This window comes from Symbiopectobacterium purcellii (genome assembly GCF_052050035.1).
GTDB lineage: Bacteria > Pseudomonadota > Gammaproteobacteria > Enterobacterales > Enterobacteriaceae > Symbiopectobacterium > Symbiopectobacterium purcellii_A.
This window is the reverse complement of record NZ_CP189882.1, coordinates 3,657,436-3,878,889: the sequence shown is the minus strand read 5'-3', so window position 1 is coordinate 3,878,889 and position 221,454 is coordinate 3,657,436. Positions and strand designations below refer to the sequence as shown.

General features: G+C 48.6%; 237 protein-coding genes, 9 tRNA genes and 68 pseudogenes (2 of these 314 cut by a window edge). 136 read left to right on the top strand and 178 right to left on the bottom strand.

From position 1 onward, the window contains the following. From ACQGXV_RS26535 to ACQGXV_RS26520, 4 genes are all read right to left on the bottom strand, one after another. Positions 1–31: the 5' portion of a lysozyme gene (locus ACQGXV_RS26535; protein ID WP_440867627.1), read on the bottom strand. It extends 497 nt beyond the left edge of the window; only the first 31 of its 528 coding nucleotides appear in the window; its start codon is at positions 29–31; its stop codon lies off the left edge, out of view. Continuing rightward, the gene (locus tag ACQGXV_RS26530) at positions 31–285 is read right to left on the bottom strand and encodes an HP1 family phage holin (RefSeq protein ID WP_440863700.1); all 255 of its coding nucleotides are present in this window, start codon (positions 283–285) and stop codon (positions 31–33) included. The genes ACQGXV_RS26535 and ACQGXV_RS26530 overlap by 1 nt, the downstream gene beginning before the upstream one ends. A 5-nt stretch (positions 286–290) precedes the next feature. Then, complete coding sequence (locus ACQGXV_RS26525; RefSeq protein WP_440867626.1) at positions 291–563, bottom strand: HNH endonuclease; 273 nt, start codon at positions 561–563, stop codon at positions 291–293. Positions 564–737: 174 nt separating this feature from the next. After that, positions 738–992, bottom strand: a complete 255-nt coding sequence (locus ACQGXV_RS26520; RefSeq protein ID WP_440863699.1) for a hypothetical protein — start codon at positions 990–992, stop codon at positions 738–740. A 259-nt stretch (positions 993–1,251) separates the two neighbouring features. Here ACQGXV_RS26520 and ACQGXV_RS26515 point away from each other — a divergent pair, with 259 nt between their 5' ends. Continuing rightward, positions 1,252–1,530 carry a type II toxin-antitoxin system RelE/ParE family toxin gene (locus tag ACQGXV_RS26515; protein ID WP_440863698.1) on the top strand — a complete coding sequence of 93 codons (279 nt, stop codon included), beginning with the start codon at positions 1,252–1,254 and terminating at the stop codon, positions 1,528–1,530. Next, positions 1,530–1,814 (top strand): HigA family addiction module antitoxin, encoded by a 285-nt coding sequence (locus ACQGXV_RS26510; RefSeq protein WP_440863697.1) that lies wholly within the window; start codon positions 1,530–1,532, stop codon positions 1,812–1,814. The genes ACQGXV_RS26515 and ACQGXV_RS26510 overlap by 1 nt, the downstream gene beginning before the upstream one ends. Positions 1,815–1,953: 139 nt before the next feature. Here the strand turns inward: ACQGXV_RS26510 and ACQGXV_RS26505 are convergent, their stop codons facing one another. The 13 genes and pseudogenes from ACQGXV_RS26505 to ACQGXV_RS26445 form a co-directional block, all read right to left on the bottom strand. Continuing rightward, on the bottom strand, positions 1,954–2,382 hold the full coding sequence (locus ACQGXV_RS26505) for an antiterminator Q family protein (RefSeq protein ID WP_440863696.1): 429 nt from the start codon (positions 2,380–2,382) through the stop codon (positions 1,954–1,956). Continuing rightward, positions 2,375–3,400, bottom strand: a complete 1,026-nt coding sequence (locus ACQGXV_RS26500) for a DUF968 domain-containing protein (RefSeq protein ID WP_440863695.1) — start codon at positions 3,398–3,400, stop codon at positions 2,375–2,377. Before ACQGXV_RS26500 ends, ACQGXV_RS26505 begins: the two co-directional genes overlap by 8 nt. Next, positions 3,397–4,086 carry a phage antirepressor KilAC domain-containing protein gene (locus tag ACQGXV_RS26495; protein WP_440863694.1) on the bottom strand — a complete coding sequence of 230 codons (690 nt, stop codon included), beginning with the start codon at positions 4,084–4,086 and terminating at the stop codon, positions 3,397–3,399. Before ACQGXV_RS26495 ends, ACQGXV_RS26500 begins: the two co-directional genes overlap by 4 nt. Positions 4,087–4,155: 69 nt before the next feature. Next, positions 4,156–4,474, bottom strand: a pseudogene (locus ACQGXV_RS26490) (RusA family crossover junction endodeoxyribonuclease); the annotation flags it as partial. After that, the gene (locus tag ACQGXV_RS26485) at positions 4,471–4,818 is read right to left on the bottom strand and encodes a chromosome partitioning protein ParB (RefSeq protein ID WP_440863693.1); all 348 of its coding nucleotides are present in this window, start codon (positions 4,816–4,818) and stop codon (positions 4,471–4,473) included. The pseudogene ACQGXV_RS26490 and the gene ACQGXV_RS26485, both read right to left, overlap by 4 nt. Next, a complete protein-coding gene (locus tag ACQGXV_RS26480) occupies positions 4,815–5,480 on the bottom strand; it encodes a phage N-6-adenine-methyltransferase (protein ID WP_440863692.1) in 666 nt (221 codons plus the stop codon). Before ACQGXV_RS26480 ends, ACQGXV_RS26485 begins: the two co-directional genes overlap by 4 nt. Continuing rightward, positions 5,473–5,697 (bottom strand): PerC family transcriptional regulator, encoded by a 225-nt coding sequence (locus tag ACQGXV_RS26475; protein WP_440863691.1) that lies wholly within the window; start codon positions 5,695–5,697, stop codon positions 5,473–5,475. The genes ACQGXV_RS26480 and ACQGXV_RS26475 overlap by 8 nt, the downstream gene beginning before the upstream one ends. Continuing rightward, positions 5,694–6,779 carry a conserved phage C-terminal domain-containing protein gene (locus tag ACQGXV_RS26470; protein WP_440863690.1) on the bottom strand — a complete coding sequence of 362 codons (1,086 nt, stop codon included), beginning with the start codon at positions 6,777–6,779 and terminating at the stop codon, positions 5,694–5,696. The genes ACQGXV_RS26475 and ACQGXV_RS26470 overlap by 4 nt, the downstream gene beginning before the upstream one ends. Continuing rightward, positions 6,776–7,729, bottom strand: a complete 954-nt coding sequence (locus ACQGXV_RS26465; RefSeq protein WP_440863689.1) for a Rha family transcriptional regulator — start codon at positions 7,727–7,729, stop codon at positions 6,776–6,778. The genes ACQGXV_RS26470 and ACQGXV_RS26465 overlap by 4 nt, the downstream gene beginning before the upstream one ends. Next, positions 7,726–8,562: a Rha family transcriptional regulator gene (locus tag ACQGXV_RS26460; RefSeq protein WP_440867625.1), complete on the bottom strand. Its 837-nt coding sequence runs from the start codon at positions 8,560–8,562 to the stop codon at positions 7,726–7,728. Before ACQGXV_RS26460 ends, ACQGXV_RS26465 begins: the two co-directional genes overlap by 4 nt. Beyond that, entirely contained in the window at positions 8,555–8,734 is a 180-nt protein-coding gene (locus tag ACQGXV_RS26455; protein ID WP_440863688.1) for a DUF4222 domain-containing protein, read from the bottom strand. Before ACQGXV_RS26455 ends, ACQGXV_RS26460 begins: the two co-directional genes overlap by 8 nt. Positions 8,735–8,929: 195 nt before the next feature. Then, positions 8,930–9,448, bottom strand: a complete 519-nt coding sequence (locus tag ACQGXV_RS26450; protein WP_440863687.1) for a YmfL family putative regulatory protein — start codon at positions 9,446–9,448, stop codon at positions 8,930–8,932. Positions 9,449–9,524: 76 nt separating this feature from the next. Further along, positions 9,525–9,734: a helix-turn-helix domain-containing protein gene (locus ACQGXV_RS26445; RefSeq protein WP_440863686.1), complete on the bottom strand. Its 210-nt coding sequence runs from the start codon at positions 9,732–9,734 to the stop codon at positions 9,525–9,527. 183 nt (positions 9,735–9,917) lie between these two features. Between ACQGXV_RS26445 and ACQGXV_RS26440 the strand changes: the two genes are divergently transcribed. After that, a complete protein-coding gene (locus ACQGXV_RS26440; protein WP_440863685.1) occupies positions 9,918–10,361 on the top strand; it encodes a helix-turn-helix domain-containing protein in 444 nt (147 codons plus the stop codon). A 215-nt stretch (positions 10,362–10,576) separates the two neighbouring features. Continuing rightward, positions 10,577–10,768 (top strand): hypothetical protein, encoded by a 192-nt coding sequence (locus ACQGXV_RS26435; protein WP_440863684.1) that lies wholly within the window; start codon positions 10,577–10,579, stop codon positions 10,766–10,768. Here ACQGXV_RS26435 and ACQGXV_RS26430 read toward each other — a convergent pair. Beyond that, entirely contained in the window at positions 10,765–10,998 is a 234-nt protein-coding gene (locus ACQGXV_RS26430; protein ID WP_440863683.1) for a hypothetical protein, read from the bottom strand. The two genes, ACQGXV_RS26435 and ACQGXV_RS26430, sit on opposite strands and share 4 nt — an antisense overlap. A 455-nt stretch (positions 10,999–11,453) precedes the next feature. On the opposite strand from ACQGXV_RS26430, the gene rdgC reads away from it, so the two are divergent. The 10 genes from rdgC to ACQGXV_RS26380 all read left to right on the top strand — a co-directional run bounded on the left by rdgC (position 11,454) and on the right by ACQGXV_RS26380 (position 17,838). Further along, positions 11,454–12,365, top strand: a complete 912-nt coding sequence (gene rdgC, locus ACQGXV_RS26425) for a recombination-associated protein RdgC (protein WP_440863682.1) — start codon at positions 11,454–11,456, stop codon at positions 12,363–12,365. A gap of 77 nt (positions 12,366–12,442) precedes the next feature. After that, positions 12,443–13,000 carry an HD family hydrolase gene (locus tag ACQGXV_RS26420; protein ID WP_440863681.1) on the top strand — a complete coding sequence of 186 codons (558 nt, stop codon included), beginning with the start codon at positions 12,443–12,445 and terminating at the stop codon, positions 12,998–13,000. Further along, on the top strand, positions 12,993–13,793 hold the full coding sequence (locus ACQGXV_RS26415) for a ParB/RepB/Spo0J family partition protein (protein WP_440863680.1): 801 nt from the start codon (positions 12,993–12,995) through the stop codon (positions 13,791–13,793). The genes ACQGXV_RS26420 and ACQGXV_RS26415 overlap by 8 nt, the downstream gene beginning before the upstream one ends. A gap of 250 nt (positions 13,794–14,043) precedes the next feature. Next, on the top strand, positions 14,044–14,169 hold the full coding sequence (locus tag ACQGXV_RS26410) for a hypothetical protein (protein WP_440863679.1): 126 nt from the start codon (positions 14,044–14,046) through the stop codon (positions 14,167–14,169). A 67-nt stretch (positions 14,170–14,236) separates the two neighbouring features. Further along, positions 14,237–14,470, top strand: a complete 234-nt coding sequence (locus ACQGXV_RS26405) for a hypothetical protein (protein WP_440863678.1) — start codon at positions 14,237–14,239, stop codon at positions 14,468–14,470. 59 nt (positions 14,471–14,529) lie between these two features. Then, entirely contained in the window at positions 14,530–14,739 is a 210-nt protein-coding gene (locus ACQGXV_RS26400; RefSeq protein WP_440863677.1) for a hypothetical protein, read from the top strand. A 2-nt stretch (positions 14,740–14,741) separates the two neighbouring features. Continuing rightward, the gene (locus ACQGXV_RS26395; RefSeq protein ID WP_440863676.1) at positions 14,742–15,920 is read left to right on the top strand and encodes a phage integrase Arm DNA-binding domain-containing protein; all 1,179 of its coding nucleotides are present in this window, start codon (positions 14,742–14,744) and stop codon (positions 15,918–15,920) included. A 338-nt stretch (positions 15,921–16,258) separates the two neighbouring features. Then, the gene (locus tag ACQGXV_RS26390; protein WP_440862584.1) at positions 16,259–16,624 is read left to right on the top strand and encodes an IS630 transposase-related protein; all 366 of its coding nucleotides are present in this window, start codon (positions 16,259–16,261) and stop codon (positions 16,622–16,624) included. Continuing rightward, positions 16,548–17,081, top strand: a complete 534-nt coding sequence (locus tag ACQGXV_RS26385; protein WP_440867624.1) for an IS630 family transposase — start codon at positions 16,548–16,550, stop codon at positions 17,079–17,081. The genes ACQGXV_RS26390 and ACQGXV_RS26385 overlap by 77 nt, the downstream gene beginning before the upstream one ends. Positions 17,082–17,544: 463 nt before the next feature. Beyond that, entirely contained in the window at positions 17,545–17,838 is a 294-nt protein-coding gene (locus ACQGXV_RS26380) for a sigma-S stabilization anti-adapter protein IraP (RefSeq protein WP_440863675.1), read from the top strand. Between the two features lie 153 nt (positions 17,839–17,991). On the opposite strand, the pseudogene ACQGXV_RS26375 reads toward ACQGXV_RS26380, so the two are convergent. Further along, positions 17,992–18,738, bottom strand: a pseudogene (locus tag ACQGXV_RS26375) (amino acid permease); the annotation flags it as partial. Here ACQGXV_RS26375 and ACQGXV_RS26370 point away from each other — a divergent pair. Together ACQGXV_RS26370 and ACQGXV_RS26365 are read left to right on the top strand one after the other, a co-directional pair. Then, entirely contained in the window at positions 18,680–18,817 is a 138-nt protein-coding gene (locus ACQGXV_RS26370; RefSeq protein WP_440863674.1) for a hypothetical protein, read from the top strand. The pseudogene ACQGXV_RS26375 and the gene ACQGXV_RS26370 sit on opposite strands and share 59 nt — an antisense overlap. Positions 18,818–18,862: 45 nt before the next feature. Beyond that, complete coding sequence (locus ACQGXV_RS26365; RefSeq protein ID WP_440863673.1) at positions 18,863–19,042, top strand: transposase; 180 nt, start codon at positions 18,863–18,865, stop codon at positions 19,040–19,042. Here the strand turns inward: ACQGXV_RS26365 and ACQGXV_RS26360 are convergent. Next, a complete protein-coding gene (locus ACQGXV_RS26360; protein ID WP_440863672.1) occupies positions 19,037–19,192 on the bottom strand; it encodes a hypothetical protein in 156 nt (51 codons plus the stop codon). The two genes, ACQGXV_RS26365 and ACQGXV_RS26360, sit on opposite strands and share 6 nt — an antisense overlap. After that, entirely contained in the window at positions 19,129–19,410 is a 282-nt protein-coding gene (locus ACQGXV_RS26355) for a hypothetical protein (protein WP_440867623.1), read from the bottom strand. The genes ACQGXV_RS26360 and ACQGXV_RS26355 overlap by 64 nt, the downstream gene beginning before the upstream one ends. A 47-nt stretch (positions 19,411–19,457) precedes the next feature. Here ACQGXV_RS26355 and ACQGXV_RS26350 point away from each other — a divergent pair, with 47 nt between their 5' ends. Next, the gene (locus ACQGXV_RS26350) at positions 19,458–20,357 is read left to right on the top strand and encodes a transposase family protein (RefSeq protein ID WP_440862939.1); all 900 of its coding nucleotides are present in this window, start codon (positions 19,458–19,460) and stop codon (positions 20,355–20,357) included. A gap of 39 nt (positions 20,358–20,396) precedes the next feature. On the opposite strand, the pseudogene ACQGXV_RS26345 reads toward ACQGXV_RS26350, so the two are convergent. Further along, positions 20,397–20,831, bottom strand: a pseudogene (locus ACQGXV_RS26345) (amino acid permease); the annotation flags it as partial. A gap of 356 nt (positions 20,832–21,187) precedes the next feature. Here ACQGXV_RS26345 and ACQGXV_RS26340 point away from each other — a divergent pair. Then, positions 21,188–21,263, top strand: a tRNA-Lys gene (locus ACQGXV_RS26340). Between the two features lie 50 nt (positions 21,264–21,313). On the opposite strand, the pseudogene ACQGXV_RS26335 reads toward ACQGXV_RS26340, so the two are convergent. Beyond that, positions 21,314–21,487 (bottom strand): annotated as a pseudogene (locus ACQGXV_RS26335) (IS256 family transposase); the annotation flags it as partial. A gap of 60 nt (positions 21,488–21,547) precedes the next feature. Between ACQGXV_RS26335 and ACQGXV_RS26330 the strand changes: the two are divergent. Continuing rightward, complete coding sequence (locus ACQGXV_RS26330; protein WP_440867842.1) at positions 21,548–21,688, top strand: hypothetical protein; 141 nt, start codon at positions 21,548–21,550, stop codon at positions 21,686–21,688. Here the strand turns inward: ACQGXV_RS26330 and ACQGXV_RS26325 are convergent. Together ACQGXV_RS26325 and ACQGXV_RS26320 are read right to left on the bottom strand one after the other, a co-directional pair. Then, on the bottom strand, positions 21,674–22,189 hold the full coding sequence (locus tag ACQGXV_RS26325; RefSeq protein ID WP_440867622.1) for an IS30 family transposase: 516 nt from the start codon (positions 22,187–22,189) through the stop codon (positions 21,674–21,676). The two genes, ACQGXV_RS26330 and ACQGXV_RS26325, sit on opposite strands and share 15 nt — an antisense overlap. Further along, positions 22,075–22,647: a transposase gene (locus tag ACQGXV_RS26320; protein WP_440863671.1), complete on the bottom strand. Its 573-nt coding sequence runs from the start codon at positions 22,645–22,647 to the stop codon at positions 22,075–22,077. Before ACQGXV_RS26320 ends, ACQGXV_RS26325 begins: the two co-directional genes overlap by 115 nt. A 608-nt stretch (positions 22,648–23,255) precedes the next feature. On the opposite strand from ACQGXV_RS26320, the pseudogene ACQGXV_RS26315 reads away from it, so the two are divergent. Continuing rightward, a pseudogene (locus tag ACQGXV_RS26315) lies at positions 23,256–23,489 on the top strand (IS3 family transposase); the annotation flags it as partial. Between the two features lie 35 nt (positions 23,490–23,524). On the opposite strand, the pseudogene ACQGXV_RS26310 reads toward ACQGXV_RS26315, so the two are convergent. After that, a pseudogene (locus tag ACQGXV_RS26310) lies at positions 23,525–23,918 on the bottom strand (IS5 family transposase); the annotation flags it as partial. A 214-nt stretch (positions 23,919–24,132) separates the two neighbouring features. Between ACQGXV_RS26310 and ACQGXV_RS26305 the strand changes: the two are divergent. The 5 genes and pseudogenes from ACQGXV_RS26305 to ACQGXV_RS26285 all read left to right on the top strand — a co-directional run. Continuing rightward, positions 24,133–24,282: pseudogene (locus tag ACQGXV_RS26305) on the top strand (IS5/IS1182 family transposase); the annotation flags it as partial. A 34-nt stretch (positions 24,283–24,316) separates the two neighbouring features. Then, positions 24,317–24,682 (top strand): IS630 transposase-related protein, encoded by a 366-nt coding sequence (locus ACQGXV_RS26300; protein ID WP_440862584.1) that lies wholly within the window; start codon positions 24,317–24,319, stop codon positions 24,680–24,682. Continuing rightward, the gene (locus ACQGXV_RS26295) at positions 24,606–25,139 is read left to right on the top strand and encodes an IS630 family transposase (protein ID WP_440862665.1); all 534 of its coding nucleotides are present in this window, start codon (positions 24,606–24,608) and stop codon (positions 25,137–25,139) included. Before ACQGXV_RS26300 ends, ACQGXV_RS26295 begins: the two co-directional genes overlap by 77 nt. 19 nt (positions 25,140–25,158) lie before the next feature. After that, a pseudogene (locus tag ACQGXV_RS26290) lies at positions 25,159–25,863 on the top strand (IS5 family transposase); the annotation flags it as partial. 804 nt (positions 25,864–26,667) lie between these two features. Then, entirely contained in the window at positions 26,668–28,137 is a 1,470-nt protein-coding gene (locus tag ACQGXV_RS26285; RefSeq protein ID WP_440863670.1) for a hypothetical protein, read from the top strand. A gap of 467 nt (positions 28,138–28,604) precedes the next feature. Here the strand turns inward: ACQGXV_RS26285 and ACQGXV_RS26280 are convergent, their stop codons facing one another. From ACQGXV_RS26280 to ACQGXV_RS26265, 4 genes are all read right to left on the bottom strand, one after another. Continuing rightward, the gene (locus ACQGXV_RS26280; protein WP_440863669.1) at positions 28,605–29,669 is read right to left on the bottom strand and encodes an O-antigen ligase family protein; all 1,065 of its coding nucleotides are present in this window, start codon (positions 29,667–29,669) and stop codon (positions 28,605–28,607) included. Between the two features lie 219 nt (positions 29,670–29,888). Further along, positions 29,889–30,452: an IS30 family transposase gene (locus ACQGXV_RS26275; protein WP_440863668.1), complete on the bottom strand. Its 564-nt coding sequence runs from the start codon at positions 30,450–30,452 to the stop codon at positions 29,889–29,891. Continuing rightward, positions 30,436–30,561: a hypothetical protein gene (locus ACQGXV_RS26270; protein WP_440863667.1), complete on the bottom strand. Its 126-nt coding sequence runs from the start codon at positions 30,559–30,561 to the stop codon at positions 30,436–30,438. The genes ACQGXV_RS26275 and ACQGXV_RS26270 overlap by 17 nt, the downstream gene beginning before the upstream one ends. Continuing rightward, on the bottom strand, positions 30,515–30,883 hold the full coding sequence (locus ACQGXV_RS26265) for a helix-turn-helix domain-containing protein (RefSeq protein WP_440863666.1): 369 nt from the start codon (positions 30,881–30,883) through the stop codon (positions 30,515–30,517). Before ACQGXV_RS26265 ends, ACQGXV_RS26270 begins: the two co-directional genes overlap by 47 nt. A 315-nt stretch (positions 30,884–31,198) precedes the next feature. Here ACQGXV_RS26265 and ACQGXV_RS26260 point away from each other — a divergent pair. The 4 genes and pseudogenes from ACQGXV_RS26260 to ACQGXV_RS26245 all read left to right on the top strand — a co-directional run. Continuing rightward, positions 31,199–31,333: pseudogene (locus ACQGXV_RS26260) on the top strand (transposase); the annotation flags it as partial. Between the two features lie 86 nt (positions 31,334–31,419). Then, entirely contained in the window at positions 31,420–31,671 is a 252-nt protein-coding gene (locus ACQGXV_RS26255) for a hypothetical protein (RefSeq protein ID WP_440863665.1), read from the top strand. Between the two features lie 85 nt (positions 31,672–31,756). After that, entirely contained in the window at positions 31,757–32,968 is a 1,212-nt protein-coding gene (locus ACQGXV_RS26250) for an IS256 family transposase (RefSeq protein WP_440862551.1), read from the top strand. Positions 32,969–33,133: 165 nt separating this feature from the next. After that, positions 33,134–33,319: a transposase family protein gene (locus tag ACQGXV_RS26245; protein WP_440867621.1), complete on the top strand. Its 186-nt coding sequence runs from the start codon at positions 33,134–33,136 to the stop codon at positions 33,317–33,319. Here ACQGXV_RS26245 and ACQGXV_RS26240 read toward each other — a convergent pair. Next, the gene (locus ACQGXV_RS26240; protein ID WP_440863664.1) at positions 33,306–34,238 is read right to left on the bottom strand and encodes an IS5 family transposase; all 933 of its coding nucleotides are present in this window, start codon (positions 34,236–34,238) and stop codon (positions 33,306–33,308) included. The two genes, ACQGXV_RS26245 and ACQGXV_RS26240, sit on opposite strands and share 14 nt — an antisense overlap. 227 nt (positions 34,239–34,465) lie before the next feature. Here ACQGXV_RS26240 and ACQGXV_RS26235 point away from each other — a divergent pair. Continuing rightward, a pseudogene (locus tag ACQGXV_RS26235) lies at positions 34,466–35,178 on the top strand (IS5 family transposase); the annotation flags it as partial. 11 nt (positions 35,179–35,189) lie between these two features. Here the strand turns inward: ACQGXV_RS26235 and ACQGXV_RS26230 are convergent. The 4 genes and pseudogenes from ACQGXV_RS26230 to ACQGXV_RS26215 form a co-directional block, all read right to left on the bottom strand. Continuing rightward, positions 35,190–35,357 (bottom strand): annotated as a pseudogene (locus ACQGXV_RS26230) (transposase); the annotation flags it as partial. Between the two features lie 56 nt (positions 35,358–35,413). Beyond that, a pseudogene (locus tag ACQGXV_RS26225) lies at positions 35,414–35,857 on the bottom strand (IS630 family transposase); the annotation flags it as partial. Positions 35,858–35,991: 134 nt separating this feature from the next. Then, entirely contained in the window at positions 35,992–36,525 is a 534-nt protein-coding gene (locus ACQGXV_RS26220) for an IS630 family transposase (protein WP_440867620.1), read from the bottom strand. A 40-nt stretch (positions 36,526–36,565) separates the two neighbouring features. Continuing rightward, on the bottom strand, positions 36,566–36,814 hold the full coding sequence (locus ACQGXV_RS26215) for an IS630 transposase-related protein (protein WP_440863663.1): 249 nt from the start codon (positions 36,812–36,814) through the stop codon (positions 36,566–36,568). Positions 36,815–36,847: 33 nt separating this feature from the next. On the opposite strand from ACQGXV_RS26215, the pseudogene ACQGXV_RS26210 reads away from it, so the two are divergent. Continuing rightward, positions 36,848–37,295, top strand: a pseudogene (locus ACQGXV_RS26210) (hypothetical protein); the annotation flags it as partial. A 47-nt stretch (positions 37,296–37,342) separates the two neighbouring features. Here ACQGXV_RS26210 and ACQGXV_RS26205 read toward each other — a convergent pair. From ACQGXV_RS26205 to ACQGXV_RS26165, 9 genes are all read right to left on the bottom strand, one after another. Next, complete coding sequence (locus tag ACQGXV_RS26205; protein ID WP_440863662.1) at positions 37,343–37,843, bottom strand: TlpA family protein disulfide reductase; 501 nt, start codon at positions 37,841–37,843, stop codon at positions 37,343–37,345. Further along, positions 37,830–38,528, bottom strand: coding sequence for an ABC transporter ATP-binding protein (locus ACQGXV_RS26200; RefSeq protein ID WP_222160182.1), 699 nt, complete (start codon positions 38,526–38,528; stop codon positions 37,830–37,832). Before ACQGXV_RS26200 ends, ACQGXV_RS26205 begins: the two co-directional genes overlap by 14 nt. Positions 38,529–38,532: 4 nt before the next feature. Next, positions 38,533–39,684, bottom strand: coding sequence for an ABC transporter permease (locus tag ACQGXV_RS26195; protein WP_440863661.1), 1,152 nt, complete (start codon positions 39,682–39,684; stop codon positions 38,533–38,535). Then, positions 39,674–40,978 carry an ABC transporter permease gene (locus ACQGXV_RS26190; RefSeq protein ID WP_440863660.1) on the bottom strand — a complete coding sequence of 435 codons (1,305 nt, stop codon included), beginning with the start codon at positions 40,976–40,978 and terminating at the stop codon, positions 39,674–39,676. The genes ACQGXV_RS26195 and ACQGXV_RS26190 overlap by 11 nt, the downstream gene beginning before the upstream one ends. A gap of 2 nt (positions 40,979–40,980) precedes the next feature. Further along, positions 40,981–42,396 carry a Fe-S-containing protein gene (locus tag ACQGXV_RS26185; protein ID WP_440863659.1) on the bottom strand — a complete coding sequence of 472 codons (1,416 nt, stop codon included), beginning with the start codon at positions 42,394–42,396 and terminating at the stop codon, positions 40,981–40,983. A gap of 81 nt (positions 42,397–42,477) precedes the next feature. Then, complete coding sequence (locus ACQGXV_RS26180) at positions 42,478–43,008, bottom strand: iron transporter (protein ID WP_222160176.1); 531 nt, start codon at positions 43,006–43,008, stop codon at positions 42,478–42,480. 50 nt (positions 43,009–43,058) lie between these two features. Then, positions 43,059–44,978 carry an FTR1 family iron permease gene (locus ACQGXV_RS26175; protein WP_440867619.1) on the bottom strand — a complete coding sequence of 640 codons (1,920 nt, stop codon included), beginning with the start codon at positions 44,976–44,978 and terminating at the stop codon, positions 43,059–43,061. An 84-nt stretch (positions 44,979–45,062) separates the two neighbouring features. Next, complete coding sequence (hypC, locus tag ACQGXV_RS26170; protein ID WP_440863658.1) at positions 45,063–45,332, bottom strand: HypC/HybG/HupF family hydrogenase formation chaperone; 270 nt, start codon at positions 45,330–45,332, stop codon at positions 45,063–45,065. An 83-nt stretch (positions 45,333–45,415) separates the two neighbouring features. Further along, positions 45,416–45,877, bottom strand: a complete 462-nt coding sequence (locus ACQGXV_RS26165; RefSeq protein ID WP_440867618.1) for an OspG family effector kinase — start codon at positions 45,875–45,877, stop codon at positions 45,416–45,418. A gap of 207 nt (positions 45,878–46,084) precedes the next feature. On the opposite strand from ACQGXV_RS26165, the pseudogene ACQGXV_RS26160 reads away from it, so the two are divergent. The 3 genes and pseudogenes from ACQGXV_RS26160 to ACQGXV_RS26150 all read left to right on the top strand — a co-directional run. Continuing rightward, positions 46,085–46,162: pseudogene (locus ACQGXV_RS26160) on the top strand (hypothetical protein); the annotation flags it as partial. Between the two features lie 274 nt (positions 46,163–46,436). After that, on the top strand, positions 46,437–46,892 hold the full coding sequence (locus ACQGXV_RS26155; protein WP_440863657.1) for an IS630 transposase-related protein: 456 nt from the start codon (positions 46,437–46,439) through the stop codon (positions 46,890–46,892). 223 nt (positions 46,893–47,115) lie between these two features. Further along, positions 47,116–47,427, top strand: coding sequence for a transposase (locus ACQGXV_RS26150; protein WP_440867617.1), 312 nt, complete (start codon positions 47,116–47,118; stop codon positions 47,425–47,427). A gap of 15 nt (positions 47,428–47,442) precedes the next feature. On the opposite strand, the pseudogene ACQGXV_RS26145 reads toward ACQGXV_RS26150, so the two are convergent. From ACQGXV_RS26145 to ACQGXV_RS26110, 8 genes and pseudogenes are all read right to left on the bottom strand, one after another. Continuing rightward, positions 47,443–47,963 (bottom strand): annotated as a pseudogene (locus ACQGXV_RS26145) (IS5 family transposase); the annotation flags it as partial. 173 nt (positions 47,964–48,136) lie between these two features. Further along, positions 48,137–48,589 carry a transposase family protein gene (locus ACQGXV_RS26140; RefSeq protein WP_440863656.1) on the bottom strand — a complete coding sequence of 151 codons (453 nt, stop codon included), beginning with the start codon at positions 48,587–48,589 and terminating at the stop codon, positions 48,137–48,139. Then, entirely contained in the window at positions 48,567–49,778 is a 1,212-nt protein-coding gene (locus ACQGXV_RS26135; RefSeq protein WP_440862551.1) for an IS256 family transposase, read from the bottom strand. The genes ACQGXV_RS26140 and ACQGXV_RS26135 overlap by 23 nt, the downstream gene beginning before the upstream one ends. Positions 49,779–49,828: 50 nt before the next feature. Beyond that, positions 49,829–50,017 (bottom strand): hypothetical protein, encoded by a 189-nt coding sequence (locus ACQGXV_RS26130; RefSeq protein ID WP_440863655.1) that lies wholly within the window; start codon positions 50,015–50,017, stop codon positions 49,829–49,831. Between the two features lie 522 nt (positions 50,018–50,539). Further along, a pseudogene (locus tag ACQGXV_RS26125) lies at positions 50,540–50,671 on the bottom strand (Arm DNA-binding domain-containing protein); the annotation flags it as partial. A 163-nt stretch (positions 50,672–50,834) separates the two neighbouring features. Next, positions 50,835–50,910, bottom strand: a tRNA-Asn gene (locus ACQGXV_RS26120). Between the two features lie 188 nt (positions 50,911–51,098). Continuing rightward, positions 51,099–51,494: an aspartate/glutamate racemase family protein gene (locus tag ACQGXV_RS26115; RefSeq protein ID WP_440863654.1), complete on the bottom strand. Its 396-nt coding sequence runs from the start codon at positions 51,492–51,494 to the stop codon at positions 51,099–51,101. A gap of 610 nt (positions 51,495–52,104) precedes the next feature. Further along, positions 52,105–52,380, bottom strand: a pseudogene (locus tag ACQGXV_RS26110) (aspartate/glutamate racemase family protein); the annotation flags it as partial. A gap of 333 nt (positions 52,381–52,713) precedes the next feature. On the opposite strand from ACQGXV_RS26110, the pseudogene ACQGXV_RS26105 reads away from it, so the two are divergent. Next, positions 52,714–53,274, top strand: a pseudogene (locus ACQGXV_RS26105) (LysR substrate-binding domain-containing protein); the annotation flags it as partial. A 152-nt stretch (positions 53,275–53,426) separates the two neighbouring features. Here ACQGXV_RS26105 and ACQGXV_RS26100 read toward each other — a convergent pair. The 3 genes and pseudogenes from ACQGXV_RS26100 to ACQGXV_RS26090 all read right to left on the bottom strand — a co-directional run. Beyond that, a pseudogene (locus ACQGXV_RS26100) lies at positions 53,427–53,996 on the bottom strand (dicarboxylate/amino acid:cation symporter); the annotation flags it as partial. 19 nt (positions 53,997–54,015) lie between these two features. Next, positions 54,016–54,666, bottom strand: a complete 651-nt coding sequence (locus ACQGXV_RS26095; protein ID WP_440863653.1) for an IS630 family transposase — start codon at positions 54,664–54,666, stop codon at positions 54,016–54,018. Positions 54,667–54,757: 91 nt separating this feature from the next. Beyond that, complete coding sequence (locus ACQGXV_RS26090) at positions 54,758–55,648, bottom strand: IS30 family transposase (RefSeq protein ID WP_440863652.1); 891 nt, start codon at positions 55,646–55,648, stop codon at positions 54,758–54,760. Positions 55,649–55,937: 289 nt separating this feature from the next. On the opposite strand from ACQGXV_RS26090, the gene ACQGXV_RS26085 reads away from it, so the two are divergent. The 3 genes and pseudogenes from ACQGXV_RS26085 to yajD all read left to right on the top strand — a co-directional run bounded on the left by ACQGXV_RS26085 (position 55,938) and on the right by yajD (position 58,226). Next, complete coding sequence (locus ACQGXV_RS26085; RefSeq protein WP_440863651.1) at positions 55,938–56,321, top strand: IS630 transposase-related protein; 384 nt, start codon at positions 55,938–55,940, stop codon at positions 56,319–56,321. Continuing rightward, positions 56,245–57,777: an IS30 family transposase gene (locus tag ACQGXV_RS26080; protein ID WP_440867616.1), complete on the top strand. Its 1,533-nt coding sequence runs from the start codon at positions 56,245–56,247 to the stop codon at positions 57,775–57,777. Before ACQGXV_RS26085 ends, ACQGXV_RS26080 begins: the two co-directional genes overlap by 77 nt. A gap of 104 nt (positions 57,778–57,881) precedes the next feature. Next, positions 57,882–58,226 (top strand): annotated as a pseudogene (yajD, locus tag ACQGXV_RS26075) (HNH nuclease YajD). A 132-nt stretch (positions 58,227–58,358) separates the two neighbouring features. Here yajD and ACQGXV_RS26070 read toward each other — a convergent pair. Next, positions 58,359–60,002, bottom strand: coding sequence for an inverse autotransporter beta domain-containing protein (locus tag ACQGXV_RS26070; RefSeq protein ID WP_440863650.1), 1,644 nt, complete (start codon positions 60,000–60,002; stop codon positions 58,359–58,361). Positions 60,003–60,592: 590 nt separating this feature from the next. Here ACQGXV_RS26070 and ACQGXV_RS26065 point away from each other — a divergent pair. Both ACQGXV_RS26065 and ACQGXV_RS26060 read left to right on the top strand, forming a co-directional pair. Then, positions 60,593–60,748 carry a hypothetical protein gene (locus ACQGXV_RS26065; protein ID WP_440863649.1) on the top strand — a complete coding sequence of 52 codons (156 nt, stop codon included), beginning with the start codon at positions 60,593–60,595 and terminating at the stop codon, positions 60,746–60,748. 174 nt (positions 60,749–60,922) lie between these two features. After that, positions 60,923–61,087: pseudogene (locus ACQGXV_RS26060) on the top strand (flavodoxin); the annotation flags it as partial. A gap of 8 nt (positions 61,088–61,095) precedes the next feature. On the opposite strand, the pseudogene ACQGXV_RS26055 reads toward ACQGXV_RS26060, so the two are convergent. Further along, positions 61,096–61,290 (bottom strand): annotated as a pseudogene (locus ACQGXV_RS26055) (transposase); the annotation flags it as partial. A 50-nt stretch (positions 61,291–61,340) separates the two neighbouring features. Between ACQGXV_RS26055 and ACQGXV_RS26050 the strand changes: the two are divergent. Next, positions 61,341–61,502, top strand: a pseudogene (locus ACQGXV_RS26050) (IS256 family transposase); the annotation flags it as partial. Positions 61,503–61,700: 198 nt separating this feature from the next. Continuing rightward, positions 61,701–62,844, top strand: a pseudogene (locus ACQGXV_RS26045) (IS256 family transposase); the annotation flags it as partial. 36 nt (positions 62,845–62,880) lie between these two features. On the opposite strand, the pseudogene ACQGXV_RS26040 reads toward ACQGXV_RS26045, so the two are convergent. Beyond that, positions 62,881–63,548, bottom strand: a pseudogene (locus ACQGXV_RS26040) (IS5 family transposase); the annotation flags it as partial. Between the two features lie 59 nt (positions 63,549–63,607). On the opposite strand from ACQGXV_RS26040, the pseudogene ACQGXV_RS26035 reads away from it, so the two are divergent. The 5 genes and pseudogenes from ACQGXV_RS26035 to ACQGXV_RS26015 form a co-directional block, all read left to right on the top strand. Then, positions 63,608–63,856, top strand: a pseudogene (locus tag ACQGXV_RS26035) (flavodoxin); the annotation flags it as partial. 416 nt (positions 63,857–64,272) lie between these two features. Continuing rightward, positions 64,273–65,268 carry an aldo/keto reductase gene (locus ACQGXV_RS26030; RefSeq protein WP_440867615.1) on the top strand — a complete coding sequence of 332 codons (996 nt, stop codon included), beginning with the start codon at positions 64,273–64,275 and terminating at the stop codon, positions 65,266–65,268. A 20-nt stretch (positions 65,269–65,288) separates the two neighbouring features. Then, positions 65,289–65,456: a hypothetical protein gene (locus ACQGXV_RS26025; RefSeq protein ID WP_440863648.1), complete on the top strand. Its 168-nt coding sequence runs from the start codon at positions 65,289–65,291 to the stop codon at positions 65,454–65,456. Positions 65,457–65,945: 489 nt separating this feature from the next. Beyond that, a complete protein-coding gene (locus ACQGXV_RS26020) occupies positions 65,946–67,157 on the top strand; it encodes an IS256 family transposase (protein WP_440863647.1) in 1,212 nt (403 codons plus the stop codon). 40 nt (positions 67,158–67,197) lie between these two features. Further along, positions 67,198–67,464: pseudogene (locus ACQGXV_RS26015) on the top strand (transposase); the annotation flags it as partial. A 22-nt stretch (positions 67,465–67,486) separates the two neighbouring features. Here the strand turns inward: ACQGXV_RS26015 and ACQGXV_RS26010 are convergent. Both ACQGXV_RS26010 and ACQGXV_RS26005 read right to left on the bottom strand, forming a co-directional pair. After that, positions 67,487–68,020, bottom strand: coding sequence for an IS630 family transposase (locus tag ACQGXV_RS26010; RefSeq protein ID WP_440862665.1), 534 nt, complete (start codon positions 68,018–68,020; stop codon positions 67,487–67,489). Further along, complete coding sequence (locus ACQGXV_RS26005; RefSeq protein WP_440862928.1) at positions 67,944–68,282, bottom strand: IS630 transposase-related protein; 339 nt, start codon at positions 68,280–68,282, stop codon at positions 67,944–67,946. Before ACQGXV_RS26005 ends, ACQGXV_RS26010 begins: the two co-directional genes overlap by 77 nt. An 84-nt stretch (positions 68,283–68,366) precedes the next feature. Here ACQGXV_RS26005 and ACQGXV_RS26000 point away from each other — a divergent pair. The 3 genes and pseudogenes from ACQGXV_RS26000 to ACQGXV_RS25990 all read left to right on the top strand — a co-directional run. After that, positions 68,367–68,936 (top strand): annotated as a pseudogene (locus ACQGXV_RS26000) (IS256 family transposase); the annotation flags it as partial. 90 nt (positions 68,937–69,026) lie between these two features. Then, the gene (locus tag ACQGXV_RS25995) at positions 69,027–69,155 is read left to right on the top strand and encodes a hypothetical protein (protein WP_440863646.1); all 129 of its coding nucleotides are present in this window, start codon (positions 69,027–69,029) and stop codon (positions 69,153–69,155) included. A 2-nt stretch (positions 69,156–69,157) separates the two neighbouring features. After that, positions 69,158–69,682: pseudogene (locus tag ACQGXV_RS25990) on the top strand (transposase family protein); the annotation flags it as partial. Positions 69,683–69,711: 29 nt separating this feature from the next. On the opposite strand, the gene ACQGXV_RS25985 reads toward ACQGXV_RS25990, so the two are convergent. The 10 genes and pseudogenes from ACQGXV_RS25985 to ACQGXV_RS25940 form a co-directional block, all read right to left on the bottom strand. Then, entirely contained in the window at positions 69,712–70,245 is a 534-nt protein-coding gene (locus tag ACQGXV_RS25985) for an IS630 family transposase (RefSeq protein WP_440862665.1), read from the bottom strand. After that, positions 70,169–70,534, bottom strand: coding sequence for an IS630 transposase-related protein (locus tag ACQGXV_RS25980; RefSeq protein WP_440862584.1), 366 nt, complete (start codon positions 70,532–70,534; stop codon positions 70,169–70,171). Before ACQGXV_RS25980 ends, ACQGXV_RS25985 begins: the two co-directional genes overlap by 77 nt. Positions 70,535–70,677: 143 nt before the next feature. Then, a pseudogene (locus ACQGXV_RS25975) lies at positions 70,678–71,904 on the bottom strand (SulP family inorganic anion transporter); the annotation flags it as partial. 665 nt (positions 71,905–72,569) lie between these two features. Continuing rightward, positions 72,570–72,725, bottom strand: a pseudogene (locus ACQGXV_RS25970) (TonB-dependent receptor domain-containing protein); the annotation flags it as partial. Between the two features lie 52 nt (positions 72,726–72,777). Further along, positions 72,778–73,795: pseudogene (locus ACQGXV_RS25965) on the bottom strand (IS5 family transposase). A gap of 80 nt (positions 73,796–73,875) precedes the next feature. Next, positions 73,876–74,001: pseudogene (locus tag ACQGXV_RS25960) on the bottom strand (TonB-dependent receptor domain-containing protein); the annotation flags it as partial. 38 nt (positions 74,002–74,039) lie between these two features. Then, positions 74,040–74,249: pseudogene (locus ACQGXV_RS25955) on the bottom strand (transposase); the annotation flags it as partial. A gap of 23 nt (positions 74,250–74,272) precedes the next feature. Further along, positions 74,273–74,806 (bottom strand): IS630 family transposase, encoded by a 534-nt coding sequence (locus ACQGXV_RS25950; protein ID WP_440867377.1) that lies wholly within the window; start codon positions 74,804–74,806, stop codon positions 74,273–74,275. Next, the gene (locus ACQGXV_RS25945; RefSeq protein WP_440863645.1) at positions 74,730–75,095 is read right to left on the bottom strand and encodes an IS630 transposase-related protein; all 366 of its coding nucleotides are present in this window, start codon (positions 75,093–75,095) and stop codon (positions 74,730–74,732) included. The genes ACQGXV_RS25950 and ACQGXV_RS25945 overlap by 77 nt, the downstream gene beginning before the upstream one ends. 33 nt (positions 75,096–75,128) lie before the next feature. Beyond that, positions 75,129–75,272: pseudogene (locus ACQGXV_RS25940) on the bottom strand (transposase); the annotation flags it as partial. A gap of 56 nt (positions 75,273–75,328) precedes the next feature. On the opposite strand from ACQGXV_RS25940, the pseudogene ACQGXV_RS25935 reads away from it, so the two are divergent. Further along, positions 75,329–75,989, top strand: a pseudogene (locus ACQGXV_RS25935) (IS5 family transposase); the annotation flags it as partial. 44 nt (positions 75,990–76,033) lie between these two features. On the opposite strand, the gene ACQGXV_RS25930 reads toward ACQGXV_RS25935, so the two are convergent. Further along, positions 76,034–77,233 (bottom strand): IS256 family transposase, encoded by a 1,200-nt coding sequence (locus ACQGXV_RS25930; protein ID WP_440863644.1) that lies wholly within the window; start codon positions 77,231–77,233, stop codon positions 76,034–76,036. A gap of 72 nt (positions 77,234–77,305) precedes the next feature. Here ACQGXV_RS25930 and ACQGXV_RS25925 point away from each other — a divergent pair, with 72 nt between their 5' ends. The 3 genes and pseudogenes from ACQGXV_RS25925 (at position 77,306) to ACQGXV_RS25915 (ending at position 79,563) form a co-directional block, all read left to right on the top strand. Next, positions 77,306–78,010, top strand: a complete 705-nt coding sequence (locus tag ACQGXV_RS25925) for a transposase family protein (protein ID WP_440867614.1) — start codon at positions 77,306–77,308, stop codon at positions 78,008–78,010. Positions 78,011–78,063: 53 nt separating this feature from the next. After that, positions 78,064–78,465: pseudogene (locus ACQGXV_RS25920) on the top strand (catalase/peroxidase HPI); the annotation flags it as partial. A 501-nt stretch (positions 78,466–78,966) separates the two neighbouring features. Continuing rightward, positions 78,967–79,563, top strand: a complete 597-nt coding sequence (locus ACQGXV_RS25915; protein ID WP_440863643.1) for a DJ-1/PfpI family protein — start codon at positions 78,967–78,969, stop codon at positions 79,561–79,563. Positions 79,564–80,010: 447 nt separating this feature from the next. On the opposite strand, the gene ACQGXV_RS25910 is transcribed toward ACQGXV_RS25915, so the two are convergent. Further along, positions 80,011–80,256: a hypothetical protein gene (locus tag ACQGXV_RS25910; protein ID WP_440863642.1), complete on the bottom strand. Its 246-nt coding sequence runs from the start codon at positions 80,254–80,256 to the stop codon at positions 80,011–80,013. Positions 80,257–80,307: 51 nt separating this feature from the next. After that, positions 80,308–80,466 carry a hypothetical protein gene (locus tag ACQGXV_RS25905; RefSeq protein WP_440863641.1) on the bottom strand — a complete coding sequence of 53 codons (159 nt, stop codon included), beginning with the start codon at positions 80,464–80,466 and terminating at the stop codon, positions 80,308–80,310. 348 nt (positions 80,467–80,814) lie between these two features. Here ACQGXV_RS25905 and ACQGXV_RS25900 point away from each other — a divergent pair, with 348 nt between their 5' ends. Beyond that, positions 80,815–81,099 carry a hypothetical protein gene (locus ACQGXV_RS25900; protein WP_440863640.1) on the top strand — a complete coding sequence of 95 codons (285 nt, stop codon included), beginning with the start codon at positions 80,815–80,817 and terminating at the stop codon, positions 81,097–81,099. After that, entirely contained in the window at positions 81,083–82,234 is a 1,152-nt protein-coding gene (locus ACQGXV_RS25895) for a GGDEF domain-containing protein (RefSeq protein WP_440863639.1), read from the top strand. The genes ACQGXV_RS25900 and ACQGXV_RS25895 overlap by 17 nt, the downstream gene beginning before the upstream one ends. Positions 82,235–82,374: 140 nt before the next feature. Here the strand turns inward: ACQGXV_RS25895 and ACQGXV_RS25890 are convergent, their stop codons facing one another. Further along, positions 82,375–83,796 (bottom strand): DASS family sodium-coupled anion symporter, encoded by a 1,422-nt coding sequence (locus ACQGXV_RS25890; protein WP_440863638.1) that lies wholly within the window; start codon positions 83,794–83,796, stop codon positions 82,375–82,377. Between the two features lie 39 nt (positions 83,797–83,835). Further along, a complete protein-coding gene (locus ACQGXV_RS25885; protein ID WP_440863637.1) occupies positions 83,836–85,188 on the bottom strand; it encodes a class-II fumarase/aspartase family protein in 1,353 nt (450 codons plus the stop codon). Between the two features lie 244 nt (positions 85,189–85,432). Between ACQGXV_RS25885 and ACQGXV_RS25880 the strand changes: the two are divergent. The 5 genes and pseudogenes from ACQGXV_RS25880 to ACQGXV_RS25860 all read left to right on the top strand — a co-directional run. Continuing rightward, a pseudogene (locus ACQGXV_RS25880) lies at positions 85,433–85,642 on the top strand (GntR family transcriptional regulator); the annotation flags it as partial. Between the two features lie 110 nt (positions 85,643–85,752). Continuing rightward, positions 85,753–86,727 (top strand): IS30 family transposase, encoded by a 975-nt coding sequence (locus ACQGXV_RS25875; protein ID WP_440863636.1) that lies wholly within the window; start codon positions 85,753–85,755, stop codon positions 86,725–86,727. A 31-nt stretch (positions 86,728–86,758) separates the two neighbouring features. After that, a pseudogene (locus tag ACQGXV_RS25870) lies at positions 86,759–87,271 on the top strand (GntR family transcriptional regulator); the annotation flags it as partial. A 742-nt stretch (positions 87,272–88,013) separates the two neighbouring features. After that, a pseudogene (gene mgtA / locus ACQGXV_RS25865) lies at positions 88,014–89,474 on the top strand (magnesium-translocating P-type ATPase); the annotation flags it as partial. A gap of 279 nt (positions 89,475–89,753) precedes the next feature. Then, positions 89,754–90,098 carry a hypothetical protein gene (locus ACQGXV_RS25860; protein WP_440863635.1) on the top strand — a complete coding sequence of 115 codons (345 nt, stop codon included), beginning with the start codon at positions 89,754–89,756 and terminating at the stop codon, positions 90,096–90,098. Between the two features lie 12 nt (positions 90,099–90,110). On the opposite strand, the gene ACQGXV_RS25855 is transcribed toward ACQGXV_RS25860, so the two are convergent. After that, positions 90,111–90,671 (bottom strand): transposase family protein, encoded by a 561-nt coding sequence (locus ACQGXV_RS25855; RefSeq protein WP_440863634.1) that lies wholly within the window; start codon positions 90,669–90,671, stop codon positions 90,111–90,113. Positions 90,672–90,764: 93 nt separating this feature from the next. On the opposite strand from ACQGXV_RS25855, the gene ACQGXV_RS25850 reads away from it, so the two are divergent. From ACQGXV_RS25850 to ACQGXV_RS25830, 5 genes and pseudogenes are all read left to right on the top strand, one after another. Then, complete coding sequence (locus ACQGXV_RS25850) at positions 90,765–91,454, top strand: transposase family protein (protein ID WP_440863633.1); 690 nt, start codon at positions 90,765–90,767, stop codon at positions 91,452–91,454. Continuing rightward, positions 91,455–91,724 (top strand): IS630 transposase-related protein, encoded by a 270-nt coding sequence (locus tag ACQGXV_RS25845; protein ID WP_440863632.1) that lies wholly within the window; start codon positions 91,455–91,457, stop codon positions 91,722–91,724. Between the two features lie 217 nt (positions 91,725–91,941). After that, on the top strand, positions 91,942–92,751 hold the full coding sequence (locus tag ACQGXV_RS25840; RefSeq protein WP_440867613.1) for an IS630 family transposase: 810 nt from the start codon (positions 91,942–91,944) through the stop codon (positions 92,749–92,751). A gap of 204 nt (positions 92,752–92,955) precedes the next feature. Continuing rightward, positions 92,956–93,295, top strand: a pseudogene (locus ACQGXV_RS25835) (transposase); the annotation flags it as partial. 198 nt (positions 93,296–93,493) lie between these two features. Further along, positions 93,494–94,171, top strand: a pseudogene (locus tag ACQGXV_RS25830) (IS5 family transposase); the annotation flags it as partial. A 129-nt stretch (positions 94,172–94,300) separates the two neighbouring features. Here ACQGXV_RS25830 and ACQGXV_RS25825 read toward each other — a convergent pair. Then, positions 94,301–94,498: a hypothetical protein gene (locus ACQGXV_RS25825; RefSeq protein ID WP_440863631.1), complete on the bottom strand. Its 198-nt coding sequence runs from the start codon at positions 94,496–94,498 to the stop codon at positions 94,301–94,303. On the opposite strand from ACQGXV_RS25825, the gene ACQGXV_RS25820 reads away from it, so the two are divergent. Together ACQGXV_RS25820 and ACQGXV_RS25815 are read left to right on the top strand one after the other, a co-directional pair. Continuing rightward, the gene (locus tag ACQGXV_RS25820) at positions 94,473–94,775 is read left to right on the top strand and encodes an IS30 family transposase (RefSeq protein WP_440863630.1); all 303 of its coding nucleotides are present in this window, start codon (positions 94,473–94,475) and stop codon (positions 94,773–94,775) included. The genes ACQGXV_RS25825 and ACQGXV_RS25820 overlap by 26 nt on opposite strands. Positions 94,776–94,889: 114 nt before the next feature. Next, the gene (locus tag ACQGXV_RS25815) at positions 94,890–96,101 is read left to right on the top strand and encodes an IS256 family transposase (RefSeq protein WP_440863629.1); all 1,212 of its coding nucleotides are present in this window, start codon (positions 94,890–94,892) and stop codon (positions 96,099–96,101) included. Positions 96,102–96,128: 27 nt separating this feature from the next. Here ACQGXV_RS25815 and ACQGXV_RS25810 read toward each other — a convergent pair whose 3' ends face one another. Beyond that, positions 96,129–96,308, bottom strand: coding sequence for a hypothetical protein (locus ACQGXV_RS25810; protein ID WP_440862896.1), 180 nt, complete (start codon positions 96,306–96,308; stop codon positions 96,129–96,131). 84 nt (positions 96,309–96,392) lie between these two features. Between ACQGXV_RS25810 and ACQGXV_RS25805 the strand changes: the two are divergent. The 4 genes and pseudogenes from ACQGXV_RS25805 to ACQGXV_RS25790 all read left to right on the top strand — a co-directional run. Further along, a pseudogene (locus tag ACQGXV_RS25805) lies at positions 96,393–96,599 on the top strand (TIM-barrel domain-containing protein); the annotation flags it as partial. Between the two features lie 138 nt (positions 96,600–96,737). After that, positions 96,738–97,631 (top strand): annotated as a pseudogene (locus tag ACQGXV_RS25800) (TIM-barrel domain-containing protein); the annotation flags it as partial. Between the two features lie 211 nt (positions 97,632–97,842). Then, positions 97,843–99,306, top strand: a complete 1,464-nt coding sequence (locus tag ACQGXV_RS25795; protein ID WP_440863628.1) for an AMP nucleosidase — start codon at positions 97,843–97,845, stop codon at positions 99,304–99,306. 296 nt (positions 99,307–99,602) lie between these two features. Continuing rightward, positions 99,603–100,340, top strand: a complete 738-nt coding sequence (locus ACQGXV_RS25790) for a carbonic anhydrase family protein (protein WP_440863627.1) — start codon at positions 99,603–99,605, stop codon at positions 100,338–100,340. 71 nt (positions 100,341–100,411) lie between these two features. On the opposite strand, the gene ACQGXV_RS25785 is transcribed toward ACQGXV_RS25790, so the two are convergent. The 3 genes from ACQGXV_RS25785 to ACQGXV_RS25775 form a co-directional block, all read right to left on the bottom strand. Next, the gene (locus tag ACQGXV_RS25785; protein WP_440863626.1) at positions 100,412–100,783 is read right to left on the bottom strand and encodes a helix-turn-helix domain-containing protein; all 372 of its coding nucleotides are present in this window, start codon (positions 100,781–100,783) and stop codon (positions 100,412–100,414) included. Between the two features lie 243 nt (positions 100,784–101,026). Then, positions 101,027–101,962, bottom strand: coding sequence for an IS30 family transposase (locus ACQGXV_RS25780; protein ID WP_440867612.1), 936 nt, complete (start codon positions 101,960–101,962; stop codon positions 101,027–101,029). After that, the gene (locus ACQGXV_RS25775) at positions 101,904–102,803 is read right to left on the bottom strand and encodes a transposase family protein (RefSeq protein WP_440862939.1); all 900 of its coding nucleotides are present in this window, start codon (positions 102,801–102,803) and stop codon (positions 101,904–101,906) included. The genes ACQGXV_RS25780 and ACQGXV_RS25775 overlap by 59 nt, the downstream gene beginning before the upstream one ends. An 85-nt stretch (positions 102,804–102,888) precedes the next feature. On the opposite strand from ACQGXV_RS25775, the pseudogene ACQGXV_RS25770 reads away from it, so the two are divergent. Continuing rightward, positions 102,889–103,164: pseudogene (locus ACQGXV_RS25770) on the top strand (transposase); the annotation flags it as partial. 58 nt (positions 103,165–103,222) lie between these two features. On the opposite strand, the gene ACQGXV_RS25765 reads toward ACQGXV_RS25770, so the two are convergent. Continuing rightward, positions 103,223–104,146: an IS5 family transposase gene (locus ACQGXV_RS25765; RefSeq protein WP_440863625.1), complete on the bottom strand. Its 924-nt coding sequence runs from the start codon at positions 104,144–104,146 to the stop codon at positions 103,223–103,225. Between the two features lie 76 nt (positions 104,147–104,222). Further along, positions 104,223–105,099: pseudogene (locus ACQGXV_RS25760) on the bottom strand (IS256 family transposase); the annotation flags it as partial. Between ACQGXV_RS25760 and ACQGXV_RS25755 the strand changes: the two are divergent. Together ACQGXV_RS25755 and ACQGXV_RS25750 are read left to right on the top strand one after the other, a co-directional pair. Further along, the gene (locus ACQGXV_RS25755) at positions 105,086–105,505 is read left to right on the top strand and encodes a tyrosine-type recombinase/integrase (protein WP_440863624.1); all 420 of its coding nucleotides are present in this window, start codon (positions 105,086–105,088) and stop codon (positions 105,503–105,505) included. The pseudogene ACQGXV_RS25760 and the gene ACQGXV_RS25755 sit on opposite strands and share 14 nt — an antisense overlap. Before the next feature lie 316 nt (positions 105,506–105,821). Next, complete coding sequence (locus ACQGXV_RS25750) at positions 105,822–106,802, top strand: Rpn family recombination-promoting nuclease/putative transposase (RefSeq protein ID WP_440863623.1); 981 nt, start codon at positions 105,822–105,824, stop codon at positions 106,800–106,802. On the opposite strand, the gene ACQGXV_RS25745 is transcribed toward ACQGXV_RS25750, so the two are convergent. Further along, positions 106,786–107,445: a tail fiber assembly protein gene (locus ACQGXV_RS25745; RefSeq protein ID WP_440863622.1), complete on the bottom strand. Its 660-nt coding sequence runs from the start codon at positions 107,443–107,445 to the stop codon at positions 106,786–106,788. The genes ACQGXV_RS25750 and ACQGXV_RS25745 overlap by 17 nt on opposite strands. On the opposite strand from ACQGXV_RS25745, the gene ACQGXV_RS25740 reads away from it, so the two are divergent. After that, positions 107,430–107,567, top strand: a complete 138-nt coding sequence (locus ACQGXV_RS25740; RefSeq protein WP_440863621.1) for a hypothetical protein — start codon at positions 107,430–107,432, stop codon at positions 107,565–107,567. The genes ACQGXV_RS25745 and ACQGXV_RS25740 overlap by 16 nt on opposite strands. Here the strand turns inward: ACQGXV_RS25740 and ACQGXV_RS25735 are convergent. From ACQGXV_RS25735 to ACQGXV_RS25700, 8 genes and pseudogenes are all read right to left on the bottom strand, one after another. Beyond that, positions 107,561–107,788, bottom strand: a pseudogene (locus ACQGXV_RS25735) (hypothetical protein); the annotation flags it as partial. The gene ACQGXV_RS25740 and the pseudogene ACQGXV_RS25735 overlap by 7 nt on opposite strands. Beyond that, positions 107,785–108,252, bottom strand: a pseudogene (locus ACQGXV_RS25730) (hypothetical protein); the annotation flags it as partial. The pseudogenes ACQGXV_RS25735 and ACQGXV_RS25730, both read right to left, overlap by 4 nt. A 546-nt stretch (positions 108,253–108,798) precedes the next feature. After that, on the bottom strand, positions 108,799–108,960 hold the full coding sequence (locus ACQGXV_RS25725; protein ID WP_440867841.1) for a hypothetical protein: 162 nt from the start codon (positions 108,958–108,960) through the stop codon (positions 108,799–108,801). Between the two features lie 299 nt (positions 108,961–109,259). After that, on the bottom strand, positions 109,260–110,111 hold the full coding sequence (locus ACQGXV_RS25720) for a transposase family protein (RefSeq protein ID WP_440863620.1): 852 nt from the start codon (positions 110,109–110,111) through the stop codon (positions 109,260–109,262). A 218-nt stretch (positions 110,112–110,329) separates the two neighbouring features. Continuing rightward, positions 110,330–110,647 carry a hypothetical protein gene (locus ACQGXV_RS25715; RefSeq protein ID WP_440863619.1) on the bottom strand — a complete coding sequence of 106 codons (318 nt, stop codon included), beginning with the start codon at positions 110,645–110,647 and terminating at the stop codon, positions 110,330–110,332. 120 nt (positions 110,648–110,767) lie between these two features. Next, positions 110,768–111,370 carry a hypothetical protein gene (locus ACQGXV_RS25710; protein WP_440863618.1) on the bottom strand — a complete coding sequence of 201 codons (603 nt, stop codon included), beginning with the start codon at positions 111,368–111,370 and terminating at the stop codon, positions 110,768–110,770. Positions 111,371–111,421: 51 nt separating this feature from the next. Further along, a pseudogene (locus tag ACQGXV_RS25705) lies at positions 111,422–112,605 on the bottom strand (integrase core domain-containing protein). Between the two features lie 32 nt (positions 112,606–112,637). Continuing rightward, the gene (locus tag ACQGXV_RS25700; RefSeq protein WP_440863617.1) at positions 112,638–113,120 is read right to left on the bottom strand and encodes a transposase; all 483 of its coding nucleotides are present in this window, start codon (positions 113,118–113,120) and stop codon (positions 112,638–112,640) included. Positions 113,121–113,663: 543 nt separating this feature from the next. Here ACQGXV_RS25700 and ACQGXV_RS25695 point away from each other — a divergent pair. Further along, positions 113,664–114,803, top strand: a complete 1,140-nt coding sequence (locus tag ACQGXV_RS25695; RefSeq protein ID WP_440863616.1) for a hypothetical protein — start codon at positions 113,664–113,666, stop codon at positions 114,801–114,803. A 10-nt stretch (positions 114,804–114,813) separates the two neighbouring features. Here ACQGXV_RS25695 and ACQGXV_RS25690 read toward each other — a convergent pair whose 3' ends face one another. Next, complete coding sequence (locus tag ACQGXV_RS25690; protein ID WP_440863615.1) at positions 114,814–115,098, bottom strand: hypothetical protein; 285 nt, start codon at positions 115,096–115,098, stop codon at positions 114,814–114,816. A 185-nt stretch (positions 115,099–115,283) separates the two neighbouring features. Between ACQGXV_RS25690 and ACQGXV_RS25685 the strand changes: the two are divergent. Next, positions 115,284–116,451, top strand: a pseudogene (locus ACQGXV_RS25685) (IS3 family transposase). Between the two features lie 3 nt (positions 116,452–116,454). Here the strand turns inward: ACQGXV_RS25685 and ACQGXV_RS25680 are convergent. The 6 genes and pseudogenes from ACQGXV_RS25680 to ACQGXV_RS25655 all read right to left on the bottom strand — a co-directional run bounded on the left by ACQGXV_RS25680 (position 116,455) and on the right by ACQGXV_RS25655 (position 120,605). Beyond that, positions 116,455–116,829 carry a DnaB-like helicase N-terminal domain-containing protein gene (locus tag ACQGXV_RS25680; RefSeq protein WP_440863614.1) on the bottom strand — a complete coding sequence of 125 codons (375 nt, stop codon included), beginning with the start codon at positions 116,827–116,829 and terminating at the stop codon, positions 116,455–116,457. Next, a pseudogene (locus ACQGXV_RS25675) lies at positions 116,829–117,497 on the bottom strand (replication protein); the annotation flags it as partial. The gene ACQGXV_RS25680 and the pseudogene ACQGXV_RS25675, both read right to left, overlap by 1 nt. Continuing rightward, complete coding sequence (locus ACQGXV_RS25670; RefSeq protein ID WP_440863613.1) at positions 117,494–117,616, bottom strand: hypothetical protein; 123 nt, start codon at positions 117,614–117,616, stop codon at positions 117,494–117,496. The gene ACQGXV_RS25670 and the pseudogene ACQGXV_RS25675, both read right to left, overlap by 4 nt. 390 nt (positions 117,617–118,006) lie before the next feature. After that, positions 118,007–119,218, bottom strand: coding sequence for an IS256 family transposase (locus ACQGXV_RS25665; RefSeq protein WP_440863612.1), 1,212 nt, complete (start codon positions 119,216–119,218; stop codon positions 118,007–118,009). 564 nt (positions 119,219–119,782) lie between these two features. Continuing rightward, positions 119,783–120,316: an IS630 family transposase gene (locus tag ACQGXV_RS25660; protein WP_440862665.1), complete on the bottom strand. Its 534-nt coding sequence runs from the start codon at positions 120,314–120,316 to the stop codon at positions 119,783–119,785. Next, complete coding sequence (locus ACQGXV_RS25655; protein ID WP_440862584.1) at positions 120,240–120,605, bottom strand: IS630 transposase-related protein; 366 nt, start codon at positions 120,603–120,605, stop codon at positions 120,240–120,242. The genes ACQGXV_RS25660 and ACQGXV_RS25655 overlap by 77 nt, the downstream gene beginning before the upstream one ends. Positions 120,606–120,829: 224 nt before the next feature. Here ACQGXV_RS25655 and ACQGXV_RS25650 point away from each other — a divergent pair, with 224 nt between their 5' ends. Together ACQGXV_RS25650 and ACQGXV_RS25645 are read left to right on the top strand one after the other, a co-directional pair. Then, entirely contained in the window at positions 120,830–121,195 is a 366-nt protein-coding gene (locus tag ACQGXV_RS25650; protein WP_440862584.1) for an IS630 transposase-related protein, read from the top strand. Beyond that, positions 121,119–121,652, top strand: coding sequence for an IS630 family transposase (locus tag ACQGXV_RS25645; RefSeq protein WP_440862665.1), 534 nt, complete (start codon positions 121,119–121,121; stop codon positions 121,650–121,652). The genes ACQGXV_RS25650 and ACQGXV_RS25645 overlap by 77 nt, the downstream gene beginning before the upstream one ends. A 19-nt stretch (positions 121,653–121,671) precedes the next feature. Here the strand turns inward: ACQGXV_RS25645 and ACQGXV_RS25640 are convergent, their stop codons facing one another. After that, on the bottom strand, positions 121,672–121,815 hold the full coding sequence (locus ACQGXV_RS25640; RefSeq protein WP_440863611.1) for a phage tail protein: 144 nt from the start codon (positions 121,813–121,815) through the stop codon (positions 121,672–121,674). A 123-nt stretch (positions 121,816–121,938) separates the two neighbouring features. On the opposite strand from ACQGXV_RS25640, the gene ACQGXV_RS25635 reads away from it, so the two are divergent. Then, on the top strand, positions 121,939–122,862 hold the full coding sequence (locus ACQGXV_RS25635) for an IS5 family transposase (RefSeq protein WP_440863224.1): 924 nt from the start codon (positions 121,939–121,941) through the stop codon (positions 122,860–122,862). Between the two features lie 269 nt (positions 122,863–123,131). On the opposite strand, the gene ACQGXV_RS25630 is transcribed toward ACQGXV_RS25635, so the two are convergent. The 9 genes from ACQGXV_RS25630 to ACQGXV_RS25590 all read right to left on the bottom strand — a co-directional run bounded on the left by ACQGXV_RS25630 (position 123,132) and on the right by ACQGXV_RS25590 (position 127,257). Beyond that, positions 123,132–123,422 (bottom strand): hypothetical protein, encoded by a 291-nt coding sequence (locus ACQGXV_RS25630; protein WP_440863610.1) that lies wholly within the window; start codon positions 123,420–123,422, stop codon positions 123,132–123,134. A 396-nt stretch (positions 123,423–123,818) separates the two neighbouring features. Beyond that, on the bottom strand, positions 123,819–124,472 hold the full coding sequence (locus ACQGXV_RS25625; protein WP_440863609.1) for a BRO-N domain-containing protein: 654 nt from the start codon (positions 124,470–124,472) through the stop codon (positions 123,819–123,821). A gap of 239 nt (positions 124,473–124,711) precedes the next feature. After that, positions 124,712–125,056, bottom strand: a complete 345-nt coding sequence (locus ACQGXV_RS25620; protein WP_440863608.1) for an antiterminator Q family protein — start codon at positions 125,054–125,056, stop codon at positions 124,712–124,714. Next, positions 125,053–125,190, bottom strand: a complete 138-nt coding sequence (locus tag ACQGXV_RS25615) for a helix-turn-helix domain-containing protein (protein WP_440863607.1) — start codon at positions 125,188–125,190, stop codon at positions 125,053–125,055. Before ACQGXV_RS25615 ends, ACQGXV_RS25620 begins: the two co-directional genes overlap by 4 nt. A gap of 17 nt (positions 125,191–125,207) precedes the next feature. Then, complete coding sequence (locus tag ACQGXV_RS25610; protein WP_440867611.1) at positions 125,208–125,570, bottom strand: RusA family crossover junction endodeoxyribonuclease; 363 nt, start codon at positions 125,568–125,570, stop codon at positions 125,208–125,210. Between the two features lie 97 nt (positions 125,571–125,667). Then, positions 125,668–126,201 (bottom strand): IS630 family transposase, encoded by a 534-nt coding sequence (locus ACQGXV_RS25605; protein ID WP_440862665.1) that lies wholly within the window; start codon positions 126,199–126,201, stop codon positions 125,668–125,670. Further along, positions 126,125–126,490, bottom strand: a complete 366-nt coding sequence (locus ACQGXV_RS25600) for an IS630 transposase-related protein (protein WP_440863104.1) — start codon at positions 126,488–126,490, stop codon at positions 126,125–126,127. Before ACQGXV_RS25600 ends, ACQGXV_RS25605 begins: the two co-directional genes overlap by 77 nt. Next, positions 126,491–126,739, bottom strand: coding sequence for a DUF1364 domain-containing protein (locus ACQGXV_RS25595; protein WP_440863606.1), 249 nt, complete (start codon positions 126,737–126,739; stop codon positions 126,491–126,493). Positions 126,740–126,741: 2 nt separating this feature from the next. Next, positions 126,742–127,257: a phage N-6-adenine-methyltransferase gene (locus ACQGXV_RS25590; protein WP_440863605.1), complete on the bottom strand. Its 516-nt coding sequence runs from the start codon at positions 127,255–127,257 to the stop codon at positions 126,742–126,744. 115 nt (positions 127,258–127,372) lie between these two features. Here ACQGXV_RS25590 and ACQGXV_RS25585 point away from each other — a divergent pair, with 115 nt between their 5' ends. The 4 genes and pseudogenes from ACQGXV_RS25585 (at position 127,373) to ACQGXV_RS25570 (ending at position 129,810) form a co-directional block, all read left to right on the top strand. After that, positions 127,373–127,738 (top strand): IS630 transposase-related protein, encoded by a 366-nt coding sequence (locus ACQGXV_RS25585; RefSeq protein ID WP_440863604.1) that lies wholly within the window; start codon positions 127,373–127,375, stop codon positions 127,736–127,738. Further along, positions 127,662–128,195, top strand: a complete 534-nt coding sequence (locus ACQGXV_RS25580) for an IS630 family transposase (protein ID WP_440862665.1) — start codon at positions 127,662–127,664, stop codon at positions 128,193–128,195. The genes ACQGXV_RS25585 and ACQGXV_RS25580 overlap by 77 nt, the downstream gene beginning before the upstream one ends. A 151-nt stretch (positions 128,196–128,346) precedes the next feature. Further along, a pseudogene (locus ACQGXV_RS25575) lies at positions 128,347–128,481 on the top strand (IS481 family transposase); the annotation flags it as partial. Between the two features lie 396 nt (positions 128,482–128,877). Next, on the top strand, positions 128,878–129,810 hold the full coding sequence (locus ACQGXV_RS25570; RefSeq protein ID WP_440863603.1) for a trypsin-like serine protease: 933 nt from the start codon (positions 128,878–128,880) through the stop codon (positions 129,808–129,810). 731 nt (positions 129,811–130,541) lie between these two features. On the opposite strand, the gene ACQGXV_RS25565 is transcribed toward ACQGXV_RS25570, so the two are convergent. Then, entirely contained in the window at positions 130,542–131,516 is a 975-nt protein-coding gene (locus tag ACQGXV_RS25565; RefSeq protein ID WP_440863602.1) for an IS30 family transposase, read from the bottom strand. Between the two features lie 236 nt (positions 131,517–131,752). On the opposite strand from ACQGXV_RS25565, the gene ACQGXV_RS25560 reads away from it, so the two are divergent. Then, positions 131,753–132,292, top strand: a complete 540-nt coding sequence (locus ACQGXV_RS25560; protein ID WP_440863601.1) for a BRO-N domain-containing protein — start codon at positions 131,753–131,755, stop codon at positions 132,290–132,292. A gap of 154 nt (positions 132,293–132,446) precedes the next feature. Beyond that, positions 132,447–133,415 (top strand): IS110 family transposase, encoded by a 969-nt coding sequence (locus ACQGXV_RS25555; RefSeq protein ID WP_440862981.1) that lies wholly within the window; start codon positions 132,447–132,449, stop codon positions 133,413–133,415. A gap of 2 nt (positions 133,416–133,417) precedes the next feature. Here the strand turns inward: ACQGXV_RS25555 and ACQGXV_RS25550 are convergent, their stop codons facing one another. Further along, the gene (locus ACQGXV_RS25550) at positions 133,418–133,702 is read right to left on the bottom strand and encodes a hypothetical protein (protein WP_440863600.1); all 285 of its coding nucleotides are present in this window, start codon (positions 133,700–133,702) and stop codon (positions 133,418–133,420) included. A gap of 69 nt (positions 133,703–133,771) precedes the next feature. On the opposite strand from ACQGXV_RS25550, the gene ACQGXV_RS25545 reads away from it, so the two are divergent. Beyond that, entirely contained in the window at positions 133,772–134,539 is a 768-nt protein-coding gene (locus ACQGXV_RS25545; protein WP_440863599.1) for a phage antirepressor KilAC domain-containing protein, read from the top strand. Between the two features lie 212 nt (positions 134,540–134,751). On the opposite strand, the gene ACQGXV_RS25540 is transcribed toward ACQGXV_RS25545, so the two are convergent. After that, entirely contained in the window at positions 134,752–135,285 is a 534-nt protein-coding gene (locus tag ACQGXV_RS25540) for an IS630 family transposase (RefSeq protein WP_440862665.1), read from the bottom strand. Further along, a complete protein-coding gene (locus ACQGXV_RS25535) occupies positions 135,209–135,574 on the bottom strand; it encodes an IS630 transposase-related protein (RefSeq protein ID WP_440862584.1) in 366 nt (121 codons plus the stop codon). The genes ACQGXV_RS25540 and ACQGXV_RS25535 overlap by 77 nt, the downstream gene beginning before the upstream one ends. A 34-nt stretch (positions 135,575–135,608) precedes the next feature. Between ACQGXV_RS25535 and ACQGXV_RS25530 the strand changes: the two genes are divergently transcribed. The 8 genes and pseudogenes from ACQGXV_RS25530 to ACQGXV_RS25495 all read left to right on the top strand — a co-directional run bounded on the left by ACQGXV_RS25530 (position 135,609) and on the right by ACQGXV_RS25495 (position 138,824). Then, a complete protein-coding gene (locus ACQGXV_RS25530; RefSeq protein ID WP_440867610.1) occupies positions 135,609–135,806 on the top strand; it encodes a ParE family toxin-like protein in 198 nt (65 codons plus the stop codon). Positions 135,807–135,952: 146 nt separating this feature from the next. Then, positions 135,953–137,066, top strand: a pseudogene (locus tag ACQGXV_RS25525) (IS110 family transposase). A gap of 280 nt (positions 137,067–137,346) precedes the next feature. Beyond that, the gene (locus ACQGXV_RS25520; RefSeq protein WP_440863598.1) at positions 137,347–137,508 is read left to right on the top strand and encodes a protease FtsH-inhibitory lysogeny factor CIII; all 162 of its coding nucleotides are present in this window, start codon (positions 137,347–137,349) and stop codon (positions 137,506–137,508) included. 151 nt (positions 137,509–137,659) lie between these two features. Further along, positions 137,660–137,806 carry a hypothetical protein gene (locus tag ACQGXV_RS25515; RefSeq protein WP_440863597.1) on the top strand — a complete coding sequence of 49 codons (147 nt, stop codon included), beginning with the start codon at positions 137,660–137,662 and terminating at the stop codon, positions 137,804–137,806. A 15-nt stretch (positions 137,807–137,821) separates the two neighbouring features. Beyond that, a complete protein-coding gene (locus ACQGXV_RS25510) occupies positions 137,822–138,064 on the top strand; it encodes an excisionase (protein ID WP_440863596.1) in 243 nt (80 codons plus the stop codon). After that, positions 138,042–138,206: pseudogene (locus ACQGXV_RS25505) on the top strand (phage integrase Arm DNA-binding domain-containing protein); the annotation flags it as partial. The gene ACQGXV_RS25510 and the pseudogene ACQGXV_RS25505, both read left to right, overlap by 23 nt. A gap of 84 nt (positions 138,207–138,290) precedes the next feature. After that, positions 138,291–138,506 (top strand): hypothetical protein, encoded by a 216-nt coding sequence (locus ACQGXV_RS25500; protein ID WP_440863595.1) that lies wholly within the window; start codon positions 138,291–138,293, stop codon positions 138,504–138,506. A gap of 192 nt (positions 138,507–138,698) precedes the next feature. Further along, a complete protein-coding gene (locus ACQGXV_RS25495) occupies positions 138,699–138,824 on the top strand; it encodes a transposase family protein (RefSeq protein WP_440863594.1) in 126 nt (41 codons plus the stop codon). Position 138,825: 1 nt separating this feature from the next. Here the strand turns inward: ACQGXV_RS25495 and ACQGXV_RS25490 are convergent. Next, positions 138,826–139,964, bottom strand: a protein-coding gene (locus ACQGXV_RS25490; protein WP_440863593.1) for an IS3 family transposase whose coding sequence is annotated in 2 segments (ribosomal slippage) — positions 138,826–139,727 and positions 139,727–139,964 — 1,140 coding nt in all. Because the reading frame shifts where the segments join, the coding sequence is not laid out codon by codon here. A gap of 58 nt (positions 139,965–140,022) precedes the next feature. On the opposite strand from ACQGXV_RS25490, the gene ACQGXV_RS25485 reads away from it, so the two are divergent. From ACQGXV_RS25485 to ACQGXV_RS25460, 6 genes and pseudogenes are all read left to right on the top strand, one after another. After that, the gene (locus ACQGXV_RS25485; protein ID WP_440863592.1) at positions 140,023–140,601 is read left to right on the top strand and encodes a transposase family protein; all 579 of its coding nucleotides are present in this window, start codon (positions 140,023–140,025) and stop codon (positions 140,599–140,601) included. 53 nt (positions 140,602–140,654) lie between these two features. Further along, positions 140,655–141,560: a tyrosine-type recombinase/integrase gene (locus ACQGXV_RS25480; RefSeq protein WP_440867609.1), complete on the top strand. Its 906-nt coding sequence runs from the start codon at positions 140,655–140,657 to the stop codon at positions 141,558–141,560. Between the two features lie 69 nt (positions 141,561–141,629). Then, positions 141,630–142,295, top strand: coding sequence for a TolC family protein (locus ACQGXV_RS25475; RefSeq protein WP_440863591.1), 666 nt, complete (start codon positions 141,630–141,632; stop codon positions 142,293–142,295). Between the two features lie 162 nt (positions 142,296–142,457). After that, positions 142,458–142,643, top strand: a complete 186-nt coding sequence (locus ACQGXV_RS25470; protein ID WP_440863590.1) for a hypothetical protein — start codon at positions 142,458–142,460, stop codon at positions 142,641–142,643. 140 nt (positions 142,644–142,783) lie between these two features. Then, entirely contained in the window at positions 142,784–143,032 is a 249-nt protein-coding gene (locus ACQGXV_RS25465; protein WP_440863589.1) for an IS630 transposase-related protein, read from the top strand. 11 nt (positions 143,033–143,043) lie between these two features. Next, a pseudogene (locus tag ACQGXV_RS25460) lies at positions 143,044–143,613 on the top strand (IS256 family transposase); the annotation flags it as partial. Here the strand turns inward: ACQGXV_RS25460 and ACQGXV_RS25455 are convergent. Further along, positions 143,610–143,858 (bottom strand): transposase family protein, encoded by a 249-nt coding sequence (locus tag ACQGXV_RS25455; protein ID WP_440863588.1) that lies wholly within the window; start codon positions 143,856–143,858, stop codon positions 143,610–143,612. The pseudogene ACQGXV_RS25460 and the gene ACQGXV_RS25455 sit on opposite strands and share 4 nt — an antisense overlap. A gap of 120 nt (positions 143,859–143,978) precedes the next feature. Next, complete coding sequence (locus ACQGXV_RS25450) at positions 143,979–144,653, bottom strand: transposase family protein (RefSeq protein WP_440863587.1); 675 nt, start codon at positions 144,651–144,653, stop codon at positions 143,979–143,981. An 87-nt stretch (positions 144,654–144,740) separates the two neighbouring features. Here ACQGXV_RS25450 and ACQGXV_RS25445 point away from each other — a divergent pair. Next, positions 144,741–145,533 (top strand): annotated as a pseudogene (locus ACQGXV_RS25445) (efflux RND transporter permease subunit); the annotation flags it as partial. 41 nt (positions 145,534–145,574) lie between these two features. On the opposite strand, the pseudogene ACQGXV_RS25440 reads toward ACQGXV_RS25445, so the two are convergent. The 5 genes and pseudogenes from ACQGXV_RS25440 to ACQGXV_RS25420 form a co-directional block, all read right to left on the bottom strand. Next, positions 145,575–146,147 (bottom strand): annotated as a pseudogene (locus ACQGXV_RS25440) (IS30 family transposase); the annotation flags it as partial. A 31-nt stretch (positions 146,148–146,178) separates the two neighbouring features. Next, on the bottom strand, positions 146,179–146,733 hold the full coding sequence (locus ACQGXV_RS25435) for an IS630 family transposase (protein WP_440867224.1): 555 nt from the start codon (positions 146,731–146,733) through the stop codon (positions 146,179–146,181). Further along, entirely contained in the window at positions 146,657–146,896 is a 240-nt protein-coding gene (locus tag ACQGXV_RS25430) for an IS630 transposase-related protein (protein ID WP_440867346.1), read from the bottom strand. The genes ACQGXV_RS25435 and ACQGXV_RS25430 overlap by 77 nt, the downstream gene beginning before the upstream one ends. 180 nt (positions 146,897–147,076) lie before the next feature. Continuing rightward, complete coding sequence (locus ACQGXV_RS25425; RefSeq protein ID WP_440863586.1) at positions 147,077–147,235, bottom strand: helix-turn-helix domain-containing protein; 159 nt, start codon at positions 147,233–147,235, stop codon at positions 147,077–147,079. A gap of 28 nt (positions 147,236–147,263) precedes the next feature. Next, a complete protein-coding gene (locus ACQGXV_RS25420; protein ID WP_440863585.1) occupies positions 147,264–147,665 on the bottom strand; it encodes a transposase in 402 nt (133 codons plus the stop codon). A 62-nt stretch (positions 147,666–147,727) separates the two neighbouring features. Here ACQGXV_RS25420 and ACQGXV_RS25415 point away from each other — a divergent pair, with 62 nt between their 5' ends. Further along, positions 147,728–147,871 (top strand): hypothetical protein, encoded by a 144-nt coding sequence (locus tag ACQGXV_RS25415; RefSeq protein WP_440867840.1) that lies wholly within the window; start codon positions 147,728–147,730, stop codon positions 147,869–147,871. On the opposite strand, the gene ACQGXV_RS25410 is transcribed toward ACQGXV_RS25415, so the two are convergent. Beyond that, positions 147,868–148,712, bottom strand: a protein-coding gene (locus ACQGXV_RS25410) for an IS5 family transposase (protein WP_440863584.1) whose coding sequence is annotated in 2 segments (ribosomal slippage) — positions 147,868–148,367 and positions 148,367–148,712 — 846 coding nt in all. Because the reading frame shifts where the segments join, the coding sequence is not laid out codon by codon here. The genes ACQGXV_RS25415 and ACQGXV_RS25410 overlap by 4 nt on opposite strands. A 59-nt stretch (positions 148,713–148,771) precedes the next feature. Between ACQGXV_RS25410 and ACQGXV_RS25405 the strand changes: the two are divergent. The 3 genes and pseudogenes from ACQGXV_RS25405 to ACQGXV_RS25395 form a co-directional block, all read left to right on the top strand. Then, a pseudogene (locus ACQGXV_RS25405) lies at positions 148,772–149,600 on the top strand (efflux RND transporter permease subunit); the annotation flags it as partial. A gap of 207 nt (positions 149,601–149,807) precedes the next feature. After that, positions 149,808–150,560 (top strand): 2,3-diphosphoglycerate-dependent phosphoglycerate mutase, encoded by a 753-nt coding sequence (gene gpmA / locus ACQGXV_RS25400; RefSeq protein ID WP_222160048.1) that lies wholly within the window; start codon positions 149,808–149,810, stop codon positions 150,558–150,560. A gap of 204 nt (positions 150,561–150,764) precedes the next feature. Continuing rightward, a complete protein-coding gene (locus tag ACQGXV_RS25395) occupies positions 150,765–151,157 on the top strand; it encodes a hypothetical protein (RefSeq protein ID WP_440863583.1) in 393 nt (130 codons plus the stop codon). Between the two features lie 451 nt (positions 151,158–151,608). Here ACQGXV_RS25395 and aroG read toward each other — a convergent pair whose 3' ends face one another. From aroG to ACQGXV_RS25380, 3 genes are all read right to left on the bottom strand, one after another. Then, entirely contained in the window at positions 151,609–152,664 is a 1,056-nt protein-coding gene (gene aroG / locus ACQGXV_RS25390; RefSeq protein ID WP_440867608.1) for a 3-deoxy-7-phosphoheptulonate synthase AroG, read from the bottom strand. A gap of 213 nt (positions 152,665–152,877) precedes the next feature. After that, on the bottom strand, positions 152,878–153,606 hold the full coding sequence (pnuC, locus tag ACQGXV_RS25385; RefSeq protein WP_440863582.1) for a nicotinamide riboside transporter PnuC: 729 nt from the start codon (positions 153,604–153,606) through the stop codon (positions 152,878–152,880). A gap of 167 nt (positions 153,607–153,773) precedes the next feature. Next, positions 153,774–154,490, bottom strand: a complete 717-nt coding sequence (locus tag ACQGXV_RS25380) for a DUF554 domain-containing protein (protein WP_440863581.1) — start codon at positions 154,488–154,490, stop codon at positions 153,774–153,776. A gap of 212 nt (positions 154,491–154,702) precedes the next feature. Here ACQGXV_RS25380 and ACQGXV_RS25375 point away from each other — a divergent pair. Both ACQGXV_RS25375 and ACQGXV_RS25370 read left to right on the top strand, forming a co-directional pair. After that, positions 154,703–155,134, top strand: a pseudogene (locus tag ACQGXV_RS25375) (IS5 family transposase); the annotation flags it as partial. Between the two features lie 83 nt (positions 155,135–155,217). Continuing rightward, positions 155,218–156,147: a transposase family protein gene (locus tag ACQGXV_RS25370; protein ID WP_440863580.1), complete on the top strand. Its 930-nt coding sequence runs from the start codon at positions 155,218–155,220 to the stop codon at positions 156,145–156,147. Here the strand turns inward: ACQGXV_RS25370 and ACQGXV_RS25365 are convergent. The 9 genes and pseudogenes from ACQGXV_RS25365 to ACQGXV_RS25325 form a co-directional block, all read right to left on the bottom strand. Next, positions 156,084–156,410 (bottom strand): annotated as a pseudogene (locus tag ACQGXV_RS25365) (transposase); the annotation flags it as partial. The gene ACQGXV_RS25370 and the pseudogene ACQGXV_RS25365 overlap by 64 nt on opposite strands. A 14-nt stretch (positions 156,411–156,424) precedes the next feature. Beyond that, positions 156,425–156,958 (bottom strand): IS630 family transposase, encoded by a 534-nt coding sequence (locus ACQGXV_RS25360; RefSeq protein WP_440862665.1) that lies wholly within the window; start codon positions 156,956–156,958, stop codon positions 156,425–156,427. Then, positions 156,882–157,247, bottom strand: coding sequence for an IS630 transposase-related protein (locus ACQGXV_RS25355; protein ID WP_440863579.1), 366 nt, complete (start codon positions 157,245–157,247; stop codon positions 156,882–156,884). The genes ACQGXV_RS25360 and ACQGXV_RS25355 overlap by 77 nt, the downstream gene beginning before the upstream one ends. A 171-nt stretch (positions 157,248–157,418) precedes the next feature. Beyond that, positions 157,419–157,742, bottom strand: a pseudogene (locus ACQGXV_RS25350) (transposase); the annotation flags it as partial. Positions 157,743–157,950: 208 nt separating this feature from the next. After that, a pseudogene (locus tag ACQGXV_RS25345) lies at positions 157,951–158,445 on the bottom strand (IS5 family transposase); the annotation flags it as partial. A 54-nt stretch (positions 158,446–158,499) separates the two neighbouring features. Continuing rightward, on the bottom strand, positions 158,500–158,934 hold the full coding sequence (locus ACQGXV_RS25340) for a transposase family protein (protein ID WP_440862780.1): 435 nt from the start codon (positions 158,932–158,934) through the stop codon (positions 158,500–158,502). Next, positions 158,882–159,061 carry a hypothetical protein gene (locus ACQGXV_RS25335; protein WP_440863578.1) on the bottom strand — a complete coding sequence of 60 codons (180 nt, stop codon included), beginning with the start codon at positions 159,059–159,061 and terminating at the stop codon, positions 158,882–158,884. The genes ACQGXV_RS25340 and ACQGXV_RS25335 overlap by 53 nt, the downstream gene beginning before the upstream one ends. A gap of 174 nt (positions 159,062–159,235) precedes the next feature. Next, positions 159,236–159,418: a transposase family protein gene (locus ACQGXV_RS25330; protein WP_440863577.1), complete on the bottom strand. Its 183-nt coding sequence runs from the start codon at positions 159,416–159,418 to the stop codon at positions 159,236–159,238. A gap of 3 nt (positions 159,419–159,421) precedes the next feature. Further along, positions 159,422–160,633 carry an IS256 family transposase gene (locus tag ACQGXV_RS25325; protein WP_440863576.1) on the bottom strand — a complete coding sequence of 404 codons (1,212 nt, stop codon included), beginning with the start codon at positions 160,631–160,633 and terminating at the stop codon, positions 159,422–159,424. Here ACQGXV_RS25325 and ACQGXV_RS25320 point away from each other — a divergent pair. Together ACQGXV_RS25320 and ACQGXV_RS25315 are read left to right on the top strand one after the other, a co-directional pair. Then, positions 160,620–161,291, top strand: coding sequence for an NADP-dependent oxidoreductase (locus ACQGXV_RS25320; RefSeq protein WP_440863575.1), 672 nt, complete (start codon positions 160,620–160,622; stop codon positions 161,289–161,291). The genes ACQGXV_RS25325 and ACQGXV_RS25320 overlap by 14 nt on opposite strands. Then, positions 161,264–161,470, top strand: coding sequence for a zinc-binding dehydrogenase (locus tag ACQGXV_RS25315; protein WP_440863574.1), 207 nt, complete (start codon positions 161,264–161,266; stop codon positions 161,468–161,470). Before ACQGXV_RS25320 ends, ACQGXV_RS25315 begins: the two co-directional genes overlap by 28 nt. 147 nt (positions 161,471–161,617) lie before the next feature. On the opposite strand, the gene ACQGXV_RS25310 is transcribed toward ACQGXV_RS25315, so the two are convergent. From ACQGXV_RS25310 to sdhC, 22 genes are all read right to left on the bottom strand, one after another. Continuing rightward, positions 161,618–161,693, bottom strand: a tRNA-Lys gene (locus ACQGXV_RS25310). 172 nt (positions 161,694–161,865) lie between these two features. Then, entirely contained in the window at positions 161,866–162,657 is a 792-nt protein-coding gene (gene cpoB / locus ACQGXV_RS25305; RefSeq protein WP_440863573.1) for a cell division protein CpoB, read from the bottom strand. A gap of 9 nt (positions 162,658–162,666) precedes the next feature. Continuing rightward, positions 162,667–163,173 carry a peptidoglycan-associated lipoprotein Pal gene (pal, locus tag ACQGXV_RS25300; protein ID WP_440863572.1) on the bottom strand — a complete coding sequence of 169 codons (507 nt, stop codon included), beginning with the start codon at positions 163,171–163,173 and terminating at the stop codon, positions 162,667–162,669. Positions 163,174–163,204: 31 nt separating this feature from the next. Beyond that, positions 163,205–164,497, bottom strand: a complete 1,293-nt coding sequence (gene tolB / locus ACQGXV_RS25295) for a Tol-Pal system beta propeller repeat protein TolB (protein WP_440863571.1) — start codon at positions 164,495–164,497, stop codon at positions 163,205–163,207. Between the two features lie 151 nt (positions 164,498–164,648). Then, positions 164,649–165,719: a cell envelope integrity protein TolA gene (gene tolA / locus ACQGXV_RS25290; RefSeq protein WP_440867607.1), complete on the bottom strand. Its 1,071-nt coding sequence runs from the start codon at positions 165,717–165,719 to the stop codon at positions 164,649–164,651. Positions 165,720–165,796: 77 nt separating this feature from the next. Then, positions 165,797–166,219: a colicin uptake protein TolR gene (gene tolR / locus ACQGXV_RS25285; RefSeq protein ID WP_222160037.1), complete on the bottom strand. Its 423-nt coding sequence runs from the start codon at positions 166,217–166,219 to the stop codon at positions 165,797–165,799. A 12-nt stretch (positions 166,220–166,231) separates the two neighbouring features. Then, positions 166,232–166,915 (bottom strand): Tol-Pal system protein TolQ, encoded by a 684-nt coding sequence (gene tolQ / locus ACQGXV_RS25280; RefSeq protein ID WP_222160036.1) that lies wholly within the window; start codon positions 166,913–166,915, stop codon positions 166,232–166,234. Then, entirely contained in the window at positions 166,912–167,316 is a 405-nt protein-coding gene (ybgC, locus tag ACQGXV_RS25275) for a tol-pal system-associated acyl-CoA thioesterase (RefSeq protein ID WP_440863570.1), read from the bottom strand. The genes tolQ and ybgC overlap by 4 nt, the downstream gene beginning before the upstream one ends. Before the next feature lie 256 nt (positions 167,317–167,572). Next, complete coding sequence (ybgE, locus tag ACQGXV_RS25270) at positions 167,573–167,866, bottom strand: cyd operon protein YbgE (RefSeq protein WP_440863569.1); 294 nt, start codon at positions 167,864–167,866, stop codon at positions 167,573–167,575. Further along, entirely contained in the window at positions 167,863–167,985 is a 123-nt protein-coding gene (gene cydX, locus ACQGXV_RS25265) for a cytochrome bd-I oxidase subunit CydX (protein ID WP_195314819.1), read from the bottom strand. The genes ybgE and cydX overlap by 4 nt, the downstream gene beginning before the upstream one ends. Before the next feature lie 15 nt (positions 167,986–168,000). Continuing rightward, positions 168,001–169,140, bottom strand: coding sequence for a cytochrome d ubiquinol oxidase subunit II (gene cydB / locus ACQGXV_RS25260; RefSeq protein ID WP_440863568.1), 1,140 nt, complete (start codon positions 169,138–169,140; stop codon positions 168,001–168,003). Between the two features lie 13 nt (positions 169,141–169,153). Further along, a complete protein-coding gene (cydA, locus tag ACQGXV_RS25255; RefSeq protein ID WP_440863567.1) occupies positions 169,154–170,722 on the bottom strand; it encodes a cytochrome ubiquinol oxidase subunit I in 1,569 nt (522 codons plus the stop codon). Positions 170,723–171,381: 659 nt separating this feature from the next. Then, positions 171,382–172,551, bottom strand: a complete 1,170-nt coding sequence (locus tag ACQGXV_RS25250; protein ID WP_440863566.1) for an IS256 family transposase — start codon at positions 172,549–172,551, stop codon at positions 171,382–171,384. Positions 172,552–172,817: 266 nt separating this feature from the next. Further along, complete coding sequence (locus tag ACQGXV_RS25245) at positions 172,818–173,714, bottom strand: IS5 family transposase (protein ID WP_440863565.1); 897 nt, start codon at positions 173,712–173,714, stop codon at positions 172,818–172,820. Between the two features lie 204 nt (positions 173,715–173,918). Then, the gene (gene sucD / locus ACQGXV_RS25240) at positions 173,919–174,791 is read right to left on the bottom strand and encodes a succinate--CoA ligase subunit alpha (RefSeq protein WP_440863564.1); all 873 of its coding nucleotides are present in this window, start codon (positions 174,789–174,791) and stop codon (positions 173,919–173,921) included. Then, on the bottom strand, positions 174,791–175,957 hold the full coding sequence (gene sucC / locus ACQGXV_RS25235) for an ADP-forming succinate--CoA ligase subunit beta (RefSeq protein ID WP_440863563.1): 1,167 nt from the start codon (positions 175,955–175,957) through the stop codon (positions 174,791–174,793). Before sucC ends, sucD begins: the two co-directional genes overlap by 1 nt. Positions 175,958–176,112: 155 nt before the next feature. After that, positions 176,113–177,333: a 2-oxoglutarate dehydrogenase complex dihydrolipoyllysine-residue succinyltransferase gene (gene odhB, locus ACQGXV_RS25230; RefSeq protein WP_440863562.1), complete on the bottom strand. Its 1,221-nt coding sequence runs from the start codon at positions 177,331–177,333 to the stop codon at positions 176,113–176,115. Between the two features lie 15 nt (positions 177,334–177,348). Then, positions 177,349–180,156: a 2-oxoglutarate dehydrogenase E1 component gene (gene sucA / locus ACQGXV_RS25225; RefSeq protein WP_440863561.1), complete on the bottom strand. Its 2,808-nt coding sequence runs from the start codon at positions 180,154–180,156 to the stop codon at positions 177,349–177,351. 291 nt (positions 180,157–180,447) lie between these two features. After that, on the bottom strand, positions 180,448–181,164 hold the full coding sequence (locus tag ACQGXV_RS25220) for a succinate dehydrogenase iron-sulfur subunit (RefSeq protein ID WP_440863560.1): 717 nt from the start codon (positions 181,162–181,164) through the stop codon (positions 180,448–180,450). Between the two features lie 18 nt (positions 181,165–181,182). Further along, entirely contained in the window at positions 181,183–182,949 is a 1,767-nt protein-coding gene (gene sdhA / locus ACQGXV_RS25215) for a succinate dehydrogenase flavoprotein subunit (protein ID WP_440863559.1), read from the bottom strand. Then, on the bottom strand, positions 182,949–183,296 hold the full coding sequence (gene sdhD, locus ACQGXV_RS25210; protein ID WP_440863558.1) for a succinate dehydrogenase membrane anchor subunit: 348 nt from the start codon (positions 183,294–183,296) through the stop codon (positions 182,949–182,951). Before sdhD ends, sdhA begins: the two co-directional genes overlap by 1 nt. Further along, positions 183,290–183,679: a succinate dehydrogenase cytochrome b556 subunit gene (gene sdhC / locus ACQGXV_RS25205; RefSeq protein WP_264645058.1), complete on the bottom strand. Its 390-nt coding sequence runs from the start codon at positions 183,677–183,679 to the stop codon at positions 183,290–183,292. The genes sdhD and sdhC overlap by 7 nt, the downstream gene beginning before the upstream one ends. 654 nt (positions 183,680–184,333) lie before the next feature. Between sdhC and ACQGXV_RS25200 the strand changes: the two genes are divergently transcribed. Then, a complete protein-coding gene (locus ACQGXV_RS25200; RefSeq protein ID WP_440863557.1) occupies positions 184,334–185,620 on the top strand; it encodes a citrate synthase in 1,287 nt (428 codons plus the stop codon). Positions 185,621–185,677: 57 nt separating this feature from the next. On the opposite strand, the gene nei is transcribed toward ACQGXV_RS25200, so the two are convergent. Further along, a complete protein-coding gene (gene nei / locus ACQGXV_RS25195; RefSeq protein ID WP_440863556.1) occupies positions 185,678–186,469 on the bottom strand; it encodes an endonuclease VIII in 792 nt (263 codons plus the stop codon). A 159-nt stretch (positions 186,470–186,628) separates the two neighbouring features. Here nei and ACQGXV_RS25190 point away from each other — a divergent pair, with 159 nt between their 5' ends. Together ACQGXV_RS25190 and ACQGXV_RS25185 are read left to right on the top strand one after the other, a co-directional pair. Next, entirely contained in the window at positions 186,629–186,994 is a 366-nt protein-coding gene (locus tag ACQGXV_RS25190; RefSeq protein ID WP_440862584.1) for an IS630 transposase-related protein, read from the top strand. After that, positions 186,918–187,451 (top strand): IS630 family transposase, encoded by a 534-nt coding sequence (locus ACQGXV_RS25185; protein ID WP_440862665.1) that lies wholly within the window; start codon positions 186,918–186,920, stop codon positions 187,449–187,451. The genes ACQGXV_RS25190 and ACQGXV_RS25185 overlap by 77 nt, the downstream gene beginning before the upstream one ends. 29 nt (positions 187,452–187,480) lie before the next feature. Here ACQGXV_RS25185 and pcp read toward each other — a convergent pair. The 8 genes and pseudogenes from pcp to ACQGXV_RS25145 form a co-directional block, all read right to left on the bottom strand. Next, positions 187,481–188,035 (bottom strand): annotated as a pseudogene (gene pcp, locus ACQGXV_RS25180) (pyroglutamyl-peptidase I); the annotation flags it as partial. Between the two features lie 20 nt (positions 188,036–188,055). Beyond that, positions 188,056–188,793, bottom strand: coding sequence for a 5-oxoprolinase subunit PxpA (pxpA, locus tag ACQGXV_RS25175; protein ID WP_440863555.1), 738 nt, complete (start codon positions 188,791–188,793; stop codon positions 188,056–188,058). Continuing rightward, positions 188,783–189,715: a 5-oxoprolinase subunit PxpC gene (gene pxpC / locus ACQGXV_RS25170; RefSeq protein WP_440863554.1), complete on the bottom strand. Its 933-nt coding sequence runs from the start codon at positions 189,713–189,715 to the stop codon at positions 188,783–188,785. Before pxpC ends, pxpA begins: the two co-directional genes overlap by 11 nt. Continuing rightward, a complete protein-coding gene (pxpB, locus tag ACQGXV_RS25165; protein WP_440867606.1) occupies positions 189,709–190,365 on the bottom strand; it encodes a 5-oxoprolinase subunit PxpB in 657 nt (218 codons plus the stop codon). Before pxpB ends, pxpC begins: the two co-directional genes overlap by 7 nt. A 169-nt stretch (positions 190,366–190,534) precedes the next feature. Then, positions 190,535–191,278, bottom strand: coding sequence for a type 2 GTP cyclohydrolase I (locus tag ACQGXV_RS25160; RefSeq protein WP_440863553.1), 744 nt, complete (start codon positions 191,276–191,278; stop codon positions 190,535–190,537). A gap of 8 nt (positions 191,279–191,286) precedes the next feature. After that, a complete protein-coding gene (phrB, locus tag ACQGXV_RS25155) occupies positions 191,287–192,741 on the bottom strand; it encodes a deoxyribodipyrimidine photo-lyase (protein WP_440863552.1) in 1,455 nt (484 codons plus the stop codon). 22 nt (positions 192,742–192,763) lie between these two features. Further along, positions 192,764–193,720, bottom strand: coding sequence for a YbgA family protein (locus ACQGXV_RS25150; protein ID WP_440867605.1), 957 nt, complete (start codon positions 193,718–193,720; stop codon positions 192,764–192,766). 222 nt (positions 193,721–193,942) lie between these two features. After that, positions 193,943–194,148, bottom strand: a pseudogene (locus tag ACQGXV_RS25145) (YbfA family protein). A 244-nt stretch (positions 194,149–194,392) separates the two neighbouring features. On the opposite strand from ACQGXV_RS25145, the gene ACQGXV_RS25140 reads away from it, so the two are divergent. Next, positions 194,393–194,758 carry an IS630 transposase-related protein gene (locus tag ACQGXV_RS25140; RefSeq protein ID WP_440862584.1) on the top strand — a complete coding sequence of 122 codons (366 nt, stop codon included), beginning with the start codon at positions 194,393–194,395 and terminating at the stop codon, positions 194,756–194,758. Continuing rightward, a pseudogene (locus ACQGXV_RS25135) lies at positions 194,682–195,116 on the top strand (transposase); the annotation flags it as partial. The gene ACQGXV_RS25140 and the pseudogene ACQGXV_RS25135, both read left to right, overlap by 77 nt. A gap of 126 nt (positions 195,117–195,242) precedes the next feature. Here ACQGXV_RS25135 and ACQGXV_RS25130 read toward each other — a convergent pair. From ACQGXV_RS25130 to ACQGXV_RS25105, 6 genes and pseudogenes are all read right to left on the bottom strand, one after another. Continuing rightward, positions 195,243–195,899, bottom strand: a pseudogene (locus ACQGXV_RS25130) (IS256 family transposase); the annotation flags it as partial. A 34-nt stretch (positions 195,900–195,933) separates the two neighbouring features. Further along, positions 195,934–196,908 carry an IS30 family transposase gene (locus tag ACQGXV_RS25125; protein WP_440863551.1) on the bottom strand — a complete coding sequence of 325 codons (975 nt, stop codon included), beginning with the start codon at positions 196,906–196,908 and terminating at the stop codon, positions 195,934–195,936. After that, the gene (locus ACQGXV_RS25120; RefSeq protein ID WP_440867839.1) at positions 196,850–197,149 is read right to left on the bottom strand and encodes a hypothetical protein; all 300 of its coding nucleotides are present in this window, start codon (positions 197,147–197,149) and stop codon (positions 196,850–196,852) included. The genes ACQGXV_RS25125 and ACQGXV_RS25120 overlap by 59 nt, the downstream gene beginning before the upstream one ends. Then, a complete protein-coding gene (locus ACQGXV_RS25115; protein WP_440867604.1) occupies positions 197,110–197,643 on the bottom strand; it encodes an IS630 family transposase in 534 nt (177 codons plus the stop codon). Before ACQGXV_RS25115 ends, ACQGXV_RS25120 begins: the two co-directional genes overlap by 40 nt. Next, positions 197,567–197,779, bottom strand: coding sequence for an IS630 transposase-related protein (locus tag ACQGXV_RS25110; protein WP_440863550.1), 213 nt, complete (start codon positions 197,777–197,779; stop codon positions 197,567–197,569). The genes ACQGXV_RS25115 and ACQGXV_RS25110 overlap by 77 nt, the downstream gene beginning before the upstream one ends. A gap of 82 nt (positions 197,780–197,861) precedes the next feature. Then, positions 197,862–198,119: pseudogene (locus ACQGXV_RS25105) on the bottom strand (transposase); the annotation flags it as partial. Between the two features lie 365 nt (positions 198,120–198,484). Between ACQGXV_RS25105 and kdpE the strand changes: the two are divergent. The 3 genes from kdpE to ACQGXV_RS25090 all read left to right on the top strand — a co-directional run bounded on the left by kdpE (position 198,485) and on the right by ACQGXV_RS25090 (position 201,538). After that, a complete protein-coding gene (kdpE, locus tag ACQGXV_RS25100; RefSeq protein WP_440867603.1) occupies positions 198,485–199,168 on the top strand; it encodes a two-component system response regulator KdpE in 684 nt (227 codons plus the stop codon). A 112-nt stretch (positions 199,169–199,280) separates the two neighbouring features. Next, complete coding sequence (locus tag ACQGXV_RS25095; protein WP_440863549.1) at positions 199,281–199,709, top strand: EamA family transporter; 429 nt, start codon at positions 199,281–199,283, stop codon at positions 199,707–199,709. A 1,214-nt stretch (positions 199,710–200,923) separates the two neighbouring features. Next, positions 200,924–201,538 (top strand): response regulator transcription factor, encoded by a 615-nt coding sequence (locus tag ACQGXV_RS25090; protein ID WP_440863548.1) that lies wholly within the window; start codon positions 200,924–200,926, stop codon positions 201,536–201,538. 159 nt (positions 201,539–201,697) lie between these two features. On the opposite strand, the gene pgm is transcribed toward ACQGXV_RS25090, so the two are convergent. Both pgm and seqA read right to left on the bottom strand, forming a co-directional pair. Next, positions 201,698–203,341: a phosphoglucomutase (alpha-D-glucose-1,6-bisphosphate-dependent) gene (gene pgm / locus ACQGXV_RS25085; protein ID WP_440863547.1), complete on the bottom strand. Its 1,644-nt coding sequence runs from the start codon at positions 203,339–203,341 to the stop codon at positions 201,698–201,700. Positions 203,342–203,380: 39 nt separating this feature from the next. Next, entirely contained in the window at positions 203,381–203,914 is a 534-nt protein-coding gene (gene seqA / locus ACQGXV_RS25080) for a replication initiation negative regulator SeqA (protein WP_222160014.1), read from the bottom strand. Between the two features lie 233 nt (positions 203,915–204,147). Between seqA and ybfF the strand changes: the two genes are divergently transcribed. The 5 genes from ybfF to ACQGXV_RS25055 all read left to right on the top strand — a co-directional run bounded on the left by ybfF (position 204,148) and on the right by ACQGXV_RS25055 (position 206,428). Further along, entirely contained in the window at positions 204,148–204,927 is a 780-nt protein-coding gene (gene ybfF / locus ACQGXV_RS25075) for an esterase (RefSeq protein ID WP_440863546.1), read from the top strand. A gap of 167 nt (positions 204,928–205,094) precedes the next feature. Beyond that, entirely contained in the window at positions 205,095–205,382 is a 288-nt protein-coding gene (gene ybfE, locus ACQGXV_RS25070; RefSeq protein ID WP_222160012.1) for a LexA regulated protein, read from the top strand. A gap of 129 nt (positions 205,383–205,511) precedes the next feature. Next, positions 205,512–205,877 (top strand): IS630 transposase-related protein, encoded by a 366-nt coding sequence (locus ACQGXV_RS25065; protein ID WP_440862584.1) that lies wholly within the window; start codon positions 205,512–205,514, stop codon positions 205,875–205,877. Then, a complete protein-coding gene (locus ACQGXV_RS25060) occupies positions 205,801–206,268 on the top strand; it encodes a transposase (protein ID WP_440867602.1) in 468 nt (155 codons plus the stop codon). The genes ACQGXV_RS25065 and ACQGXV_RS25060 overlap by 77 nt, the downstream gene beginning before the upstream one ends. After that, a complete protein-coding gene (locus tag ACQGXV_RS25055; protein WP_440863545.1) occupies positions 206,252–206,428 on the top strand; it encodes a transposase in 177 nt (58 codons plus the stop codon). The genes ACQGXV_RS25060 and ACQGXV_RS25055 overlap by 17 nt, the downstream gene beginning before the upstream one ends. Before the next feature lie 68 nt (positions 206,429–206,496). On the opposite strand, the pseudogene ACQGXV_RS25050 reads toward ACQGXV_RS25055, so the two are convergent. Beyond that, positions 206,497–208,106 (bottom strand): annotated as a pseudogene (locus ACQGXV_RS25050) (methyl-accepting chemotaxis protein); the annotation flags it as partial. 454 nt (positions 208,107–208,560) lie between these two features. On the opposite strand from ACQGXV_RS25050, the gene fldA reads away from it, so the two are divergent. Continuing rightward, positions 208,561–209,088 carry a flavodoxin FldA gene (gene fldA, locus ACQGXV_RS25045; RefSeq protein ID WP_440863544.1) on the top strand — a complete coding sequence of 176 codons (528 nt, stop codon included), beginning with the start codon at positions 208,561–208,563 and terminating at the stop codon, positions 209,086–209,088. A 334-nt stretch (positions 209,089–209,422) separates the two neighbouring features. Beyond that, the gene (fur, locus tag ACQGXV_RS25040; RefSeq protein ID WP_440863543.1) at positions 209,423–209,869 is read left to right on the top strand and encodes a ferric iron uptake transcriptional regulator; all 447 of its coding nucleotides are present in this window, start codon (positions 209,423–209,425) and stop codon (positions 209,867–209,869) included. 77 nt (positions 209,870–209,946) lie between these two features. On the opposite strand, the gene glnS is transcribed toward fur, so the two are convergent. Both glnS and nagE read right to left on the bottom strand, forming a co-directional pair. Beyond that, positions 209,947–211,605, bottom strand: a complete 1,659-nt coding sequence (gene glnS, locus ACQGXV_RS25035; protein ID WP_440863542.1) for a glutamine--tRNA ligase — start codon at positions 211,603–211,605, stop codon at positions 209,947–209,949. Positions 211,606–211,835: 230 nt separating this feature from the next. Continuing rightward, a complete protein-coding gene (gene nagE / locus ACQGXV_RS25030) occupies positions 211,836–213,332 on the bottom strand; it encodes an N-acetylglucosamine-specific PTS transporter subunit IIBC (protein WP_440867601.1) in 1,497 nt (498 codons plus the stop codon). Between the two features lie 303 nt (positions 213,333–213,635). Between nagE and nagB the strand changes: the two genes are divergently transcribed. The 10 genes from nagB to ACQGXV_RS24980 all read left to right on the top strand — a co-directional run bounded on the left by nagB (position 213,636) and on the right by ACQGXV_RS24980 (position 219,911). Next, complete coding sequence (gene nagB / locus ACQGXV_RS25025; protein WP_440863541.1) at positions 213,636–214,436, top strand: glucosamine-6-phosphate deaminase; 801 nt, start codon at positions 213,636–213,638, stop codon at positions 214,434–214,436. Between the two features lie 21 nt (positions 214,437–214,457). Next, complete coding sequence (gene nagA, locus ACQGXV_RS25020; protein ID WP_440863540.1) at positions 214,458–215,606, top strand: N-acetylglucosamine-6-phosphate deacetylase; 1,149 nt, start codon at positions 214,458–214,460, stop codon at positions 215,604–215,606. A 78-nt stretch (positions 215,607–215,684) separates the two neighbouring features. Continuing rightward, positions 215,685–216,911, top strand: a complete 1,227-nt coding sequence (gene nagC / locus ACQGXV_RS25015; protein ID WP_440863539.1) for a DNA-binding transcriptional regulator NagC — start codon at positions 215,685–215,687, stop codon at positions 216,909–216,911. Between the two features lie 476 nt (positions 216,912–217,387). Beyond that, positions 217,388–219,049, top strand: a complete 1,662-nt coding sequence (asnB, locus tag ACQGXV_RS25010; protein ID WP_440863538.1) for an asparagine synthase B — start codon at positions 217,388–217,390, stop codon at positions 219,047–219,049. A gap of 245 nt (positions 219,050–219,294) precedes the next feature. Further along, positions 219,295–219,371, top strand: a tRNA-Met gene (locus tag ACQGXV_RS25005). Positions 219,372–219,380: 9 nt separating this feature from the next. Further along, a tRNA-Leu gene (locus ACQGXV_RS25000) sits at positions 219,381–219,465 on the top strand. Positions 219,466–219,505: 40 nt separating this feature from the next. Continuing rightward, a tRNA-Gln gene (locus ACQGXV_RS24995) sits at positions 219,506–219,580 on the top strand. A gap of 29 nt (positions 219,581–219,609) precedes the next feature. Then, positions 219,610–219,684, top strand: a tRNA-Gln gene (locus ACQGXV_RS24990). Between the two features lie 69 nt (positions 219,685–219,753). Beyond that, positions 219,754–219,830 (top strand) — tRNA-Met (locus tag ACQGXV_RS24985). Between the two features lie 6 nt (positions 219,831–219,836). Beyond that, positions 219,837–219,911 (top strand) — tRNA-Gln (locus tag ACQGXV_RS24980). A gap of 410 nt (positions 219,912–220,321) precedes the next feature. Here the strand turns inward: ACQGXV_RS24980 and ACQGXV_RS24975 are convergent. Then, positions 220,322–220,651 carry an SMR family transporter gene (locus ACQGXV_RS24975; protein ID WP_222160002.1) on the bottom strand — a complete coding sequence of 110 codons (330 nt, stop codon included), beginning with the start codon at positions 220,649–220,651 and terminating at the stop codon, positions 220,322–220,324. Positions 220,652–220,726: 75 nt separating this feature from the next. Continuing rightward, positions 220,727–221,454: the 3' portion of a 3-demethoxyubiquinol 3-hydroxylase gene (ubiF, locus tag ACQGXV_RS24970; protein WP_440863537.1), read on the bottom strand. Its footprint extends 454 nt past the window's final position; the window shows 728 of its 1,182 coding nt (coding positions 455–1,182); its start codon lies beyond the right edge, outside the window — the gene reads right to left on this strand; the stop codon is at positions 220,727–220,729.

The following is a 221,454-nucleotide window of genomic DNA, read 5'->3' as shown; positions in this document are numbered from 1 at the left end:
TTGCCGCGCTGAGTTTGCTTGCTTTTGACATCATGCACTTCCTCTTTCCCTCAGTTGATACTCCTTCCTGCGGTAGTACCAGTTGATAGCAAAGGTGCCGATTGTGCAGACCATACCGACAATGATCGCCCAGTCACCAAGGCTTAACCCGGCCATTTTGTCCGCAAGCAGCAAGACGCTCTCTTTAGTCGATGCGGCGTAGGCTCTGGCAGATGCCCCAAGGCCCATTAAGCCCGTCCCCGTTCCGTATGAAAGCCTGCTGTAGAGTGTGCTCATTCGTGTCATAGCCTTTAGCTCAAATTAGTTTTTGCAAAAGCTCCGAACGCTGCAATAAATGCGTCATCATATGCCGCAGCAGCCTCTAATTTGCTTTTGAATGACCCGATATAAATCGGTTTTTTATTCTTCTTTATGTAAACCACCCATCGTTGCGATCTATCAGACCAATAACCCCCCTTAAATCCAGATGTATTGTTTTTCTGAAGACCTCTATTTGCTCCATTTTGTGATTTACTTGCCAACCTTAAATTTTTGATTCTATTGTTTTGTTTGTTATTATCTATGGCTTTGTTGAATAATTTAACAGTTTGATTTACATCTTCTTTAGTTAGAATGCATTTACAGAGAATGTATTTTGTTAGAACGACAAATCAAATAGTTAGCACAATAAAAAGCATTCCGAGAGGAAAAATTAGTCGTTGAAATTTTATAATGCTTATATAAATCAGTATCTTAAATTATTCAACAAAGCCATTATCTATATGATCAATGCATCGCAATGGGAATTGGCAGTAATGATAGAACCATGCTAGGCGATGTAATTGAAATTTTTTACCTAGCACGCTTCCACGTAAATATCCGTCCTTATCAAACGTGCCAATGACAGAACCAATGGGGTGTGTTTTCCTGAAAGCGACTTTCCTTTTAAAAAGCCCACTATCAGGATCATATGAAACAATTCTTTTTAAATCATAATGAGATATTTCTTTCATAATGCCTCGCCTTGGCACAGTCATAATGGCTCTGCCAAAGGCGGTGACGATGCCGCTTTTCGGGTGCCCCTTATTGGCAGAATTTAGTTAACACCGCCGCTAAGTGGGCGCTGTGTGGTTGAAAGAGGAAAGCGATCCGGCAAAGAGCTACAGGGGTATGAGGAATTGAGTACCGGTCGCTAAATGCAAAAATAAATGTCGCGCATCACGAAACAACTGATATACTGTTTCTCATCACGCAACAGCAGGAAAGTGATTAATGATTAAGAGCTTCAAGCACAAAGGATTGCGCCAGTTCTTTGAAAAAGGCTCTACCGTGGGAATAGATGCCAAGCAATCAGGGAAAATCAGATTGCGACTCGCAACTATCGATGCAGCAGATGACATAAACGATATTGACCGCCCTGGCTACAATCTCCACTCGTTGGCAGGGGATCGAAAAGGACAGTGGTCAATTTCGGTAACGGGAAACTGGCGTATTACATTTGAGTTCGTCGATGGAAATGCTTACATCGTTAACTATGAGGATTATCACTGATGGCTATGCATAACCCCCCGCACCCGGGGGAAATTATCGCCGAAACACTGGAAGAGCTGGGCGTCGGCATTCGTGAGCTTGCTCGCGCACTTAGCGTTGCACCATCCACCGCGCAACGACTGGTTGTCGGTAATGCTGCAGTTAGCCCTGAAATGGCTGTAAAGCTGTCTACTGTGCTGGGTAGCTCGCCTAAATTTTGGCTTAATCTGCAAGGTAATTACAGCTTGTGGGTTGTTCAACAAACAATTGATACATCAACACTACACAAACTCGTTGCAGCATGATAAAGCCTACAAATGAAAAAGCCACCGCGTTAGCAGTGGCTTGAATGACATCCAAAGCCACTACTGCAATAGTGGCTTTTTTATGCTCAATTCAGAACAATCACTATGAATAAGCCCTCATACCCTGCGACCACTCTTATTACACTAATACACAATTTGCGGACCGCGATAACGTTTTATGCGAATTTTGTGGAATTTCTACCTCTGGGTCCATTTCCAGCCGCACATCCAACACAGCAAGACACCCTTCAATGAATCCCTCCGCCATCTGAATCTCAATTCGAATCACTTTCTCATCGCGTTTGCGCCAGCGGGCCAGCTTGCGTTTTGATATCTGGTAAAGATAGTGAGCAACAAGCAGGTGATACTCATCAGGCCGTTTTTCCTTCAGACGTGCCATGCATTTCTCAATGACCAGCCCATCATCATCAGAGCACGACAACCGTATACCACTCTTTTGTGGCAAAAGCCCTTTAAAACCAGCCGCAACGTGCGAATAGTCAACGCCACTGCCATCGCTTGCTGCCCATCCTGCCCAGCGCTCCAACACCATCGAAATATCACGCATCCTCTACACCTTTTAATTTCCCGATTGAAATAGCCCCGATCCCCAATGCACGGTTGAAGGTCTGGACAAATAGCAGCAGTTGACTGCCGTATTCTGCTTCCCAGGCTGTTACATCCCTGTGTAGCTCGTCGTGGTGACGGCGGCACAAGGGGATAACAAACAGGTCATGCGTTTTTGTACCCATTCCGCCAAGCCCGTACCCTATTACGTGGTGCGGATCGTCAGCAGGAGCGCCACAGCATGCACATTGCTGTGACTTCACCCAGCGGGTGTACTTCTCACACTCCAGACGCTTTAACTTTGGACGCAGCATAAAACCTGCTGGTGGCTCGTCATCCTCCACCAGCGCGATAATGGGTTTAATCTGTTCTATACGCTCGCCAATGATGTCGTGTATAGGTGTTTCCCAAACGACGTCAGATTCCTTTTTTGCCCCAGACTTCTCCTCTGGGGCTGGCATGCGCAAACTGATGCGAATGGCATGCTCGGGCAGCAGGTCAGAGGCCTTTTTTACTACAGCCCACCAACTAATCTCATGTGCTGTCACCTGATGACCTTCCGGCAATGCCAGCCAGATACGGGCCTGGTTAATTACCCACTCAGCCGCACTCCGATCTGCCAGTTCATCAAGCGCCGGTGAGTTATGCCCGTGAACCTGGTTATCACAATGCCAGCACAGCCGAATGGCACTATGCCCGTATCTCATGGTGGTGAAGTTCTTGGCGTGGTAGTCACTTTCGCGCTGACACACGATTGACTGATCCAGCCAGTAAATCAGGCTATCAGTGCCACCAGCGGCATTAATCACACGCTCGTTGGTCAGGAATGGACGCCAGCGCGGATCATTACCCAGTTGCTGTTCCTGATTCGGCAGCAAACCGGAGGGAAGCTCTTTAAGTTCCTCTGGTTCACTGACCACCAGCACGCGACGATGGAATAACGGCAGAAGGTTTTTACCGGGGCGTAATATGACTTGCCCCAGCTCTGGCACAATGACGGGGTTAAACAGTGCTCTCATGCCGCCCTCGCCAGGTGTTCGACCCACAACCCTGCAATCCACTTGACGCCCTTCGCTGTGAAACGAGCCTGACTGAATGCGTAGTTGCTGGCATTGGTTGTGCCGGTCTTCACCTCAAAGCGCCCTAACGCGATGTGTTGGTGATGAGGGGTTAGAATATTGTTCAGCCGGTACATGATGTGTTTATCAAGCAGGAACAGGCGGAATTCAGGTTCTTTGGCGTTCAAAAGCTTGCACACCTGACGGAACGTCATGGAGCCTGTGGCAGTGACATACCGATCAACAAATTCCACTTTGGGGGCTGCTTCCGCCAATTCAGCTTCCAGCTTTTGCTGCTTCTCTGCCAGATCCGCAGCAAGGCGTAACGCCTCGGGTAAAGACTGTGGCACCTGCGGCGTTTGCCCTTTCTCCAATTCCAGCCAGCGATCGATGATGCGTTTACGCAGCACTACGCTGTAACCAGATACCAACGTGAGGCACAAATCACGAGGTAAGTGATAGCAGGGATAACTGCGCCCGCGCTCATCCCGATAATCTCCCGAAAACTCGGGAGATTGAATATTGAGCTGTTCCAGCATATTGCGTATATCAGCCATCACATGGTCATGACGCTTTTCACATAACCCGGCAATTTCAAGGCTGCTCATCGCAAGAAAGCCCGGATCATTTTTCACATTGGTTAACATGCTCATGATGCCTCCTTAAAATGTGTCGATGGTTATTTCAGCTTTGCCGCCACGCGTTACCGGCCCCTACTCCACCAGCATCCGTTTTACCTGGCTGTCATCCAGCCAAATACCCGCATGGGTAAGGGAATCGAATAACGCCTTCAGGTAGTTATCCAGATCACGGTGCTTTCTATCTGGTGGCATGAGGATGACTTTCACCGATACCAGATCGGTACGTGGTTTGTGGTTTGGGATAGCGCTTTAGTTGTTCCACTACGTCAGCAACGGCGTTAGTGAGGTATTTACGACCGTTTGCACTGATCAGATGCTTACCTGTTAACGCCCCTTTGTTCGGGGCGCGCCAGTAGCTGTTTACGCTGGGAGGGAATGGCAGAGTCAATTTCATACGCCCGCCTCTGGCATAGCCAATTCCTCAACAACTTCACCGCTTTCCACGTAATACAAATGGCTGTCTGTGATGTTATTGATCAGGAATACTTCAATTTCCCGTTGTGTCATGCCTTTAAATATCTTCACCAACTTCGTACGGATCGGGCGGTAGGTTGGCTCTACACCTGCCAGCTTTGCTGCTGCGTAGCCGTGGTGACCATCCATGATCAGTGTGTATTGCTTACCACGCAGCACTACTGGATAGACTTCAACGTAGAAGCGGGTAAACCGATATGCCTTGTCTACAACTTTTGCGCGATCAAGGTAACGCTGGCTGCTAATGAGTGGGCCTTTGATCATGCTGCGGCCCTCACCGCCAGTCGTGCAGCTTCTCTGCGGATCTGCGCCATGAATGCTTCACCCTGGGCAAACAGCCGATCACGCTCGATATAGGCAATCGCTGGACTGCGCCATTGCTTGTCAAAAACGGCGATAGCGCCAGCAAAGAAGGCGCTGGTTGCTACCTGTTTTTCGTCTTTGGGTATGAACCAGGTCGGCAGATCGAAACCAATGCGGCCACGAATAAACGCGATGTGGTCCGCCTGTTCAGGCCACCAAACCTCGGACGTAGCGGATTTGATGAGGAACACATAGCGACCGCCCAAATCACGCATTGCCATAGCATGATCGATGATGTGACGCATGCCGGTCATGTACTGCCCTTCGTGCTGTTTGGCGCGGGAGTATGGAGGGTTGCCGAACGCGGCACCGTTCAGTTCAACCAGACGCGCGGACCAGTCTTGCGCCAGTGCGTTATCTTCTGCGGTGTAGAAGGCTTCACACTTCGAGTTTTCACCGTCGCTGAACAGATCCAATACCAACGGGCCAAACATGGCATTGATTCCCCAGAACAGCGGATCGGGAGTACACCACTGATCGCCAACATCCTTGAGTTCATGCGCGGTTTCTGCCTTGTAGGCGTTCAGTGCCTGCACATACCCGGTTTGGGAAAAGTCAGTCATTGAGCACGCCTCCCGCTGCCGTCATCACCCTGATGCCGCTGTATTGGCTTCTTAGTCCGTTTGCGCTGATCTGGCATTTCTTACGGCGGTGGACCACCTCAGCACGCGCTTGCACCCCTTCGGTCTGGTCAAGTACCGTCAGCCATACACGTGCTGCTCTGCGCCACAGGCGTTTACTTTCCAACTTTTCGGCTAATGCGATATCGTCGGTCATCATGCTGCTTTTCCTCCCTGCTGGCGCTGGGTGACGTCTTTCCAGATGGAATTCCAGCGACTCATGGCAAACTCTGGTTTCGCAGATTTCAGCCCAGCTTTACTGGCCTCTGTACGCACCTGAATTTCTATCTGGCTGGGGTTTTTGGCGGGTAATGCGCTGCCAATGAAACGGCGATAGGCGGCGTCACGTTCGGAGACATCAACCGGAACCGCGGACATATCCCCTGGTCGGATCCATTTCCCATCGACGCACTCGGGGCGACCGCTGACATGCCATTTGCGGGCCTTGTCGTAATACTCTGGGAAGTTTTCTGGGGCAAAAACTGTCTTGGGACGCAGGTAGTCGCACATCTTGCGATCGTTAAGCCATTTTGCCGTCAGGTAATCCACTACCTGAATCAAGTCCTCCGCGACATAATCGGGCTCAGCAAGTCGCCCACGGATGTATCCCATCGTGGTTTTGCCATCCCGATAGCCGGAGTTAGTTACCTTGTTGAAATGGTCCAAAACCCGTTGATCTGGGTCGTCAGGCGGTTCAGCCTGACAAGAGTCTTTTTTGATCTGTAAGTCCTGATCTGTGTATTGATCTGGATAGAGATAAGATTCCGCAACTTCGCGGCTCTCATTCCGCGATTCTGCGGTTTCGATTCCGCGATTCTGCGGATCGGGTTCCGCAACTTCGCGGTTTCCATTCCGCGATTCTGCGGAATCCAGCGTTGGCGGGAATATGGCAGCAATTAATGCATCTTCTTGGATACGGTAATGCTTGACTGGAGTACCGTTTACTTTCCGGTTAGTAGTCTCAATAACACCCGGTAACAGCTTCTTGATGATCTTGTCTACCACTCGCCCTATTTGATCGTCACTTAATCCGCCAACCTCGTCGCCCAGCTCCTTGTGGCTCTTGTAAAACCACCCATCATCACGGGTTGAACAACCAGACCAGAAAACTAGTTGATTGAGAACGGCAGCCAGCGCATGTGCCTGCTGCTCCCTCTTGAAAAACTCAAGGTAGGGCCGAGGAATGACGATCATATTTTTTTGCCCAGACATAGCCTGAACAACGTCAAATATGCGGCTCATTGTTTACCTCGCAACACGCGCTCTATCCCGCCAGCTATGAGGCCGGAACGGTGATAAGAGTCCATAATCGTGCCGCTTACCACTATCGGTGGGTTGAGCGGCTGAACGTTATCAGCCCAGATGCCCATGATTATTCCCAGATTGTCATGCAGGCGACGTGCGTCGGTCAGGATAGCGTCAAAGCGAGGGTCTGCCTGATACGGCTGTTTAATCAGCGCCTGCTCCATGGCGTTAAAGGCTGTGATATACGCCTCTTTGAACACAGCGGCGCGTTTCCCGGTAAACCCCATAGCGAGAAAAGCGAAACCGTCACGGGTGATTTGGTAGCAAGGTAGTTTTCGTCCGGTTGGATCGATATATTCACTCGCCTCAAAATTGAGGGCAGCGAATTTAGAGGAACATTCAAGGTTAGTAATTGACCGTATAACGTTATCGTGTCGCTTTCGAAAATAGCAAGCAATAGCATGAGAGGTGGTGACAGCGCGTCCGTCTACGGCAATGATTTCAGGTTGAGCGAGGGTCGGGATAGTAGCCATAATGGCAGCCTCTGAGTTGAGTTTTAATAACTCACCACCAGAGTTTCCACGCTCATGGGTGGTGAGACGTACAGGGGTGGAAATACCGGTCAACTCAGAACCCGGCCAGCCTTTCGGCTGCCCTGCATGCCCCACCATTGAGAGGTGTAGCCGTGCATCGCACACAAAAAAACCGCAATGAGCGCGGTTGTGCTCTAAGTTGAATCCCGGGTTTCCACGCCCGGCAGCGGATTTTTCCGCTGCACGGGAACTATAGCGCCCGAAATTCACGTGTTCAAGGTTATTTATGTGGCTTCTTGAATTTTGCTTTGAAATGCCACAGAGGTTGGACGCATTAACTGGCCCTGCCCTCAGCTTTGCAAAAGCTGGGTTATAGGCAATTGGGCGGTCAAGTAATTGAATCAGCGCACTCATTTTCTATCCCCCCGTATTACGCGCTCTATCCCGCCAGCTATGAGGCCGGAACGGTGATAAGAGTCCATAATCGTGCCGCTTACCACTATCGGTGGGTTGAGCGGCTGAACGTTATCAGCCCAGATGCCCATGATTATTCCCAGATTGTCATGCAGGCGACGTGCGTCGGTCAGGATAGCGTCAAAGCGAGGGTCTGCCTGATACGGCTGTTTAATCAGCGCCTGCTCCATCGTGTTAAAAGCGGTGATATATGCCTCTTTGAACAAAGCGGCGCGTTTGCCGGTGAAACCCATAGCGAGGAATGCAAAACCGTCGCGGGTGATTTGGTAGGCTGGGCGGCGTTCACCTTTGGCGTCGATGTATTCAACGGGCTGAAAATTCAGCTCGCTAAATTTCTGTGAGCACTCTAAGGATTCGATTTTCTGGATGACGTTTTTATGCAGCTTGCGGAAATACTCAGCGATAGCGATTGAGGTAGTGACGGCGCGACCGTCTACGGCAGTGATTTCAGGTTGAGCGAGGGTGGGGATAGTAGCCATTATGGCAGCCTCCGATGATAGGTTATAAACCCCACCACCAGAGTTGCAAATCTCAATGGTGGTGAGACGTACAGGGTTTGCAATACCGGTCATCGGAGAACCCGGCCAGCCTTGCGGCTGCCCTGCACGCCCCACCATAATGCGAAAAAGGTGTTGTCGTGCTTCACACACAAAAAAACCGCTTTTAGCGCGGTTGTGCGCTCCAATGAATTCCGGGTTGCAAATCCCGGCACCGACTTTGCTCGATGCATGGGAACTATAGCGCCCGAAATTCACCAGATCAAGATTATTCATCTTGCCTCTTAAACTTTGCTTTGAAATGCCACAGAGGTTGAACGCATTCATGCTCATAGCCCTCTCGCATGAAAATAACGCGCTCGTTTTGACGGTCGTATCCGATAACGTGGACGACTTTTCCATATGAATCGAGGTAACGCCTGTCGAGTTCTGTGACTTGTTCGTCCACACCAACCCCCTGCGGTTAATCACACCCACAATTCCCCTCACCCGCCTGTGGTTGCAGGAGGTCCAGAGCCCCTTTATCATCCGTTCATACTGAAACGAAGACGGGCTACGACCGCCAACGACCGGCAGACAACGAAATTGCGGTAAACCTGTTTTTTGCTGTAACATGTTCATGCGTTTAATTTCTCTACACCGATTAGTTATACGCACCCGACGCCAGCGGCTGCACACTGCTGGCGTCACCCTCTCCAAACAACATCTCTGTCACGACCATGATTTCCGCCACCAGGCTTTGAACCTTGTAGCCCTTAGCTCTCATTCGCTTTGTCTCATCTCGATCCAGAACGCCATCAGCGGTAAATTCGTTATGCGCCTGGGCGAATGCACCGAGTGAGGCTAAAAGATCGTTGAACTTGAACAACAACTCTTCGTTGTCGGTTTGCTCAACATCAGGCAGCTTCACGAACACGCCACCAGCACGTTTACACATCGCCTGGGTGATATCTGTCCGGCCTGAAATAGCCTCCATCTGAATAGCCATACCAAGCGGCACCATTTGTCCGCCAACCTGCCGAACGCGGTTACTCAATGCGTGATAGGTGCCGTCATGCGCCAGTTGGGTTGCCATCGCCTCATAGCCACCAGCAGACTCAGTAATGAGCCTGTGCATTGCTGCGGTTATGTCCGGTGGAGCGGTAAAGTTTTTATTGTCCACAGTGGATTACCTTTTCTTGTGGTTTCGGCCTGCTCTGCTTTGCCGTAAAACATGGAGAGCGTGGTAGATGAACAAATTAGGAACCATATATATCGTTGAAAGTGATCGTTACCCCTCTTGCGGCAGCTGCTGCGATAACACGATTAGCCACATCTGGAGGGACGCTTTGGCGCTGTCCTTCGTAGTGGCTGACATTGCCTTGAGACACTTCGATTGCTGCGGCGAAATCAGCTTGAGACAAGCCAAGAATTCGACGCACTGCGTTTATGTTGTTCTTTTGCTTCATGGCCTTTTCCGTTATGGATTTTGAACACCAACAATATTAGCTCGACTGTTATCCATAAGCAACAGTCTGACTGTTTTCTTTTTATTAGTGAATGTAATACTCTTTGGAAAACTCAGTGATGCGTGCCTAGATATGCCAGCTAAACCACTCACACCAGAACAGAAAGCTGATGCCCAAAGGCTGATGGCTATCTTCAAAAAACAGAAGGGTTTAACCCAAGCAGTGCTTGCTGACGAGCTAGGTTTCTCCAACCAAAGCGCGGTAAGTCAGTATCTCAATGGAAAAATTCCACTAAATGTTGAGGCTTCAATAAAGTTCGCAGACAGGCTTGGGTGCCAAGTGTCTGACTTTAGCCCTTTCATGCAGAGGGAAATCAACAGGATAGCCACTTACGCCACCGCTATTAAGAAACGAGCACAAGAATCTAATTCCTCCGAATGGGGAAAATATTCAAAGGCAAGCGCCGAGAAGCAGGCTGTTGCAGATTTCTTCCTGCGTGAGAATGAAGATCGGCAACCGGAATGGGTTGATAGCGATGCCCGAGCATACGCTGATTCGCTGGAAGCGAAGGCAAGAAGGTGGCTACAAGGTGGTAGCGAGAGTGCCATAGAGAAAATCCGCGCTTAGACTTGTGTGGTCTGACGGCAAATTAATTCCTTAGCAACAAAACACCTCATCAAGAAAATACTTATTCATTCACCCTAAAATATCAGTCGGACTATTGACAGTTAGAATAAGTCGGACTAATATCATTTCACCAACAGCGAACAGGCAGGACGGCCACGAACGTAGCCGCCCGTGGCGTAGAAGTACGGGATGATTCGCGTAATTAGATGGGGGTAATGATGGCAGTCAATGAATGCGAAATGGCGTTAATTCGCTTGCTGCTGGAGGACTCTAAGGATCTCCAGCAACTCAAGCCCAATGCAAAAACAAGCCAAAACATACGTCTCGCCGAGGCGATGTTGACCGACCAAGCGGCTATGACGCGGGGTTACAACACCAGCAAAAGACTCTGTGAGGGGGAAACCTAAAACTCATCGCCTGGTTTTGGTGATAGAGGATCAAGCAGCGCCAGTGTTTGTTTATAAATCTGCTCTTGATGAGGCTCTAAACCACCACGACCAAGACGCTCACGGAAGTAAAGAACGTGTGCTTTGAGATCGATAGAGGATTGTCCGACATTTTCGGTAATTGAAGTAGCAAGGCGAGAAATGGCAAGTTCGACAGCATGCAAACGAATGCTCAGGTTTTCATTATTCACAAAATATCCTCCTTATCATAGGGATTATGAGGATACCACTGCCGTCTGAGGTGGTGAAGTAACCAGACACAGATTAACCAGAACGGCGTGAGGACCAGATGAGCAAAGCAAATGTGAACCATCAGCTAATTCTTTGGGCAGCGTTTTATGTCATCGCTTTGCTGCTGATTGGGCTTATTTCCTCATTCCTTCTTTTGAAGTTTTTATAAGCGTCCACACCAGGGTACGACCGCTAACGCGGGGCTGGAACCGTAACCAGCATTGTGAGTTGTGATGATTCAGAGGTGTAGTTTTTGGCGGCTTGAGGGCCCATCACCCAATAGCCGCACTTTTTCTGCACAGACAGAAGGGTGTCGGAACCCTTCTTAATTGGTGAGTCAATGCTGAGGTCTATATCCCGACGCCCTTCACCTTTCTGTGTGTGCAGCAACAAATATAACGGTGTGGAGAAAATCATGAGTCTTTTTAACTTCAAAAATGCGCAGGTGTACCGGCTAACGCGAGATGTAAGTTTCGCTGAATTAGCTGAACAGTTACCTGCATTTGCTTTTACTCCTTGTGGTAGCCAGGACATGGCGAAAACTGGTTGGGTATCCCCCTTCCCTGTTTCGTGTGACAGGCTTAGCTACCAGGACGACGGGCAAATCCTTCTCGTTGTGCAGCGGGAAGAAAAAATCCTGCCTGCGCCGGTTATCGCTCGTGAAGTTGCCACCAAGGTGGCAAAGCTGGAAGTTGAACAAGGCCGCAAGCTCAAAAAGACCGAAAAGGACACCATTAAAGATGAGGTTCTTCATTCGCTGTTGCCCAGGGCGTTCACAAAATTCAGCCGCATTACACTCTGGATCGACGTTCCGTCCTCACTGGTTATCGTAGATGCCGCAAGCGCGCGTAAAGCAGAAGATGCCCTTGCATTGCTGCGTAAAACCATTGGCTCGCTGCCCGTTGTACCTGTCGTTATGGAAACACCCATTGAGTTAACAATGACGGGCTGGGTGCGTGATCGTGTCGTTCCTGCTGGTTTCGCCTTGCGCGATGAAGCTGAACTGAAAGCGATTCTGGAAGATGGCGGTATTCTGCGCAGCAAACAGCAAGACCTTATCAGTGATGAAATTGCTGGTCATATCGCTGCTGGCAAATTGGTAACAAAACTGGCGCTGGACTGGCAAGAGCGGATCACTTTTGTTCTTGATGATGCTGGCACCATTAAGAAGATTAAGTTTAGCGATCAGATTCTGGAGCAGAACGACGATATCGACCGTGAAGATATTAATCAGCGGTTTGATGCCGATGTAATGCTTATTACTGGTGAACTGTCAGCATTAATTAAAAACCTGATTGAAGTGCTGGGCGGCGAAGCCTCACGTTAATTAATCCTTTATCTGTGCAATTTAATCGCCTCGCGGCGAAGGATTTACTCAACCTAAAATCGGTGTGGAGAAAAATAATGACGTGGATTTCTACTTTTACTGGGCGGCATTTTAATTACAACGCCCCCAGCGTGGATGATGTTGATATCCGTGATATCGCCCACGCACTTTCCCAAATTAACCGCTTTTGTGGTCACACGCATTGGCCCTACTCCGTCGCTCAGCACAGCATTGGCGCGAGCTACCTGGTGCCGCATGAATTCGCTTTTGAAGCGCTGATGCATGATGCGCATGAAGCCTACGTAAGCGACATGATGTCATCGCTGAAACACCTGCTGCCTGACTATCAGCGTATTGAAACTGACGTTGAAGTGATTGTGCGCCTGCGCTATGGGTTGCCACTCAAAATGAGCGCAGAGGTGAAACGTGCTGACCTCATCATGCTGGCTACTGAAAAGGATGCGTTACTGCACCCTGATTCCGGTCACTGGCCCATTCTGGATGGTGTTGAGCGCTCAGAGCGGATCATTGTGCCTATGAGTGCCTTTGAAGCAGAACGCGAGTTTATGACTCGTTTCTCTGAACTGGCCGGCCCCTATGTGGACATGAGTTATGAGGGGATGCGGCATGGCTAAGAACTCAAAGGACGTTTACGGTGCCAGCGGCAAAACCAACGTGCTCACGTTTGAGCCGGAATCTCTGCACATGATCGATGATCCGGCGCATCCCTTGTATGACGAGCGCATTTATCTGCCGATTGATGAAGCTATGGTGCTGAACATCATGGACCAGGGCGTACTGGAACCCATCATCGTTTGGAAAGACCCGGAATCAGGAAAGGTTTGCATTGTTGATGGTCGCCAGCGTGTACGCCACACCATCGAGGCAAATCGCCGTTTGCTTGAGAAAGGTGAAAAGCCATTACTGGTGCCGGGTGTGGTCAGACGCGGATCTGCAAGCCGTGTATCTAAAGCCATGGTGAGCGCTAATGAAATCCGCCGCCCTGATACTCCATTGGGACGAGCCAAAAAGATGGCATCAGCGATGGAGCGTGGAGACGACGAAGAAGACCTTGCACTCACATTTGGCTGTAGTGTGCAAACCGTCCGCACAACGCTGGCGTTGCTTGATTGTACCCAGGCAGTGCAAACCGCTGTTGAGGCTGGGCATGTGAATGTGACGCAAGCCCGACAACTGGCAGCTATGGAGCCAGAGCAGCAGCGGGAAAAGGTAAAGGAACTGGTTCAGGCCACCAGAGGTGTATCCGGGCATGAACGTGTTCGCCGCCAGCGTAAAGTGCTGGGCAATGCAAAACCGAAACTCAAAAGCCGAAAAGAAATCACCAAGGCTCTTGATGCTGCGACCGGTGATTATGCTGCCGCTTTACGTTGGGTGCTGGGTGCCGAGAGTCCGGCTGAGGGGGAATAGTGGAGCGTGAATATTTTGTTCTCAGCGTAAATCACACGCAGCGGAATAGCCCCTACATCACCCTGTGGCGCGCCAATAACGCCGGGTACTGCGGTCGGATTGAAAGCGCTGGCCGCTACACAGAAAGCCAAATTAAAGCGCATCTTGGTTACTACAACTGTGGATGTGGGGCCATTGCCGTTCCGTGTGATGTGGCTGAGCCCCTGGCCTTTAGCGTTCAGCCAGGCTTCTTTGATGACGATAACGGGCGATGGCTGCGCAACAACCGAGCGACATGGAAAGCGTTACTGGCGTGTGCTTCGCATTAGAGCAGCAGCCAGATGCGGCCACTGATACCGACGTTTATATTCCTCTTGTTTCACAGCATAAGGAGTAACAAAAGAACTGTTCATGCATACAGTACATTATTTTATACTCGCCTCGCAATTAACAGCGAGGTATGCATGAGACACAGAGATCTGCTCGCAAGGGCTTTTTACAACGCACAGCGCAGAGATGAGAGAAACCGGCTTGTAGCGTCAACGACTGACATTATCAAAGAGGCAAGGAAGCTCTCAAGTAGAGAGATAGGACCAGGTGAGATACGTGACTATATCAACTGGTATGGGCGTGGCTGGGTGATTCTGGAAGAAACACCAGCCAATAACAATGTGTACATCAAGGCACATAACTACTAAATCACAGAAGCGAGCCTGAGTGCAGTCAGGCAGTGATTAATCGGTGTGGAGAATGGCGTATGAGCAAGCTAATGAAGGCAAGCCAGTGGGGACGGCGGGAGTTTGAATCCGGATCAGAGCCCGATAACAGAACTATTAAGCGATGGATCGAAAACGGCCTTTTGCAAGGCCGTATCGTTGATGGGGCTGTTTGGGTGTGTTCATCTGAAAAATGGGGCGTTAACTCAGTTGTCTCTCAGGCTGTTACCAGGTTAATAAACGAGGCATAAAAATGGCTGCTCGCCCACGAAAGCGCGATAACCGCGCACTTCCTGATCATTTATATTTTGATAAGACCGCTGGAGTATATAGATTCACCTTGGTAACAGGGAAAAGAAAAAGCCTTGGTGGCAATCGCAATATCGCTATAGCAATCGCAAGAGAATACAACAATCAAATGCGGTCTGAATCTATCGTTTCGATTGCATCACTGATCAAGGATTCCGGGGGAATATCCGGTGAAGTACTGCCGTTTTGTAGCTATGCAGACCGTTTACTCCAACGTGCTATTGATGACGAGCGACCAGGTAAAGCCACCAGCGATGTATGGATAAATGACATTATCAGGGTGAAGGAATATTTCACCATGCCAGCATGTGATATCGAACTGGAACACGTCAACGGATATGTCCAGAGTTACCATGCTGACGCATCGGCCAACGTCCAGAATAGAAAAGTTAGTTTTCTGAAAAAGCTATTCAGCTATGCGGTCGATGAATCATTAATGATCGATAACCCTGCAACCCGCAAAAAAATGCGGCGTGTGGATGGAAAAAAACGGCGGAGATTGTCGTTCCAAGATTTTCAGCGTATCAGGTTATCTGCTCCCCCCTGGCTTCGAACAGCTATGGATCTGGCATTACAAACGACGCAAGCTCGCCTTGAGGTATCGCGCATACGATACTCCATTAAGCAGCCCAAGGAAGGAGTTTGTGGATGTGTCTGGTATCAAGCGCCAGAGAATGGAGTTCACGGCGTTCTGTATATTCACCGTCAAAAAGTGCAGAAAAAGGAAGCGTCTCACATCGCTATTCCAATCGGCGATGAGTTAAAGCGCATTATTGATGACAGCCGCGATCGAATCGCCAGCCCGTATGTTGTCCACCGGCTACCAGAGAAAAACAGCAACCCGATCAGCAAGGATGTTAACCACCCTACGCAGGTTAATCCTAATTACCTAAGCCGAGCATTTTCTGACCTGCGTGATGCAGTGGGTATTGCCGCTGAATACCCTCCGGCAGAACGCCCAACATTCCACGAGATACGAGCGCTGGCCGCATTTATGTTTGAACGTCAGGGAGTGGATCCACAAGCGCGCATGGCGCACAGCGATGCCAAATCAACAAAGATATATACGCAAAATCATCTTGATTGGGTTGCTGTACCACATGCAGAAATCAAAACTGGCTGATGGTAAAACCTTGCCTAACTCATTGATGTATAAAGAGTGGATCATGCTTAAAATGCACTGTTTGTTTATCCATTTAAATGCTCTTAAAACCAGTATTGGCAAGGCTTCCCGAGTATTTTGCTAGTTAACATGGGGTGTCAGGGGTCGGAGGTTCAAATCCTCTCGTGCCGACCAAATAATCCCAAAAAAAACCAACCTTTTACGGTTGGTTTTTTTATGCCTGGAATGTGGAGGGGGAATTACGGGACAAACAGCTGACCTTCCCCCTGAAAACAACGCCAATCTAAACTCAAGTATCCGGTATAGCTAAACGACTTAATTTTGATTACATTATTTAAATGAGCTATTCAATTGATTTTAGACGTAAAGTGATATCTACACGGAAAAACGAAGGGTTGAGTATCCGAGAAACAGCGAAGCAATTTCGGATTGGCCCTGCCTCTGTATCGCGTTGGATTAATCAAATAGAGTCAAAAGCATCGACCACGCGTCAGCGAAAGATCGATAAATCCGAGTTGATAAAAGATGTTGAACAATATCCAGATGCTTACCAAAAAGAACGTGCAGAGCGTTTTGGCGTTTGTCAGAAGGCCATTTGGCAAGCGCTTAAAAAGCTGGGATTGACCTATAAAAAAAACTCTACGTCATCCGAAAGCCGACGAAAACGCCCGGCAGGGATTTCAACAAAAAAAACAACAGTATGAAAAAGAAGGCAAACCTATTGTTTTTATTGATGAAAGTGGTTTTTCACACGATACCCCACGGACTCACGGCTATTCCCCAAAAGGTCAACGGTGTTTTGGCCTGAAGAACTGGGGAGCTAGGGGAAGAACAAATGTTATCGGCGCTTTATTAGGCACAACGCTGTTTGCTATCGGATTATTTGATATCAATATTAACAGCGATGTTTTCTATGCCTGGGTCACACAAGTCCTTATCCCAGTACTCCCTAAAAACAGTGTAATCATGATGGACAATGCCACTTTTCACAAAAAACATAATATTCAACAAGTCATCATCGATGCAGGGTATATGGTGGAGTATTTTCCTACATATTCGCCAGATCTTAACCCAATTGAGCATAAATGGGCACAAGCAAAAAGCAAAAAAAGAGAGATGGGTTGCGATACAGAGAGTTTGTTCTCAGTCCATATGGTGTAATCAAAATTAAGTCGCTTGGCTATACCAAGTTCTTCGGCGAGATTGAGCAGGCCGGCTTTGTGTTTGATGATGGGATTGTTAGTATGAAGCATGAGAGTTACCTCGCGTTTTGTTTAAGGATTAGACACCCATATCAAAACCGGTAACTCTCAACCTTTCAAGGTCATGTGTCAGATCAAGTCGCGACTAATACATAATATCTGATTGTGCAACACCAGCCATCGTTATGGTGGCTGGTCATCTCTCTTTATCACTGACCGCCGTTGGATTTCATTGTAAGTAATCCAGGCTCCTTTCGTATTATTTGCAAGTCCGCGCGTTAACTCAATAATGTTTTATTCTGGTGCTGGTAGAAGATGCAATTCTAGTGTTACATTAATCTCAATTCCTGTTTTCTCCGCAGGCGCATATCACTTTATACTGGGCTACTCACAGGTGCATTATTTTTGATGAAGGAGTTCAAATGAATACTCTTCTTTCTCAATTACTCATCAAACTGGCGCAAAAGGAGGCAGATGAGAAGCGGCTTCAGACTCGCGTCGCATCTCTTGAAATGCTGGTTTCTGCGGTTATTTCCACAATGGATGATCATAAATTGATCAAATTGAAGGGCGAAATTGATCTCCTTGTAAGGCGAGAAACGCTGCCTGTCGGTGAAAGAGACGATGTCTATCTGCTTCTTAGAAATATCAGTGGAATGGCATCTATCCATTCGCCTGAGTTATTGAACAGCTCTATAGCATCATCTATTTGCTAAATGAACGGCTGTTTCACATTTTGTCTCTAATTATGTCTAGAGTTATTAACTCTGTTTTGATGGGTGAATTGCCCGCGCAGGAAACGTATTAAAAACTAAAGACGCCAATAATAAGCGTCTTTAGTATGAATGCCTGCAATGATTTATACGGGATTAAGCGCTCTGTTTTTTCTTCAGCAAGAACTGATAAGCAATTGCAAGAAGGACAAACCAAAGCGGTGTCACCATGAGTGCCTGTAATGTGTCTGGCTGCAATGTCAGCAGAACAATTACATCCGCAAAAAAGACCAAGCATACCCAGCACATGATAATACCTAGCGGCATTTTGTAGGTGGAATTGGCATGCAGCTGAGGCCGCGTTTTCCGATATTTAAGATAAGAGCACAGGATGATGCTCCAGATAAACATGAACAGAATCGCGGAAACCGTTGTGACCAGCGTAAACACTGTCATCACATTCGGAATCAGGTAAATCAGCACAACGCCACTGAGCAAACAGATGCAAGAGAACAGTAGTCCTGTTGCAGGGACAGCGCGTTTTGACAGATGAGCAAAGACCTTAGGTGCATCGCCCTGTTTTGCCAATCCAAACAGCATCCGGCTAGTAGAGAATACGCCGCTGTTGGCGGAAGAGGCTGCCGAAGTCAGTACGACAAAATTGATCACGCTGGCGGCGGCGGGGAATCCGACCAATACGAACATCTCTACGAAGGGGCTACGGTCGGCGGCAATCGCGTTCCATGGCGTAACGGACATGATCATGATCAGCGAGAAGACGTAAAACATGATGATACGGATAGGTATGGCATTAATGGCACGCGGCAGCACCACTTGAGGGTTTTTGGTTTCCGCGGCAGTAGTACCGACCAATTCGATCCCGAAGAAGGCAAAGACTGCTATAGCTAAGCGACATTATTTTGATAACAGCCAGCTATGCTTCTTTGCCACATATCAGGGCATCGGCTGTAATCATTTTTAAGTCGGTTGGCTATATGCTTACCTCATAATTTTTATAGGTGCCAAAATGAGTAAAATAATTACTGCTGAATTTAAATGTGAAACCGCCAAATTAGTCCTTGACCAAAATTATATCTACCAGGAAGCCGCGAAAGCCATGAACGTCAGTCTTTCAGCGATTAGCCGGTGGGTAAGAGCCCTTCGTTTAGAACGTCAAGGGAAAACATCGCCTGGTCTGCCATTATAGCAAAGCGACATTATTTTGATAACAGCCAGCTATGCTTCTTTGCCGCATATCAGGGCATAGGATGTAATCATTTTTAAGTCGGTTGGCTATATCTGGAACCCGGCAAAAAATCCGCTTATCCCTTTCGGGAACATGCCACCGTGATCCCACAGGTTAGTGAAAGAGGCGACTGAACCTGATGGGGAAGGGAAGTGCATGAAAACCAGCACCGCACCGAGGATAATCAGAGCGACAATTGCCACGATCTTGACCATGGAAAACCAGAACTCCATTTCTCCGAACAGTTTGACCGTCGCGAGATTAAGCGTGAGCAACAGCAGCACACACAATAAACTAGTTGCTGAATAGAGACTTGCATTTTTTGTCAGGCTATTGAGAATAAAAAGAGGTTTAACTTAGAGAATAAAGGTTTGAAATGATCAACAAAGAGCGGTTGTTACGAGATAATCGTTTATGTAAAGCAATCATTGGATTATCAGTCGAAGAATTGAAAAATTTAGCCGCTGAATTTTCAGCTTGTTATTTGATTTATCGGAAAAAGAATCGAAAAGATCACGAGCGGCAGATGGGTGCAGGGCAGAAAGGATTTATCCCAACCCCATTAGATAAACTGCTTTTTATTTTATTGTATTTAAAATGTTATCCGACCTATGATTTGCAAGGACTTCTTTTTGGTTTAGATAGAACACGGGTATGTCGCTGGGTAAAAATATTATTGCCGGTTTTAGAGATGACCTTGGGGCGAGAATGTGTTTTGCCCGCTCGTCAAATTCGCTCTGCTGAGGAATTTTTTCGCGCCTTTCCTGGAGTTAAAGACGTCTTTATTGATGGGACAGAGCGACCTGTCCAAAAGCCTAAGAATCTGCGTCGGCGAAAAAAAATGTATTCGGGAAAGAAAAGACAGACCACTCGAAAAGGGCTTATTATGACTGACGAAACAAGGCAAATTGGATTTATCCCCATGAGCAAAAATGGGCGCCGTCACGATAAACGCTTACTCGATAAAGTCGATATAATTCGCCATATTCCTCCTGAGGTAACCATCTGGGCAGATACCGGTTTTCAAGGTATAGATAAACAGCATCCTAATACACAAATCCCAAAAAAAGGAACTCGAAAAAGACCTTTATCGCCTGAACAAAAACAAGAAAATAAAATAATCTCGGGCATCCGTATTACAGTTGAACACGCCATCGCGGGTATCAAGCGCCTCGGTTGCATGACCCAAATTTTACGGAATCGTAGACCCTTTATTGATGATACCTTCTTACTCCTTAGCGCCGGTCTTTGGAATTTCCATCTCAGAACAGCATAAAATTTACTTCAATCACCGAAACACCCTTATTTCACTATTAAGCAACACGCTTAATAAAGAAGACACCCACTGCGAAAGTTCGGGAAACCAGAACTGGGTATAGGCGCTGATGGCGACCACATCGGCGATGCCCGTCACCACCCAACAGAACCAATAGGTCCATCCGGTGAAAAAGCCAGCCCAGGGCCCCAGCAGGTCAGCGGCAAAGTCGCTGAAGGACTTGTATTCGAGATTGGAGAGCAGTAACTCGCCCATTGCGCGCATAACGAAGAACAGCATAAACCCGATGATCATATAGACAAAGATGATCGAAGGGCCTGCCAGGCTGATGGTTTTACCCGACCCCATAAATAAACCGGTGCCTATAGCGCCACCGATAGCAATAAGCTGTATATGCCGGTTGGTCAGGTTGCGCCTTAGGCCTTCATCATGGCCTGAGGTAAGGTCGTCGACCTCTTTGACGTTATCTACCATGTGTTAAATTTCCTGTTTTTGTCGGTGATGTTGTGTTGAGCTCTTGAATGGCTCTCTGATGATAGCGATAGGTATATATAGATCCTGTTAAACCTACCTGGCAATGCCGCGCATGATACCGAGGACGTGGCATGTGGCATAGAGAAGGTGAACATTCGCACGTTTTACGTCTGTGTATTTTCTGTTCGAACAAGGCTGGCATACTAGGAGGAATAGAGATGACGGATATAAACGCGGGCAAGACTAACAAAATCGGCTTTTGTCGACAATCGGATTTTCATGGTTGGGAGCGAAAAGAAAAAAATCGAATTAACCGTTTGACAGCGGCAGGCAACGGGAGAATAATCCACGGCGTTGGGTCGTTAGCTCAGTTGGTAGAGCAGTTGACTCTTAATCAATTGGTCGCAGGTTCGAACCCTGCACGACCCACCAACATTTCATACTGGTGTCTGTAAAGAATTTCGTGTAAATGGCTCCATCGCTTAACCGGAGATCCGATCTCCATACATGAACATGAATTGGCTCATAGCCGGTTTCCAGTCTGTGATTGGTAGGGTCCATTTAGCCGAGATATTATGCAAGGCTAGATAGAATAATTTTAGCACCGAGTCATCCGTTGGAAATATTCGTCGCGTTTTCGTTATCTTGCGCAATGAGAGACTGTAAAATAATCTGTGTAAATGGCATTTTGAGGAAAACCTTCAAATGATAACAAAATGCCTATCAGCAACGAACTTATTGACCAACTGCTTCAAGATTGTCACTCCCCTCAGGATCTGCTGGGTGAATCAGGCCTACTCAAGGCCCCATTCCCACTCGAAATGCAACAAAACGGTAGAGGCTTATGCCACCAGTAAGTGCGTTAAAAATACCTCATTGGGGGAACGATAGCCCAGTGATTTTCTGCCCCTTGTATTGAGTATGTGTTCGAGTTCGGCAATCTTACGATGACTGAACTGACTGAAGTCTGTTCCCTTTGGGTAAAAACGTCGTATCAGCCCGTTGGTGTGCTCATTCAAGCCCCTCTCCCAGGAATGATAAGGATGGGCAAAGTAGACCTGCGCCCCTGTGATTTGAGTAATTTGCTCGTGCAGAGCGAATTCAGGGCCGTTATCAGCTGTTAGGGTCTTAAACTTGCAAAAGGTATTAGCTTCAATGTCCCTGAAAGCAGCAACCACAGTCTCCGCACGCTTATTAGGCAGTTTGCGAATGATGACGGTTTTCAATGCTTTATCTACGATGGTTAACAAGAATGACTTCTGGTCTTTGCCAAAAATAGTGTCAATTTCGAAGTGGCCAGGCTCCTGTTTAAGCTCGGCTTGAGCTGGGCGATACTCAATACCAACACGGTTGGGAATAGGGCCTGATTTGAGGTTTTCGGCATTGTACCTGTAACGTTTTCCCGATTAGGAAGTTGCTGATATAGCTCCCCGCCAGCCTGTCTCTCCTGCAGGATATAGCGATATAGCGTATTCTTGCTGACAGATATACCGAATTCCAGGTGCAAACCGCCACTGATGATTTCATGTGAAGAGTGAGTGGAAAGCGCCTGCCTGATGAAGTTCTGAATGTGTGGCTCCAACGGGTAAAAAGCATTGTTTGGCAGAGGCTTATGACGGCGTTCCCGGACCAGAGTGTCCGCCCTTCTACAGCAGTAGACACCATTGAAAGTAGGGTCGGTATTGCGTCTGAGTTCCCTGCTGATGGTCGAGCGAGGCAGAGCAAGCTCTCTGGCGATGGTAGCTTGGTTGACACCTTCACCACGCCGCTTTTCGATGTAGAACCGTTCTTTGTGAGTCAGATGTTTTCCCTGCATGCAACAGGCTCTCCAGTATGGCCAGAACGGTGATTTTATCCGACTCTGGCAAGTGGGTCACTTTGTTGCGTTTCGAGTGGGAATGGGGCGCCAATCAGAGACTGGAAACCTGCTATGAGCCAATTCATGTTGATGTATGGAGAACGAATCTCCGGTTAAGCAATGGAGCCATTTACACAAAATTCTTTACAGACTCTACCCAAGGTGTATCTCCATCTCAGCTTCAAGAACCCGTTCCGCCAGTCTTTTAGTCAGCTCCTTGAGTAGGCCTGATTCACCCAGAAGCTCGGCTTTGTTGAATAATTTAACCGTTTGATTTACATCTTCTTTAGTTAGAATGCATTTACAGAGAATGTATTTTGTTAGAACGACAAATCAAATAGTTAGCACAATAAAAAGCATTCCGAGAGGAAAAATTAGTCGTTGAAATTTTATAATGCTTATATAAATCAGTATCTTAAATTATTCAACAAAGCCCAGAAGCTCCTGAGGGGAGTGGCAATCCTGAAGCAGTTGGTCAATAAGTTCGTTGCTGATAGGCATTTTTTGTCCTCTGAAGGTTTTCCTCAAAATGCCATTTACACAGATCTTTTTACACTCTCGAGCCTTGGGTGGAAACCTTCGTCGGCTGGTACAACGAGGAACATCGCCATAGCGGTATCCGGTATGTCACGCCGGGCCAGCGGCACAGAGGCGAAGACAGCCAGTTGCTGGTAAAGCGAAAATCGGTGTATGAGGCAGCAAAAATGCAGAACCCGCATCGTTGGTCAGGGCCAACAAGAAACTGGGAGCGGCAGGACGAAGTGTGGCTAAATCCGGAACGGGAAAAACAGGCCGTATGAATCAACTGGGGCGACAACTACCTTGACACGCACCGACCTCGTGAGCGGCCCAGGCTGTTATCGTTGGTAATATCGGGATGTTTTTTTGAACGCCAGCCGCACATTTGAGCGCACAGATATTGCTGCCATCCAGCGCAATGGCTGACCAGTCAACAAGTCCATGAGCATCAAGAAATGAAATTAACCTATTAAAAATAATGTTAATAACTCCAGACTTTGACCATCTATTGAAACGGTTATAAACGGTTTTCCATGGGCCGTAACGTTCAGGTAAATCACGCCATGGGGCACCTGAACACAGTATCAAGAACATGCCGTTGACGATTTTGCGATGTTCTGCCCATGGCCGGCCTGCGGAGATGTCAAAACGGTTGGTAACAAGGGCTCAATGATTGCCCATGCTTCATCAGAAAGATCGTAGCGAGCCATAATCCAAAGTGTCTTAGAAACAGATGGATACTATAGCTCAAGCAGGCTTTGTTGAATAAATCGAACTTTCAGGGGATCGCCGGATCAAAGCACTATAGCCAACCGACTTAAAAATGATTACATCCTATGCCCTGATATGCGGCAAAGAAGCATAGCTGGCTGTTATCAAAATAATGTCGCTTGGCTATATCATCGCTCCCGATAGCAGCTCCCCATGGCAAAGCAAAAGTTTAAAATCACCAACTGGCCCACCTACAACAAAGCACTCAGACAACGCGGCTCCCTGACGGTCTGGCTTGATGAGTCCGCCATCGCTGCATGGACTGACAGTGCTTCGCCTGAAGGTCGTGGTCGGCCGCTTTATAGCTAAACGACTTAATTTTGATTACATTATTTAAATGAGCTATTCAATTGATTTTAGACGTAAAGTGATATCTACACGGAAAAACGAAGGGTTGAGTATCCGAGAAACAGCGAAGCAATTTCGGATTGGCCCTGCCTCTGTATCGCGTTGGATTAATCAAATAGAGTCAAAAGCATCGACCACGCGTCAGCGAAAGATCGATAAATCCGAGTTGATAAAAGATGTTGAACAATATCCAGATGCTTACCAAAAAGAACGTGCAGAGCGTTTTGGCGTTTGTCAGAAGGCCATTTGGCAAGCGCTTAAAAAGCTGGGATTGACCTATAAAAAAAACTCTACGTCATCCGAAAGCCGACGAAAACGCCCGGCAGGGATTTCAACAAAAAAAACAACAGTATGAAAAAGAAGGTAAACCTATTGTTTTTATTGATGAAAGTGGTTTTTCACACGATGCCCCACGGACTCACGGCTATTCCCCAAAAGGTCAACGGTGTTTTGGCCTGAAGAACTGGGGAGCTAGGGGAAGAACAAATGTTATCGGCGCTTTATTAGGCACAACGCTGTTTGCTATCGGATTATTTGATATCAATATTAACAGCGATGTTTTCTATGCCTGGGTCACACAAGTCCTTATCCCAGTACTCCCTAAAAACAGTGTAATCATGATGGACAATGCCACTTTTCACAAAAAACATAATATTCAACAAGTCATCATCGATGCAGGGTATATGGTGGAGTATTTGCCTACATATTCGCCAGATCTTAACCCAATTGAGCATAAATGGGCACAAGCAAAAAGCAAAAAAAGAGAGATGGGTTGCGATACAGAGAGTTTGTTCTCAGTCCATATGGTGTAATCAAAATTAAGTCGCTTGGCTATACTACACCGATATGGCTGTTACCACGGTTTTGATGATAAAGCGCGTGTTTAACCTGTCGCTCCGGGCATTACAGGGCTTTGTCGACTCGGTTTTTACACTGATGAGCCTGCCACTGCGCTGCCCGGACTACTCTCTGGTCAGTCGGCGGGCAAAAACCGTCAGTATCAGCATAAAAACGCCAACGCGTGGTGAAATCTCGCATCTGGTCATCGACAGTACCGGTCTGAAGGTCTTTGGCGAAGGTGAATGGAAAGTCAGGCAGCATTGGGCTGACAGACGAAGAGTGTGGCGCAAGCTTCATCTGGCAGCAGACAGTGCGACGCATGAGATTATCTGTGCCGACTTATCGCTCAGCGGAACGACAGATGCGCAGGCACTGCCGGGCCTGATTAACCAAACCCACCGAAAAATCAGGGAAGTGTCAGCAGACGGTGCTTATGACGCCCGTTACTGCCACGATGCGTTGCTAAGAAAGAAAATCAGGCCCCTTATCCCGCCGCGAAGCGGAGCCAAATACTGGCCGGACAAGTACCATGAACGTAACCATGCGGTGGCGAATCAGCGTCTGAGCGGGAGTAATGATATGTGGAAAAAGAAAGTGGGTTATCACCGGCGTTCAGTGGCAGAAACAGCGATGTTCCGCATAAAAACTTTGCTGGGTGGCCATCTGAGCCTGCGTGACTATGAGGCTCAAGTAGGGCTTTGTTGAATAATTTAACCGTTTGATTTACATCTTCTTTAGTTAGAATGCATTTACAGAGAATGTATTTTGTTAGAACGACAAATCAAATAGTTAGCACAATAAAAAGCATTCCGAGAGGAAAAATTAGTCGTTGAAATTTTATAATGCTTATATAAATCAGTATCTTAAATTATTCAACAAAGCCCTCAAGTAGGTGAAGCCATAGCGATGGTCAAAGCGCTGAACCGTATGACGTTGTTGGGTATGCCACACAGCGTCAGGATAGGATAACAGGTGTAGCAGAGGGAGTCATCCTGTCGGCTAATTCTGATTTATTCAACAAAGCCATATAACACCAGAAATCTCCTTGGCTATGCGGCAGCAAAAGATTCGTTCGATAATGCCGAGAATTTGGATAATGTTGTAAACTTTAATGACGAAATTTGGGTTGAACGTCTTGGTACTCCTCGGCGTAGAATGGTTGGCATTGATCTCAATGCAAACAGGGCAATGACAGCCTATGGCTATATCACGAAGAAGTCTTTTAAATTGGGCAATACCAGCAGTAATCCTAACGAAGTTCTCTTTAGCGAAAGCGATGGGGAGTATTATCGATGAGACTGCTCGCTTCCCAAAGTCGTTCCCGCCGGTTCGAATCCAGAGACAACTGGCGGAATAGATGGACAGGCGTGGAGATGTATCGGTGATACAACGCTTCGTAATAGGCTAGAGTGCCCCCACGGGTCATCATTAGTACGTCTATGTGCTGATGTTGTAAAACTAAGGGCGCTTACTGGTTTATCTTCAGGTCAGGAAATTCAGTTGCTGGGCTATCACAGTTTCGTTCCTGGTATTGGTGGTGGGCGTCTTTTCGTAAGTGATGACTCTACGAGTGCGGATGATGGTTTTACCTGCTTTGTTACTACTGACGGAGTAAGGATTAAGTGGTCTGTTGGGCAGAGTCTTACAGTGCAGATGGCTGGTGCAGTTGGTGATGGTGTACACATTCATGAAGATACTTCCGCCTTCCAGCGGGCTGCTGATGCCGGAGTGTCAGTCTTAGTTCCTAAACCACGCGAGTTCTATGGTATTAATGATTCTTCTGAATGGAAGGGCATCATTCCGGCAAACTCTGGAACGCATTTTTATGGTGATGGCTCTTATCCTGAAATCAGGCTGATGGCTTCTCGCTGCAATATTTTCTCTAACTTTATTCGTGACTTTACCCTCACAGCAATTGGCCCTATCACTGACTTTAAATTGGAAGGTCTTTATCTAAACTCAAATAACGGTTCTCTTGCAGACCCCGTTAGCGCGTCATTTTTAACTGGTGATAACTATAGCTTCGGCGTTTACATGATTAAGTGTGCAAATGTTACGTTGCGCAACTGCCGATTTAAAAACTCGTGGTATGGAGGGCATAATCTGTTCAGCGTACAAGGGCAGACTGTAGAAAATTGTCATTATGAAAATATAGGTCCTGCAAATGCGCATTTTGCGAACTATGCCGCTATGGGCAGTGATGCTGATTGGCGCGTTCCAAATCAAAATGTCACGTACATTAACAACGAGGTTAAAAATTGCGGCGGAGTACTTCGGGGGAATAACGGGGTAAACAATGGCGCGGTTTCGGAGTCAAAATCATGGCGTATAACCGGAACGAAAGCGTCCGATACAAAAACCGGCATCGATTTGTACAACGGTGCATTTACAAACGTCTCAATTACCAATACTGAGATGACAAGGTGCACTAATGGTCGCTGCATTTCTGTATCCGGCCGAGGGTCCAGCTACAACCGAGACACTCCGATAAAGAACATATCAATAAAAAATACAAAACTTATTGATTGCCTGACTGCGAATGTTAGTAAACAGGCTTACATTTACGCTTTTGCTTCCGATGGGTTAGTTGAAATACTCGAAACGAGCATCGTTGGTGGTAATGGTGGCGGTGGTTCTAATAATGATGGAATTGTAATGAGCGGCGAGCAGAGCGGCGGATCTGCTGTCGCTAAGGGTTTGTTCATTGTTGATGGTGCTTATATAAAAACGGATGCCCCACTCAGAAATCACGTTCGGCACAACATGGCTGCGAATTTGATAGGGCGCAACGTGACTCACGCAAGTCTGTCATCAAGTTATATGTGGTTCATGCCGTCAGGAGGACGAGTTGATATATCGGATGGTTCTGTCACTGCCGCCGGTTTAGACACATCTCTTTTCGTCAAGAGAAATTGGGCTCATGGGTCAGTGCGTAACATTCAGGGGGTCAAGACTTCAGTATTTGCGTAGGTTATTTCCTTAGTGGAGGACGCATTGCTCATATACTGGTCGGTGCGCTACCCATTAATAAATGCTAACTGTTACGGGCAGGCTGGCTCATACATTGTTCTTATTTTTGCTGATTCTATCAACGTTACATTTAGTATTCTAAACGCTTCTGGTGGAACCTGGCTTTGTTGAATAATTTAAGATACTGATTTATATAAGCATTATAAAATTTCAACGACTAATTTTTCCTCTCGGAATGCTTTTTATTGTGCTAACTATTTGATTTGTCGTTCTAAGAAAATACATTCTCTGTAAATGCATTCTAACTAAAGAAGATGTAAATCAAACGGTTAAATTATTCAACAAAGCCGTGGAGCCTCTTCAGCAGCGGTTCCGATTAGCTGGGATGCAAAACGTGGTATGAGCTTCCTATATGAGAAAACAAGAATAAGGAAGCGAGGTGATAAAGCACATCACTTCCTTATGCTTCACAACGTATCTCTCGATCTATTTTTAGTTGATATAATAACTGCAGATAAGAACAGCACAATTAGCATTCTATACTCACCCTCAAAAATAACATCCTGCTGCATTATTAAAAACGATATAACAAACATTATAAAACCAAAGTATTTATATGTTGTTTTTTTGCTATTATAAAACATAAATAATGATGCTATAGTGAAAAGTACATAACAAAAAACAGGTATTAAACCAGCCACCCTAGCTGTATCAAGGAGTATATTATGATACCAGTTGGTGCTTTCTATTGATTTATCCACAGTGAAACCACCAAATGGATAGTGCATGAATATCGCTATTCCATGTGACCAATGCTTAAATCTTTTACTTTCAAAACCTTCCCCCATTCTACCAAGGGCAAAATCATAATGTTTAACCATCCAGTCAGGCATAAGGAATAAAAATAAACTAATCACAAAGGGAAATAATATTAATATCTGTATTGTTTTTTTTAATGACATGCCTCTAACCATAAGAAGAAAAATGGTAATCACGGAAAGTAAAAAGAACGTCCTGCCAGATAAAAAAATACCGGCAGCTAATATAATAAAGAATAATCCGCAGCTGTATATTCTTCTTACTCCTAACCTATAAAAAATATAAAACATAGTAGCTGACATTGACAGCCCCATAACATTACTAACAGACGGTGAATTCATGTCATTGCCAGTAAAAGGATTTATAAGTTTACCATATCCATAATTTTCTCCATTAAGATAACTATAGAAAATGATACATAAACTCTGCACACATATTCCTGCTAAATAATAGGTAAATAGTTTAATCTTCTCACTATCATTGTGAAATTCAATTGCGGATCCCAAATATGTTATTAAAATCAAAATTGCAAACATTACATTGTATGGCGATGGAGTGATGAAGTTATCGGCGCCTATTGCAAATGTTGAAAATATGAATATAAAAAAAATCAAATAAAGAAAAGTGAATGTGTATTTTATTTTGTGCTTGAAAATATTCTTTGCGTTTAAAATTAAAGATAAGGCCATAAAAGGTAAAAACAAAACACTCATCCCGAAACCTGATAGGAAAAACACCAATCTCTGTAATTTACTACTTTCGCTAAGATTTCTACTTATTTCCATTTCTATTCCACCACATATGAATCAATATGCATGAATGATTTTTTGTAAAATTGATAACCAGTATTAGAGCACAACATAGATGATAAATGAACTTGAACCGTGCCTGTTGCCCCATTCCCAGTCGAAACGCAACAAAACGGTAGGGCATTATGCCGCCTGTAAGTGCGTTAAAAATACCTCATTTGGAGAACGATAACCCAGCGATTTTCGGCCTCGCGTATTGAGCAGGTGTTCGAGTGCTGCAACCTTGCGATGGGTGACATAATTGAAGTCCGTTCCCTTCGGGTAAAAACGCCGTATCAGCCCGTTGGTATGCTCATTCAACCCGCGTTCCCAGGAATGATATGGCCGGGCAAAGTAGACCGGTGCCCCCGTGACTTTTGTAATTTCCCTGTGCTGGGAAAATTCAGAACCGTTGTCAGCAGTCAGGGTTTTAAACTCGCAGAAGGTATTGGCAACGATGTCCCTGAAGGCCGCTACCACTGTCTCTGCTCGCTTGTTGGGCAGTTTGCGAATGATGACCAGCTTGACGGCTTTATCGACCACCGTCAGCAGGAATGATTTCTGATCTTTGCCAAAGATGGTGTCAATCTCGAAATGCCCGGGTTCCTGTTTGAGGTCAGCAACGGCCGGCCGCTGCTCAATGCCAACACGGTTGGGAATAGGACCGCGTTTGTTCTCATCGGTCTGATAGTTATAGCCAAGCGACATTATTTTGATAACAGCCAGCTATGCTTCTTTGCCGCATATCAGGGCATAGGATGTAATCATTTTTAAGTCGGTTGGCTATAGAGCGAGTTCTTGCTGACGGACAGGCCAAATTCCAGGACCAGGCGCCCACTGATGACCTCAGGTGAGGTGTGGGTAGACAGCGCCGTTCTGATAAAGTCCTGAATGTGCGGTTCAAGCTGGTTAATCACGCTGTCCGGCCGTGTTTTCTGCCGCCGCCCTCTGGCCAACGTTTCGGCCCTTCTGCAGGAATAGACCCCGTTGAAAGCGGCGTCGGTATTGCGTCTGAGTTCCCTGCTGATGGTAGAACGAGGAAGCTCCAGTTCCCGGGCGATGGTGGCCTGGTTAACCCCATCACCACGCCGTTTTTCGATGTAGAACCGCTCTTTGTGAGTCAGATGTTTTCCCTGCATGCAACGGGATCTCCAGTAGGGCCAGAACGGTGATTTTATCCGGGTCTGGCCAGTGGGTCACTTTGTTGCATTTCGACTGGGAATGGGCCATTGTCCCCTGTGGAAAATGCAGTTTGAATGCCAGCGATGGTCGACACACCAAATTTCCTGATATGCCGTCCACGTGGCACCTTCGTAAAATGTAACATCTCTTTATCCAGTCTGAGGTCAGCAACCAGCCTCTTTAATCGTTGATTGTCATCTTCCAACTGCCTAGGCTGTGTCCCTTAATTGCTTGATCTATAGTATCCATCTGTTTCTAAGACACTTTGGATTATGGCTCGCTACGATCTTTCTGATGAAGCATGGGCAATCATTGAGCCCTTGTTACCAACCGTTTTGACATCTCCGCAGGCAGGCCGGCCATGGGCAGAACATCGCAAAATCGTCAACGGCATGTTCTGGATACTGTAAACTAGTTGCTGAATAGAGACTTGCATTTTTTGTCAGGCTATTGAGAATAAAAAGAGGTTTAACTTAGAGAATAAAGGTTTGAAATGATCAACAAAGAGCGGTTGTTACGAGATAATCGTTTATGTAAAGCAATCATTGGATTATCAGTCGAAGAATTGAAAAATTTAGCCGCTGAATTTTCAGCTTGTTATTTGATTTATCGGAAAAAGAATCGAAAAGATCACGAGCGGCAGATGGGTGCAGGGCAGAAAGGATTTATCCCAACCCCATTAGATAAACTGCTTTTTATTTTATTGTATTTAAAATGGGCTTTGTTGAATAATTTAAGATACTGATTTATATAAGCATTATAAAATTTCAGAGACTGTAAAATAATCTGTGTAAATGGCATTTTGAGGAAAACCTTCAAAGGATAACAAAATGCCTATCAGCAACGAACTTATTGACCAACTGCTTCAAGATTGTCACTCCCCTCAGGATCTGCTGGGTGAATCAGGCCTACTCAAGGTGCTGACTAAAAGACTGGCGGAACGGGTTCTTGAAGCTGAGATGGAGATGCACCTTGGGTATGCTAAGCATGACCCGGCTGGTAATCATTCAGGCAACTCACGCAATGGCAAGACATCCAAGAGCGTACGTAGCCAAAATGGGGAGATCGAGCTCGATATTCCGCGCGACCGCAACAGTACCTTCGAGCCGACACTGATCGGTAAGCACGAAAAACAGCTTAACGGCTTCGATGACCGCATTATTTCTCTCTATTCCAGAGGGTTATCAACCCGTGATATTCAGGCACACTTTAAAGAAGTCTACGGGGTCGATGTTTCCGCTGGCTTCATTTCTCAAGTGACCAATGCTGTGATGGATGAAGTTAAGCGCTGGCAGCAACGGCCGCTGGATGCGCTTTATCCCATTGTTTACCTTGACTGTATTGTTGTCAAAAGCCAGGACGGCGGAGCCGTGGCCAACAAGTCTGTTTATCTGGCCCTCGGCGTCAACGGCCAGGGCGAAAAAGAGCTGCTGGGGCTATGGATAGCCAAAACTGAGGGGGCCAAGTTCTGGTTATCTGTGATGACAGAACTGAAAAATCGTGGGCTAAAGGACATCTTCGTCGCCTGCTGCGATGGCCTGAAAGGCTTTCCTGATGCCATTGAAGCTGTTTACCCGCATACGCGGGTACAGCTCTGCATTGTGCATCAGGTGCGGAACTCGCTGCGCTACGTCGGCTGGAAAGAGCGTAAGGCCGTTGCTGCTGACCTGCGCACCATCTATAGTTCCGCAACGCTAGAGGGCGCTGAAGAGGCCCTGGATGCCTTCGCGGCCAAATGGGATGAACAGTTCCCGACGATCAGCCCGTCGTGGAGAAATAATTGGGAACGTCTCATCGTCATTTTTGACTTTCCGCCGGAGATCCGCAAGGTTATCTACACCACCAACGCGATAGAGTCGTTAAATGCTTCATTGCGCAAGATAACGAAAACGCGACGAATATTTCCAACGGATGACTCGGTGATAAAATTACTCTATCTAGCCTTGCATAATATCTCTGCTAAATGGACCTTGCCAATCAGAGACTGGAAACCTGCTATGAGCCAATTCATGTTGATGTATGGAGAACGAATCTCCGGTTAAGCAATGGAGCCATTTACACAAAATTCTTTACAGACTCAAATTTCAACGACTAATTTTTCCTCTCGGAATGCTTTTTATTGTGCTAACTATTTGATTTGTCGTTCTAACAAAATACATTCTCTGTAAATGCATTCTAACTAAAGAAGATGTAAATCAAACGGTTAAATTATTCAACAAAGCCCTTTATCGCCTGAACAAAAACAAGAAAATAAAATAATCTCGGGCATCCGTATTACAGTTGAACACGCCATCGCGGGTATCAAGCGCCTCGGTTGCATGACGGCTTTGTTGAATAAATCAGAATTAGCCGACAGGATGACTCCCTCTGCTACACCTGTTATCCTATCCTGACGCTGTGTGGCATACCCAACAAACCCAATAACGTCATACGGTTCAGCGCTTTGACCATCGCTATGGCTTCACCTACTTGAGCCTCATAGTCACGCAGGCTCAGATGGCCACCCAACAAAGTTTTTATGCGGAACATCGCTGTTTCTGCCACTGAACGCCGGTGATAACCCACTTTCTTTTTCCACATATCATTACTCCCGCTCAGACGCTGATTCGCCACCGCATGGTTACGTTCATGGTACTTGTCCGGCCAGTATTTGGCTCCGCTTCGCGGCGGGATAAGGGGCCTGATTTTCTTTCTTAGCAACGCATCGTGGCAGTAACGGGCGTCATAAGCACCGTCTGCTGACACTTCCCTGATTTTTCGGTGGGTTTGGTTAATCAGGCCCGGCAGTGCCTGCGCATCTGTCGTTCCGCTGAGCGATAAGTCGGCACAGATAATCTCATGCGTCGCACTGTCTGCTGCCAGATGAAGCTTGCGCCACACTCTTCGTCTGTCAGCACCATGCTGCCTGACTTTCCATTCACCTTCGCCAAAGACCTTCAGACCGGTACTGTCGATGACCAGATGCGAGATTTCACCACGCGTTGGCGTTTTTATGCTGATACTGACGGTTTTTGCCCGCCGACTGACCAGAGAGTAGTCCGGGCAGCGCAGTGGCAGGCTCATCAGTGTAAAAACCGAGTCGACAAAGCCCTGTAATGCCCGGAGCGACAGGTTAAACACGCGCTTTATCATCAAAACCGTGGTAACAGCCATATCGGTGTAGTAAAGCGGCCGACCACGACCTTCAGGCGAAGAACTGTCAGTCCATGCAGCGATGGCCGACTCATCAAGCCAGACCGTCAGGGAGCCGCGTTGTCTGAGTGCTTTGTTGTAGGTGGGCCAGTTGGTGATTTTAAACTTTTGCTTTGCCATGGGGAGCTGCTATCGGGAGCGATGATAGTGCTTTGATCCGGCGATCCCCTGAAAGTTCGATTTATTCAACAAAGCCTTGCATGACCCAAATTTTACGGAATCGTAGACCCTTTATTGATGATACCTTCTTACTCCTTAGCGCCGGTCTTTGGAATTTCCATCTCAGAACAGCGTAAAATTTACTTCAATCACCGAAACACCCTTATTTCACTATTAAGCAACACGCTTTGTGTTCAGGTGCCCCATGGCGTGATTTACCTGAACGTTACGGCCCATGAAAAACCGTTTATAACCGTTTCAATAGATGGTCAAAGTCTGGAGTTATTAACATTATTTTTAATAGGTTACTTTCATTTCTTGATGCTCATGGAATTGTTGGCTGGTCAGCCACTGCGCTGGATGGCAGCAATATCTGTGCGCTCAAATGTGCGGCTGGCGCTCAAAAAAACATCCCGATATTACCAACGATAACAGCCTGGGTCGCTCACGAGGTGGTTATGGCACCAAAATCCACATGGCGACTGACGGAAGCGGCATCCCGCTAAATATCGTACTGAGTGCTGGGCAGGCTCACGAAAGCCTGTTCGCGTTACGACTCCTGGACGGCATTGGCGTGCAACGGCAGAACGGTAGCATGAAGCGTCGTGGTCATGCGGTACTGGCTGACAAAGCCTACTCTGGCAATGCACTCCGTAACAAGTTGAAAAGAAGAGGGATAAAAACGGTTATTCCCCGAAAATCAAATGAAAAACTGGCTTCAGATGGACGCTCACAACTTTATCGTGATGCTTATCGCCGTCGCAACGTTGTAGAAAGATGTTTTGGCCGTTTAAAGGAATATAGACGGATTGGCACACGTTATGAAAAAACGGCAAGAAACTATCTAGCAATGGTGAAACTGGGCTGCATCCGCTTGTTTTACGCCCGGTTACGTAATTAAGGGACACAGCCTAGTCTCCGCAATTCCGTCACGTCCGGACCAGCAAATTTCTTCTTCCAGTTGTAAAAAGTAGTCTCAGAAATACCCATCTTTTGGCAAACTTCCTCGATGCGAGTGCCGGTTTCGGCCTGCTTTAGCGCAAATGCTATCTGTTCTTCTGTATAATGGGTCTTTCTCATGGCTGATATGCCTCTCTGTATGATGAAAGAATTATAGCCAAGCGACTTAATTTTGATTACACCATATGGACTGAGAACAAACTCTCTGTATCGCAACCCATCTCTCTTTTTTTGCTTTTTGCTTGTGCCCATTTATGCTCAATTGGGTTAAGATCTGGCGAATATGTAGGCAAATACTCCACCATATACCCTGCATCGATGATGACTTGTTGAATATTATGTTTTTTGTGAAAAGTGGCATTGTCCATCATGATTACACTGTTTTTAGGGAGTACTGGGATAAGGACTTGTGTGACCCAGGCATAGAAAACATCGCTGTTAATATTGATATCAAATAATCCGATAGCAAACAGCGTTGTGCCTAATAAAGCGCCGATAACATTTGTTCTTCCCCTAGCTCCCCAGTTCTTCAGGCCAAAACACCGTTGACCTTTTGGGGAATAGCCGTGAGTCCGTGGGGCATCGTGTGAAAAACCACTTTCATCAATAAAAACAATAGGTTTACCTTCTTTTTCATATAGCCAACCGACTTAAAAATGATTACATCCTATGCCCTGATATGCGGCAAAGAATCATAGCTGGCTGTAATCAAAATAATGTCGTTTGGCTATATAGCCAAGCGACTTAATTTTGATTACACCATATGGACTGAGAACAAACTCTCTGTATCGCAACCCATCTCTCTTTTTTTGCTTTTTGCTTGTGCCCATTTATGCTCAATTGGGTTAAGATCTGGCGAATATGTAGGCAAATACTCCACCATATACCCTGCATCGATGATGACTTGTTGAATATTATGTTTTTTGTGAAAAGTGGCATTGTCCATCATGATTACACTGTTTTTAGGGAGTACTGGGATAAGGACTTGTGTGACCCAGGCATAGAAAACATCGCTGTTAATATTGATATCAAATAATCCGATAGCAAACAGCGTTGTGCCTAATAAAGCGCCGATAACATTTGTTCTTCCCCTAGATCCCCAGTTCTTCAGGCCAAAACACCGTTGACCTTTTGGGGAATAGCCGTGAGTCCGTGGGGTATCGTGTGAAAAACCACTTTCATCAATAAAAACAATAGGTTTACCTTCTTTTTCATACTGTTGTTTTTTTTGTTGAAATCCCTGCCGGGCGTTTTCGTCGGCTTTCGGATGACGTAGAGTTTTTTTTATAGGTCAATCCCAGCTTTTTAAGCGCTTGCCAAATGGCCTTCTAACAAACGCCAAAACGCTCTGCACGTTCTTTTTGGTAAGCATCTGGATATTGTTCAACATCTTTTATCAACTCGGATTTATCGATCTTTCGCTGACGCGTGGTCGATGCTTTTGACTCTATTTGATTAATCCAACGCGATACAGAGGCAGGGCCAATCCGAAATTGCTTCGCTGTTTCTCGGATACTCAACCCTTCGTTTTTCCGTGTAGATATCACTTTACGTCTAAAATCAATTGAATAGCTCATTTAAATAATGTAATCAAAATTAAGTCGTTTAGCTATATCATTGTCAGCGGACAGCTTGCCCTGACCAAACCGGATTTTGCCCTGCCGTTTGGCCCACGCCCGCTGGTGTTTATTGGTTTATAGCCAAGCGACATTATTTTGATAACAGCCAGCTATGCTTCTTTGCCGCATATCAGGGCATAGGATGTAATCATTTTTAAGTCGGTTGGCTATAATGCTGGTGATCGGGTTACTGTGTTCGTGGCTGGGCACCTTCTGTTGGAACCAAGCCAACCAACGTCTGCCAACAGTGCTGGTAGGGCCGTTGATCGTGTTCGAAACGCTGTCTGGGCTGACCTACACCTTTATGCTGCGTCAGGCATGGCCGCCGCTGCTGACACTGTGCGGCATCTTCTGTTTGTTGGTGGGCGTGGTGGGTGCCATGCGTATCAAACCCAAACCCATAGTGGTAAAGGTGGATACGGCGGTGCAGGAAAAATAAACCGGAAGGTGGCGCAGGCTTCCCTCTGCGCCAATAGCTAAAGGGAATTAGGCCCCGGTGGCTAGCTTTTTGAACAGCGTCGTTAACTGTTGCTCATTGCGCGCGCCTTCATGCTGGGCGGTGACGTTGCCCGAGGCGTCAATCACGAACGAGGTCGGCGTGCCCACCACCTGATAGCGCTCTTTGGTAATGCCCAGTTGGTCACGGATGACCGGATAGCTGATGTGCTGCTGAGCCAACAGCGCAGCGATGTCCACGCCGTCGGGATCGGTATTCACCGCCACCACCACCACGTTATCCGCGTAGGTTTTACTCAGTTTTTCCAGCGTGCCCATCTCCGCCAGACACCCACCACAGCCGGAAGACCAGAAGTTAAGATAGACCTGTTTGCCCTGCCAGCGTGCCAGTTCCACCTGTTGTCCGGCCAGATCGTAGGCCGCCAGCGCAGGTGCGCGTGCGCCAACCTGTACCTGCTCCTCTTTGCAGCCCGACAGCAGTGCCAGCGCGCCCATCAGGCACCCTAGCGTTATAAGTTTACGCCACTGCATGTTGTTGAACCTCCTCGCTCAGATACTTGCCGTGCTGCAAGCGGATAATACGATCGGCAAAACGTCCTAGTTCCGGATTGTGTGTCACCATGACAATGGTACGCCCCTGATGATGCAGATCCTGCAACAGCGCCAGCACGCGCTGTTCGTTCTCTTCATCGAGATTCCCGGTCGGTTCATCGGCAAAAATCACTGGCGGCTCGTTCACCAGCGCACGAGCAATACAGACGCGCTGCTGTTCCCCACCGGAAAGCTGACTAGGCAGGTGATCGGTGCGATGCTCCAGCCCGACCTGCGCCAGCACCTGGCGTGCCGCCGTTTCATCCACCACGCTATGGTAATGCTGCGCCAGCATCACGTTTTCCAGCGCGGTGAGAAACGGGATCAGGTGGAACTGCTGGAACACCAGCCCGATTTTGTCCGCGCGAAAGCGTCGCCGTCCTTCTTCATCCAGCGCCGCCGCATCGACGCCGTCCAGCAGCACCTGCCCTTCCGTCACGGTATCGAGGCAGGTGAGGATATTCATCAGCGTGGTTTTCCCCGAGCCGGATGCGCCCATGATTGCGACAAATTCACCGCGCTGAATACGGATATTGATGTTTTCCAGCGCAGTGACCTGCCCGAAGCGTTTGTACAGTTGGCGGGTCTCAATCACCGCCTCTTGCGGGTTATGTGCAACACCCATTGAATCACTCCCCTTTTAACACTTTTGCGGGCTCGACGTGGATCGCGCGCCGGGTAGGAAACACTGCGGCGGCGGCCACCAGCAAGGACAGCAGCAGCGTCAACGGCAGCACCGGCGCACGCAGCGAAATGCTGGCGTTGAACACCGTCAGTCCCAGTACCTGTGCCAACAGGTAACCGAGCAGGCAACCGCACACCACCGCTGCAAGCGCAATCACACCGGTTTCGGCCAGCATCTGGCGCACAATATCTTTACCGCTCGCGCCCAACGCCTTCTGTAACGCAAACTCTTTGGCACGTTCACCGACAATCGCCATCAGGGTGGTGTTCACACACAGCGATGAGAGCACCAGAATGACGGCAGAAACCAGTCCCATCAGCCCTTTAATCTTGTCCAGCACTTGCCCTTCCGAGGCGGAAACCTTAAGGATAGGTCGAATCTCCAGATCAGGATATTGCTGTTGCAGGCTGGCAGCGAAGCGATCCACCTGTCCCAGATCGTTGCTGACACTTAACAGGGCGTTACTGATGATGCCTTCCTTTTGCAGCCATTTTTGCGCCAGATCCAGATTCACGATCAGCATATTGTCGGTCGCGTCACCGGCTTCAACAATCCCTTTAATACGCAGGCGCTGACGCTCGCTGCCATCGATCAGTGTGACGCTATCGCCGACTTTGACATGCAGTCGCTCCGCCAGCTTGACGCCGATCATCGCGTTACGATCGTCAAACTTGACGCCAATCCAGTCACCGGTTACCTGCCAATAGGGGGAGAGTTGGCGCAACGCATCAAACCACACGCCCATTAACACCACTTTCTCCAACTCGGTACGCGCCATGCCGTATAAGTACGGGCTGGCAGCATTGATCAGTCCTGGCGGGGCGTTGTCGAGAATCGGCTGAAAGTCGCTTTGTGCCAGAGAGCCCCCGTGCGCCGGACCAATATAAAAGTTGGCGCCAAAGGTACGCAGTTCCTGGCTCATTTTGGCGTTGATATCAAAGTACACCGCCGACATGGCGGTAACAATGGCTGCACCGACGGTCAGTGCAGCAAACACCACGCTGACACGCTGCATGCGTAAACGCAATGCGCGAATCACCAACCGCCAAAACATACTGCCCATCCAACGCTCTGTACCCGAGCGATTAACGGCCATACAGCACCTCCACCGGGTAGAGTCGGGCAATGCGCCGCGCCGGGAACCAGGTGCCGATCACGGCAATCAGCATGGCGATCACCAATACGCACGGGATCACCACCCAGGCAAAACTGAGCGGCACGCCAAACAGCATCAAGCAAATCGCTCGCGCCAATCCCCAACCGGCGATGCACCCTAAGGCCCCGCCGAGCAAGCCGCTCATCGCCGCTTCAAGATAGAACAGCAGCATGATCTGCCACTGCCGTGCGCCGAGCGCTTTCATCAACCCGATTTCCTTAGAACGCTCCATAATGGTACTGGTCATCAATGACGCAATGCCCATGGCGGCGGCAACCAGTGCGGCAAAGGTCACCACGCCCAACAGCAACTGAATTTTATCGATAACGACCCCTTCTGACGCTGCTACCTGCCAGATAGGGCGGACCACCGATCCTGAGATGGCTTCTTCCAACTGGTGGGCAATCGAAGACACGTAAGCGGTGCAATACCACAGCTCATACTCTTCGGCATTGAGCGCTTCGAGATTCTCCCGCGCCCGGCGTGACAGCTCGTTTTCCGGCACCGTCAGCGCAGAGACGCGCACGGCCTGAATCTTTCCTTCCAACCCCAGCATGTTCTGCACCGCCGCCAGCGGCATCACCAGGCGGTTCTCTTCATCGCCACCGCTGGCAAGAATGCCACTGATACGTACATCCAGCGCGCGTTCTGGCCCTTGTAACCGTAACGTTTGCCCCACCTGCCAGCCATTTTGCTGCGCCAGCTGTTTTCCCGCCAGCACGTCAATCCCCTGCCCACTCTGCAACGCGTTTTCGCTCACCGGTTCGGTCGGCCAATTGCCGGTCACCTGCCAGTATGGGCTGACGCTCTGTTGCCCAGTGTGGTAATCCTCTTCGTCAGGGATGGTGATCGGCTGAGAAAAGAAGGTGCCCAGCACTGAAATGTGCTTGCCGGCAACGATCACATCCCCGCTGAGCAGCGGTGCAAAACCGACAATATTGTTACGCCAAAAGATATCCTTGATGTTGGGCAGTTCTGACTCATCAAGAAATTCCTCACTGGCCAGCGGATTGCTGTTTTCACCAAACAACGCAGGCAGCGCCGCCTGACCGGCGGGCTCTACCAGAATATTGGCACCGTAGGACTTCAGTTCGCGCGCCATTTTGTCGCCAATATCTATCGATACTGCCAGCAGCGCCGAGATCAAACCGGCAGCCAGAAACACCGTCAGTACCGCCAGCGATTTGCGCCGCACATTGCGACTCCATGACTGACGTAGCATGCGCCATAACATGATTACTCCTCCTCGTCCGCTGCGGCGTTATCCGTCGCAGACTCGGTATTACCCGCGGGATGTGCTGTCACGAAGCTGCGGGGATTGTCACGGAACTTGTTGTAGTTGGCTTCCGATGCAAAGAAATAGGTCTTCCCGGCGTAGCGGTATTTGTGCTCGGCTTTCAGGTTGGTCAGCTTGCTGCCGTCGACCGGATCGACCACGTCCATGGAAACCACGGTGCTGAAGTAGTTCGCGCCTACTGCCAGCGACGCGTAGCTGATCACCAGTTCGTTGTCGTCGTTGCTCCACCCTTCAATCGGTACCGGATTACATCCACCGGCTTTACCGATGGAAGGTATAAAGATCCGCACACCGCAAGCCACACAAATCACCTGATTGCCTTCCATCACATAGCCCTGATCGCCACACAGTAAGCAGGCATCAAACACCACGCCGAGGCGAAGCCGGTCGGGATAGCGGTTAATCACAAAGAAGCGAACGGCTTTGCCGTCGTCGGCAATCCAGACAAAACGGTGCAGCTTGCCGTCACGTACCTGCTCGATAGGAATATGCAGTTTGCCATCCGGGCCGAGCGTCACGGGTTGCGCTTCCGACAAGCGAGGCGGCTGTGATGCAACCTGATCACAATAGAGCTGCCCCAGCGCTACCACCAGCAGCGCCACCAACGCAGCGGTAAAGGTCCGGCGCGTATTACGGTAATCGGCGGTTGCTTTGCGCTTGGCTATCGCTTCGTCGGTGGCCTGCATCTGCTGACGATTTTTCAGCAACGGCAGCAAGAAACCGGCCGAGAGCAGCGCCAACAGCAGTGCGCAGAGATAGTTAAGCGCCGCGCCGTTATTGGTGACGTGCGCCACAAAGCTCAGACGCGGTTTGGTCAAACCCAGCGCTTGCAGCTTCATCAACAGCAACATCAGACCGCCGCTCAGCGGCAGTACCAACAATACCACCAACAGCAGCAGTAGCGGCCAGCGCGGTAAACGCCGCACCATCATTCCGCACAGCACGGCGCTGAAAGCAACCCAGCCAAAGGCCAGAATCACCGCGCTGATGTTCAACAGTAAATCGGTATTTACCACATGAGTGGTGGTCAGTGCCGTCAGGTTGGGATCGTCGCCCCAATGCACTGCGGCCCCGATGATCAACAGCCCCTGCCAGAGGTAGCCGAGTTTGCTACTTTGCGTGAATTGGCTCAGTAAAAACAGCGCCAGTGCGACCAGTTGAATCAGGGTTAAAATCAGTTGGACAGTTTGACTGGAAGGCAGGCGAATTCCCACCAAGGTGCCGACCAGCAAAGCCAGTAGCGTGGTCCACACCAGTGGGCGCAGACGAGGAGCAGAACGGTGACTCCAGTGGAGTCCTAACAGCAGCGCAACAGGCAAAAAAGCTTGTAGCACGGTAACAAAAAAATGACTCATAACGCACACTCAGGCGAAGCCCCCTGCGTCCAGGGCGGCAGGGGGAATTTCCGTAACGGCCTTACGCAATCCAGAATCGAATTATTTGTCCAGACCAACGTATTTGAAGTCATAGCTGACATCAAACGGTTTCCACCAGCGGCCAACACCGGTTTCACCATCGGTATGGCGGTGCATACCGGCTTTTGACGGCGGCTCAATGTGGTAGGTCACTTTATAGTTACCTACGCCCATCATTTTGATGTTGGCACCGTAGTGCGGACCATCGCTCGCCACCATCGGCATGAAAGTCCCTTCCTGCTTGGCACCGGTATCGGTGTTCACCAGGGTATAAGCGATGGTCAGGTATGGCATCCATTCGCCTGCGCCGAAGCCGTTTTTGTTGCCTTCCACGGCGTGGATATCAGCTTCCAGGTGAATATCAGATTTAGCCGCTGGCAGACCCATGCCGCGCGGCTCCATGTCAATCGGCTGCAAGTAGACCGCAGCGATCTCCAGTTCGTTAATGGTGATCGGCTCACCTGCCGGATGTTCGGTAAACGCGAACGCGGCAGGTGCCGTTAATACTCCGGCAATAATCGCGCTGGCAATCAAACTCTTTTGCATCTTCATCAAACCCATCCTCATATCATCAATATCATGTTGTTTTTGATTTTTGCTTATCATTGCTTCCCGTATTCGAACGTCTCAGCGCGCCGACGCATAATACACAGCGCGGCCAGAGCAGCGAACACCAATACGACTTGCGGTATCAGCGTTTCAACGTAGGGGTAGATCCCCAATACACTGATTTCCGGAACCCACGTTAACAGCGTGGGTTCAAACAGCTTGCCTTCGATTAACTCCAGTACACCTTTACCGGCGAACACAAACGCCATCAGGTACATAAAACAACCGGTAAACATAAAGAAGGGTTTCAGCGGCAGTTTGACCACGGTAAAGCGCATCACCAGATAAGCGATAAGCAATATTACGCAGCCGATCAGGAAGCCCGCCAGAATAGAGAGGTGCCCTGCCACGTTGCTGGCATCCCCCACTAATGCGAAGTAGAACAACACCGTTTCCGCGCCTTCGCGGTATACCGCCAGGAAACTGGTCAGCCACAAACCGATCACCGACCCGCTGCTCAGGGAGTGCGACAGCTTTCCTTCCAGATAGGCTTTCCAGTGTCGGGCTTCTACTTTTGACAGCAACCAATAGCTCATGCTGAACAGCATCACCACCGCAATCAGCATGGTGAACCCTTCCAGCAATTCGCGACTGGCACCGGAATTACTGAACAGCATCTGGAACAACACGGCGGTCAATACGCTGCACACCAGCGCCACATACACCGACTGGCGGATTAACGGCAGTTTGTCATGGTGATTGTTTTTCACCAGATAGGCCACGATAGCAGCCGCGACCAGCAGCGCCTCCAGCCCTTCACGCACGATGATCAGCAGACTGTAGATCAGCAGGCTCCAGTGCGTTTCACTGCCGCTGCCCAGCATGGTGACCGCGTTAGCCAAGTCCTGTTGCATCGCATAGGCCTGCGCATGCAGCGCAGAAACCGGCTGCCCGGCGCTCATCATACTGACCAGACGGGTGAAGTAGCCTTCAAGCGTGGATTTGAATGCAGAATCACGCGAGCCGACTTTGTTCTCCATACCGCTGGCTTCAAACAGATCGAAGTAGGCATCCTGCACCGCCATAATGGCTGGTTTTACCTGCCCGCTTTCATACTGCGCAATCGCCGCTGCGATAGCCTGGTTGATGTTATTAACCACGCTGGCCCAATCCGCATCCGGAATGTCAGCGCCAGCGATACTGCTATCCGGTGCCGCCGATAAGGGTTGATCGTCACGGGTGGTGGGTAAGCCCGGCAGCACATATTCAATATCTTGCAGCAGCGTGGTGACCCGATACGCCACTTCGCTCATTTGATCCGGCTGAGCGGTCAGCGAGATCAGTGCACTAAACTGCTGGTTGATCGAGGCGGCTTGCTGCGAAGAGCGGTTTTGGCGCACTGACATTTCCATCTCGGAGTTTTTAAATCCTTGATAGTGTGCCTGCTGTACGCTTTGACTGGCTTTCTGGTAGTCGCCCGCCTGATAGTCAGCCACAGCCTGCGCCAACCCATCGTCAATGGTCTTGAAACTTTGCTGCCAGTAGAGGGCGATATCGCTGTTGCCATAAGCCCCGTGCTGCTCCTGAGCCACCAATTTGTGACCGTCAGTCAACACCGGTAACACGCTGTCTAACTCGCCTTTCAGCCAGTTCACCTTGGCCTGAATGTCAGCTTGCGGCTTACCTTCGCCAATCATGCGGCGAATTTCACCAAAGGTGGCTTCCAGTTGATAGCTTTTCTGCGCGGAGATATTGATACGAATTGGCCCTTCCAGGTTCTCAAACACCTCGAAGTAGGCCATTTGAACTTCAGTACGGGCTTCATCCGGCTTCTGCTGCTGATAGAGTTCAGCGGTCTTATCCAGGCGGCCCTGAATGTTATGGATGAAGGTGTTGTAATCCGTTGCAGCAAATGCCGACAGGCTGGAAAACATGAAACACAGTACAATCAAACACTTCTGCCAACTAGACATAAATACGATGGTCATCAACAATGAGAGTTATTTTCATTATCACGTTTTAACATTTACATTTTTTGACGTAAATCACAAAAGGGCTCACTGTTTCAGAAATATTGTAACATCGTGCTCTACCTCTTCCATTTGGCGTAGCGCCGCCAGCGTGTCGAGCGCTTCCTGTTCATCCAACCGGCTCATGGCAAACCCGATGTGGACCAATACCCAACTGTCTATGAGGCTGGCAGCATCAACGCCATCCGCCACCAGCGCAATATTCACTTCGCGCTTAACCCCACATACATCCACCCACACCTTATCCTGCACGGTGTCCGCCAGTGCGATGACTTTTCCGGGAATGCCGAGACACATGATGATAATCCTTGTTGATGAATACAGGTTGCTGTGCATCGATTTAGCAAAATTTATGCCAACGGCACAATCAGTGTTTCCTCCTATATCGCTATGCCAATAGGCTGAGGCTTACTTTTTTCCGCAATCAACTTGAGAATATGATGTAAACCACCGAGGTCAATCTTGTCTCCGGGGAAATAGGAGATATCAACAGGGTAAAATTGATTTCTTGCAATATTGTATAAAAAGTTACCTTCAGACATGTCGGTCGGCGGACAACCTTTGTCACACATTTCGTATAACAACAATATAAAATCCTCCTCAGCGTCATCAGCAAAATAATCGACCTTGGACAAAGGAACGCCATCAATTTTATCCAACTGAATAATCCCCTGAGCAATAATACTAGCAGATTCATTCCCATAAAAAAGGCGGAACGAGTCTGCTTGCCGGGCAATCTCATTGGGCGACACATCATCATAGAAAATTTTCAACACTTTCCCTGGATTCTCTTTATCTTCAACCACAATAGCCTGTGCCCCTTCCCCTAGCTGAGCACCGATCCTATCGCTATTTTTTATTATGAATTCAGTGCTAGTGGCTGTATAGCTAAACGACTTAATTTTGATTACATTATTTAAATGAGCTATTCAATTGATTTTAGACGTAAAGTGATATAGCCAAGCGACATTATTTTGATAACAGCCAGCTATGCTTCTTTGCCGCATATCAGGGCATAGGATGTAATCATTTTTAAGTCGGTTGGCTATACCTTCTGCCATACCTGTCGCCGGTTTGACCTGTACGAAACCGAAGCGGAGATGCTCTCCGATGACCCGCACGGATGATACCGGCATACAGACCCGCCCCATGAAGACGCTGTTTCAGCGCAACAGGGCATGGGCTGACATCATGGAGACATACCCGCTCCGGCCTGTAGAGATTGAGGTTGTCACAAAGATGCTGGCCTGCGGCACCCCACTGACGGGCAGCCGGGAATTTCGCTGCAGCAACCCCGACTGCACTCACCACCGTTATAGCCAACCGACTTAAAAATGATTACATCCTATGCCCTGATATGCGGCAAAGAAGCATAGCTGGCTGTTATCAAAATAATGTCGCTTGGCTATATCTACACGGAAAAACGAAGGGTTGAGTATCCGAGAAACAGCGAAGCAATTTCGGATTGGCCCTGCCTCTGTATCGCGTTGGATTAATCAAATAGAGTCAAAAGCATCGACCACGCGTCAGCGAAAGATCGATAAATCCGAGTTGATAAAAGATGTTGAACAATATCCAGATGCTTACCAAAAAGAACGTGCAGAGCGTTTTGGCGTTTGTCAGAAGGCCATTTGGCAAGCGCTTAAAAAGCTGGGATTGACCTATAAAAAAAACTCTACGTCATCCGAAAGCCGACGAAAACGCCCGGCAGGGATTTCAAAAAAAAACAACAGTATGAAAAAGAAGGCAAACCTATTGTTTTTATTGATGAAAGTGGTTTTTCACACGATGCCCCACGGACTCACGCTATTCCCCAAAAGGTCAACGGTGTTTTGGCCTGAAGAACTGGGGAGCTAGGGGAAGAACAAATGTTATCGGCGCTTTATTAGGCACAACGCTGTTTGCTATCGGATTATTTGAGGCTTTGTTGAATAATTTAACCGTTTGATTTAAATCTTCTTTAGTTAGAATGCATTTACAGAGAATGTATTTTGTTAGAACGACAAATCAAATAGTTAGCACAATAAAAAGCATTCCGAGAGGAAAAATTAGTCGTTGAAATTTTATAATGCTTATATAAATCAGTATCTTAAATTATTCAACAAAGCCATTATTTGATATCAATATTAACAGCGATGTTTTCTATGCCTGGGTCACACAAGTCCTTATCCCAGTACTCCCTAAAAACAGTGTAATCATGATGGACAATGCCACTTTTCACAAAAAACATAATATTCAACAAGTCATCATCGATGCAGGGTATATGGTGGAGTATTTGCCTACATATTCGCCAGATCTTAACCCAATTGAGCATAAATGGGCACAAGCAAAAAGCAAAAAAAGAGAGATGGGTTGCGATACAGAGAGTTTGTTCTCAGTCCATATGGTGTAATCAAAATTAAGTCGCTTGGCTATAACGTGTGGCAATCCGTCTATATTCCTTTAAACGGCCAAAACATCTTTCTACAACGTTGCGACGGCGATAAGCATCACGATAAAGTTGTGAGCGTCCATCTGAAGCCAGTTTTTCATTTGATTTTCGGGGAATAACCGCTCTTATCCCTTTTCTTTTCAACTCGTTACGGAGTGCATTGCCAGAGTAGGCTTTGTCAGCCAGTACCGCATGACCACGACGCTTCATGCTACCGTTCTGCCGTTGCACGCCAATGCCGTCCAGGAGTCGTAACGCGAACAGGCTTTCGTGAGCCTGCCCAGCACTCAGTACGATATTTAGCGGGATGCCGCTTCCGTCAGTCGCCATGTGGATTTTGGTGCCATAACCACCTCGTGAGCGACCCAGGCTGTTATCGTTGGTAATATCGGGATGTTTTTTTGAGCGCCAGCCGCACATTTGAGCGCACGGATATTGCTGCCATCCAGCGCAGTGGCTGACCAGTCAACAAGTCCATGAGCATCAAGAAATGAAAGGCTTTGTTGAATAATTTAACCGTTTGATTTACATCTTCTTTAGTTAGAATGCATTTACAGAGAATGTATTTTGTTAGAACGACAAATCAAATAGTTAGCACAATAAAAAGCATTCCGAGAGGAAAAATTAGTCGTTGAAATTTTATAATGCTTATATAAATCAGTATCTTAAATTATTCAACAAAGCCCATGGGGATAAATCCAATTTGCCTTGTTTCGTCAGTCATAATAAGCCCTTTTCGAGTGGTCTGTCTTTTCTTTCCCGAATACATTTTTTTTCGCCGACGCAGATTCTTAGGCTTTTGGAAAGGTCGCTCTGTCCCATCAATAAAGACGTCTTTAACTCCAGGAAAGGCGCGAAAAAATTCCTCAGCAGAGCGAATTTGACGAGCGGGCAAAACACATTCTCGCCCCAAGGTCATCTCTAAAACCGGCAATAATATTTTTACCCAGCGACATACCCGTGTTCTATCTAAACCAAAAAGAAGTCCTTGCAAATCATAGGTCGGATAACATTTTAAATACAATAAAATAAAAAGCAGTTTATCTAATGGGGTTGGGATAAAGAGTCTGTAAAGAATTTTGTGTAAATGGCTCCATTGCTTAACCGGAGATTCGTTCTCCATACATCAACATGAATTGGCTCATAGCAGGTTTCCAGTCTCTGATTGGCAAGGTCCATTTAGCAGAGATATTATGCAAGGCTAGATAGAGTAATTTTATCACCGAGTCATCCGTTGGAAATATTCGTCGCGTTTTCGTTATCTTGCGCAATGAAGCATTTAACGACTCTATCGCGTTGGTGGTGTAGATAACCTTGCGGATCTCCGGCGGAAAGTCAAAAATGACGATGAGACGTTCCCAATTATTTCTCCACGATGGGCTGATCGTCGGGAACTGTTCATCCCATTTGGCCGCGAAGGCATCCAGGGCCTCTTCAGCGCCCTCTAGCGTTGCGGAACTATAGATGGTGCGCAGGTCAGCAGCAACGGCCTTACGCTCTTTCCAGCCGACGTAGCGCAGCGAGTTCCGCACCTGATGCACAATGCAGAGCTGTACCCGCGTATGCGGGTAAACAGCTTCAATGGCATCAGGAAAGCCTTTCAGGCCATCGCAGCAGGCGACGAAGATGTCCTTTAGCCCACGATTTTTCAGTTCTGTCATCACAGATAACCAGAACTTGGCCCCCTCAGTTTTGGCTATCCATAGCCCCAGCAGCTCTTTTTCGCCCTGGCCGTTGACGCCGAGGGCCAGATAAACAGACTTGTTGGCCACGGCTCCGCCGTCCTGGCTTTTGACAACAATACAGTCAAGGTAAACAATGGGATAAAGCGCATCCAGCGGCCGTTGCTGCCAGCGCTTAACTTCATCCATCACAGCATTGGTCACTTGAGAAATGAAGCCAGCGGAAACATCGACCCCGTAGACTTCTTTAAAGTGTGCCTGAATATCACGGGTTGATAACCCTCTGGAATAGAGAGAAATAATGCGGTCATCGAAGCCGTTAAGCTGTTTTTCGTGCTTACCGATCAGTGTCGGCTCGAAGGTACTGTTGCGGTCGCGCGGAATATCGAGTTCGATCTCCCCATTTTGGCTACGTACGCTCTTGGATGTCTTGCCATTGCGTGAGTTGCCTGAATGATTACCAGCCGGGTCATGCTTAGCATACCCAAGGTGCATCTCCATCTCAGCTTCAAGAACCCGTTCCGCCAGTCTTTTAGTCAGCACCTTGAGTAGGCCTGATTCACCCAGCAGATCCTGAGGGGAGTGACAATCTTGAAGCAGTTGGTCAATAAGTTCGTTGCTGATAGGCATTTTGTTATCCTTTGAAGGTTTTCCTCAAAATGCCATTTACACAGATTATTTTACAGTCTCGGGATAAATCCTTTCTGCCCTGCACCCATCTGCCGCTCGTGATCTTTTCGATTCTTTTTCCGATAAATCAAATAACAAGCTGAAAATTCAGCGGCTAAATTTTTCAATTCTTCGACTGATAATCCAATGATTGCTTTACATAAACGATTATCTCGTAACAACCGCTCTTTGTTGATCATTTCAAACCTTTATTCTCTAAGTTAAACCTCTTTTTATTCTCAATAGCCTGACAAAAAATGCAAGTCTCTATTCAGCAACTAGTTTAATGATTGCCCATGCTTCATCAGAAAGATCGTAGCGAGCCATAATCCAAAGTGTCTTAGAAACAGATGGATACTATAGCTCAAGCAATTAAGGGACACAGCCTAGACTCATTGGCTGATTGGATGAGGGCTAACGCGGCTGCGCTAAAATGAGCTGACGCTGGCGAGGCGTTACTATCCGCGCATTGTACCGGGGGGACAACCATAATCAAATCCACCTAATCATAAATGCTATTGCGATTAGCTCAGCCAGCGTTACCGTGGATATAGGTTGTGTATGCTCAGCAGCAACGATCAGCGACACAAGAATACAACACGCCAGCCCATGAGTAGGCCACCACGCAATAAGCCCTTGCAGTAAAAAAACTCGGAAAACGATCTCTGTAATGATGGGACTGAAAATACCCCACGATGAGGCAGCTAGTGCAGAAGCCCCTGGATGCGATATTTGAGAGACCAATGGCGTGAACCGTTGGGATTGACGAGTAAATAGAGAGCGTGGGAATCGGAGGCGTTGAAAGGTGTCGCGGACGCTTTTACGTTGCGGATTGTGAGACCGTTAACAGCCATTGGCGGGTCACGTTTTTATCGAATCGAAAAGACCCCATATCTGACCACCACATTCACCCGATGCGGAGGGAAAAACAACCACGTGTCGGGAAAAGGTTGTTGCATTATTTTATTGAATCCAATGCAAAAGGCAGATGCCCGAAGACATCTGCTTTTTTTAATTTGGCTCCTCTGACTGGACTCGAACCAGTGACATACGGATTAACAGTCCGCCGTTCTACCGACTGAACTACAGAGGAATCGTGTGAACGGGGCGCATGATAACGGCGTGCTGCGGGGATGTCAAAGGAAGAACATGCAAAAGGCGATCGTTTGCTGAGAGATTAGTCAAATCGCCCTTTTTTTCTGCGTTAAGGCGAGAATCAGGGCAATTTAACGCCCTTTATCGCGGTCAACGTGGATGCCTACGTGTGGTTCGACGCCGTTTTCAGGCGGCAATCGGGTGATGGTGCGTACCCTGATGGTTGGGATGGCGCGGATAGTGGGCGAAGTACCACTCAACGGTTTTCTTGATCAGTGCATCCGTTGCGTCAATATAGTGTTCTGGTGCTGATGCCATATCTTGTTGCAGAATTAACGGCAGCTCAGTACACCCGAGAATCAGTTTTTCCACACCCGCATCAAGCAGTCTGTCTCTGACTGGGGTCAGAAGTCGATGTGCATCGGCAATGCGGCCAGCTTTGTAGGCATAAATACTTTCCATCACCGCCTGTTGTGCTGTGTCATCGGGAATCTGACAGGCAATACCCAGTGCGCTAAGGTTATCCTGGGCTTTGTTGAATAATTTAAGATACTGATTTATATAAGCATTATAAAATTTCAACGACTAATTTTTCCTCTCGGAATGCTTTTTATTGTGCTAACTATTTGATTTGTCGTTCTAACAAAATACATTCTCTGTAAATGCATTCTAACTAAAGAAGATGTAAATCAAACGGTTAAATTATTCAACAAAGCCGTTATCCTGATAAATTTTTGCTTTGCACGTGGCGGTGGTTGCCAATAACCCAACAGCGTGCAAATGTTGCTGTTTAATCAACTGGCAGGTGGTATGGATGATACTGATCATTTCGACATGCGTGCGTTTTTTTAATTCATCGAAGGCTTTGTTGAATAATTTAACCGTTTGATTTACATCTTCTTTAGTTAGAATGCATTTACAGAGAATGTATTTTGTTAGAACGACAAATCAAATAGTTAGCACAATAAAAAGCATTCCGAGAGGAAAAATTAGTCGTTGAAATGGCTTTGTTGAATAATTTAACCGTTTGATTTACATCTTCTTTAGTTAGAATGCATTTACAGAGAATGTATTTTGTTACAACGACAAATCAAATAGTTAGCACAATAAAAAGCATTCCGAGAGGAAAAATTAGTCGTTGAAATTTTATAATGCTTATATAAATCAGTATCTTAAATTATTCAACAAAGCCTTCATCGAACCAAAAATGCGCGGTATTACAGGGAATAATAATACACTCAGCGCCAGCGTTTTCGAGGATTTTCAGATATTGAACCATTTTATCCAACGGCGATGCACTATGGTTCAAAATACATTGTGTTCTGTCAGGAATGTCAGGAATGGATACTGCAATCGTAGGAATATGATCCTGATCTTTATTGGCTGGCGTGTTGTTAATTAATTTTTGCATGGCATCAACCGTCGCCCCTGGCCCCATTCCACCAAGAATACCAATTAAATTATTCACCTTATTAACCTCAATACCTGAAGGAATTGAAAATATCTTCGCACAACCAGTCGGGATGTGAATTGCTAAATTCCCATCCCCTATGTATGATTTGCATAGCCAGCCGGGTGGCTATGCTTTTCCTGGCTGTGTCGGCTTTGTTGAATAATTTAACCGTTTGATTTACATCTTCTTTAGTCAGAATGCATTTACAGAGACTGTATTTTGTTAGAACGACAAATCAAATAGTTAGCACAATAAAAAGCATTCCGAGAGGAAAAATTAGTCGTTGAAATTTTATAATGCTTATATAAATCAGTATCTTAAATTATTCAACAAAGCCTCAACAAAGCCCCCGAACTGTTAAAAACAGTGCCAGATCCACAGGAAAAAATATTCTATGTGGAATCTATCGATGTCGATGAGGCTGTTCTCAACCTTAAAGAGGGGAAAAGTGATTTTATTTTTTCCTTCTTTAATGAAGAACTGATGTCTGAACCTTTTATGCACACCAAGATCCTCGAATCCCATCTCTATCCGGTTAGTGCCTGCGATAAAACCGGAAAGCCGGTTTTTAACCCCCGAGCAGAAACTGTGCCGCTGTTGAGCTACACCGATACCAGCTATATGGGACGGCAGGTGAACCGCTATCTTTCCGCCACCAACAGCGAGCGTTTTTCAATAACGTTTGTTTCTTCGATGAGCGACTTGCTTAAGCGCATGACGTTGCAGGGCTACGGTATCGCCTGGTTACCGGATTACTCCATTCGCGAAGAGCTTAAAAATAGGGAGCTGGCGGTGCTGGATATGCCCGATGCGGTAATGCGCATGGGGGTTTACCTGTATCGAATGAATGCCAAACTTAATGTCGCGTCTGAAAAATTTTGGCGCTACATGAAAAGCTTAAATCATTAGTTAGCGACACGCGGTTGCGTTCATAAAAAAAAGCGGCCAAGGGCCGCTTTTCAGTTGTGTGCTATTTCACTGATGTTGATGGTTTAGCTGACTTTGACTTCGTCGTATTCGACTTCTTCGTCAACGTCAACGTCAACGTCATCTTCAATCAATCAATTCTTCTGTTCGAGCTTCGCGACCACTGCGGTGGAGATACTGTTACCCACTACGTTAGTAGCAGTACTGCCCATATCCAGGAACTGGTCGATACCGATAATCAACAGAATACCGGCTTCTGGCAGGCTGAACATCGGCAGCGTTGCCGCTACGACAACGACGGAGGCACGTGCAACACCCGCAATGCCTTTACTGGTGATCATCAGTGTTAACAGAATCAGGATCTGCTGAGTGATGCTCAAGTCAATGTTGTAGGCTTGCGCGATAAACAGGATGGCGAAAGACTGGTACATCATTGAGCCATCGAGGTTGAAGGAATATCCCAACGGCAACACGAAGCTGGAGATCTTTTTCGGCACACCAAACTTGTTCAGTGCTTCCATGGTTTTAGGATAAGCCGATTCGCTGCTTGCCGTAGCGAAGGCCAGCATGGTGGGTTCGCGAATCAGTTTGGCCAGATGGAAAATTGGTTTGCCGAGGAACAGGTAGCCAGCACCAAACAATACCGCCCACAACACGGCCAGACCAATATAGAACTCGCCAATCAGTTTACCAAAGTCATATAGCCAAGCGACTTAATTTTGATTACACCATATGGACTGAGAACAAACTCTCTGTATCGCAACCCATCTCTCTTTTTTTGCTTTTTGCTTGTGCCCATTTATGCTCAATTGGGTTAAGATCTGGCGAATATGTAGGCAAATACTCCACCATATACCCTGCATCGATGATGACTTGTTGAATATTATGTTTTTTGTGAAAAGTGGCATTGTCCATCATGATTACACTGTTTTTAGGGAGTACTGGGATAAGGACTTGTGTGACCCAGGCATAGAAAACATCGCTGTTAATATTGATATCAAATAATCCGATAGCAAACAGCGTTGTGCCTAATAAAGCGCCGATAACATTTGTTCTTCCCCTAGCTCCCCAGTTCTTCAGGCCAAAACACCGTTGACCTTTTGGGGAATAGCCGTGAGTCCGTGGGGCATCGTGTGAAAAACCACTTTCATCAATAAAAACAATAGGTTTACCTTCTTTTTCATACTGTTGTTTTTTTTGTTGAAATCCCTGCCGGGCGTTTTCGTCGGCTTTCGGATGACGTAGAGTTTTTTTATAGGTCAATCCCAGCTTTTTAAGCGCTTGCCAAATGGCCTTCTGACAAACGCCAAAACGCTCTGCACGTTCTTTTTGGTAAGCATCTGGATAGCCCCATTCCCAGTCGAAACGCAACAAAACGGTAGGGCATTATAGCCAAGCGACATTATTTTGATAACAGCCAGCTATGCTTCTTTGCCGCATATCAGGGCATAGGATGTAATCATTTTTAAGTCGGTTGGCTATATGCCGCCTGTAAGTGCGTTAAAAATACCTCATTTGGAGAACGATAACCCAGCGATTTTCGGCCTCGCGTATTGAGCAGGTGTTCGAGTGCTGCAACCTTGCGATGGGTGACATAATTGAAGTCCGTTCCCTTCGGGTAAAAACGCCGTATCAGCCCGTTGGTATGCTCATTCAACCCGCGTTCCCAGGAATGATATGGCCGGGCAAAGTAGACCGGTGCCCCCGTGACTTTTGTAATTTCCCCGTGCTGGGAAAATTCAGAACCGTTGTCAGCAGTCAGGGTTTTAAACTCGCAAAAGGTATTGGCAACGATGTCCCTGAAGGCCGCTACCACTGTCTCTGCTCGCTTGTTGGGCAGTTTGCGAATGATGACCAGCTTGACGGCTTTATCGACCACCGTCAGCAGGAATGATTTCTGATCTTTGCCAAAGATGGTGTCAATCTCGAAATGCCCGGGTTCCTGCTTGAGGTCAGCAACGGCCGGCCGCTGCTCAATGCCAACACGGTTGGGAATAGGACCGCGTTTGTTCTCATCGGTCTGATAGTTATACCGTTTACCCCGATGAGGGAGCTGCTGATACAGCTCACCGCCGGCCCGGCGCTCCTGCTGGATATAGCGATAGAGCGAGTTCTTGCTGACGGACAGGCCAAATTCCAGGACCAGGCGCCCACTGATGACCTCAGGTGAGGTGTGGGTAGACAGCGCCGTTCTGATAAAGTCCTGAATGTGCGGTTCAAGCTGGTTAATCACGCTGTCCGGCCGTGTTTTCTGCCGCCGCCCTCGCCCCATTCCCACTCGAAACGCAACAAAGTGACCCACTTGCCAGAGTCGGATAAAATCACCGTTCTGGCCATACTGGAGAGCCTGTTGCATGCAGGGAAAACATCTGACTCAGAAAGAACGGTTCTACATCGAAAAGCGGCGTGGTGAAGGTGTCAACCAAGCTATAGCTAAACGACTTAATTTTGATTACATTATTTAAATGAGCTATTCAATTGATTTTAGACGTAAAGTGATATCTACACGGGGCTTTGTTGAATAATTTAACAGTTTGATTTACATCTTCTTTAGTTAGAATGCATTTACAGAGAATGTATTTTGTTAGAACGACAAATCAAATAGTTAGCACAATAAAAAGCATTCCGAGAGGAAAAATTAGTCGTTGAAATTTTATAATGCTTATATAAATCAGTATCTTAAATTATTCAACAAAGCCTCTACACGGAAAAACGAAGGGTTGAGTATCCGAGAAACAGCGAAGCAATTTCGGATTGGCCCTGCCTCTGTATCGCGTTGGATTAATCAAATAGAGTCAAAAGCATCGACCACGCGTCAGCGAAAGATCGATAAATCCGAGTTGATAAAAGATGTTGAACAATATCCAGATGCTTACCAAAAAGAACGTGCAGAGCGTTTTGGCGTTTGTCAGAAGGCCATTTGGCAAGCGCTTAAAAAGCTGGGATTGACCTATAAAAAAAACTCTACGTCATCCGAAAGCCGACGAAAACGCCCGGCAGGGATTTCAACAAAAAAAACAACAGTATGAAAAAGAAGGTAAACCTATTGTTTTTATTGATGAAAGTGGTTTTTCACACGATGCCCCACGGACTCACGGCTATTCCCCAAAAGGTCAACGGTGTTTTGGCCTGAAGAACTGGGGAGCTAGGGGAAGAACAAATGTTATCGGCGCTTTATTAGGCACAACGCTGTTTGCTATCGGATTATTTGATATCAATATTAACAGCGATGTTTTCTATGCCTGGGTCACACAAGTCCTTATCCCAGTACTCCCTAAAAACAGTGTAATCATGATGGACAATGCCACTTTTCACAAAAAACATAATATTCAACAAGTCATCATCGATGCAGGGTATATGGTGGAGTATTTGCCTACATATTCGCCAGATCTTAACCCAATTGAGCATAAATGGGCACAAGCAAAAAGCAAAAAGCAAAAAAAGAGAGATGGGTTGCGATACAGAGAGTTTGTTCTCAGTCCATATGGTGTAATCAAAATTAAGTCGCTTGGCTATACCATCGCCAGAGAGCTTGCTCTGCCTCGCTCGACCATCAGCAGGGAACTCAGACGCAATACCGACCCTACTTTCAATGGTGTCTACTGCTGTAGCAGGGCGGACACTCTGGCCCGGGAACGCCGTCATAAGCCTCTGCCAAACAATGCTTTTTACCCGTTGGAGCCACACATTCAGAACTTCATCAGGCAGGCGCTTTCCACTCACTCTTCACCTGAAATTATCAGTGGCCGTTTGCACCTGGAATTCGGTATATCTGTCAGCAAGAATACGCTATATCGCTATATCCTGCAGGAGAGACAGGCTGGCGGGGAGCTATATCAGCAACTTCCTCATCGGGGAAAACGTTACAGGTACAATGCCGAAAACCTCAAATCAGGCCCTATTCCCAACCGTGTTGGAATTGGGTATCGCCCAGCTCAAGCCGAGCTTAAACAGGAGCCTGGCCACTTCGAAATTGACACTATTTTTGGCAAAGACCAGAAGTCATTCTTGTTAACCATCGTAGATAAAGCATTGAAAACCTTCATCATTCGCAAACTACCTAATAAGCGTGCGGAGACTGTGGTTGCTGCTTTCAGGTACATTGAAGCTAATGCTGCAGGCGATCTCGAAAACGCAACGTTGTTGGTTTTTCGTGATGGTTGCTCATACCGCGATCGGCTAACCGTCTGGTTACAGCAGGCGCAGGTTAAACCCTATCGCCTGGCCGAAATGTCGTCCTATCATGCCATTCTGGGCGGTGTCAGCGCCGGGATGGGCGTAGGGATAGTGCCACGTCCGATACTGTGCACATTCCCGTCGGAGAATTTAATTACCGTCCACCCCTTCATGGAGTCAGGCAACCCTATTACCACCGCGTTGGTATGGCGCAAGGACGGTATGACAGCCAATATTCGCGCACTGATCGACATACTGTCTTCAGAGGCAGAAAGCGTTTCTGATACCCAACGCAGCGCAGAATCATGAATCCGTGAACCCGCTATTTCGCTTTCATTTCTTCTCTGGTTCCAATATGGGATATATTGGGGACACTATCGTAAATACTCTCTTTATAACAGGTAACATCGGCAATGGCTCTGATCCCCAAAAACTACGCACGGCTGGAAAGCGGCTACCGTGAGAAAGCACTAAAAATTTATCCGTGGGTGTGTGGGCGCTGCTAGCGGGAGTTTGTTTATTCCAACATGCGCGAATTAACAGTTCACCATATCGATAACGACCATACCAATAATCCGGAAGATGGCAGCAACTGGGAGTTACTGTGTCTGTATTGCCATGACCATGAACACTCAAAGTACACTGAGGCAGACCAATACGGCACAACCGTTGTGGCGGGAGAGGACGCGCAAAATGACGTTGCGGCTGCGACCTATAATCCCTTTGCCGATTTAAAATCGATGTTTAACAAGAAATAACCTCTGCTTCTGTCATGGGCTGCTGACGCAGCCCTGACAAACCCAGACTTCAAGGAATTGCCCACCAAGAGAACGCTGCCCCCACGTTACTTATCGCCCTGCTTGGTGGACAGCTCAGATTGTCACGCCACGTTAAGAAACGTTGACAAACTCAAAACCATCGTGCACGTCTGACGAATCCCTTTTTGTTGGCGGGGGTTCAACAATCACAAACCCTTCGGCTCCTTCAGCCTCATCAACTAACACATGACGCTCCAACGTATCGGGGATAGCCCTGAGTAGCATACCATCAGGGCTGGGTGGATAAACATAAATATCACGCCGTATATCAATCACTTCTACTTCATATTTAGGCTTTGTTACTGGCTCTAGGTCTCCGCACTCTAAACATGGATCGCCCCCTGGCGCTACAACGGGTGGTTCTGGCCATTCCGGCGCCCCTTTAGGGTTTATTTCCCTGTCTTCATCCTCAAAAGATTCATCGTCAACAGAGGTTTTTTCTCCTGGCTCTAGATCCCCGCACTCTAAGCATGGATCGCCTTCTGGCGTTACAACGGGTGGTTTTGGCCGCTCTGGCGCCCCTTTAGGGCTTACTGCACTGTCTTCATCTTCAAGAGGTTCATCGTCAACAGACGGTTTTTTTCCTGGTTCTAAATCCCCGCACTCAAAACATGGATCGCCTTCTGGCGTTACAACAGGTGGTTTTGGCCGTTCTGGCGCCCCTGATGGGGTTGGTGCTTTTGGCGGTTGAGATGCTGGAGGTACAGTTGGCGGTTTTGGCACAGCAGGTACTTTTACCACTGGTTTTTCTATCTGTTCCAAGGATTTCTCTCGAAACGAAAGCTTTATATCGTTGTTACGATCAACAACATGATAATTTTTTGCTTTCCTCAAGTACTGCGATGCGGTGTACGTTGGATAAAGTTGCAAAGAAAGAGGTACGCCAAATTGGTAACGAACAGAGACCCCGAAACGGTTTTCAGCTTGACTTTGCCCACCCAACACGCGATCAACATCAAACTGTAGCAATGGAATAGGCGCATAGCTGAGTCCTAACGATAACGCATGCGGATTTCTGGCATCTTTCCCTTTCTTGGTAAGCGCAACACTATCGCCAAAGTATTGCTCAAATTTCACCCGACCACTCAACTGACGATACCCAGGTATCCACGCTTGCAAATTGACATCATAGCCATGAGCGACATCAGCGTAATACCCTGGTTTCTCATCAACATCCCGGTTACGTGTCAGGCCATAATATCCATTGGCTGTAAAACGAGCATGATCAAACCATAGCTCCCCACCAACACCGAGGCGGTGGTAAACCGATTTTGACTTTTGTACATCATAAAAAAGGTTATAGCCCAATCCCCAGTCATTACCAAAATGACGCTGTCCCACTCCCACACTGGCGCTGTTTTTATGCTTGCGATGATGTCCCCCAAATTGGCTAAACAGTATGCGATTTTCATTTTCTTGCAATGGAACTAATACATTCAGCGAGGTACTTTCAAACTGACGACCAGGCGTACTCAAACGAGCCTGAGCCTCTCCCCGAATTTTTATATCCGTCCTTTTGGACGACATCGAGGAATGCTGACTAGAGGCGCTACCTGAGAGCGATGGTGAAATTACAGAGCGTCCTGCTTCCTCTTTTGAGAACTTAATCACAGAAGTGTGGGTTCTCTCATCACTTTTATTCACCTGAGAACAACCAATCAAAACAAAAACCATCCCCAGCGGTCGAAAAAAACCATATTCCCAATTATCACTCATAGTTTATTAAACACAAATGTGCCCTCAATAATAAATAAAAAATATGAATTATAAAAACCAAAAAGCAGCACACTCTATAATATGATAAAAAATTAAAAAATAGGGTTATCATCCGATACCAATCCATCAACTGCGTCTTTCATCGCTAAAAAATGGTTATTCAAACGCCATAATTATCGTCATGATAGATAACAAAAACCATCAAAATCAACACAATAACAACAACACACTCAATGTAAACGTTACCTTCCTCGCTAAACATTAGCCTATTCTTGTTAAATATTCTGAAATTTTGATGATGATTTTTTAAAATAATTCTGATTTTAAGCAGACCGATGTCTTTTATCCAACCTTAAAGATAACTACATTTGTTTATTTAACATATTCTCTTTAACATAGTTAAATAACGAAGCGCGACTATTTACGTGCTGAGACAATGACACACATTTAATGAGCAATATTCATAGCACTAATCAATACAATACGATTATCTCATTACACATGTTCTGTTATCTTGGCCTTATTGATACTGAGCGATGCCTGCATCACAGCGCACATTGTTTGTTATACATATTTACGGAGAATCATGCATGTCGCACCAACACGACCGCACTCGAAGAGCGCTGCTTTCCGCATTGGCCAGCTTAACCGTGGTCAAAATGGCGTTTCCCATCTCCGCGAGTGTCAACACGGATAAACCACTAAACACTGAACGCACGCTCGTTGCCTATGGCTTTGTTGAATAATTTAACCGTTTGATTTACATCTTCTTTAGTTAGAATGCATTTACAGAGAATGTATTTTGTTAGAACGACAAATCAAATAGTTAGCACAATAAAAAGCATTCCGAGAGGAAAAATTAGTCGTTGAAATTTTATAATGCTTATATAAATCAGTATCTTAAATTATTCAACAAAGCCCGCAGTCTGCACAGCGATCTGTTTGAGATAGAGCCAGCAATACCCTACCCAGAGGATTATTTTCAGACGGTAGAACAGGCAAACATTGAACGTGACCGTGGCCTCAGGCCACCGCTAAAACGCAGTGTCAGTAATATAGAGCGTTATCAAACGATTTATTTAGGCTGTGTCCCTTAATTACGTAACCGGGCGTAAAACAAGCGGATGCAGCCCAGTTTCACCATTGCTAGATAGTTTCTTGCCGTTTTTTCATAACGTGTGGCAATCCGTCTATATTCCTTTAAACGGCCAAAACATCTTTCTACAACGTTGCGACGGCGATAAGCATCACGATAAAGTTGTGAGCGTCCATCTGAAGCGAGAGTGTAAAAAGATCTGTGTAAATGGCATTTTGAGGAAAACCTTCAGAGGACAAAAAATGCCTATCAGCAACGAACTTATTGACCAACTGCTTCAGGATTGCCACTCCCCTCAGGAGCTTCTGGGTGAATCAGGCCTACTCAAGGAGCTAACTAAAAGACTGGCGGAACGGGTTCTTGAAGCTGAGATGGAGATACACCTTGGGTATGCTAAGCATGACCCGGCTGGTGGCTTTGTTGAATAATTTAACATGCTGATTTACATAATTATTATAACACTTCAACAACTAAGTTTTCCAGCCGTAATGCTTTTTATTGTGCTAACTACTTGATTTGTCGTTCTAACAAAATACAGTCTCTGTACATGCATTCTACCTAAAGAAGATGTAAATCAAACGGTTAAATTATTCAACAAAGCCCCGGCTGGTAATAATTCAGGCAACTCCCGCAATGGCAAGACATCCAAGAGCGTACGTAGCCAAAATGGGGCGCTCGAGCTCGATATTCCGCGCGACCGCAACAGTACCTTCGAGCCGACACTGATCGGTAAGCACGAAAAGCAGCTTAACGGCTTCGATGACCGCATTATTTCTCTCTATTCCAGAGGGCTATCAACCCGTGATATTCAGGCTCACTTTAAAGAAGTCTACGGGGTCGATGTTTCCGCTGGCTTCATTTCTCAAGTGACCAATGCCGTGATGGATGACGTTAAGCGCTGGCAGCAACGGCCGCTGGATGCGTTTTATCCCATTGTTTACCTTGACTGTATTGTGGTCAAAAGCCAGGACGGCGGAGCCGTGACCAACAAGTCTGTTTACTTGGCTCTAGGCATCAACGGCCAGGGCGAAAAAGAGCTGCTGGGGCTATGGATAGCCAAAACCGAGGGGGCCAAGTCCTGGTTATCTGTAATGACAGAACTGAAAAATCGTGGGCTACAGGACATCTTCATCGCCTGCTGCGATGGCCTGAAGGGCTTTCCTTATGCCATTGAAGCTGTTTACCCGCATACGCGGGTACAGCTCTGCATCGTGCATCAGGTGCGGAACTCGCTGCGCTACGTCGGCTGGAAAGAACGTAAAGCCGTTGCTGCTGACCTCCGCACTATAGCCAAGCGACATTATTTTGATAACAGCCAGCTATGCTTCTTTGCCGCATATCAGGGCATAGGATGTAATCATTTTTAAGTCGGTTGGCTATATCTATAGTTCCGCAACGCTAGAGGGCGCTGAAGAGGCCCTGGATGCCTTCGCGGCCAAATGGGATGAGCAGTTCCCGACGATCAGCACATCGTGGAGAAATAATTGGGAACGTCTCATCGTCATTTTTGATTTTCCGCCGGAGATCCGCAAGGTTATCTACACCACCAACGCGATAGAGTCGTTAAATGCTTCATTGCGCAAGATAACGAAAACGCGACGAATATTTCCAACGGATGACTCGGTGCTAAAATTATTCTATCTAGCCTTGCATAATATCTCGGCTAAATGGACCCTACCAATCAGAGACTGGAAACCTGCTATGAGCCAATTCATGTTGATGTATGGAGATCGGATTTCCGGTTAAGCGATGGAGCCATTTACACGAAATTCTTTACAGACTCTCTGAAGCCAGTTTTTCATTTGATTTTCGGGGAATAACCGTTTTTATCCCTTTTCTTTTCAACTTGTTACGGAGTGTATTGCCAGAGTAGGCTTTGTCAGACAGTACCGCATGACCACGACGCTTCATGCTACCGTTCTGCCGTTGCACGCCAATGCCGTCCAGGAGTCGTAACGCGAACAGGCTTTCGTGAGCCTGCCCAGCACTCAGTACGATATTTAGCGGGATGCCGCTTCCGTCAGTCGCCATGTGGATTTTGGTGCCATAACCACCTCGTGAGCGACTCAGGCTGTTATCGTTGGTAATATCGGGATGTTTTTTTGAGCGCCAGCCGCACATTTGAGCGCACGGATATTGCTGCCATCCAGCGCAATGGCTGACCAGTCAACAAGTCCATGAGCATCAAGAAATGAAAGTAACCTATTAAAAATAATGTTAATAACTCCAGACTTTGACCATCTATTGAAACGGTTATAAACGGTTTTCCATGGGCCGTAACGTTCAGGTAAATCACGCCATGGGGCACTTGAACACAGTATCCAGAACATGCCGTTGACGATTTTGCGATGTTCTGCCCATGGCCGGCATGCCTGCGGAGATGTCAAAACGGTTGGTAACAAGGGCTCAATGATTGCCCATGCTTCATCAGAAAGATCGTAGCGAGCCATAATCCAAAGTGTCTTAGAAACAGATGGATACTATAGCTCAAGCAATTAAGGGACACAGCCTAGGTTTTCCTGTTTGGGGAACCACCCTGCCTCCAGTAGTTCAAACCTTTCTCACTACCCATAATCTGGCAGACAGCACCCTGATACCTTTCATCACACATGGCGGATATGGTGTTGGTAACTGTGAAGCAGTCCTGGCGAGACTGGCTCCCCATGCCAGACGAGAACCACCGCTTGTTATCGAATGTGATCAGGAACGCAGGACCACGGAAACCGTGACCCACTGGTTACGTACCGTCTCGCGCTGAATAGCCAACGCGACCGACAATTAATGAATACAGCGAATAAACCCTAGTGAATTGGCGCGACTAATCGAATAAATCGCACTGCGCTATGCTTGCTAAACATCGGTAAAACCGTTATTTGCAGGAGATTAACAATGCAAAAACGTTATAGCCAAGCGACATTATTTTGATAACAGCCAGCTATGCTTCTTTGCCGCATATCAGGGCATAGGATGTAATCATTTTTAAGTCGGTTGGCTATATTTGGGAAAATCCGGGTGGCTTTGTTGAATAATTTAACCGTTTGATTTACATCTTCTTTAGGTAGAATGCATTTACAGAGAATGTATTTTGTTAGAACGACAAATCAAATAGTTAGCACAATAAAAAGCATTCCGAGAGGAAAAATTAGTCGTTGAAATTTTATAATGCTTATATAAATCAGTGTCTTAAATTATTCAACAAAGCCATCCGGGCTTGAAGTGTCGGCGCTAGGTCTGGGCTGCATGGGGTTGAGCCAAGGCTACGGCCCGGCAACGGATACCCGCCAAGCCATAGCACTGATTCGCGCAGCCGTTGAGCGCGGGGTAACATTTTTTGATACCGCCGAAGTGTATGGCCCTTATTTAAATGAAGATGTCGTGGGTGAGGCCTTAAAACCATTACGCGATCGCGTGGTTATCGCGACAAAATTTGGCTTTAACATAGGCAACGACAATAAACGACAAATGTTGAACAGTCGCCCGGAGCATATCCGTGAGGCCGTAGAAGGTTCACTGCGTCGCCTTAAGACGGAGGTTATAGATCTTCTCTATCAACACCGGGTTGACCCCGATGTCCCGATTGAAGATGTCGCAGGAACCGTAAAAGATCTGATCGCCGAAGGTAAAGTAAAACATTTTGGTCTTTCAGAAGCCGGTGCGCAAACCGTGCGTCGCGCTCATGCCATACAACCGGTTACTGCGCTGCAAAGTGAATATTCCCTATGGTGGCGCGAACCAGAGCAAGAAATACTGCCGCTGCTTGAAGAGCTCGGCATTGGTTTTGTGCCCTTTAGCCCACTGGGCAGAGGCTTTCTGACCGGTACAATCAAAGCCAAAACCACCTTTGCAGACAATGATTTCCGCAAAACGGTTCCGCGTTTCGCCGCAGAAGCCCTGAAAGCCAACGAAAAATTGGTGATATTACTGGCAGAACTGGCAGCAGAACGTCACACCACTTCCGCACAAATCGCACTGGCTTGGTTACTGGCACAAAAATCATGGATTGTGCCAATCCCGGGCACCACGAAGCTGCATCGGCTGGAGGAAAACCTGGCTGCAACAGAAATCAAACTCCCCCCCGCAGACTTGCAGAAAATTACCCAAGCACTGGAAACGGTAAAAATTGTGGGTGAACGTTATCCGGCGGCATTGCAAGCGCATGTTGGTCGTTAATCGTCATAGAGATAGTTGTCATGTTTAAAACCATTAAAGCGATTGGCACCGATGCGGCAGCCAATCCATTAACCACATTCAGTATCAAACGCCGTGGATTACAAGACAATGACGTTGAGATGGACATTCTCTACTGCGGCATTTGTCATTCCGACCTTCATCAAGCGTGTTGCTTAATAGTGAAATAAGGGTGTTTCGGTGATTGAAGTAAATTTTACGCTGTTCTGAGAGGCTTTGTTGAATAATTTAACCGTTTGATTTACATCTTCTTTAGTTAGAATGCATTTACAGAGAATGTATTTTGTTAGAACGACAAATCAAATAGTTAGCACAATAAAAAGCATTCCGAGAGGAAAAACTAGTCGTTGAAATGGCTTTGTTGAATAATTTAAGATACTGATTTATATAAGCATTATAAAATTTCAACGACTAATTTTTCCTCTCGGAATGCTTTTTATTGTGCTAACTATTTGATTTGTCGTTCTAACAAAATACATTCTCTGTAAATGCATTCTAACTAAAGAAGATGTAAATCAAACGGTTAAATTATTCAACAAAGCCCGTTGAAATTTTATAATGCTTATATAAATCAGTATCTTAAATTATTCAACAAAGCCCGAGAGTGTAAAAAGATCTGTGTAAATGGCATTTTGAGGAAAACCTTCAGAGGACAAAAAATGCCTATCAGCAACGAACTTATTGACCAACTGCTTCAGGATTGCCACTCCCCTCAGGAGCTTCTGGGTGAATCAGGCCTACTCAAGGAACTGACTAAAAGACTGGCGGAACGGGTTCTTGAAGCTGAGATGGAGATACACCTTGGGTATGCTAAGCATGACCCGGCTGGTAATAATTCAGGCAACTCCCGCAATGGCAAGACATCCAAGAGCGTACGTAGCCAAAATGGGGCGCTCGAGCTCGATATTCCGCGCGACCGCAACAGTACCTTCGAGCCGACACTGATCGGTAAGCACGAAAAGCAGCTTAACGGCTTCGATGACCGCATTATTTCTCTCTATTCCAGAGGGCTATCAACCCGTGATATTCAGGCTCACTTTAAAGAAGTCTACGGGGTCGATGTTTCCGCTGGCTTCATTTCTCAAGTGACCAATGCCGTGATGGATGACGTTAAGCGCTGGCAGCAACGGCCGCTGGATGCGTTTTATCCCATTGTTTACCTTGACTGTATTGTGGTCAAAAGCCAGGACGGCGGAGCCGTGGCCAACAAGTCTGTTTACTTGGCTCTAGGCATCAACGGCCAGGGCGAAAAAGAGCTGCTGGGGCTATGGATAGCCAAAACCGAGGGGGCCAAGTTCTGGTTATCTGTAATGACAGAACTGAAAAATCGTGGGCTACAGGACATCTTCATCGCCTGCTGCGATGGCCTGAAGGGCTTTCCTGATGCCATTGAAGCTGTTTACCCGCATACGCGGGTACAGCTCTGCATCGTGCATCAGGTGCGGAACTCGCTGCGCTACGTCGGCTGGAAAGAACGTAAAGCCGTTGCTGCTGACCTCCGCGCTATCTATAGTTCCGCAACGCTAGAGGGCGCTGAAGAGGCCCTGGATGCCTTCGCGGCCAAATGGGATGAGCAGTTCCCGACGATCAGCCCATCGTGGAGAAATAATTGGGAACGTCTCATCGTCATTTTTGATTTTCCGCCGGAGATTCGCAAGGTTATCTACACCACCAACGCGATAGAGTCGTTAAATGCTTCATTGCGCAAGATAACGAAAACGCGACGAATATTTCCAACGGATGACTCGGTGCTAAAATTATTCTATCTAGCCTTGCATAATATCTCGGCTAAATGGACCCTACCAATCAGAGACTGGAAACCGGCTATGAGCCAATTCATGTTGATGTATGGAGATCGGATTTCCGGTTAAGCGATGGAGCCATTTACACGAAATTCTTTACAGACTCCACTTTAAAGAAGTCTACGGGGTCGATGTTTCCGCTGGCTTCATTTCTCAAGTGACCAATGCTGTGATGGATGACGTTAAGCGCTGGCAGCAACGGCCGCTGGATGCGCTTTATCCCATTGTTTACCTTGACTGTATTGTTGTCAAAAGCCAGGACGGCGGAGCCGTGGCCAACAAGTCTGTTTACTTGGCTCTAGGCATCAACGGCCAGGGCGAAAAAGAGCTGCTGGGGCTATGGATAGCCAAAACTGAGGGGGCCAAGTTCTGGTTATAGCCAAGCGACTTAATTTTGATTACACCATATGGACTGAGAACAAACTCTCTGTATCGCAACCCATCTCTCTTTTTTTGCTTTTTGCTTGTGCCCATTTATGCTCAATTGGGTTAAGATCTGGCGAATATGTAGGCAAATACTCCACCATATACCCTGCATCGATGATGACTTGTTGAATATTATGTTTTTTGTGAAAAGTGGCATTGTCCATCATGATTACACTGTTTTTAGGGAGTACTGGGATAAGGACTTGTGTGACCCAGGCATAGAAAACATCGCTGTTAATATTGATATCAAATAATCCGATAGCAAACAGCGTTGTGCCTAATAAAGCGCCGATAACATTTGTTCTTCCCCTAGCTCCCCAGTTCTTCAGGCCAAAACACCGTTGACCTTTTGGGGAATAGCCGTGAGTCCGTGGGGCATCGTGTGAAAAACCACTTTCATCAATAAAAACAATAGGTTTACCTTCTTTTTCATACTGTTGTTTTTTTTGTTGAAATCCCTGCCGGGCGTTTTCGTCGGCTTTCGGATGACGTAGAGTTTTTTTTATAGGTCAATCCCAGCTTTTTAAGCGCTTGCCAAATGGCCTTCTGACAAACGCCAAAACGCTCTGCACGTTCTTTTTGGTAAGCATCTGGATATTGTTCAACATCTTTTATCAACTCGGATTTATCGATCTTTCGCTGACGCGTGGTCGATGCTTTTGACTCTATTTGATTAATCCAACGCGATACAGAGGCAGGGCCAATCCGAAATTGCTTCGCTGTTTCTCGGATACTCAACCCTTCGTTTTTCCGTGTAGATATAGCCAACCGACTTAAAAATGATTACATCCTATGCCCTGATATGCGGCAAAGAAGCATAGCTGGCTGTTATCAAAATAATGTCGCTTGGCTATATCTGTGATGACAGAACTGAAAAATCGTGGGCTAAAGGACATCTTCGTCGCCTGCTGCGATGGCCTGAAAGGCTTTCCTGATGCCATTGAAGCTGTTTACCCGCATACGCGGGTACAGCTCTGCATTGTGCATCAGGTGCGGAACTCGCTGCGCTACGTCGGCTGGAAAGAGCGTAAGGCCGTTGCTGCTGACCTGCGCACTATCTATAGTTCCGCAACGCTAGAGGGCGCTGAAGAGGCCCTGGATGCCTTCGCGGCCAAATGGGATGAGCAGTTCCCGACGATCAGCCCGTCGTGGAGAAATAATTGGGAACGTCTCATCGTCATTTTTGACTTTACGCCGGAGATCCGCAAGGTTATCTACACCACCAACGCGATAGAGTCGTTAAATGCTTCATTGCGCAAGATAACGAAAACGCGACGAATATTTCCAACGGATGACTCGGTGATAAAATTACTCTATCTAGCCTTGCATAATATCTCTGCTAAATGGACCTTGCCAATCAGAGACTGGAAACCTGCTATGAGCCAATTCATGTTGATGTATGGAGAACGAATCTCCGGTTAAGCAATGAAGCCATTTACACAAAATTCTTTACAGACTCTATCCGACCTATGATTTGCAAGGACTTCTTTTTGGTTTAGATAGAACACGGGTATGTCGCTGGGTAAAAATATTATAGCCAACCGACTTAAAAATGATTACATCCTATGCCCTGATATGCGGCAAAGAAGCATAGCTGGCTGTTATCAAAATAATGTCGCTTGGCTATATTGCCGGTTTTAGAGATGACCTTGGGGCGAGAATGTGTTTTGCCCGCTCGTCAAATTCGCTCTGCTGAGGAATTTTTTCGCGCCTTTCCTGGAGTTAAAGACGTCTTTATTGATGGGACAGAGCGACCTGTCCAAAAGCCTAAGAATCTGCGTCGGCGAAAAAAAATGTATTCGGGAAAGAAAAGACAGACCACTCGAAAAGGGCTTATTATGACTGACGAAACAAGGCAAATTGGATTTATCCCCATGAGCAAAAATGGGCGCCGTCACGATAAACGCTTACTCGATAAAGTCGATATAATTCGCCATATTCCTCCTGAGGTAACCATCTGGGCAGATACCGGTTTTCAAGGTATAGATAAACAGCATCCTAATACACAAATCCCAAAAAAAGGAACTCGAAAAAGACCTTTATCGCCTGAACAAAAACAAGAAAATAAAATAATCTCGGGCATCCGTATTACAGTTGAACACGCCATCGCGGGTATCAAGCGCCTCGGTTGCATGACCCAAGTTTTACGGAATCGTAGACCCTTTATTGATGATATAGCCAAGCGACTTAATTTTGATTACACCATATGGACTGAGAACAAACTCTCTGTATCGCAACCCATCTCTCTTTTTTTGCTTTTTGCTTGTGCCCATTTATGCTCAATTGGGTTAAGATCTGGCGAATATGTAGGCAAATACTCCACCATATACCCTGCATCGATGATGACTTGTTGAATATTATGTTTTTTGTGAAAAGTGGCATTGTCCATCATGATTACACTGTTTTTAGGGAGTACTGGGATAAGGACTTGTGTGACCCAGGCATAGAAAACATCGCTGTTAATATTGATATCAAATAATCCGATAGCAAACAGCGTTGTGCCTAATAAAGCGCCGATAACATTTGTTCTTCCCCTAGCTCCCCAGTTCTTCAGGCCAAAACACCGTTGACCTTTTGGGGAATAGCCGTGAGTCCGTGGGGCATCGTGTGAAAAACCACTTTCATCAATAAAAACAATAGGTTTACCTTCTTTTTCATACTGTTGTTTTTTTTGTTGAAATCCCTGCCGGGCGTTTTCGTCGGCTTTCGGATGACGTAGAGTTTTTTTTATAGGTCAATCCCAGCTTTTTAAGCGCTTGCCAAATGGCCTTCTGACAAACGCCAAAACGCTCTGCACGTTCTTTTTGGTAAGCATCTGGATATTGTTCAACATCTTTTATCAACTCGGATTTATCGATCTTTCGCTGACGCGTGGTCGATGCTTTTGACTCTATTTGATTAATCCAACGCGATACAGAGGCAGGGCCAATCCGAAATTGCTTCGCTGTTTCTCGGATACTCAACCCTTCGTTTTTCCGTGTAGATATCACTTTACGTCTAAAATCAATTGAATAGCTCATTTAAATAATGTAATCAAAATTAAGTCGTTTAGCTATACCTTCTTACTCCTTAGCGCCGGTCTTTGGAATTTCCATCTCAGAACAGCGTAAAATTTACTTCAATCACCGAAACACCCTTATTTCACTATTAAGCAACACACTTAATGAATCATGCCTTCCGCGTTGACACCGAGCAAATGCTCTGTGGGTCGAAATACCGTTTGCAGGAATTGCAGTAACCCTAGCAGCACCGCCAACCCAATACCCGGAATAATGCCCACCAGCAGCACACTCAGAAAAGTAAACAGAGCAAGATAGAAGGCCGGGCGATTACGCTTTCGCAGTTGGAATATACTGCGTAAATCCAGTAAGCCCCACAGCGCATAGATTAATATGACACCGAGTACAGCAATAGGAATATATTGCAGGGGTTCACTTAACAGCACGACCACCAGCGCAATCGCCAATGCGGCGATCACAGAAACCAACTGACTTTTGCCACCGTTGGCATCGTTAACCGCAGTACGTGAATTAGCGCCGCTGATGGCAAATCCCTGAGATAAACCAGAGACGATATTCACCAAACTCAGCGCGCGAAATTCACTGTTTACGTCCACCTCGTAGCCATTTTTTGCCGCGAAACTGCGCGCGGTCAGCATCATACTGACAAAGCTGACCACCGCAAGATTCAACGCCGGGATCACCAGTTCACGCAGCAAACCGGGTTTGAAATCCGGCCAGGAGACAGTAGGCAAACCGCCCCCGGTGTAATCGGAAACCGTTTCTACCCCAAAGCGTGGCAGGTTTGCCGCCCAGGTCAGCCCCGTTGTCAACAGGACTGCAAAGAGCGGTGCAGGCCAATTAGGGCGTACATAGCGCACACCAAACAGGCATAACAACGTCAGCAACGAGATACCCACCGTCGGCCAGTGGCTACTTGCCAGATTCGACGGTAGCGCATAAATGCGCTCAATCAGTTCACTGGTGTAGGGAGAGAAACCAAACACTTTGCTGATCTGATTGACAATAATGGTCAACGCAACGCCGTTAAGCAAGCCACTCAATATGGGGCGGGACAATAAATCCGCAATGGCCCCCAACTTGAATCGGCTGGCAATCAGACACCACGTTCCCATCATCAACGTCATCACAATAGCTAATTGCCAATGAAGCTCCGCGTTTCCCGCCGCTAAGGGTTTAATGACCGCCGCGATGACCGCACAGGTAGCGGCATCTGGCCCCACAATTAATTGCCGTGAAGAGCGAAAAATGGCGTAGGCGACCATCGGCAAGATACAGGAGTAAAGCCCAACGATCGCGCTTACGCCGGCCAATTCGGCATAGGCAATCGCCACCGGTAACGCAACGGCAGCCAGGCTTTGTTGAATAATTTAACCGTTTGATTTACATCTTCTTTAGTTAGAATGCATTTACAGAGAATGTATTTTGTTAGAACGACAAATCAAATAGTTAGCACAATAAAAAGCATTCCGAGAGGAAAAATTAGTCGTTGAAATTTTATAATGCTTATATAAATCAGTATCTTAAATTATTCAACAAAGCCCGGCAGCCACTGAAAGCCCCGCACGAACGTCATGCTTTAACCAGGTGCGTTCATAAGCAAGCAGATTTGTCAGGCCGGGAGTCAGGGATTTCCACTGCATACTTCTTCCATTTAATCTTCATTACGGGGATCGGTCTGCTCGCTGGCGGGCGACAGCGCAGGTTGCACAGCAGGAATGGCTTGCCTACAAAAACGCACAGATGATGTGAAGTATGGCAGAGATAAAATAAAAATCAGAAGTCGTCCTGTACTGCGCCTTCTGATTTTTTGTATGACGCAAGGCTTTGTTGAATAATTTAAAATACTGATTTAAATGGGTATTATAAAATTTTAACGACTAAATTTTACTACCGTAATGCTTTTTATTGTGCTAACTATTTGATTTATCGCTCTAACAAAATACATTTTCTGTACATGCATCCCACCTAAAGAAGTTGTAAATCAAAACGTTAAATTATTCAACAAAGCCATGACGCAACAACGCGTGAAGGATCAGAAAGTCACATTCACGGAAAGCCAGTAATTACGCCCAGGCATCACATAGCCGGTGGTACTCTGGGAAGAGGTAAAGTAATCCCCAGCGGTTGTTGTCCCGCTCCCCACAGCAAACACGTGTGTCCGGGTAAAATCTTTATCCGTCAGGTGGCTTTGTTGAATAAATCAGAATTAGCCGACAGGATGACTCCCTCTGCTACACCTGTTATCCGATCCTGACGCTGTGTGGCATACCCAACAACGTCATACGATTCAGCGCTTTGACCATCGCCATGGCTTCACCCACCTGAGCATCGTAGTCACGCAGGCTCAGGTGGCCACCCAGCAAAGTTTTTATGCGGAACATCGCTGTTTCTGCCACTGAACGCCGGTGATAACCCACTTTCTTTTTCCACATATCATTACTCCCGCTCAGACGCTGATTCGCCACCGCATGGTTACGTTCATAGTACTTGTCCGGCCAGTATTTCGCTCCGCTTCGCGGCGGGATAAGGGGCCTGATTTTCTTTCTCAGCAACGCATCGTGGCAGTAACGGGCGTCATAAGCACCGTCTGCTGACACTTACCTGATTTTCCGGTGGGTTTGGTTAATCAGGCCCGGCAGTGCCTGCGCATCTGTCGTTCCGCTGAGCGATAAGTCGGCACAGATAATCTCATGCGTCGCACTGTCTGCTGCCAGATGAAGCTTGCGCCACACTCTTCGTCTGTCAGCCCCATGCTGCCTGACTTTCCATTCACCTTCGCCAAAGACCTTCAGACCGGTACTGTCGATGACCAGATGCGAGATTTCACCACGCGTTGGCGTTTTTATGCTGATACTGACGGTTTTTGCGCGCCGACTGACCAGAGAGTAGTCCGGGCAGCGCAGTGGCAGGCTCATCAGTGTAAAAACCGAGTCGACAAAGCCCTGTAATGCCCGGAGCGACAGGTTAAACACGCGCTTTATCATCAAAACCGTGGTATAGCTAAGCGACATTATTTTGATAACAGCCAGCTATGCTTCTTTGCCACATATCAGGGCATCGGCTGTAATCATTTTTAAGTCGGTTGGCTATAACAGCCATATCGGTGTAGTAAATCGGCCGACCACGACCTTCAGGCGAAGCACTGTCAGTCCATGCAGCGATGGCCGACTCATCAAGCCAGACCGTCAGGGAGCCGCGTTGTCTGAGTGCTTTGTTGTAGGTGGGCCAGTTGGTGATTTTAAACTTTTGCTTTGCCATGGGGAGCTGCTATCGGGAGCGATGATAGTGCTCTGATCCGGCGATCCCCTGAAAGTTCGATTTATTCAACAAAGCCCCGTCAGGTTATTGATAGCGCCGTTGAGCGTCACCTCTTTGGACACTTTATACGACGCGCCAAGATTGTAGACAGTAAAGGATTTAAAATATGCGCCCAGATTGTCGTGAACCACCTTATTCGCAGGGCTCGAGTCTGTAAAGAATTTCGTGTAAATGGCTCCATCGCTTAACCGGAAATCCGATCTCCATACATCAACATGAATTGTCTCATAGCCGGTTTCCAGTCTCTGATTGGTAGGGTCCATTTAGCCGAGATATTATGCAAGGCTAGATAGAATAATTTTAGCACCGAGTCATCCGTTGGAAATATTCGTCGCGTTTTCGTTATCTTGCGCAATGAAGCATTTAACGACTCTATCGCGTTGGTGGTGTAGATATAGCCAAGCGACTTAATTTTGATTACACCATATGGACTGAGAACAAACTCTCTGTATCGCAACCCATCTCTCTTTTTTTGCTTTTTGCTTGTGCCCATTTATGCTCAATTGGGTCAAGATCTGGCGAATATGTAGGCAAATACTCCACCATATACCCTGCATCGATGATGACTTGTTGAATATTATGTTTTTTGTGAAAAGTGGCATTGTCCATCATGATTACACTGTTTTTAGGGAGTACTGGGATAAGGACTTGTGTGACCCAGGCATAGAAAACATCGCTGTTAATATTGATATCAAATAATCCGATAGCAAACAGCGTTGTGCCTAATAAAGCGCCGATAACATTTGTTCTTCCCCTAGCTCCCCAGTTCTTCAGGCCAAAACACCGTTGACCTTTTGGGGAATAGCCGTGAGTCCGTGGGGCATCGTGTGAAAAACCACTTTCATCAATAAAAACAATAGGTTTACCTTCTTTTTCATACTGTTGTTTTTTTTGTTGAAATCCCTGCCGGGCGTTTTCGTCGGCTTTCGGATGACGTAGAGTTTTTTTTATAGGTCAATCCCAGCTTTTTAAGCGCTTGCCAAATGGCCTTCTGACAAACGCCAAAACGCTCTGCACGTTCTTTTTGGTAAGCATCTGGATATTGTTCAACATCTTTTATCAACTCGGATTTATCGATCTTTCGCTGACGCGTGGTCGATGCTTTTGACTCTATTTGATTAATCCAACGCGATACAGAGGCAGGGCCAATCCGAAATTGCTTCGCTGTTTCTCGGATACTCAACCCTTCGTTTTTCCGTGTAGATACCACTTTACGTCTAAAATCAATTGAATAGCTCATTTAAATAATGTAATCAAAATTAAGTCGTTTAGCTATAACCTTGCGAATCTCCGGCGGAAAATCAAAAATGACGATGAGACGTTCCCAATTATTTCTCCACTATGGGCTGATCGTCGGGAACTGCTCATCCCATTTGTCCGCGAAGGCATCCAGGGCCTCTTCAGCGCCCTCTAGGCTGTGTCCCTTAATTGCTTGAGCTATAGTATCCATCTGTTTCTAAGACACTTTGGATTATGGCTCGCTACGATCTTTCTGATGAAGCATGGGCAATCATTGAGCCCTTGTTACCAACCGTTTTGACATCTCCGCAGGCAGGCCGGCCATGGGCAGAACATCGCAAAATCCTCAACGGCATGTTCTGGATACTGTGTTCAGGTGCCCCATGGCGTGATTTACCTGAACGTTACGGCCCATGGAAAAACGTTTATAACCGTTTCAATAGATGGTCAAAGTCTGGAGTTATTAACATTATTTTTAATAAGTTACTTTCATTTCTTGATGCTCATGGACTTGTTGACTGGTCAGCCACTGCGCTGGATGGCAGCAATATCCGTGCGCTCAAATGTGCGGCTGGCGCTCAAAAAAACATCCCGATATTACCAACGATAACAGCCTGGGTCGCTCACGAGGTGGTTATGACACCAAAATCCACATGGCGACTGACGGAAGCGGCATCCCGCTAAATATCGTACTGAGTGCTGGGCAGGCTCACGAAAGCCTGTTCGCGTTACGACTCCTGGACGGCATTGGCGTGCAACGGCAGAACGGTAGCATGAAGCGTCGTGGTCATGCGGTACTGGCTGACAAAGCCTACTCTGGCAATACACTCCGTAACAAGTTGAAAAGAAAAGGGATAAAACGGTTATTCCCCGAAAATCAAATGAAAAACTGGCTTTCAGATGAGTCTGTAAAGAATTTTGTGTAAATGGCTCCATTGCTTAACCGGAGATTCGTTCTCCATACATCAACATGAATTGGCTCATAGCAGGTTTCCAGTCTCTGATTGGCAAGGTCCATTTAGCAGAGATATTATGCAAGGCTAGATAGAGTAATTTTATCACCGAGTCATCCGTTGGAAATATTCGTCGCGTTTTCGTTATCTTGCGCAATGAAGCATTTAACGACTCTATCGCGTTGGTGGTGTAGATAACCTTGCGGATCTCCGGCGGAAAGTCAAAAATGACGATGAGACGTTCCCAATTATTTCTCCACGACGGGCTGATCGTCGGGAACTGTTCATCCCATTTGGCCGCGAAGGCATCCAGGGCCTCTTCAGCGCCCTCTAGCGTTGCGGAACTATAGATGGTGCGCAGGTCAGCAGCAACGGCCTTACGCTCTTTCCAGCCGACGTAGCGCAGCGAGTTCCGCACCTGATGCACAATGCAGAGCTGTACCCGCGTATGCGGGTAAACAGCTTCAATGGCATCAGGAAAGCCTTTCAGGCCATCGCAGCAGGCGACGAAGATGTCCTTTAGCCCACGATTTTTCAGTTCTGTCATCACAGATAACCAGAACTTGGCCCCCTCAGTTTTGGCTATCCATAGCCCCAGCAGCTCTTTTTCGCCCTGGCCGTTGACGCCGAGGGACTTGTTGGCCACGGCTCCGCCGTCCTGGCTTTTGACAACAATACAGTCAAGGTAAACAATGGGATAAAGCGCATCCAGCGGCCGTTGCTGCCAGCGCTTAACTTCATCCATCACAGCATTGGTCACTTGAGAAATGAAGCCAGCGGAAACATCGACCCCGTAGACTTCTTTAAAGTGTGCCTGAATATCACGGGTTGATAACCCTCTGGAATAGAGAGAAATAATGCGGTCATCGAAGCCGTTAAGCTGTTTTTCGTGCTTACCGATCAGTGTCGGCTCGAAGGTACTGTTGCGGTCGCGCGGAATATCGAGCTCGATCTCCCCATTTTGGCTACGTACGCTCTTGGATGTCTTGCCATTGCGTGAGTTGCCTGAATGATTACCAGCCGGGTCATGCTTAGCATACCCAAGGTGCATCTCCATCTCAGCTTCAAGAACCCGTTCCGCCAGTCTTTTAGTCAGCACCTTGAGTAGGCCTGATTCACCCAGCAGATCCTGAGGGGAGTGACAATCTTGAAGCAGTTGGTCAATAAGTTCGTTGCTGATAGGCATTTTGTTATCCTTTGAAGGTTTTCCTCAAAATGCCATTTACACAGATTATTTTACAGTCTCCCATTAGATAAACTGCTTTTTATTTTATTGTATTTAAAATGTTATCCGACCTATGATTTGCAAGCACTTCTTTTTGGTTTAGATAGAACACGGGTATGTCGCTGGGTAAAAATATTATTGCCGGTTTTAGAGATGACCTTGGGGCGAGAATGTGTTTTGCCCGCTCGTCAAATTCGCTCTGCTGAGGAATTTTTTCGCGCCTTTCCTGGAGTTAAAGACGTCTTTATTGATGGGACAGAGCGACCTGTCCAAAAGCCTAAGAATCTGCGTCGGCGAAAAAAAATGTATTCGGGAAAGAAAAGACAGACCACTCGAAAAGGGCTTATTATGACTGACGAAACAAGGCAAATTGGATTTATCCCCATGAGCAAAAATGGGCGCCGTCACGATAAACGCTTACTCGATAAAGTCGATATAATTCGCCATATTCCTCCTGAGGTAACCATCTGGGCAGATACCGGTTTTCAAGGTATAGATAAACAGCATCCTAATACACAAATCCCAAAAAAAGGAACTCGAAAAAGACCTTTATCGCCTGAACAAAAACAAGAAAATAAAATAATCTCGGGCATCCGTATTACAGTTGAACACGCCATCGCGGGTATCAAGCGCCTCGGTTGCATGACCCAAATTTTACGGAATCGTAGACCCTTTATTGATGATACCTTCTTACTCCTTAGCGCCGGTCTTTGGAATTTCCATCTCAGAACAGCGTAAAATTTACTTCAATCACCGAAACACCCTTATTTCACTATTAAGCAACACGCTTATTGTTAGTGGACAAGGCACAGTTGCTTACCCTCACAGCACCGGAAATGACCGTACTGCTCGGCGGGTTGCGCGTACTGAATATCAATACCGGGCAAACAGCGCACGGTGTATTTACTCAACGCCCTGGCACCTTGACCACTGATTTCTTCATCAACTTGCTGGACATGAATACCACCAGGCACCCGATTGATGCATCGCACACACTGTTTGAAGGACGCGATCGCACCACGGGTCAACCAAAATGGACAGGAACACGCGTAGATCTGATTTTCGATTCACACTCACAGCTACGGGCGCTGGCAGAGGTTTACGCCAGTGCGGATGCGCAGGCATCGTTCGTGCACGATTTCGTGGCTGTCTGGAATAAAGTGATGAATCTGGATCGTTTCGATCTGGTATAGCGGTTGTTCGGAGCTAGGGTCGTGCAGTAAGACTCTTCTGGTGTCCCAACATGGTCTTAGGGCCATGTTGGGGCATAACCACAGAGCGGATTGCCGCCAGTGGTGTAATTCCGCTCATCAGCTTTACAAAGTAACAGGCAATCCCTTTGACAACCTCACCATCAAGGAAAAAGTGCAAAGTCCAGGTTCCTGTCGTCATCAGCAGAATAGTTAGGACAAACACGCTAAACCACTTCTGTCGTTGCATAAATACCTCACGCTGAAATGGCACGCAACAAAACGTGCCGAAATTTGATACCAAGTAAACAAGAAATACATACCAGCATGTACTACAACAGAGTGATAATGGCAGTACGAAAATATGTAGAATTTCTTAATTTTCGGAATAAGCAGCTAGCACAACCCTGTCTATAAGCACTATGTTCTTACTGGCTTGACATTTCTTTTTTCTGCGCCAGGTTATACCATCCAAGGGATGACCCTTCCTGCGGAGAGCTGGCAATGACGCTGCAAATTGGAACTTATGTTTTTGATAATGTTGAGGTATTAGACTTTGCAGGGCCTTATGAAGTCTTTACCTACGCAACGCGTGTGGCGGGTGGACCCGAACCGAGTTTTAGCGTGTTCACGCTCGGAGAGAAGCGTGTGACAGTGCGCGCGCGTGCAGGATTAAAGATCGATCCCGATTACGCCCTTGACGATCATCCTGCACTGGATTGTCTGATCGTCCCCGGAGGGGTGGTTACTGCGGAGATGGAAAAAACCGCGGTTATTGACTGGCTTACCCGCCAAACCCCGCAAACAACCATTACTGCATCTGTTTGCACTGGTGCTTTTTTACTCGCAAAAACCGGGCTATTCAACCACCGTTCGGTAACCACCCATTGGGAAGACATTGCCGATTTGAAGACGATGTTCCCTACGTTAGACGTGAAAAGTGATGTGCGCTGGGTTGATCAAGGGGCGCTTGTGTCCTCGGCAGGGATTTCTGCTGGCATTGATATGAGCCTGCATCTGGTTGAGCGTTTTGCAGGGCGCGAATTGGCAGAAAAAACCGCCAGACAACTGGAGTTTGACTGGACAGAAAACCCTGACTGATGCAAAACAGGCTGGCCAAGCCAGCCTGCTCTTCCACTTTATTTCACGGCATTGCTCATTATAGCCAAGCGACATTATTTTGATAACAGCCAGCTATGCTTCTTTGCCGCATATCAGGGCATAGGATGTAATCATTTTTAAGTCGGTTGGCTATATTTTACCGAGGCTTATGACCCATTCCTCACCGCGCTGCATCGCTGGCGCATAAGCATTGTCGTTTACCATGGTGACCGGTTGAATCTCCAGCACCCGCCCCTTAAACAAGGTTGAGCAGGCTTTGTTGAATAATTTAACCGTTTGATTTACATCTTCTTTAGTTAGAATGCATTTACAGAGAATGTATTTTGTTAGAACGACAAATCAAATAGTTAGCACAATAAAAAGCATTCCGAGAGGAAAAATTAGTCGTTGAAATTTTATAATGCTTATATAAATCAGTATCTTAAATTATTCAACAAAGCCGGTTGAGCACACCTGGTGCACCACTTTTTCATTCATGATCGTTTGCAGGCAACGAAACCGGGGCGCATCCGGCGCAGCCAGATCTTTCATTTCCGGTTTGATACGCTGACGCAACATCTCTTTTTCAGCACTGGCGACCACTGCATCCAGATCGCGATCGCTGGAAGCCACGGGGATGTTGCCTGTTGCATCTGCCGGTAAGGTATAAAGCGTGACCAGCACTTTACGCATAGTAGCAGGATCAACGTACTCCACCTGAAACGTATGGTAATCCGAGACCACTTAAACCGTGCGACGCTGCAAGCCATCCAGCGTTTTCGGTAGCGTATCGGCAATTTGCTGCGTAGTGAAACCCTCGATAACGTCGGAACTCGTCGCCTGTGCCAAGCCATACAGCGGCAGCATCAGCAACAATCCGCACATACTCTGTTTTATTTTCATGGTGAACTCCCGACAGTGAAAAAGTATGCGCATGCCATCACGCAGTATTCTGGTTATAACACTAGCACTAAAAAGGATTTTCTATCCCGCTATTAGCGGCTTTTTTTACCGAAATGCCGAGAATTTGCATCTACTGTGATCAAAAACAATACGTTAAAAACCAGCATGTTTCATGCAGAGTACTGTTTGCTCCTGGGCTTACGTGTATGATTGCACGCTATTTGAAAGGCAGAGCACGATCCGGTGGAGAAATGGGCAGATATTATGCATGTAAACCTGACACTGTTTAAAAGTGACAATGTGCTTTTAAATAGCTTTAACGTTTTTATTTTGACACTACTGGGCTGCATGTTAGGTTCACATGCGCGTATGTCAGGCATCGATCTCTCTGTTCTCTGGCCCGTCAACATTCTGGTTGCTGCCCTGTTTTATCGCTGTCGCGGTCTGAATACCCCTTGGTATTACTGCGTTGCCTATAGCGCCATGATCGCGCAAGACAGCCTGATTTATGGCTGGGGGGTCAGCGCTCTTACTATTATAGCCAACCGACTTAAAAATGATTACATCCTATGCCCTGATATGCGGCAAAGAAGCATAGCTGGCTGTTATCAAAATAATGTCGCTTGGCTATAATAGTGCCAACCTGGTGTTTATCTTTGTGCTGGTCAAATTATTGCGTTGGCCAGAACGATATCGTCAGCAAGAAGCCGATATCACCTCCTCATTACACCTGTTTGCCTCTTGTATGATCGCCGCCCTTTGCTGTGCGCTGGTCGGCGCGTTCGCGCAACACATGGCCGTGCAAACACGTCAACCGTTTCAACAAGATGTGCTCAACTGGTTCAGTGACCAGTTTTACACCGCAGTGCTATTTTTGCCGTTACTGCTGACGCTGCGCAGCGATTTCACATTGCGTATGCCCAACGCTGACTGGCGCAGCAGCATCCCCCTACTGTTTCTTGTACTGTCGCTGGGATTGGGCATGCTGGTTGGGCCGATTGCCATTTTAGCGTTCCCCCTGCCTGCGCTCACCTGGTGTGCCATCGTGTATCCGTTGTGGGCTATACGCCTGATTACCTTGTGCACGGGTATTGTTGAACTGATCGCGACAGCGCTTCATGTTCAGGGGATTTATGACCATCAGGATGAGCTGTTTATGCAGGCGATCACCATCGCCCGTATCAGTATCGCCGCTATCATCTTTAGCCCGTTGCTGATGGCCATGAACGCCAAAACCATCCGCCAGCTCAATCAACGCTTGTTGATGCAGGCCAGCCACGATTTCCTCACTCACCTGCTTTCGCGCTATGGTTTTAACGATGCGTTAAACCGTTACGGGGAAATACCCCGCTATCGCCAAGCGGCCATCAATATAATGCTGGTTGATATCGATCACTTCAAAACCATCAACGACAGTTACGGCCACGATAACGGTGACCAGGTTTTGAAACACGTCGCGCATCTGATTCAACAATCCATCCCTGAACCGGGACTGGTGAGCCGCATCGGTGGAGAAGAGTTTGCGGCAGTCTGTTTTGATTTCTCAGAGCAGGACTTTTTTGCGTTAGCAGAGCATTTGCGCATGCGAATTCGCGACACGCCCTGCATTATTCATGGCTCACCGGTATCCGTTGCAGTGAGCATCGGCATAGCCTATGCGCCAGCTTCAGCGATGGACCTGACGCAGCATGTGCACCAACTCTTCGCTGCCGCCGATAAAAATCTGTATATCGCCAAACGGGAAGGCCGCAACCGGACGGTACAGTAAGGGACGGTTTCGAGTACTGCCTGCCCTGCTGGGAATTAGCACGCTGTGCGAGGCAGGTTGCCTGATACCGCTCAAGGCAACCTGTCTTAGCGTATTGTCACTCTCATCAGGTGCGGATGAAGCAAAACGCCGCTTTTACATTAATAGAAGCCAAGTAGTTTCCACCACAGCAAGCCCACGCTGAAAGTCAGCACGACGTTAAAGGTGACCACCGCTGCGTTAATTTTATAAAAGCGCGGTCGCGTGAAATAGCCCTGAGCGAAATAGATAGGCCCCGGCCCGCCACCATACTCAGTATTGCCCCACATCAGATTACTGAAAATCCCGAAACAGATGGCAACCATCATCGGTGGTGCCCCCGCAGCAATGGCCGTGGCCGCAAAAGGCACATAAAGGGCAGCGACATGTCCGGAAGCCGTGGCAAACAGGTAGTGCACATAGATGTAGAGCACACCCAGCAGCACAAAGGTCTCCATGGCACCAAACCCTTGGATCAGGTCGCCCAGCAAGCCCGCCATCCATTTGATGAAGCCCAGATCGGAAAGCCCGGTAGCCAGACTGATGATAACGCTAAACCAGATAACCGTGTCCCAGGCCGCATGATCTTTCAGCAAGGCTTTCCAATCCACGGCGCCGACGGCAAACAAATACGCCGCCAACCCTAACCCTACCGATGTCGCGGACAGGCCGGTGATCAGGCTGGTTCCCCACCCCACCAATGCCAACAGAAAACCAAACGCCACTTTCTTTTCCGTTGTGGTCATGGGGCCTAACTGAGAGAGCGCCTCACGTCCCATCGCTTTCGCTTCCGGCGTGAGTTTCAGTTCAGGGTTCACCAATTTGTACACCAATAATGGCATCAAACAAAAACAGACCAGCGCGGGAAGCACAGCAGCAATAAACCAGCCACTCCAGGTTATTTCAACGCCAAGCGAGTTTTTTGCCAGACTGCTCACCAGCGGATTCGCTGCCATCCCGGTCAGAAAAATGGCACCGGTAATCGGCGTAAACTGAAAGCAGACCATGGTCAGGAAATCCCCGATCTTTTTACCGCTTTCACCCGGTGTCGATCCCAATACGGTATTGATAGAACGCGCAATGGGGAAGATGATGCCCCCGGAACGGGCGGTTACCGAAGGCATCGCGGGTGCCATGATCAAATCGGAAATGCCCAGTGAATAGGCAATACCCAGGCTGCTGCCGCCAAATAAAGAAAGAATTTTATAGGCGATACGTTTACCCAACCCTGAAGTGACAAACCCCAGAGACAGGATGTAAGCGCAGAAAATCAACCACACCGTGCCGCTGGCAAAACCAGACAGCGCTTTTGCTTCGGTAAGCGTTTGAGTGAAGATGGCCACGCAAAGCGCGATCAACATCACCGCCCCCGAGGGCAATGGCTGCGTCAAGATGGCTGCAATGGTAGCAGCAAAAATGGCGAACATATGCCATGCCTGGGGAGAAAGGTTGGCAGGTACGGGAGCAAGCCAGATAGCGATGCCCAATACAATGGGCACCACCACGGCGAACACCTTTTTCCCTGTGGATGAATCGGATGACATAATCATCTCCTCATACGTAGAGCGGGTGAACCCCGGACATTAAGACCGGCTGGCAGAGATTTTCAGCACCTGATCGACCATTTCTGGTGCCATGCCGAGATAGTTGGTCGGATCGGTCAAACGCTCAATCAATTCCCGAGCCAAACGATCCGCCACGTTCGGCATCGCATTGAGCATATCCGCCAGTCGGCCGCCCTTCTCATTCACAATGCGACAAGCATCGTAAACGATATCGTGCGCATCCTGTCGTCCAATATAAGGTGCCAGCCCCATCATCACCGCTTCCGCGACGATAAGCCCTTTGGTCATATCGAGATTACGCGCCATCGCCTGTTCATCCACGATCAGTCCGCTTAGCATAAAGTTGGCCTGATGCAGCGCACCGGCGGAGAGAATGAAGCTTTCCGGAATAGCGATCCATTCGGCATGCCACGGCCCGGTGGCACGTTCGAGATCCTGCACCATGGCATCTAACATCAAACCGGCTTGCTGCCGCACACCTTTGGCACATGCCAACATCCGTTCACTCGAAATAGGATTACGCTTTTGCGGCATGGTGCTGCTGGCACAGCGCCCCTTCACAAAGGGCTCATACAGTTCGCCAAACTCATTGTATGCCATCAACATCACGTCATAGGCAATCTTGCCCAGCGAACCGGTCATCAGTGCCAGCAAGTTAACCGCTTCGGCAAACCCATCGCGTGCCACATGCCAGGTTGAGACAGGTACACCCAATCCCAACTCTTCCATGAGCGCTTTCTGAACGTCCAGACCTTTATCACCCAAAGAGGCCAGGGTTCCGGCGGCACCGGCAAATTCACCCACCAGAATGCGGGGACGCGCCTGATCGAGGCGTTCCTGATGGCGATCGAACATATCAAGCCAGATTGCCGCTTTATAGCCGAAGGTCACCGGCAACGCCTGCTGCAAATGGGTGCGCCCTGCCATCGGTGTCGTGCGGTAACGATGTGCCAGGCCGGCAAGCGTCCCACGTAATGTTTTGATTTCCTTCTCAATCAGCTCAAAAGCATCGCGGATTTGCAAAACCACAGCGGTGTCCATGATGTCCTGGGTGGTAGCGCCCCAGTGAACAAACCCACCTGACTCCCCCGCCTGTTTGGAGATTTGATGCACCAGCGGCAGAATCGGGTAGCCGACAATTTCAGTTTCATGACGCAGCAGATCAAAATCCAACGTATCGGCATTGCAGCGTTGGGCAATCTCTTGCGCCGCCGCTTCGGGGATAACACTACAGCGCGCCTGCGCTTTGGCGAGCGCTATCTCAACAATGACATATTTTCTAATCAGCTCGTGGTCGTCAAAAACGGCGCGCATTGCTGGCGTGCCAAATGTATCACGAAACAATACGGAATCAAGCACATTCGAAGCCATAAAAGCATCCTGAAATGAGAGTAAGAGTGATAAACTGCGCCTGTCATGCCGCAATGGGGTTGTCAGTAAGCCAATACTGTTAAGGGGCATGACAGGCACATCGGTACTCACCGGTCTGTACTATTGTTTACGTACAAGCACGTTTAAATGTACGAACAAAATAAAATGTACGGACATTAAAACGAAAGCGTTTTAGCGTAGCTTTGTGATATTGACCCGTTATGCGGAAAAAAAACCGTTGCCTATGAAAGAATCGTTGTATCGACGCATTGCGCGTGAACTTGCACAGCAAATCCTCTCCGGACAATACCCGGTGGGTTCCCTGTTACCGACGGAAATGGCGCTGTGCGAGCACTATCAAGTCAGCAGACACACCATGCGAGAGGCGCTGCGCGACCTGACCGAGCAGGGATTGATTACGCGGCGCAAGGGCGCTGGCACGCAAGTGACTGACAAAGCGCAGCACAAAGGGTTAGCACCATTCCCACTCGAAACGCAACAAAGTGACCCACTTGCCAGAGTCGGATAAAATCACCGTTCTGGCCATACTGGAGAGCCTGTTGCATGCAGGGAAAACATCTGACTCACAAAGAACGGTTCTACATCGAAAAGCGGCGTGGTGAAGGTGTCAACCAAGCTACCATCGCCAGAGAGCTTGCTCTGCCTCGCTCGACCATCAGCAGGGAACTCAGACGCAATACCGACCCTACTTTCAATGGTGTCTACTGCTGTAGAAGGGCGGACACTCTGGCCCGGGAACGCCGTCATAAGCCTCTGCCAAACAATGCTTTTTACCCGTTGGAGCCACACATTCAGAACTTCATCAGGCAGGCGCTTTCCACTCACTCTTCACCTGAAATCATCAGTGGCCGTTTGCACCTGGAATTCGGTATATCTGTCAGCAAGAATACGCTATATCGCTATATCCGGCAGGAGAGACAGGATGGCGGGGAGCTATATCAGCAACTTCCTCATCGGGGAAAACGTTACAGGTACAATGCCGAAAACCTCAAATCAGGCCCTATTCCCAACCGTGTTGGTATTGAGTATCGCCCAGCTCAAGCCGAGCTTAAACAGGAGCCTGGCCACTTCGAAATTGACACTATTTTTGGCAAAGACCAGAAGTCATTCTTGTTAAGAATCGTAGATAAAGCATTGAAAAAATTCATCATTCGCAAACTGCCTAATAAGCGTGCGGAGACTGTGGTTGCTGCTTTCAGGGACATTGAAGCTAATACCTTTTGCAAGTTTAAGACCCTAACAGCTGATAACGGCCCTGAATTCGCTCTGCACGAGCAAATTACTCAAATCACAGGGGCGCAGGTCTACTTTGCCCATCCTTATCATTCCTGGGAGAGGGGCTTGAATGAGCACACCAACGGGCTGATACGACGTTTTTACCCAAAGGGAACAGACTTCAGTCAGGTCAGTCATCGTAAGATTGCCGAACTCGAACACATACTCAATACAAGGGGCAGAAAATCGTTGGGCTATCGTTCTCCCAATGAGGTATTTTTAACGCACTTACTGGTGGCATAAGCCTCTACCGTTTTGTTGCGTTTCGAGTGGGAATGGGGCGTTAAACCATCCGTTGGCTTGTCTGGAAGATCTGTTTTTTCTGGCGAAAAACAATCGGCGCGTGCTGAAAAGGATTGATGAAGTCGTTGCTGACTACGACCTGGCACAGACCATCGGCTGTGAGCCGGGATCTCGCTGGTTACACGTTGCCAGCATTCGAGAGGACAGCGAAAACAAAGACGCGCCCATATGCTGGACGGACAGCTATGCTAGCGCCACCTTCACCAAAGTGCGCCAGTTGGTGCGCAGCGATCCCTTTGCACTGATCAGCGATCTGATCGAAACCCACTACGGCATTCAAAGTGAGGAGGTGCGGCAAACTATTTCTGCGGTCACCGTGTCCGCGAAAATTGCCAAGGTGCTGGGCGTTGAGCCCGGCTCGCCCGCACTGAAGATTGTACGCCGTTATCAGGATCGAGACGGCAATACGTTTGAAACCACGATTTCGGTGCACCCGGCCGATCGCTATGCGTGTTCTATCGTACTGACGCGGGCAAAAGGTTGAGAGCGTCACATTCTTCATGAAACGGATATGAACCATTCACACGTTACAGATACGTTTAGAATTCAGCCGCTATAGTACGCGCCGTATAACTACGGAGAGCGATTTTTTGGACAGTCAAAGCGATATACGTTGTGAAAACATTAATCGTGAAAGCATCGATGGTAAAAACAACGGCATTATCTCTCCGGCAAACTGACACACGCTACTGTGCGTTGCTTGCCGGTAACGGTGGGCGACGCAATCAACATTTATCACGATTGCATCACTGTTAAACCTTGATCCATGACGGCGTACATGAAAAGCCGTATAAACAGAAAGCATCAGGATGCATCTCTACACTTACGTACTCTTTCCTCCCGGCCAATAGCGCCTTTATATCCAGTAATACCTTGCGTTCAGGCTGAGGTAGAAGCTTTATGACGACGCTCGCTCACCTTACCCTCAAGCGATTATTCTGAATACACGCCCGGTTTCTCCGTATATTCCTGCGTTCCTGGCGTCCCGGCATCACTACGTTCAAGCTATCGCTTCTCAGCGGTTAAGGAGCCGAAATGGACGATCACCCCAGTCAGCAATCTACAGCGCGTAGCAAAGGATGACACGCTAGCTCGTTTGCTTCTCCATCCTCTATCTGCCACGCATAACAATTAGTCCGCTTGCACATCATGCCCCTGAAGGACGGCCTTTCCACGTCTTTAAAAAGACGTACTGAAAGCGATGTGCCTAAAAATGAGTAACGGTTATGACTCAGATGTTAGAAAACTTGCCCGTTCGCCGTCAGCAGTCGGTAAAAAAAAGCTACCTTATTGCAGACGAAGCGGTAAAAAGCCTTGATAGCACCCTTACCTCACTTTCTACCAACCTGGACGGTTTGGTGGAAGCCGAGGCAAAGGAGCGTTTACTTGAAAACGGCCCCAACCAGGTGGCGCAAGAGAAAGCGCCTCCCGCACTAACACAGCTCATCAGCGCCTTTAATAACCCCTTTATTTTTATTTTACTGACATTAGCCGCTATCGGTACATTTACCGATTATTGGCTGCCCTTGCAGCGCGGAGAAGAGACCGATTTGACCGGTACCATTATCATTCTGGTCATGGTAACCCTGAGCGGTTTGCTGCGCTTTTGGCAAGAGTTCCGCACCAATCAGGCAGCAGAAGCGTTGAAATCGCTGGTGCGCACCACCGCCACCGTACTGCGCCGCACCCATCCCAATGCCCGCGCGGAATGCAGCGAAATCCCGCTGCAAGCGCTGGTACCTGGCGATATCATTTTGCTTTCGGCAGGGGACATGGTGCCCGCCGATGTAAAATTGATTGAATCACGCGATCTGTTTATCAGCCAGGCGGTCCTCACCGGAGAATCCCTTCCCGTTGAGAAATATGACACCTCGGCTCATGTGGCAGAGAAATCGTGTCAGACGCCCATCAATCAGGAGGGGATCTCTCTGCTGGAAATGGGCAATATCTGCCTGATGGGCACCAATGTTTCCAGCGGTATCGCCAAAGCCGTAGTCGTGGCTACCGGCAACCACACCTACTTTGGTTCGTTGGCTAAATCCATCATCGGCACCCGTGCGCAAACGGCGTTCGATCGCGGTGTTAACAGCGTGAGCCGTTTATTGATTCGCTTTATGTTAGTGATGGTGCCCGTGGTATTGCTGATTAACGGTTTTACCAAAGGCGACTGGGCAGAAGCAGCGCTTTTCGCGCTGGCCGTCGCGGTTGGGCTAACACCAGAAATGTTGCCGATGATTGTTACTGCCAACCTGGCGAAAGGGGCAATCAGAATGTCGCGCAGCAAAGTGGTCGTCAAGCATCTCAATGCCATCCAGAATTTTGGTGCCATGGATGTGCTCTGCACCGACAAAACCGGCACATTGACGCAGGATCGCATCATTCTCGAGCACCACCTGTGCGTCAACGGTAATGAGAGCGAGCAGGTGCTGAGGCTGGCTTGGTTGAACAGCTTCCACCAAAGCGGGATGAAAAACCTGATGGACAAGGCCATCATCCGTTTCGGCAAGGAAAAACCGCATATTGCGGCGCTGACCCAGCATGACAAAATCGATGAGCTGCCCTTTGATTTTATTCGCCGCCGGCTGTCCATTTTAATCAACAGTGACAACCAGCAGTACCAGTTAATCTGTAAGGGCGCGGTAGAAGAGATGCTCGCCATCGCGACCCATATCGACGAAAACGGTGAAAAACAGGCTTTGTTGAATAATTTAACCGTTTGATTTACATCTTCTTTAGTTAGAATGCATTTACAGAGAATGTATTTTGTTAGAACGACAAATCAAATAGTTAGCACAATAAAAATCATTCCGAGAGGAAAAATTAGTCGTTGAAATTTTATAATGCTTATATAAATCAGTATCTTAAATTATTCAACAAAGCCTGAAAAACAGCCACTGGATGATACCCGTCGTAGCGCACTGCTTGCACTGGCAGAACGTTATAACCAGCAGGGTTTCCGTGTATTAATGATAGGAACGCGTGAATTTGGTGCCAGCGATTACCACTTCCCACTCACCGAAGCCGATGAGCGGGAAGTGGTAATCCATGGCCTATTGACCTTCCTCGATCCCCCGAAACCCTCATCCGCTTGCACGATCACCGCACTGCGAGAAAACGGTGTGCAGGTCAAAGTGCTTACGGGCGATAACCCGGTGGTATCCAGCAAAGTGTGTAAAGATGTTGGGCTTGATGCAGACCAGCCGCTGCTCGGTGCTGACATCGATAACATGGATGATGCCACGCTGGCGCGCGAAGTGGAGCAACGCACACTAAGCGTGTTGCTTAATAGTGAAATAAGGGTGTTTCGGTGATTGAAGTAAATTTCACGCTGTTCTGAGATGGAAATTCCAAAGACCGGCGCTAAGGAGTAAGAAGGTATCATCAATAAAGGGTCTACGATTCCGTAAAATTTGGGTCATGCAACCGAGGCGCTTGATACCCGCGATGGCGTGTTCAACTGTAATACGGATGCCCGAGATTATTTTATTTTCTTGTTTTTGTTCAGGCGATAAAGGTCTTTTTCGAGTTCCTTTTTTTGGGATTTGTGTATTAGGATGCTGTTTATCTATACCTTGAAAACCGGTATCTGCCCAGATGGTTACCTCAGGAGGAATATGGCGAATTATATCGACTTTATCGAGTAAGCGTTTATCGTGACGGCGCCCATTTTTGCTCATGGGGATAAATCCAATTTGCCTTGTTTCGTCAGTCATAATAAGCCCTTTTCGAGTGGTCTGTCTTTTCTTTCCCGAATACATTTTTTTTCGCCGACGCAGATTCTTAGGCTTTTGGACAGGTCGCTCTGTCCCATCAATAAAGACGTCTTTAACTCCAGGAAAGGCGCGAAAAAATTCCTCAGCAGAGCGAATTTGAGGAGCGGGCAAAACACATTAAACTAGTTGCTGAATAGAGACTTGCATTTTTTGTCAGGCTATTGAGAATAAAAAGAGGTTTAACTTAGAGAATAAAGGTTTGAAATGATCAACAAAGAGCGGTTGTTACGAGATAATCGTTTATGTAAAGCAATCATTGGATTATCAGTCGAAGAATTGAAAAATTTAGCCGCTGAATTTTCAGCTTGTTATTTGATTTATCGGAAAAAGAATCGAAAAGATCACGAGCGGCAGATGGGTGCAGGGCAGAAAGGATTTATCCCAACCCCATTAGATAAACTGCTTTTTATTTTATTGTATTTAAAATGTTATCCGACCTATGATTTGCAAGGACTTCTTTTTGGTTTAGATAGAACACGGGTATGTCGCTGGGTAAAAATATTATTGCCGGTTTTAGAGATGACCTTGGGGCGAGAATGTGTTTTGCCCGCTCGTCAAATTCGCTCTGCTGAGGAATTTTTTCGCGCCTTTTCTGGAGTTAAAGACGTCTTTATTGATGGGACAGAGCGACCTGTCCAAAAGCCTAAGAATCTGCGTCGGCGAAAAAAAATGTATTCGGGAAAGAAAAGACAGACCACTCGAAAAGGGCTTATTATGACTGACGAAACAAGGCAAATTGGATTTATCCCCATGAGCAAAAATGGGCGCCGTCACGATAAACGCTTACTCGATAAAGTCGATATAATTCGCCATATTCCTCCTGAGGTAACCATCTGGGCAGATACCGGTTTTCAAGGTATAGCTAAACGACTTAATTTTGATTACATTATTTAAATGAGCTATTCAATTGATTTTAGACGTAAAGTGATATCTACACGGAAAAACGAAGGGTTGAGTATCCGAGAAACAGCGAAGCAATTTCGGATTGGCCCTGCCTCTGTATCGCGTTGGATTAATCAAATAGAGTCAAAAGCATCGACCACGCGTCAGCGAAAGATCGATAAATCCGAGTTGATAAAAGATGTTGAACAATATCCAGATGCTTACCAAAAAGAACGTGCAGAGCGTTTTGGCGTGGCTTTGTTGAATAATTTAAGATACTGATTTATATAAGCATTATAAAATTTCAACGACTAATTTTTCCTCTCGGAATGCTTTTTATTGTGCTAACTATTTGATTTGTCGTTCTAACAAAATACATTCTCTGTAAATGCATTCTAACTAAAGAAGATGTAAATCAAACGGTTAAATTATTCAACAAAGCCTTTTGGCGTTTGTCAGAAGGCCATTTGGCAAGCGCTTAAAAAGCTGGGATTGACCTATAAAAAAAACTCTACGTCATCCGAAAGCCGACGAAAACGCCCGGCAGGGATTTCAACAAAAAAAACAACAGTATGAAAAAGAAGGCAAACCTATTGTTTTTATTGATGAAAGTGGTTTTTCACACGATGCCCCACGGACTCACGGCTATTCCCCAAAAGGTCAACGGTGTTTTGGCCTGAAGAACTGGGGAGCTAGGGGAAGAACAAATGTTATCGGCGCTTTATTAGGCACAACGCTGTTTGCTATCGGATTATTTGATATCAATATTAACAGCGATGTTTTCTATGCCTGGGTCACACAAGTCCTTATCCCAGTACTCCCTAAAAACAGTGTAATCATGATGGACAATGCCACTTTTCACAAAAAACATAATATTCAACAAGTCATCATCGATGCAGGGTATATGGTGGAGTATTTGCCTACATATTCGCCAGATCTTAACCCAATTGAGCATAAATGGGCACAAGCAAAAAGCAAAAAGCAAAAAAAGAGAGATGGGTTGCGATACAGAGAGTTTGTTCTCAGTCCATATGGTGTAATCAAAATTAAGTCGCTTGGCTATATAGATAAACAGCATCCTAATACACAAATCCCAAAAAAAGGAACTCGAAAAAGACCTTTATCGCCTGAACAAAAACAAGAAAATAAAATAATCTCGGGCATCCGTATTACAGTTGAACACGCCATCGCGGGTATCAAGCGCCTCGGTTGCATGACCCAAATTTTACGGAATCGTAGACCCTTTATTGATGATACCTTCTTACTCCTTAGCGCCGGTCTTTGGAATTTCCATCTCAGAACAGCGTAAAATTTACTTCAATCACCGAAACACCCTTATTTCACTATTAAGCAACACGCTTATTCTCGCCCCAAGGTCATCTCTAAAACCGGCAATAATATTTTTACCCAGCGACATACCCGTGTTCTATCTAAACCGGCTTTGTTGAATAAATCGAACTTTCAGGGGATCGCCGGATCAAAGCACTATCATCGCTCCCGATAGCAGCTCCCCATGGCAAAGCAAAAGTTTAAAACCACCAACTGGCCCACCTACAACAAAGCACTCAGACAACGCGGCTCCCTGACGGTCTGGCTTGATGAGTCCGCCATCGCTGCATGGACTGACAGTTCTTCGCCTGAAGGTCGTGGTCGGCCGCTTTACTACACCGATATGGCTGTTATAGCCAACCGACTTAAAAATGATTACAGCCGATGCCCTGATATGTGGCAAAGAAGCATAGCTGGCTGTTATCAAAATAATGTCGCTTAGCTATACCACGGTTTTGATGATAAAGCGCGTGTTTAACCTGTCGCTCCGGGCATTACAGGGCTTTGTCGACTCGGTTTTTACACTGATGAGCGGCTTTGTTGAATAATTTAAGATGCTGATTTATATAAGCATTATAAAATTTCAACGACTAATTTTTCCTCTCGGAATGCTTTTTATTGTGCTAACTATTTGATTTGTCGTTCTAACAAAATACATTCTCTGTAAATGCATTCTAACTAAAGAAGATGTAAATCAAACGGTTAAATTATTCAACAAAGCCCTGATGAGCCTGCCACTGCGCTGCCCGGACTACTCTCTGGTCAGTCGGCGGGCAAAAACCGTCAGTATCAGCATAAAAACGCCAACGCGTGGTGAAATCTCGCATCTGGTCATCGACAGTACCGGTCTGAAGGTCTTTGGCGAAGGTGAATGGAAAGTCAGGCAGCATGGGGCTGACAGACGAAGAGTGTGGCGCAAGCTTCATCTGGCAGCAGACAGTGCGACGCATGAGATTATCTGTGCCGACTTATCGCTCAGCGGAACGACAGATGCGCAGGCACTGCCGGGCCTGATTAACCAAACCCACCGAAAAATCAGGGAAGTGTCAGCAGACGGTGCTTATGACGCCCGTTACTGCCACGATGCGTTGCTAAGAAAGAAAATCAGGCCCCTTATCCCGCCGCGAAGCGGAGCCAAATACTGGCCGGACAAGTACCATGAACGTAACCATGCGGTGGCGAATCAGCGTCTGAGCGGGAGTAATGATATGTGGAAAAAGAAAGTGGGTTATCACCGGCGTTCAGTGGCAGAAACAGCGATGTTCCGCATAAAAACTTTGCTGGGTGGCCATCTGAGCCTGCGTGACTATGAGGCTCAAGTAGGTGAAGCCATAGCGATGTTCAAAGCGCTGAACCGTATGACGTTGTTGGGTATGCCACACAGCGTCAGGATAGGATAACAGGTGTAGCAGAGGGAGTCATCCTGTCGGCTAATTCTGATTTATTCAACAAAGCCATCTAAACCAAAAAGAAGTCCTTGCAAATCATAGGTCGGATAACATTTTAAATACAATAAAATAAAAAGCAGTTTATCTAATGGGGTTGGGATAAATCCTTTCTGGAGACTGTAAAATAATCTGTGTAAATGGCATTTTGAGGAAAACCTTCAAAGGATATAGCCAAGCGACATTATTTTGATAACAGCCAGCTATGCTTCTTTGCCGCATATCAGGGCATAGGATGTAATCATTTTTAAGTCGGTTGGCTATAGCGGCCTTCAGGGACATCGTTGCCAATACCTTCTGCGAGTTTAAAACCCTGACTGCTGACAACGGTTCTGAATTTTCCCAGCACGGGGAAATTACAAAAGTCACGGGGGCACCGGTCTACTTTGCCCGGCCATATCATTCCTGGGAACGCGGTTTGAATGAGCATACCAATGGGCTGATACGGCGTTTTTACCCGAAGGGAACGGACTTCAATTATGTCACCCATCGCAAGGTTGCAGCACTCGAACACCTGCTCAATACGCGAGGGGCTTTGTTGAATAATTTAACCGTTTGATTTACATCTTCTTTATAGCCAACCGACTTAAAAATGATTACATCCTATGCCCTGATATGCGGCAAAGAAGCATAGCTGGCTGTTATCAAAATAATGTCGCTTGGCTATAACAAAATGCCTATCAGCAACGAACTTATTGACCAACTGCTTCAAGATTGTCACTCCCCTCAGGATCTGCTGGGTGAATCAGGCCTACTCAAGGTGCTGACTAAAAGACTGGCGGAACGGGTTCTTGAAGCTGAGATGGAGATGCACCTTGGGTATGCTAAGCATGACCCGGCTGGTAATCATTCAGGCAACTCCCGCAATGGCAAGACATCCAAGAGCGTACGTAGCCAAAATGGGGAGATCGAGCTCGATATTCCGCGCGACCGCAACAGTACCTTCGAGCCGACACTGATCGGTAAGAACGAAAAACAGCTTAACGGCTTCGATGACCGCATTATTTCTCTCTATTCCAGAGGGTTATCAACCCGTGATATTCAGGCACATTTTAAAGAAGTCTACGGGGTCGATGTTTCCGCTGGCTTCATTTCTCAAGTGACCAATGCTGTGATGGATGAAGTTAAGCGCTGGCAGCAACGGCCGCTGGATGCGCTTTATCCCATTGTTTACCTTGACTGTATTGTTGTCAAAAGCCAGGACGGCGGAGCCGTGGCCAACAAGTCTGTTTATCTGGCCCTCGGCGTCAACGGCCAGGGCGAAAAAGAGCTGCTGGGGCTATGGATAGCCAAAACTGAGGGGGCCAAGTTCTGGTTATCTGTGATGACAGAACTGAAAAATCGTGGGCTAAAGGACATCTTCGTCGCCTGCTGCGATGGCCTGAAAGGCTTTCCTGATGCCATTGAAGCTGTTTACCCGCATACGCGGGTACAGCTCTGCATTGTGCATCAGGTGCGGAACTCGCTGCGCTACGTCGGCTGGAAAGAGCGTAAGGCCGTTGCTGCTGACCTGCGCACCATCTATAGTTCCGCAACGCTAGAGGGCGCTGAAGAGGCCCTGGATGCCTTCGCGGCCAAATGGGATGAGCAGTTCCCGACGATCAGCCCGTCGTGGAGAAATAATTGGGAACGTCTCATCGTCATTTTTGACTTTCCGCCGGAGATCCGCAAGGTTATCTACACCACCAACGCAATAGAGTCGTTAAATGCTTCATTGCGCAAGATAACGAAAACGCGACGAATATTTCCAACGGATGACTCGGTGATAAAATTACTCTCTCTAGCCTTGCATAATATCTCTGCTAAATGGACCTTGCCAATCAGAGACTGGAAACCTGCTATGAGCCAATTCATGTTGATGTATGGAGAACGAATCTCCGGTTAAGCAATGGAGCCATTTACACAAAATTCTTTACAGACTCCCTTTCTGCCCTGCACCCATCTGCCGCTCGTGATCTTTTCGATTCTTTTTCCGATAAATCAAATAACAAGCTGAAAATTCAGCGGCTAAATTTTTCAATTCTTCGACTGATAATCCAATGATTGCTTTACATAAACGATTATCTCGTAACAACCGCTCTTTGTTGATCATTTCAAACCTTTATTCTCTAAGTTAAACCTCTTTTTATTCTCAATAGCCTGACAAAAAATGCAAGTCTCTATTCAGCAACTAGTTTATATTCGCCCGGTAATGCCGCTGCTGATGATGCGTGCATCGATGGAAGCGCAACAGCGCTTTGCACCGGAAAAACGCCCTTACCTGATCTCCCGTTCCGGCTGTGCCGGGATGCAACGTTACGTACAAACCTGGAGCGGCGATAACCGCACCAACTGGACCACGTTGCGCTATAACACGGCTTTGTTGAATAATTTAAGATACTGATTTATATAAGCATTATAAAATTTCAACGACTAATTTTTCCTCTCGGAATGCTTTTTATTGTGCTAACTATTTGATTTGTCGTTCTAACAAAATACATTCTCTGTAAATGCATTCTAACTAAAGAAGATGTAAATCAAACGGTTAAATTATTCAACAAAGCCCTATAACACCCGTATTGGTGTTGGTATGAGCCTCTCCGGTTTGTATAATGTCGGCCACGATGTCGGTGGTTTCTCTGGCGATAAGCCTGATGCGGAACTGTTCGTACGTTGGGTACAAAACGGCGTGATGCACCCGCGTTTCACCATTCACTCCTGGAATGACGATCACACGGTTAACGAACCGTGGATGTACCCGGAAGTCACTCCGGCAATCCGCGACGCCATTGCGCTGCGTTATCGCCTGCTGCCTTACCTGTACACCCAGTTGTGGCACGCCAGCCAGGACGATGAGCCGATGCTGCGCCCCACCTTCCTCGATCACGAACACGACACCGTGACGTTCCAGGAAACCGATGACTTCCTGCTGGGCCGCGATGTGCTGGTTGCAAGCGTGGTTGAACAAGGTCAACGCCAGCGTCAGGTTTACCTTCCGAAGAACGCGTCTGGCTGGTACGATTTCTACACCGGCACCTGGTTCAGCGGCGGACAAACCATCACGCTGGATGCACCGCTGGAAAGCCTGCCGCTGCTGGTTCGCGCCGGTGCGATGCTGCCAACCTCTGCACGCCTGAAGCACGTCGAACACCAAACGGACGATCAGCGCGATCTGCTGCTGTTCCCTCCGTGCGGCAAAGGTCAGGACAGCGGCCTGCTGTTTGAAGATGACGGTGAAACCCATGGCTGGCAGCAAGGTCATGCGCTGTGGTTGCGCTGGAATATCACCAGCGACAACTCACGCATTGACGTGACCTTCACGCAGGAAGGAGACTTTGCTACTGCCTGGAAACGTCTGCATGTTCGTTTGCCCGCGCAGGACCAACGCACGCTCTACATCAACGGTGAAGCACAATCTCACTGGGATCGCGCATAACCACACCCCATTGACCTCAGGCGCACAGTTTTCTGTGCGCCTTTTTTCTTTCTGCAATCAAGCGCAGTTTTCCCGGGCGTAGTACCGAGATATTGTTCAAAGCCTCACCAAACAGAACAATGGATGTACGTTTCGTCACGTGGCTGATCTATGCTGGGTGTAACCGCCGCAATGACATTGCGGGATATAACCCAAAAAGGATGGAAGAACGATGACGCATTGTGGTTCCCCTGCCCGCCTCACGGCCGCACAAGCGCTGGATTTACTGAGTTCGCAGTATAACGATGCGGTTAACGCGTTACGCGCAGCCATAAAAGCCTACGTGACAGATGGCTCCTTGCCCGATGCAGAAGCACGCCGTAATGGATTGTTTGTTTACCCGGACTTACGCGTCAGTTGGGATGGCGTACAGCAAGGTAAAAGCCGCACCCGCGCTTATGGGCGTTTCACCCATAGCGGAAGTTACAGCACCACGGTCACGCAACCTGCGCTGTTTCGCCGCTATCTGTCAGAGCAACTGACCTTACTGGTCGAAGAGTACGGCGCACACATTGAGGTATCCCCGTCGCAGCAGGAAATTCCCTTTCCTTATGTGATTGACGGCTCTGATTTAGCACTGGAACGCTCGATGTCCGCCGGGATTTCGCAGCACTTTCCCACCACGGAACTGGCACAAATTGGTGATGAAACCGCAGATGGCCTGTTTCACGCTACCGATACCCGCTTCCCGCTTTCACATTTTGATGCCTTGCGTACCGATTTCTCTCTGGCACGATTGCGCCATTACACGGGCACAGCCATCGAACATTTTCAGCCTTATATTCTGTTCACCAACTACACGCGCTACGTGGATGAGTTTGTGAGTTGGGCCTGTGAACAAATCGCCAATCCTGACAGCCCTTACGAGGCACTCGCGGCGGCAGGCGGTATCCTCCTCACCGGCAAAGACGCGATCGCCGAAGCGTGCGTTTCCGATGTTGCCTGGAAGAAACATCAGATGCCGGCTTATCACCTGATTGCCAAACAAGGACCGGGGATCACCCTCATCAATATTGGCGTTGGGCCGTCCAACGCCAAAACCATCTGTGACCATCTTGCCGTGCTGCGTCCGCACGCCTGGCTGATGATTGGTCACTGCGGCGGTCTACGCGAAAGCCAGACCATAGGTGACTATGTGTTGGCGCACGCCTACCTGCGTGACGATCACGTGCTTGATGCCGTGCTCCCGCCTGATATCCCTATTCCAAGCATCGCCGAAGTGCAGCGCGCGTTGTATGACGCCACCAAAATGGTGAGCGGTATGGCTGGCGAGGCGGTAAAGCAGCGGCTACGTACCGGCACGGTAGTGACCACGGACGACCGCAATTGGGAACTGCGCTACTCCGTCTCCGCCCTGCGTTTCAACCTGAGCCGCGCCGTGGCCGTGGACATGGAAAGTGCGACGATTGCGGCACAAGGCTATCGCTTCCGAGTGCCTTACGGCACGCTGCTGTGCGTTTCAGACAAACCTCTACACGGTGAAATAAAACTGCCCGGTCAGGCCAACCGTTTTTATGAAGGTGCCATCTCCGAGCATCTGCAAATCGGTATTTGCGCCATGGACCTGTTACGCGCAGAAGGCGACCATCTGCATTCACGTAAACTTCGCACGTTTAACGAGCCACCGTTTCGCTGATTGCCCTTTGTCGGGCCCTACCGGGCCCGACAGCAATTATCAGAATTGCCGGACATAAACAGCAAAAACACAAACAACCCATTGTTTCACAATCAAAAAAAACAAAAACACTGGCTGCACAGTGACGTTATGTTACCTCACCAGCCACAGCCCTATCTGTAGCGCAACTACACTTACCGCAATTAATTACCAACAGCCATTATTATCACCGCTACCTATCACGTAGCTGGCGTGTCATTGACGTCCTGAACCAGGCGGCGGCGCCGCCATACCAACAATAAAAATGAGGTATTATTATGAATACGTTCGACGCTCCCGAACCATCGCGCCGTGCTGTGATTAAGCGCACTGCCGCCCTCTCCGTGCTTGCACTCACTGGTATCAGTGGGTTTACGGTTCCCCACGTGACCTATGCCGCCTCTTTGACTAAAGCACAGCGTGACAGCATGACGCCCGACGATTTCATCAAAAGCTTTAAAGCGGGCAATATGCGCTTTCGGGAAGGAAAAATGCAACAGCATGACTTCGTGGCGCAAAAAATCAGCAGCCAAGAGGGCCAGTTCCCCGCAGCAGTGATTTTAAGTTGTATCGACTCGCGTGCTCCCGCTGAAATTTTGCTGGATACGTGCATTGGCGAGACGTTTAACGCGCGCGTGGCAGGCAACGTGCAGAATGAAGACATTCTGGGCAGTATGGAGTTCGCGTGTGCGGCAGCAGGAGCCAAAGTGGTGCTGGTGATGGGCCATACCGCCTGTGGTGCCGTGGCGGGTGCGATAGACAATGTTGAGTTGGGCAACCTGACCGGGTTGCTGAACAAGATTAAACCAGCCGTCGAGAAAACCGCCTATGAGGGTGATCGCACAGGCAAAAACATGGCGTTTGTCGATGCGGTAGCGAAAACCAATGTGGCACTCACCGTCGAACACATTCGTGAACACAGCCCGATTCTGAAAAAGCTGGAACAAGAGGGCAAAATCAAGATCGTCGGCAGTATGTACCACCTGGTTGGTGGCGAAGTTGAGTTTCTGAGTTGATAACTACCAAAGAAGAATGAACCCTAATCTCCCTGCCGTGGCAGTCAAGCTGTCACGGCATTCACACCGGGTTAAATGGATTTCGGGTAGCGCTCATAATAACGCCAAAACGCCACGCTAAAATTGTTGGCGTGACGGTATCCCACCCGCCAAGCCACTTGCGCAACCTGTAAGCCTTGCTCCAACAAACGGTGCGCCTCTTCCATGCGCAATTGCAACAACATCTGCCCCGGCGTGGTGTTGAAATGGCGATGAAACGCCAGCTTGAGCTTGTATTCGCTTAGACCAGCCACCAATGCCAGCGCGCCGAGATAGAGCGTTTCATTCAGGTGCGACACCATCCAATCGCGGGCGCGCTCCACCGCAACCACATCCTGAGGGTGTAAGCGGGCCGACTCCCGTGTCTCTTCAAACAAATAACGGTGTGCCGCCAGCAGATTCAATGAGCGTGTTGCTTAATAGTGAAATAAGGGTGTTTCGGTGATTGAAGTAAATTTTACGCTGTTCTGAGATGGAAATTCCAAAGACCGGCGCTAAGGAGTAAGAAGGTATCATCAATAAAGGGTCTACGATTCCGTAAAATTTGGGTCATGCAACCGAGGCGCTTGATACCCGCGATGGCGTGTTCAACTGTAATACGGATGCCCGCCCCATTCCCACTCGAAACGCAACAAAACGGTAGAGGCTTATGCCACCAGTAAGTGCGTTAAAAATACCTCATTGGGGGAACGATAGCCCAGCGATTTTCTGCCCCTTGTATTGAGTATGTGTTCGAGTTCGGCAATCTTACGATGACTGACCTGACTGAAGTCTGTTCCCTTTGGGTAAAAACGTCGTATCAGCCCGTTGGTGTGCTCATTCAAGCCCCTCTCCCAGGAATGATAAGGATGGGCAAAGTAGACCTGCGCCCCTGTGATTTGAGTAATTTGCTCGTGCAGAGCGAATTCAGGGCCGTTATCAGCTGTTAGGGTCTTAAACTTGCAAAAGGTATTAGCTTCAATGTCCCTGAAAGCAGCAACCACAGTCTCCGCACGCTTATTAGGCAGTTTGCGAATGATGACGGTTTTCAATGCTTTATCTACGATGGTTAACAAGAATGACTTCTGGTCTTTGCCAAAAATAGTGTCAATTTCGAAGTGGCCAGGCTCCTGTTTAAGCTCGGCTTGAGCTGGGCGATACTCAATACCAACACGGTTGGGAATAGGGCCTGATTTGAGGTTTTCGGCATTGTACCTGTAACGTTTTCCCCGATGAGGAAGTTGCTGATATAGCTCCCCGCCAGCCTGTCTCTCCTGCAGGATATAGCGATATAGCGTATTCTTGCTGACAGATATACCGAATTCCAGGTGCAAACGGCCACTGATGATTTCAGGTGAAGAGTGAGTGGAAAGCGCCTGCCTGATGAAGTTCTGAATGTGTGGCTCCAACGGGTAAAAAGCATTGTTTGGCAGAGGCTTATGACGGCGTTCCCGGGCCAGAGTGTCCGCCCTTCTACAGCAGTAGACACCATTAAGCGTGTTGCTTAATAGTGAAATAAGGGTGTTTCGGTGATTGAAGTAACTTTTACGCTGTTCTGAGATGGAAATTCCAAAGACCGGCGCTAAGGAGTAAGAAGGTATCATCAATAAAGGGTCTACGATTCCGTAAAATTTGGGTCATGCAACCGAGGCGCTTGATACCCGCGATGGCGTGTTCAACTGTAATACGGATGCCCGAGATTATTTTATTTTCTTGTTTTTGTTCAGGCGATAAAGGTCTTTTTCGAGTTCCTTTTTTTGGGATTTGTGTATTAGGATGCTGTTTATCTATACCTTGAAAACCGGTATCTGCCCAGATGGTTACCTCAGGAGGAATATGGCGAATTATATCGACTTTATCGAGTAAGCGTTTATCGTGACGGCGCCCATTTTTGCTCATGGGGATAAATCCAATTTGCCTTGTTTCGTCAGTCATAATAAGCCCTTTTCGAGTGGTCTGTCTTTTCTTTCCCGAATACATTTTTTTTCGCCGACGCAGATTCTTAGGCTTTTGGACAGGTCGCTCTGTCCCATCAATAAAGACGTCTTTAACTCCAGGAAAGGCGCGAAAAAATTCCTCAGCAGAGCGAATTTGACGAGCGGGCAAAACACATTCTCGCCCCAAGGTCATCTCTAAAACCGGCAATAATATTTTTACCCAGCGACATACCCGTGTTCTATCTAAACCAAAAAGAAGTCCTTGCAAATCATAGGTCGGATAACATTTTAAATACAATAAAATAAAAAGCAGTTTATCTAATGGGGTTGGGATAAATCCTTTCTGCCCTGCACCCATCTGCCGCTCGTGATCTTTTCGATTCTTTTTCCGATAAATCAAATAACAAGCTGAAAATTCAGCGGCTAAATTTTTCAATTCTTCGACTGATAATCCAATGATTGCTTTACATAAACGATTATCTCGTAACAACCGCTCTTTGTTGATCATTTCAAACCTTTATTCTCTAAGTTAAACCTCTTTTTATTCTCAATAGCCTGACAAAAAATGCAAGTCTCTATTCAGCAACTAGTTTATTGAAGCTGTTTACCCGCATACGCGGGTACAGCTCTGCATTGTGCATCAGGTGCGGAACTCGCTGCGCTACGTCGGCTGGAAAGAGCGTAAGGCCGTTGCTGCTGACCTGCGCACCATCTATAGTTCCGCAACGCTAGAGGGCGCTGAAGAGGCCCTGGATGCCTTCGCGGCCAAATGGGATGAGCAGTTCCCGACGATCAGCCCGTCGTGGAGAAATAATTGGGAACGTCTCATCGTCATTTTTGACTTTCCGCCGGAGATCCGCAAGGTTATCTAGGCTTTGTTGAATAAATCAGAATTAGCCGACAGGATGACTCCCTCTGCTACACCTGTTATCCTATCCTGACGCTGTGTGGCATACCCAACAACGTCATACGGTTCAGCGCTTTGACCATCGCTATGGCTTCACCTACTTGAGCCTCATAGTCACGCAGGCTCAGATGGCCACCCAGCAAAGTTTTTATGCGGAACATCGCTGTTTCTGCCACTGAACGCCGGTGATAACCCACTTTCTTTTTCCACATATCATTACTCCCGCTCAGACGCTGATTCGCCACCGCATGGTTACGTTCATGGTACTTGTCCGGCCAGTATTTGGCTCCGCTTCGCGGCGGGATAAGGGGCCTGATTTTCTTTCTTAGCAACGCATCGTGGCAGTAACGGGCGTCATAAGCACCGTCTGCTGACACTTCCCTGATTTTTCGGTGGGTTTGGTTAATCAGGCCCGGCAGTGCCTGCGCATCTGTCGTTCCGCTGAGCGATAAGTCGGCACAGATAATCTCATGCGTCGCACTGTCTGCTGCCAGATGAAGCTTGCGCCACACTCTTCGTCTGTCAGCCCCATGCTGCCTGACTTTCCATTCACCTTCGCCAAAGACCTTCAGACCGGTACTGTCGATGACCAGATGCGAGATTTCACCACGCGTTGGCGTTTTTATGCTGATACTGACGGTTTTTGCCCGCCGACTGACCAGAGAGTAGTCCGGGCAGCGCAGTGGCAGGCTCATCAGTGTAAAAACCGAGTCGACAAAGCCCTGTAATGCCCGGAGCGACAGGTTAAACACGCGCTTTATCATCAAAACCGTGGTAACAGCCATATCGGTGTAGTAAAGCGGCCGACCACGACCTTCAGGCGAAGCACTGTCAGTCCATGCAGCGATGGTGGACTCATCAAGCCAGACCGTCAGGGAGCCGCGTTGTCTGAGTGCTTTGTTGTAGGTGGGCCAGTTGGTGATTTTAAACTTTTGCTTTGCCATGGGGAGCTGCTATCGGGAGCGATGATAGTGCTCTGATCCGGCGATCCCCTGAAAGTTCGATTTATTCAACAAAGCCCACCTGATGCACAATGCAGAGCTGTACCCGCGTATGCGGGTAAACAGCTTCAATGGCATCAGGAAAGCCTTTCAGGCCATCGCAGCAGGCGACGAAGATGTCCTTTAGCCCACGATTTTTCAGTTCTGTCATCACAGATATAGCCAACCGACTTAAAAATGATTACATCCTATGCCCTGATATGCGGCAAAGAAGCATAGCTGGCTGTTATCAAAATAATGTCGCTTGGCTATAACCAGAACTTGGCCCCCTCAGTTTTGGCTATCCATAGCCCCAGCAGCTCTTTTTCGCCCTGGCCGTTGACGCCGAGGGCCAGATAAACAGACTTGTTGGCCACGGCTCCGCCGTCCTGGCTTTTGACAACAATACAGTCAAGGTAAACAATGGGATAAAGCGCATCCAGCGGCCGTTGCTGCCAGCGCTTAACTTCATCCATCACAGCATTGGTCACTTGAGAAATGAAGCCAGCGGAAACATCGACCCCGTAGACTTCTTTAAAGTGTGCCTGAATATCACGGGTTGATAACCCTCTGGAATAGAGAGAAATAATGCGGTCATCGAAGCCGTTAAGCTGTTTTTCGTTCTTACCGATCAGTGTCGGCTCGAAGGTACTGTTGCGGTCGCGCGGAATATCGAGCTCGATCTCCCCATTTTGGCTACGTACGCTCTTGGATGTCTTGCCATTGCGGGAGTTGCCTGAATGATTACCAGCCGGGTCATGCTTAGCATACCCAAGGTGCATCTCCATCTCAGCTTCAAGAACCCGTTCCGCCAGTCTTTTAGTCAGCACCTTGAGTAGGCCTGATTCACCCAGCAGATCCTGAGGGGAGTGACAATCTTGAAGCAGTTGGTCAATAAGTTCGTTGCTGATAGGCATTTTGTTATCCTTTGAAGGTTTTCCTCAAAATGCCATTTACACAGATTATTTTACAGTCTCTTTCTCCCAGACAACCCACATCGACTGCCTCAATTTATGCCTTGCCGATGTACTGAACCAGTTTAGGAGATTAAACAACGGGAGAGCACATATCGTCGCAAACGCTAAATACAAGCAATTTGCCGCAAAAACGATATCTGCCGCTTTTTTGAAGGCGCGCCGTATATCAGGATTAATATGGGAACGCAAACCTCCCTCATTTCATGAAATCAGAAGTTTGTCAGCGCGTCTCTACACCGATGAGAAAGGGAAAGAATATGCACAAAAATTGTTAGGTCACAAAAGCTCTGCCATGACAGATAGGTACCGCGATGACCGGGGGGCTGAATGGAAGCAGATTGAATAATTTCGATCGAATTTCGAGTAATTTCGATCGATTGTTTGTAACTCACTGAATGAAAAGGGTGATATTTTAATGCCGCTGTGCGACACACAGCAGAGTTAAAATACATAAAAACTATAAATATCAATGTATTGAATGAATTTATCGCTCAAGAAATAGGCGACAAAACACAACAAAGCACGACAATACACGACATTTTTATCAATACGTTACCGTCCATTTCGACTTGCTAGCTACGCCAGAATCGCCCAAATTTGACAGACTTGAGGGAGGGGGATTTCGATGGCATACCGTAACCTGAGCAAGGTATACTGCGCCAATGACAACATCTTCACTCTCACAACACGATTCGCTGTTCAAAAAGTTTCTCGGCGATATCGCTGTGGCCCGAGACTTTTTGGAAATCCATCTGCCGCCCCACCTGCGTGAACGCTGCGACTTCAGTACGTTGGCAATGGAGTCGGGCAGCTTTATCGAAGACGACCTGCGCACCCAGTGTTCGGATATGCTCTATTCCGTGCAGACGAATGCGGGGAAAGGCTACATTTATACACTCATCGAGCACCAGAGCAGGCCAGAAAAGCTCATGGCATTCAGGCTGCTACGGTACAGTGTGGCAGCCATGCAGCGGCACCTTGAGCAAGGTAACGAGACCTTGCCCGTAGTCATCCCGCTCCTGTTCTACCACGGCACCACGTCGCCCTACCCCTACAGCACACAATGGCTCGATTGCTTTGCTGACCCTGAAATGGCAGAATCAGTCTATACGCAGGCATTCCCGTTGGTTGATATCACGGCTATGCCGGATGATGAAATACTCCAGCATCGGCGGGTAGCGCTGCTAGAATTGGTGCAAAAACACATCCGTACACGGGACATGCTGGGACTGGCAACCGATATCGCCCGCCTACTCAATCTATGGGCGATACCGAAAGAGCAGTTCCGTAGCCTGATATACTATATTGCAGAGCGGGGAAATACGTCGGATGAAGAGCAATTCCTACAATATATCGCCGCCACAGCCATTGACTATCGGGAGGACATCATGACCATTGCAGAGCAGCTTGAAGCCAAGGGCATCCAGAAGGGCAAGCAGGAAGGCTACCAGTTAGGCCGACAGGATGGTGTTCATGAAGGCGTACAACTCGGTCGCCAAGAAGGTCGCCAAGAAGGCGAGCATAGCGCCTCGCTCAAAATTGCAAGGCAACTTCTTGCTGATGGTGTAGGAAAATCAGCCATCAAGCGCTATACCGGCCTGTCCGATGATGAACTGGCTTCCCTGTTCAACCACGGGCATTAATCCCCGCCTTTTCCGCGTCCGGCGGCTCAGGCCAGTTTATAGCCGCCGCTTTGCTTATATCCAGCCGATTAAGCAGCACGCGGTATTTCTTCCACGCAACAAGTTGCGCCCTTTCTGTCTCCGTGGCCATATCGAGGTCTACCGCATCCTGAAGTGGCTGAATACGCGTATTCGCCACGGTAAGACGTGAGGTTAACGCCTGTTGTGCCTCCTGCTGCGCAGCTCGTGATTCAGCCGCTTGCTGGGCTTGCGTGTCTGTCACCCATTTTTTCCCGTTCCACACATCAAATTCGGTTTGTGGTTTCAGTAACGTGAGGTTATCCGGCAGTTCGCCGAATTGGGTGACAATCTGTTCCTGCCGTGTTTCGGTACTGTAAACTGTCTGGCCGTGATTATCCTCCACGTGCTCCCATGACTTGCCATCTGCCGCGCGACATAGCGCTTGCCCAACAGGCGGTAACTCTGGCTTATCGGGGTAACTGTGGGCTGGAAGGCCTACATCGAACATGAGGTATTCCATGCTGGCGCTTTGGTATTCGCGCGTGACCGGGTGCGCTTGATAAACAGTGATCCAACCCGCCTTTTTGCTGAGGCCGTTTGCGCCTAATTCTGCGGTTTCAATATCAGTTGAATAGATGCTCATTATGCGGCTCTCACGATGTAGTTATAGCCAACCGACTTAAAAATGATTACATCCTATGCCCTGATATGCGGCAAAGAAGCATAGCTGGCTGTTATCAAAATAATGTCGCTTGGCTATATTGACTAAACTGCTGCTGCAATCTGTTCACGTAATACGTGGGCAGCACCTGCTGGACAACCGAACTGTTGGCCGGGATGCCATTTTGTGCATAGAAAGGGGATTCCTCCGGCGCCAGTTTCAGGTTTTGCACAAGTGTGGTCAGGTACACGGCGTCATTAAAACCGTTGGCATCCGTCTCGACCATAACCCACTTGCCGCCGGGATCTCTGCCGTAAGTTCTCATCCTGTTATGCTCCCATCAAACCCACTTATCGGGCCGCCCGTGTTCCCCCCGCCATTACCATTGCTGTGTTGATGGGCGTTCAGCCATTGTAATAATTGCTGCCACCCTTCATGCATGATGCGTGGGCTCGTACTGGCCGTGTTGTCTTGAAGGGTTCCACTCTGGCCGGTGAGCGACCACCCTTCCTGGGTCAGAGTGAGAACCGTTCCCCCTACGGTCACCTTAAAGGAATCAGGGGTAGCTATAGTGATGCTTTGCGGTGTGAGCAGAAACGTGGTGTTGCTGCCAGCGTCACGAATAGTGACACCCTCGGGACCATACAGGGTCAGCACCTGGCCATTCACCGCTCCCCACTCAGTGTTGCTGATGGGCAAGAAAACCAGCGCGCTAAGGTTGGCTGGGGGGGTAAGGTCTGCCACGCCGCCCCCTTGCCCGCTTACGCCGCCAAGATACGTGTCTGCCGGGGCTTTGTTGAATAATTTAACGGCTTTGTTGAATAATTTAACCGTTTGATTTACATCTTCTTTAGGTAGAATGCATGTACAGAGACTGTATTTTGTTAGAACGACAAATCAAGTAGTTAGCACAATAAAAAGCATTACGGCTGGAAAACTTAGTTGTTGAAGTGTTATAATAATTATGTAAATCAGCATGTTAAATTATTCAACAAAGCCTAATTTAACCGTTTGATTTACATCTTCTTTAGTTAGAATGCATTTACAGAGAATGTATTTTGTTAGAACGACAAATCAAATAGTTAGCACAATAAAAAGCATTCCGAGAGGAAAAACTAGTCGTTGAAATTTTATAATGCTTATATAAATCAGTATCTTAAATTATTCAACAAAGGGCTTTGTTGAATAATTTAACCGTTTGATTTACATCTTCTTTAGTTAGAATGCATTTACAGAGAATGTATTTTGTTACAACGACAAATCAAATAGTTAGCACAATAAAAAGCATTCCGAGAGGAAAAATTAGTCGTTGAAATTTTATAATGCTTATATAAATCAGTATCTTAAATTATTCAACAAAGCCTCAACAAAGCCGTCTGCCGGGATAACAATGCCTTTGTCGCCCGGTTGCTTCGGGTAGCGGATATATTGGGGTCCAAACAGCGGGATGGTTACCTGTGGGAAAACGTAGGGGGTATCACGCAACTCAAACGACACTAAGCGTGTTGCTTAATAGTGAAATAAGGGTGTTTCGGTGATTGAAGTAAATTTTACGCTGTTCTGAGATGGAAATTCCAAAGACCGGCGCTAAGAAGTAAGAAGGTATCATCAATAAAGGGGCTTTGTTGAATAATTTAACCGTTTGATTTACATCTTCTTTAGTTAGAATGCATTTACAGAGAATGTATTTTGTTACAACGACAAATCAAATAGTTAGCACAATAAAAAGCATTCCGAGAGGAAAAATTAGTCGTTGAAATTTTATAATGCTTATATAAATCAGTATCTTAAATTATTCAACAAAGCCCAATAAAGGGTCTACGATTCCGTAAAATTTGGGTCATGCAACCGAGGCGCTTGATACCCGCGATGGCGTGTTCAACTGTAATACGGATGCCCGAGATTATTTTATTTTCTTGTTTTTGTTCAGGCGATAAAGGTCTTTTTCGAGTTCCTTTTTTTGGGATTTGTGTATTAGGATGCTGTTTATCTATACCTTGAAAACCGGTATCTGCCCAGATGGTTACCTCAGGAGGAATATGGCGAATTATATCGACTTTATCGAGTAAGCGTTTATCGTGACGGCGCCCATTTTTGCTCATGGGGATAAATCCAATTTGCCTTGTTTCGTCAGTCATAATAAGCCCTTTTCGAGTGGTCTGTCTTTTCTTTCCCGAATACATTTTTTTTCGCCGACGCAGATTCTTAGGCTTTTGGACAGGTCGCTCTGTCCCATCAATAAAGACGTCTTTAACTCCAGGAAAGGCGCGAAAAAATTCCTCAGCAGAGCGAATTTGACGAGCGGGCAAAACACATTCTCGCCCCAAGGTCATCTCTAAAACCGGCAATAATATTTTTACCCAGCGACATACCCGTGTTCTATCTAAACCAAAAAGAAGTCCTTGCAAATCATAGGTCGGATAACATTTTAAATACAATAAAATAAAAAGCAGTTTATCTAATGGGGTTGGGATAAATCCTTTCTGCCCTGCACCCATCTGCCGCTCGTGATCTTTTCGATTCTTTTTCCGATAAATCAAATAACAAGCTGAAAATTCAGCGGCTAAATTTTTCAATTCTTCGACTGATAATCCAATGATTGCTTTACATAAACGATTATCTCGTAACAACCGCTCTTTGTTGATCATTTCAAACCTTTATTCTCTAAGTTAAACCTCTTTTTATTCTCAATAGCCTGACAAAAAATGCAAGTCTCTATTCAGCAACTAGTTTACTGTGACCCTATTTCCCGATTGGCTTACGATGCTGGCCGGAAGAACCTTTCCGGCGCTCTGAAAGGCTTCCTCCAGCTTTTGGTCGGTAAACCGATTCATGTTTCTGGCAAAGTTTACTTTCTGCTCAATACTCATTTACCACCTACCGGCTTGCGCACTCCCGCTTCAATGATGGTTATCCATGACTCTGCATTCGGCTGCCGACTGTTTCCCAGCAGACGCACCGATCGCACAATAAACTCGCCTGTGAAAGCAGAGTCATCCCGGTAATGAGAATATGATGAGGCCTGGATCATGGGTCTGGCGCGCTTAGGCATCAGGATGTGGTCGCCCGTCTGAATGTCTGCACGCATCACACAGATGAGACTGACAACACCAAAATTTATCCACGTGGGGGCTTTGTTGAATAATTTAAGATACTGATTTATATAAGCATTATAAAATTTCAACGACTAATTTTTCCTCTCGGAATGCTTTTTATTGTGCTAACTATTTGATTTGTCGTTCTAACAAAATACATTCTCTGTAAATGCATTCTAACTAAAGAAGATGTAAATCAAACGGTTAAATTATTCAACAAAGCCCCACGTGGGCTGCCCCACCAAATCAACGAATTCGATCTGAATGGGGTTTTTTACTCTGGCGGACGCACTCGCTTTCGATGCTTTATCGGCATGGTTGGCATAATCATTGTCCCACACCCTGATTTCATTACCATTGACGAGCGCTATTTCTACGCCAGAATATCCAGGGTCTCTTATGCGGGAAAGTGAAAAGGACTTTATTTTTTGCGCCAGGTCCTTAATAGAACCACAAAACATCGGCCAGTCATAATTAAGAACCAGACGATCGCTAACGCTGATATTAGGGCGGTATCCACCACCAAGATTCATAAGGCACTGAGTCAGGGCTACGGAGAGTGCCGTGCCCGCTCGCCATGGGAAAGTCAGTTGAATCGGGGCAAGGCTTTGCGGGTCGCTGTCATTGATAGGGCCTGAGACGATAATAAAATCCAGCCTCAGATCGGTACCCTGCCAGTTGCCGAATACCTGAAAAATCGTGCCTTCAATGGCTAATTTAAGGTTCCATTTTCCCGCCAGCGGCAATCCTGGCGACATTCCGGCAACTATCTGAATTTTCTTTTCATACAGATTTTGCCTAGCTTGCTGCATTTCCTGTGTGCCAATCCGGTGCGTGTCAAGGTAGTTGTCGCCCCAGTTGATTCATACGGCCTGTTTTTCCCGTTCCGGATTTAGCCACACTTCGTCCTGCCGCTCCCAGTTTCTTGTTGGCCCTGACCAACGATGCGGGTTCTGCATTTTTGCTGCCTCATACACCGATTTTCGCTTTACCAGCAACTGGCTGTCTTCGCCTCTGTGCCGCTGGCCCGGCGTGACATACCGGATACCGCTATGGCGATGTTCCTCGTTGTACCAGCCGACGAAGGTTTCCACCCAGGCTCGCGCATCTTCCAGCGTTGCAAAGCCTTTTTCAGACCATGCAGGCACGTATTTCAGCATCCTGAACAGCGATTCCACGTGGGCGTTGTCGTTGCTTACCCGCGGCCGACTGTGTGACGGGGTTATCTTCAGCTCCGCAAGCTTCACCTGCAGCACCTGTGACTTCATCGGTGCACCGTTATAGCCAACCGACTTAAAAATGATTACATCCTATGCCCTGATATGCGGCAAAGAAGCATAGCTGGCTGTTATCAAAATAATGTCGCTTGGCTATATCCGCATGCAGTACCAGCGGCTCCTGCCAGCAGCGCTCGCTCAGCACCGTTCGCTTCAGCAGTTCTGCTGCATACTCGCCGCTTTCGACCGGGTACACCTCATAACCCACTATTTTGCGACTGAACACATCTTCTATAGCCAAGCGACATTATTTTGATAACAGCCAGCTATGCTTCTTTGCCGCATATCAGGGCATAAGATGTAATCATTTTTAAGTCGGTTGGCTATATGAGATACAGGTAGAACCAGTGACCCGCCGTCAGCGACTTCAGCCAGGTGATGTCCCACGACCACACCTGGTTCGGCGCGATCGCCTTCCATGTCGACAGCGGCTTACTTTGCGGGGCCTGCTGACGCCCGCGATGACTGACCTCTCCGGCACGGCGCAACACCCGGTAAAACGTCGATTCACTGGCAACGTAACGCCCCTCATCGGCTAGTGCCGGTACGATTTGCGCCGGCGACAGACTGGCGAATCGTGGCTCATGGCAGATGGCCAGCACCTGCTGTTCCTCTTCAGCACTGAGCCTGTTTTTCGGCATCGGCCGTGATGCCGTCGGTCGCCGGTCGTCAGGACTTAGCCGCCAGCGCTGGAACGTCCGCTCGCTAATACCTACAGACCTGCAGGCATCGCTTTGCCGGACGCCGGCAGTGGCAGCCTCCTCCAGCATCTTCATCAGCCGTAACCTGTCGGCTGTGCGCGTCATTCGACCTCGCGTTCTTCGTCGAAGAACGCCTTGAGCTTTTTTTCCAGAATGAGCAGTGCCGCCGCTTCGGCGAGGGCTTTGTCCTTGCGGGCTATTTCACGATTAAGCTGCTGAATTTCTTTTTGTTGTTTCTTTATTAAGGCTCTTTCTGCACGCTGACCTGGCTGCATAAACTCGTCCTTCCACTGCTGAATCTGTTCAGGATAGAGGCCTTTACGGCGACAGTATTCAGCCACAGCATGAGCAGAAAGCGGCGCGGTTTCAACGATAACGGCGAAGCGCGCATCCTGAGACCACTCCAGGTGGAGTTTACTCTCACTGGCTGCCGACTGAGTCGGAATTCCAGCCTGAGACCGCCAGCCATAAAGCGTATTGGCGGGAATGCCTTCCAGGCGGGATATCTGGTAAATAGACTGACTATGCGGCGGCAACATTCTGGCGATCACAGCCGCTTTACGTTCTGGCGAATAGCTTCCCATGAACAGCTTCTCCAGCCCCCTAGATTTTTTTTCACTCAGAGGCGACAACTACCCTGACATGGGGGGAATCCCCCAGATGGTCAGGTGTGCCTCTCCTGCTGGGGTTGATTCTCCGAAACGCGGGATGTCGAACTCAACCATCAGGCAGCCAGGGTATACACCCCGCTTCTGAGGCTGGAATACTGCCGGATCACCTGATTTTTGCTATCCAGTATATTTATCTCGTAATAGCGCATTAAGTGCTCACCTCTATTTGTGCGTTTTTCTCGCGCCATATCAGGGATGTTTGAGAAAAAGCACCAGAAATAAGGTTTATACCACCTTGCGTTGTAGAGCCAACCATTGCGGTGTTAAGCAACACGCTTCCTGAGTTATCCGTGATAAGCAGATACCATCGCTGCGCGGCTATGTTCCATTTAATCCGGGCGCTGTATAGCCAAGCGACATTATTTTGATAACAGCCAGCTATGCTTCTTTGCCGCATATCAGGGCATAGGATGTAATCATTTTTAAGTCGGTTGGCTATATCTACTGCCGCGCAAGATGAAACAGGAGGTGATTCTTGAACCCTACAGCTATCCCTATAATGGCGTAGAGGTGCTGCTCACCTCGATGGCGGTGTCCATCGTGGTTGACGGCAACTTTCTTGGCTCGGTAACGGCAGATTTTTCATTGGATACGCTGCAACAGCTTATCAATGCCATCAAGCCCTATAAAGGCACCGGCTACGCCGAGCTGTTATCACAATCCGGTGCCTATATCGCCTACCCCGATAAGGCGCAGGTAACCAAACCCGCCGCCCATGCTGATAGCCTGCTAAAATCAGCGTCTGAAGGGGTCTCGATACGCACCAGCGCTGAAAACCCGGTACTCAAAACGGCATCCTACGACCTCACCATTCCGGTGACCATTGGCAACACCGGCACGCCGTGGCTATTGGGGCTGTCGGCTCCCATTGATGCCGTGCTTGCCGCAACGGAGCGCCAGCGCAATATCGCGTTACTGCTGATGGTCATCAGCATTGTTGTGGTCTCTGCCGCACTGGGCATCATCTTTACACGGAAAGTGTTGCGCCCCATCGGTGGCGAACCGGCAGAAGCGGCACGCATCGCGTTGTCCGTGTCCAATGGGCAACTCACCAACACCATCCCGGTGCAGCCCAAAGACACCCGCAGCCTGTTCTATGCGATTCACACCATGCAAAACCAGTTGCGCGATATCGCTCAGCAATTGCTGACCACCAGCGAATCGGTGAGTCTCGCCGCCACAGAAATCGCCGCAGGCAATATCGACCTGGCCTCACGTACCGAACAACAAACCGCCGCATTACAGCAGACAGCCGCAAGCATGGAGCAGATCACCGCGACGGTAAAACTTAATGCCGACAATGCGCACAGCGCCACCGCACTGACGAAAAACGCGACCGACATCGCTCATCAGGGGAATACCATCGTAGGGCAAGTCGTCAGCATTATGGATGATATTGACGACAGTTCACGTAAAATCGCCGACATTACTAGCATTATAGCCAACCGACTTAAAAATGATTACATCCTATGCCCTGATATGCGGCAAAGAAGCATAGCTGGCTGTTATCAAAATAATGTCGCTTGGCTATATACAGCGCCATCCAGTACTGGCGCAAATTCCAGGCTTTTTTGCTCATTGCCAGAAAAGGGGTAATACTCCGTGCTCATAGGCCGAATGCCCCCTGTAACTTACCGATTAGGCCAGAAACAACGTCACTGACCGAACCACCAAGCGCGGTGTTACCGAGCGCGTTAGCCGTATTAGTCCATGCGCTGCTGGTTACCTTTTCCCCACTATCAATCTTATTGACAAAGGTATTATAGCCAAGCGCGACATTATTTTGATAACAGCCAGCTATGCTTCTTTGCCGCATATCAGGGCATAGGATGTAATCATTTTTAAGTCGGTTGGCTATAGTGGCCCTTTCCGCATCCTTCTCAGTGATCAAGGGTTGTTCGAACTCCCACAACCAGGAGCGCTGCGGCAAGCCCTCACTGCCAGCGCTGGCATCTTTAACCGTTCGCAGAATGCAGTGGCTGTAAATTAACGGTGGCGTGGCCTGTAGTGGCATACTGAATTTGGCCACCTAAGTAGAGGTGATATGCTTACCTCATAATTTTTATAGGTGCCAAAATGAGTAAAATAATTACTGCTGAATTTAAATGTGAAACCGCCAAATTAGTCCTTGTCCAAAATTATACCTACCAGGAAGCCGCGAAAGCCATGAACGTCAGTCTTTCAGCGATTAGCCGGTGGGTAAGAGCCCTTCGTTTAGAACGTCAAGGGAAAACATCGCCTGGTCTGCCATTAACACCTGAACAAATTGAGTTCAGAGAAATGAAGAAAAAAATCCACCGACTGGAAATGGAGAATGCCATCTTAAAAAAGGCTACTGCGCTCTTAATGTCCGACTCACTGAAAAATTCTCGGTAGTTGAAAAGCTAAGAGCGCTTTATCCAGTGAAAGCGTTGTGTCGTATTTTTAATGTTCACCGAAGCAGTTATCGCTATTGGTGTCGACCTAAGGAGCCAGATATTGAGCGGACGATAAAACGTAGCCTGGTCAGCGAAGCGTGGAACGTTAGTGGCGGGTCTGCGGGCGCAAGGACTATCGCCACGATGGTTACCAATACACACGACGTGAAACTTGGGCGGTGGTTAGCGGGTAAGTTGATGAAAGAATTAACCCTCGTTAGTTGCCAAACAAGAAAACATCAATACAACCGCGGTGGAAATGAACGTATTGATATTCCAAATCTGCTCAATAGGCAGTTCGCTGTTACCAAGCCTGACCAGGTTTGGTGCGGCGGTGTAACCTATATTTGGACAGGCGCCCGATGGGCGTATCTGGCGGTGGTATTAGATTTATTTGCCCGAAAACCCGTGGGTTGGGCAATGTCGTTTTCGCCAGATTCAGAATTAACAGCCAAAGCACTACAAATGGCTTGGGAACTGCGTGGGCATCCCAAACAAGTCATGTTTCATAGTGACCAAGGAAGCCATTACACCAGTCGTCAGCATAGGCAGGCATTGTGGCGTTATCAGATGACCCAAAGTATGAGTCGCAGAGGAAATTGTTGGGATAATAGTCCGATGGAGCGATTCTTCCGTAGTCTGAAGACTGAATGGGTGCCAACGACTGGCTACCAAAGCTTTAGTACTGCTCAATCATCCATTATTCGCTACATAACCCATTATTATAGCGATGTCAGACCTCACTGGTATAACGCGGTGGGTTAACACCAAATGAATCAGAACGGCTGTTCCATCAACAGTCAGGTAGGGTGGCCAAATTTAGTTGACCACTACACGTTGATATCGTGTGTGCCTGCACCGTCAAGAAGCGACACAGCGCGAAGTAATTCAAGCTTACCCTTGCGCAGCATCCAGCACTGACATACTCGCTTAGCCCATGCGATGATGTTTGCGGCAGACCAACACCGCTTGGCAACGTCCAGAACCAGATTTTTCGTTTCTTCAGGAACGCCGGACTGGACGGTGAACTGGTCTACCGGCTCCGCTTTCGCCAGCAGTGCGGTGATCACCTCGTACATCTTGCGCAGGTGAAAATTCTCAAAGGCTTCTGCAGGTAGCTTCCCAGCGATATCCCGGCAGTCGATATGATCGCCTTTGAGCATCATTGGGCCGACCAGCTGCTCTTCAAACTCGTAACTGTCCATCAGGCATCCTCCGCAAGGATTTGGTCGATCTTTTCCTGACGCAAGGCGGTCTCAATGCCGTATTTTTTGCCTTCGGGATTGGCACCGCAGGCCCACGCAGTGGGGGTGTAGCCGAACCCGATATAGCCGTCCAGGAGACCGTGGATATCCCTTGGCTCCCTGCCCAGTTCGCGGCATTGCTTCAGGTAGGAGGCCCATAAGCGTTTCACCCCGTTCTCGACAGTGGTGGTCACACTGCGAATTTTTGGCAGTCCGTGTTTTTCGGCTTTGCTGTTCCAGGTGTGCTTGAAACGTTCGCGATCAAACGCTGGAATGCTTGCGCGTGGATTTGTGCCTTTGGCTATGGGATTGGTGCCTCTCTGCCGTGGGGTTAATTTCTCCCCCTCTGACAATCCCACTTCGTGGGTTTGGGTATTTGTATTTATTGTCTTTTGAATATTGTCTTTTGTGTTTAGCACTTTCTGCTTAGGTGCATTAGCAGGTTCCGCTAAGGTTTTCTTAGCAACTTCCGCTAATGTTTTGCAGAATCCGTTATTTTTGGTTTTCCACTCAGAAATATTGGTGTTCATGCCAACCTTCCGCCCTTCCTGAATCAGAACTTTCTTCCTGATTAGATTGTTTTTGGCTGTGGAACAATGGGTGTGATGTTTACCGATCATCTCCTCTATAGCCAAGCGACATTATTTTGATAACAGCCAGCTATGCTTCTTTGCCGCATATCAGGGCATAGGATGCAATCATTTTTAAGTCGGTTGGCTATAAGTCCATGACCTGTAATTTCTATCATATCAAGACTGATCTGATGCGAATTGTCAGCGCCATACATGACGCCACTGATAACCAGACCCTTTTTCTCCAAATTGTAGAGGGTAGCGGCAAGAGTGCTTTCATCAGCGGCTTTGTTGAATAATAGGTAATCATGCTGTTTTTCCATGCCAGTTTTGGTAGAAAATGCTTGTCATCTCAGATTTTCCGTTTTCTCATGGGGTATAACTTAATGATTTTACTTTTATGAGTTCAGTCGTTTCACTGGGCTGGCAGCATAAAATCTATTTATTCAACAAAGCCTTCATCAGCTAAAGATAAGAAATGATCCTTATCTTCGACAGATTGAATTGGCGGTGTTTTGGCAGCAAGAAAGAGTCTGTAAAGAATTTCGTGTAAATGGCTCCATCGCTTAACCGGAAATCCGATCTCCATACATCAACATGAATTGGCTCATAGCCGGTTTCCAGTCTCTGATTGGTAGGGTCCATTTAGCCGAGATATTATGCAAGGCTAGATAGAATAATTTTAGCACCGAGTCATCCGTTGGAAATATTCGTCGCGTTTTCGTTATCTTGCGCAATGAAGCATTTAACGACTCTATCGCGTTGGGGGTGTAGATAACCTTGCGGATCTCCGGCGGAAAATCAAAAATGACGATGAGACGTTCCCAATTATTTCTCCACGATGGGCTGATCGTCGGGAACTGCTCATCCCATTTGGCCGCGAAGGCATCCAGGGCCTCTTCAGCGCCCTCTAGCGTTGCGGAACTATAGATAGTGCGCAGGTCAGCAGCAACGGCTTTACGCTCTTTCCAGCCGACGTAGCGCAGCGAGTTCCGCACCTGATGCACGATGCAGAGCTGTACCCGCGTATGCGGGTAAACAGCTTCAATGGCATCAGGAAAGCCCTTCAGGCCATCGCAGCAGGCGATGAAGATGTCCTGTAGCCCACGATTTTTCAGTTCTGTCATTACAGATAACCAGAACTTGGCCCCCTCGGTTTTGGCTATCCATAGCCCCAGAAGCTCTTTTTCGCCCTGGCCGTTGATGCCTAGAGCCAAGTAAACAGACTTGTTGGTCACGGCTCCGCCGTCCTGGCTTTTGACCACAATACAGTCAAGGTAAACAATGGGATAAAACGCATCCAGCGGCCGTTGCTGCCAGCGCTTAACGTCATCCATCACGGCATTGGTCACTTGAGAAATGAAGCCAGCGGAAACATCGACCCCGTAGACTTCTTTAAAGTGAGCCTGAATATCACGGGTTGATAGCCCTCTGGAATAGAGAGAAATAATGCGGTCATCGAAGCCGTTAAGCTGCTTTTCGTGCTTACCGAGCAGTGTCGGCTCGAAGGTACTGTTGCGGTCGCGCGGAATATCGAGCTCGAGCGCCCCATTTTGGCTACGTACGCTCTTGGATGTCTTGCCATTGCGGGAGTTGCCTGAATTATTACCAGCCGGGTCATGCTTAGCATACCCAAGGTGTATCTCCATCTCAGCTTCAAGAACCCGTTCCGCCAGTCTTTTAGTCAGCTCCTTGAGTAGGCCTGATTCACCCAGAAGCTCCTGAGGGGAGTGGCAATCCTGAAGCAGTTGGTCAATAAGTTCGTTGCTGATAGGCATTTTTTGTCCTCTGAAGGTTTTCCTCAAAATGCCATTTACACAGATCTTTTTACACTCTCGCAAGAAAGTTAAGAATTTTTGTTTCTAACTCTTGGGTAGTTGACATACCGATTTCCTCTTGGTTTGTGGTGAACAGAGGATACCACCGCCGCCTGAGGTGGAGAAGTAAACCAGGCATTAAAACACAGCAGATTAATGAGTCTGCTCTGTTTTAACCGCTCTTTTTACAACGAGCCTCGTGCTCTACGGAAGCCACCGACAACGTGGCGAACCTTTACCCAGATGTTTTTGGGGTGTGGTGGGCTGAATAAAAATTATAGCCAACACCAGGGCCACCACTGGCTCACCACACCACCAAAACCATCTATTGGAGGGGAGCATGGCTACTATCATTTACCGTAAATCCGTTAATCCTGTTAGCAAAACAAACGCCGCTATTCGCCGTCATACCAGACGCAAGGCAGAAGCCATCCGGCGTGAACTGGTGTCATCCCGTATCGATAAAGCTTTAGGTCAGAAGCCAGAAAGACGCAAAGCACTTATAGCCAAGCGACTTAATTTTGATTACACCATATGGACTGAGAACAAACTCTCTGTATCGCAACCCATCTCTCTTTTTTTGCTTTTTGCTTGTGCCCATTTATGCTCAATTGGGTTAAGATCTGGCGAATATGTAGGCAAATACTCCACCATATACCCTGCATCGATGATGACTTGTTGAATATTATGTTTTTTGTGAAAAGTGGCATTGTCCATCATGATTACACTGTTTTTAGGGAGTACTGGGATAAGGACTTGTGTGACCCAGGCATAGAAAACATCGCTGTTAATATTGATATCAAATAATCCGATAGCAAACAGCGTTGTGCCTAATAAAGCGCCGATAACATTTGTTCTTCCCCTAGCTCCCCAGTTCTTCAGGCCAAAGCACCGTTGACCTTTTGGGGAATAGCCGTGAGTCCGTGGGGCATCGTGTGAAAAACCACTTTCATCAATAAAAACAATAGGTTTACCTTCTTTTTCATACTGTTGTTTTTTTTGTTGAAATCCCTGCCGGGCGTTTTCGTCGGCTTTCGGATGACGTAGAGTTTTTTTTATAGGTCAATCCCAGCTTTTTAAGCGCTTGCCAAATGGCCTTCTGACAAACGCCAAAACGCTCTGCACGTTCTTTTTGGTAAGCATCTGGATATTGTTCAACATCTTTTATCAACTCGGATTTATCGATCTTTCGCTGACGCGTGGTCGATGCTTTTGACTCTATTTGATTAATCCAACGCGATACAGAGGCAGGGCCAATCCGAAATTGCTTCGCTGTTTCTCGGATACTCAACCCTTCGTTTTTCCGTGTAGATATCACTTTACGTCTAAAATCAATTGAATAGCTCATTTAAATAATGTAATCAAAATTAAGTCGTTTAGCTATAATTGACAAATTTATCAGCGGTCATATCGTCCATCGTCCATTTTGCTGTTATCGGTTGCATCGCATCTCCCTGTGCACTGAGTAAGGCACGTCCGGCATCAACCCCGCGTCCATCATCAGCACCACGAATAAACTCACCGCGCAGGTCAGGTATAGCTAAACGACTTAATTTTGATTACATTATTTAAATGAGCTATTCAATTGATTTTAGACGTAAAGTGATATCTACACGGAAAAACGAAGGGTTGAGTATCCGAGAAACAGCGAAGCAATTTCGGATTGGCCCTGCCTCTGTATCGCGTTGGATTAATCAAATAGAGTCAAAAGCATCGACCACGCGTCAGCGAAAGATCGATAAATCCGAGTTGATAAAAGATGTTGAACAATATCCAGATGCTTACCAAAAAGAACGTGCAGAGCGTTTTGGCGTTTGTCAGAAGGCCATTTGGCAAGCGCTTAAAAAGCTGGGATTGACCTATAAAAAAAACTCTACGTCATCCGAAAGCCGACGAAAACGCCCGGCAGGGATTTCAACAAAAAAAACAACAGTATGAAAAAGAAGGCAAACCTATTGTTTTTATTGATGAAAGTGGTTTTTCACACGATGCCCCACGGACTCACGGCTATTCCCCAAAAGGTCAACGGTGCTTTGGCCTGAAGAACTGGGGAGCTAGGGGAAGAACAAATGTTATCGGCGCTTTATTAGGCACAACGCTGTTTGCTATCGGATTATTTGATATCAATATTAACAGCGATGTTTTCTATGCCTGGGTCACACAAGTCCTTATCCCAGTACTCCCTAAAAACAGTGTAATCATGATGGACAATGCCACTTTTCACAAAAAACATAATATTCAACAAGTCATCATCGATGCAGGGTATATGGTGGAGTATTTGCCTACATATTCGCCAGATCTTAACCCAATTGAGCATAAATGGGCACAAGCAAAAAGCAAAAAAAGAGAGATGGGTTGCGATACAGAGAGTTTGTTCTCAGTCCATATGGTGTAATCAAAATTAAGTCGCTTGGCTATAAATAGCCGGATGGGTAGAGCTCCGCGAGAATCGGATAGGTTGTTTTGTTAAAGGCCTGCCCGTTGCATTTCAGCCAACCAGCTGGCACAACAGCCCCAGGGAACGGGAGCGGAATACCTGCAGTCTCACGGATGGACAATGCGCCTATTGAGTCTGGTGTTAATGCAGGGCTTTCAGGCGTCTTCCGGCTTTGTTGAATAAATCGAACTTTCAGGGGATCGCCGGATCAAAGCACTATCATCGCTCCCGATAGCAGCTCCCCATGGCAAAGCAAAAGTTTAAAATCACCAACTGGCCCACCTACAACAAAGCACTCAGACAACGCGGCTCCCTGACGGTCTGGCTTGATGAGTCCGCCATCGCTGCATGGACTGACAGTGCTTCGCCTGAAGGTCGTGGTCGGCCGCTTTACTACACCGATATGGCTGTTACCACGGTTTTGATGATAAAGCGCGTGTTTAACCTGTCGCTCCGGGCATTACAGGGCTTTGTCGACTCGGTTTTTACACTGATGAGCCTGCCACTGCGCTGCCCGGACTACTCTCTGGTCAGTCGGCGGGCAAAAACCGTCAGTATCAGCATAAAAACGCCAACGCGTGGTGAAATCTCGCATCTGGTCATCGACAGTACCGGTCTGAAGGTCTTTGGCGAAGGTGAATGGAAAGTCAGGCAGCATGGGGCTGACAGACGAAGAGTGTGGCGCAAGCTTCATCTGGCAGCAGACAGTGCGACGCATGAGATTATCTGTGCCGACTTATCGCTCAGCGGAACGACAGATGCGCAGGCACTGCCGGGCCTGATTAACCAAACCCACCGAAAAATCAGGGAAGTGTCAGCAGACGGTGCTTATGACGCCCGTTACTGCCACGATGCGTTGCTAAGAAAGAAAATCAGGCCCCTTATCCCGCCGCGAAGCGGAGCCAAATACTGGCCGGACAAGTACCATGAGCGTAACCATGCGGTGGCGAATCAGCGTCTGAGCGGGAGTAATGATATGTGGAAAAAGAAAGTGGGTTATCACCGGCGTTCAGTGGCAGAAACAGCGATGTTCCGCATAAAAACTTTGCTGGGTGGCCATCTGAGCCTGCGTGACTATGAGGCTCAAGTAGGTGAAGCCATAGCGATGGTCAAAGCGCTGAACCGTATGACGTTGTTGGGTATGCCACACAGCGTCAGGATAGGATAACAGGTGTAGCAGAGGGAGTCATCCTGTCGGCTAATTCTGATTTATTCAACAAAGCCCCAAGGCCCATTAAGCCCGTCCCGGTTCCATATGAAAGCCTGCTGTAGAGTGTGCTCATTCGTGTCATAGCCTCACCTCCCGGCAGGGATGGCGATATATTATTGAAAGGGGAAATAAAAAAGGCCACGCCGGAGCGCAGCCTTAAAAAGAGATTTTTCAGTGTAATATCAGTATATTCAAATAGATAAGTACGCTACGAACGAAATCAACTATTATTTTAATAGTTCATCATATTGTTTTAATCCAACCCTATGATCATAGGGATATGGATCTTTATGTGGATCCTCATGTCCAAATGCGCATATTAATCCATATTTTTTCGCCTGCTTATCTACTTCACGTCTATATTCTTTTACATATATAGACAACTTTTCATTACTACGAGAGCCTTTTTCAACTTCATAAGTGGTTACTTCATCATTGAATCTTACAAATTTATTACTGATATTACTGATATTACTGATATTACTGATATTACTGATATTACTGATATTTCCGCCCACGCATGAAGTATTTCTCTCGTTTCTTGATGGTGATTGTATCGATGGCAAAGTGGAGACATTACCGCTTAAATTAACATTCATCTTAATATATCAATAGAGTTAAAAGGTGTATTTATTATTATGAAATATCCATTGGTAGCCATACATAAAAAGCCCCAACCACCAGAGTGAGTTGAGGCTTCATGTCCTGCGCGCTTTTGCCGCAGCCTGGGCAAATTATATGTAGCTCAGGTGCTCACGTCAAGAATTTAACTGATCGTTTGATCAGTTATTTAACGTCAAGAGTTAATGGCGTTGTAGAAACTGCTGGATATCCGCTTGTTGCCATCGTGCTAAGGTATTCGTCAGCAACAGATTGTGCGATTGATTGGTTTCATCAAGCAGCTGTTTCATTTCTTATACCACAGCGTCTGCATCTTCACGATTCTTGAGAACTCGTCGGACAGCTTGCCTTTCAGCGTCGTACATGACTTCTTTCAGCGCATTAGTGAAACTGTAGATACGTTGGCACTCTTCCGCAAGTATCGGGATATGGCTGACGCCAAAATGCTGTGGGGAAGGCACGCCAGCGGCATAACGCAGTGCATGCCAGATAGCATTGCTACACGAGCGCTCGAATCGAAAGCCGTTTGCCATCCCCCAGATAAGCCGCGCAAGATGGGACGTATCGTCGGAGGTTAGTGGCTCTCGGGCTTCGGGTTTATGAGTAGGGCGCACATACTTACCAGTCTTGCGGATTGTTGGTAGTACATCATCAAATACCCAATTTTGAAATTGTTTTGCTTCTGGCTTATTACTGCGAAAGATGATGCGGTAGAGATTCGGTTCATTAACATAAACAAGCTGCTGTTCTCCGCCTTCTGTCAGGGTGTGGCAATTTGCCCACCCCTTTCTATCTAGCTCTCTGAGTAATTTAGATGTTCGATCAACAGTCAAAACCTCACAGACGTCCTTAAGACAGAACCACGGCTCAGCGTTAATTAAATGAATGCGTATATCATGTGTTTCTCGGAATGAGAATGAGATAGGTTGGATTGATAAATCAGCCATGATCGGCCTCCTTTGTAGTTTAGTTTAATCACCAGTTAGTAGCTGGTGACCAGGTGTCAACTGAGTCTACAAAGCAACTCCGGGCATATTCCCCTTTCGGGTATTGTATTACGCCTCTCCACCCGGCCTTCGGATGTGGTTACGCCGTTTTACGGGCATAAAAAAGCCGCATGGCTATCGGGTGCGGAAGACCGCTTTGTAGTTCAGTGCAGCCAGTATCCCGATAGCTGTATGCGTTGTCAAGCCGCCTCCAAAAGTTCAGCAACACGACCGGCAATGTAAGCTTCAGCCTTTTCGAGCACCTTGCTCACAAAGGAATGGTGACGATGTGGCTTCATGCCCTCACCTATCGCCCTGCACGACGCCTTCCCCTTATAATACGCCACCACGATATCGTAGCCCAGCGGGTCGAAGTACTTGAGCCGCCCTACCGCCCGGTCAACTATCTCACCGTCGGCATCAGACAGCATGGGCCGGATATCGCTACTGGCCGTAACGAGGGGCCATGCTGCCTTGTACTCGGTGCCAATACGTGAGCCACTCCAGTTTCCCCATGCCGTCAACAGGTATCGAATATCTCTCATTTCACCGCCCCCCAGTTTTTGCCATTCCTGATGCTGTAGATATGCTGCTTGCTGGTCTCGAATTTCCTCGCCACCTCAGCCACCGGCATACCGGAGGCCAGCAGCGCCCGAATAAGCGGGATATCTTCCACCATGAGTCGCACTCGCTTTCTCATGCCGCCTCCAATTCGGTGATGACGATATCCAGACTCCCGCCTTTCTCCTGCTGCCCGCGCCTTACCCTGAAATCGTCTATCTGTTCGTCGTCCAGCATGAAGCCTGCATGCGTGAGCGCATCGAAAACCGCCTTTTGCAGGTTGTCAAGGTCACGGCGTCGTTTGTCTGGAGAATTAGCGATGATGGCGATTTTCAGTCTTGCGGGAGTGTTGATATCGAGGTTTTGCTGCTGGATTATCTGGATGATGCTTTGTCGGTATTCTGTGCCTTTCTCGCTGATGTAGTGCCTTCCCCTTGCGTGTCGCCAGTATGTGTTGAGGCTTGGCGGCCACGGCAATTTGAGGTGATATTCAGTCATCACCGTATCTTCCCCTCTGCCAGTAAAACAGCCTGCGTCCTGATTACGCCCTCAAGGTGGGCGAGGTGTGCGCTATAGCCAAGCGACTTAATTTTGATTACACCATATGGACTGAGAACAAACTCTCTGTATCGCAACCCATCTCTCTTTTTTTGCTTTTTGCTTGTGCCCATTTATGCTCAATTGGGTTAAGATCTGGCGAATATGTAGGCAAATACTCCACCATATACCCTGCATCGATGATGACTTGTTGAATATTATGTTTTTTGTGAAAAGTGGCATTGTCCATCATGATTACACTGTTTTTAGGGAGTACTGGGATAAGGACTTGTGTGACCCAGGCATAGAAAACATCGCTGTTAATATTGATATCAAATAATCCGATAGCAAACAGCGTTGTGCCTAATAAAGCGCCGATAACATTTGTTCTTCCCCTAGCTCCCCAGTTCTTCAGGCCAAAACACCGTTGACCTTTTGGGGAATAGCCGTGAGTCCGTGGGGCATCGTGTGAAAAACCACTTTCATCAATAAAAACAATAGGCTTACCTTCTTTTTCATACTGTTGTTTTTTTTGTTGAAATCCCTGCCGGGCGTTTTCGTCGGCTTTCGGATGACGTAGCGTTTTTTTTATAGGTCAATCCCAGCTTTTTAAGCGCTTGCCAAATGGCCTTCTGACAAACGCCAAAACGCTCTGCACGTTCTTTTTGGTAAGCATCTGGATATTGTTCAACATCTTTTATCAACTCGGATTTATCGATCTTTCGCTGACGCGTGGTCGATGCTTTTGACTCTATTTGATTAATCCAACGCGATACAGAGGCAGGGCCAATCCGAAATTGCTTCGCTGTTTCTCGGATACTCAACCCTTCGTTTTTCCGTGTAGATATCACTTTACGTCTAAAATCAATTGAATAGCTCATTTAAATAATGTAATCAAAATTAAGTCGTTTAGCTATATCGGCGTCTGTGAGGCGCGTACGGCGGTCTATCTTGTCATGGCATGATGAGCATGTCCAAGCGCCGAAAAGGTCGTCAGGCTTCATTCCGATGCCACAAATGCCCGACATCCGATAATGCGCCAGCACTACGGTTTCAGCGTTACCGTTACAGATACCCGGGATCCTCACCTGACACTCTCGACCTCTGGCCTCTTTTCCAAGATTCGCCATGTCTACCTCCACATCCTGTTAATCAGCGTGTGTTTGCTTACCACGGTCATCCCTTTTGGGGTTGTGCGCCACGGTCGCCAGATGAACAACACGCTGCCCTTGCTGTTACCCGCCTTGCCTTTTTTGCCCGTTTCAGCGCAGATAAACGACAATCGGCCTTCGGTGATGAACCGCACCTCATCAACCGTTTTCTGTGCCTGTGCGAACCATCCCGTCGAGGTATCAGCAGGCAGCAGCATAACGACCGTTTTATTCTGCTTGCGGCTCTGCTCAGCCGCTTTATCAACCCACGGGCGGATAGTGCTGTACGGGGGATTGCAGAAGATGGCGCCGTTGCTACTCCAGTCACAGGCCAGGGCATCATCCTCTGGCGTCAGATACAGACGGCACAGGGCATTGTCGTGGTCAGCGGCGGCATCGAGGTAGAAGCCAAACTCTGCATCCAGCGCTTGGAAGACCTCGGGCGGTGTTCGCCATGTGTCCTTGTGCTCTGGTCTGGTGTGTGATTTTAGTGTCATCGGACTCTCCCAAAATAATCCCCTGAATAACGCACCTCACGCAGCCTGACGCCGTTGCCGACCGCCCACGACTGCGTATATAGCTAAACGACTTAATTTTGATTACATTATTTAAATGAGCTATTCAATTGATTTTAGACGTAAAATGATATCTACACGGAAAAACGAAGGGTTGAGTATCCGAGAAACAGCGAAGCAATTTCGGATTGGCCCTGCCTCTGTATCGCGTTGGATTAATCAAATAGAGTCAAAAGCATCGACCACGCGTCAGCGAAAGATCGATAAATCCGAGTTGATAAAAGATGTTGAACAATATCCAGATGCTTACCAAAAAGAACGTGCAGAGCGTTTTGGCGTTTGTCAGAAGGCCATTTGGCAAGCGCTTAAAAAGCTGGGATTGACCTATAAAAAAAACTCTACGTCATCCGAAAGCCGACGAAAACGCCCGGCAGGGATTTCAACAAAAAAAACAACAGTATGAAAAAGAAGGTAAACCTATTGTTTTTATTGATGAAAGTGGTTTTTCACACGATGCCCCACGGACTCACGGCTATTCCCCAAAAGGTCAACGGTGTTTTGGCCTGAAGAACTGGGGAGCTAGGGGAAGAACAAATGTTATCGGCGCTTTATTAGGCACAACGCTGTTTGCTATCGGATTATTTGATATCAATATTAACAGCGATGTTTTCTATGCCTGGGTCACACAAGTCCTTATCCCAGTACTCCCTAAAAACAGTGTAATCATGATGGACAATGCCACTTTTCACAAAAAACATAATATTCAACAAGTCATCATCGATGCAGGGTATATGGTGGAGTATTTGCCTACATATTCGCCAGATCTTAACCCAATTGAGCATAAATGGGCACAAGCAAAAAGCAAAAAAAGAGAGATGGGTTGCGATACAGAGAGTTTGTTCTCAGTCCATATGGTGTAATCAAAATTAAGTCGCTTGGCTATACCGCACCGCATCCGCATCGCATCGCATCGCATCGCATCGCATCGCATCGCATCGCATCGCATCGCATAACGGTAGCCCCGGCGAGATCATCCTGTCGGCTAAATCTGATTTATTCAACAAAGCACTAGATCTCGACAACGGGTTGTGGGATTACAATGATGAGCGAACTCATCAGGGAAAAATGTGCTGCGGGCGTACGCCAATGGCAACATTGCTTGATGGAAAACGGTGCTGGGCAAAAAAGAATCTGAAACAGGTTTAATCTGACAGAAATCTGTACTATAAATAAGTGGTAACGGTCAGATCAGGTCTGAGCTAGTACAAATATAGGAGGCAATAACCGCCATGAATAATTCCCTGACACAGCTGTATCCCTATCCGTTTGAAAAGCTTCTGCACCGTTTGTGTGACGTTACGCCGGACAACTCACTGCGCCCGGTTATGCAGTCCATTGGCGAACCCCGGTCTCCATCACCGGTACTGAGTCAGTAAAGTATGACTGATAATCTGGATAAAACAGAGGTTTATCTCGAAAAACAGCCACTTACGGCGTTCTTCTCTGAGTTTGTTGCCGGTGACGCCCCGCTACTTAAATCTTTTTCTATACCGTAAATACCTCCACTTTCCCGATCCCAACATCCATGAGAAAACTCGCACCATGATGAAAATCAGACAACTGCAAAAACGTGCGGCAGCGCTCGCAATAGTCACTGCTGCAACCCTCGCATCCTCGGTCGCCACGGCGCAACCCGTCGTGCCGCCTCGCAACCCCGACCGGGCCGTCCTGCCGGTCATCTCCGGCTCGAAGGTCAGCACTCCCGGTGGATCATGCACCGTAGGGGCGGTTTTGGTGCCTAAGAGCATCTTCCACAGACTGACGCCGTACCAACGAGCCACACGATGGATCGTGCTGGCCAAGCACTGCGCGCCGATGTACGCGACTATCCACGTGGGTACCAATGCCATCGGCACCGTTGTGTGGCAGTCGGCCACCTCAGATTTTGAGCTTGTGCGGGTTTCGCCCCAGCCGGGCCCGTCGGCGCTGTACTGCGCCGCCCACCACAGCGCGGTGTTCTGCAATCCGCTCCAAGCCTACATCCCTCGAGCAAACAACCAGGTCTTCATGCCGCGTGCCGGGCGGGAAGCGCGACTTGCTGTTACCGGGTGGTCGAACGCGCCGGATGGGCAGTTCTGCACAAGCGGTTGGCGCACCGGCGTCAGCTGCGTGTGGCGAGACATGTCTCTCGTGCCGGGGATGTGGAGACCGGCTTATCAGCACATCGATGCCGCGAACGGGTCCGAGCTCAATCGCATCGACAACGGCGACTCCGGCGGACCAGTCGTCACCTACGATCGGCATCTGATCGGGATCATCTCCTCCGGCGAGCCTAACGGCCGTTCAATCGTCTTCTACACGCCAATGGCGCAAGTGTTGCACGAGCTGTTTAGCTACAACCTCGCCCCCGCCGACCTTCCCACCGCTGTAGGCGAGGACAATTCGCTCTCCCCAGACGGTGAAAACGCTGGGTGGGAACTGGCCCCGACCGACGGTGAAAACGCTGGGACGGAACTGGCGCCGACCGACGAGTGAGGCGTATGGCCGCCCCACTGTCTGATGAAAGCGAGCGGGGCGGCTCTCATGGTTAGGAATCTATAGTCACTCCCATTTTTGCAACACTGATTTTTGACTAATGGGCACCTCGAAAAACTCGAAATTGTCAATAGTTCTTCGACTTGTCTCTAAATAATTTGTACTAGCTCAGGCCTGATCTGGCTTTGTTGCATAAATCAAGCTTTTAGGCGAATGACGGATCTGAACACTACAGTCTTTTCAGCATCGGGTTCCCATGGCAAAGCAAACGTTTAAAATCACCAACTGGTCCGTCTACAACAATGCTCTCGAGCAGCGATGTTCATTGACAGTCTGGTTTCAAGCGCCTGCAATTGCTCGGACTCGCTGAGCGCAAGTCACGTCCCAGCAGCAAGCATCCCGACAGAGAAAAGCTGTTCTGGTCGCTAACAGAGAAATGCTTGCAGTTTGGCAAGAATCTCACTGACCCAGCCAATCCGCGCCAGACGCAGCCCCATTTCTACGACAGCCTGTTTCCACGGCTCTTAGGCGTCATGATGAACGGTGTAGCGGCATAAACCAACATATTGACCGAGGGATAACCCATGCGCTATAGTGAGGCTGCATCTGCAAATTCAGGTGCCGGGATTGGAAACCCGCTGTAATACCGTGTCATAAAGTGACACGCAATTTGCGTGTTTCTTTATGCGCCTGCCCCATTCCCAGTCGAAACGCAACAAAACGGTAGGGCATTATGCCGCCTGTAAGTGCGTTAAAAATACCTCATTTGGAGAACGATAACCCAGCGATTTTCGGCCTCGCGTATTGAGCAGGTGTTCGAGTGCTGCAACCTTGCGATGGGTGACATAATTGAAGTCCGTTCCCTTCGGGTAAAAACGCCGTATCAGCCCGTTGGTATGCTCATTCAACCCGCGTTCCCAGGAATGATATGGCCGGGCAAAGTAGACCGGTGCCCCCGTGACTTTTGTAATTTCCCCGTGCTGGGAAAATTCAGAACCGTTGTCAGCAGTCAGGGTTTTAAACTCGCAGAAGGTATTGGCAACGATGTCCCTGAAGGCCGCTACCACTGTCTCTGCTCGCTTGTTGGGCAGTTTGCGAATGATGACCAGCTTGACGGCTTTATCGACCACCGTCAGCAGGAATGATTTCTGATCTTTGCCAAAGATGGTGTCAATCTCGAAATGCCCGGGTTCCTGCTTGAGGTCAGCAACGGCCGGCCGCTGCTCAATGCCAACACGGTTGGGAATAGGACCGCGTTTGTTCTCATCGGTCTGATAGTTATACCGTTTACCCCGATGAGGGAGCTGCTGATACAGCTCACCGCCGGCCCGGCGCTCCTGCTGGATATAGCGATAGAGCGAGTTCTTGCTGACGGACAGGCCAAATTCCAGGACCAGGCGCCCACTGATGACCTCAGGTGAGGTGTGGGTAGACAGCGCCGTTATGATAAAGTCCTGAATGTGCGGTTCAAGCTGGTTAATCACGCTGTCCGGCCGTGTTTTCTGCCGCCGCCCTCTGGCCAACGTTTCGGCCCTTCTGCAGGAATAGACCCCGTTGAAAGCGGCGTCGGTATTGCGTCTGAGTTCCCTGCTGATGGTAGAACGAGGAAGCTCCAGTTCCCGGGCGATGGTGGCCTGGTTAACCCCATCACCACGCCGCTTTTCGATGTAGAACCGTTCTTTGTGAGTCAGATGTTTTCCCTGCATGCAACGGGATCTCCAGTAGGGCCAGAACGGTGATTTTATCCGACTCTGGCCAGTGGGTCACTTTGTTGCATTTCGACTGGGAATGGGGCCCTCAGCACCCTCTATGGTGGCTCAGGCAGGGGAACCGAAAGGTTCACCGGTTCACGGTATCCGGCATTTCCAACCCTGTTTGGGCTACCACCACGAGATTGGAAACTCCAGTGGTAGCAACACATAAAATACCGTTGGAGGTCTCTATGACCGCATTATCTACCACTCCATTTACTTTTGAAAACCATATAGTGCGCACCATCATCATTAATGATGATCCTTGGTTTATTGCTCAGGATGTATGCGATGCATTAAAGCTCACAAATTCCCGCATGGCTCTAAAAGCGTTAGACGACGATGAAAAAGCTGACGTAAGCTTAACTTACACCAGCTCGAACGGGGTCACCCAGAATCGTGATACCAACATCATCTCCGAATCCGGCATGTTCACCTTGGTACTACGCTGCCGCAATGCAGTGAAGCAAGGTACCCTGCCCCATCGCTTCCGCAAGTGGGTAACAAGTGAGGTACTTCCCTCAATCCGCAAGACTGGCAAATACGAGCATCCACAATACAAACCCCAAGCTGCCGAACTATTCAACGATGATGATACCCGTTCCCTGACCCATCTGGTCTGGAGCATGGCGACCGGCTTTCATTTTGACCGTGCCTGGACACAGGCCATCTGGTATGCCCTGCGCCGCGTAACGGGCGTACCCTCCCCTTGTATCTTAAAAGTTGGTTAAAATAACTACGATTAGATTTGGCACAGCGTATGCAGCCCGATTTCCCTTTGGGTTAAAAGCCCGTTACTGAGCGACTGGCGCATACGTTGAGCCACTCATCTGAAACCCGAACAGTTGTCCGTACTCCATAACGCATTTGCAAGGATGGGTAATAATGAGTCTGCCAAGTCCACTCTGTGTAGGTATCGATGTTTCGAAAGCAACGCTGGACATTGCCGCCAGCAGCACGATTGCGCAATTTTCTGTTGCCAATGATGCTGACGGCTTTGATTCCATTATTGCTGAGCTGAAGAAGCACGACGTTGCGCTTGTGCTGATGGAAGCCACCGGAGGGCTTGAAGCTGCCGTAGCTTGTGCGCTTCAGGCCGAAGGTTTTGAGCTCGCTGTGGTCAACCCCAGGCAGGCTCGTGACTTTGCCCGTGCTATGGGGTATCTGGCGAAGACTGACCGTATTGATGCGAGAGCACTTGCGCAGATGACCGAGGTTATTAATCGCCATCCGGAACGAGGCCGCTTTATTCGGGCTTTGCCGGATACTGAACGTCAGGTTCTCAATTCCATGGTAGTTCGCAGACGGCAGTTGATTGCAATGCTGGTTGCTGAACGAAACAGGTTGTATCTGGCTCATCAGCAAAGCAGAAAAAGCATTAATATCATCATCAAAGCGCTGGAAGATGAACTTGCGCGGATCGATAAGGACATGAACACCCACATCAGCAACCACTTCAAAGAGCTTTCTGAGCGGTTGAGTAGCATTAAGGGCGTCGGCACTATGACCGTGGCCGCATTGTTGGCAGAGGTTCCTGAGTTGGGTCGGCTCTCGAGACGAGAAATTAGCGTTCTCGTGGGAGTAGCCCCAGTCAATCGGGACTCTGGCACCATGAGAGGCCGACGAACCATCTTTGGTGGTCGGTCGGGAGTGCGGAGCGCGCTTTATATGGCTGCACTCGTAGCAACCCGCTTCAATCCAGTGATAAAAGCGTTTTACATGCGGCTGGTTACAGCAGGAAAACCCAAAAAAGTGGCGCTGGTTGCCTGTATGCGCAAGCTGCTGACCATCCTGAATGCGATGCTCAGAAAAAACGAAGAATGGGATGAGTCGTACCATCATGTAGCTCCATAATTTTATCGTTCAAGACAGTTGCTCAGCACTTCGAAATCCGGCAACTCCCCCTGCTGGCCGAAGAGTGCCGCCGTATCTACAGCATTACCAACACGCTCAAGGGTGCCATCTTCGACGCTGAGAAGCAGACGATACGACGTGTTCTGCGTCACCGTGAAGATGAAGCTATCGTGCTTGCTGAAATGCAACAGATGCTCGAAGACAGCACTCAGCAGCATTACGGCGTCATGACCCACGCGCTCGAAAAATGGCAACAGGCGAACGTTAGCCAGTTCCTTCAGCGCCACTAACCACTAATCCAGCCCCGGTATCGTGCCGGGGTTTCATTAATCACATTAACTTGTGAGGACCTTACTATGTCTAAAGAACATGAACTGATCACTATCGAAACTAATAGCATCAATGGAGAAACCATCCAGACGGTGAATGCCCGTGACCTGCATGAATTCCTGAAGGTCGGCAAGGACTTCACTACATGGATTAAAGACCGTATTAGCCAATACGAATTTGTTGAAAATCAGGACTACGTGATTGTTGATAATTTGAGCTCCCCAAAATCGGGGAGTGCAAAATCTCGCCAACGCCCAATGAAAGATTACTACATCAGCATCGACATGGCGAAAGAGCTTTCGATGGTTGAGCGTAACGAGAAAGGCAAGGAGGCACGTCAGTACTTTATACAGTGTGAGAAGCGCATCAAGTCCCTGCCTGCCGATCCCGTTCAGATGCTCAATGACCCAGCGGCCATGCGTGGCATCCTGCTTACCTACACCGAAAAGGTTATCGCCCTCGAAAGCAAAGTTGAGGAGATGGCCCCAGACGTGAAAGCCCTGCACCGCATCGCCAAATCTGACGGCGGCATGTGCATCACCAACGCCGCCAAGGAGTTACAGGTACGCCCCAAAGATCTGTTCGCTTTCCTCCGTGAGCGTGGCTGGATTTATCGCCGTATCGGCATCAAGAACTGGATAGCCTACCAGAGCAAAATCCAGTCAGGCTACCTCGAGCATAAAATATCACTTATCCCCTGTGACGACGGCACCGACAAAATCCGCGAGCAGGTGCTGGTGACACCGAAGGGACTGGCGAAGCTGTCTCAAGCCTTTTGCCTCGAACCGGCGTAATTAAATGTCCTTTCACCGCCCCGCTAATACACCGGGGTTACATTTTCTTCATCGTTTTTACTAACGAGGACTTTACGCATGCAAAATTTAATATATGAACATATTTTAACCCTTTCCAGCCGTGAGATTGCCGAACTGACAGAAAAGCGCCATCCAGATGTAAGAGGGGCTACAAATGAAACCTAAAATATAGCCAAGCGACTTAATTTTGATTACACCATATGGACTGAGAACAAACTCTCTGTATCGCAACCCATCTCTCTTTTTTTGCTTTTTGCTTGTGCCCATTTATGCTCAATTGGGTTAAGATCTGGCGAATATGTAGGCAAATACTCCACCATATACCCTGCATCGATGATGACTTGTTGAATATTATGTTTTTTGTGAAAAGTGGCATTGTCCATCATGATTACACTGTTTTTAGGGAGTACTGGGATAAGGACTTGTGTGACCCAGGCATAGAAAACATCGCTGTTAATATTGATATCAAATAATCCGATAGCAAACAGCGTTGTGCCTAATAAAGCGCCGATAACATTTGTTCTTCCCCTAGCTCCCCAGTTCTTCAGGCCAAAACACCGTTGACCTTTTGGGGAATAGCCGTGAGTCCGTGGTGCATCGTGTGAAAAACCACTTTCATCAATAAAAACAATAGGTTTACCTTCTTTTTCATACTGTTGTTTTTTTTGTTGAAATCCCTGCCGGGCGTTTTCGTCGGCTTTCGGATGACGTAGAGTTTTTTTTATAGGTCAATCCCAGCTTTTTAAGCGCTTGCCAAATGGCCTTCTGACAAACGCCAAAACGCTCTGCACGTTCTTTTTGGTAAGCATCTGGATATTGTTCAACATCTTTTATCAACTCGGATTTATCGATCTTTCGCTGACGCGTGGTCGATGCTTTTGACTCTATTTGATTAATCCAACGCGATACAGAGGCAGGGCCAATCCGAAATTGCTTCGCTGTTTCTCGGATACTCAACCCTTCGTTTTTCCGTGTAGATATCACTTTACGTCTAAAATCAATTGAATAGCTCATTTAAATAATGTAATCAAAATTAAGTCGTTTAGCTATACCAGTCAGAATAAGAGAGCGTGAGAAGCGATTTAAGCGCTTATACCGTGAAGGACTTATCCACGCAATACGCATACGACGAACCGGTTATTTATCAATACGACTCTCCCTCTACTGGCGCATGTTATCCAAAGATAATGGCCTGAGTTGGAAGACCATGAGCCACGCCAAGTACGACACCCAAATAACACTATAAAAACAGGAGAATGAGATGAACGCATCCCACACATTTGAGAGCAGCGAAGGGTTCGGCAGGTAAGGTGTGGATCCTCGCAGACTTCCGGCATCATTGTGCCCAACACGGGATGCATAAAGCTCCCTGATAACTGGAGGATCCACGACATGAAATATACCCCTGTTGGCGTCGATATCGCAAAACATCTGATGCAGGTTCATTTCATTAATGAACATACCGGTGAAGTCATCGATAAACAGATAAAGCGCGACGCGCTGCTGGAATACTTCAGCAATCGTGAGCCTTGCCTGATTGGCATGGAAGCTTGCGGCGGTTCCCAGCACTGGGCGCGGGAGCTGGAAAAACTGGGGCATAAGGTCAGACTACTCCAGGGCAAATTCGTCAAGGCCTTCGTGATGGGCAATAAAAATGACGTGATGGATGCCCGTGCTATCTGGATGGCGGTCCAGCAGCCAGCTAAAGCCGTTGCCGTCAAAACTGAGGAACAGCAGGCAGTACTGTCGCTGCACAAAATGCGCCGCCAGTTAGTGAAGTTCCGCACCGCGCAAATCAACTCGCTACACGGATTGCTGTTGGAGTTCGGCGAAACTGTGCGTAAAGGCCGGGCGTCACTGGACAAGGCGATGCCAGAGGTGCTTGAGCGACTTAAGGAAAAGCTGCCACCGTTCCTGAACTACCAGTTTGAAGACCAGCATCGGCGCCTCAATGACCTGGATATGCAGATAGAGGGTATCGAAAAACAGCTTGCCACTTGGGCGAAACAGAATGAGGCCTGTCGGCGGATTATGGACATTCCAGGTGTTGGCCCACTGGTTGCCACCGCAGCAATTATAGCCAACCGACTTAAAAATGATTACATCCTATGCCCTGATATGCGGCAAAGAAGCATAGCTGGCTGTTATCAAAATAATGTCGCTTGGCTATACCATCATGGGAGATGCGGGAGCCTTCCGATCAGGACGGGAGTTCGCAGCCTACATCGGCTTGGTGCCAAAGCAAACAGGCACCGGCGGCAAAGTGAGGCTTCTGGGCATCAGTAAACGCGGCGATGCTTATCTGCGGACGCTGTTTATCCACGGAGCCAGGGCTGCGACGCTGCTGGCGAAAGAGCCGAACCCGTGGGTTACGGAGCTGCTGAAAAGACGGACAACCAGCGTTGCGGTGGTGGGGATGGCTAACAAGATAGCGCGCACGGTGTGGGCCCTGGTGGCACATAGCCGAACTTACGACAAAAAACACGTCAGTGTCAGGCCGTTCTGAACGACAGATACTGGCAAAACATTAACTCTTTTAATAGAAGGGTGAATGCTGAAAGGTTGCTAGGGCAGCCGTAGTGATGACAACGACAGGTAAGACCGTGACTCACTAAACCTGAATGGTGTGTTGAGCTTAAAGCTCGCCAGGAGAATGAGGTGTGAGTCAGCGAATCTCATCGAGGCCCGCAGCAGCGGCTGCAACAAGGCCGAATATAGAGCTGCAACCTACCGTCAATGTCAACACCACGAATGCTTTGCAAACGGGATGCGTTCATATAGCACCCATGAATTATGCATTCGCGGGTCATGCTGCCCTCATGGGAAGCCATCACCCGGAAGAAACCCACCTGGATAAATGGGTTAAGTGGCTGAAAAAGGGATACCGAAAGCTTATCGATATCCTCGAACAGCAAGGCAAGCCTCTACGACCTGCATCAGTACGTTAATCAAGGCTGTTACAGCGGCTTTGTTGAATAATTTAACCGTTTGATTTACATCTTCTTTAGTTAGAATGCATTTACAGAGAATGTATTTTGTTAGAACGACAAATCAAATAGTTAGCACAATAAAAAGCATTCCGAGAGGAAAAATTAGTCGTTGAAATTTTATAATGCTTATATAAATCAGTATCTTAAATTATTCAACAAAGCCTGTTACAGCCTGAAATCACCTGCATCACCGCATTTCTTAGATTGGTCATTCCCCCACCTGCTCGCCGTCATGACGAACGGCGCAGCGGCTTAATTTTAGCAGAGGTCAATGATGGCATACATCACCTTATCCGAGTGGAATCGGCGGCAACCCCGTCCGCGCTTTATGGAAACCGTCAGGCGATTGGTCAGGAGCGGAATGATTTTTCCCGCACCGATACGAGATGGGCGCGAGTATCTGGTTGACGAAAATGCCTGCAAGCTCACCCAGAATAAAAACCTTAGCTCATCAACTTACCTTCATCCCGCCCTGTTATCGAGGATAAAACATGGCACGCCGGAGAAGCCATAAGAACCGCGATTTGCCGCCAAACCTGCAACCGCGCAATGGCGGCTATTTTTGCTACCGTGATCCTCGCACCGGAAAAGAGTATGGCCTGGGCCGCCATCGACAGGAGGCCATTACACAAGCCATAGCTGCCAATATGGCAATAAACTAGTTGCTGAATAGAGACTTGCATTTTTTGTCAGGCTATTGAGAATAAAAAGAGGTTTAACTTAGAGAATAAAGGTTTGAAATGATCAACAAAGAGCGGTTGTTACGAGATAATCGTTTATGTAAAGCAATCATTGGATTATCAGTCGAAGAATTGAAAAATTTAGCCGCTGAATTTTCAGCTTGTTATTTGATTTATCGGAAAAAGAATCGAAAAGATCACGAGCGGCAGATGGGTGCAGGGCAGAAAGGATTTATCCCAACCCCATTAGATAAACTGCTTTTTATTTTATTGTAGGCTTTGTTGAATAATTTAAGATACTGATTTATATAAGCATTATAAAACTTCAACGACTAATTTTTCCTCTCGGAATGCTTTTTATTGTGCTAACTATTTGATTTGTCGTTCTAACAAAATACATTCTCTGTAAATGCATTCTAACTAAAGAAGATGTAAATCAAACGGTTAAATTATTCAACAAAGCCTTTATTGTATTTAAAATGTTATCCGACCTATGATTTGCAAGGACTTCTTTTTGGTTTAGATAGAACACGGGTATGTCGCTGGGTAAAAATATTATTGCCGGTTTTAGAGATGACTGCACTGGTCAAGTAAATCAGGACACTTTTTTCTCAGCCATTTGTTCATAACGCACCGGAGACAGATCCCCGTTAGCGGCATGATGCCTGTGTAGGTTGTAGTAGCGGATATACGTCGCCACATCCTGCTCCATGTAAGCCCGTGTTGGCTGGGGTACCAGCAGCAACCATTCATGTTTCAGACTGCCCCAGAAGCGCTCCATCACCGCATTATCCCAGCAGGCACCCACGTCTCCCATACTGCTCCTCAGCCTGTAGCTGCTCAGCAGCGCCTGAAAGCGTTGTCCCGTGTACTGCGCCCCCCTGTCCGTATGCACCACCAGGCCCGGCGGGGGAGTTCGCAGGTTATATGCCTTCATCAGGGCCCCGCAGACCAGCGATGAGGTCATCCGTCTGTCCACCTGCCAGCCCACTATCTGCCGGGAGTACAAATCCATAATAGCCGCCAGATACAGCCAGCCTTCACCGGTCTTCAGATACGTGATGTCACTCGCCCACACCTGATTTGGCCCCGGCGGGTTAAAATTCTGGTTCAGCAGGTTTGGGGCCACCTCTGCACCCGGGCGGGGTTTTGTCGTGACCTTATAAGTCCGGCGCTGTCGGCAGACCAGCCCCTCTTCCTGCATGAGTTTCCTCACCCGCCAGCGGCTGATTATGATGCCTTCTCCACGAAGCCTTTTGACCAGCGTCCGGCTTCCTGCTCCCTGCCTGCTGGCGGCGAACAGCGCCTTTAACCTGACCCGGACCTCCACGTCTTTTTGCAGCGGTTCGGCGGGCTTTTTTCGCCATGCATACCAGGCAGAGGCCGTCACACGCATGACCCGACAGAGTGTACGAACGCTGAAGTCAGTGGCATTGTCGAGAATGAACCGGTATCTCACCACATATGTTTCGCGAAGAAGGCACTCGCCTTTTTTAGTATCTCCTTCTCTGTACGTAACTCTTTGTTTTCCTTTTGTAACCGTTTTAACTCTGCACGTTCATCATCGCTGAGTACGCCGTTGCTCTGCTCGCGTGCCAGCGAGACCCATGTATGCAGGGTTTTGTTGCTTATGCCCAGCGATGCTGCTGCCCTGGCTATCGTATAGCCCTGCTCTGTTACCAGGGCAACGGCTTCCTTTTTAAACTCAGGGGTAAATTGTCGTTTATGGTTCACTAAACACCTCCGTTTTGGATGTAAGTTTAGTGTCCTGATTATTCAACCACTACAGACCTTGGGGCGAGAATGTGTTTTGCCCGCTCGTCAAATTCGCTCTGCTGAGGAATTTTTTCGCGCCTTTCCTGGAGTTAAAGACGTCTTTATTGATGGGACAGAGCGACCTGTCCAAAAGCCTAAGAATCTGCGTCGGCGAAAAAAAATGTATTCGGGAAAGAAAAGACAGACCACTCGAAAAGGGCTTATTATGACTGACGAAACAAGGCAAATTGGATTTATCCCCATGAGCAAAAATGGGCGCCGTCACGATAAACGCTTACTCGATAAAGTCGATATAATTCGCCATATTCCTCCTGAGGTAACCATTTGGGCAGATACCGGTTTTCAAGGTATAGATAAACAGCATCCTAATACACAAATCCCAAAAAAAGGAACTCGAAAAAGACCTTTATCGCCTGAACAAAAACAAGAAAATAAAATAATCTCGGGCATCCGTATTACAGTTGAACACGCCATCGCGGGTATCAAGCGCCTCGGTTGCATGACCCAAATTTTACGGAATCGTAGACCCTTTATTGATGATACCTTCTTACTCCTTAGCGCCGGTCTTTGGAATTTCCATCTCAGAACAGCGTAAAATTTACTTCAATCACCGAAACACCCTTATTTCACTATTAAGCAACACGCTTAATTTATGGCTCATCAAAACCATCACCGCTCGTTGACCGCATCAACGGCACACAGGCGACCACAGTTAGCGAATGGACTGAACGCTATCTGACGATACTCGAAGGACGGAAACTCAAGCCGAAAACGATGAGCGAGTACCATAAATACCTGAAAGCCGTTAACGCCCATTTAGGCGAAGTTGCTCTTCAGAAAGTAGAAACCAAAGACATTGCCTCGTTCCTGAATCAGTGGGTAAAAGCGGGGAAAGTGACAATGGCGAACCGCATCAGAGCATTGCTGCTTGACCTGTTTCGTGAAGCGATTGCTGATGGGCTACTCAAAAGCAATCCAGCCGAGGTTACGCGTAATCAGCGGGTGGACATTAAGAGGGAGCGTATAACGCTGGATGAGTGGAGACTTATACGCAAGGCAGCGGATACATTACCCGCATGGGTTGGGCCCTGTCTTGACCTTGCTTTAGTCACCGGTCAACGTTTAGGGGATATACAGGCGCTACGCTGGGAGGATTTCAAAGACGGGCGCCTTTACATCAAGCAGGCAAAAACAGGCACGATGCTGGCGTTCTCCCAGACAACCCGCATCGACTGCCTCAATTTATGCCTTGCTGATGTATTGAACCAGTTCAGGGGATTAAACAACGGGGTAGCACATATCGTAGCAGACGCTAAACACAAGCAATTTGCCGCAAAAACGATATCTGCCGCTTTTTTGAAGGCGCGTCGTATATCAGGATTAATATGGGAACGCAAACCTCCCTCATTTCATGAAATCAGAAGTTTGTCAGCGCGTCTCTACACCGATGAGAAAGGGAAAGAATCTGCACAAAAATTGTTAGGTCACAAAAGCTCTGCCATGACAGATAGGTACCGCGATGACCGGGGGGCTGAATGGAAGCAGATTGAATAATTTCGATCGAATTTCGAGTAATTTCGATCGATTGTTTGTAACTCACTGAATGAAAAGGGTGATATTTCAATGCCGCTGTGCGACACACAGTGGCAGCTTGGCATGCAAAAAGCCGGGGTCGCGAGCGGCAGCAACAGCGCGAGCAGCGTTCTGGCGCTGCAACTCACTGTCAATGAAATGAAAAATCAATTGGATAACGCTAAACGCGACGTGGCGGTGGCGCGTTCCCGGCTCAAACAATTGACTGGAGTGGACATTACGCGCGTCAGCGGCGATTTCCCCGTCATCACCCGACTTCCCGCCAGCCAGAGTGCGTTGATTGATGCCATCAAGCAGCACCCGGAAATCATTCAAGCCGCGCGCGAAGCGGATGCCGCCAAGGCAAAATCAGCGCAGTCCGCCGTTGCCGCCATTCCTGATGTCGGTGTGGAAGTGTACTATGGCAAGCGGGCCGATGGGTTAGAGGATATGGGCGGCGTGATGCTGACGGTCGACCTGCCCTTATTCAAATCACAGCGGCAGGATAAAGATTACGCAGCCGATCTCTCCCGAACCTATGAAGCCAACGATCAGTTGACCTTACTGACGCGTGCGCACCAGGCCGCACTGGATGCGCTTATCGCACAGTATCAGGCTGCGAAATCCATCTACGACCGTCAGGCCAATGAGGTGATCCCGCTGCAACGCTCACGGCTCAAATTGCTGGAGGCTTTGTTGAATAATTTAAGATACTGATTTATATAAGCATTATAAAATTTCAACGACTAATTTTTCCTCTCGGAATGCTTTTTATTGTGCTAACTATTTGATTTGTCGTTCTAACAAAATACATTCTCTGTAAATGCATTCTAACTAAAGAAGATGTAAATCAAACGGTTAAATTATTCAACAAAGCCATTGCTGGATGCAGAATATCGCACTGGCAGCAGCGGACTGGCAGAAAACCTTGATGCCAGACGCGCGCTGCTGAACAGCGAAATTGAACAGATCAACGCGCAAAAAGCGCTCGCTGCCAGTTGGGCCGCTATTCGTTATTTGATCCCTCAGGATACAAAGCTATTACCGCAGGATACAAAACAATAAGCGTGTTGCTTAATAGTGAAATAAGGGTGTTTCGGTGATTGAAGTAAATTTTGCGCTGTTCTGAGATGGAAATTCCAAAGACCGGCGCTAAGGAGTAAGAAGGTATAGCTAAACGACTTAATTTTGATTACATTATTTAAATGAGCTATTCAATTGATTTTAGACGTAAAGTGATATCTACACGGAAAAACGAAGGGTTGAGTATCCGAGAAACAGCGAAGCAATTTCGGATTGGCCCTGCCTCTGTATCGCGTTGGATTAATCAAATAGAGTCAAAAGCATCGACCACGCGTCAGCGAAAGATCGATATAGCCAAGCGACATTATTTTGATAACAGCCAGCTATGCTTCTTTGCCGCATATCAGGGCATAGGATGTAATCATTTTTAAGTCGGTTGGCTATATCTGTAATGACAGAACTGAAAAATCGTGGGCTACAGGACATCTTCATCGCCTGCTGCGATGGCCTGAAGGGCTTTCCTGATGCCATTGAAGCTGTTTACCCGCATACGCGGGTACAGCTCTGCATCGTGCATCAGGTGCGGAACTCGCTGCGCTACGTCGGCTGGAAAGAGCGTAAAGCCGTTGCTGCTGACCTCCGCACTATCTATAGTTCCGCAACGCTAGAGGGCGCTGAAGAGGCCCTGGATGCCTTCGCGGACAAATGGGATGAGCAGTTCCCGACGATCAGCCCATCGTGGAGAAATAATTGGGAACGTCTCATCGTCATTTTTGATTTTCCGCCGGAGATCCGCAAGGTTATCTACACCACCAACGCGATAGAGTCGTTAAATGCTTCATTGCGCAAGATAACGAAAACGCGACGAATATTTCCAACGGATGACTCGGTGCTAAAATTATTCTATCTAGCCTTGCATAATATCTCGGCTAAATGGACCCTACCAATCAGAGACTGGAAACCGGCTATGAGCCAATTCATGTTGATGTATGGAGATCGGATTTCCGGTTAAGCGATGGAGCCATTTACACGAAATTCTTTACAGACTCTGCAACCGAGGCGCTTGATACCCGCGATGGCGTGTTCAACTGTAATACGGATGCCCGAGATTATTTTATTTTCTTGTTTTTGTTCAGGCGATAAAGGTCTTTTTCGAGTTCCTTTTTTTGGGATTTGTGTATTAGGATGCTGTTTATCTATACCGGCTTTGTTGAATAATTTAAGATACTGATTTATATAAGCATTATAAAATTTCAACGACTAATTTTTCCTCTCGAAATGCTTTTTATTGTGCTAACTATTTGATTTGTCGTTCTAACAAAATACATTCTCTGTAAATGCATTCTAACTAAAGAAGATGTAAATCAAACGGTTAAATTATTCAACAAAGCCATCTATACCTTGAAAACCGGTATCTGCCCAGATGGTTACCTCAGGAGGAATATGGCGAATTATATCGACTTTATCGAGTAAGCGTTTATCGTGACGGCGCCCATTTTTGCTCATGGGGATAAATCCAATTTGCCTTGTTTCGTCAGTCATAATAAGCCCTTTTCGAGTGGTCTGTCTTTTCTTTCCCGAATACATTTTTTTTCGCCGACGCAGATTCTTAGGCTTTTGGACAGGTCGCTCTGTCCCATCAATAAAGACGTCTTTAACTCCAGGAAAGGCGCGAAAAAATTCCTCAGCAGAGCGAATTTGACGAGCGGGCAAAACACATTCTCGCCCCAAGGTCATCTCTAAAACCGGCAATAATATTTTTACCCAGCGACATACCCGTGTTCTATCTAAACCAAAAAGAAGTCCTTGCAAATCATAGGTCGGATAACATTTTAAATACAATAAAATAAAAAGCAGTTTATCTAATGGGGTTGGGATAAATCCTTTCTGCCCTGCACCCATCTGCCGCTCGTGATCTTTTCGATTCTTTTTCCGATAAATCAAATAACAAGCTGAAAATTCAGCGGCTAAATTTTTCAATTCTTCGACTGATAATCCAATGATTGCTTTACATAAACGATTATCTCGTAACAACCGCTCTTTGTTGATCATTTCAAACCTTTATTCTCTAAGTTAAACCTCTTTTTATTCTCAATAGCCTGACAAAAAATGCAAGTCTCTATTCAGCAACTAGTTTAGTGGCCGAAAGTGACGCTGGCAGTCGCCGCGGCCCTGTTGCTCGCCACGCTCTACCCGCTTTCCCACTTGGGCAGCGAGTTCATGCCCGCATTGGATGAAGGCGATTTGCTCTATATGCCCTCCACCCTGCCGGGAATTTCCGCCCGGGAAGCCGGACGGTTATTGCAACAAACCGACCGACTCATCAAAACCGTGCCAGAAGTAGACACGGTGTTCGGCAAAGCCGGACGGGCAGAAACCGCCACCGACCCCGCACCGTTGACCATGATCGAAACCACGATACGCTTTAAGCCCAAAGATCAGTGGCGGCCCGGCATGACCATGGACAAACTGGTCAGTGAACTCGAAAGCATTGTTAAAGTACCGGGGATTGCCAATATAGCCAACCGACTTAAAAATGATTACATCCTATGCGCTGATATGCGGCAAAGAAGCATAGTTGGCTGTTATCAAAATAATGTCGCTTGGCTATATCTGGGTTCCCCCCATCCGCAACCGACTGGATATGCTGGCGACAGGGATCAAAAGCCCGGTGGGCATCAAAGTGAACGGCAGTAATATTGCACAAATCGAAGCCGTGGCCGAGCAGATTGAGCAGGTAGTGCGCGGCGTTCCCGGTGTCACTTCTGCACTGGCGGAGCGTCTGGCCGGTGGGCGCTATATCGATATTGATATCGATCGCTCCAAGGCCGCGCCTTATGGCGTGTCGGTAAAAGAACTGCAATCCATCGTGTCTGTGGTGGTCGGCGGTGAAAATATTGGTGAAACCATTGAGGGGCGCGAACGTTATCCCTCGCCCCATTCCCAGTCGAAACGCAACAAAACGGTAGGGCATTATGCCGCCTGTAAGTGCGTTAAAAATACCTCATTTGGAGAACGATAACCCAGCGATTTTCGGCCTCGCGTATTGAGCAGGTGTTCGAGTGCTGCAACCTTGCGATGGGTGACATAATTGAAGTCCGTTCCCTTCGGGTAAAAACGCCGTATCAGCCCGTTGGTATGCTCATTCAACCCGCGTTCCCAGGAATGATATGGCCGGGCAAAGTAGACCGGTGCCCCCGTGACTTTTGTAATTTCCCCGTGCTGGGAAAATTCAGAACCGTTGTCAGCAGCCAGGGTTTTAAACTCGCAGAAGGTATTGGCAACGATGTCCCTGAAGGCCGCTACCACTGTCTCTGCTCGCTTGTTGGGCAGTTTGCGAATGATGACCAGCTTGACGGCTTTATCGACCACCGTCAGCAGGAATGATTTCTGATCTTTGCCAAAGATGGTGTCAATCTCGAAATGCCCGGGTTCCTGCTTGAGGTCAGCAACGGCCGGCCGCTGCTCAATGCCAACACGGTTGGGAATAGGACCGCGTTTGTTCTCATCGGTCTGATAGTTATACCGTTTACCCCGATGAGGGAGCTGCTGATATAGCCAAGCGACTTAATTTTGATTACACCATATGGACTGAGAACAAACTCTCTGTATCGCAACCCATCTCTCTTTTTTTGCTTTTTGCTTTTTGCTTTTTGCTTTTTGCTTGTGCCCATTTATGCTCAATTGGGTTAAGATCTGGCGAATATGTAGGCAAATACTCCACCATATACCCTGCATCGATGATGACTTGTTGAATATTATGTTTTTTGTGAAAAGTGGCATTGTCCATCATGATTACACTGTTTTTAGGGAGTACTGGGATAAGGACTTGTGTGACCCAGGCATAGAAAACATCGCTGTTAATATTGATATCAAATAATCCGATAGCAAACAGCGTTGTGCCTAATAAAGCGCCGATAACATTTGTTCTTCCCCTAGCTCCCCAGTTCTTCAGGCCAAAACACCGTTGACCTTTTGGGGAATAGCCGTGAGTCCGTGGGGCATCGTGTGAAAAACCACTTTCATCAATAAAAACAATAGGTTTACCTTCTTTTTCATACTGTTGTTTTTTTTGTTGAAATCCCTGCCGGGCGTTTTCGTCGGCTTTCGGATGACGTAGAGTTTTTTTTATAGGTCAATCCCAGCTTTTTAAGCGCTTGCCAAATGGCCTTCTGACAAACGCCAAAACGCTCTGCACGTTCTTTTTGGTAAGCATCTGGATATTGTTCAACATCTTTTATCAACTCGGATTTATCGATCTTTCGCTGACGCGTGGTCGATGCTTTTGACTCTATTTGAGGCTTTGTTGAATAATTTAACCGTTTGATTTACATCTTCTTTAGTTAGAATGCATTTACAGAGAATGTATTTACAGAGAATGTATTTTGTTAGAACGACAAATCAAATAGTTAGCACAATAAAAAGCATTCCGAGAGGAAAAATTAGTCGTTGAAATTTTATAATGCTTATATAAATCAGTATCTTAAATTATTCAACAAAGCCTCTATTTGATTAATCCAACGCGATACAGAGGCAGGGCCAATCCGAAATTGCTTCGCTGTTTCTCGGATACTCAACCCTTCGTTTTTCCGTGTAGATATCACTTTACGTCTAAAATCAATTGAATAGCTCATTTAAATAATGTAATCAAAATTAAGTCGTTTAGCTATACAGCTCACCGCCGGCCCGGCGCTCCTGCTGGATATAGCGATAGAGCGAGTTCTTGCTGACGGACAGGCCAAATTCCAGGACCAGGCGCCCACTGATGACCTCAGGTGAGGTGTGGGTAGACAGCGCCGTTCTGATAAAGTCCTGAATGTGCGGTTCAAGCTGGTTAATCACGCTGTCCGGCCGAGTTTTCTGCCGCCGCCCTCTGGCCAACGTTTCGGCCCTTCTGCAGGAATAGACCCCGTTGAAAGCGGCGTCGGTATTGCGTCTGAGCTCCCTGCTGATGGTAGAACGAGGAAGCTCCAGTTCCCGGGCGATGGTGGCCTGGTTAACCCCATCACCACGCCGTTTTTCGATGTAGAACCGCTCTTTGTGAGTCAGATGTTTTCCCTGCATGCAACGGGATCTCCAGTAGGGCCAGAACGGTGATTTTATCCGGGTCTGGCCAGTGGGTCACTTTGTTGCATTTCGACTGGGAATGGGGCATCAACCTGCGCTGCCCGCGCGAGATCCGCGATTCGCTGCAAAAACTCAAGAATTTGCCAGTGATTACCGCAAGTGGTGGACAAATTTCACTCTCGGAGCTAGGCTGTGTCCCTTAATTACGTAACCGGGCGTAAAACAAGCGGATGCAGCCCAATTTCACCATTGCTAGATAGTTTCTTGCCGTTTTTTCATAACGTGTGGCAATCCGTCTATATTCCTTTAAACGGCCAAAACATCTTTCTACAACGTTGCGACGGCGATAAGCATTACGATAAAGTTGTGAGCGTCCATCTGAAGCCAGTTTTTCATTTGATTTTCGGGGAATAACCGCTCTTATCCCTTTTCTTTTCAACTCGTTACGGAGTGCATTGCCAGAGTAGGCTTTGTCAGCCAGTACCGCATGACCACGACGCTTCATGCTACCGTTCCGCCGTTGCACGCCAATGCCGTCCAGGAGTCGTAACGCGAACAGGCTTTCGTGAGCGTGCCCAGCACTCAGTACGATATTTAGCGGGATGCCGCTTCCGTCAGTCGCCATGTGGATTTTGGTGCCATAACCACCTCGTGAGCGACCCAGGCTGTTATCGTTGGTAATATCGGGATGTTTTTTTGAGCGCCAGCCGCACATTTGAGCGCACGGATATTGCTGCCATCCAGCGCAATGGCTGACCAGTCAACAAGTCCATGAGCATCAAGAAATGAAAGTAACCTATTAAAAATAATGTTAATAACTCCAGACTTTGACCATCTATTGAAACGGTTATAAACGGTTTTCCATGGGCCGTAACGTTCAGGTAAATCACGCCATGGGGCACCTGAACACAGTATCCAGAACATGCCGTTGACGATTTTGCGATGTTCTGCCCATGGCCGGCCTGCCTGCGGAGATGTCAAAACGGTTGGTAACAAGGGCTCAATGATTGCCCATGCTTCATCAGAAAGATCGTAGCGAGCCATAATCCAAAGTGTCTTAGAAACAGATGGATGCTATAGCTCAAGCAATTAAGGGACACAGCCTAGCCGATATTCGCATCAGCGATGGGCCGCCCATGCTGAAAAGTGAAAACGCGCGTCTTTCGGATTGGATCTACGTCGATATTCGCGGCCGCGATTTGAAATCTGCGGTACAGGATATGCAACGAGCGGTTGAACAACAGGTGAAATTACCGGAAGGCGTATCGCTGATTTGGTCGGGGCAATTTGAGTATCTGGAGCGCGCAACGGCCAAACTCAAAGTGGTATTACCGTTCACACTGCTGATTATTTTTATTCTGCTCTATGTATAGCCAAGCGACATTATTTTGATAACAGCCAGCTATGCTTCTTTGCCGCATATCAGGGCATAGGATGTAATCATTTTTAAGTCGGTTGGCTATAACGTTCAGCAAGGTAAAGGATGCGCTATTGATCATGGGCACCTTGCCCTTCTCGCTGATTGGCGGCGTATGGCTGCTTTATCTGCTGGGCTATAACTTATCGGTGGCGGCGGCGGTGGGCTTTATTGCGCTTGCCGGGGTGGCGGCCGAGTTCGGCGTTATCATGGTGTTATACCTCAATCACGCCATTGAAAAACGTCAACACGCTGATGAAACACTGGCATTACCCCTGTTGCGCGAGGCTATTCATGAAGGTGCCGTGTTGCGCGTGCGGCCTAAAGTGATGACGGTCGCCACCATCATGGCCGGACTATTGCCTATCATGTGGGGCGGCGGCACCGGGGCGGAGGTGATGCAACGTATTGCCGCACCGATGGTGGGCGGCATGGTAACCGCCCCTCTGCTCTCAATGCTGGTGATCCCCGCGTTCTACCTGCTGACACACCGTAAGCGAGGCGATAGCGCCTGAGTGGCAATCCCGTAATGTCGGTCCATACTCATCTTGGGCCGACAGGCTATTGCTGTGAGCTGAAACGAGCAAGCGATAACGTGATAATGAGCAAAGTTAATGCAGATAAATCAGGTTTATCGGTGACTATTGATTGCCGTTAATTGCAGCGCAGCAATATAATGAGATCAGTTATCACTGAAATCTTAGGAATGAAGGAGTTTAGCTATGGCTGTAACTAAGCTGGTACTGGTGAGACACGGTGAAAGCCAGTGGAACAATGAAAACCGCTTCACAGGCTGGTACGATGTTGACCTGTCCGAAAAGGGCCGCTCAGAAGCCAAAGCCGCTGGTACATTGCTGAAAAATGAAGGTTTCTCCTTCGATTTCGCGTATACCTCTGTGCTGAAACGCGCCATTCACACGCTGTGGAACATCTTGGACGAGCTGGATCAGGCTTGGCTGCCGGTGGAAAAGAGCTGGAAACTGAACGAACGCCACTACGGCGCGTTGCAGGGTCTGAACAAAGCAGAAACCGCAGAAAAATACGGTGATGACCAGGTTAAACAATGGCGTCGTGGTTTTGCTATCACTCCGCCGGCGCTGACCCGCGAAGATGAGCGTTTCCCTGGCCACGATCCGCGTTACGCCTCTCTGACTGATGCTGAGTTGCCGCAGACCGAAAGTCTGGCGCTGACCATTGAACGCGTTGTACCGTTCTGGAACGAAACCATTCTGCCACGTATCAAGAGCGGTGAGCGCGTTATCATCGCTGCACACGGTAACTCCCTGCGTGCGCTGGTGAAATACCTGGACAACATGGGCGAAGACGAAATCCTCGAGCTGAACATCCCAACGGGCGTACCTTTGGTGTATGAGTTCGATGAAAACTTCAAGCCGATCAAACACTACTATTTGGGTGACGCTGACGAAATCGCAGCAAAAGCCGCGGCTGTTGCCAATCAGGGCAAAGCTAAATAAGTAACGTTTGAATTGCAGTAATAAAAAACCCGTCGCTCGCTGGTTTTTTTATTCCTTTGTAGATTTATGTAACATTCAACAAAGCGCCATCGGAATTCCTGCCTTTGCATCGATAAGGCGCTATTTTTTATCGATATTTGTCACTCGATAGTGAAGACTAGCAATGGTTAGCGGCGACACGCCCTAAAATTGACATCAGGAGTGATGATGAATATAAGAAACGATCATGAAGTTAGCCAATCTTCAACACTAAAAGCGCTACCCTCGGTTACGCATCATTGTGAAGCCAAAAATACCGACGCCAGTGTTCCCCCTTTTAAACACATTGTCAACTGTATTGTCAGCATAATGAATGAAGATATGCGTCAGTCATCAAGACATTGCAAATCATCATCACCTTGGAATTATGAACGCCTTGGCATAGGGGCTACGACAACTCAATCACCGTATGCTATGCCACCGACATCAACATCACCGTCGACACAGGCGTCATTACTGTTTATTTTAAAAGACAATATCGCTAGTACTGCAAACAATACATCAGCGCGAAATGGGCTTCTTTATGCCACTACCGAGAGCATGGCGTGGCTTTGTTGAATAATTTAACCGTTTGATTTACATCTTCTTTAGTTAGAATGCATTTACAGAGAATGTATTTTGTTAGAACGACAAATCAAATAGTTAGCACAATAAAAAGCATTCCGAGAGGAAAAATCAGTCGTTGAAATTTTATAATGCTTATATAAATCAGCATCTTAAATTATTCAACAAAGCCGCATGGCGTTATATAAGTATAGGAAACAGAGCTACCCACCTCAATAATACATGGTGACCTTGAGGCATTGATATTGTTTTCAGAATCACACCAATAACCTGTTAATGCTGTTCTTAATCCACTAGTGGCCAAATAGCCTCCCACATTATCAATATGGGAGGCTCATTATACTGTGTGGTAATAGGGCTGATTCGATACATTGCTTTGCAAGCATATTATTTTGCATTATGCACAGCATCGAAAATCATAAGAAAACAGCATGCTGTCGTTTTCTTATTTAACGCGCCGCGCTTTGACGGCTTCAGCTAAAGCTCTCAGCAGCGTTTCAGTATCTTCCCAACCGATACACGCATCTGTCACACTGCGGCCATAAACCAGCGGCTCACCGCTTTCCAGGTTCTGGTTGCCTTCCACCAGATGGCTTTCCACCATCACACCGGTGATGGCACGTTCACCGCCAGCGATCTGCGCGCACACATCAGCGCCCACGTCCATCTGCTTCTTAAACTGTTTGCTGCTGTTGGCATGACTGAAATCGATCATCACCTGCGGACGCAGCCCGGCATTTTCCAACCCATCCTTAACGGCGCTAACGTGCTCGGCACTGTAATTCGGCGCCTTTCCACCACGCAAAATAATGTGGCAATCGTTGTTGCCGCTGGTGTTGACGATGGCAGAGTGACCCCATTTGGTCACCGACAGGAAGCAGTGCGGCGCACTCGCGGCGTTAATAGCATCGATTGCCACTTTAATCGTGCCATCGGTGCCATTTTTGAAACCAACCGGGCACGAGAGGCCAGAAGCCAATTCGCGGTGCACCTGCGATTCCGTAGTGCGTGCGCCGATGGCGCCCCAGCTCATCAGATCTGCCAGATACTGCGGCGATATCATGTCCAGAAACTCACCCGCAGCAGGTAACCCGCTATCGTTGATTTCCACCAGCAGTTGACGGGCGATACGCAATCCATCGTTAATCTGGAAGCTGTTATCCATGTGCGGATCGTTAATCAGTCCTTTCCAACCCACGGTAGTACGCGGTTTCTCGAAATAGACACGCATCACCACTTCTAAATCATCGCTCAACTCGTTGCGCAGCGTGAGCAAACGGGCGGCATATTCTTTAGCAGCCTTGGTATCATGAATCGAGCACGGACCAATCACCACCAGCAGACGATCGTCAGTGCCATGCAGAATCTTGTGAATTGCCGAGCGGGTAAATGAGACCGTTTCTGCCGCACGCGCGGTAGCCGGAAATTTCTCCAGCAGCGCGACAGGGGGTAATAACTCTTTGATCTCTTTAATTCTTAAGTCATCATTTTGGTAATTCATCATTCATCCATCGATGCTTGCGCAGAACATGCCACATCTTGCTAATAGGAAACGGTTGCAGGGCGATTACCCTAGCGTTTAAAAACCGATCTGTTCATATAGCAGCGCACAAATGATAAGTCAAGCGTATGGCGTACCCACAACAATATCGCGTTATTTTACGCGATAAAATGCTGTTAGCTGAACGCTACACCGCGTTTTCCAACGTGCACTTTACGCTCTACGCTGTAGGTACGAGGGCGTTGGATGCTGGCGCGCTTTCTTGATCCACAGCCAGGTGCCGTTGAGGGCGATACCCGTCAAAATCAGGTATTCCAACGCCATCACATAAACCCCCTGGTAGGTGAAGATCACCACGCTGATAACGTTAACCACAACCCACAAAATCCAGTTCTCCACATACATACGCGTCATCAGGACCATGGCTATCATGGAGAGCACCATCATGCTGGAATCCCAGAAGGGAAAGGCATCTGGCTGTAATGTCGGCATAGTCACCTGCACGCCCATGCTCTGCATCACCGTCACCGCAACCCCTGACAGCGCGGCAAACACCGCATCGATGTAGACCGTCATCAAACCAATCACAAGTGCACCCAGCGCTGACCAGACAAGCAATCTGGGGAGAGGCAGCCAGCGTATTTTCAAGGCGATATCCTGCTGTTCCGTGCGCCGTGTCCACTCATACCAGCCATAGACATTGGCCACAAAGAAAAAGATTTGCAGCAGCAGGCTGGCATAAAGCTGAATCTGGAAAAAAATAACGGCAAACAGCGAGACGTTGATCAAACCAAACAGATAATTGATGGTTTTTTCCAGGCTGGCAAGCCAGATACAGAGCAGGCCGCACAGTGCGCCGATGGCTTCAATCCAAGAAAGATCGTACCCACCCGCGCCGAACGGGATATGAATCAAAATGTTGCTGGTTCTGAAAAAGTCCATCTTGCCACCCCATGTTTATCGTCAAATGAGGAAATCCTGCATCTGCCAGACTCCCAAACGGGATATATGGTAGCAGCAGGTTAGCAAGAAGGCACTTAATGTTTTACATACTAAACAAATAATGAGTAATAAGTTCAATTATCTTATTTTGTTTAGCGAATATAAAACTAACCGAACCAGCGATGCCAATAAATCGACAGAGGGATGATAAACAACAGCGCAGGCAAGAAATTCACCACGGCGAACATTTTGATCTGCGCGATACGCAGCCCTACCGCCATCATGATAATGCCGCCACAGGCTGCAAAATCCCCCATGGTGATGTCATTCATAAACGGCATGATCAATTGCGCGTAAAAAAATAACAGCGCCTGAACCATAAATTGCGGTACCGCGATTGAAATCACTGCCGCGCCGAGCGTGATAGAAAAAATCAGCGCAGTGAACACATCCAGTGCCGATTTGATAATCAGCAGTTGATAGTCACCCGTCAGCCCTTCCGTCAGCGCACCAACCACGCCCGTGCCGCTGGCACAGAACAGCACGATTAGAGCCGTAAAATTCTGGGTATACACATCCGCCGGCAGTTTGTGCCGAGGCGGTGGCAGAACACGGCTTAACACCCGTTGGATCCAGATGCCGGCGAGTTGTATACCGTGCTCCAATTTCAGCAGTTCACCCAAGGCAACCCCCAGCACCACCGCCAGCGCGACCGCTGGCAACTGATGCACCTTGATAACCAAGGTTATTCCCATCGCAATGGAGATCATGGCAAACGCAGGGGGGAGACCATCGCGAAGACGCTGGGGAATAAAACGACTCAGGGAAATACCCAGTAGGCCGCCAATAATAATGGCAGAACCGTTAATCAGAGGACCAATCATAATACTCCTTACACCCACATCTGCGTATTACTGATAACGAGACTTCAGTGGGTTTGCCCCGGTAATCACAGCGGGCAGAAAAATACAAAGAACCTACTATACTCCCACCAGACCCCGGCAGGATGCAATAAGCGTGGGCTTTGTTGAATAAATCGAACTTTCAGGGGATCGCCGGATCAGAGCACTATCATCGCTCCCGATAGCAGCTCCCCATGGCAAAGCAAAAGTTTAAAATCACCAACTGGCCCACCTACAACAAAGCACTCAGACAACGCGGCTCCCTGACGGTCTGGCTTGATGAGTCGGCCATCGCTGCATGGACTGACAGTGCTTCGCCTGAAGGTCGTGGTCGGCCGCTTTACTACACCGATATGGCTGTTACCACGGTTTTGATGATAAAGCGCGTGTTTAACCTGTCGCTCCGGGCATTACAGGGCTTTGTCGACTCGGTTTTTACACTGATGAGCCTGCCACTGCGCTGCCCGGACTACTCTCTGGTCAGTCGGCGGGCAAAAACCGTCAGTATCAGCATAAAAACGCCAACGCGTGGTGAAATCTCGCATCTGGTCATCGACAGTACCGGTCTGAAGGTCTTTGGCGAAGGTGAATGGAAAGTCAGGCAGCATGGGGCTGACAGACGAAAAACTAGTTGCTGAATAGAGACTTGCATTTTTTGTCAGGCTATTGAGAATAAAAAGAGGTTTAACTTAGAGAATAAAGGTTTGAAATGATCAACAAAGAGCGGTTGTTACGAGATAATCGTTTATGTAAAGCAATCATTGGATTATCAGTCGAAGAATTGAAAAATTTAGCCGCTGAATTTTCAGCTTGTTATTTGATTTATCGGAAAAAGAATCGAAAAGATCACGAGCGGCAGATGGGTGCAGGGCAGAAAGGATTTATCCCAACCCCATTAGATAAACTGCTTTTTATTTTATTGTATTTAAAATGTTATCCGACCTATGATTTGCAAGGACTTCTTTTTGGTTTAGATAGAACACGGGTATGTCGCTGGGTAAAAATATTATTGCCGGTTTTAGAGATGACCTTGGGGCGAGAATGTGTTTTGCCCGCTCGTCAAATTCGCTCTGCTGAGGAATTTTTTCGCGCCTTTCCTGGAGTTAAAGACGTCTTTATTGATGGGACAGAGCGACCTGTCCAAAAGCCTAAGAATCTGCGTCGGCGAAAAAAAATGTATTCGGGAAAGAAAAGACAGACCACTCGAAAAGGGCTTATTATGACTGACGAAACAAGGCAAATTGGATTTATCCCCATGAGCAAAAATGGGCGCCGTCACGATAAACGCTTACTCGATAAAGTCGATATAATTCGCCATATTCCTCCTGAGGTAACCATCTGGGCAGATACCGGTTTTCAAGGTATAGATAAACAGCATCCTAATACACAAATCCCAAAAAAAGGAACTCGAAAAAGACCTTTATCGCCTGAACAAAAACAAGAAAATAAAATAATCTCGGGCATCCGTATTACAGTTGAACACGCCATCGCGGGTATCAAGCGCCTCGGTTGCATGACCCAAATTTTACGGAATCGTAGACCCTTTATTGATGATACCTTCTTACTCCTTAGAACCTATCCCAATAGGATTTTATTCCAGACAATGATGCCGCAGGTAAAATGCAGCATCGCCTCATAATTTTCGACTTTCTTCTCCCAGCGAGTCAGAACCCGACGAAAGCGATTCATCCAGCTGTGAGTTCTCTCCACTACCCAGCGGTGAGCTTTAAAATCCGTGTTTTTGATGGCTTCCGACTCCTCTTTCCTTGACTGGATATGAGGTTCGTAACGACGATTTTTCAGACAGGCCTCCAGCCATCCGGCTTCATAGCCTTTGTCCAGACAGAGGCGGAGCTTTCTGCCGGGTCTGCCCGTCTGAAGGGCGTCGAGAGTATAGCCAAGCGACTTAATTTTGATTACACCATATGGACTGAGAACAAACTCTCTGTATCGCAACCCATCTCTCTTTTTTTGCTTTTTGCTTGTGCCCATTTATGCTCAATTGGGTTAAGATCTGGCGAATATGTAGGCAAATACTCCACCATATACCCTGCATCGATGATGACTTGTTGAATATTATGTTTTTTGTGAAAAGTGGCATTGTCCATCATGATTACACTGTTTTTAGGGAGTACTGGGATAAGGACTTGTGTGACCCAGGCATAGAAAACATCGCTGTTAATATTGATATCAAATAATCCGATAGCAAACAGCGTTGTGCCTAATAAAGCGCCGATAACATTTGTTCTTCCCCTAGCTCCCCAGTTCTTCAGGCCAAAACACCGTTGACCTTTTGGGGAATAGCCGTGAGTCCGTGGGGCATCGTGTGAAAAACCACTTTCATCAATAAAAACAATAGGTTTACCTTCTTTTTCATACTGTTGTTTTTTTTGTTGAAATCCCTGCCGGGCGTTTTCGTCGGCTTTCGGATGACGTAGAGTTTTTTTTATAGGTCAATCCCAGCTTTTTAAGCGCTTGCCAAATGGCCTTCTGACAAACGCCAAAACGCTCTGCACGTTCTTTTTGGTAAGCATCTGGATATTGTTCAACATCTTTTATCAACTCGGATTTATCGATCTTTCGCTGACGCGTGGTCGATGCTTTTGACTCTATTTGATTAATCCAACGCGATACAGAGGCAGGGCCAATCCGAAATTGCTTCGCTGTTTCTCGGATACTCAACCCTTCGTTTTTCCGTGTAGATATCGCTTTACGTCTAAAATCAATTGAATAGCTCATTTAAATAATGTAATCAAAATTAAGTCGTTTAGCTATAGCAGAGCATTCTCCCGAAACTCGTCCGGATAGCGATTATTGCTCATTTTACGACCGTTCGATTGAGTCATTTTCCACCTCTGTCAGCAATTTTACTCACTTAACAGCGTGTCCACGATCTCTGGGCCGGATCAAACCATCTATCGACAGCCATGACCAGTCGATAGCATCCAGCTGCTCGCAGGCCAGCAACCCGTTCTGCCAGAACCGTTCAAAAACTCCTGCATCCCGCCACTCCTGGAAGCGGCGGTGAGCGGAGCTTGACGAGCATATCCCGGTGGCATTCAGGGCATTCCACTGGCAACCCGTTCTGAGCACAAAGAGAATGGCGTTCATTGCGGCACGATTATCAACCCGCCTGCGATGCGTACCCAGCGGATGGTGGGTTTTGTGTTCCGGGAGCAACGGAACCATTTTCCCCCAGAGTTCATCGCTGATCTGCCACTTATTGCTTGCCATACTTCCCTCAGAAATTGCCATTACTTATTAACTGACAATTCCTTTTGGGATAGGTTCTTAGCGCCGGTCTTTGGAATTTCCATCTCAGAACAGCGTAAAATTTACTTCAATCACCGAAACACCCTTATTTCACTATTAAGCAACACGCTTATGGCTTTGTTGAATAAATCAGAATTAGCCGACAGGATGACTCCCTCTGCTACACCTGTTATCCTATCCTGACGCTGTGTGGCATACCCAACAACGTCATACGATTCAGCGCTTTGACCATCGCCATGGCTTCACCCACCTGAGCATCGTAGTCACGCAGGCTCAGGTGTCCACCCAGCAAAGTTTTTATGCGGAACATCGCTGTTTCTGCCACTGAACGCCGGTGATAACCCACTTTCTTTTTCCACATATCATTACTCCCGCTCAGACGCTGATTCGCCACCGCATGGTTACGTTCATAGTACTTGTCCGGCCAGTATTTCGCTCCGCTTCGCGGCGGGATAAGGGGCCTGATTTTCGTTCTTAGCAACGCATCGTGGCAGTAACGGGCGTCATAAGCACCGTCTGCTGACACTTCCCTGATTTTTCGGTGGGTTTGGTTAATCAGGCACGGCAGTGCCTGCGCATCTGTCGTTCCGCTGAGCGATAAGTCGGCACAGATAATCTCATGCGTCGCACTGTCTGCTGCCAGATGAAGCTTGCGCCACACTCTTCAAGCGTGTTGCTTAATAGTGAAATAAGGGTGTTTCGGTGATTGAAGTAAATTTTATGCTGTTCTGAGATGGAAATTCCAAAGACCGGCGCTAAGGAGTAAGAAGGTATCATCAATAAAGGGTCTACGATTCCGTAAAATTTGGGTCATGCAACCGAGGCGCTTGATACCCGCGATGGCGTGTTCAACTGTAATACGGATGCCCGAGATTATTTTATTTTCTTGTTTTTGTTCAGGCGATAAAGGTCTTTTTCGAGTTCCTTTTTTTGGGATTTGTGTATTAGGATGCTGTTTATCTATACCTTGAAAACCGGTATCTGCCCAGATGGTTACCTCAGGAGGAATATGGCGAATTATATCGACTTTATCGAGTAAGCGTTTATCGTGACGGCGCCCATTTTTGCTCATCGGGATAAATCCAATTTGCCTTGTTTCGTCAGTCATAATAAGCCCTTTTCGAGTGGTCTGTCTTTTCTTTCCCGAATACATTTTTTTTTCGCCGACGCAGATTCTTAGGCTTTTGGACACGTCGCTCTGTCCCATCAATAAAGACGTCTTTAACTCCAGGAAAGGCGCGAAAAAATTCCTCAGCAGAGCGAATTTGACGAGCGGGCAAAACACATTCTCGCGGCTTTGTTGAATAATTTAACCGTTTGATTTACATCTTCTTTAGTTAGAATGCATTTACAGAGAATGTATTTTGTTAGAACGACAAATCAAATAGTTAGCACAATAAAAAGCATTCCGAGAGGAAAAATTAGTCGTTGGAATTTTATAATGCTTATATAAATCAGTATCTTAAATTATTCAACAAAGCCCATTCTCGCCCCAAGGTCATCTCTAAAACCGGCAATAATATTTTTACCCAGCGACATACCCGTGTTCTATCTAAACCAAAAAGAAGTCCTTGCAAATCATAGGTCGGATAACATTTTAAATGAGTCTGTAAAGAATTTTGTGTAAATGGCTCCATTGCTTAACCGGAGATTCGTTCTCCATACATCAACATGAATTGGCTCATAGCAGGTTTCCAGTCTCTGATTGGCAAGGTCCATTTAGCAGAGATATTATGCAAGGCTAGATAGAGTAATTTTATCACCGAGTCATCCGTTGGAAATATTCGTCGCGTTTTCGTTATCTTGCGCAATGAAGCATTTAACGACTCTATCGCGTTGGTGGTGTAGATAACCTTGCGGATCTCCGGCGGAAAGTCAAAAATGACGATGATACGTTCCCAATTATTTCTCCACGACGGGCTGATCGTCGGGAACTGCTCATCCCATTTGGCCGCGAAGGCATCCAGGGCCTCTTCAGCGCCCTCTAGCGTTGCGGAACTATAGATGGTGCGCAGGTCAGCAGCAACGGCCTTACGCTCTTTCCAGCCGACGTAGCGCAGCGAGTTCCGCACCTGATGCACAATGCAGAGCTGTACCCGCGTATGCGGGTAAACAGCTTCAATGGCATCAGGAAAGCCCTTCAGGCCATCGCAGCAGGCGACGAAGATGTCCTTTAGCCCACGATTTTTCAGTTCTGTCATCACAGATAACCAGAACTTGGCCCCCTCAGTTTTGGCTATCCATAGCCCCAGCAGCTCTTTTTCGCCCTGGCCGTTGACGCCGAGGGCCAGATAAACAGACTTGTTGGCCACGGCTCCGCCGTCCTGGCTTTTGACAACAATACAGTCAAGGTAAACAATGGGATAAAGCGCATCCAGCGGCCGTTGCTGCCAGCGCTTAACTTCATCCATCACAGCATTGGTCACTTGAGAAATGAAGCCAGCGGAAACATCGACCCAGTAGACTTCTTTAAAGTGAGCCTGAATATCACGGGTTGATAACCCTCTGGAATAGAGAGAAATAATGCGGTCATCGAAGCCGTTAAGCTGCTTTTCGTGCTTACCGATCAGTGTCGGCTCGAAGGTACTGTTGCGGTCGCGCGGAATATCGAGCTCGATCTCCCCATTTTGGCTACGTACGCTCTTGGATGTCTTGCCATTGCGGGAGTTGCCTGAATGATTACCTGCCGGGTCATGCTTAGCATACCCAAGGTGCATCTCCATCTCAGCTTCAAGAACCCGTTCCGCCAGTCTTTTAGTCAGCACCTTGAGTAGGCCTGATTCACCCAGCAGATCCTGAGGGGAGTGACAATCTTGAAGCAGTTGGTCAATAAGTTCGTTGCTGATAGGCATTTTGTTATCCTTTGAAGGTTTTACTCAAAATGCCATTTACACAGATTATTTTACAGTCTCGGTATTGGGAAATGATGTTGCAGGCGTTGTTGTGCGCGTTGGTGCGAATGTAAAACGGTTCAAACCTGGCGATGAGGTTTACGCTCGACCCGAGCAGGCGCGTATCGGCACTTTTGCCGAAAGGATCGCCGTACCAGAAAACGCTCTGGCATTAAAGCCCCATCATCTCAGCATGGGTGAAGCCGCATCCCTTCCACTGGTCAGCCTGACCGCCTGGCAAACGTTGGTGGAAGCTGCGGGGCTGAAAAAAGGCCAAAAGGTGCTTATCCATGCGGGTTCAGGTGACGTGGGTACCCTTGCGATTCAGCTAGCTAAGCATTTGGGCGCTTTTGTTGCTACCACCACCAGCGATCGTAATCTTGCGTGGGTGAAGGCGCTAGGGGCGGATGTGGTGATTGATTACCACAAACAGGATTTTGCAACAGTCCTGCACGATTATGATGTGGTGCTCAATGGTCTTGGAAAAGCGACATTGGAGAAATCGCTTCAGGTGCTGAAACCCGGCGGTCAGCTTATTTCGATCTCTGGGCCACCGGATCCCGCGTTTGCGATAGCGCAAGGGCAGCCCTGTTGGCTACAGCAGTTAAGCGGCTTCTGAGTTACCGAATCCGAAAGAAAGCTGCACGTTTGGGCATCAGATATCAGTTTGTCTTTATGCGTGCCAGCGCAGAGCAGTTGGACAAGATTAGCCTGCTTATTGAATCCGGTGCCATCAGGCCGATTGTGGATCGGATATTTCCCTTCGACTCTACGGCGGATGCATTGGCTCACGTCTAAACAGGACGAGCGAAAGGTAAAGTTGTCATCAGCATGAAATAGCGTTGCTGTCTCGCGCGGCTCAAACCTGAACCCAGCGTCTCACCTGCACGACAGAGGCAGATAAAAATTTAGCGATTGGACTTTATCGAAAGGATATCGAGAAAATGGTGGGTCGTGCAGGATTCGAACCTGCGACCAATTGATTAAAAGTCAACTGCTCTACCGACTGAGCTAACGACCCATCATGGTGCTACTTCGGCGTTTTCACCTTGCCTTGGCAACGGCGGCATATATTACTAACTTATCCGCGCAGTGCAACCTATTTTCCTGAAAAACTGCTCAACTGCTTAATCATCAAACGACAAAGCACAAAAATCGCTCATGACGCGCAATTTTTGTGCCTGGAAAAAGGGTTAGAGCCCAGTTAGCCGCTTTTGTGCCTGCTTGGCGCTTTCGGTGTTGGGATATTGTTTGATGACCTGCTGGTAGACAGCCCTCGCTTTATCCGTCTGCCCCTTTTCCTGCATGATCACCCCAACCTTAAGTAAGGCTTCGGCGCTTTTGGGGGATTTGGGGTAATTCTTGACCACATTCGCAAAATAGTAAGCGGCGTCGTCTTTCTTACCTTTGTTGTAGTTCAACTGACCCAGCCAGTAGTTGGCATTTGGCTGGTAGGTTGAATCAGGATATTTTTTGATAAATGTCTGAAAAGCGGCAATAGCCTGATCGTATTGCTTTTTCTCTAGCACCAATGCTGCCGCAGCGTTGTAGTCGCTGTTGGCGTCACCGGTACTGGCTGGCGCAGCGGCCGCGCCCGCACCATTGATGGCGGGGCTGTCGGTGGACGCACCCGTATCAGTTGCTGGCGCAGAAGACGCCGCCGGCGTTGACGACGAGGAGCCCATGCTATCCATTTGCTGATAGATTTGCTTCTGGCGTTCAACAACCTGATTCAACTGGTACTGATTTTCCTGAATCTGCCCACGCAAACTGTCAATATCGCGCTGCGTGTCAGAAAGCTGCTGCTGAAGTTGAGTTAAAAGCTGTCTATGAGCGTTGGAAATACGCTCCATTTGGGTGACACGGTCTTCCACCGAGCCAGAGCCGACATTACTGATTGGCGCTTGGGCAGTAGCGGCCCAAGGGACCGCTACGCCAACCAATAACGACAGACCCACAAGATGACGTCTGAAGTTACTGTTCATGCAATGCTCTTAGTATACCAGGACCGCACGACGGTTTTTGGACCATGCAGCTTCGTCATGACCCAGAACCGCAGGTTTCTCTTTACCGTAAGAAACGATAGAGATCTGATCGGAAGAAACACCTTTGCCTTGCAGGTACATCTGAACCGCGTTAGCGCGACGTTCACCCAGGGCGATGTTGTATTCCGGCGTACCGCGTTCATCCGCATGACCTTCGATAGTCACTTTGTAGGACGGGTTGCTGCGCAGGAAGGAAGCCTGCGCGTCCAGCATCTGAGCGAAGTCAGAACGGATATCGTACTTGTCCAGATCGAAGTATACGATGTTGTTACGTTGCAGTTCTTGCATTTGCAGGCGAGCCTGCTCAGAAGAAGACATATTGCCGTTTTCATAACCGCTGCCTGCAGTGCCAACGGTAGACTGGTCATTGCCGTCTTTCTTGTGTGAACTACATGCGGCGATAGCCAGCACCGGCAGAGCCAACATCAGGCCTTTCAGTACTTTATTGAATTGCATCTCTTATGTCCTTTGAAAAAATTATTTATGTTTATAAATACGGCGACCAGGCAGGGGATTTAACCTGTCCATCAGTTGCCGGAAGACGCGCTTTGAAACGTCCGTCAGTAGACACCAGTTGCAGCACTGAGCCCAGTCCTTGTTTAGAGCTGTAAATCACCATCGTGCCGTTCGGTGCGATACTCGGCGTTTCGTCCAGATAGGTGCCCGTAATGACTTGAACGGCCCCCGTCACTAGATCTTGTGTAGCAATATGCTGAGCACCAGCGTTGGAGCTTACCATCACTAGCATTTTGCCATCGTCACTGACTTCTGAGTCCTGATTCTGCGCCCCTTCCCAGGTGATACGCTGCGGAGCTCCGCCATTGACGTTAATTTTATAGACTTGTGGACGTCCAGCCTGATCCGAAGTATATGCCAAAGTTTGGCTGTCGGGGAACCAGGTTGGCTCAGTATTGTTGCTGCGACCATCCGTTACTTGACGGATCTGACCAGAGCCGATGTCCATGACATACAGGTTCAGGCTGCCGCTTTTGGACAGCGCAAAGGCCAGTTTGCTGCCATCCGGGGAAAACGCCGGAGCACCGTTGTGACGCGGGAAGGACGCAACCTGACGGATTGCACCATTGGCCAACGTTTGAATCACCAGCGCAGAACGGCCGCTTTCAAAGGTGACGTATGCCACTTTGCTGCCATCCGGCGACCAGGCCGGTGACATTAGCGGTTCCGGAGAACGGTGCACCACAAACTGGTTGTAGCCATCGTAGTCAGAGACGCGCAGTTCGTAAGGGAACTGACCGCCGTTGGTCTGTACTACATAGGCGATACGGGTACGGAAAGCCCCTTTGATACCGGTTAATTTCTGGAACACTTCATCACTGGCAGTATGCGCGGCATAGCGCAGCCATTGTTTCGTGACCTTGAACTGGTTTTGTGCCAATACGCTGCCCGGATTACCCGAGGTATCAACCAATTGGTAAGAGATCACGTAGCTGCCGTCTGCACCGGGCTGAACCTGACCGACGATAACGGAATCGATACCCAGCGCCGTCCAGGCCGCAGGGGTGACTTCCGAGGCAGAACCCGGCTGCTGCGGCATACGGCTGGGATCGATCGGATTGAATTTACCGCTGTTGCGCAGATCCGCACCAACGATACCACCAATATCTTCCGGCGCTGCGCCACCGCCAGCCCACTTGAACGGAACCACAGCGATAGGACGTGCCGAGTCAACCCCTTGGGTAATCTCGATACGCACTTCGGCGTGCAGCGCTGTGACCCACAGCATTAAAAAACCTAGTGCAACTTTACATGCCTGCTTCATTTCATCTCCCTTATCCAGAGGTATCGCATCGGATAAATTAGCAGAATTTTAACAAACCGGTATCACCAAAACACAATACCCGTGGGTGGTGCTATGATCCTTGTCCTAAAGGTGCCATGCGGCACCGTTAGCATCGTACTGCGCGCCCCGATTATTGCGGTTTGAAATCAATCGGTGCGTTTTTGAAAGCTTCATACACATCCGTGCTTGGCGGCTTCGGTATTCTTGCCTGCTTGGCTGCGGCAATCGCTGCCTGACATAGTGCCTGATCGCCACTTTCAGCTTCAACGGAAACGAGCAGACCATCCGGTGCTAGTTTGATGCGCAATGTACAGGTTTTACCCCGATAAAGCTGCCAGTCATAGAATTTGCTCTGGATCGCCGCGCGCACCTGGCCGCCATAACTGTCCAGCGCGGCACCTGAGGCACCGCTCTTTTTCGCCGTGCCAGCACCGGCTGGCGGACCGCCACCTGATTTAGGCGCGTTTTTTGAAGACGCCAAACCACCGAGCAGATCGTCAACGGAATCAGACTGTGCAGCGGCATCTGCGGCAGCTTTTTTATCCGCAGCCGCCTTGGCTTTTGCGTCTGCTGCGGCTTTCGCTTTGGCATCAGCAGCCGCTTTGGCTTTCGCATCAGCTACCGCTTTGGCCTTGGCGTCTTCTTCCGCCTGCTTTTTCGCGGCAGCAGCAGCGGCTGCCTGTTTCTTCACTTCTTCTTCCGCTTTTTTCTTCGCGTCAGCGGCAGCTTTGGCTTGTTGTTCAGCTTCGGCTTTCGCTTTCGCGGCAGCGGCTTCCGCCTGCTGTTGCTGTTCTTTGGCCTTCGCGGCAGCCGCTTCTGACTGCTTACGCTGCTCGGCCTGCTCTTGTGCCTGTTGCTTGGCATCTTCTTGCGCCTGAAGACGCTCTTTTTCAAGCTCTTTTAAGCGCTGTTGTTCGGCAGCCTGCTTTTGCTGCAACTCATCAGCCTGCTGTTCAGCCTGCTTTTTACGCAACTGTTCCGCGCGTTTTGCATCACTTTGTTGCTGTTGCTGGCGGTTGTACTGTTCAACGACGGCATTGGGATCAACCATCACCGCATCGATGGAAGAGCCACCGCCACTGGCATCCATGGTGGAATTGAATGAGCTCCACACCATCATAGCAATCAGTATGATGTGCAAAACGGCCGAGACAATAATGGCGCGTTTCAACTTATCAGGTTTTTCGGTGGCCTTTAGCACAAGCGGTTCCCAAATACTGTGTTGCCGTAATAAACGATTGCCAGAAAAAACATCATGCTTTGACTGCAACGCATTGATTATATAGGCTGAGTCATCAGACCTACTGATTTGACCCCAGCCTGGCGCAGCAAGTTCAGCGCTTTGATGATCTCATCATAAGGCACGTCTTTCGCGCCGCCGATCAGAAACACCGACTTGGGGTTCTCAGCCATACGCGCCTGGGCTTCCGCCACAATCTGCTCTGCGGGAAGTTGTTCCATCCGCTTTTGCTCAATCACCAGGCTGTACTGACCGACACCAGACACTTCAACGATCACCGGTGGATTGTCGTTGCTGGAAACGGTTTTTGAATCTGTCGCATCAGGCAAATCCACTTCCACGCTCTGCGTGATGATCGGTGCCGTTGCCATGAAAATCAGCAACAACACCAACAATACGTCCAGCAATGGAACGATGTTAATTTCGGATTTTAGATCCCGGCGACCACGTGAACGAGCCATGCTGCCTCCTGATTACTTACTACTTTCAGTGAAGGCCTGACGATGCAGGATAGCGATGAACTCTTCCATGAAGTTGTCGTAGTTCTGCTCCAGTTTATTCACACGCTGATTCAAGCGGTTATAGGCCATTACCGCTGGGATCGCCGCAAACAGACCGATTGCCGTCGCAATCAACGCTTCGGCAATACCCGGCGCAACCATTTGCAACGTCGCCTGCTTCACAGCCCCCAGGGCGATAAAGGCGTGCATAATCCCCCATACCGTACCGAACAGACCGATATACGGACTGATAGAGCCGACGGTTCCCAAGAACGGGATATGGGTTTCCAGCATTTCTAACTCACGGTTAAAGGAGATGCGCATCGCACGCGAAGCCCCCTCAACCACCGCTTCCGGTGCATGGCTGTTGGCGCGATGCAAACGGGCAAATTCTTTGAAGCCGGAATAGAAGATCTGCTCTGAACCTGCCAGCGAATCGCGGCGGGTCTGGCTTTCCTGATACAGCCGAGAGAGTTCAATGCCTGACCAGAATTTATCTTCAAAGGCTTCAGCTTCACGCGTAGCGTTGTTCAAAATACGCGTGCGTTGGATGATGATCGCCCAAGAGGCGATAGAAAAACCAATCAAAACCAGCATGATAAGTTTCACTAAAAGACTTGCTTTCAGGAACAAATCAAGGATATTCATGTCAGTCACTGCTTAAACTCCGCGACAATAGACTTAGGAAGCGCGATGGGCTTCATGTGATGTGGATCGATACAAGCGATCAATAAGTCGGCCTGACTCAACAGATCGCCGTGAGAATTGAGAATACGCTGAGCAAACGTGAGAGAAGCACCGCGTATCACTGTGATTTCACTCTCTACGTTCAATAAATCATCCAGACGCGCCGGAGAAAAATATTCGACCGCCATACGGCGCACAGCGAAAGCCACATGCTCTTCCAGCAAGGCGCACTGATGAAAGCCGTGCTGGCGTAACATTTCTGTCCGCGCACGCTCATAGAAGGCGATATAACGGGCGTGATACACCACGCTACCGGCGTCTGTGTCTTCATAGTAGACACGCACAGGCCAACGAAACAACGTATTGCTCACTCTACATCCCGGTAATACAACGAAACACCGCTACTATACGCAAGAGAAATGAGGTTTGGAATGGGTTGCTTAGAGGGAAATAAAATAATTATGTGTTGCAGCGAACCCATAACTAAACGGAATAGACTATACCCTAAATAATTCAAGCTGTAGGTGCGTTGGCTACGCTCACTCACCGGAATCACTTACTTGAGTAAGTTCACCGGGATTCGCTCCCTTGCCGCCTTCCTACAGCTCGAATTATTTAGGGTAGATACTAGCGGAAGAAGTAAATAAGCCCTGCGAGCAGGATCACAAAGGCAGGAAAAGGCGCAAAAATCACGCGCCACAGCAGACGCTGTTGGCGGAACCCTACCCCGTAGATCACACCGGTACAAACGGCCCATACCAGCAACGGGCCTTGCCACACTTCAAACGCGCTGGTGCGCGCCGCAAAGCGTGTCGGGTCCCACATCACACAGCCTGCCATAAGCAACGCCATGAGCAGGGCAAGAGCCCGTAGTGGGCCCTTGTCCATCAGTTGGTAGAGTTTATCAACCAGACTGCTCATTGCGCGTTATCTTCTGCCGCTTTCGCTTTAGTTGCTTCACTCTGCTCTAACGCCAGAGCGGTAATAATCCCCAGCGAGCAAGCAAGAAGCGTTCCGAGTATCCAGGCAAAATACCACATCATTAAGCTCCTTACTTAGTACAGAGAGTGGGTGTTCTGTTCAATATGCTCTTTGGTGATGCGGCCGAACATTTTGTAGTAACACCATGCGGTATAGGAGAGCACGATGGGTACAAAAATAATCGCGACGATCGTCATCACTTTCAGCGTGTACAGGCTGGAGGTGGCATCCCACATGGTCAGGCTCACGTTCGGTTGTGTGATGGAAGGCATCACAAACGGGAACATGGCAACACCAGCGGTCAGGATAACGCAGGCGATAGTCAGCGAACTGAACAGGAAGGCCAGAACGCCCTTGTTCGCACGCGCCGTCGCGATTGTCAGCAGCGGCAACACCACACCCAACAGCGGGATTGCCCACAGCACCGGATGCGCCGTGAAGTTAGCCAACCAGGCACCGGCCTGATGCGCCACTTCTTTGTGCAGCGGATTAGACTCAGCCGCTTTGTCCAGCACGGAGGTAATGGTAAAACCATGAATACCGTAAATTACCCACACGCCAGCCAACGCAAACGTCACCATCATCACCAACGCCGACAACTGGGCAGCACCTTTCGAACGCACATACAGATCGCCGTTGGTGCGCATCATAAGGTAGGTAGCCCCTTGAGCCAGCATCATGGTCAAGCTGACAACGCCGGCCAACAGGCCAAACGGGTTGAGCAGTTGGAAAAAGCTACCGTTGTAGAACAAGCGCGCACTGGCATCAATATGGAACGGCACGCCCTGCAACAGGTTACCGAATGCCACACCAATGACCACCGGCGGCACAAAGCTACCGATGAAGATGCCCCAGTCCCACATGTTGCGCCAGCGCGCGTCTTCGAGCTTAGAGCGGTAGTCAAAACCGATCGGGCGGAAGAACAAGGAGGCCAGCACCAGAATCATCGCGATATAGAAACCGGAGAACGCGGCGGCATACACCATCGGCCAGGCAGCAAACAGCGCTCCGCCCGCGGTGATAAGCCACACCTGGTTACCGTCCCAGTGCGGAGCGATACTGTTGATCATGATACGGCGTTCTACATCATTACGCCCCATAACGCGGACCAGTACGCCAACGCCCATATCAAAGCCGTCAGTGATGGCGAAACCGATCATCAGCACGCCAATCAACAGCCACCAGATAAAACGTAATACTTCATATTCAAACATAGTGGACTCCTGTTTACCGTGCGTCCTGAGCCAGCGTCAACGGCTGTTCAAAGAGGTAACGCCCTGTTTTCAGGCTGCTTGGACCGAGGCGCGCGAATTTGAACATCAGATACATTTCGGCAACCAGGAACAGCGTATACAAACCGCAGATCAAGCCCATTGATAGCAGGATGTCGCCAGCCGTCAGCGACGAGTTCGCCACCGCCGTTGGCAGCACCTCGCCGATAGCCCACGGTTGACGGCCGTACTCAGCAACAAACCAACCGGCTTCAACCGCAATCCACGGTAACGGAATACCGAACAGGGCTGCACGAAGCAGCAGCTTGTTTTTACCGATGCGGTTTCTGATAACGCTCCAGAACGACAAGCCGATAATCAGCAGCATCAGCACTCCACAGGCCACCATGATGCGGAATGAAAAGTAGAGCGGTGCAACGCGAGGAATAGAGTCCTTGGTTGCCTGCTGAATTTGCGCTTCAGTCGCATTAGCAACGTCTGCGGTGTAACGTTTGAGCAGCATGCCGTAACCCAGATCCTGTTTGGATTGGTTAAAGGCTTCACGCACTGCGGGATCGGTATTACCTGCTCGCAGCTTTTCCAGCAACTCATACGCTTTCATGCCGTTACGGATACGCACTTGATGACCATCCATCAGTTCACGCAGCCCCAGCACCACACCGTCCGTCGAACGCGTGGCAATAAGCCCCAGCATAAACGGAATACGCACGGCGAACTGGTTCTCCATTCTCTCCTGGTTGGGAATGGCGAACAGCGTAAAGCTGGCAGGTGCCGGTTGGGTTTCCCACTCAGCTTCAATCGCGGCCAGTTTGGTTCTTTGTACGTCGCCCATTTCATAACCGGATTCATCACCCAGTACGATAACTGACAGCACAGCAGCGGTGCCGAAGCTGGCAGCAATGGCAAATGAGCGTTTGGCAAAGGCCAAATCACGGCCTTTAAGCAGATAGTAAGCACTGATGCCCAAAATGAACATGGCACCGGTGGTGTAACCCGCAGCGACGGTATGAACGAACTTCACTTGCGCAACCGGGTTCAGCACCAGTTGTGAGAAGCTCACCATTTCCATACGCATGGTTTCGAAATTGAATTCGGAAGCGATGGGGTTTTGCATCCAGCCGTTCGCGACCAGAATCCACAGCGCGGAGAAGTTAGACCCCAACGCCACCAACCAGGTCACAGCCATGTGTTGCACTTTGCCCAGGCGATCCCAGCCAAAGAAGAACAAGCCAACAAACGTTGATTCGAGGAAGAACGCCATCAGGCCTTCGATCGCCAGCGGCGCGCCGAAAATGTCCCCGACATAGTGGGAGAAATAGGACCAGTTAGTACCGAACTGGAACTCCATGGTCAGCCCGGTAGCCACGCCCAGTGCAAAGTTGATACCAAACAATTTGCCCCAGAACTTGGTCATATCCTTGTAGATTTGTTTGCCCGTTAGCACATAGACCGTTTCCATGATCGCCAACAAAAACGCCATCCCCAGCGTTAATGGTACGAAAAGGAAATGGTACATTGCGGTTAAGGCAAACTGTAAACGTGACAGTTCGACTATATCAAACATCTTGACTCCTTGCTCCTCGCAGGAAGGTTTTAGCTTGTCAATGCCAACAAGCCGCTAAACACCCAAAAAGAACACAACAGAAAATTGCTTCAGAACCGGCTTTTATAAACAGCGAGAGTTCACCGTTAAACCAATAACACGCCAAAGAAAACACGTTAAAAATAGCTTAAAACGATACCACAAACAGGGTAGCGGCTATATTACGCCTGTAATCCCCTACAATAAATAGGTTTTTACGTGACACATATTGTGTTTTTGGTTTCAAATCAACTTTCCCCTTCCGGCGTACCTTTAGTGAAAATAGATGTGGCGCAATTTAAACGCATTTCCCTATTTATAGCCAGCCTAAGATTTTGATCTGACGCAAATAGCACGCCAGATGGAGTCTGTAAAGAATTTCGTGTAAATGGCTCCATCGCTTAACCGGAAATCCGATCTCCATACATCAACATGAATTGGCTCATAGCCGGTTTCCAGTCTCTGATGGCTTTGTTGAATAATTTAACATGCTGATTTACATAATTATTATAACACTTCAACAACTAAGTTTTCCAGCCGTAATGCTTTTTATTGTGCTAACTACTTGATTTGTCGTTCTAACAAAATACAGTCTCTGTACATGCATTCTACCTAAAGAAGATGTAAATCAAACGGTTAAATTATTCAACAAAGCCGTCTCTGATTGGTAGGGTCCATTTAGCCGAGATATTATGCAAGGCTAGATAGAATAATTTTAGCACAGAGTCATCCGTTGGAAATATTCGTCGCGTTTTCGTTATCTTGCGCAATGAAGCATTTAACGACTCTATCGCGTTGGTGGTGTAGATAACCTTGCGAATCTCCGGCGGAAAATCAAAAATGACGATGAGACGTTCCCAATTATTTCTCCACGATGGGCTGATCGTCGGGAACTGCTCATCCCATTTGGCCGCGAAGGCATCCAGGGCCTCTTCAGCGCCCTCTAGCGTTGCGGAACTATAGATAGTGCGGAGGTCAGCAGCAACGGCTTTACGCTCTTTCCAGCCGACGTAGCGCAGCGAGTTCCGCACCTGATGCACGATGCAGAGCTGTACCCGCGTATGCGGGTAAACAGCTTCAATGGCATCAGGAAAGCCCTTCAGGCCATCGCAGCAGGCGATGAAGATGTCCTGTAGCCCACGATTTTTCAGTTCTGTCATTACAGATAACCAGAACTTGGCCCCCTCGGTTTTGGCTATCCATAGCCCCAGCAGCTCTTTTTCGCCCTGGCCGTTGATGCCTAGAGCCAAGTAAACAGACTTGTTGGTCACGGCTCCGCCGTCCTGGCTTTTGACTACAATACAGTCAAGGTAAACAATGGGATAAAACGCATCCAGCGGCCGTTGCTGCCAGCGCTTAACGTCATCCATCACGGCATTGGTCACTTGAGAAATGAAGCCAGCGGAAACATCGACCCCGTAGACTTCTTTAAAGTGAGCCTGAATATCACGGGTTGATAGCCCTCTGGAATAGAGAGAAATAATGCGGTCATCGAAGCCGTTAAGCTGCTTTTCGTGCTTACCGATCAGTGTCGGCTCGAAGGTACTGTTGCGGTCGCGCGGAATATCGAGCTCGATCTCCCCATTTTGGCTACGTACGCTCTTGGATGTCTTGCCATTGCGGGAGTTGCCTGAATTATTACCAGCCGGGTCATGCTTAGCATACCCAAGGTGTATCTCCATCTCAGCTTGAAGAACCCGTTCCGCCAGTCTTTTAGTCAGCTCCTTGAGTAGTCCTGATTCACCCAGAAGCTCCTGAGGGGAGTGGCAATCCTGAAGCAGTTGGTCAATAAGTTCGTTGCTGATAGGCATTTTGTTATCCTTTGAAGGTTTTCCTCAAAATGCCATTTACACAGATCTTTTTACACTCTCGCCAGATGTTAATTTCAGGTTTACCAGGTTTTCTCCATGCGATTACTTGTTAATCAAATGTAGAAATAAACGTAACAACAGTATCAATTAGCAAACCAATTTTTGACTTACTCGCGCAGAGTTAATTTATCGCACTATCAAGCGTAGATGATTTAATGATAACCACATTGTTTAAATTGTTGATTTAATGTTGCTATAGTTAGAGCCTATCCCAATAGGATTTTATTCCAGACAATGATGCCGCAGGTAAAATGCAGCATCGCCTCATAATTTTCGACTTTCTTCTCCCAGCGAGTCAGAACCCGACGAAAGCGATTCATCCAGCTGTGCGTTCTCTCCACTACCCAGCGGTGAGCTTTAAAATCCGTGTTTTTGATGGCTTCCGACTCCTCTTTCCTTGACTGGATATGAGGTTCGTAACGACGACTTTTCAGACAGGCCTCCTGCCATCCGGCTTCATAGCCTTTGTCCAGACAGAGGCGGAGCTTTCTGCCGGGTCTGCCCGTCTGAAGGGCGTCGAGAGTATCAGCAACCAGCTTTATGTCGTGGGTATTTGCCCCTGAGACAACCAGAGAGAGGGGAAGCCCGTTCGCATCGGTCATCAGGCTACGCTTTACACCCTGTTTCCCCCGGTCTGTGGGATTCCGTCCTGTTTTTTTGAGCCTGCCAGCGGTGACTTCGTCATATAGCCAAGCGACATTATTTTGATAACAGCCAGCTATGCTTCTTTGCCGCATATCAGGGCATAGGATGTAATCATTTTTAAGTCGGTTGGCTATACAACCATCCATCGACAGCCACCAGTCGATAGCATCCAGCTGCTCGCAGGCCAGCAACCCGTTCTGCCAGAACCGTTCAAAAACTCCTGCATCCCGCCACTCCTGGAAGCGGCGGTGAGCGGAGCTTGACGAGCATATCCCGGTGGCATTCAGGGCATTCCACTGGCAACCCGTTCTGAGCACAAAGAGAATGGCGTTCATTGCGGCACGATTATCAACCCGCCTGCGATGCGTACCCAGCGGATGGTGGGTTTTGTGTTCCGGGAGCAACGGAACCATTTTCCCCCAGAGTTCATCGCTGATCTGCCACTTATTGATTGCCATACTTCCCTCAGAAATTGCCATTACTTATTAACTGACAATTCCTTTTGGGATAGGTTCTTAATATATTGAGTATTGGATTAATATAGCCAAGCGACATTATTTTGATAACAGCCAGCTATGCTTCTTTGCCGCATATCAGGGCATAGGATGTAATCATTTTTAAGTCGGTTGGCTATACTTACAGTACGCGTTTATGGCGAGGAACTAACGCGCCAGCACCGCTTTCACGGCATCGCCGATATCCGCCAGGCTGCGCACCGTTTTCACGCCAGCGGCTTCCAGTGCCGCGAATTTATCATCCGCTGTGCCTTTACCGCCTGCAATGATGGCACCGGCATGGCCCATACGCTTGCCCTTAGGCGCCGTTACACCGGCAATATACCCGACCACCGGTTTGGTGACATGCGCTTTGATATAGGCTGCCGCTTCCTCTTCCGCCGTACCACCGATTTCACCGATCATCACGATGGACTCGGTTTGCGGATCCTGTTCGAACAACGCCAAAATATCGATAAAGTTGGAGCCCGGAATCGGGTCACCACCAATTCCGACACAGCTTGACTGACCCAGCCCGGTGTCCGTGGTCTGTTTTACCGCTTCATAGGTCAGCGTTCCTGAACGAGAAACGATCCCCACTTTTCCCGGCTTGTGAATATGGCCGGGCATAATGCCAATCTTGCACTCTCCGGGGGTGATAACGCCCGGACAGTTGGGCCCAATCATTCGCACGCCGCTCTGTTCCAGCTTCACCTTCACGGTCAGCATATCCAGCGTCGGGATGCCTTCGGTAATACAGATGACCAGTTCAATCCCCGCATCAATCGCTTCCAGAATCGAGTCTTTGCAAAACGGTGCCGGAACATAGATAACCGAAGCCGTTGCCCCGGTCGCGGTTACCGCTTCGCGCACGGTATTGAACACCGGTAACCCCAAATGCTCTGTGCCGCCTTTACCGGGCGTCACGCCGCCCACCAGTTGCGTACCGTAAGCGAGTGCTTGCTCAGAGTGGAAGGTTCCTTGGCTGCCAGTGAATCCCTGGCAAATCACTTTAGTGTGCTTATCAATCAGAATAGACATTATTTACCCTCCGCTGCCTTCACAACCTGCTGAGCTGCATCTGTCAAACTGGTGGCGGCAATGATATTCAGGCCGCTGTCTGCCAGTTGCTTGGCACCCAGTTCCGCGTTGTTTCCTTCCAGGCGCACCACCACAGGTACGTTAACGCCCACTTCGGCTACCGCACCGATGATGCCGTCAGCGATCAGATCACAGCGCACGATACCGCCAAAGATATTGACCAGTACCGCTTTCACGTTGTCGTCGGAGAGAATGATTTTAAAGGCTTCGGTCACACGCTCTTTGGTTGCACCGCCGCCCACATCCAGGAAGTTGGCCGGCGCGCCGCCATGCAGCTTGACGATATCCATGGTACCCATGGCAAGACCCGCACCATTCACCATACAACCAATGTTGCCATCGAGTGCCACATAGTTCAGTTCCCACTGCGCAGCATGCTCTTCGCGGGGATCTTCCTGGCTTGGATCGCGCATTTCGCGCAGTTCCGGCTGGCGGAACAGTGCATTGCCATCCGCACCGAGTTTACCGTCCAGACAGACCAGATCGCCCTGCTTGGTGATCACCAGCGGGTTAATCTCCACCAGTGCCAGATCGCGTTCCAGGAACAGAGTCGCCAGCCCCATGAAAATCTTGGTGAACTGCGCCACTTGCTTGCCGCTCAGCCCCAGTTTAAAGGCCAACTCACGCCCCTGATAAGGCTGCGGACCGGTCAGCGGGTCGAGCGCGGCTTTATGAATCAGCTCCGGCGTCTCTTCCGCCACTTTTTCAATTTCCACGCCACCTTCAGTCGAGGCCATAAACACCACACGACGCGTAGCGCGATCGACCACGGCACCGAGGTAGAGTTCTTGATCGATGTCAGTTGCGGCTTCCACCAGAATTTGATGCACAGGTTGACCTTGCGCATCCGTTTGATAGGTCACCAAACGTTTGCCCAACCAATTTTCCGCAAACGCGCGAATATCTTCTTTGCTGCTCACCACTTTTACGCCGCCCGCTTTACCGCGGCCACCCGCATGCACCTGACATTTCGCTACCCACGGACCGGCACCAATTTTCGAGGCGGCCTCTTCTGCTTCGCGCGGCGTGGTGCAGGCATAACCGGTAGGCGCCGGCAGGCCATATCGAGCAAAGAGCTGTTTTGCCTGATATTCATGTAAATTCATGATGTTCTATCCATCTCGGTTTGAAGATAAGTCGCATGACTTTCTTGATATTATTGGATAAAGCCGCCAAGGACGGCTGCATAGCACAAAGTAAACCAATACCGTTACCGTATGACCGCCGCTCGGCAGGCGGCGGCGGTCTACGCCATCACGCGCTATACATCCAGCAGCAGGCGTGTTGGATCTTCCAGCATCTCTTTTACCGTGACCAAAAAGCCCACGGATTCGCGACCATCGATCAACCGGTGATCGTAAGAAAGCGCCAGATACATCATTGGCAGAATAACCACCTGCCCCTCCACGGCCATCGGTCTGTCTTTGATGGCATGCATGCCGAGAATCGCACTCTGTGGCGGGTTGATGATGGGGGTGGACATCAGGGAGCCGAACACGCCACCGTTGGTAATGGTGAAATTACCGCCGGTCAGTTCTTCAACCGTCAACTTGCCGTCGCGCCCTTTTACTGCGAGATCTTTGATTTTCTTCTCAACGTCAGCCATGCCCAGCGCATCAACATCGCGCAGCACTGGCGTAACCAGACCTCGCGGCGTGGAGACCGCGATACTGACATCGAAATAGTTGTGGTACACCACATCTTCGCCGTCGATGGAGGCGTTCATCTCAGGATAGCGTTTCAGCGCTTCCACCACGGCTTTGATGTAGAACGACATAAAGCCCAGGCGCACACCGTGACGCTTTTCAAACGCATCACCGTACTGCTGGCGCAAGTTCATGATCGGCTGCATGTTGACTTCGTTAAAGGTGGTCAACATGGCGGTACTGTTTTTCGCTTCGAGCAGGCGCTCAGCAACACGCTTACGCAGACGCGTCATTGGCACGCGTTTCTCACTGCGATGGACCAGCGCTGGTGCTGCTTCTGCTACTTTTTCCGCTTTTTTGTCGCTGCCGCTGGCAGCCTGTGCCGCCAGATGCTTTTCAACATCTTCACGCGTGATACGGCCACCGACGCCACTGCCTTTAATCGCAGCCGCATCCAAACCGTGCTCACCGATCAGACGACGAATCGCCGGGCTAAGCGCGTCGCTATTCTCTTCGGTCAACCCAGCGGTATGGCGCTGGGCAGGCGTAGACTCTTTGCTCTGCGCTTTTTCGCTGGTTTCTTTACCGGAGCTGTCGCCACGGCGAAGGCGACCGAGGATTTGGCGTGATGTCACCGTAGCACCCTGGCTTTCCAGCACGGCATCCAGCACGCCCGCTTCTGGCGCAGGCACTTCCAGCACCACTTTATCGGTTTCAATCTCGACCAGCACTTCATCACGCTGGACGCTGTCACCCGGCTTTTTGTGCCAGGTCGCCACGGAAGCATCGGCTACCGATTCGGGAAGGTCAGGGACAAGAATATCTACGCTACTCATTATCTATCCTTTTATTTAATCAACGTTCAGCGCGTCGTTAACCAGATCTTGCTGTTGTTTCTGGTGCACAGACATATAACCGACCGCCGGAGAGGCGGAGGCCGGGCGTCCGGCGTAACGCAAAGACGCTCCAAAGGGAATCACTTCGCGGAAATGGTGCTGGCTGCAATACCATGCCCCCTGATTGAGCGGCTCTTCCTGACACCAGACAAAATCATGCACGTGCGCAAACGGCGCTAACGCCGCCTGAACCGCCTGCTGCGGGAACGGGTAGAGTTGCTCGATGCGCACAATCGCCACGTTGTTCTGTTCATTCTTACGACGCTGTTCCAATAAATCATAGTAGACCTTGCCGGAACAGAGCACGACGCGCTTCACTCCTTGCGGATCAAGTTCGTCAATTTCACCAATAGCAGGCTGGAACGCACCGTTTGCCAACTCTTCCAGGGAGGAAATCGCCAGCGGATGACGCAACAGCGATTTCGGTGACATCACCACCAACGGACGCCGCATACCGCGCAGCGCCTGGCGACGCAACATATGGTAAACCTGCGCTGGCGTCGACGGAATGCACACCTGCATGTTTTGCTCAGCACACAATTGCAGGTAGCGTTCAAGACGCGCAGAAGAGTGCTCTGGGCCTTGACCTTCGTAGCCGTGCGGCAGCAGCATCACCAGGCCACACATGCGCCCCCACTTCTGTTCACCGGAGCTGATGAACTGATCGATCACCACTTGCGCACCGTTGGCAAAGTCACCGAACTGCGCTTCCCAAATGGTCAGCGTGCGCGGCTCTGCCGTGGCGTATCCGTATTCAAACGCCAGGATCGCCTCTTCAGACAACACGGAGTCCCAGACGTTAAACGTACCCTGTGCGTTATGCACATGTTCTAGTGGGGTATAGCTTGAGCCATTTTTTTGGTTATGCACCACGGCATGGCGGTGGAAGAACGTACCACGGCCGCTGTCTTCACCGGATATACGAATAGGAATGCCGTCATCCACCAGCGTAGCGTAGGCCAGCGTTTCCGCGCCGCCCCAATCAAAGGGCTTGTTACCCAGCGCCATGTCAGCACGGTCAGCGTACACTTTGACAACACGCGGATGCATTTCAATGGCTTCCGGCACTTCACTGATGCGCTTTGCCAATTCTTGCAGGCGTTTCATCTCCACCTTGTGGGGGTACGGCTCATCCCACTCGTGGTTCAGGTAAGGCGTCCAGGTGAAGGATTGCATGTCCATTTCACGCCACTCTTCCACCACGCATTCGCCCGCGTCCAACGCATCGCGATACAGGTTAACCTGCTCGGTGGCATCTTCCAGCGAGATGTTTTTTTCCAGTTTCAGACGATCGGCATACACCTTGCGCGGCGTTGGGTGTTTTTTGATCTTCTGGTACATCATCGGCTGCGTAGCACTTGGTTCATCCGCTTCGTTGTGACCATGACGACGGTAGCAAATCAGATCGATAAACACATCGCGTTTGAATTCATTGCGGAAATCCAACGCCAGACGCGTCACATAGGCGACCGCTTCCGGATCGTCAGCGTTGACGTGGAAAATCGGCGCCTGCACCATTTTGCCAATGTCGGTGCAATATTCCGTGGAACGAATATCCAGCGGGTTAGAGGTGGTAAAACCAATGCGGTTGTTGATAACGATACGCAACGTACCGCCCACTTCATAGCCACGCACGGTGGACATATTCAGCAGTTCCTGAACCACGCCCTGTCCACTGATGGCCGCATCACCGTGAATCGTCACTGGCAACACGCGCGGACCGCTCTCACTGCTGAGACGATCGAGGCGAGCGCGCACTGAACCGGTCACCACTGGGCTGACAATCTCAAGGTGCGAAGGGTTAAACGCCAGCGCCAGATGCACCAGACCGCCTTCGGTGGCAAATTCAGACGAAAAGCCCTGATGGTATTTCACATCACCGGTGCCGAGATGCTCTTTATGCTTACCGGCAAATTCGTCGAACAAATCCTGCGGTTTTTTCCCCAGCACGTTAACCAGCACGTTAAGGCGGCCGCGGTGCGCCATGCCCAGCACCACTTCACGCGTGCCGCTGTTGCCCGCATGGCGGATCATCTCTTTGAGCATCGGCACCAGCGCATCGCCACCTTCCAGCGAGAAGCGTTTAGCGCCCGGGTATTTGGCCCCTAAATAGCGCTCCAGCCCTTCCGCCGCAGTCAGCTCTTTCAGGAAGCGATGCTTCTCTTCCAAACTGAAAGAAGGTTGTCCGGTAATGGATTCGATACGCTGCTGAATCCAGCGTTTCTCATAGGTGCTAGTGATATGCATGTATTCAGCACCGATAGAACAGCAGTAGGTGCGCTTCAAGGCTTCATACAGTTCACCAAGCTTCATGGTCTCTTTGCCGATGGCGAAAGAGCCCACATTATAGGTTTCCTGAAGGTCATCTGCCGTCAGGTTGTGGTAAGCCAGATCCAGCTCTGCAACCGGGGCTTGCGGGCGTAAATCGATCGGGTCAAGCTTGGCCTGCTGATGTCCACGGAAACGAAACGCGTTTATCAGCTGCAATACTTTGACCTGCTTGGCGTCAATGTCAGGGTCGGTCACAGAGGAGCTAAAGAGCGAGGCATCTTTCGCCAGACGGCGGAAATAGCCGCGCGTTTTGGAATGCAGTTGATCGGGTTTGACCCCCGCCGTACGCAACTGCTGGAAGATAGACCGCCAGCTAAGATCGATAGAATCCGGATCGGTTAAAAAATCTTCATAGAGCTGTTCTATGTAGGACTGGTTCGCGCCCGCCAGATAGGAGGAATCCAGCCAGGCCTTCATTGCGCCGTTCTGCATTGTGATCCCTTAAGCTAATAAGCTTCAGTTTTCGCCGTGGTTAACATGTCCTGTGCCGTAAAAAAACCAGGCACCGTAAACGGTTCATTTCCCTGTCAGAGACGCAGGGCCAGGGTGTCATTCCCCTTTAAGGAACCTTTAAAAACCGGTTTGGCGCACAAGCCCGTTTTTAAAGGTTTCCTATCATCCCCCCGCCGTGAGCCGGGGGGATAATCATGTTACGTCTTACCACTGCACAATACGGCAGTTTTACCTCTGCGCGGCGGCGCTTACGCTGTTTCGCGGTGTGCCTTAGGCACCGCGTTGCAACAACATCGATTTAATGTGACCAATCGCCCGCGTTGGGTTGAGTCCTTTCGGGCAAACATTAACGCAGTTCATGATGCTGTGGCAGCGGAATACGCTGAATGCATCATCCAGCGCATCCAGGCGCGGCTTGGTTTCTGTATCACGGCTGTCGATCAGGAAACGGTAAGCCGCCAGCAGCCCTGCCGGGCCCACAAACTTATCCGGGTTCCACCAGAACGACGGGCAAGACGTGGAACAGCAGGCACACATGATGCACTCATACAATCCATCCAGCTTGGCACGCTGGTCCGGCGACTGCAAATGTTCACGCGCGGGTGGATTCTGCCAATTATTCAACAAGTAAGGCTTTATTTTCTCATATTGGGCATAGAACTGTCCCATGTCCACCACCAAATCACGGATTACCGGTAATCCCGGTAGCGGACGGATAACTATTTTACCTTTGGCCCGTTGCAGCACCGAGACTGGCGTAATGCAAGCCAGCCCGTTTTTGCCGTTAATGTTAAGGCCGTCAGAGCCACATACCCCTTCACGGCAAGAGCGACGGAACGCCAGCGTAGGATCTTGCTCTTTCAGCTGGATCAGCGCGTCAAGCAGCATCATGTCGCGCCCTTCTTCCGCCTCCAGGGTGTAATCCTGCATGTGCGGTGCGTCATCAACATCCGGGTTGTAGCGATAAATTGAAAATTCAAGTTTCATCGTGCCATCTCCGCGAAATTAATAAGTACGTATTTTCGGCGGAAACGCCGGACGTAATTTAGGCTGCATGTTCACCTCGCGGCGCGTCATGCTCTCGTGTTGCGGCAAATACAACGAATGACACAACCAGTTTTCATCATCGCGATCCGGATAATCGAAGCGGCTGTGCGCCCCACGGCTTTCAGTGCGATAATTGGCAGAGACGGCCGTGGCATAGGCAGTTTCCATCAGGTTGTCCAGTTCGAGGCACTCAATGCGCTGGGTATTGAACTCCGTAGAGGTGTCGTCAAGGCGGGCATTTTTCAGACGCTCGCAAATCATCTTCAGCTCTTCCAACCCTTTCGCCATTGCATCCCCTTCACGGAATACCGAGAAGTTGTTCTGCATGCAGGATTGCAATGCCTTACGGATTTCTACCGGATCTTCGCCAGTACGGTTATTGTTCCAACGATTCAGGCGCTCCAGCGCCGCCTCAACGTCACTGTCGCTGGCATCACGCAGTTCACCCTGCTCTTGCAGTGATTCTTGTAAATGCATGCCCGCAGAACGGCCAAACACCACCAGATCGAGCAGCGAGTTACCGCCCAGACGGTTAGCGCCGTGTACGGAAACGCAGGCAATTTCACCGACGGCGAACAGGCCCGGCACTACCACATCTTCGCCCTTTTCATTAACCGTCAACGCCTGACCGCTTACTTTGGTGGGAATGCCCCCCATCATATAGTGGCAGGTAGGGATGACCGGGATCGGTTCTTTGACTGGATCGACATGCGCAAAGGTGCGCGACAGCTCCAGAATGCCCGGCAGACGCGATTCCAGCACATCTTTACCCAAGTGATCGAGTTTCAGCTTGGCGTGGGGACCCCATGGGCCATCACAGCCACGCCCTTCACGGATTTCAATCATGATGGAACGCGCAACAACATCGCGGCCAGCCAGATCTTTGGCGTTAGGCGCGTAGCGCTCCATAAAACGTTCGCCGTGCTTGTTGAGCAGATAGCCCCCTTCACCACGGCAGCCTTCGGTAACCAGCACGCCTGCGCCTGCGATCCCGGTCGGGTGGAACTGCCACATTTCCATATCCTGCACGGGCACACCAGCGCGCAGCGCCATGCCGACACCGTCGCCGGTGTTGATGTAGGCGTTAGTCGTGGATTGGTAGATACGACCAGCACCGCCGGTTGCCAGTATCGTTGCACCCGCTTTGAAATAAACCACTTCGCCGGTTTCGATACAGATAGCGGTACAACCTACCACCGCACCATCCTGATTCTTCACCAAATCCAGCGCATACCACTCGGAGAAGATAGTGGTGTGATTTTTCAGGTTTTGCTGATAAAGCGTGTGCAGCAGGGCGTGGCCGGTGCGGTCTGCTGCGGCTGCGGTACGCGCCGCCTGCTCACCGCCGAAATTCTTCGATTGCCCACCGAACGGACGCTGATAAATGCGGCCATCATCCAGACGAGAGAAAGGCAGCCCCATGTGCTCGAGTTCCAGAATGGCTTCCGGGCCGGTTTTACACATGTATTCGATGGCATCCTGATCGCCAATATAGTCCGACCCTTTTACGGTATCGTACATGTGCCATTCCCAGTTATCTTCATGGGTATTGCCCAGCGCGACAGTAATACCTCCTTGCGCAGACACGGTGTGCGAGCGGGTCGGGAACACCTTGGACAACAGCGCACAGGAGAGCCCCATTTGGGAGATTTGTAACGCAGCGCGCATACCTGCGCCGCCTGCGCCGACAACAACGGCATCAAATTGCCTAATTGGTAAATTCATCACGCACCCCACACCACAACGGTTCCATAAATAACGTACACCAGCAGCGCCACCACGATGGCGAGTTGCAATATCAGACGCAACGCCAGCGGCTTAATGTAGTCAGTCAGCACTTGCCACATCCCTATCCAGGCGTGAACCAGGATGGCGAACAGCGTCAGCAGCGTGAACACTTTGGTGAGGGGCATCGCGAAGAAACCGCGCCAAACGGGGTAGGTAATATCCCCCGCCGTCGCTATAAACCCCACGAGATAAATCACGTAGAGCACGATAAAAATGGCAGAAGCGCGAATGAGCAGCCAATCGTGAACGCCATTACGTCCTAATGCAGAAGCATTGCTTACCATACGAGGACTCCAGCCAGTAGTGAAAGCACGACAGTAATGATAAAAGAGAGCCTTGCGGAACGATTTCCCGACGCGAGATCTTCTTCCAGAAAGCCAAAGTCCATCATCAGATGGCGTAATCCGCCAACAATGTGGTAGGCCAGCGCGGTGAGGATGCCCCACAGGATAAATTTAACAATCACGCTATCCAGAATGGCTGCGGCGTACAGAAATCCCTCTTCTGAGGCAAGAGAGTGCCCGAGCAGCCACAGCAGAATGCCGACGGCCACAAAGGTAATGACGCCAGAGACACGGTGAAGAATTGAGGCTATCGCAGTTACGGGAAACTGGATCGTTTGCAGATCCAGATTGACAGGTCTTTGTTTTTTCACGGATTTTCCCACACACCTTTATTATTTTTCGTTCCTCCGGACCTGTAACTCTAGGTCAGACAGCGCGAAGAATGCAGCCACATGCTTCCGGGTGATACGTTGGCCTTAACGTCAACATCCCATGTTAAACGGCACATGACTTATTCACGCTGGGTGCTCCTACTTCAGGGGGTTCCGGAGACCTGACGCGAGTATAAGTGCTTCACAATCTTATTACAATTAGCCCACAAATTGTTTAGTGACATTTCGGCTAAACAGTGAGTGAGATCACTTATTTTACATTTTATATAAAATTAACCAACTAATTTGACATATATTAAACAATTAAATTACAAATAGAGATGCAATCTGAAAGTCGCCCGTTAAAGAATTCAAGATAGGCTTCCCCAAGTGACATAACTTGTGTAACAGTGGAAAGTCGAATTCCACGTATAAAGTCATGTTAATGACTAGAGTAGACTAGAATTTAGAGAATCGTTACTAACCAGAAGAACACGGTTTTCCTTTGATGGGGTGGTGAGCCCGGCCACTGCCCGATGCTGTACCCTGATAGGTGCAAATGCCGAGACCTCGGCGTTTTGACCGAGTTTCTCCGTTCGGTGTACAGGCATAACGGTATTTCTTCGGTGATGAATTTTTAAAATTAAAGCGCTAAGGAGACTGTAAATGGCTGATAAGAAAGCGACACTTACCCTAAATGGTAAAGAGCCCATCGAGCTTGATGTGTTGTCCGGCACGCTTGGGCAAGATGAAATCGATATCCGTAGCCTCGGTTCCAAAGGCTTTTTCACGTTCGATCCGGGATTTACCTCCACGGCGTCTTGCGAATCCAAAATCACCTACATCGACGGTGAAAAAGGGGTGCTGCTGCATCGCGGCTTCCCTATCGACCAGCTGGCGGAGAAATCCACCTATCTGGAAGTCTGCTACATTCTGCTGTTCGGCGAAGCGCCAACGTCCGAGCAGTTTGACACCTTTAAAACCACGGTAACGCGTCACACCATGATCCACGAACAGATTACGCGTTTGTTCCACGGTTTCCGTCGCGACTCTCACCCGATGGCGGTGTTGTGCGGCGTAACCGGTGCATTGGCAGCGTTCTACCACGACTCACTGGATATCAGCATTGAGCGTCACCGCGAAATTGCCGCGTATCGCCTGCTGTCCAAAATGCCGACCGTGGCCGCCATGTGTTACAAATACTCCCTCGGTCAGCCGTTCGTTTACCCGCGTAACGACCTGTCCTATGCCGGCAATTTCCTGCATATGATGTTTGCTACGCCGTGTGAAGAGTATGTGGTGAATCCGGTACTGGAACGCGCAATGGACCGCATCCTGATCCTGCATGCCGATCATGAACAGAACGCGTCCACCTCGACAGTGCGTACCGCAGGTTCTTCAGGCGCAAACCCGTTTGCCTGTATCGCTGCAGGCATCGCGTCACTGTGGGGACCGGCGCACGGCGGTGCTAACGAAGCCTGTCTGCGTATGCTGGAAGAGATCAATTCGGTTGAACACATTCCTGAATTCGTCAGACGCGCCAAGGACAAGAACGACTCCTTCCGTCTGATGGGCTTCGGCCACCGGGTGTATAAAAATTATGACCCACGCGCCACAGTGATGCGTGAAACCTGCCATGAAGTGCTTAAAGAGCTGGGTATGAAAGATGACCTGCTGGAAGTGGCCATGGAACTGGAACACATCGCGCTCAACGACCCCTATTTTATCGAGAAGAAACTCTACCCCAACGTGGATTTCTACTCAGGTATCATCTTGAAAGCGATGGGCATTCCGTCTTTCATGTTTACCGTGATCTTCGCGATGGCACGGACCGTCGGCTGGATTGCCCACTGGAACGAAATGCACGACGACGGCCTGAAGATTGCGCGTCCGCGTCAGCTGTATACCGGCTACGACAAACGCGACTTCACCTCTTCGCTCAACCATCGCTAAGCATCATCAGTAAGGCAAATACTTCAAAAAGCCGGGTTTCTTCGGCTTTTTTACGTCTCAATGCTGGCAATGTGGGCACCAGAAAAACGGGCGCGACGAGAGCATGGTGCGCACGATAGCTTGCACACAGCGCTCGCACGGTTCTCCTTCACGGTCAAAAACCTTAAAACGGAACAACGCGCCATGATGGTGGTTGTCATCCACCGTTCCCCGTGTGTGGTAGGAAAGGCGCGGCAGTGATAATAACGCGTCACTCAGTTTGGTCCGTTGCCCCTCATCCAACGTCATCGCCGTGTGCTGCGGCGACAGCGCCGCGTGCCATAAAATCTCCGCACGCAAATAGTTGCCCAGTCCGGCTAAAAAAGCCTGATCGAGTAACAAACCACTCAGGCGACGGCGGCGAAACCGTTCGCTTAACAATCGGGTCTGTACTTGCTGCGGCGTGACGCGTATATCGAGCACATCAGGGCCAATGCGCTGCAAGAAAGGATGTGCCGCAAGCGCATCCGGCGTGAACATGGCAATATCCGAGGCGCTATAGAGTAGAATTGCACGGTGTTGCGTTTCTAGGCGAACGCGCAAATCGCGTTTGGTGTCTGGCGTCACGCCCGCATCAACAACGCGCCACAGGCCATAAAGCTGGTTATGGGTATAAAGCACCCGCCCAGCAGAAAAGTAGGTGAGCAACGCTTTACCACGCGTTTCCAGCTTTTCAATCCGCTGTCCTGTAAGCTCAGTTTCGTAAGGTTTTAATTCAGGGAAAGCAAACCACACCTCGGTTAACGGCTGCCCTACCACCGCTGCGGCTAATGCGTCGGCGGCACGGCGGATCTCTGGCCCCTCAGGCATCAATCTCTCCTTTCTGGTTGGGGATTTGCCCGGATGCTAATGCGTGGTACCGCCAGAAATAATCGCGTCTTGCTGCTGGGTCACCGCGACAGCAATCATGGCAACCAGCGCCTGCGTCACCATATAGCTAAACGACTTAATTTTGATTACATTATTTAAATGAGCTATTCAATTGATTTTAGACGTAAAGTGATATCTACACGGAAAAACGAAGGGTTGAGTATCCGAGAAACAGCGAAGCAATTTCGGATTGGCCCTGCCTCTGTATCGCGTTGGATTAATCAAATAGAGTCAAAAGCATCGACCACGCGTCAGCGAAAGATCGATAAATCCGAGTTGATAAAAGATGTTGAACAATATCCAGATGCTTACCAAAAAGAACGTGCAGAGCGTTTTGGCGTTTGTCAGAAGGCCATTTGGCAAGCGCTTAAAAAGCTGGGATTGACCTATAAAAAAAACTCTACGTCATCCGAAAGCCGACGAAAACGCCCGGCAGGGATTTCAACAAAAAAAACAACAGTATGAAAAAGAAGGTAAACCTATTGTTTTTATTGATGAAAGTGGTTTTTCACACGATGCCCCACGGACTCACGGCTATTCCCCAAAAGGTCAACGGTGTTTTGGCCTGAAGAACTGGGGAGCTAGGGGAAGAACAAATGTTATCGGCGCTTTATTAGGCACAACGCTGTTTGCTATCGGATTATTTGATATCAATATTAACAGCGATGTTTTCTATGCCTGGGTCACACAAGTCCTTATCCCAGTACTCCCTAAAAACAGTGTAATCATGATGGACAATGCCACTTTTCACAAAAAACATAATATTCAACAAGTCATCATCGATGCAGGGTATATGGTGGAGTATTTGCCTACATATTCGCCAGATCTTAACCCAATTGAGCATAAATGGGCACAAGCAAAAAGCAAAAAAAGAGAGATGGGTTGCGATACAGAGAGTTTGTTCTCAGTCCATATGGTGTAATCAAAATTAAGTCGCTTGGCTATAGCAATCGGCATGGATGGCTCGCCAGGATGGCGCGCTGCCTGTTCCGGTGCATAAAGAATATGAACAAACCCACCGCTGGCCGCCTCCGGGCACTGTGCCAGCGCGTGCAATAAGCCCTACATCACATGATTGCAAACGAAGGTGCCTGCGGTGTGGGACACCGAGGCAGGAATACCCTGCTCGCGTAATGCATTAACCATCGATTTAATCGGCAAGGTGGAAAAATAGGCGTCTGTGCCTCCTGGGATCACCGGGGTATCAATGGGCTGCTTACCCTCATTGTCAGGAATACGCGCATCATTGATATTGATGGCAATCCGTTCAACGGTGATCTCGGCGCGGCCTCCGGCTTGCCCCACAGCCAGCACGCAGTCGGGCTGATGCTCAGCCAGCGCGGCGTTAAGCTGCTGCAAAGCAAGGTCAAACACTCAGGCTAATTGCCAGGTCACCACCCGTGCGCCAGCAATCTCACGTCCTTGCAATACCTTGACCGCTTCCCAGGACGGATTAATGGCTTCTCCGTCAAAGGGTTCAAACGCCGTCACTAAAACAGTTTTCATCTTTTATATCTACTTGTGCGTTACGCCGCCCTGACCTGAATCTGGTGCTCATTGAAACACTGACGCAGCTTGCGCGCAAACAGCAATGCATGATCGCCGTCGCCATGAAGACAAACCGTATCGGCCTCAACGTCAACCCAGGTGCCATCACTGGCCCGCACCCTTCGCCGTTTAATGATCTCCAGCGTTTGCGCCAGCGCCAACTCATCGCTTTTGATCAACGCGGCAGTTTGGTCGCGCGGCACCAGCGTGCCGTCCGGCAGGTAACCGCGGTCGGCAAACACCTCCTGCCGTGTTGCCAATCCCAGACGCTGCCCCGCGTGAATCAATTCACTTCCTGCTAGCCCGACCAGCCGCAACGCCGGATTCACCGATTTCACCGCACGCGCAATCGCATCGGCCAGCATGGGATCCCGCGCAGCCTGGTTATACAGCATGCCGTGCGGTTTGACATGCGTCAGCCTGCCACCTTCAACCGCCACAATCGCACTTAACGCACCCAGTTGATACACCACCTGAGCGAAGACCGTGTCTGCGGATACTGACATCGCTTTACGGCCAAAGTTTTCCCGATCCAAAAAGCTGGGATGGGCACCCAGCGCCACGCCGTAACGCATCCCCCAACGCACCGACTGGCGCATGGTTTGAGCATCGCCCGCATGAAACCCACAGGCAATATTGGCAGACGTCACCAGCTGTAATAGCGCTTCATCGTGGCGACCGCCTTCGCCCAGATCGGCATTTAAATCAATAATCATTGAGCCTCCACGCCAGTTGTTCCAGATAGCACCTTTGCGCATCTGACGCACGCAGGGCGTCGTCCAGCGTGCAGGGAATGAAATGTATCGGTTCACCGAGCCGAATCTGCGCCAGATGGAATAAATCCGCGTCAATCACGCAGGAAATGCGTGGGTAGCCCCCGGTGGTCTGCGCATCTGCCAGCAACAAGATCGGTTGACCACTGTGCGGCACCTGAATGACTCCCGGCAGCACACCGTGCGAAAAAAGTTCTCGCGATGTGATACGTGTCAACGCAGGTCCCTGCAACCGATATCCCATACGGTTACTCTGTGGACTCAGTTGCCACCCTGTGCGCCAGAAGGTGTCACGCGCCTCTTCACTGAATTCATGATATTCCGGCCCTGGAAGCACCCGCACCCGATTACTGAACAGAATTTGCTTGATGCCCACAGGCTTATGCGGCTTGCGGTAGGCCGCTTTTTTCAGTGGCAGCGTATCGCCATCCTGAAGTGGGCGACCCAGATAACCACCAAATCCGGCTTTCAAATCGGTACTGAGTGACCCGAGCACATCCGGTAGCCCCAGGCCACCCGAAATGGCCAGATAGCTGCGCATGCCTCGGCGCGGCATACGCAGCCTGAGCGTTTGCCCCGCTTTCACATGAAAGCGCCAGCCGGTCCAGACCGGTTTCCCGTCGAGCTCAGCGTGACTATCAGCGCCCGTCAACGCAATCCAGCAGGATGACGTAAAGGTCGCAGCGAATTTTCCGAGCGTAATTTCCAGCCCGGCTTCGGACATCGCGTTACCCACCAACGAATTGGCGATGTTTAACGCTGGCGTGTCCAGCGCGCCAGACTGACTGATACCCAGATGACGCAGATGATGACGCCCGGCATCCTGCACCGAAGTATGCAGCCCGGCATGAATGATCTTCAGCATAGGCCCTCCGGTTGCGGTACAAAGCGCACGTTATCACCGGGACGCAACAACGTAGGTGGCTCCGCGCTCGGATCGAACAACGCTACCGACGTTCGGCCAATTAACTGCCACCCCCCGGGAGTTGCCAGCGGGTAAATACCGGTTTGCCGACCACCGATACCAACACTGCCAGCGGGTACACTCAGGCGCGGTTCTGCACGCCGTGGAGTATGAAGGTGCTCTGGCAACCCAGCCAGATAAGGAAATCCCGGCTGAAAACCCAGAAAGTAGACCACGTAGTGTGCCGCAGCATGCGCTTCCACCACCTGACGAGGAGAAAGCTGGCAATGCGCCGCCACCTGCAACAAATCCGGGCCCGCATCACCGCCATACACCACCGGGATCGTGATATCCCTCGCCTCGAGCGTTACCGATTCACTCTCCTCCCACCAGCGCTGCAATCGTTCGATAGCATCGCGTGCCGCCTGCTGTGGGTGGGCTAACACCACAGTCAGATTATTCATCCCAGGGATCGCCGCCTCAACCGCTTCATGCTGTTGAAGACGTTCAGCCAGCCCCCAGATACGCTGTTGACTTTGCAGTGACAGCGGCGGCTCCAACTCCAGCACCACGGCCCGCTCGCCCAATAAGTAGCACCGCACTCGTTGCACACTCTTCTCCCCATCTCGGTAGGGCATTGCTATGCCATGCCGCCTTGATTCGCACCTCGCCAGACACGTTATGGCGATAAGGTTTCTTAATAGACGGGCAATAAATATGCCTTTTTCAACCCACTAAAATTTTTATATTATTTTTAAAAAAACAGTGGGTTGATTAACACTAGGCGGGATTGGGGATATCAACAAAGGTGACATCAAACCCGTGCTGCTGTGCCAGCCACTCCCCCAGTGCTTTAATACCGCCACGCTCCGTTGCATGATGGCCTGCCGCGTAGAAATGCAGCCCCATCTCGCGCGCGATATGAATCGTCTGTTCCGACACTTCCCCGGTGATGAAGGCCTCCACGCCAAAGCGCGCAGCTTGCTCAATAAAGCCTTGGCCACCACCTGAGCACCAGGCCAAGCGTTTTATCTGCGACGGTGCATTATCCCCACAATGCAGCACGCCACGCCCCAATCGCGTCTCCAGACGCTCACGTAATGCCTCACCACTCACAGGCTGAGACAGTTCACCATAAGGCAGCAGTTGCTCAATCTCACCCAACACGGTGATGTCTAGCAACGCCGCCAGACAGGCGTTATTGCCTAGATCGGGGTGCGCGTCCAACGGCAAATGATAGCCATACAGGTTGATATCGTTCGCCAGCAATGTTTTCAAGCGGCGCCGCTTCATGCCAGAAATCACCGGAGACTCGTTTTTCCAAAAATAGCCGTGGTGTACCAGCACGGCATCGGCCTGTTGAGCAACGGCTACATCCAGCAATGCCTGCGAGGCGGTGACTCCGGTGATAATACGTTGCACGTTTTCACGCCCTTCAACCTGCAACCCGTTAGGCGCATAATCCAGAAATGCGGCCACATTCAGTTGCTGATTGATCACTGTTTCCAATTCACTGTTGCGCATAACGCTCCTTAATATGCCTGATTGTGGCCTTGTTCCTGTGACGCTTTCGCCGCTTCAAAAGCCTCCAACGTCATTTGTCTGGCCTGCTTATGATCGACCATCGGCGTCGGGTAATCCAACCCACGTCCTTCCCGCTGCGCCCAGCGATGCGGCTGGTGAATATCACGCTCTGGCACTTCCGCCAGTTCGGGCACCCACTGGCGGATAAACGTCCCTTGCGGGTCGAAACGTTCCCCCTGCGTAGTGGGGTTAAAAATACGAAAATAGGGCGCCGCGTCCGTACCCGTAGAGGCTGCCCACTGCCACCCGCCATTGTTCGCGGCCAAATCACCGTCCAGCAGTTGAGAAATAAAATACCGCTCCCCTGCCCGCCAGTCGATAAGCAAATCTTTTACCAGAAAACTGGCGCAGATCATGCGTAACCGATTATGCATCCATCCGGTGCCGTTCAGTTGGCGCATTGCGGCATCAACAATCGGAAAACCGGTTTTACCCTGTTGCCAGGCGGCCAGTGCTTTTTCGTCTTGTCGCCATTGCACCTGCTGCGTCCACGCCACAAACGGGTGGTGTTTACACAAGCGTGGCCAGGCGACCAGCAGATGGCGATAAAACTCACGCCATACCAGCTCGCTCAACCAGGTAAATGCCCCGCCGTCAGACTGTTCTAACAGAGTGGGATGCTCAGTACGCAGGCGATTGAAGCACTGACGCGGGGAGATGACACCCAACGCCAGATAAGGCGAAAGCTGGCTGGTGCCTTGCTGTGCGGGAAAATCTCGCTGTTGGTCATAACCCGCTACGCTGGATTGGCAGAACTGGCGTAATCGTGCCAACGCGGCCTGTTCGCCCGCCGGAAACAACGTCTCATCCACCGCCTGTTGAGGGTAATCGAAGGGTGTCAACGCCGCCAATGTCTCCACGTTTGCATTGGCACGCCTTTTCGGCACCGGGAAACAGGTAATCTCTCTCTCCAGCAAACGTTGAATAAACGCTTTGCGAAACGGGGTAAAGACTTTGTACATCTCCTGCTTTCCCGTCACCAGACTGCCTGGCGCTAACAGTACGCTATCATCAAATCCCTGACACACGACCTGCCCATGCAGTTTGGCTTCCAGCGCACGATCACGCTCACGTTCATTGATTTCGTACTGATAGTGATAAAACAGGTGTGAAACATGCTGCTTTTTGCAAAACGCATCAACGGCCTCAACCGCCAGATGAAAGTGGTCACACTGCTGATAAAACAGGGGAATGCCTTTATCTGCCAACGACTGTTGCAATGCCTGGAGGTTGCGCAGCAGAAACGTCGCCTGTCGCGGAGCCATGCCATGCGTCTGCCATTGACCTGGCGTGGCAATATAGAGCGCAATGACCTTGGCATCGGGGTTCTGACAGGCCGCATGCAGCGCGGAGTGATCGGTGATCCGTAAATCATGGCGAAACCAGACCAGATGCGTGGTCATAATTGATCCTTACTGGAAAACATTAGTGGCCATAGCGTAAACGCAAAGCTTCGGGATAGGGGTCAAAGTAGCGCTGCTGCGCCAGGTAATCATCAGGGTATTCGGTCATGTAATGACGCAACAGCGTCATTGGCGCCAGCAGCGGTTGCACACCTTGCCGATAACGATCGATTAAGTTGGCCAACTCCTGACGTTGCTGGGAGCTAAGGTGGGGACGAAAATAACCCTGAACGTGCATCAATACATTGGTATGGTTGCGACGCGATGCGGGGTGAGACAACAAGCGCATAAAACGCAGCCGGTATTCCGTGGCAAAGGCTTCCAGCGTCGGCCATTGCGCCATGCCGGCGACAAAAGTGCCCAGTTCTCGATATTCGGGCTGCGAGTGCGCCAGTAATAACAATTTATAGCGACTATGGAACGCCATCAGTGCACCACGCGACAACCCCTGCTGCCAGATCTGCTGCAATTCATGCAAGGCATAAACCCGGGCAATAAAGTTTTCTCGCAGCACAGGATCGTTCAAGCGCCAATTCTCCTCTAACGGCAACCACGGCATATGCCGTTTCAGCGCCTGCGCAAACAGCCCTTCTCCGTTTTTTTGGGCATTTTTCCCCTGACTATCATAGACCTTTACCCGTTCCATCCCACAAATGGGGGATTTGGCGCACAGGATAAAACCGCACAGATCGCGCAACGATGCCATTTTTTGATCGGAAAACGCGAGCATCTCATCGGTGATATCGATGCCAGAACCGTTGCTGGCACAGAGCCGCATACCCTGCTTACCGGCGTTGACCAATCGCAGCGCGGGGCGTGGCACCGGTAATCCGACCGCCATTTCGGGGCATACTGGCTGAAAATGGCAATAAGGCGCTAATTGATCAACAGCGAAGTCAAAGCGCTTATGCCCTCCGTCAAACCGCACTGGCGCACCGAGTAAACATGCACTTATTCCAACAGGAATAGGAGCTGACATCATAAACGCTCTCCCGTTCGTCAACATTCCCTCATCATAGCGGATTTCAAGCGGCTACGGAGCACAACGACGAAGATCGAGCGAAAACAAAAACCAGGGTGTATTAGAGGAAAAAGGAAAGAGAACAAACAAACAGAGCTACTGACCGAGGGAGATATAGAGGTCAGTAGCGCACAATGATGTTTTTACTGAATCAATGCTTTTACTTACTCACAGCGTAGCTTAGAAAAAATCACCGGCCGCCGCTTCTGATTGCGCCATCCAGACCGGTTGATCGCTGGTTTTCAACCAAACACGGTGCAAATAGCTGTAAAAGCGGGCGCGATCGGTACGAAACAGCATCACAGGCAATGCCAGTAAGCCGAAGGCTACAACAGCAACGCGACGCAGGAGAAGCGATACAGGGGATAAGCAGTATAAATCGACATAGCGATCCTCCTTCATCAGTGAGCAGCCACTGCAACGACATAGCTCACAAAACCAACACAACGATGAATAACTGCTCAAAAGAGTCTGTAAAGAATTTCGTGTAAATGGCTCCATCGCTTAACCGGAAATCCGATCTCCATACATCAACATGAATTGGCTCATAGCCGGTTTCCAGTCTCTGATTGGTAGGGTCCATTTAGCCGAGATATAGCTAAACGACTTAATTTTGATTACATTATTTAAATGAGCTATTCAATTGATTTTAGACGTAAAGTGATATCTACACGGAAAAACGAAGGGTTGAGTATCCGAGAAACAGCGAAGCAATTTCGGATTGGCCCTGCCTCTGTATCGCGTTGGATTAATCAAATAGAGTCAAAAGCATCGACCACGCGTCAGCGAAAGATCGATAAATCCGAGTTGATAAAAGATGTTGAACAATATCCAGATGCTTACCAAAAAGAACGTGCAGAGCGTTTTGGCGTTTGTCAGAAGGCCATTTGGCAAGCGCTTAAAAAGCTGGGATTGACCTATAAAAAAAACTCTACGTCATCCGAAAGCCGACGAAAACGCCCGGCAGGGATTTCAACAAAAAAAACAACAGTATGAAAAAGAAGGTAAACCTATTGTTTTTATTGATGAAAGTGGTTTTTCACACGATGCCCCACGGACTCACGGCTATTCCCCAAAAGGTCAACGGTGTTTTGGCCTGAAGAACTGGGGAGCTAGGGGAAGAACAAATGTTATCGGCGCTTTATTAGGCACAACGCTGTTTGCTATCGGATTATTTGATATCAATATTAACAGCGATGTTTTCTATGCCTGGGTCACACAAGTCCTTATCCCAGTACTCCCTAAAAACAGTGTAATCATGATGGACAATGCCACTTTTCACAAAAAACATAATATTCAACAAGTCATCATCGATGCAGGGTATATGGTGGAGTATTTGCCTACATATTCGCCAGATCTTAACCCAATTGAGCATAAATGGGCACAAGCAAAAAGCAAAAAGCAAAAAAAGAGAGATGGGTTGCGATACAGAGAGTTTGTTCTCAGTCCATATGGTGTAATCAAAATTAAGTCGCTTGGCTATAACCTTGCGGATCTCCGGCGGAAAATCAAAAATGACGATGAGACGTTCCCAATTATTTCTCCACGATGGGCTGATCGTCGGGAACTGTTCATCCCATTTGGCCGCGAAGGCATCCAGGGCCTCTTCAGCGCCCTCTAGCGTTGCGGAACTATAGATAGTGCGGAGGTCAGCAGCAACGGCTTTACGCTCTTTCCAGCCGACGTAGCGCAGCGAGTTCCGCACCTGATGCACGATGCAGAGCTGTACCCGCGTATGCGGGTAAACAGCTTCAATGGCATCAGGAAAGCCCTTCAGGCCATCGCAGCAGGCGATGAAGATGTCCTGTAGCCCACGATTTTTCAGTTCTGTCATTACAGATAACCAGAACTTGGCCCCCTCGGTTTTGGCTATCCATAGCCCCAGCAGCTCTTTTTCGCCCTGGCCGTTGATGCCTAGAGCCAAGTAAACAGACTTGTTGGTCACGGCTCCGCCGTCCTGGCTTTTGACCACAATACAGTCAAGGTAAACAATGGGATAAAACGCATCCAGCGGCCGTTGCTGCCAGCGCTTAACGTCATCCATCACGGCATTGGTCACTTGAGAAATGAAGCCAGCGGAAACATCGACCCCGTAGACTTCTTTAAAGTGAGCCTGAATATCACGGGTTGATGCCCCATTCCCACTCGAAACGCAACAAAACGGTAGAGGCTTATGCCACCAGTAAGTGCGTTAAAAATACCTCATTGGGGGAACGATAGCCCAGCGATTTTCTGCCTCTTGTATTGAGTATGTGTTCGAGTTCGGCAATCTTACGATGACTGACCTGACTGAAGTCTGTTCCCTTTGGGTAAAAACGTCGTATCAGCCCGTTGGTGTGCTCATTCAAGCCCCTCTCCCAGGAATGATAAGGATGGGCAAAGTAGACCTGCGCCCCTGTGATTTGAGTAATTTGCTCGTGCAGAGCGAATTCAGGGCCGTTATCAGCTGTTAGGGTCTTAAACTTGCAAAAGGTATTAGCTTCAATGTCCCTGAAAGCAGCAACCACAGTCTCCGCACGCTTATTAGGCAGTTTGCGAATAATGACGGTTTTCAATGCTTTATCTACGATGGTTAACAAGAATGACTTCTGGTCTTTGCCAAAAATAGTGTCAATTTCGAAGTGGCCAGGCTCCTGTTTAAGCTCGGCTTGAGCTGGGCGATACTCAATACCAACACGGTTGGGAATAGGGCCTGATTTGAGGTTTTCGGCATTGTACCTGTAACGTTTTCCCCGATGAGGAAGTTGCTGATATAGCTCCCCGCCAGCCTGTCTCTCCTGCAGGATATAGCGATATAGCGTATTCTTGCTGACAGATATACCGAATTCCAGGTGCAAACCGCCACTGATGATTTCAGGTGAAGAGTGAGTGGAAAGCGCCTGCCTGATGAAGTTCTGAATGTGTGGCTCCAACGGGTAAAAAGCATTGTTTGGCAGAGGCTTATGACGGCGTTCCCGGGCCAGAGTGTCCGCCCTTCTACAGCAGTAGACACCATTGAAAGTAGGGTCGGTATTGCGTCTGAGTTCCCTGCTGATGGTCGAGCGAGGCAGAGCAAGCTCTCTGGCGATGGTAGCTTGGTTGACACCTTCACCACGCCGCTTTTCGATGTAGAACCGTTCTTTCTGAGTCAGATGTTTTCCCTGCATGCAACAGGCTCTCCAGTAGGGCCAGAACGGTGATTTTATCCGACTCTGGCAAGTGGGTCACTTTGTTGTGTTTCGAGTGGGAATGGGGCGATAGCCCTCTGGAATAGAGAGAAATAATGCGGTCATCGAAGCCGTTAAGCTGCTTTTCGTGCTTACCGATCAGTGTCGGCTCGAAGGTATAGCCAAGCGACTTAATTTTGATTACACCATATGGACTGAGAACAAACTCTCTGTATCGCAACCCATCTCTCTTTTTTTGCTTTTTGCTTGTGCCCATTTATGCTCAATTGGGTTAAGATCTGGCGAATATGTAGGCAAATACTCCACCATATACCCTGCATCGATGATGACTTGTTGAATATTATGTTTTTTGTGAAAAGTGGCATTGTCCATCATGATTACACTGTTTTTAGGGAGTACTGGGATAAGGACTTGTGTGACCCAGGCATAGAAAACATCGCTGTTAATATTGATATCAAATAATCCGATAGCAAACAGCGTTGTGCCTAATAAAGCGCCGATAACATTTGTTCTTCCCCTAGCTCCCCAGTTCTTCAGGCCAAAACACCGTTGACCTTTTGGGGAATAGCCGTGAGTCCGTGGGACATCGTGTGAAAAACCACTTTCATCAATAAAAACAATAGGTTTACCTTCTTTTTCATACTGTTGTTTTTTTTGTTGAAATCCCTGCCGGGCGTTTTCGTCGGCTTTCGGATGACGTAGAGTTTTTTTTATAGGTCAATCCCAGCTTTTTAAGCGCTTGCCAAATGGCCTTCTGACAAACGCCAAAACGCTCTGCACGTTCTTTTTGGTAAGCATCTGGATATTGTTCAACATCTTTTATCAACTCGGATTTATAGCCAAGCGACATTATTTTGATAACAGCCAGCTATGCTTCTTTGCCGCATATCAGGGCATAGGATGTAATCATTTTTAAGTCGGTTGGCTATACTGTTGCGGTCGCGCGGAATATCGAGCTCGAGCGTTTGGCTACGTACGCTCTTGGATGTCTTGCCATTGCGGGAGTTGCCTGAATTATTACCAGCCGGGTCATGCTTAGCATACCCAAGGTGTATCTCCATCTCAGCTTGAAGAACCCGTTCCGCCAGTCTTTTAGTCAGCTCCTTGAGTAGGCCTGATTCACCCAGAAGCTCCTGAGGGGAGTGGCAATCCTGAAGCAGTTGGTCAATAAGTTCGTTGCTGATAGGCATTTTTTGTCCTCTGAAGGTTTTCCTCAAAATGCCATTTACACAGATCTTTTTACACTCTCGCTCAAAATAGTACCGCCTTTGCTGAAATTTTACTACTCATCGGACCAGAAAAAGATCGTGTTTTCGTCATTTTCCCCGAACATTCTGTTATTTAGTTACAGAATGGTTAACGAATTACATTCAATGTATAAGTCAATGTTGCGTTTATTGGCTTTTTATCCGCTCGCGCGGTTCGACTCTCCTTTTGCCATTCAAAAGGCTTTTGTCGCAAACGCACGGAACGATATGATAGCGTCGTAGAATACCATTTAACGTCGTACTGGCGGGTCAACACCCGCAGCTACGAGACAGAAGGAGTAGATGCCCTGCTACCCTCCAGCGTTTTGATCATAGAAGATGAAAAAGAGATCCAGCGCTTTGTACGCAGTGCGCTGGAAAGCGAAGGACTACGTGTTTTTGATGCGCAGACCTTGCAACGTGGCCTGCTGGAAACGGCTACACGCAAGCCTGATCTGGTGATCCTCGATCTCGGTTTACCTGACGGTGACGGCACCCTTTATCTCCGTGAGGTTCGCCAGTGGAGCAGCGTGCCAATTATTGTGCTGTCCGCGCGCAGTGATGAACGGGACAAAATCGACGCGTTGGATGCGGGTGCTGATGATTATCTCGCCAAGCCGTTTGGGATTGGTGAGTTGCTGGCCCGTGTGCGCGTTGCACTGCGCCGCCACACCGCTAATGCGATGGAAAGCCCGATAGTGACATTCGGCAGCGTTACCGTTGATCTCAGCCAACGTTTGGTCAGCCGGGACGGCGAAACACTACATCTGACGCCGATTGAATTCAAACTGTTGGCACTGCTGCTGGCGAATGCGGGAAAAGTACTGACGCAGCGTCAACTGCTGGTGCACGTTTGGGGACCCAACGCGGTGGAAAGCAGCCATTATCTGCGCATCTATATGGGGCACCTACGGCAAAAGTTGGAAAGCGACCCCACACGGCCTCGTCACTTTATCACCGAAACCGCCGTGGGTTACCGTTTTATGCCTTGAGCTAGCGTACTGAATCAACAGCGGATAACGCTGGTTATCCCCCCGGAGCAGGCGTAACATCCCACGCTCATTCTGTCGATCTCCATCCCGATTTTTAATGCTGAGGCTCATCATGAGTAGTTGGTTACTTTATGCATTGCTCTCCGCCCTGTGCGCCGCCGCAGTGGCCCTGTTTGGTAAAGTGGGATTGCAAAATCTTGACGCCAACACAGCAACGGCAGTTCGTGCCGTGGTGATGGCGCTGTTTTTGGTGGGCGTTGTGGTGGTGCAAGGAAAAACAACCATGATCGGTGAAGTGCTTGCCAATAAAAAAGCACTGACTTTTATTCTGTTTAGCGGGGTTGCAGGAGCGCTTTCCTGGCTATTTTATTTTTTAGCATTGAAAAGTGGTAATGTGGCTCAGGTTGCCCCCATTGATAAACTCAGCGTTGTGTTTGCTGTTATTTTGGCAGCCGTACTCCTGGGAGAAAAAATATCACTATTAGGCGGCGTTGGCGTTGCTATGATATCCGTTGGTGCACTGCTGGTAGCATTAGGCTGAGGTGATCCCTCGGCTGAGGCCGAGGGCTTATAAAAAGAAGGAACAACAGACCGTTAGCAATGGCTTTAGGTTAAGAAAATCTCATCGTATGACAACCGAAGCGCTTTCTTTTTTCGCGCAGCCGACATATTGAATAAAATATAAATTGAGAATGCTGTTTATCTCTGCCAGTGAAATAAAAATAGAGATCGTATTTATCCCTCAAACAATTTATCTTTTCCTTATAAACATGCGTCATCATTAAATAAACAGAATCATTCTTTCTTTTAGCATTGATTTTTTTCAATGAACGCGCCGCACATGATTTGTACTGAAGAAAAACATTTTTTCTGTCCATATCACTATCCCATAAGGTAAGAATTAAAAAGTGCGCTGAGATATAACCCGTTAACGCTGTCATAGACCTATATCCGTTATACCTCACGTTACATATGCGTTGGCTGAGTTCACTCCCCGAATCACTTACCGCCTTCCTACAACTCGAATTTTTCAGGATATCGTTGTTGTTACTTTTGCCTGCAATTGACCATATTTAGGGTAACGGGCTTCAACCGGGATGCTGCGGCACGAACACCGTGCTGTATACCACGCATACGCAGCGACAAGCCGTCTCAGGCTGAGAGCGCCGGTTTCACCGTTAATGGTTACAAGTATGCGTAATGATAATATCCAATAAACGATAAACGAAAGGCAAACCAATAAAAAAATGCCCCTGCTATGCATAGCGCTACTCGATAAAAATGATCGTCAATTGGTAGATCAAACGATTACCATTGAAAACCTCAATGAATACCTTTCACTTTTGTCTCTTTAGAGAAAAAACACATCGTAGAACAAAAAAGATATAAATCTCACCATCGTTTTCATTTTAAGAAAATGATTACTATTCATATGTTTTGCTACGGATATCGCACGGTTACAATGGGTATGATTATCAAAGGATAACAGTTACACAACGACTAAACAAAAAAAAATGGACATTATAGAAAACCATGCTATTAAATATTAATGCAAAGCGCTGTAGACCAAGAGGAAGATTAATCCGCAAACATAAGTTCTCATAAAACCAGATAATAAAATAAACATAAGGAAGTTTTTACATCAATCATTTATTAACTCACCCTTGATGAATGTATTCACCCTACATAGGATCCAGGTGCATTTGCCCATGCAGACAATTTTTCGGGAACAACCGGTTAAATAGGTACTAGACGATGGAAAGAACTGTTGTGCTCCTTCATTTTGATCGCTATTTTACTGTCGGCCTTGGACACCTCATTCATCAATGGTTCCATACCCAGAAACTTGAGGTCAATATTCAATATAGCACAGAGCAAATTGAACAAGCGGATATTATTTTCACTACAGCGACTCAGCACGCTCCGCGCTGGTGGCGTCAGTTTCGCCGCAAACGGCGCGCTACCTTGCTTTTCTTGCTGGTAAAGCAGAAGAACACGCTGTGCTGTGGTTATGAAGACGGGCAGTTGGCGCTCAGCGATCCACCAGAAACACTGTCTGCGTTGTTAAATACCTTTGTTGCCAGCCCTTCATCGCCAGGGATTCCGTCCCACGTACAGCGATATAACGTCGTGCAGTGCCTCAGTCCGCGTGAGCGAGAGGTGTTATGGGGCTACAAACAGGGGCTAAATAACAGTAAAATCAATGAACTATCTGGAATATCCATTAAAGCCATCAGCGCGTACCGTAATCACGCGATGCAAAAGCTGATGCTGAGAAACCATGCCGATCTCCATGAGTGGTTACACAGCATCGCTGCCGAGAACCTTTCCTGCTATTTCAAGCAGCAAAAAGGAAGCGTGAAAAGGTGAACAACGCTGCAAAATTCGCTGGCCCGACAATAGCATCCGTCACTCACCTGACAACGGTTCTTATGAAAACAGGCCAAGATTAAATGACAAAGGACGCACAGTGCGTCCTTTGTTTCTCTTCCTCTGTGGCCCCCTAAAGACGGCTCACTACAGGAACGCCTATTTGGCATTTGCCAGCACAGCGCTGACAATATCTACCGCTTCTTTCTCAATGCGCTCGCGGTGCTCCGCGCCCAGGAAACTTTCGCAGTAAATCTTGTAGGCTTCTTCCGTGCCCGACGGACGCGCCGCAAACCAGCCGTTATCCGTCATCACTTTCAATCCGCCAATAGAGGCACCGTTACCCGGTGCCGCCGTCAAACGTGCAGTGATCGGATCGCCAGCCAACGTACTGGCGGCAACCTGTTCGGGTGATAACCGTGACAGTGCCGCTTTCTGCGCATGAGTCGCTGAGGCTTGAATGCGATTGTAACTCGGCGCGCCAAAACGGGCCGCCAGCGCATCATAATGCTGCTGCGGATTTTTACCGGTTACCGCAGTGATCTCAGCCGCCAGCAAGCACATGATGATGCCATCTTTATCCGTTGACCATGGCGTGCCATCGAAGCGCAGGAAGGATGCCCCTGCGCTCTCTTCGCCGCCAAAACCAAAGCTGCCATCGAATAAACCATCAACAAACCATTTGAACCCGACCGGCACTTCCACCAGTTTACGCCCAAGGCAGGCAACCACACGGTCAATCATGGCGCTGGAAACCAGCGTCTTACCGACAGCAACAGATTGCCCCCACTGCGGACGATGGCGGAACAGGTAGTCGATAGCAACCTCCAAATAGTGATTCGGGTTCATCAGGCCGGCGGGCGTCACAATGCCGTGGCGGTCATAATCAGGATCGTTGGCAAAAGCCAGATCGAATTTATCACGCAGCGACAGTAGCCCCGCCATCGCTGACTCTGAAGAGCAGTCCATGCGGATAACGCCGTCATGATCCAGAGTCATAAAGCGGAACGTCTGATCGACCGCATCGTTGACCAAGCGCAAATTCAACTGGTAGTGCTCTGCGATGCGCTGCCAGTAGGCAATGCCCGACCCGCCCAACGGATCGACACCCAGTGTTAGCCCTGCTTTCTGAATGGCGGGGATATCTACGACCTCACGCAAGCCCTCGACATAAGGCTGCACCAGATCTTGCTCATGCACATAACCACTCTGCCAGGCTTTATCCAGCGTCAGGCTTTTTACGGCTTTTAGCCCATCAGCTAAGAGGGCGTTGGCACGTTTCTCGATAACGCTGGTGACGTTAGTATCAGCAGGCCCGCCATTGGGGGGGTTATATTTGATACCACCATCTTCCGGCGGATTATGAGACGGAGTGATCACAATGCCATCGGCCTGCGCATTGCCCTTGCGGTTATGCACCAGAATGGCATTGGAGATAGCGGGCGTGGGCGTAAAGCCGTTGTCCTGCTGCACTACCACGTCAACGCCGTTCGCTGCCAGCACTTCCAGCACCGAGATAAAGGCCGGTTCCGACAGCGCGTGGGTGTCTTTACCCACAAAACAGGGACCGCTGATCCCTTGCTTTTTGCGCTCTTCGGCAATCGCCTGAGCGATAGCCAGAATATGCGCTTCATTAAAACTGTGGCGCGCTGCGCTGCCGCGGTGGCCGGATGTTCCGAACTTTACCGCATGTGCGGCGTTATCCACATCGGGGCGTAAGACATAATACTGTGACGTTAATTGCGCCACATTAATCAAATCACTTTGCCGGGTGGGTTGTCCGGCTCTGGGGTGATTAGCCATCGGCGTGCTCCCTGACGCTATTCGTTAAGACACTGTTCGCTAAATGGTACCGCACACTTTTTCGACAAGTTCCGCGGGGAACTGCATCGATTGCATGATTTGTTCAACCATGCTGCGTTTGCGATCCGTATTGGTATTGGTGATGACCCAGTAAGGCGTACCCTGAATATGTTTGGGTTTAGTATGGACGCCATGCTGAAGCAATGTGTGTTCGTCGCCGGCAAAATAAACGCGCGTGCGGCCATGAAGTTGCTCGGTTGCCGCAGAAAAGGTGTTCGGTTCGAGGCAATATAAGGTGGAGAGCACCAGCATAAAGCGATTGATGGCTTTACTTTGCGCGGCATATTCATCGGACAACAGCAGTTCACGCACTGCCCGTACACCATCGCGCGGTTTTGTAGCTACGCTCGCTGGCGCCTGCGCTTTCGTTGTGGCCGTTTCAGAAGCGGCGACAACCTGTCCTGCCCGGAAATTCAACATACGACGCAGAATATCCGAGGCGCTTTCACCAATGTGCTGTGTGTGGCTTGCAATATAACGATACAGCTCTTCGTCGACCTCAATAGTTTTCATCTTTATCCAGTACTGTTTTTACTCTAATTAATCGGCAAGAAGTATATAGGCGAATCAATACCACCGAACAGCGGCATTACACAAACAATATCGAAAGTCAGACGATCCCCCATCTGCTCCCTCGCCCCATTACCTGTAACCTGCAAAAAGCATAGTCTTCATTTTCCACAGGGCAACATCATCGGCAGCAGTCATGATACCCTAAGCGCCTGTGTCTCTGAATGAACTTCACCATGAAATTGAATTATCGCTTGCAAAATGCGCAACAACCCACGCATACATTGCCTATCGTATTGATTCACGGTCTGTTTGGTAATCTGGATAATCTGGGCATTCTGGCGCGTTACCTGCAAAAGCAGCACGATGTCATTCAGATTGACTTACGTAATCACGGATTATCACCGCGTACGCCGGAAATGAACTACCCGGCCATGGCAGGCGATGTAAAAGCATTACTGGATGCATTGTCCATCGATAACGCCATTATCATCGGGCACTCCATGGGAGGGAAAACCGCCATGGCGTTGAGTGCACAGATCCCTGACCGCATTGAAAAAATCGTCGCCATTGATATTGCGCCGGTCGATTACCAGCTGCGACGCCACGATGACGTTTTTGCAGCACTGCGTGCAGTTAGCGCTGCGGGCGTTACTACGCGCACCGAAGCCGCAGCCATCATGCGCCATCACCTTAAGGAAGAGGGCGTGGTGCAATTTTTACTGAAATCCTTCCAGCAGGGCGAGTGGCGCTTTAATGTCCCGGTGCTGTGGGAGCAGTATGAGCACATTGTCGGCTGGGAAACCGTACCCGCCTGGCGCAAACCCATCCTGTTCATTCGCGAGGCGTCATCCCCTTATCTGGATGACCGCTATCGAGAAACGCTATTGCAGCAGTTTCCCAATGCCAAGGCGCATGTGATTGCGGGTAGCGGCCACTGGGTTCATGCAGAAAAACCCGATGCGGTTCTGCGCGCAATTCACCGTTTCCTTGAAGAACCCCCGCATAATCCGTAACGATCAGCGGCAGTTACCCATTGTCGCCGCCAGCCTCGCTGGGGTATGATGGCGCCCGCAGTAGAGGGACGGCTGAATCAGCCTTATGCACAGTAACCACATCATCAAAATGTCACGCTGAACCGATGCGTGCATTTTGGTCAGACTTCCTTGCAGCAACACTACCTATGGCAAAAGAACAAACGGACCGTACCACGTTGGATCTGTTCGCGGATGAACGTCGGCCTGGTCGTCCCAAAACCAACCCGCTTTCACGCGACGAACAGCTTCGCATTAACAAGCGTAATCAATTGCGTCGTGACAAAGTGCGAGGATTGCGTCGCATTGAATTGAAAATTAATGAGGAAGCCGTGGAAGCACTCAATAGCCTGGCTGAAATGCAGAACATCAGCCGTAGTGAACTAATTGAACGCATGTTGCTGGCGCAGTTGGCGGACAAAGACCTTTCATCCTGATACGTTAATTTCCGGCGTCTTCCATGACGCCCTGCATCCCTCCCTGGCAATGACATTGATGGGTAAATCGCTCGCTTAAAATTGTTCCCAGTTATAGCTAAACGACTTAATTTTGATTACATTATTTAAATGAGCTATTCAATTGATTTTAGACGTAAAGTGATATCTACACGGAAAAACGAAGGGTTGAGTATCCGAGAAACAGCGAAGCAATTTCGGATTGGCCCTGCCTCTGTATCGCGTTGGATTAATCAAATAGAGTCAAAAGCATCGACCACGCGTCAGCGAAAGATCGATAAATCCGAGTTGATAAAAGATGTTGAACAATATCCAGATGCTTACCAAAAAGAACGTGCAGAGCGTTTTGGCGTTTGTCAGAAGGCCATTTGGCAAGCGCTTAAAAAGCTGGGATTGACCTATAAAAAAAACTCTACGTCATCCGAAAGCCGACGAAAACGCCCGGCAGGGATTTCAACAAAAAAAACAACAGTATGAAAAAGAAGGTAAACCTATTGTTTTTATTGATGAAAGTGGTTTTTCACACGATGCCCCACGGACTCACGGCTATTCCCCAAAAGGTCAACGGTGTTTTGGCCTGAAGAACTGGGGAGCTAGGGGAAGAACAAATGTTATCGGCGCTTTATTAGGCACAACGCTGTTTGCTATCGGATTATTTGATATCAATATTAACAGCGATGTTTTCTATGCCTGGGTCACACAAGTCCTTATCCCAGTACTCCCTAAAAACAGTGTAATCATGATGGACAATGCCACTTTTCACAAAAAACATATAGCCAACCGACTTAAAAATGATTACATCCTATGCCCTGATATGCGGCAAAGAAGCATAGCTGGCTGTTATCAAAATAATGTCGCTTGGCTATAATATTCAACAAGTCATCATCGATGCAGGGTATATGGTGGAGTATTTGCCTACATATTCGCCAGATCTTAACCCAATTGAGCATAAATGGGCACAAGCAAAAAGCAAAAAAAGAGAGATGGGTTGCGATACAGAGAGTTTGTTCTCAGTCCATATGGTGTAATCAAAATTAAGTCGCTTGGCTATATCGTTTCCTGGTGGCAACGCCTTTTTGGCTGCTGTGCCACTTCCAGTGCGCGCCAAGGCGGCAACGGGTGCAGAAGGCGCGGCAACGGGCACCACGGATTCAGACAGTTGGAACACCGCCACCGTGCGATTAAACACTGCAGCCTGCTCTTCCAATGACAACGCTGCCGCAGACGCCTGCTCCACCAGTGCCGCATTTTGCTGCGTTACGCTGTCAATTTCCGCCACCGCTTGTCCAACCTGTGCAATCCCCTTGCTTTGCTCACCGGAAGCCGAGGCGATTTCCCCCATGATGTCCGTCACATTGGTCACGGCACGCACAATGTCACTCATGGTAACACCCGCATCTTCAACCAGCTGGGAGCCCGTGCACACACAGTGTGCGGATTCAGCGATCAATCTTTCGATCTCTTTTGCCGCCTGTGCACTGCGCTGCGCCAGACTGCGCACTTCACCGGCAACAACGGCAAAACCGCGCCCTTGCTCACCGGAACGCGCCGCTTCAACGGCAGCGTTAAGTGCCAGAATGTTCGTCTGGAACGCAATACCGTTGATCACCGTGGTTATCTCGGCAATGCGTTTTGAACTTCCCGAAATCTCCGCCATGGTTTTCACCACGTTATCGACGATCTCGCCCCCTTTTCTCGCCGTATTGGATGCTTGCAACGCCAACTGGCTCGCGTGATTGGCATTTTCCGCATTCTGTTTAACGGTTGCCGTCAACTGCTCCATGCTGGCCGCTGTCTCTTTCAGTGCAGAAGCCTGATGTTCAGTACGCGATGAGAGGTCATTATTACCGGATGCAATCTCGGAGGCGCCAAGGTAGATGGCATCCGTGCTGGAACGGATCGTACTGACTGTCGTCGCCAGACTGGTTTGCATATCCCGTAATAGCGGCAAGAAACGCCCCACACAGTTACGACCAAAATCATGAATCGGTTTGCCAAGTTGCCCGGAGGCGATAGCGCTAAAGTGCTCGCGAAGCGTATCGAGAGGTTTAACCAAACAGGCCACCAGATAGCGATCGGTGAAAAACAGCAGCAGCAGTCCTACAACCAATCCCGTCAGTAATATATTTTGGCCAATGGCGGTGATGTGCTGAAAATGCGCGCCCGCTGCGGCGAATTTATCGGAGCCTGCCTTGTTAAAAGCGTTAACCGAGGCTCCGAATTGACGACTCAGTGCGGGCACCGTTTCCTTGGCATAACGCTGATATTCATCCAACGCGTTGGCTTGCGCCTTTTGAAACATCGGATCCACACCCTGAGTAATCAGGTTGCCCCAATCGCGCACCACCGCTTCAGCCAGCGCGGCATCCAGCCCTGCGTGATCGATGCTGCTGAAGGTAGCCAGATCGGATTTCAGATTATTTAATGCCGTCAATGCTGACGCCTGTTCTTTATCTGCCAGCGTATTTTACCACTACGGCGCCAATCCACTACCCGTGCCAAACGGGTTACCATGCGAAAATATTGATCGTTGCCCTGATTGACTAAATTCATGTTATGAACCAGTAAGGTACTGGTCTGTGACGTCGTGGTCATCTCTTTGAAGGAGAAAATGGTGTAGACGGAAACACCGCCCCAAAGCACACAGAAGACCCCTAAAACCCATAACATTGCCGTTCTGATGGCGATATTTCTCAAAAATTGCATAAGCAAGCTCCAGATATAAATTATGTGCGGTAGGGTTATTCTTTTTTTAAAAAATCATCAGGTTTAAAACAATCCCCAACGGGGAAAATGCGCGATGCTTTACGCCTGCAAGCACACGGCGAACCTTCTCGTTTCATCGTCAATATTAAAATAATATTTAGTAGTTTCCCTCCGTGATCTACCGCACGCTGTCACTGAAAATTAGTTATTTTTTATATTTTTCAAAAAGATAGGTAAGCCTACATTAACAATGCCGCCGCTAAAGTAATTAAAAAAACTGGCGAAATGGCGAAAAAGAGCTATCTGATAAATACCCTTGTTTAATAGCGGTTATTTCCTCTTTGGGCCTGGGGAAAGATACAAGTTTTTCCCACCCCCAGCGTCTGATATTATTACTTGATATGTAGGTGATAAACCGCACCATACCATTAAGAATAAAGAGGTTATTTTATCCATGGCACTCATAGGCATTTTCTTTGGCAGTGACACCGGCAATACCGAAAACATTGCCAAGACAATCCAACAGCAACTGGGCAGTGATGTTGCAGAGGTTCATGACATCGCCAAGAGCAGCAAAGAAGATATTGAAGCGTTTGATATCCTGCTGCTTGGCATTCCGACCTGGTACTATGGTGAGGCCCAGTGTGATTGGGACGATTTCTTTCCGACATTGGAAGAAATTGATTTCAATGGAAAAATCGTTGCCTTGTTTGGCTGTGGCGACCAAGAAGATTACGCAGAATATTTTTGTGACGCGATGGGAACGCTGCGCGACATTATTGAACCGCGCGGGGCAACCATCGTCGGCAATTGGTCAACCGAAGGTTATTATTTCGAAGCGTCTAAAGGGCTGGCAGACGATAACCATTTCATCGGTCTGGCCATTGATGAAGATCGCCAACCTGAGCTGACCAGTGAACGCGTCAGTACTTGGGTCAAACAAATCAGCGAAGAACTCAACCTGAAAACGCTGGTGGGTTGATCTCCCCTGTTTCACATAAAGCCCTGATAGCAATGTCAGGGCTTTATTAATAGATAAAATCTATTAAATTAATAGAAACATTTTTTTAACTTCCCGGTCTAAGCATGTACAATAGTACCCATCGCTTTTGTACGTTTATCAATTTTCTCCATTTTACAACAAGAGATTGCGCGCGAATGCACACTTTCTTTATGGAGACGGTATTGTTAACATCCCATGGTTTTCATTTTTAATGCGCGGTTCTATAATTGAGACGCCATTACAATTTTTGAGCCGACCGATGTCATAGGCTTAATTGCCCCCATCGACGAGAAAGTAACAGGACTAAACCCGCATGACTGACAATAACACCGCATTAAAGAAGGCCGGCTTGAAAGTCACTCTGCCAAGACTGAAGATTCTGGAAGTGTTGCAGGATCCGGAGTGTCATCACGTCAGCGCGGAAGATTTATATAAAAAACTGATAGATATGGGCGAAGAGATCGGTCTGGCGACCGTTTATCGCGTGCTTAACCAGTTTGACGATGCCGGTATTGTCACCCGTCATAATTTTGAAGGTGGTAAGTCAGTGTTCGAGCTGACACAGCAACACCACCATGACCATCTTATTTGCCTGGATTGCGGAAGCGTTATTGAATTCCGTGATGAATCTATCGAAGCGCGTCAGCGCGAAATCGCAGACAGACACGGCATCAAACTGACTAACCACAGTTTGTACCTTTATGGTCATTGCAGTACGGGCGACTGCCGTGAAGAAGAAACGCTCCACGACCCGAAATAAGCCAGGCTCTTTTCTGATTGATGCCATAAAAAAACCGCCCACGCAGGCGGTTTTTTCATTTCAGTCAAACGCTGGCCTCAGCCAACCCAGGTATCACGCAAACCGACTGTACGGTTAAACACCAGATGTGTTTCGCTCGAATAACGACGATCGGCACAAAAATACCCTTCACGTTCAAACTGATAGGCTTTTTCCACTTCGGCCTTTGCCAAACTCGGTTCAACAAAGCCCTGAGCCACTTTTAGCGAATCCGGGTTGATCGTTGCGAGGAAATCATCCGCAGCACCTGGATTTGGCACGTTGAACAGGCGATCGTAAAGGCGGAACTCCGCCGGCAACGCATGTGCGGCAGAAACCCAATGGATAACGCCCTTTACCTTACGCCCGTCAGCCGGGTCTTTACTCAACGTTTCAGCATCATAGGTGCAATACAGCGCGGTGATAACACCCAGTTCATCTTTCTCAACGCGTTCAGCCTTGATGACATACGCATTGCGCAAGCGCACTTCTTTACCCAGCACCAGACGCTTGTACTGTTTGTTCGCTTCTTCACGGAAGTCGGCACGATCGATATAAATCTCACGGCTGAACGGCACCTGACGGGTGCCCATTTCCGGCTTATTCGGATGATTCGGCATGGAAACCCACTCTTCGTGGCCTTCTGGCAGGTTCTCGATAATCACTTTTACCGGATCCAACACCGCCATGGCACGCGGTGCATGCTCATTCAAATCGTCACGAATGCAGGATTCCAGCGCCGCCATTTCGACATTATTGTCCTGCTTGGTCACGCCGATACGACGACAAAATTCGCGCACAGAAGCAGCCATGTAACCACGGCGGCGCAGGCCGGAGATGGTAGGCATACGGGGATCGTCCCACCCTTCAACCACATTTTCCGTCACCAGCTGATTCAGTTTACGTTTGGACGTCACTGCATATTCCAGGTTTAAGCGCGAGAATTCATACTGGCGCGGATGGCAAGGAATGGTTATGTTGTCCAACACCCAATCGTACAGGCGGCGGTTATCCTGAAACTCCAGCGTACACAGTGAGTGCGTAATCCCTTCCAGCGCATCGGAAATGCAGTGCGTGAAATCGTACATGGGATAGATGCACCATTTTTTCCCGGTCTGGTGGTGCTCGGCGAATTTGATGCGGTACAGCACCGGATCGCGCATCACAATGAACGGGGATGCCATGTCTATCTTGGCGCGCAGACAGGCGGTGCCCTCAGCGAATCCACCATTGCGCATTTTTTCAAACAGATTCAGGTTTTCCTGAACGCTGCGATCGCGGTAAGGACTGTTTTTACCGGGGGAGGTCAGCGTGCCACGGTATTCGCGAATCTGCTCGGGAGAGAGTTCGTCCACATAGGCCAGCCCTTTGCCAATCAGTTCGACGGCGTACAGATGCAACTGGTCAAAATAATCAGAAGAGTAGCGAATCTCTCCGCTCCAGGAGAAACCCAGCCATTGCACATCCTGCTTGATCGACTCGACGTACTCGATATCCTCTTTCACCGGGTTGGTGTCATCAAAACGCAGATTACACTGACCGTTGTAATCTTTCGCCACCCCAAAATTGAGGCAAATGGACTTGGCATGGCCGATATGCAAGTAGCCATTAGGTTCCGGCGGAAAACGGGTTTGTACCAGGCTGTGTTTTCCAGACGCCAGATCTTCATCAATGATCTGACGGATAAAATTGGTTGGGCGGGCTTCTGCCTCACTCATGCTTGATTCCTCGATGCAAAACGACACATAACCCGCAATGATCCAATAAGCTACGGCAGGACACAACAGTTACTTGCACTAAATCTTATGAAATACACAGAAAGAAGCAAAACTGCTGATGATTACGCATGAGGTAACTGAAAGTGAACATCTTGTAATACCAACGGTGATAAAAAATGCGGCGTGAGAAATGCCCCACGCCGCACCATTCAACGCGGACAATACAATGATTACTGCCCGTTTTGGATTTGCTTCAAGGCCGTGGCGATCGCTTCTGCCTGAGTCCCCACGACAATTTGTACATTCTGTTTATTCAAGCGGATAACCCCTGCCGCCCCCAAGCGTTTTGCCTGTGCCTCATGCACTTGCGCAGAATCCACCACATTGAGCCGCAGACGTGTGATACACGCATCGATCCCCACCAGATTGGCTTTACCGCCCAGCGCCGCCAAATATCCCTGAGCCAGAGCTGTCGTATCATTCACCGTCTTTTCGGCAACACTTTGATTCAGCGTAAAACCATCTGTCTCGCTGCCATCAACCGACTGCTCGCGTCCCGGCGTTAGCAAGTTGAACCGTTTGATGGTGAAACGGAACGTCACATAGTAGATAGCAAAGAACACCAACCCTTGTGGAATCAGCATATACCACTGGGTTGCCAGCGGGTTGCGCGAAGAGAGCGCCATATCGACCAATCCGGCGCTAAAGCCAAAGCCTGCAATCCAATGCATGCTTGCGGCGATAAACACTGAAATCCCAGTCAACACAGCATGCAGCACATACAGCACGGGCGCTACGAACATAAACGAAAATTCAAGCGGCTCGGTGATCCCGGTAAAGAAAGCGGCAAACGCGGCGGCCATCATAATCCCTGCCACTTTGCTTTTGTTTTCGGGACGCGAGCAGTGATAAATCGCCAACGCTGCGCCCGGTAAACCAAACATCATGATGGGGAAGAACCCCGCCTGATAGCGTCCCGTGATACCAACAACCGCTTTGCCCGCATCAATAGACTGCTGTCCACCAAGGAAATTAGGGATATCGTTAATGCCCGCCACATCAAACCAAAACACCGAGTTTAACGCGTGGTGCAACCCGACAGGGATCAGCAGGCGGTTGAAGAACGCGTATACGCCCGCTCCCACCGATCCCAACTGCTGGATATGCTCGCCCAGCGTGACCAACGCGCTAAAAATCACTGGCCAGACATACATCAAGATGAAGGCAACAACGATCATCAGGAACGAGGTCAAGATCGGTACCAGCCGACGCCCGCTAAAAAACGACAATGCTTCGGGCAATTTGACATGACTGTAACGGTTGTAGAGCTCAGCCGAAATAATACCGACCAGAATACCAATAAACTGGTTTTGGATTTTGCTGAACGCCGCAGGCACTTCCGCCAGCGGGATATGCTGGATCATTGAAACGGCCGCAGGGGAGCACAGCGTGGTCAACACCAGAAAACCGACGAACCCGGTTAGCGCCGCAGCACCGTCTTTATCTTTGGACATGCCGTAAGCAATGCCCACCGCAAACAGCACCCCCATGTTTTCAATGATTGCGGCGCCGGATTTGATCAGCAACGCCGCCAGCGCGCTCTCACTCCCCCAACCGTTTGGATCGATCCAGTACCCTATCCCCATGAGAATCGCTGCGGCTGGCAACGTCGCCACTGGCACCATCAGCGCTCGGCCTACCCTTTGCAAATAGCTAAGAACACTCACATTATCCTCTCTCTCCCGCCAGGGGATACTAAACTGCCCGTTAAACTGATTCACAGCAGCCATCCCATACCAGGCGGCTTGTGCTTGAAGTGTAAAAAAAATAATTCGCCACGCAAATTAAACCCTGACATTTTGTGACATAACGCGCAAAACATCCGCATATTAAATCATTATACCTATCGATAGCCCCAGCTTATTTCAAGATAAAAAAAACAGGCTAGACTAACTAATAACCTATCTTTATCATCCAGACAGTAGCAAATCGGTTCACTGGTTTTGGAACGCTTATCCGGAGATTTATATATGAGACTTATTCCCGTAACCACATCAGAGCAGGTAGGCAAATGGGCGGCACGACACATTGTGCAGCGCATTAATGCCTTTAATCCCAGCGCTGAGCGCCCTTTTGTATTAGGCCTGCCAACAGGCAGCTCGCCGTTAGAAGCCTACAAAGCGCTTATCGTGATGCACAACGCGGGGCTGGTCAGTTTTAAACACGTGGTGACATTTAATATGGATGAATATGTCGGTCTGCCAGCCGCACATCCGCAAAGCTATCACACGTTCATGTATGAGAATTTCTTCAATCACGTTGATATTCAGCAGGAAAATATTAACCTGTTGAACGGTAACACTCCAGATGTGATGGCAGAATGCCAACGCTATGAAGAGAAAATGGCCTCCTACGGCAAAATTCACCTGTTCATGGGCGGGGTAGGTAATGACGGGCATATTGCGTTTAATGAACCCGCCTCATCCTTAGCCTCCCGTACACGGATCAAAACGTTGACAGAAGAGACCCGCACCGCGAATTCCCGTTTCTTCGAGGGTGATGTGTCCCAGGTTCCCAAATACGCACTTACCGTCGGCGTCGGCACTCTGCTGGATGCAGAGGAAGTGATGATTCTGGTGTCTGGCCGTAATAAATCTCAAGCGTTACAGGCAGCGGTAGAGGGCAATGTGAATCACATGTGGACCATCAGTTGTCTGCAACTGCATGCCAAGGCAATCATTGTTTGCGATGAGCCCTCGACCATGGAGTTGAAAGTAAAAACCGTGAAATACTTCCACGAGTTGGAAGCTGAAAGCATTATCGGTCTTTAATCTGTAAGCCGGGAGTTCAAGATGTATGCGTTAACCCATTGTCGTATCTATACCGGGCACCAAATACTGGATGACCATGCTATCGTTATCAACGATGACACGATCGACAGCGTGTGTCCCGAATCCGATCTTCCCGACACCCTGCCGCGCCACGATCTGAAGGGTGCTTCGGTGGCCCCCGGCTTTATCGATTTACAGCTTAACGGCTGCGGTGGCGTCCAGTTCAATGACAGCATTGATGCCATTTCCATTGCCACGCTGGAAACCATGCAGCAGGCCAACCAACGCTCTGGCTGCACCAGCTTTCTCCCTACGCTTATCACCTCCAGTGATGCTTTTATCAAGCACGCGGTTGAAACCCTGCGTGCTTATCTCGCGTTACACGCCAATCAGGCACTCGGCCTGCACATTGAAGGACCGTGGCTGAATGTAATAAAAAAAGGGACGCACGATGCCCGCCTAATCCGTGCGCCCGAGCAACAGCTGGTTGACTATCTTTGTGCCAATGCGGATGTGATTGGTCAAATCACGCTGGCACCGGAAAAGGTGCCAGCCGCGATGATTCGACAGCTTAGCCAGGCGGGGATCGTGGTTTCGGCAGGGCATTCCAATGCCACCTGGCAGGAAGCAAAACGGGGATTTGCTGCCGGTATTCGCTTTGCCACACACCTGTTTAATGCCATGCCGTATATTAGCGGACGCGAACCGGGTTTGGTGGGCGCTATTTATGACGCCCCTGAGATCTATTGCGGCATCATTGCCGATGGCATGCACGTTGATTGGGCCAATATCCGCAACAGCAAACGGATCAAAGGTGAGAAGCTCGTGCTGGTCACCGATGCCACGGCCCCAGCTGGCGCTGATATCGATAGGTTCACTTTTGCCGGTAAAACCATATACTACCGTGATGGGTTGTGCGTGGATGATAACGGCACGCTAAGCGGTTCGGCACTGACGATGATCGATGCCGTCAAGAACAGCGTGCAACATGTCGGTATTGCGCTAGATGAAGCGCTGCGCATGGCAACCCTTTACCCAGCGCGCGCCATGCATCTGGACGATCGATTAGGCAGTATCGAAAGTGGAAAAATCTCCAACCTGACAGTATTCGATGATGGGTACAACGTCCTTCATACCTTCGTGAATGGCAATAGCGTCTATACGCGATAACACGTGCAGCAAACGCTTAGGCTGTCTGAGGTAAGGGGGATATAAAACGAGGCCGGAAAGATAAGCGAGCGTTCAAGAATGACGACAGGCGGACAAGCACAAATAGGGAATGTTGATCTGGTCAAGCAGTTAAATAGTGCCGTTGTCTATCGTCTGATTGATCAACAAGGCCCCATTTCCCGCATTCAGATAGCCGAATTCAGCCAGTTGGCGCCGGCCAGCGTCACAAAAATCACGCGGCAGTTGTTGGAGCGTGGGCTGATAAAAGAAGTTGACCAACAGGCCTCTACCGGTGGGCGTCGTGCCATTTCCATCATTTGTGAAACGCGGCCTTTCCACGCGATCGCCGTGCGTCTGGGTCGCCACGGTGCCACGATTGCGCTCTACGATCTTCAGGGCAAATCGCTGTGCGATGCCCACTATCCGTTGACAGAAAGTACACAGGATACGCTGGAAGCCTCGCTGTTTGACGCGATCAGCGACTTTATTGCCATCAATCAACGTCGTATTCGGGAACTGATCGCTATCTCAGTCGTGCTCCCCGGCTTGGTCGATCCCTCGGCGGGCATTGTGCATTACATGCCGCACATTAGCGTCGATAACTGGCCGCTGGTACAGTTGCTTCAACAGCGCTTCAAGGTCACGTGCTTTGTCGGCCATGATATTCGCAGCCTGGCGCTGGCTGAACACTATTTTGGCGTCACTCACGACTACCCTGACTCCATTCTGGTCCGGGTTCACCGTGGCACCGGTGCAGGTATTTTAGTCAACGGGCAAATCTTCCTCGGTAGCAACGGCAACGTGGGCGAAATCGGGCATATTCAAATCGATCCCCTTGGCGAACGCTGCCACTGCGGCAACTTTGGCTGTCTGGAAACGGTGGTGTCCAACGGAGCGATTGCGCAACGTTTCGCTCACCTTCTGTCGCAAGGGTTCAGCAGCAAACTGACGCGCGAAGAGTGCACCATCACCGCCATCTGCAAAGCCGCTAATCGGGGTGATACGCTAGCGCAAGATGTGCTTGAGCATGCAGGTAAATATTTAGGCAAAGCGCTTGCCATCGCCATTAACCTGTTCAACCCGCAAAAGGTCGTGATTGCGGGTGAGATCACCGATGCCGAGAAAATTCTGCTGCCTGCCATTCAACGCTGCATCAACACACAGGTGCTGAAAGAATTCCGGCAGCACCTGCCGATTGAAGTCTCCACATTGAACCACCTCTCCCCCATTGGGGCTTTCGCGCTGGTAAAACGCGCCATGCTTAACGGTGTCCTGCTGCAGCATTTACTCGGCTTTGTTGAATAATTTAACCGTTTGATTTACATCTTCTTTAGGTAGAATGCATGTACAGAGACTGTATTTTGTTAGAACGACAAATCAAGTAGTTAGCACAATAAAAAGCATTACGGCTGGAAAACTTAGTTGTTGAAGTGTTATAATAATTATGTAAATCAGCATGTTAAATTATTCAACAAAGCCCATTTACTCGAGCCCTTTTGATCGTGGACGTTTGCGGGATTATGAAATCAGCAAAAATTCGCCCTCAATAGCGACACTGATTATCATTTTTTCATAAACAAGCCTTTCGCATTGTATAAAACACATGCCAAAGGCTTTTTTTCATTAAATGATATTGAATTCAAGTGGCATTTTGATGCTAAATCATTGTCATTGGTACAGCAGAAGGCAACGCGAACCGCTGTGGCATCGTCCCACGCAAGGTTGCTGACGCCATAACCGTGTTATTTCACTTCAGACAGGTGAGCAAGAGGGAGTTCTTTATGTGTTCTATTTTTGGTGTGTTGGATATCAAAACCGATCCGGTTGAATTGCGTAAAAAAGCGCTGGAGCTATCTCGACTGATGCGCCACCGCGGCCCGGACTGGTCTGGTATTTATGCCAATGAAAAAGCGATTTTGGCCCACGAACGTCTGTCTATCGTTGACGTCAACACCGGTGCCCAACCGCTCTACAACCAAGCACACACCCATATTCTGGCTGTCAACGGTGAAATCTATAACCATCAGGCATTGCGCCAGCAGTACGGCGACCGTTATGCCTTCCAGACCGGTTCTGACTGCGAAGTCATTCTGGCACTGTACCAGGAAAAAGGGCCGGAATTCTTAGACGATCTGCGCGGCATGTTCGCTTTTGCCCTGTATGACAGTGAAAAAGACGCGTACCTGATTGGTCGTGACCATTTGGGCATTATCCCGCTGTATATGGGCTACGACGAACACGGCAACCTGTACGTGGCCTCGGAAATGAAAGCGCTGGTGCCAGTATGCCGCACCATCAAGGAATTCCCGGCAGGCAGCTACCTGTGGAGCAAAGACGGCGAAATTCGCGAATACTACCGTCGTGACTGGTTCGACTACGATGCCGTCAAAGACAACGTGACCGACAAAGAAGCGCTGCGTGAAGCGTTGGAAGAATCGGTGAAAAGCCACCTGATGTCCGATGTGCCTTACGGCGTACTGCTCTCTGGCGGTCTGGACTCTTCCGTTATTTCGGCGATCACCAAGAAATTTGCCGCACGTCGCGTGGAAGATGACGAGCGCAGTGAAGCCTGGTGGCCTCAGTTGCACTCTTTCGCCTTTGGCTTGGAAGGTGCGCCGGATCTGAAAGCCGCACAGGAAGTGGCAGAGCATTTGGGCACAGTGCACCATGAAATTCATTTCACCGTGCAGGAAGGTCTGGATGCCATTCGCGACGTGATTTATCACATCGAAACTTATGACGTGACCACCATTCGTGCGTCTACCCCAATGTATCTGATGTCACGTAAAATCAAAGCGATGGGCATCAAAATGGTGCTGTCCGGTGAAGGCTCTGATGAAGTGTTCGGTGGTTACCTGTATTTCCACAAAGCGCCTAACGCCAAAGAGCTGCACGAAGAAACGGTACGTAAACTGCTCGCGCTGCATCAATACGATTGCGCGCGTGCCAACAAGGCCATGTCCGCCTGGGGCGTGGAAGCGCGTGTACCGTTCCTGGATAAAAAATTCCTGGATGTGGCAATGCGCATCAACCCTCAGGACAAAATGTGTGGCAACGGGAAAATGGAGAAACACATTCTGCGTGAATGTTTTGAATCCTACCTGCCACACAGCGTCGCCTGGCGTCAGAAAGAGCAGTTCTCTGATGGCGTAGGGTATAGCTGGATTGACACGCTGAAAGAAGTAGCAGCAAAACAGGTTACCGATCAGCAACTGGAAACCGCCCATTTCCGTTTCCCGTACAACACGCCAACGTCCAAAGAAAGCTACCTGTATCGCGAAATCTTCGAAGAGCTGTTCCCGGTACCGAGCGCCGCAGAATGCGTGCCTGGAGGCCCTTCTGTCGCCTGTTCTTCGGCAAAAGCGATCGAATGGGATGAATCCTTCAAAAAGATGGACGATCCTTCAGGTCGTGCGGTTGGCGTTCACCAATCAGCATACTGAGCGTAGCCGTTATAGAACATTGCCTTATGGTAATTGTCTCGAATAAAAACGGGCCCTTTATGGGCCCGTTTTTTTCCCTTTTGTCCCAGGAAAACCTGTTTTATTGTCGCTTTTCTCATCATACTGTTCACAACCCAAACAAACGAACCGTCACAGGCGTTTTTAGGGAAAAAATGTGTTGACGCAATTCGGCCAACTACGCATAATGCGCCCCGCAACGCCGATGAAGGTGACGCGGAAAAGATGGCTACGTAGCTCAGCTGGTTAGAGCACAGCACTCATAATGCTGGGGTCACAGGTTCGATTCCCGTCGTAGCCACCATCTTTTCTTGCGGGAGTGGCGAAATTGGTAGACGCACCAGATTTAGGTTCTGGCGCCGCAAGGTGTGCGAGTTCAAGTCTCGCCTCCCGCACCATTACTTCACGGTTGTTAAGCAACAAGGCATGTTAGGGTATTGGGGTATCGCCAAGCGGTAAGGCACCGGTTTTTGATACCGGCATTCCCTGGTTCGAATCCAGGTACCCCAGCCACCTTAATGCCGCATCGGATTGCACGTTGTTGGGGTATCGCCAAGCGGTAAGGCACCGGTTTTTGATACCGGCATTCCCTGGTTCGAATCCAGGTACCCCAGCCATGTAATTGATGCTATGTGACTGAAGTTAAAAGTTTTTGTTGAAAAGCAAAAAACCAAGATGTACTATTTGGCTACGTAGCTCAGCTGGTTAGAGCACAGCACTCATAATGCTGGGGTCACAGGTTCGATTCCCGTCGTAGCCACCACATTTTTGGGGTATCGCCAAGCGGTAAGGCAGTGGATTCTGATTCCACCATTCCGAGGTTCGAATCCTCGTACCCCAGCCAAAAAAACGCTGGTAATACAGCGACAAACAGGGCGACAGTCGAAAGACGTCGCCCTGTTTGCTTTTGTGCGTTATTCAATAAAGATTAAAGGCCACCGAGTGGTAACTCGGGTAGGTCTTTACCTCTCAGCCACATCCGCATACTCACGATTAAATCATAAAAAGCGGTCCTGATTAACGCCATTAACGCACAGCAAACAGGCAAAAAAAACCAACGGCGCAGTTGGGTTCTTTAGCTTACCAAGGCGAGTAGCCTCAGCGCAGCGCGACAATAGTTATTGACGCATTGCGTCTATCGTCTCCATCGGTCAATGCCCCTCCCCCCCCCCGAGAGAGACGATCGTCGCAGGCACGTTAAACCGTGAATCAACGAGCGAAGATCACTTCGGCTCCCCTATCAAAGATACCGTTTCAATGCGCCACCGACTTGGAAAACAGGTTAATAACAATCACGCCTAGGATAATCAGCAACATCCCCAGTATCGCGGGCAAATCGAGTTTTTGGCCGTAAAACAGCCAGCTCACCGTGGCAATCAGCACAATCCCAACCCCAGACCAGATGGCATAAATGATGCCGGTCGGCAGCGTGCGCATGGTCAGAGAGAGGCAATAGAACGACACGCCATAAAAAATCACCGTAATGATGCTGGGCATTAAACGACTAAAGCCATCCGAAAGCTTGAGCGCCGAGGTGGCGATCACTTCCGCCACAATGGCGAGAGAAAGAAACAGATACGTCATAAACAACCGCTACCTTACAGAATCGCGCAAAGCGTCTTAGACATCGACAATTGCCACTATGCTAACACCGACACATTACACACCGATGGCATATTTCAGCGCCAGCGTTTTGAGATGACCGGCACGTTCAGCAGCCAGCAATGCCATGTTTCTGGCAAAGGTTAACGGCGGTAAACTATTGCTAAACGCGTTATAAAACATGTCCATGCCATTTTGCATTAACAGGTTATCGGCCTTACGCCGACGCTGATAGCGCAGCAAAACGGCTTCACTGTGCCAGCACTCCCCTGCATCCCGCGCACCAGTGACAACGTCAATCAACGCATCAGCGTCACGATAGCCGAGGTTCACGCCCTGCCCGGCGAGTGGATTAATGGTATGAGCGGCATCCCCCACCAAGGCGACGCCTTCAGCCACATACCGTTGTGCATGCCGCCGCACCAGCGGGAACGCCCCGGCGGCAACCGACTTCACGGGCCACAAACGCGCGGGGAAAGTTTCTGCAATCGCGTTGTCCAACTGCGGCAACGGCAGTGATTGAAGCTGACGAATGCGGCGCGGACTGTCATACCACGCCAGCGCACCCCATGACCCAAACAGCGGCAAAAATGCGCGCGGCCCCTGTGGTGTAAACTGCTGCCAGGTACAATCCTGTTGAGGTTGCTGGGTATCAACGGCAATCAACATACACGATTGCCGATACTGCCATCCATTGATGCCAATGCCAGCCCACTGGCGCACACGCGAGTTCGCACCATCCGCGCCGAGCACCAAAGGCGCACTCAATGTCTCTCCGCTCTCCA

Bases quoted from the DNA above. Each gene is read 5' to 3' on its own strand.
- ACQGXV_RS26320 (WP_440863671.1), bottom strand. From the start codon at position 22,647: ATGCAGGGAAAACATCTGACTCACAAAGAACGGTTCTACATCGAAAAG.
- ACQGXV_RS25420 (WP_440863585.1), bottom strand. From the start codon at position 147,665: ATGCAGGGAAAACATCTGACTCACAAAGAGCGGTTCTACATCGAAAAA.
- ACQGXV_RS25150 (WP_440867605.1), bottom strand. From the start codon at position 193,720: ATGTCAGCTCCTATTCCTGTTGGAATAAGTGCATGTTTACTCGGTGCG.
- ACQGXV_RS25650 (WP_440862584.1), top strand. From the start codon at position 120,830: ATGAGCTATTCAATTGATTTTAGACGTAAAGTGATATCTACACGGAAA.
- ACQGXV_RS25680 (WP_440863614.1), bottom strand. From the start codon at position 116,829: ATGGACAGTTACGAGTTTGAAGAGCAGCTGGTCGGCCCAATGATGCTC.
- ACQGXV_RS25625 (WP_440863609.1), bottom strand. From the start codon at position 124,472: ATGGCTGATTTATCAATCCAACCTATCTCATTCTCATTCCGAGAAACA.
- sdhA (WP_440863559.1), bottom strand. From the start codon at position 182,949: ATGAATTTACCAATTAGGCAATTTGATGCCGTTGTTGTCGGCGCAGGC.
- ACQGXV_RS25620 (WP_440863608.1), bottom strand. From the start codon at position 125,056: ATGAGAGATATTCGATACCTGTTGACGGCATGGGGAAACTGGAGTGGC.
- ACQGXV_RS25340 (WP_440862780.1), bottom strand. From the start codon at position 158,934: ATGTATTCGGGAAAGAAAAGACAGACCACTCGAAAAGGGCTTATTATG.
- ACQGXV_RS26470 (WP_440863690.1), bottom strand. From the start codon at position 6,779: ATGAGCCGCATATTTGACGTTGTTCAGGCTATGTCTGGGCAAAAAAAT.
- ACQGXV_RS25585 (WP_440863604.1), top strand. From the start codon at position 127,373: ATGAGCTATTCAATTGATTTTAGACGTAAAATGATATCTACACGGAAA.
- gpmA (WP_222160048.1), top strand. From the start codon at position 149,808: ATGGCTGTAACTAAGCTGGTACTGGTGAGACACGGTGAAAGCCAGTGG.
- ACQGXV_RS25720 (WP_440863620.1), bottom strand. From the start codon at position 110,111: ATGATCAACAAAGAGCGGTTGTTACGAGATAATCGTTTATGTAAAGCA.
- ACQGXV_RS25980 (WP_440862584.1), bottom strand. From the start codon at position 70,534: ATGAGCTATTCAATTGATTTTAGACGTAAAGTGATATCTACACGGAAA.
- ACQGXV_RS26475 (WP_440863691.1), bottom strand. From the start codon at position 5,697: ATGATGACCGACGATATCGCATTAGCCGAAAAGTTGGAAAGTAAACGC.
- ACQGXV_RS25095 (WP_440863549.1), top strand. From the start codon at position 199,281: ATGAGTAGTTGGTTACTTTATGCATTGCTCTCCGCCCTGTGCGCCGCC.
- ACQGXV_RS26495 (WP_440863694.1), bottom strand. From the start codon at position 4,086: ATGTTAACCAATGTGAAAAATGATCCGGGCTTTCTTGCGATGAGCAGC.
- ACQGXV_RS25380 (WP_440863581.1), bottom strand. From the start codon at position 154,490: ATGATTGGTCCTCTGATTAACGGTTCTGCCATTATTATTGGCGGCCTA.
- nagB (WP_440863541.1), top strand. From the start codon at position 213,636: ATGAGACTTATTCCCGTAACCACATCAGAGCAGGTAGGCAAATGGGCG.
- pxpA (WP_440863555.1), bottom strand. From the start codon at position 188,793: ATGATTATTGATTTAAATGCCGATCTGGGCGAAGGCGGTCGCCACGAT.
- ACQGXV_RS25330 (WP_440863577.1), bottom strand. From the start codon at position 159,418: ATGGAGCCATTTACACAAAATTCTTTACAGACTCATTTAAAATGTTAT.
- ACQGXV_RS25535 (WP_440862584.1), bottom strand. From the start codon at position 135,574: ATGAGCTATTCAATTGATTTTAGACGTAAAGTGATATCTACACGGAAA.
- ACQGXV_RS26415 (WP_440863680.1), top strand. From the start codon at position 12,993: ATGGCTAAGAACTCAAAGGACGTTTACGGTGCCAGCGGCAAAACCAAC.
- ACQGXV_RS26180 (WP_222160176.1), bottom strand. From the start codon at position 43,008: ATGAAGATGCAAAAGAGTTTGATTGCCAGCGCGATTATTGCCGGAGTA.
- ACQGXV_RS25395 (WP_440863583.1), top strand. From the start codon at position 150,765: ATGATGAATATAAGAAACGATCATGAAGTTAGCCAATCTTCAACACTA.
- ACQGXV_RS25615 (WP_440863607.1), bottom strand. From the start codon at position 125,190: ATGGTGGAAGATATCCCGCTTATTCGGGCGCTGCTGGCCTCCGGTATG.
- ACQGXV_RS25710 (WP_440863618.1), bottom strand. From the start codon at position 111,370: ATGCAGCAAGCTAGGCAAAATCTGTATGAAAAGAAAATTCAGATAGTT.
- ACQGXV_RS25655 (WP_440862584.1), bottom strand. From the start codon at position 120,605: ATGAGCTATTCAATTGATTTTAGACGTAAAGTGATATCTACACGGAAA.
- ACQGXV_RS25930 (WP_440863644.1), bottom strand. From the start codon at position 77,233: ATGCCTATCAGCAACGAACTTATTGACCAACTGCTTCAAGATTGTCAC.
- ACQGXV_RS25520 (WP_440863598.1), top strand. From the start codon at position 137,347: ATGAATTATGCATTCGCGGGTCATGCTGCCCTCATGGGAAGCCATCAC.
- ACQGXV_RS26515 (WP_440863698.1), top strand. From the start codon at position 1,252: ATGATTAAGAGCTTCAAGCACAAAGGATTGCGCCAGTTCTTTGAAAAA.
- sucD (WP_440863564.1), bottom strand. From the start codon at position 174,791: ATGTCTATTCTGATTGATAAGCACACTAAAGTGATTTGCCAGGGATTC.
- tolB (WP_440863571.1), bottom strand. From the start codon at position 164,497: ATGAAGCAGGCATGTAAAGTTGCACTAGGTTTTTTAATGCTGTGGGTC.
- ACQGXV_RS26300 (WP_440862584.1), top strand. From the start codon at position 24,317: ATGAGCTATTCAATTGATTTTAGACGTAAAGTGATATCTACACGGAAA.
- ACQGXV_RS25325 (WP_440863576.1), bottom strand. From the start codon at position 160,633: ATGCCTATCAGCAACGAACTTATTGACCAACTGCTTCAAGATTGTCAC.
- cydB (WP_440863568.1), bottom strand. From the start codon at position 169,140: ATGTTTGAATATGAAGTATTACGTTTTATCTGGTGGCTGTTGATTGGC.
- ACQGXV_RS25160 (WP_440863553.1), bottom strand. From the start codon at position 191,278: ATGCGCAACAGTGAATTGGAAACAGTGATCAATCAGCAACTGAATGTG.
- ACQGXV_RS26090 (WP_440863652.1), bottom strand. From the start codon at position 55,648: ATGCAACAGGCTCTCCAGTATGGCCAGAACGGTGATTTTATCCGACTC.
- ACQGXV_RS26440 (WP_440863685.1), top strand. From the start codon at position 9,918: ATGGCTATCTTCAAAAAACAGAAGGGTTTAACCCAAGCAGTGCTTGCT.
- ACQGXV_RS25055 (WP_440863545.1), top strand. From the start codon at position 206,252: ATGTCGCTTGGCTATAATATTCAACAAGTCATCATCGATGCAGGGTAT.
- ACQGXV_RS25245 (WP_440863565.1), bottom strand. From the start codon at position 173,714: ATGGCAATCAATAAGTGGCAGATCAGCGATGAACTCTGGGGGAAAATG.
- ACQGXV_RS25860 (WP_440863635.1), top strand. From the start codon at position 89,754: ATGATAGGAACGCGTGAATTTGGTGCCAGCGATTACCACTTCCCACTC.
- ACQGXV_RS25795 (WP_440863628.1), top strand. From the start codon at position 97,843: ATGACGCATTGTGGTTCCCCTGCCCGCCTCACGGCCGCACAAGCGCTG.
- fldA (WP_440863544.1), top strand. From the start codon at position 208,561: ATGGCACTCATAGGCATTTTCTTTGGCAGTGACACCGGCAATACCGAA.
- ACQGXV_RS25110 (WP_440863550.1), bottom strand. From the start codon at position 197,779: ATGTCGCTTGGCTATAAATCCGAGTTGATAAAAGATGTTGAACAATAT.
- ACQGXV_RS26185 (WP_440863659.1), bottom strand. From the start codon at position 42,396: ATGAGTCATTTTTTTGTTACCGTGCTACAAGCTTTTTTGCCTGTTGCG.
- ACQGXV_RS26255 (WP_440863665.1), top strand. From the start codon at position 31,420: ATGATCAACAAAGAGCGGTTGTTACGAGATAATCGTTTATGTAAAGCA.
- aroG (WP_440867608.1), bottom strand. From the start codon at position 152,664: ATGAATTACCAAAATGATGACTTAAGAATTAAAGAGATCAAAGAGTTA.
- ybfE (WP_222160012.1), top strand. From the start codon at position 205,095: ATGGCAAAAGAACAAACGGACCGTACCACGTTGGATCTGTTCGCGGAT.
- ACQGXV_RS26195 (WP_440863661.1), bottom strand. From the start codon at position 39,684: ATGGCCGTTAATCGCTCGGGTACAGAGCGTTGGATGGGCAGTATGTTT.
- ACQGXV_RS26280 (WP_440863669.1), bottom strand. From the start codon at position 29,669: ATGAGTGTTTTGTTTTTACCTTTTATGGCCTTATCTTTAATTTTAAAC.
- ACQGXV_RS26200 (WP_222160182.1), bottom strand. From the start codon at position 38,528: ATGGGTGTTGCACATAACCCGCAAGAGGCGGTGATTGAGACCCGCCAA.
- ACQGXV_RS25560 (WP_440863601.1), top strand. From the start codon at position 131,753: ATGACCGCATTATCTACCACTCCATTTACTTTTGAAAACCATATAGTG.
- nagA (WP_440863540.1), top strand. From the start codon at position 214,458: ATGTATGCGTTAACCCATTGTCGTATCTATACCGGGCACCAAATACTG.
- ACQGXV_RS26350 (WP_440862939.1), top strand. From the start codon at position 19,458: ATGATCAACAAAGAGCGGTTGTTACGAGATAATCGTTTATGTAAAGCA.
- ACQGXV_RS25250 (WP_440863566.1), bottom strand. From the start codon at position 172,551: ATGCCTATCAGCAACGAACTTATTGACCAACTGCTTCAGGATTGCCAC.
- ACQGXV_RS26135 (WP_440862551.1), bottom strand. From the start codon at position 49,778: ATGCCTATCAGCAACGAACTTATTGACCAACTGCTTCAAGATTGTCAC.
- ACQGXV_RS26530 (WP_440863700.1), bottom strand. From the start codon at position 285: ATGACACGAATGAGCACACTCTACAGCAGGCTTTCATACGGAACGGGG.
- ACQGXV_RS25890 (WP_440863638.1), bottom strand. From the start codon at position 83,796: ATGTCATCCGATTCATCCACAGGGAAAAAGGTGTTCGCCGTGGTGGTG.
- seqA (WP_222160014.1), bottom strand. From the start codon at position 203,914: ATGAAAACTATTGAGGTCGACGAAGAGCTGTATCGTTATATTGCAAGC.
- ACQGXV_RS26250 (WP_440862551.1), top strand. From the start codon at position 31,757: ATGCCTATCAGCAACGAACTTATTGACCAACTGCTTCAAGATTGTCAC.
- ybgE (WP_440863569.1), bottom strand. From the start codon at position 167,866: ATGAGCAGTCTGGTTGATAAACTCTACCAACTGATGGACAAGGGCCCA.
- ACQGXV_RS25900 (WP_440863640.1), top strand. From the start codon at position 80,815: ATGTTAGGTTCACATGCGCGTATGTCAGGCATCGATCTCTCTGTTCTC.
- ACQGXV_RS25610 (WP_440867611.1), bottom strand. From the start codon at position 125,570: ATGACTGAATATCACCTCAAATTGCCGTGGCCGCCAAGCCTCAACACA.
- hypC (WP_440863658.1), bottom strand. From the start codon at position 45,332: ATGTGTCTCGGCATTCCCGGAAAAGTCATCGCACTGGCGGACACCGTG.
- ACQGXV_RS26505 (WP_440863696.1), bottom strand. From the start codon at position 2,382: ATGCGTGATATTTCGATGGTGTTGGAGCGCTGGGCAGGATGGGCAGCA.
- rdgC (WP_440863682.1), top strand. From the start codon at position 11,454: ATGAGTCTTTTTAACTTCAAAAATGCGCAGGTGTACCGGCTAACGCGA.
- cydX (WP_195314819.1), bottom strand. From the start codon at position 167,985: ATGTGGTATTTTGCCTGGATACTCGGAACGCTTCTTGCTTGCTCGCTG.
- ACQGXV_RS25465 (WP_440863589.1), top strand. From the start codon at position 142,784: ATGAGCTATTCAATTGATTTTAGACGTAAAGTGATATCTACACGGAAA.
- ACQGXV_RS25600 (WP_440863104.1), bottom strand. From the start codon at position 126,490: ATGAGCTATTCAATTGATTTTAGACGTAAAGTGATATCTACACGGAAA.
- ACQGXV_RS25595 (WP_440863606.1), bottom strand. From the start codon at position 126,739: ATGGCGAATCTTGGAAAAGAGGCCAGAGGTCGAGAGTGTCAGGTGAGG.
- odhB (WP_440863562.1), bottom strand. From the start codon at position 177,333: ATGAGTAGCGTAGATATTCTTGTCCCTGACCTTCCCGAATCGGTAGCC.
- ACQGXV_RS26500 (WP_440863695.1), bottom strand. From the start codon at position 3,400: ATGAGAGCACTGTTTAACCCCGTCATTGTGCCAGAGCTGGGGCAAGTC.
- ACQGXV_RS25775 (WP_440862939.1), bottom strand. From the start codon at position 102,803: ATGATCAACAAAGAGCGGTTGTTACGAGATAATCGTTTATGTAAAGCA.
- ACQGXV_RS26215 (WP_440863663.1), bottom strand. From the start codon at position 36,814: ATGAGCTATTCAATTGATTTTAGACGTAAAGTGATATCTACACGGAAA.
- ACQGXV_RS25090 (WP_440863548.1), top strand. From the start codon at position 200,924: ATGGAAAGAACTGTTGTGCTCCTTCATTTTGATCGCTATTTTACTGTC.
- nagC (WP_440863539.1), top strand. From the start codon at position 215,685: ATGACGACAGGCGGACAAGCACAAATAGGGAATGTTGATCTGGTCAAG.
- ybfF (WP_440863546.1), top strand. From the start codon at position 204,148: ATGAAATTGAATTATCGCTTGCAAAATGCGCAACAACCCACGCATACA.
- ACQGXV_RS25200 (WP_440863557.1), top strand. From the start codon at position 184,334: ATGGCTGATAAGAAAGCGACACTTACCCTAAATGGTAAAGAGCCCATC.
- ACQGXV_RS25545 (WP_440863599.1), top strand. From the start codon at position 133,772: ATGTCTAAAGAACATGAACTGATCACTATCGAAACTAATAGCATCAAT.
- ACQGXV_RS25895 (WP_440863639.1), top strand. From the start codon at position 81,083: ATGTCGCTTGGCTATAATAGTGCCAACCTGGTGTTTATCTTTGTGCTG.
- asnB (WP_440863538.1), top strand. From the start codon at position 217,388: ATGTGTTCTATTTTTGGTGTGTTGGATATCAAAACCGATCCGGTTGAA.
- ACQGXV_RS26460 (WP_440867625.1), bottom strand. From the start codon at position 8,562: ATGAATAATCTTGATCTGGTGAATTTCGGGCGCTATAGTTCCCATGCA.
- ACQGXV_RS25700 (WP_440863617.1), bottom strand. From the start codon at position 113,120: ATGGGAAGCTATTCGCCAGAACGTAAAGCGGCTGTGATCGCCAGAATG.
- ACQGXV_RS26445 (WP_440863686.1), bottom strand. From the start codon at position 9,734: ATGAAGCAAAAGAACAACATAAACGCAGTGCGTCGAATTCTTGGCTTG.
- fur (WP_440863543.1), top strand. From the start codon at position 209,423: ATGACTGACAATAACACCGCATTAAAGAAGGCCGGCTTGAAAGTCACT.
- ACQGXV_RS26365 (WP_440863673.1), top strand. From the start codon at position 18,863: ATGAGTAAAATAATTACTGCTGAATTTAAATGTGAAACCGCCAAATTA.
- pal (WP_440863572.1), bottom strand. From the start codon at position 163,173: ATGCAATTCAATAAAGTACTGAAAGGCCTGATGTTGGCTCTGCCGGTG.
- ACQGXV_RS26380 (WP_440863675.1), top strand. From the start codon at position 17,545: ATGAATACTCTTCTTTCTCAATTACTCATCAAACTGGCGCAAAAGGAG.
- ACQGXV_RS25510 (WP_440863596.1), top strand. From the start codon at position 137,822: ATGATGGCATACATCACCTTATCCGAGTGGAATCGGCGGCAACCCCGT.
- ACQGXV_RS26065 (WP_440863649.1), top strand. From the start codon at position 60,593: ATGTCGCACCAACACGACCGCACTCGAAGAGCGCTGCTTTCCGCATTG.
- sdhD (WP_440863558.1), bottom strand. From the start codon at position 183,296: ATGGTAAGCAATGCTTCTGCATTAGGACGTAATGGCGTTCACGATTGG.
- ACQGXV_RS25065 (WP_440862584.1), top strand. From the start codon at position 205,512: ATGAGCTATTCAATTGATTTTAGACGTAAAGTGATATCTACACGGAAA.
- ACQGXV_RS26140 (WP_440863656.1), bottom strand. From the start codon at position 48,589: ATGGAGAACGAATCTCCGGTTAAGCAATGGAGCCATTTACACAAAATT.
- sucA (WP_440863561.1), bottom strand. From the start codon at position 180,156: ATGCAGAACGGCGCAATGAAGGCCTGGCTGGATTCCTCCTATCTGGCG.
- ACQGXV_RS25845 (WP_440863632.1), top strand. From the start codon at position 91,455: ATGAGCTATTCAATTGATTTTAGACGTAAAGTGATATCTACACGGAAA.
- ACQGXV_RS26240 (WP_440863664.1), bottom strand. From the start codon at position 34,238: ATGGCAAAGCAAAAGTTTAAAATCACCAACTGGCCCACCTACAACAAA.
- ACQGXV_RS26395 (WP_440863676.1), top strand. From the start codon at position 14,742: ATGGCTGCTCGCCCACGAAAGCGCGATAACCGCGCACTTCCTGATCAT.
- tolR (WP_222160037.1), bottom strand. From the start codon at position 166,219: ATGGCTCGTTCACGTGGTCGCCGGGATCTAAAATCCGAAATTAACATC.
- ACQGXV_RS25875 (WP_440863636.1), top strand. From the start codon at position 85,753: ATGCAGGGAAAACATCTGACTCACAAAGAACGGTTCTACATCGAAAAG.
- ACQGXV_RS25565 (WP_440863602.1), bottom strand. From the start codon at position 131,516: ATGCAGGGAAAACATCTGACTCACAAAGAACGGTTCTACATCGAAAAG.
- ACQGXV_RS25885 (WP_440863637.1), bottom strand. From the start codon at position 85,188: ATGGCTTCGAATGTGCTTGATTCCGTATTGTTTCGTGATACATTTGGC.
- ACQGXV_RS26410 (WP_440863679.1), top strand. From the start codon at position 14,044: ATGGCTGCGCAACAACCGAGCGACATGGAAAGCGTTACTGGCGTGTGC.
- ACQGXV_RS26405 (WP_440863678.1), top strand. From the start codon at position 14,237: ATGAGACACAGAGATCTGCTCGCAAGGGCTTTTTACAACGCACAGCGC.
- ACQGXV_RS25475 (WP_440863591.1), top strand. From the start codon at position 141,630: ATGCCGCTGTGCGACACACAGTGGCAGCTTGGCATGCAAAAAGCCGGG.
- ACQGXV_RS25790 (WP_440863627.1), top strand. From the start codon at position 99,603: ATGAATACGTTCGACGCTCCCGAACCATCGCGCCGTGCTGTGATTAAG.
- nei (WP_440863556.1), bottom strand. From the start codon at position 186,469: ATGCCTGAGGGGCCAGAGATCCGCCGTGCCGCCGACGCATTAGCCGCA.
- ACQGXV_RS25815 (WP_440863629.1), top strand. From the start codon at position 94,890: ATGCCTATCAGCAACGAACTTATTGACCAACTGCTTCAAGATTGTCAC.
- ACQGXV_RS26190 (WP_440863660.1), bottom strand. From the start codon at position 40,978: ATGTTATGGCGCATGCTACGTCAGTCATGGAGTCGCAATGTGCGGCGC.
- ACQGXV_RS25670 (WP_440863613.1), bottom strand. From the start codon at position 117,616: ATGATAGAAATTACAGGTCATGGACTTATAGCCAACCGACTTAAAAAT.
- ACQGXV_RS25750 (WP_440863623.1), top strand. From the start codon at position 105,822: ATGACAACATCTTCACTCTCACAACACGATTCGCTGTTCAAAAAGTTT.
- ACQGXV_RS26175 (WP_440867619.1), bottom strand. From the start codon at position 44,978: ATGTCTAGTTGGCAGAAGTGTTTGATTGTACTGTGTTTCATGTTTTCC.
- ACQGXV_RS25945 (WP_440863645.1), bottom strand. From the start codon at position 75,095: ATGAGCTATTCAATTGATTTTAGACGTAAAGTGGTATCTACACGGAAA.
- phrB (WP_440863552.1), bottom strand. From the start codon at position 192,741: ATGACCACGCATCTGGTCTGGTTTCGCCATGATTTACGGATCACCGAT.
- ACQGXV_RS25635 (WP_440863224.1), top strand. From the start codon at position 121,939: ATGGCAAAGCAAAAGTTTAAAATCACCAACTGGCCCACCTACAACAAA.
- ACQGXV_RS26205 (WP_440863662.1), bottom strand. From the start codon at position 37,843: ATGCAGTGGCGTAAACTTATAACGCTAGGGTGCCTGATGGGCGCGCTG.
- ACQGXV_RS26020 (WP_440863647.1), top strand. From the start codon at position 65,946: ATGCCTATCAGCAACGAACTTATTGACCAACTGCTTCAGGATTGCCAC.
- ACQGXV_RS26330 (WP_440867842.1), top strand. From the start codon at position 21,548: ATGCCTATCAGCAACGAACTTATTGACCAACTGCTTCAAGATTGTCAC.
- ACQGXV_RS26400 (WP_440863677.1), top strand. From the start codon at position 14,530: ATGAGCAAGCTAATGAAGGCAAGCCAGTGGGGACGGCGGGAGTTTGAA.
- ACQGXV_RS26070 (WP_440863650.1), bottom strand. From the start codon at position 60,002: ATGAGTGATAATTGGGAATATGGTTTTTTTCGACCGCTGGGGATGGTT.
- pgm (WP_440863547.1), bottom strand. From the start codon at position 203,341: ATGGCTAATCACCCCAGAGCCGGACAACCCACCCGGCAAAGTGATTTG.
- ACQGXV_RS25745 (WP_440863622.1), bottom strand. From the start codon at position 107,445: ATGAGCATCTATTCAACTGATATTGAAACCGCAGAATTAGGCGCAAAC.
- ACQGXV_RS25850 (WP_440863633.1), top strand. From the start codon at position 90,765: ATGATCAACAAAGAGCGGTTGTTACGAGATAATCGTTTATGTAAAGCA.
- cpoB (WP_440863573.1), bottom strand. From the start codon at position 162,657: ATGAACAGTAACTTCAGACGTCATCTTGTGGGTCTGTCGTTATTGGTT.
- pxpC (WP_440863554.1), bottom strand. From the start codon at position 189,715: ATGCTGAAGATCATTCATGCCGGGCTGCATACTTCGGTGCAGGATGCC.
- ACQGXV_RS25765 (WP_440863625.1), bottom strand. From the start codon at position 104,146: ATGGCAAAGCAAAAGTTTAAAATCACCAACTGGCCCACCTACAACAAA.
- ACQGXV_RS26025 (WP_440863648.1), top strand. From the start codon at position 65,289: ATGTTTAAAACCATTAAAGCGATTGGCACCGATGCGGCAGCCAATCCA.
- ACQGXV_RS26435 (WP_440863684.1), top strand. From the start codon at position 10,577: ATGATGGCAGTCAATGAATGCGAAATGGCGTTAATTCGCTTGCTGCTG.
- ACQGXV_RS25695 (WP_440863616.1), top strand. From the start codon at position 113,664: ATGAAACAGGAGGTGATTCTTGAACCCTACAGCTATCCCTATAATGGC.
- ACQGXV_RS25450 (WP_440863587.1), bottom strand. From the start codon at position 144,653: ATGATCAACAAAGAGCGGTTGTTACGAGATAATCGTTTATGTAAAGCA.
- ACQGXV_RS25190 (WP_440862584.1), top strand. From the start codon at position 186,629: ATGAGCTATTCAATTGATTTTAGACGTAAAGTGATATCTACACGGAAA.
- ACQGXV_RS26130 (WP_440863655.1), bottom strand. From the start codon at position 50,017: ATGATCAACAAAGAGCGGTTGTTACGAGATAATCGTTTATGTAAAGCA.
- sucC (WP_440863563.1), bottom strand. From the start codon at position 175,957: ATGAATTTACATGAATATCAGGCAAAACAGCTCTTTGCTCGATATGGC.
- ACQGXV_RS25780 (WP_440867612.1), bottom strand. From the start codon at position 101,962: ATGATACCTTCTTACTCCTTAGCGCCGGTCTTTGGAATTTCCATCTCA.
- pnuC (WP_440863582.1), bottom strand. From the start codon at position 153,606: ATGGACTTTTTCAGAACCAGCAACATTTTGATTCATATCCCGTTCGGC.
- ACQGXV_RS25995 (WP_440863646.1), top strand. From the start codon at position 69,027: ATGTCGCTGGGTAAAAATATTATAGCCAACCGACTTAAAAATGATTAC.
- ACQGXV_RS26275 (WP_440863668.1), bottom strand. From the start codon at position 30,452: ATGTCGCTTGGCTATAACTATCAGACCGATGAGAACAAACGCGGTCCT.
- ACQGXV_RS25905 (WP_440863641.1), bottom strand. From the start codon at position 80,466: ATGAAAATAAAACAGAGTATGTGCGGATTGTTGCTGATGCTGCCGCTG.
- ACQGXV_RS25910 (WP_440863642.1), bottom strand. From the start codon at position 80,256: ATGCGTAAAGTGCTGGTCACGCTTTATACCTTACCGGCAGATGCAACA.
- ACQGXV_RS25810 (WP_440862896.1), bottom strand. From the start codon at position 96,308: ATGATCAACAAAGAGCGGTTGTTACGAGATAATCGTTTATGTAAAGCA.
- ACQGXV_RS25140 (WP_440862584.1), top strand. From the start codon at position 194,393: ATGAGCTATTCAATTGATTTTAGACGTAAAGTGATATCTACACGGAAA.
- ACQGXV_RS26265 (WP_440863666.1), bottom strand. From the start codon at position 30,883: ATGCAGGGAAAACATCTGACTCACAAAGAGCGGTTCTACATCGAAAAA.
- ACQGXV_RS25500 (WP_440863595.1), top strand. From the start codon at position 138,291: ATGATCAACAAAGAGCGGTTGTTACGAGATAATCGTTTATGTAAAGCA.
- ACQGXV_RS25355 (WP_440863579.1), bottom strand. From the start codon at position 157,247: ATGAGCTATTCAATTGATTTTAGACGTAAAGCGATATCTACACGGAAA.
- ACQGXV_RS25555 (WP_440862981.1), top strand. From the start codon at position 132,447: ATGAGTCTGCCAAGTCCACTCTGTGTAGGTATCGATGTTTCGAAAGCA.
- ACQGXV_RS26520 (WP_440863699.1), bottom strand. From the start codon at position 992: ATGAAAGAAATATCTCATTATGATTTAAAAAGAATTGTTTCATATGAT.
- ACQGXV_RS25665 (WP_440863612.1), bottom strand. From the start codon at position 119,218: ATGCCTATCAGCAACGAACTTATTGACCAACTGCTTCAGGATTGCCAC.
- ACQGXV_RS26390 (WP_440862584.1), top strand. From the start codon at position 16,259: ATGAGCTATTCAATTGATTTTAGACGTAAAGTGATATCTACACGGAAA.
- ACQGXV_RS25825 (WP_440863631.1), bottom strand. From the start codon at position 94,498: ATGTCCCTGAAGGCCGCTATAGCCAACCGACTTAAAAATGATTACATC.
- ACQGXV_RS25220 (WP_440863560.1), bottom strand. From the start codon at position 181,164: ATGAAACTTGAATTTTCAATTTATCGCTACAACCCGGATGTTGATGAC.
- ACQGXV_RS26420 (WP_440863681.1), top strand. From the start codon at position 12,443: ATGACGTGGATTTCTACTTTTACTGGGCGGCATTTTAATTACAACGCC.
- glnS (WP_440863542.1), bottom strand. From the start codon at position 211,605: ATGAGTGAGGCAGAAGCCCGCCCAACCAATTTTATCCGTCAGATCATT.
- ACQGXV_RS25570 (WP_440863603.1), top strand. From the start codon at position 128,878: ATGATGAAAATCAGACAACTGCAAAAACGTGCGGCAGCGCTCGCAATA.
- ACQGXV_RS26510 (WP_440863697.1), top strand. From the start codon at position 1,530: ATGGCTATGCATAACCCCCCGCACCCGGGGGAAATTATCGCCGAAACA.
- ACQGXV_RS25590 (WP_440863605.1), bottom strand. From the start codon at position 127,257: ATGACACTAAAATCACACACCAGACCAGAGCACAAGGACACATGGCGA.
- ACQGXV_RS24975 (WP_222160002.1), bottom strand. From the start codon at position 220,651: ATGACGTATCTGTTTCTTTCTCTCGCCATTGTGGCGGAAGTGATCGCC.
- ACQGXV_RS26480 (WP_440863692.1), bottom strand. From the start codon at position 5,480: ATGACTGACTTTTCCCAAACCGGGTATGTGCAGGCACTGAACGCCTAC.
- ACQGXV_RS25125 (WP_440863551.1), bottom strand. From the start codon at position 196,908: ATGCAGGGAAAACATCTGACTCAGAAAGAACGGTTCTACATCGAAAAG.
- ACQGXV_RS25425 (WP_440863586.1), bottom strand. From the start codon at position 147,235: ATGAGCTATTCAATTGATTTTAGACGTAAAGTGATATCTACACGGAAA.
- cydA (WP_440863567.1), bottom strand. From the start codon at position 170,722: ATGTTTGATATAGTCGAACTGTCACGTTTACAGTTTGCCTTAACCGCA.
- ACQGXV_RS26465 (WP_440863689.1), bottom strand. From the start codon at position 7,729: ATGAGTGCGCTGATTCAATTACTTGACCGCCCAATTGCCTATAACCCA.
- ACQGXV_RS26485 (WP_440863693.1), bottom strand. From the start codon at position 4,818: ATGATCAAAGGCCCACTCATTAGCAGCCAGCGTTACCTTGATCGCGCA.
- ACQGXV_RS25370 (WP_440863580.1), top strand. From the start codon at position 155,218: ATGATCAACAAAGAGCGGTTGTTACGAGATAATCGTTTATGTAAAGCA.
- ACQGXV_RS25915 (WP_440863643.1), top strand. From the start codon at position 78,967: ATGACGCTGCAAATTGGAACTTATGTTTTTGATAATGTTGAGGTATTA.